Source organism: Arthrobacter sp. TmtSoilC79 (assembly GCF_059739405.1).
Map to the genome: position 1 here is coordinate 390,541 of NZ_AP046051.1, position 226,180 is coordinate 616,720.

The 226,180-nt window shown below is 63.1% G+C and carries 211 protein-coding genes, 1 tRNA gene, 6 rRNA genes, 2 pseudogenes and 2 riboswitches (2 of these 222 running past the window's edge); of the genes and pseudogenes, 109 read left to right on the forward strand and 111 right to left on the reverse strand.

Features of this window, described 5'->3' with window-relative positions; genetic code table 11:
• Both AC6JA3_RS01885 and AC6JA3_RS01890 read left to right on the forward strand, forming a co-directional pair.
• Positions 1-1,322 carry the 3' portion of a sensor histidine kinase gene (locus tag AC6JA3_RS01885; protein WP_081733411.1) on the forward strand. The gene continues 4 nt to the left of window position 1, outside the view, so only the last 1,322 of its 1,326 coding nucleotides appear in the window; its start codon lies beyond the left edge, outside the window; its stop codon occupies positions 1,320-1,322.
• Positions 1,315-1,995: a response regulator gene (locus AC6JA3_RS01890; protein WP_026542657.1), complete on the forward strand. Its 681-nt coding sequence runs from the start codon at positions 1,315-1,317 to the stop codon at positions 1,993-1,995. The genes AC6JA3_RS01885 and AC6JA3_RS01890 overlap by 8 nt, the downstream gene beginning before the upstream one ends.
• Positions 1,996-2,172: 177 nt before the next feature.
• Here the strand turns inward: AC6JA3_RS01890 and AC6JA3_RS01895 are convergent, their stop codons facing one another.
• Complete coding sequence (locus AC6JA3_RS01895) at positions 2,173-2,652, reverse strand: DUF4383 domain-containing protein (protein ID WP_026542658.1); 480 nt, start codon at positions 2,650-2,652, stop codon at positions 2,173-2,175.
• A 156-nt stretch (positions 2,653-2,808) separates the two neighbouring features.
• Between AC6JA3_RS01895 and AC6JA3_RS01900 the strand changes: the two genes are divergently transcribed.
• From AC6JA3_RS01900 to AC6JA3_RS01910, 3 genes are all read left to right on the forward strand, one after another.
• Positions 2,809-3,780 (forward strand): hypothetical protein, encoded by a 972-nt coding sequence (locus tag AC6JA3_RS01900; protein ID WP_026542659.1) that lies wholly within the window; start codon positions 2,809-2,811, stop codon positions 3,778-3,780.
• Between the two features lie 93 nt (positions 3,781-3,873).
• Complete coding sequence (locus tag AC6JA3_RS01905; protein WP_026542660.1) at positions 3,874-4,233, forward strand: ArsR/SmtB family transcription factor; 360 nt, start codon at positions 3,874-3,876, stop codon at positions 4,231-4,233.
• Between the two features lie 27 nt (positions 4,234-4,260).
• The gene (locus AC6JA3_RS01910; protein WP_026542661.1) at positions 4,261-4,728 is read left to right on the forward strand and encodes an SRPBCC family protein; all 468 of its coding nucleotides are present in this window, start codon (positions 4,261-4,263) and stop codon (positions 4,726-4,728) included.
• Here AC6JA3_RS01910 and AC6JA3_RS01915 read toward each other — a convergent pair.
• The gene (locus AC6JA3_RS01915; protein WP_347782440.1) at positions 4,725-5,381 is read right to left on the reverse strand and encodes a LysE family translocator; all 657 of its coding nucleotides are present in this window, start codon (positions 5,379-5,381) and stop codon (positions 4,725-4,727) included. The genes AC6JA3_RS01910 and AC6JA3_RS01915 overlap by 4 nt on opposite strands.
• Before the next feature lie 103 nt (positions 5,382-5,484).
• On the opposite strand from AC6JA3_RS01915, the gene AC6JA3_RS01920 reads away from it, so the two are divergent.
• Positions 5,485-5,940, forward strand: coding sequence for an Lrp/AsnC family transcriptional regulator (locus tag AC6JA3_RS01920; RefSeq protein WP_081733412.1), 456 nt, complete (start codon positions 5,485-5,487; stop codon positions 5,938-5,940).
• 18 nt (positions 5,941-5,958) lie between these two features.
• Here AC6JA3_RS01920 and AC6JA3_RS01925 read toward each other — a convergent pair whose 3' ends face one another.
• Positions 5,959-6,477, reverse strand: coding sequence for an Lrp/AsnC family transcriptional regulator (locus tag AC6JA3_RS01925; protein WP_202900200.1), 519 nt, complete (start codon positions 6,475-6,477; stop codon positions 5,959-5,961).
• A 359-nt stretch (positions 6,478-6,836) separates the two neighbouring features.
• On the opposite strand from AC6JA3_RS01925, the gene gluQRS reads away from it, so the two are divergent.
• The gene (gene gluQRS, locus AC6JA3_RS01930; protein ID WP_026542665.1) at positions 6,837-7,724 is read left to right on the forward strand and encodes a tRNA glutamyl-Q(34) synthetase GluQRS; all 888 of its coding nucleotides are present in this window, start codon (positions 6,837-6,839) and stop codon (positions 7,722-7,724) included.
• A gap of 25 nt (positions 7,725-7,749) precedes the next feature.
• Complete coding sequence (locus tag AC6JA3_RS01935) at positions 7,750-8,868, forward strand: EstA family serine hydrolase (RefSeq protein WP_026542666.1); 1,119 nt, start codon at positions 7,750-7,752, stop codon at positions 8,866-8,868.
• A 50-nt stretch (positions 8,869-8,918) separates the two neighbouring features.
• On the opposite strand, the gene AC6JA3_RS01940 is transcribed toward AC6JA3_RS01935, so the two are convergent.
• A complete protein-coding gene (locus AC6JA3_RS01940) occupies positions 8,919-9,530 on the reverse strand; it encodes a TetR/AcrR family transcriptional regulator (protein WP_026542667.1) in 612 nt (203 codons plus the stop codon).
• A gap of 105 nt (positions 9,531-9,635) precedes the next feature.
• On the opposite strand from AC6JA3_RS01940, the gene AC6JA3_RS01945 reads away from it, so the two are divergent.
• Together AC6JA3_RS01945 and AC6JA3_RS01950 are read left to right on the forward strand one after the other, a co-directional pair.
• Positions 9,636-10,427 carry an SDR family NAD(P)-dependent oxidoreductase gene (locus AC6JA3_RS01945; protein WP_026542668.1) on the forward strand — a complete coding sequence of 264 codons (792 nt, stop codon included), beginning with the start codon at positions 9,636-9,638 and terminating at the stop codon, positions 10,425-10,427.
• A gap of 92 nt (positions 10,428-10,519) precedes the next feature.
• Entirely contained in the window at positions 10,520-11,056 is a 537-nt protein-coding gene (locus tag AC6JA3_RS01950; RefSeq protein WP_026542669.1) for an HD domain-containing protein, read from the forward strand.
• A 159-nt stretch (positions 11,057-11,215) separates the two neighbouring features.
• Here AC6JA3_RS01950 and AC6JA3_RS01955 read toward each other — a convergent pair whose 3' ends face one another.
• The 4 genes from AC6JA3_RS01955 to AC6JA3_RS01970 form a co-directional block, all read right to left on the reverse strand.
• Positions 11,216-12,460, reverse strand: a complete 1,245-nt coding sequence (locus AC6JA3_RS01955; protein WP_091553140.1) for a low temperature requirement protein A — start codon at positions 12,458-12,460, stop codon at positions 11,216-11,218.
• Positions 12,461-12,657: 197 nt separating this feature from the next.
• Positions 12,658-13,989 (reverse strand): ATP-binding protein, encoded by a 1,332-nt coding sequence (locus tag AC6JA3_RS01960; protein WP_026542671.1) that lies wholly within the window; start codon positions 13,987-13,989, stop codon positions 12,658-12,660.
• Positions 13,990-14,141: 152 nt separating this feature from the next.
• Positions 14,142-14,897 carry an SDR family NAD(P)-dependent oxidoreductase gene (locus AC6JA3_RS01965; protein WP_347782441.1) on the reverse strand — a complete coding sequence of 252 codons (756 nt, stop codon included), beginning with the start codon at positions 14,895-14,897 and terminating at the stop codon, positions 14,142-14,144.
• Positions 14,898-14,901: 4 nt separating this feature from the next.
• Complete coding sequence (locus AC6JA3_RS01970) at positions 14,902-15,822, reverse strand: fumarylacetoacetate hydrolase family protein (RefSeq protein WP_347782442.1); 921 nt, start codon at positions 15,820-15,822, stop codon at positions 14,902-14,904.
• 139 nt (positions 15,823-15,961) lie between these two features.
• On the opposite strand from AC6JA3_RS01970, the gene AC6JA3_RS01975 reads away from it, so the two are divergent.
• From AC6JA3_RS01975 to AC6JA3_RS01995, 5 genes are read left to right on the forward strand one after another with little or no spacing between them, the layout of a single operon-like run.
• Positions 15,962-17,266 carry an L-fuconate dehydratase gene (locus AC6JA3_RS01975; RefSeq protein WP_497919858.1) on the forward strand — a complete coding sequence of 435 codons (1,305 nt, stop codon included), beginning with the start codon at positions 15,962-15,964 and terminating at the stop codon, positions 17,264-17,266.
• Positions 17,263-18,570 (forward strand): alpha-L-fucosidase, encoded by a 1,308-nt coding sequence (locus AC6JA3_RS01980; RefSeq protein ID WP_347782444.1) that lies wholly within the window; start codon positions 17,263-17,265, stop codon positions 18,568-18,570. Before AC6JA3_RS01975 ends, AC6JA3_RS01980 begins: the two co-directional genes overlap by 4 nt.
• Positions 18,563-18,877 carry an L-rhamnose mutarotase gene (locus tag AC6JA3_RS01985; protein WP_026542676.1) on the forward strand — a complete coding sequence of 105 codons (315 nt, stop codon included), beginning with the start codon at positions 18,563-18,565 and terminating at the stop codon, positions 18,875-18,877. The genes AC6JA3_RS01980 and AC6JA3_RS01985 overlap by 8 nt, the downstream gene beginning before the upstream one ends.
• Complete coding sequence (locus AC6JA3_RS01990; RefSeq protein WP_035761199.1) at positions 18,874-19,830, forward strand: aldo/keto reductase; 957 nt, start codon at positions 18,874-18,876, stop codon at positions 19,828-19,830. Before AC6JA3_RS01985 ends, AC6JA3_RS01990 begins: the two co-directional genes overlap by 4 nt.
• Positions 19,827-20,696, forward strand: coding sequence for an amidohydrolase family protein (locus tag AC6JA3_RS01995; protein WP_026542678.1), 870 nt, complete (start codon positions 19,827-19,829; stop codon positions 20,694-20,696). The genes AC6JA3_RS01990 and AC6JA3_RS01995 overlap by 4 nt, the downstream gene beginning before the upstream one ends.
• Here the strand turns inward: AC6JA3_RS01995 and AC6JA3_RS02000 are convergent.
• From AC6JA3_RS02000 to AC6JA3_RS02020, 5 genes are all read right to left on the reverse strand, one after another.
• Positions 20,693-21,364 carry a FadR/GntR family transcriptional regulator gene (locus AC6JA3_RS02000; protein WP_026542679.1) on the reverse strand — a complete coding sequence of 224 codons (672 nt, stop codon included), beginning with the start codon at positions 21,362-21,364 and terminating at the stop codon, positions 20,693-20,695. The two genes, AC6JA3_RS01995 and AC6JA3_RS02000, sit on opposite strands and share 4 nt — an antisense overlap.
• 201 nt (positions 21,365-21,565) lie before the next feature.
• Complete coding sequence (locus AC6JA3_RS02005; RefSeq protein ID WP_026542680.1) at positions 21,566-23,074, reverse strand: amino acid permease; 1,509 nt, start codon at positions 23,072-23,074, stop codon at positions 21,566-21,568.
• 146 nt (positions 23,075-23,220) lie between these two features.
• Positions 23,221-24,636: an aspartate ammonia-lyase gene (gene aspA / locus AC6JA3_RS02010; RefSeq protein ID WP_026542681.1), complete on the reverse strand. Its 1,416-nt coding sequence runs from the start codon at positions 24,634-24,636 to the stop codon at positions 23,221-23,223.
• 13 nt (positions 24,637-24,649) lie between these two features.
• Positions 24,650-25,675: an asparaginase gene (locus tag AC6JA3_RS02015; RefSeq protein ID WP_026542682.1), complete on the reverse strand. Its 1,026-nt coding sequence runs from the start codon at positions 25,673-25,675 to the stop codon at positions 24,650-24,652.
• A complete protein-coding gene (locus tag AC6JA3_RS02020; RefSeq protein ID WP_026542683.1) occupies positions 25,672-26,391 on the reverse strand; it encodes a FadR/GntR family transcriptional regulator in 720 nt (239 codons plus the stop codon). The genes AC6JA3_RS02015 and AC6JA3_RS02020 overlap by 4 nt, the downstream gene beginning before the upstream one ends.
• A gap of 339 nt (positions 26,392-26,730) precedes the next feature.
• On the opposite strand from AC6JA3_RS02020, the gene AC6JA3_RS02025 reads away from it, so the two are divergent.
• From AC6JA3_RS02025 to AC6JA3_RS02035, 3 genes are all read left to right on the forward strand, one after another.
• Positions 26,731-27,237, forward strand: a complete 507-nt coding sequence (locus AC6JA3_RS02025) for a hypothetical protein (RefSeq protein WP_026542684.1) — start codon at positions 26,731-26,733, stop codon at positions 27,235-27,237.
• A 78-nt stretch (positions 27,238-27,315) separates the two neighbouring features.
• Positions 27,316-27,924 carry a hypothetical protein gene (locus tag AC6JA3_RS02030; RefSeq protein WP_238324971.1) on the forward strand — a complete coding sequence of 203 codons (609 nt, stop codon included), beginning with the start codon at positions 27,316-27,318 and terminating at the stop codon, positions 27,922-27,924.
• An 82-nt stretch (positions 27,925-28,006) separates the two neighbouring features.
• Positions 28,007-28,468: a DUF3817 domain-containing protein gene (locus tag AC6JA3_RS02035; RefSeq protein ID WP_238324972.1), complete on the forward strand. Its 462-nt coding sequence runs from the start codon at positions 28,007-28,009 to the stop codon at positions 28,466-28,468.
• 225 nt (positions 28,469-28,693) lie between these two features.
• On the opposite strand, the gene AC6JA3_RS02040 is transcribed toward AC6JA3_RS02035, so the two are convergent.
• The 6 genes from AC6JA3_RS02040 to AC6JA3_RS02065 all read right to left on the reverse strand — a co-directional run bounded on the left by AC6JA3_RS02040 (position 28,694) and on the right by AC6JA3_RS02065 (position 33,299).
• Positions 28,694-29,668, reverse strand: a complete 975-nt coding sequence (locus tag AC6JA3_RS02040) for a hypothetical protein (protein ID WP_347782445.1) — start codon at positions 29,666-29,668, stop codon at positions 28,694-28,696.
• Positions 29,652-30,080 carry a DUF6318 family protein gene (locus AC6JA3_RS02045; protein ID WP_347782446.1) on the reverse strand — a complete coding sequence of 143 codons (429 nt, stop codon included), beginning with the start codon at positions 30,078-30,080 and terminating at the stop codon, positions 29,652-29,654. The genes AC6JA3_RS02040 and AC6JA3_RS02045 overlap by 17 nt, the downstream gene beginning before the upstream one ends.
• 4 nt (positions 30,081-30,084) lie before the next feature.
• Positions 30,085-30,315, reverse strand: a complete 231-nt coding sequence (locus AC6JA3_RS02050) for a hypothetical protein (protein WP_347782447.1) — start codon at positions 30,313-30,315, stop codon at positions 30,085-30,087.
• A 124-nt stretch (positions 30,316-30,439) separates the two neighbouring features.
• Positions 30,440-30,817 (reverse strand): RNA-binding S4 domain-containing protein, encoded by a 378-nt coding sequence (locus AC6JA3_RS02055; protein WP_035761097.1) that lies wholly within the window; start codon positions 30,815-30,817, stop codon positions 30,440-30,442.
• 179 nt (positions 30,818-30,996) lie between these two features.
• On the reverse strand, positions 30,997-32,100 hold the full coding sequence (locus AC6JA3_RS02060) for a sulfite oxidase (RefSeq protein WP_347782448.1): 1,104 nt from the start codon (positions 32,098-32,100) through the stop codon (positions 30,997-30,999).
• 164 nt (positions 32,101-32,264) lie between these two features.
• The gene (locus tag AC6JA3_RS02065) at positions 32,265-33,299 is read right to left on the reverse strand and encodes an aldo/keto reductase (protein ID WP_026542048.1); all 1,035 of its coding nucleotides are present in this window, start codon (positions 33,297-33,299) and stop codon (positions 32,265-32,267) included.
• A gap of 285 nt (positions 33,300-33,584) precedes the next feature.
• Here AC6JA3_RS02065 and AC6JA3_RS02070 point away from each other — a divergent pair, with 285 nt between their 5' ends.
• Positions 33,585-34,076 carry a flavin reductase family protein gene (locus AC6JA3_RS02070; protein WP_026542047.1) on the forward strand — a complete coding sequence of 164 codons (492 nt, stop codon included), beginning with the start codon at positions 33,585-33,587 and terminating at the stop codon, positions 34,074-34,076.
• A gap of 66 nt (positions 34,077-34,142) precedes the next feature.
• On the opposite strand, the gene AC6JA3_RS02075 is transcribed toward AC6JA3_RS02070, so the two are convergent.
• Positions 34,143-35,219, reverse strand: a complete 1,077-nt coding sequence (locus tag AC6JA3_RS02075; RefSeq protein ID WP_026542046.1) for a hypothetical protein — start codon at positions 35,217-35,219, stop codon at positions 34,143-34,145.
• A 186-nt stretch (positions 35,220-35,405) separates the two neighbouring features.
• Between AC6JA3_RS02075 and AC6JA3_RS02080 the strand changes: the two genes are divergently transcribed.
• Positions 35,406-35,810, forward strand: a complete 405-nt coding sequence (locus AC6JA3_RS02080) for a YchJ family protein (RefSeq protein WP_238324940.1) — start codon at positions 35,406-35,408, stop codon at positions 35,808-35,810.
• A gap of 4 nt (positions 35,811-35,814) precedes the next feature.
• Here the strand turns inward: AC6JA3_RS02080 and AC6JA3_RS02085 are convergent, their stop codons facing one another.
• Both AC6JA3_RS02085 and AC6JA3_RS02090 read right to left on the reverse strand, forming a co-directional pair.
• A complete protein-coding gene (locus AC6JA3_RS02085; protein ID WP_026542044.1) occupies positions 35,815-37,779 on the reverse strand; it encodes an acyl-CoA dehydrogenase family protein in 1,965 nt (654 codons plus the stop codon).
• A 62-nt stretch (positions 37,780-37,841) separates the two neighbouring features.
• Positions 37,842-38,144: a hypothetical protein gene (locus AC6JA3_RS02090; RefSeq protein WP_026542043.1), complete on the reverse strand. Its 303-nt coding sequence runs from the start codon at positions 38,142-38,144 to the stop codon at positions 37,842-37,844.
• Positions 38,145-38,392: 248 nt separating this feature from the next.
• Between AC6JA3_RS02090 and AC6JA3_RS02095 the strand changes: the two genes are divergently transcribed.
• The 3 genes and pseudogenes from AC6JA3_RS02095 to AC6JA3_RS02105 all read left to right on the forward strand — a co-directional run bounded on the left by AC6JA3_RS02095 (position 38,393) and on the right by AC6JA3_RS02105 (position 44,428).
• Complete coding sequence (locus AC6JA3_RS02095) at positions 38,393-39,850, forward strand: DUF3375 family protein (protein WP_497919859.1); 1,458 nt, start codon at positions 38,393-38,395, stop codon at positions 39,848-39,850.
• Positions 39,843-40,709, forward strand: a pseudogene (locus AC6JA3_RS02100) (DUF4194 domain-containing protein); the annotation flags it as partial. The gene AC6JA3_RS02095 and the pseudogene AC6JA3_RS02100, both read left to right, overlap by 8 nt.
• Positions 40,710-40,945: 236 nt before the next feature.
• Positions 40,946-44,428, forward strand: a complete 3,483-nt coding sequence (locus tag AC6JA3_RS02105; protein WP_347782451.1) for an ATP-binding protein — start codon at positions 40,946-40,948, stop codon at positions 44,426-44,428.
• Between the two features lie 74 nt (positions 44,429-44,502).
• Here the strand turns inward: AC6JA3_RS02105 and AC6JA3_RS02110 are convergent, their stop codons facing one another.
• Positions 44,503-44,997, reverse strand: a complete 495-nt coding sequence (locus AC6JA3_RS02110; protein WP_026542040.1) for an FBP domain-containing protein — start codon at positions 44,995-44,997, stop codon at positions 44,503-44,505.
• Between the two features lie 555 nt (positions 44,998-45,552).
• On the opposite strand from AC6JA3_RS02110, the gene AC6JA3_RS02115 reads away from it, so the two are divergent.
• The 7 genes from AC6JA3_RS02115 to AC6JA3_RS02145 all read left to right on the forward strand — a co-directional run bounded on the left by AC6JA3_RS02115 (position 45,553) and on the right by AC6JA3_RS02145 (position 52,803).
• Entirely contained in the window at positions 45,553-46,623 is a 1,071-nt protein-coding gene (locus AC6JA3_RS02115; protein WP_026542708.1) for an iron-siderophore ABC transporter substrate-binding protein, read from the forward strand.
• 4 nt (positions 46,624-46,627) lie between these two features.
• Entirely contained in the window at positions 46,628-47,755 is a 1,128-nt protein-coding gene (locus AC6JA3_RS02120; protein WP_347782452.1) for a FecCD family ABC transporter permease, read from the forward strand.
• A gap of 65 nt (positions 47,756-47,820) precedes the next feature.
• Positions 47,821-48,858 carry a FecCD family ABC transporter permease gene (locus AC6JA3_RS02125; RefSeq protein WP_347782453.1) on the forward strand — a complete coding sequence of 346 codons (1,038 nt, stop codon included), beginning with the start codon at positions 47,821-47,823 and terminating at the stop codon, positions 48,856-48,858.
• 1 nt (position 48,859) lies between these two features.
• Positions 48,860-49,684, forward strand: coding sequence for an ABC transporter ATP-binding protein (locus AC6JA3_RS02130; protein WP_347782454.1), 825 nt, complete (start codon positions 48,860-48,862; stop codon positions 49,682-49,684).
• Entirely contained in the window at positions 49,681-50,733 is a 1,053-nt protein-coding gene (locus AC6JA3_RS02135; RefSeq protein WP_347782455.1) for a siderophore-interacting protein, read from the forward strand. The genes AC6JA3_RS02130 and AC6JA3_RS02135 overlap by 4 nt, the downstream gene beginning before the upstream one ends.
• Before the next feature lie 395 nt (positions 50,734-51,128).
• Positions 51,129-51,959: an SGNH/GDSL hydrolase family protein gene (locus AC6JA3_RS02140; protein WP_347782456.1), complete on the forward strand. Its 831-nt coding sequence runs from the start codon at positions 51,129-51,131 to the stop codon at positions 51,957-51,959.
• A 13-nt stretch (positions 51,960-51,972) separates the two neighbouring features.
• Entirely contained in the window at positions 51,973-52,803 is an 831-nt protein-coding gene (locus AC6JA3_RS02145; protein ID WP_347782457.1) for an SGNH/GDSL hydrolase family protein, read from the forward strand.
• Here AC6JA3_RS02145 and AC6JA3_RS02150 read toward each other — a convergent pair.
• Positions 52,779-53,066, reverse strand: coding sequence for a YciI family protein (locus tag AC6JA3_RS02150; protein WP_223943916.1), 288 nt, complete (start codon positions 53,064-53,066; stop codon positions 52,779-52,781). The genes AC6JA3_RS02145 and AC6JA3_RS02150 overlap by 25 nt on opposite strands.
• Before the next feature lie 68 nt (positions 53,067-53,134).
• On the opposite strand from AC6JA3_RS02150, the gene AC6JA3_RS02155 reads away from it, so the two are divergent.
• The gene (locus AC6JA3_RS02155) at positions 53,135-53,614 is read left to right on the forward strand and encodes a MarR family winged helix-turn-helix transcriptional regulator (protein WP_026542716.1); all 480 of its coding nucleotides are present in this window, start codon (positions 53,135-53,137) and stop codon (positions 53,612-53,614) included.
• 53 nt (positions 53,615-53,667) lie between these two features.
• The gene (locus AC6JA3_RS02160) at positions 53,668-54,432 is read left to right on the forward strand and encodes an SGNH/GDSL hydrolase family protein (RefSeq protein ID WP_026548416.1); all 765 of its coding nucleotides are present in this window, start codon (positions 53,668-53,670) and stop codon (positions 54,430-54,432) included.
• A 44-nt stretch (positions 54,433-54,476) separates the two neighbouring features.
• Here the strand turns inward: AC6JA3_RS02160 and AC6JA3_RS02165 are convergent, their stop codons facing one another.
• The 3 genes from AC6JA3_RS02165 to AC6JA3_RS02175 are packed head-to-tail and all read right to left on the reverse strand — an operon-like array spanning position 54,477 to position 57,257.
• The gene (locus AC6JA3_RS02165; RefSeq protein ID WP_081733417.1) at positions 54,477-55,268 is read right to left on the reverse strand and encodes an FAD:protein FMN transferase; all 792 of its coding nucleotides are present in this window, start codon (positions 55,266-55,268) and stop codon (positions 54,477-54,479) included.
• Positions 55,252-55,800, reverse strand: a complete 549-nt coding sequence (locus AC6JA3_RS02170; protein WP_026542719.1) for an FMN-binding protein — start codon at positions 55,798-55,800, stop codon at positions 55,252-55,254. The genes AC6JA3_RS02165 and AC6JA3_RS02170 overlap by 17 nt, the downstream gene beginning before the upstream one ends.
• A complete protein-coding gene (locus tag AC6JA3_RS02175; RefSeq protein WP_347782458.1) occupies positions 55,797-57,257 on the reverse strand; it encodes a ferredoxin reductase family protein in 1,461 nt (486 codons plus the stop codon). The genes AC6JA3_RS02170 and AC6JA3_RS02175 overlap by 4 nt, the downstream gene beginning before the upstream one ends.
• 396 nt (positions 57,258-57,653) lie before the next feature.
• Between AC6JA3_RS02175 and rpmB the strand changes: the two genes are divergently transcribed.
• From rpmB to rrf (AC6JA3_RS02205), 6 genes are all read left to right on the forward strand, one after another.
• Positions 57,654-57,890: a 50S ribosomal protein L28 gene (gene rpmB / locus AC6JA3_RS02180; protein ID WP_011776361.1), complete on the forward strand. Its 237-nt coding sequence runs from the start codon at positions 57,654-57,656 to the stop codon at positions 57,888-57,890.
• Positions 57,890-58,057: a 50S ribosomal protein L33 gene (rpmG, locus tag AC6JA3_RS02185; protein WP_003798558.1), complete on the forward strand. Its 168-nt coding sequence runs from the start codon at positions 57,890-57,892 to the stop codon at positions 58,055-58,057. Before rpmB ends, rpmG begins: the two co-directional genes overlap by 1 nt.
• A gap of 4 nt (positions 58,058-58,061) precedes the next feature.
• Positions 58,062-58,367 (forward strand): 30S ribosomal protein S14, encoded by a 306-nt coding sequence (gene rpsN / locus AC6JA3_RS02190; RefSeq protein WP_011776360.1) that lies wholly within the window; start codon positions 58,062-58,064, stop codon positions 58,365-58,367.
• Between the two features lie 1,589 nt (positions 58,368-59,956).
• Positions 59,957-61,476: ribosomal RNA gene (locus tag AC6JA3_RS02195) — 16S ribosomal RNA — on the forward strand.
• A gap of 592 nt (positions 61,477-62,068) precedes the next feature.
• Positions 62,069-65,212, forward strand: a 23S ribosomal RNA gene (locus tag AC6JA3_RS02200).
• A gap of 174 nt (positions 65,213-65,386) precedes the next feature.
• Positions 65,387-65,503 (forward strand): 5S ribosomal RNA (gene rrf / locus AC6JA3_RS02205).
• Together the 16S, 23S and 5S rRNA genes form the textbook arrangement of a ribosomal RNA operon.
• A 73-nt stretch (positions 65,504-65,576) precedes the next feature.
• Here the strand turns inward: rrf (AC6JA3_RS02205) and AC6JA3_RS02210 are convergent.
• Positions 65,577-66,005, reverse strand: a complete 429-nt coding sequence (locus AC6JA3_RS02210) for a nuclear transport factor 2 family protein (RefSeq protein WP_091554454.1) — start codon at positions 66,003-66,005, stop codon at positions 65,577-65,579.
• 96 nt (positions 66,006-66,101) lie between these two features.
• Between AC6JA3_RS02210 and AC6JA3_RS02215 the strand changes: the two genes are divergently transcribed.
• The 4 genes from AC6JA3_RS02215 to rrf (AC6JA3_RS02230) all read left to right on the forward strand — a co-directional run bounded on the left by AC6JA3_RS02215 (position 66,102) and on the right by rrf (AC6JA3_RS02230) (position 73,062).
• Complete coding sequence (locus AC6JA3_RS02215) at positions 66,102-67,055, forward strand: RNA polymerase subunit sigma-70 (RefSeq protein WP_347783620.1); 954 nt, start codon at positions 66,102-66,104, stop codon at positions 67,053-67,055.
• A gap of 462 nt (positions 67,056-67,517) precedes the next feature.
• Positions 67,518-69,037 (forward strand): 16S ribosomal RNA (locus tag AC6JA3_RS02220).
• A 590-nt stretch (positions 69,038-69,627) separates the two neighbouring features.
• A 23S ribosomal RNA gene (locus AC6JA3_RS02225) occupies positions 69,628-72,771 on the forward strand.
• Positions 72,772-72,945: 174 nt separating this feature from the next.
• Positions 72,946-73,062, forward strand: a 5S ribosomal RNA gene (gene rrf / locus AC6JA3_RS02230).
• A 151-nt stretch (positions 73,063-73,213) separates the two neighbouring features.
• Here rrf (AC6JA3_RS02230) and AC6JA3_RS02235 read toward each other — a convergent pair.
• Positions 73,214-74,251, reverse strand: a complete 1,038-nt coding sequence (locus tag AC6JA3_RS02235) for a patatin-like phospholipase family protein (protein WP_347782459.1) — start codon at positions 74,249-74,251, stop codon at positions 73,214-73,216.
• A 202-nt stretch (positions 74,252-74,453) separates the two neighbouring features.
• Here AC6JA3_RS02235 and AC6JA3_RS02240 point away from each other — a divergent pair, with 202 nt between their 5' ends.
• From AC6JA3_RS02240 to AC6JA3_RS02265, 6 genes and pseudogenes are all read left to right on the forward strand, one after another.
• Positions 74,454-75,017, forward strand: a complete 564-nt coding sequence (locus AC6JA3_RS02240) for a GNAT family N-acetyltransferase (RefSeq protein ID WP_026543251.1) — start codon at positions 74,454-74,456, stop codon at positions 75,015-75,017.
• 213 nt (positions 75,018-75,230) lie between these two features.
• Entirely contained in the window at positions 75,231-75,518 is a 288-nt protein-coding gene (locus tag AC6JA3_RS02245; RefSeq protein WP_011776355.1) for an HU family DNA-binding protein, read from the forward strand.
• 134 nt (positions 75,519-75,652) lie between these two features.
• Positions 75,653-78,061, forward strand: coding sequence for a bifunctional copper resistance protein CopD/cytochrome c oxidase assembly protein (locus AC6JA3_RS02250; protein ID WP_497919860.1), 2,409 nt, complete (start codon positions 75,653-75,655; stop codon positions 78,059-78,061).
• Positions 78,061-80,034 (forward strand): NHL domain-containing thioredoxin family protein, encoded by a 1,974-nt coding sequence (locus AC6JA3_RS02255; protein WP_026543253.1) that lies wholly within the window; start codon positions 78,061-78,063, stop codon positions 80,032-80,034. The genes AC6JA3_RS02250 and AC6JA3_RS02255 overlap by 1 nt, the downstream gene beginning before the upstream one ends.
• A gap of 160 nt (positions 80,035-80,194) precedes the next feature.
• Positions 80,195-80,329, forward strand: a pseudogene (locus tag AC6JA3_RS02260) (type IV toxin-antitoxin system AbiEi family antitoxin domain-containing protein); the annotation flags it as partial.
• A 177-nt stretch (positions 80,330-80,506) separates the two neighbouring features.
• Positions 80,507-81,034, forward strand: a complete 528-nt coding sequence (locus AC6JA3_RS02265; protein WP_497920614.1) for an endonuclease domain-containing protein — start codon at positions 80,507-80,509, stop codon at positions 81,032-81,034.
• A gap of 93 nt (positions 81,035-81,127) precedes the next feature.
• Here the strand turns inward: AC6JA3_RS02265 and AC6JA3_RS02270 are convergent, their stop codons facing one another.
• The 4 genes from AC6JA3_RS02270 to AC6JA3_RS02285 form a co-directional block, all read right to left on the reverse strand.
• On the reverse strand, positions 81,128-82,174 hold the full coding sequence (locus tag AC6JA3_RS02270; RefSeq protein WP_081733459.1) for a hypothetical protein: 1,047 nt from the start codon (positions 82,172-82,174) through the stop codon (positions 81,128-81,130).
• Between the two features lie 97 nt (positions 82,175-82,271).
• Complete coding sequence (locus AC6JA3_RS02275) at positions 82,272-83,999, reverse strand: helicase HerA-like domain-containing protein (protein WP_043433087.1); 1,728 nt, start codon at positions 83,997-83,999, stop codon at positions 82,272-82,274.
• 3 nt (positions 84,000-84,002) lie between these two features.
• Positions 84,003-84,521, reverse strand: coding sequence for a GNAT family N-acetyltransferase (locus AC6JA3_RS02280; protein ID WP_026547796.1), 519 nt, complete (start codon positions 84,519-84,521; stop codon positions 84,003-84,005).
• 59 nt (positions 84,522-84,580) lie between these two features.
• Positions 84,581-86,713: an FAD/NAD(P)-binding protein gene (locus AC6JA3_RS02285; RefSeq protein WP_497919861.1), complete on the reverse strand. Its 2,133-nt coding sequence runs from the start codon at positions 86,711-86,713 to the stop codon at positions 84,581-84,583.
• A 290-nt stretch (positions 86,714-87,003) separates the two neighbouring features.
• Here AC6JA3_RS02285 and AC6JA3_RS02290 point away from each other — a divergent pair, with 290 nt between their 5' ends.
• Genes AC6JA3_RS02290 through AC6JA3_RS02325 form a run of 8 tightly spaced genes read left to right on the forward strand, consistent with a single transcriptional unit; the run spans position 87,004 to position 94,502 of the window.
• Positions 87,004-87,969 (forward strand): amino acid ABC transporter permease, encoded by a 966-nt coding sequence (locus tag AC6JA3_RS02290; RefSeq protein WP_026543258.1) that lies wholly within the window; start codon positions 87,004-87,006, stop codon positions 87,967-87,969.
• A complete protein-coding gene (locus AC6JA3_RS02295) occupies positions 87,966-88,886 on the forward strand; it encodes an amino acid ABC transporter ATP-binding protein (RefSeq protein ID WP_497919863.1) in 921 nt (306 codons plus the stop codon). The genes AC6JA3_RS02290 and AC6JA3_RS02295 overlap by 4 nt, the downstream gene beginning before the upstream one ends.
• An 8-nt stretch (positions 88,887-88,894) precedes the next feature.
• Positions 88,895-89,908: an ABC transporter substrate-binding protein gene (locus tag AC6JA3_RS02300; protein WP_223943904.1), complete on the forward strand. Its 1,014-nt coding sequence runs from the start codon at positions 88,895-88,897 to the stop codon at positions 89,906-89,908.
• Positions 89,905-91,071: an LLM class flavin-dependent oxidoreductase gene (locus AC6JA3_RS02305; protein WP_497919864.1), complete on the forward strand. Its 1,167-nt coding sequence runs from the start codon at positions 89,905-89,907 to the stop codon at positions 91,069-91,071. The genes AC6JA3_RS02300 and AC6JA3_RS02305 overlap by 4 nt, the downstream gene beginning before the upstream one ends.
• The gene (locus AC6JA3_RS02310; protein WP_497919865.1) at positions 91,055-91,924 is read left to right on the forward strand and encodes a DUF1684 domain-containing protein; all 870 of its coding nucleotides are present in this window, start codon (positions 91,055-91,057) and stop codon (positions 91,922-91,924) included. Before AC6JA3_RS02305 ends, AC6JA3_RS02310 begins: the two co-directional genes overlap by 17 nt.
• Positions 91,921-92,988, forward strand: a complete 1,068-nt coding sequence (locus AC6JA3_RS02315; RefSeq protein WP_497919866.1) for an LLM class flavin-dependent oxidoreductase — start codon at positions 91,921-91,923, stop codon at positions 92,986-92,988. The genes AC6JA3_RS02310 and AC6JA3_RS02315 overlap by 4 nt, the downstream gene beginning before the upstream one ends.
• Positions 92,989-92,997: 9 nt before the next feature.
• A complete protein-coding gene (locus AC6JA3_RS02320; RefSeq protein ID WP_497919867.1) occupies positions 92,998-94,344 on the forward strand; it encodes an NtaA/DmoA family FMN-dependent monooxygenase in 1,347 nt (448 codons plus the stop codon).
• Positions 94,341-94,502 carry a hypothetical protein gene (locus AC6JA3_RS02325; protein ID WP_497919868.1) on the forward strand — a complete coding sequence of 54 codons (162 nt, stop codon included), beginning with the start codon at positions 94,341-94,343 and terminating at the stop codon, positions 94,500-94,502. The genes AC6JA3_RS02320 and AC6JA3_RS02325 overlap by 4 nt, the downstream gene beginning before the upstream one ends.
• Positions 94,503-94,512: 10 nt before the next feature.
• Here AC6JA3_RS02325 and AC6JA3_RS02330 read toward each other — a convergent pair whose 3' ends face one another.
• The gene (locus AC6JA3_RS02330) at positions 94,513-95,700 is read right to left on the reverse strand and encodes an FG-GAP repeat domain-containing protein (RefSeq protein WP_497920615.1); all 1,188 of its coding nucleotides are present in this window, start codon (positions 95,698-95,700) and stop codon (positions 94,513-94,515) included.
• Positions 95,701-96,164: 464 nt separating this feature from the next.
• On the opposite strand from AC6JA3_RS02330, the gene AC6JA3_RS02335 reads away from it, so the two are divergent.
• Both AC6JA3_RS02335 and AC6JA3_RS02340 read left to right on the forward strand, forming a co-directional pair.
• The gene (locus AC6JA3_RS02335; protein ID WP_347783624.1) at positions 96,165-96,464 is read left to right on the forward strand and encodes a DUF1016 N-terminal domain-containing protein; all 300 of its coding nucleotides are present in this window, start codon (positions 96,165-96,167) and stop codon (positions 96,462-96,464) included.
• 86 nt (positions 96,465-96,550) lie between these two features.
• A complete protein-coding gene (locus tag AC6JA3_RS02340; RefSeq protein ID WP_347782470.1) occupies positions 96,551-96,745 on the forward strand; it encodes a DUF8462 domain-containing protein in 195 nt (64 codons plus the stop codon).
• A gap of 130 nt (positions 96,746-96,875) precedes the next feature.
• Here the strand turns inward: AC6JA3_RS02340 and AC6JA3_RS02345 are convergent, their stop codons facing one another.
• The 3 genes from AC6JA3_RS02345 to AC6JA3_RS02355 are packed head-to-tail and all read right to left on the reverse strand — an operon-like array spanning position 96,876 to position 98,771.
• Positions 96,876-98,036, reverse strand: a complete 1,161-nt coding sequence (locus AC6JA3_RS02345) for a hypothetical protein (RefSeq protein ID WP_347782471.1) — start codon at positions 98,034-98,036, stop codon at positions 96,876-96,878.
• A 49-nt stretch (positions 98,037-98,085) separates the two neighbouring features.
• Positions 98,086-98,337 carry a putative toxin gene (locus tag AC6JA3_RS02350; RefSeq protein ID WP_431768474.1) on the reverse strand — a complete coding sequence of 84 codons (252 nt, stop codon included), beginning with the start codon at positions 98,335-98,337 and terminating at the stop codon, positions 98,086-98,088.
• Positions 98,307-98,771 carry a hypothetical protein gene (locus tag AC6JA3_RS02355; RefSeq protein WP_347782472.1) on the reverse strand — a complete coding sequence of 155 codons (465 nt, stop codon included), beginning with the start codon at positions 98,769-98,771 and terminating at the stop codon, positions 98,307-98,309. Before AC6JA3_RS02355 ends, AC6JA3_RS02350 begins: the two co-directional genes overlap by 31 nt.
• Positions 98,772-98,843: 72 nt before the next feature.
• On the opposite strand from AC6JA3_RS02355, the gene AC6JA3_RS02360 reads away from it, so the two are divergent.
• The gene (locus tag AC6JA3_RS02360; RefSeq protein WP_347782473.1) at positions 98,844-99,104 is read left to right on the forward strand and encodes a hypothetical protein; all 261 of its coding nucleotides are present in this window, start codon (positions 98,844-98,846) and stop codon (positions 99,102-99,104) included.
• Positions 99,105-99,301: 197 nt separating this feature from the next.
• Here the strand turns inward: AC6JA3_RS02360 and AC6JA3_RS02365 are convergent, their stop codons facing one another.
• The gene (locus AC6JA3_RS02365; protein WP_347782474.1) at positions 99,302-99,535 is read right to left on the reverse strand and encodes a hypothetical protein; all 234 of its coding nucleotides are present in this window, start codon (positions 99,533-99,535) and stop codon (positions 99,302-99,304) included.
• A 441-nt stretch (positions 99,536-99,976) separates the two neighbouring features.
• Positions 99,977-100,429, reverse strand: coding sequence for a GNAT family N-acetyltransferase (locus AC6JA3_RS02370; protein WP_497919869.1), 453 nt, complete (start codon positions 100,427-100,429; stop codon positions 99,977-99,979).
• A gap of 79 nt (positions 100,430-100,508) precedes the next feature.
• On the opposite strand from AC6JA3_RS02370, the gene AC6JA3_RS02375 reads away from it, so the two are divergent.
• A complete protein-coding gene (locus AC6JA3_RS02375) occupies positions 100,509-101,438 on the forward strand; it encodes a threonine/serine dehydratase (RefSeq protein ID WP_026547808.1) in 930 nt (309 codons plus the stop codon).
• A 150-nt stretch (positions 101,439-101,588) separates the two neighbouring features.
• Here AC6JA3_RS02375 and AC6JA3_RS02380 read toward each other — a convergent pair whose 3' ends face one another.
• Positions 101,589-102,596: an ABC transporter substrate-binding protein gene (locus tag AC6JA3_RS02380; protein WP_497919870.1), complete on the reverse strand. Its 1,008-nt coding sequence runs from the start codon at positions 102,594-102,596 to the stop codon at positions 101,589-101,591.
• Positions 102,597-102,887: 291 nt separating this feature from the next.
• Here AC6JA3_RS02380 and AC6JA3_RS02385 point away from each other — a divergent pair, with 291 nt between their 5' ends.
• Entirely contained in the window at positions 102,888-103,877 is a 990-nt protein-coding gene (locus AC6JA3_RS02385; RefSeq protein WP_026543288.1) for an LLM class flavin-dependent oxidoreductase, read from the forward strand.
• 121 nt (positions 103,878-103,998) lie between these two features.
• On the forward strand, positions 103,999-106,635 hold the full coding sequence (locus AC6JA3_RS02390) for a trehalase-like domain-containing protein (protein ID WP_497919871.1): 2,637 nt from the start codon (positions 103,999-104,001) through the stop codon (positions 106,633-106,635).
• Between the two features lie 100 nt (positions 106,636-106,735).
• Here the strand turns inward: AC6JA3_RS02390 and AC6JA3_RS02395 are convergent, their stop codons facing one another.
• Together AC6JA3_RS02395 and AC6JA3_RS02400 are read right to left on the reverse strand one after the other, a co-directional pair.
• On the reverse strand, positions 106,736-107,662 hold the full coding sequence (locus AC6JA3_RS02395) for an AEC family transporter (RefSeq protein ID WP_497919872.1): 927 nt from the start codon (positions 107,660-107,662) through the stop codon (positions 106,736-106,738).
• Between the two features lie 206 nt (positions 107,663-107,868).
• Complete coding sequence (locus AC6JA3_RS02400; protein ID WP_497919873.1) at positions 107,869-108,468, reverse strand: TetR/AcrR family transcriptional regulator; 600 nt, start codon at positions 108,466-108,468, stop codon at positions 107,869-107,871.
• 209 nt (positions 108,469-108,677) lie between these two features.
• Between AC6JA3_RS02400 and AC6JA3_RS02405 the strand changes: the two genes are divergently transcribed.
• Genes AC6JA3_RS02405 through AC6JA3_RS02420 form a run of 4 tightly spaced genes read left to right on the forward strand, consistent with a single transcriptional unit; the run spans position 108,678 to position 112,759 of the window.
• Positions 108,678-110,156: an APC family permease gene (locus AC6JA3_RS02405; protein ID WP_497919874.1), complete on the forward strand. Its 1,479-nt coding sequence runs from the start codon at positions 108,678-108,680 to the stop codon at positions 110,154-110,156.
• Positions 110,157-110,208: 52 nt separating this feature from the next.
• Positions 110,209-111,051 (forward strand): MoaF C-terminal domain-containing protein, encoded by an 843-nt coding sequence (locus AC6JA3_RS02410; protein ID WP_497919875.1) that lies wholly within the window; start codon positions 110,209-110,211, stop codon positions 111,049-111,051.
• A 31-nt stretch (positions 111,052-111,082) separates the two neighbouring features.
• Positions 111,083-111,415 carry a cupin domain-containing protein gene (locus tag AC6JA3_RS02415; protein WP_497919876.1) on the forward strand — a complete coding sequence of 111 codons (333 nt, stop codon included), beginning with the start codon at positions 111,083-111,085 and terminating at the stop codon, positions 111,413-111,415.
• 12 nt (positions 111,416-111,427) lie between these two features.
• Complete coding sequence (locus tag AC6JA3_RS02420) at positions 111,428-112,759, forward strand: flavin monoamine oxidase family protein (protein ID WP_497919877.1); 1,332 nt, start codon at positions 111,428-111,430, stop codon at positions 112,757-112,759.
• A gap of 68 nt (positions 112,760-112,827) precedes the next feature.
• Here AC6JA3_RS02420 and panD read toward each other — a convergent pair whose 3' ends face one another.
• The 7 genes from panD to AC6JA3_RS02455 form a co-directional block, all read right to left on the reverse strand.
• Positions 112,828-113,259, reverse strand: coding sequence for an aspartate 1-decarboxylase (gene panD / locus AC6JA3_RS02425; protein ID WP_026543295.1), 432 nt, complete (start codon positions 113,257-113,259; stop codon positions 112,828-112,830).
• A 65-nt stretch (positions 113,260-113,324) separates the two neighbouring features.
• Positions 113,325-113,870, reverse strand: a complete 546-nt coding sequence (locus tag AC6JA3_RS02430; RefSeq protein ID WP_497919878.1) for a DUF6036 family nucleotidyltransferase — start codon at positions 113,868-113,870, stop codon at positions 113,325-113,327.
• A gap of 2 nt (positions 113,871-113,872) precedes the next feature.
• Positions 113,873-114,445 (reverse strand): helix-turn-helix domain-containing protein, encoded by a 573-nt coding sequence (locus AC6JA3_RS02435; protein ID WP_497919879.1) that lies wholly within the window; start codon positions 114,443-114,445, stop codon positions 113,873-113,875.
• A gap of 83 nt (positions 114,446-114,528) precedes the next feature.
• The gene (locus AC6JA3_RS02440; RefSeq protein WP_497919880.1) at positions 114,529-116,025 is read right to left on the reverse strand and encodes a rhamnulokinase; all 1,497 of its coding nucleotides are present in this window, start codon (positions 116,023-116,025) and stop codon (positions 114,529-114,531) included.
• A gap of 8 nt (positions 116,026-116,033) precedes the next feature.
• Positions 116,034-118,097, reverse strand: coding sequence for a bifunctional aldolase/short-chain dehydrogenase (locus AC6JA3_RS02445; RefSeq protein WP_497919881.1), 2,064 nt, complete (start codon positions 118,095-118,097; stop codon positions 116,034-116,036).
• A complete protein-coding gene (rhaI, locus tag AC6JA3_RS02450; protein ID WP_497919882.1) occupies positions 118,085-119,251 on the reverse strand; it encodes an L-rhamnose isomerase in 1,167 nt (388 codons plus the stop codon). The genes AC6JA3_RS02445 and rhaI overlap by 13 nt, the downstream gene beginning before the upstream one ends.
• Positions 119,248-119,655, reverse strand: a complete 408-nt coding sequence (locus AC6JA3_RS02455) for an L-rhamnose mutarotase (RefSeq protein WP_091552412.1) — start codon at positions 119,653-119,655, stop codon at positions 119,248-119,250. Before AC6JA3_RS02455 ends, rhaI begins: the two co-directional genes overlap by 4 nt.
• Before the next feature lie 126 nt (positions 119,656-119,781).
• Here AC6JA3_RS02455 and AC6JA3_RS02460 point away from each other — a divergent pair, with 126 nt between their 5' ends.
• On the forward strand, positions 119,782-120,798 hold the full coding sequence (locus tag AC6JA3_RS02460; RefSeq protein WP_497919883.1) for a LacI family DNA-binding transcriptional regulator: 1,017 nt from the start codon (positions 119,782-119,784) through the stop codon (positions 120,796-120,798).
• A gap of 39 nt (positions 120,799-120,837) precedes the next feature.
• Here the strand turns inward: AC6JA3_RS02460 and AC6JA3_RS02465 are convergent, their stop codons facing one another.
• From AC6JA3_RS02465 to xylA, 8 genes are all read right to left on the reverse strand, one after another.
• Positions 120,838-121,392: a hypothetical protein gene (locus tag AC6JA3_RS02465; RefSeq protein WP_347782487.1), complete on the reverse strand. Its 555-nt coding sequence runs from the start codon at positions 121,390-121,392 to the stop codon at positions 120,838-120,840.
• 91 nt (positions 121,393-121,483) lie between these two features.
• A complete protein-coding gene (locus tag AC6JA3_RS02470) occupies positions 121,484-122,380 on the reverse strand; it encodes an aldose 1-epimerase family protein (RefSeq protein ID WP_497919884.1) in 897 nt (298 codons plus the stop codon).
• Positions 122,377-123,912, reverse strand: coding sequence for an L-arabinose isomerase (araA, locus tag AC6JA3_RS02475; RefSeq protein ID WP_026547819.1), 1,536 nt, complete (start codon positions 123,910-123,912; stop codon positions 122,377-122,379). Before araA ends, AC6JA3_RS02470 begins: the two co-directional genes overlap by 4 nt.
• 49 nt (positions 123,913-123,961) lie before the next feature.
• On the reverse strand, positions 123,962-124,669 hold the full coding sequence (locus AC6JA3_RS02480; protein ID WP_091552406.1) for an L-ribulose-5-phosphate 4-epimerase: 708 nt from the start codon (positions 124,667-124,669) through the stop codon (positions 123,962-123,964).
• The gene (gene araB / locus AC6JA3_RS02485; protein WP_497919885.1) at positions 124,666-126,423 is read right to left on the reverse strand and encodes a ribulokinase; all 1,758 of its coding nucleotides are present in this window, start codon (positions 126,421-126,423) and stop codon (positions 124,666-124,668) included. The genes AC6JA3_RS02480 and araB overlap by 4 nt, the downstream gene beginning before the upstream one ends.
• A 128-nt stretch (positions 126,424-126,551) precedes the next feature.
• Entirely contained in the window at positions 126,552-127,538 is a 987-nt protein-coding gene (locus AC6JA3_RS02490) for a LacI family DNA-binding transcriptional regulator (RefSeq protein WP_497920616.1), read from the reverse strand.
• 69 nt (positions 127,539-127,607) lie between these two features.
• Positions 127,608-129,038, reverse strand: a complete 1,431-nt coding sequence (locus AC6JA3_RS02495; protein ID WP_497919886.1) for a xylulokinase — start codon at positions 129,036-129,038, stop codon at positions 127,608-127,610.
• 86 nt (positions 129,039-129,124) lie between these two features.
• Positions 129,125-130,312: a xylose isomerase gene (xylA, locus tag AC6JA3_RS02500; protein ID WP_497919887.1), complete on the reverse strand. Its 1,188-nt coding sequence runs from the start codon at positions 130,310-130,312 to the stop codon at positions 129,125-129,127.
• A 142-nt stretch (positions 130,313-130,454) separates the two neighbouring features.
• Here xylA and AC6JA3_RS02505 point away from each other — a divergent pair, with 142 nt between their 5' ends.
• The 4 genes from AC6JA3_RS02505 to AC6JA3_RS02520 all read left to right on the forward strand — a co-directional run bounded on the left by AC6JA3_RS02505 (position 130,455) and on the right by AC6JA3_RS02520 (position 133,636).
• On the forward strand, positions 130,455-131,660 hold the full coding sequence (locus tag AC6JA3_RS02505; RefSeq protein ID WP_497919888.1) for an ROK family transcriptional regulator: 1,206 nt from the start codon (positions 130,455-130,457) through the stop codon (positions 131,658-131,660).
• 112 nt (positions 131,661-131,772) lie between these two features.
• Positions 131,773-132,852, forward strand: coding sequence for a YihY/virulence factor BrkB family protein (locus tag AC6JA3_RS02510; protein WP_223943881.1), 1,080 nt, complete (start codon positions 131,773-131,775; stop codon positions 132,850-132,852).
• Positions 132,853-132,857: 5 nt separating this feature from the next.
• The gene (locus tag AC6JA3_RS02515) at positions 132,858-133,097 is read left to right on the forward strand and encodes a hypothetical protein (RefSeq protein WP_497919889.1); all 240 of its coding nucleotides are present in this window, start codon (positions 132,858-132,860) and stop codon (positions 133,095-133,097) included.
• 89 nt (positions 133,098-133,186) lie between these two features.
• Positions 133,187-133,636 carry a group II truncated hemoglobin gene (locus AC6JA3_RS02520; RefSeq protein WP_497919890.1) on the forward strand — a complete coding sequence of 150 codons (450 nt, stop codon included), beginning with the start codon at positions 133,187-133,189 and terminating at the stop codon, positions 133,634-133,636.
• 25 nt (positions 133,637-133,661) lie between these two features.
• Here AC6JA3_RS02520 and AC6JA3_RS02525 read toward each other — a convergent pair whose 3' ends face one another.
• The 4 genes from AC6JA3_RS02525 to AC6JA3_RS02540 all read right to left on the reverse strand — a co-directional run bounded on the left by AC6JA3_RS02525 (position 133,662) and on the right by AC6JA3_RS02540 (position 137,302).
• Complete coding sequence (locus AC6JA3_RS02525; protein WP_497919891.1) at positions 133,662-133,832, reverse strand: hypothetical protein; 171 nt, start codon at positions 133,830-133,832, stop codon at positions 133,662-133,664.
• Positions 133,833-134,082: 250 nt separating this feature from the next.
• Complete coding sequence (locus AC6JA3_RS02530) at positions 134,083-134,922, reverse strand: sugar phosphate isomerase/epimerase family protein (protein WP_026543314.1); 840 nt, start codon at positions 134,920-134,922, stop codon at positions 134,083-134,085.
• Positions 134,919-136,133, reverse strand: coding sequence for a dihydrodipicolinate synthase family protein (locus AC6JA3_RS02535; RefSeq protein WP_347782497.1), 1,215 nt, complete (start codon positions 136,131-136,133; stop codon positions 134,919-134,921). The genes AC6JA3_RS02530 and AC6JA3_RS02535 overlap by 4 nt, the downstream gene beginning before the upstream one ends.
• On the reverse strand, positions 136,133-137,302 hold the full coding sequence (locus AC6JA3_RS02540) for a Gfo/Idh/MocA family protein (RefSeq protein WP_026543316.1): 1,170 nt from the start codon (positions 137,300-137,302) through the stop codon (positions 136,133-136,135). Before AC6JA3_RS02540 ends, AC6JA3_RS02535 begins: the two co-directional genes overlap by 1 nt.
• 194 nt (positions 137,303-137,496) lie before the next feature.
• Here AC6JA3_RS02540 and AC6JA3_RS02545 point away from each other — a divergent pair, with 194 nt between their 5' ends.
• Together AC6JA3_RS02545 and AC6JA3_RS02550 are read left to right on the forward strand one after the other, a co-directional pair.
• Positions 137,497-138,549, forward strand: a complete 1,053-nt coding sequence (locus AC6JA3_RS02545; protein ID WP_347782498.1) for a LacI family DNA-binding transcriptional regulator — start codon at positions 137,497-137,499, stop codon at positions 138,547-138,549.
• Complete coding sequence (locus AC6JA3_RS02550; protein WP_347782499.1) at positions 138,546-139,355, forward strand: alpha/beta hydrolase; 810 nt, start codon at positions 138,546-138,548, stop codon at positions 139,353-139,355. The genes AC6JA3_RS02545 and AC6JA3_RS02550 overlap by 4 nt, the downstream gene beginning before the upstream one ends.
• A gap of 3 nt (positions 139,356-139,358) precedes the next feature.
• Here AC6JA3_RS02550 and AC6JA3_RS02555 read toward each other — a convergent pair whose 3' ends face one another.
• The 3 genes from AC6JA3_RS02555 to AC6JA3_RS02565 are packed head-to-tail and all read right to left on the reverse strand — an operon-like array spanning position 139,359 to position 141,117.
• A complete protein-coding gene (locus AC6JA3_RS02555; protein ID WP_347782500.1) occupies positions 139,359-140,132 on the reverse strand; it encodes a sugar phosphate isomerase/epimerase family protein in 774 nt (257 codons plus the stop codon).
• Between the two features lie 2 nt (positions 140,133-140,134).
• On the reverse strand, positions 140,135-140,734 hold the full coding sequence (locus AC6JA3_RS02560; protein WP_347782501.1) for a GNAT family N-acetyltransferase: 600 nt from the start codon (positions 140,732-140,734) through the stop codon (positions 140,135-140,137).
• Positions 140,735-140,760: 26 nt separating this feature from the next.
• Entirely contained in the window at positions 140,761-141,117 is a 357-nt protein-coding gene (locus AC6JA3_RS02565; RefSeq protein ID WP_026543320.1) for a metalloregulator ArsR/SmtB family transcription factor, read from the reverse strand.
• A 67-nt stretch (positions 141,118-141,184) separates the two neighbouring features.
• Here AC6JA3_RS02565 and AC6JA3_RS02570 point away from each other — a divergent pair, with 67 nt between their 5' ends.
• Positions 141,185-142,120, forward strand: coding sequence for an SDR family oxidoreductase (locus tag AC6JA3_RS02570; RefSeq protein WP_347782502.1), 936 nt, complete (start codon positions 141,185-141,187; stop codon positions 142,118-142,120).
• Here the strand turns inward: AC6JA3_RS02570 and AC6JA3_RS02575 are convergent.
• Entirely contained in the window at positions 142,117-142,971 is an 855-nt protein-coding gene (locus AC6JA3_RS02575; RefSeq protein WP_026543322.1) for a LysR substrate-binding domain-containing protein, read from the reverse strand. The two genes, AC6JA3_RS02570 and AC6JA3_RS02575, sit on opposite strands and share 4 nt — an antisense overlap.
• A 179-nt stretch (positions 142,972-143,150) precedes the next feature.
• Between AC6JA3_RS02575 and AC6JA3_RS02580 the strand changes: the two genes are divergently transcribed.
• Complete coding sequence (locus AC6JA3_RS02580; protein ID WP_347782503.1) at positions 143,151-144,626, forward strand: MFS transporter; 1,476 nt, start codon at positions 143,151-143,153, stop codon at positions 144,624-144,626.
• A 162-nt stretch (positions 144,627-144,788) separates the two neighbouring features.
• Here the strand turns inward: AC6JA3_RS02580 and AC6JA3_RS02585 are convergent, their stop codons facing one another.
• The 4 genes from AC6JA3_RS02585 to AC6JA3_RS02600 all read right to left on the reverse strand — a co-directional run bounded on the left by AC6JA3_RS02585 (position 144,789) and on the right by AC6JA3_RS02600 (position 148,102).
• Positions 144,789-145,946: a N(5)-(carboxyethyl)ornithine synthase gene (locus tag AC6JA3_RS02585; RefSeq protein WP_026543324.1), complete on the reverse strand. Its 1,158-nt coding sequence runs from the start codon at positions 145,944-145,946 to the stop codon at positions 144,789-144,791.
• Positions 145,943-146,077 (reverse strand): hypothetical protein, encoded by a 135-nt coding sequence (locus tag AC6JA3_RS02590; RefSeq protein WP_263422074.1) that lies wholly within the window; start codon positions 146,075-146,077, stop codon positions 145,943-145,945. Before AC6JA3_RS02590 ends, AC6JA3_RS02585 begins: the two co-directional genes overlap by 4 nt.
• Before the next feature lie 378 nt (positions 146,078-146,455).
• Positions 146,456-146,526, reverse strand: a tRNA-Gly gene (locus AC6JA3_RS02595).
• Between the two features lie 79 nt (positions 146,527-146,605).
• On the reverse strand, positions 146,606-148,102 hold the full coding sequence (locus AC6JA3_RS02600; protein ID WP_026543325.1) for a M15 family metallopeptidase: 1,497 nt from the start codon (positions 148,100-148,102) through the stop codon (positions 146,606-146,608).
• A 216-nt stretch (positions 148,103-148,318) separates the two neighbouring features.
• Between AC6JA3_RS02600 and AC6JA3_RS02605 the strand changes: the two genes are divergently transcribed.
• Entirely contained in the window at positions 148,319-148,762 is a 444-nt protein-coding gene (locus tag AC6JA3_RS02605; RefSeq protein WP_026543326.1) for an SRPBCC family protein, read from the forward strand.
• A 94-nt stretch (positions 148,763-148,856) separates the two neighbouring features.
• On the opposite strand, the gene AC6JA3_RS02610 is transcribed toward AC6JA3_RS02605, so the two are convergent.
• Positions 148,857-150,899 carry a CAP domain-containing protein gene (locus AC6JA3_RS02610; RefSeq protein ID WP_347782504.1) on the reverse strand — a complete coding sequence of 681 codons (2,043 nt, stop codon included), beginning with the start codon at positions 150,897-150,899 and terminating at the stop codon, positions 148,857-148,859.
• Between the two features lie 140 nt (positions 150,900-151,039).
• Here AC6JA3_RS02610 and dcd point away from each other — a divergent pair, with 140 nt between their 5' ends.
• Both dcd and AC6JA3_RS02620 read left to right on the forward strand, forming a co-directional pair.
• Complete coding sequence (dcd, locus tag AC6JA3_RS02615; protein WP_011776299.1) at positions 151,040-151,615, forward strand: dCTP deaminase; 576 nt, start codon at positions 151,040-151,042, stop codon at positions 151,613-151,615.
• A gap of 346 nt (positions 151,616-151,961) precedes the next feature.
• Positions 151,962-152,903 carry a putative endonuclease domain-containing protein gene (locus AC6JA3_RS02620; protein ID WP_026543328.1) on the forward strand — a complete coding sequence of 314 codons (942 nt, stop codon included), beginning with the start codon at positions 151,962-151,964 and terminating at the stop codon, positions 152,901-152,903.
• A 128-nt stretch (positions 152,904-153,031) separates the two neighbouring features.
• On the opposite strand, the gene AC6JA3_RS02625 is transcribed toward AC6JA3_RS02620, so the two are convergent.
• The 3 genes from AC6JA3_RS02625 to AC6JA3_RS02635 all read right to left on the reverse strand — a co-directional run bounded on the left by AC6JA3_RS02625 (position 153,032) and on the right by AC6JA3_RS02635 (position 156,188).
• Positions 153,032-154,231 carry a cation:proton antiporter gene (locus tag AC6JA3_RS02625; protein WP_026543329.1) on the reverse strand — a complete coding sequence of 400 codons (1,200 nt, stop codon included), beginning with the start codon at positions 154,229-154,231 and terminating at the stop codon, positions 153,032-153,034.
• Between the two features lie 5 nt (positions 154,232-154,236).
• A complete protein-coding gene (locus tag AC6JA3_RS02630) occupies positions 154,237-154,719 on the reverse strand; it encodes a cation:proton antiporter regulatory subunit (protein WP_026543330.1) in 483 nt (160 codons plus the stop codon).
• A gap of 65 nt (positions 154,720-154,784) precedes the next feature.
• Complete coding sequence (locus AC6JA3_RS02635; protein WP_223943868.1) at positions 154,785-156,188, reverse strand: MFS transporter; 1,404 nt, start codon at positions 156,186-156,188, stop codon at positions 154,785-154,787.
• A gap of 200 nt (positions 156,189-156,388) precedes the next feature.
• Here AC6JA3_RS02635 and AC6JA3_RS02640 point away from each other — a divergent pair, with 200 nt between their 5' ends.
• Genes AC6JA3_RS02640 through mnhG form a run of 6 tightly spaced genes read left to right on the forward strand, consistent with a single transcriptional unit; the run spans position 156,389 to position 162,691 of the window.
• The gene (locus tag AC6JA3_RS02640) at positions 156,389-159,397 is read left to right on the forward strand and encodes a Na+/H+ antiporter subunit A (protein WP_347782505.1); all 3,009 of its coding nucleotides are present in this window, start codon (positions 156,389-156,391) and stop codon (positions 159,395-159,397) included.
• Positions 159,394-159,891 (forward strand): Na(+)/H(+) antiporter subunit C, encoded by a 498-nt coding sequence (locus AC6JA3_RS02645; protein WP_026543333.1) that lies wholly within the window; start codon positions 159,394-159,396, stop codon positions 159,889-159,891. The genes AC6JA3_RS02640 and AC6JA3_RS02645 overlap by 4 nt, the downstream gene beginning before the upstream one ends.
• Positions 159,888-161,471: a Na+/H+ antiporter subunit D gene (locus AC6JA3_RS02650; protein WP_026547835.1), complete on the forward strand. Its 1,584-nt coding sequence runs from the start codon at positions 159,888-159,890 to the stop codon at positions 161,469-161,471. The genes AC6JA3_RS02645 and AC6JA3_RS02650 overlap by 4 nt, the downstream gene beginning before the upstream one ends.
• Positions 161,468-162,034: a Na+/H+ antiporter subunit E gene (locus tag AC6JA3_RS02655; RefSeq protein ID WP_026543335.1), complete on the forward strand. Its 567-nt coding sequence runs from the start codon at positions 161,468-161,470 to the stop codon at positions 162,032-162,034. Before AC6JA3_RS02650 ends, AC6JA3_RS02655 begins: the two co-directional genes overlap by 4 nt.
• Complete coding sequence (locus AC6JA3_RS02660) at positions 162,031-162,309, forward strand: MrpF/PhaF family protein (RefSeq protein WP_026547836.1); 279 nt, start codon at positions 162,031-162,033, stop codon at positions 162,307-162,309. The genes AC6JA3_RS02655 and AC6JA3_RS02660 overlap by 4 nt, the downstream gene beginning before the upstream one ends.
• A complete protein-coding gene (mnhG, locus tag AC6JA3_RS02665; RefSeq protein WP_026543337.1) occupies positions 162,299-162,691 on the forward strand; it encodes a monovalent cation/H(+) antiporter subunit G in 393 nt (130 codons plus the stop codon). The genes AC6JA3_RS02660 and mnhG overlap by 11 nt, the downstream gene beginning before the upstream one ends.
• Positions 162,692-162,788: 97 nt before the next feature.
• Here the strand turns inward: mnhG and AC6JA3_RS02670 are convergent, their stop codons facing one another.
• A complete protein-coding gene (locus AC6JA3_RS02670) occupies positions 162,789-163,049 on the reverse strand; it encodes a DUF4235 domain-containing protein (RefSeq protein ID WP_026543338.1) in 261 nt (86 codons plus the stop codon).
• 35 nt (positions 163,050-163,084) lie between these two features.
• Positions 163,085-163,861, reverse strand: a complete 777-nt coding sequence (locus tag AC6JA3_RS02675; RefSeq protein ID WP_347782506.1) for an NUDIX hydrolase — start codon at positions 163,859-163,861, stop codon at positions 163,085-163,087.
• 796 nt (positions 163,862-164,657) lie between these two features.
• A riboswitch (TPP riboswitch) is annotated at positions 164,658-164,794 on the forward strand.
• Between the two features lie 76 nt (positions 164,795-164,870).
• On the opposite strand from AC6JA3_RS02675, the gene AC6JA3_RS02680 reads away from it, so the two are divergent.
• From AC6JA3_RS02680 to AC6JA3_RS02690, 3 genes are read left to right on the forward strand one after another with little or no spacing between them, the layout of a single operon-like run.
• Positions 164,871-165,491: an ECF transporter S component gene (locus tag AC6JA3_RS02680; RefSeq protein ID WP_347782507.1), complete on the forward strand. Its 621-nt coding sequence runs from the start codon at positions 164,871-164,873 to the stop codon at positions 165,489-165,491.
• A complete protein-coding gene (locus tag AC6JA3_RS02685; protein ID WP_347782508.1) occupies positions 165,491-167,113 on the forward strand; it encodes an ABC transporter ATP-binding protein in 1,623 nt (540 codons plus the stop codon). Before AC6JA3_RS02680 ends, AC6JA3_RS02685 begins: the two co-directional genes overlap by 1 nt.
• Positions 167,110-167,904, forward strand: a complete 795-nt coding sequence (locus AC6JA3_RS02690; RefSeq protein ID WP_026543342.1) for an energy-coupling factor transporter transmembrane component T family protein — start codon at positions 167,110-167,112, stop codon at positions 167,902-167,904. The genes AC6JA3_RS02685 and AC6JA3_RS02690 overlap by 4 nt, the downstream gene beginning before the upstream one ends.
• Before the next feature lie 84 nt (positions 167,905-167,988).
• Here AC6JA3_RS02690 and AC6JA3_RS02695 read toward each other — a convergent pair whose 3' ends face one another.
• Together AC6JA3_RS02695 and AC6JA3_RS02700 are read right to left on the reverse strand one after the other, a co-directional pair.
• Positions 167,989-168,588, reverse strand: a complete 600-nt coding sequence (locus AC6JA3_RS02695) for a GNAT family N-acetyltransferase (RefSeq protein WP_026543343.1) — start codon at positions 168,586-168,588, stop codon at positions 167,989-167,991.
• A 128-nt stretch (positions 168,589-168,716) separates the two neighbouring features.
• Positions 168,717-171,062: a penicillin acylase family protein gene (locus AC6JA3_RS02700; RefSeq protein WP_347782509.1), complete on the reverse strand. Its 2,346-nt coding sequence runs from the start codon at positions 171,060-171,062 to the stop codon at positions 168,717-168,719.
• A 101-nt stretch (positions 171,063-171,163) separates the two neighbouring features.
• On the opposite strand from AC6JA3_RS02700, the gene AC6JA3_RS02705 reads away from it, so the two are divergent.
• Positions 171,164-171,898 (forward strand): siderophore-interacting protein, encoded by a 735-nt coding sequence (locus AC6JA3_RS02705; RefSeq protein WP_347782510.1) that lies wholly within the window; start codon positions 171,164-171,166, stop codon positions 171,896-171,898.
• Positions 171,899-171,941: 43 nt separating this feature from the next.
• On the opposite strand, the gene AC6JA3_RS02710 is transcribed toward AC6JA3_RS02705, so the two are convergent.
• Together AC6JA3_RS02710 and AC6JA3_RS02715 are read right to left on the reverse strand one after the other, a co-directional pair.
• Positions 171,942-172,466 carry a hypothetical protein gene (locus tag AC6JA3_RS02710; protein WP_347782511.1) on the reverse strand — a complete coding sequence of 175 codons (525 nt, stop codon included), beginning with the start codon at positions 172,464-172,466 and terminating at the stop codon, positions 171,942-171,944.
• Positions 172,463-173,476 (reverse strand): WXG100 family type VII secretion target, encoded by a 1,014-nt coding sequence (locus tag AC6JA3_RS02715; protein ID WP_347782512.1) that lies wholly within the window; start codon positions 173,474-173,476, stop codon positions 172,463-172,465. The genes AC6JA3_RS02710 and AC6JA3_RS02715 overlap by 4 nt, the downstream gene beginning before the upstream one ends.
• Before the next feature lie 209 nt (positions 173,477-173,685).
• On the opposite strand from AC6JA3_RS02715, the gene AC6JA3_RS02720 reads away from it, so the two are divergent.
• Positions 173,686-175,209, forward strand: coding sequence for a UDP-N-acetylglucosamine 1-carboxyvinyltransferase (locus AC6JA3_RS02720; RefSeq protein ID WP_026543347.1), 1,524 nt, complete (start codon positions 173,686-173,688; stop codon positions 175,207-175,209).
• 46 nt (positions 175,210-175,255) lie between these two features.
• The gene (locus AC6JA3_RS02725) at positions 175,256-176,452 is read left to right on the forward strand and encodes a glutamate--cysteine ligase 2 (protein WP_347782513.1); all 1,197 of its coding nucleotides are present in this window, start codon (positions 175,256-175,258) and stop codon (positions 176,450-176,452) included.
• A gap of 101 nt (positions 176,453-176,553) precedes the next feature.
• Here the strand turns inward: AC6JA3_RS02725 and AC6JA3_RS02730 are convergent, their stop codons facing one another.
• The 3 genes from AC6JA3_RS02730 to AC6JA3_RS02740 are packed head-to-tail and all read right to left on the reverse strand — an operon-like array spanning position 176,554 to position 178,436.
• Positions 176,554-177,762 (reverse strand): O-succinylhomoserine sulfhydrylase, encoded by a 1,209-nt coding sequence (locus AC6JA3_RS02730; protein WP_026543349.1) that lies wholly within the window; start codon positions 177,760-177,762, stop codon positions 176,554-176,556.
• Positions 177,763-178,173 (reverse strand): rhodanese-like domain-containing protein, encoded by a 411-nt coding sequence (locus tag AC6JA3_RS02735; protein ID WP_347782514.1) that lies wholly within the window; start codon positions 178,171-178,173, stop codon positions 177,763-177,765. It abuts the gene before it with no gap.
• Positions 178,170-178,436, reverse strand: coding sequence for a DUF1737 domain-containing protein (locus tag AC6JA3_RS02740; protein ID WP_026543351.1), 267 nt, complete (start codon positions 178,434-178,436; stop codon positions 178,170-178,172). The genes AC6JA3_RS02735 and AC6JA3_RS02740 overlap by 4 nt, the downstream gene beginning before the upstream one ends.
• 13 nt (positions 178,437-178,449) lie before the next feature.
• Positions 178,450-178,562, reverse strand: a riboswitch (SAM riboswitch).
• Between the two features lie 165 nt (positions 178,563-178,727).
• Here AC6JA3_RS02740 and AC6JA3_RS02745 point away from each other — a divergent pair.
• From AC6JA3_RS02745 to AC6JA3_RS02760, 4 genes are all read left to right on the forward strand, one after another.
• The gene (locus tag AC6JA3_RS02745) at positions 178,728-180,056 is read left to right on the forward strand and encodes an NtaA/DmoA family FMN-dependent monooxygenase (protein WP_347782515.1); all 1,329 of its coding nucleotides are present in this window, start codon (positions 178,728-178,730) and stop codon (positions 180,054-180,056) included.
• Positions 180,056-181,675: an aromatic amino acid ammonia-lyase gene (locus tag AC6JA3_RS02750; RefSeq protein ID WP_347782516.1), complete on the forward strand. Its 1,620-nt coding sequence runs from the start codon at positions 180,056-180,058 to the stop codon at positions 181,673-181,675. Before AC6JA3_RS02745 ends, AC6JA3_RS02750 begins: the two co-directional genes overlap by 1 nt.
• The gene (locus AC6JA3_RS02755; RefSeq protein WP_347782517.1) at positions 181,672-182,733 is read left to right on the forward strand and encodes a PLP-dependent cysteine synthase family protein; all 1,062 of its coding nucleotides are present in this window, start codon (positions 181,672-181,674) and stop codon (positions 182,731-182,733) included. Before AC6JA3_RS02750 ends, AC6JA3_RS02755 begins: the two co-directional genes overlap by 4 nt.
• A gap of 338 nt (positions 182,734-183,071) precedes the next feature.
• A complete protein-coding gene (locus AC6JA3_RS02760) occupies positions 183,072-183,554 on the forward strand; it encodes a carboxymuconolactone decarboxylase family protein (RefSeq protein WP_347782518.1) in 483 nt (160 codons plus the stop codon).
• 249 nt (positions 183,555-183,803) lie between these two features.
• On the opposite strand, the gene AC6JA3_RS02765 is transcribed toward AC6JA3_RS02760, so the two are convergent.
• Entirely contained in the window at positions 183,804-185,258 is a 1,455-nt protein-coding gene (locus AC6JA3_RS02765; protein ID WP_026543356.1) for an amino acid permease, read from the reverse strand.
• Between the two features lie 255 nt (positions 185,259-185,513).
• Positions 185,514-186,455, reverse strand: coding sequence for an aminodeoxychorismate lyase (locus tag AC6JA3_RS02770; protein ID WP_026543357.1), 942 nt, complete (start codon positions 186,453-186,455; stop codon positions 185,514-185,516).
• Between the two features lie 86 nt (positions 186,456-186,541).
• On the opposite strand from AC6JA3_RS02770, the gene cls reads away from it, so the two are divergent.
• Positions 186,542-188,014, forward strand: a complete 1,473-nt coding sequence (cls, locus tag AC6JA3_RS02775) for a cardiolipin synthase (protein ID WP_091552348.1) — start codon at positions 186,542-186,544, stop codon at positions 188,012-188,014.
• Between the two features lie 21 nt (positions 188,015-188,035).
• Here the strand turns inward: cls and pabB are convergent, their stop codons facing one another.
• From pabB to AC6JA3_RS02790, 3 genes are all read right to left on the reverse strand, one after another.
• Positions 188,036-190,075, reverse strand: coding sequence for an aminodeoxychorismate synthase component I (gene pabB / locus AC6JA3_RS02780; protein ID WP_347782519.1), 2,040 nt, complete (start codon positions 190,073-190,075; stop codon positions 188,036-188,038).
• Positions 190,072-190,632 (reverse strand): low molecular weight protein-tyrosine-phosphatase, encoded by a 561-nt coding sequence (locus AC6JA3_RS02785; RefSeq protein WP_026543360.1) that lies wholly within the window; start codon positions 190,630-190,632, stop codon positions 190,072-190,074. The genes pabB and AC6JA3_RS02785 overlap by 4 nt, the downstream gene beginning before the upstream one ends.
• Before the next feature lie 92 nt (positions 190,633-190,724).
• Positions 190,725-191,345, reverse strand: a complete 621-nt coding sequence (locus AC6JA3_RS02790) for a TetR/AcrR family transcriptional regulator (RefSeq protein ID WP_347782520.1) — start codon at positions 191,343-191,345, stop codon at positions 190,725-190,727.
• 99 nt (positions 191,346-191,444) lie between these two features.
• Here AC6JA3_RS02790 and AC6JA3_RS02795 point away from each other — a divergent pair, with 99 nt between their 5' ends.
• A complete protein-coding gene (locus AC6JA3_RS02795; protein ID WP_091552343.1) occupies positions 191,445-191,753 on the forward strand; it encodes a putative antibiotic biosynthesis monooxygenase in 309 nt (102 codons plus the stop codon).
• 79 nt (positions 191,754-191,832) lie between these two features.
• Here AC6JA3_RS02795 and AC6JA3_RS02800 read toward each other — a convergent pair whose 3' ends face one another.
• The 3 genes from AC6JA3_RS02800 to uriH are packed head-to-tail and all read right to left on the reverse strand — an operon-like array spanning position 191,833 to position 195,277.
• Positions 191,833-192,789 (reverse strand): ribokinase, encoded by a 957-nt coding sequence (locus AC6JA3_RS02800; RefSeq protein ID WP_347782521.1) that lies wholly within the window; start codon positions 192,787-192,789, stop codon positions 191,833-191,835.
• The gene (gene uriT, locus AC6JA3_RS02805; RefSeq protein ID WP_347782522.1) at positions 192,786-194,231 is read right to left on the reverse strand and encodes a uridine transporter UriT; all 1,446 of its coding nucleotides are present in this window, start codon (positions 194,229-194,231) and stop codon (positions 192,786-192,788) included. The genes AC6JA3_RS02800 and uriT overlap by 4 nt, the downstream gene beginning before the upstream one ends.
• A complete protein-coding gene (gene uriH, locus AC6JA3_RS02810) occupies positions 194,231-195,277 on the reverse strand; it encodes a uridine-preferring nucleoside hydrolase UriH (protein WP_497920617.1) in 1,047 nt (348 codons plus the stop codon). Before uriH ends, uriT begins: the two co-directional genes overlap by 1 nt.
• A 211-nt stretch (positions 195,278-195,488) precedes the next feature.
• On the opposite strand from uriH, the gene AC6JA3_RS02815 reads away from it, so the two are divergent.
• A complete protein-coding gene (locus AC6JA3_RS02815) occupies positions 195,489-196,526 on the forward strand; it encodes a LacI family DNA-binding transcriptional regulator (protein WP_347782523.1) in 1,038 nt (345 codons plus the stop codon).
• On the opposite strand, the gene AC6JA3_RS02820 is transcribed toward AC6JA3_RS02815, so the two are convergent.
• Positions 196,516-196,893, reverse strand: coding sequence for a hypothetical protein (locus AC6JA3_RS02820; RefSeq protein WP_026543367.1), 378 nt, complete (start codon positions 196,891-196,893; stop codon positions 196,516-196,518). The genes AC6JA3_RS02815 and AC6JA3_RS02820 overlap by 11 nt on opposite strands.
• 77 nt (positions 196,894-196,970) lie before the next feature.
• On the reverse strand, positions 196,971-197,594 hold the full coding sequence (locus tag AC6JA3_RS02825) for a LysE family transporter (RefSeq protein ID WP_026543368.1): 624 nt from the start codon (positions 197,592-197,594) through the stop codon (positions 196,971-196,973).
• Positions 197,595-197,751: 157 nt separating this feature from the next.
• Between AC6JA3_RS02825 and AC6JA3_RS02830 the strand changes: the two genes are divergently transcribed.
• Positions 197,752-198,825, forward strand: a complete 1,074-nt coding sequence (locus tag AC6JA3_RS02830; RefSeq protein ID WP_026543369.1) for a DNA polymerase IV — start codon at positions 197,752-197,754, stop codon at positions 198,823-198,825.
• Positions 198,826-198,878: 53 nt separating this feature from the next.
• Here the strand turns inward: AC6JA3_RS02830 and AC6JA3_RS02835 are convergent, their stop codons facing one another.
• The 5 genes from AC6JA3_RS02835 to AC6JA3_RS02855 form a co-directional block, all read right to left on the reverse strand.
• Entirely contained in the window at positions 198,879-199,862 is a 984-nt protein-coding gene (locus AC6JA3_RS02835; RefSeq protein ID WP_497919892.1) for an aldo/keto reductase, read from the reverse strand.
• An 18-nt stretch (positions 199,863-199,880) separates the two neighbouring features.
• Entirely contained in the window at positions 199,881-201,095 is a 1,215-nt protein-coding gene (locus AC6JA3_RS02840; protein ID WP_347782525.1) for an RNA polymerase sigma factor, read from the reverse strand.
• A gap of 9 nt (positions 201,096-201,104) precedes the next feature.
• Complete coding sequence (locus AC6JA3_RS02845; protein ID WP_026543372.1) at positions 201,105-201,464, reverse strand: YciI family protein; 360 nt, start codon at positions 201,462-201,464, stop codon at positions 201,105-201,107.
• Between the two features lie 103 nt (positions 201,465-201,567).
• Positions 201,568-202,383, reverse strand: a complete 816-nt coding sequence (locus AC6JA3_RS02850) for a methyltransferase domain-containing protein (RefSeq protein ID WP_347782526.1) — start codon at positions 202,381-202,383, stop codon at positions 201,568-201,570.
• 29 nt (positions 202,384-202,412) lie between these two features.
• Positions 202,413-202,979 (reverse strand): MarR family winged helix-turn-helix transcriptional regulator, encoded by a 567-nt coding sequence (locus AC6JA3_RS02855; protein ID WP_347782527.1) that lies wholly within the window; start codon positions 202,977-202,979, stop codon positions 202,413-202,415.
• Positions 202,980-203,146: 167 nt separating this feature from the next.
• Here AC6JA3_RS02855 and AC6JA3_RS02860 point away from each other — a divergent pair, with 167 nt between their 5' ends.
• A complete protein-coding gene (locus tag AC6JA3_RS02860; RefSeq protein ID WP_347782528.1) occupies positions 203,147-205,324 on the forward strand; it encodes an MMPL family transporter in 2,178 nt (725 codons plus the stop codon).
• 3 nt (positions 205,325-205,327) lie between these two features.
• Here AC6JA3_RS02860 and AC6JA3_RS02865 read toward each other — a convergent pair whose 3' ends face one another.
• From AC6JA3_RS02865 to AC6JA3_RS02880, 4 genes are read right to left on the reverse strand one after another with little or no spacing between them, the layout of a single operon-like run.
• Positions 205,328-205,837, reverse strand: coding sequence for a GNAT family N-acetyltransferase (locus tag AC6JA3_RS02865; RefSeq protein WP_026543376.1), 510 nt, complete (start codon positions 205,835-205,837; stop codon positions 205,328-205,330).
• Positions 205,834-206,184 (reverse strand): ArsR/SmtB family transcription factor, encoded by a 351-nt coding sequence (locus AC6JA3_RS02870; protein ID WP_347782529.1) that lies wholly within the window; start codon positions 206,182-206,184, stop codon positions 205,834-205,836. The genes AC6JA3_RS02865 and AC6JA3_RS02870 overlap by 4 nt, the downstream gene beginning before the upstream one ends.
• A 39-nt stretch (positions 206,185-206,223) precedes the next feature.
• A complete protein-coding gene (locus AC6JA3_RS02875; RefSeq protein ID WP_347782530.1) occupies positions 206,224-207,042 on the reverse strand; it encodes a hypothetical protein in 819 nt (272 codons plus the stop codon).
• A 30-nt stretch (positions 207,043-207,072) separates the two neighbouring features.
• Positions 207,073-207,810 carry an aquaporin gene (locus AC6JA3_RS02880; RefSeq protein WP_347782531.1) on the reverse strand — a complete coding sequence of 246 codons (738 nt, stop codon included), beginning with the start codon at positions 207,808-207,810 and terminating at the stop codon, positions 207,073-207,075.
• A gap of 46 nt (positions 207,811-207,856) precedes the next feature.
• Here AC6JA3_RS02880 and AC6JA3_RS02885 point away from each other — a divergent pair, with 46 nt between their 5' ends.
• From AC6JA3_RS02885 to AC6JA3_RS02900, 4 genes are all read left to right on the forward strand, one after another.
• On the forward strand, positions 207,857-208,531 hold the full coding sequence (locus tag AC6JA3_RS02885; protein WP_026543380.1) for an arsenate reductase/protein-tyrosine-phosphatase family protein: 675 nt from the start codon (positions 207,857-207,859) through the stop codon (positions 208,529-208,531).
• A 134-nt stretch (positions 208,532-208,665) separates the two neighbouring features.
• Positions 208,666-209,100 (forward strand): arsenate reductase ArsC, encoded by a 435-nt coding sequence (locus AC6JA3_RS02890; RefSeq protein ID WP_347782532.1) that lies wholly within the window; start codon positions 208,666-208,668, stop codon positions 209,098-209,100.
• 28 nt (positions 209,101-209,128) lie between these two features.
• Complete coding sequence (gene trxB / locus AC6JA3_RS02895) at positions 209,129-210,106, forward strand: thioredoxin-disulfide reductase (RefSeq protein ID WP_026543382.1); 978 nt, start codon at positions 209,129-209,131, stop codon at positions 210,104-210,106.
• A 26-nt stretch (positions 210,107-210,132) separates the two neighbouring features.
• Positions 210,133-211,503: an NAD(P)-binding domain-containing protein gene (locus AC6JA3_RS02900; protein ID WP_347782533.1), complete on the forward strand. Its 1,371-nt coding sequence runs from the start codon at positions 210,133-210,135 to the stop codon at positions 211,501-211,503.
• 17 nt (positions 211,504-211,520) lie between these two features.
• Here the strand turns inward: AC6JA3_RS02900 and AC6JA3_RS02905 are convergent, their stop codons facing one another.
• On the reverse strand, positions 211,521-212,378 hold the full coding sequence (locus tag AC6JA3_RS02905) for a prephenate dehydratase (RefSeq protein WP_026543384.1): 858 nt from the start codon (positions 212,376-212,378) through the stop codon (positions 211,521-211,523).
• 110 nt (positions 212,379-212,488) lie between these two features.
• Between AC6JA3_RS02905 and AC6JA3_RS02910 the strand changes: the two genes are divergently transcribed.
• Positions 212,489-213,001: a hypothetical protein gene (locus AC6JA3_RS02910; RefSeq protein ID WP_347782534.1), complete on the forward strand. Its 513-nt coding sequence runs from the start codon at positions 212,489-212,491 to the stop codon at positions 212,999-213,001.
• A 67-nt stretch (positions 213,002-213,068) separates the two neighbouring features.
• On the opposite strand, the gene AC6JA3_RS02915 is transcribed toward AC6JA3_RS02910, so the two are convergent.
• The gene (locus AC6JA3_RS02915) at positions 213,069-214,481 is read right to left on the reverse strand and encodes an aldehyde dehydrogenase family protein (protein WP_347783627.1); all 1,413 of its coding nucleotides are present in this window, start codon (positions 214,479-214,481) and stop codon (positions 213,069-213,071) included.
• Positions 214,482-214,642: 161 nt separating this feature from the next.
• Here AC6JA3_RS02915 and AC6JA3_RS02920 point away from each other — a divergent pair, with 161 nt between their 5' ends.
• Positions 214,643-215,296: a LysE family translocator gene (locus AC6JA3_RS02920; protein ID WP_026547873.1), complete on the forward strand. Its 654-nt coding sequence runs from the start codon at positions 214,643-214,645 to the stop codon at positions 215,294-215,296.
• Here the strand turns inward: AC6JA3_RS02920 and AC6JA3_RS02925 are convergent.
• The gene (locus AC6JA3_RS02925) at positions 215,293-215,883 is read right to left on the reverse strand and encodes a TetR/AcrR family transcriptional regulator (RefSeq protein ID WP_026543388.1); all 591 of its coding nucleotides are present in this window, start codon (positions 215,881-215,883) and stop codon (positions 215,293-215,295) included. The two genes, AC6JA3_RS02920 and AC6JA3_RS02925, sit on opposite strands and share 4 nt — an antisense overlap.
• A gap of 123 nt (positions 215,884-216,006) precedes the next feature.
• On the opposite strand from AC6JA3_RS02925, the gene AC6JA3_RS02930 reads away from it, so the two are divergent.
• Both AC6JA3_RS02930 and AC6JA3_RS02935 read left to right on the forward strand, forming a co-directional pair.
• Positions 216,007-218,031 (forward strand): primary-amine oxidase, encoded by a 2,025-nt coding sequence (locus AC6JA3_RS02930; RefSeq protein WP_347782535.1) that lies wholly within the window; start codon positions 216,007-216,009, stop codon positions 218,029-218,031.
• Between the two features lie 22 nt (positions 218,032-218,053).
• On the forward strand, positions 218,054-218,551 hold the full coding sequence (locus AC6JA3_RS02935) for a hypothetical protein (RefSeq protein WP_347782536.1): 498 nt from the start codon (positions 218,054-218,056) through the stop codon (positions 218,549-218,551).
• A 93-nt stretch (positions 218,552-218,644) separates the two neighbouring features.
• On the opposite strand, the gene AC6JA3_RS02940 is transcribed toward AC6JA3_RS02935, so the two are convergent.
• The 3 genes from AC6JA3_RS02940 to AC6JA3_RS02950 form a co-directional block, all read right to left on the reverse strand.
• Positions 218,645-218,866 (reverse strand): hypothetical protein, encoded by a 222-nt coding sequence (locus AC6JA3_RS02940; protein ID WP_347782537.1) that lies wholly within the window; start codon positions 218,864-218,866, stop codon positions 218,645-218,647.
• 61 nt (positions 218,867-218,927) lie between these two features.
• Positions 218,928-219,827: a sigma-70 family RNA polymerase sigma factor gene (locus AC6JA3_RS02945; protein ID WP_347782538.1), complete on the reverse strand. Its 900-nt coding sequence runs from the start codon at positions 219,825-219,827 to the stop codon at positions 218,928-218,930.
• A 17-nt stretch (positions 219,828-219,844) separates the two neighbouring features.
• Positions 219,845-220,303 (reverse strand): carboxymuconolactone decarboxylase family protein, encoded by a 459-nt coding sequence (locus tag AC6JA3_RS02950; RefSeq protein WP_026543393.1) that lies wholly within the window; start codon positions 220,301-220,303, stop codon positions 219,845-219,847.
• A gap of 95 nt (positions 220,304-220,398) precedes the next feature.
• Between AC6JA3_RS02950 and AC6JA3_RS02955 the strand changes: the two genes are divergently transcribed.
• Positions 220,399-221,436, forward strand: a complete 1,038-nt coding sequence (locus tag AC6JA3_RS02955; RefSeq protein WP_223943836.1) for a zinc-dependent alcohol dehydrogenase family protein — start codon at positions 220,399-220,401, stop codon at positions 221,434-221,436.
• A 70-nt stretch (positions 221,437-221,506) separates the two neighbouring features.
• Here AC6JA3_RS02955 and AC6JA3_RS02960 read toward each other — a convergent pair whose 3' ends face one another.
• The 3 genes from AC6JA3_RS02960 to AC6JA3_RS02970 all read right to left on the reverse strand — a co-directional run bounded on the left by AC6JA3_RS02960 (position 221,507) and on the right by AC6JA3_RS02970 (position 225,176).
• A complete protein-coding gene (locus tag AC6JA3_RS02960) occupies positions 221,507-222,742 on the reverse strand; it encodes a pyridoxal phosphate-dependent aminotransferase (RefSeq protein ID WP_026543395.1) in 1,236 nt (411 codons plus the stop codon).
• 48 nt (positions 222,743-222,790) lie between these two features.
• Entirely contained in the window at positions 222,791-223,450 is a 660-nt protein-coding gene (locus AC6JA3_RS02965; protein WP_026543396.1) for a hypothetical protein, read from the reverse strand.
• A 133-nt stretch (positions 223,451-223,583) separates the two neighbouring features.
• Entirely contained in the window at positions 223,584-225,176 is a 1,593-nt protein-coding gene (locus AC6JA3_RS02970) for an alkaline phosphatase D family protein (RefSeq protein ID WP_347782541.1), read from the reverse strand.
• Between the two features lie 133 nt (positions 225,177-225,309).
• Here AC6JA3_RS02970 and AC6JA3_RS02975 point away from each other — a divergent pair, with 133 nt between their 5' ends.
• Positions 225,310-225,720, forward strand: coding sequence for a hypothetical protein (locus tag AC6JA3_RS02975; RefSeq protein WP_347782542.1), 411 nt, complete (start codon positions 225,310-225,312; stop codon positions 225,718-225,720).
• Here AC6JA3_RS02975 and AC6JA3_RS02980 read toward each other — a convergent pair.
• Positions 225,702-226,180: the 3' portion of an HAD-IC family P-type ATPase gene (locus AC6JA3_RS02980; RefSeq protein WP_347782543.1), read on the reverse strand. 1,966 nt of this gene lie beyond the right edge of the window; 479 of the gene's 2,445 nt are visible here — the last part of the coding sequence; its start codon lies off the right edge, out of view; the stop codon is at positions 225,702-225,704. The genes AC6JA3_RS02975 and AC6JA3_RS02980 overlap by 19 nt on opposite strands.

The window sequence follows — 226,180 nt, forward strand, 5'->3', positions numbered from 1 at the left end:
AACGAACACTGAGAGTTGTCCGGCATTGGGGCGCCCCCGCGGCGGCTGCCATCTTCTTTGTGCTGTGGTGTGTGGGGGAAGCTGGCCGGATGGGGCCGTGGCCGGGCTTCTATTGGCCAGGCGCCATACCGCTGCTTGTAATGACGGCAGCGATAGGAACTGCGACGTGGAAGCCCTACCTTTCTCTTGGATTGACGGCTGTCCTGCTGGTGGGACAACTCGTGCACATCGTCCCGGCCATGTTGTCAAACCATTGGGCGATCTACCTGGGGTCCTTTGTATCACTTGGGTTCATCATGTGGACGGGCAATAAGAGGCAGAGAATCCTGGCCGTCTCCGCTAATGTCCTCTTCGTTTTGGTCATGACCTACATGATGATCTCCGCCCGCTACGGCGACGGAGTTGGTTGGTTCAGGCCGATGTATTTGGGAGATGGTTTCGCTCTGCGGAACTACGGCGGGCAATTGTCGAGCGTTTTGTTGCTCGTTGCCGCCGCTTGCGGCACGCTCGGCATCCTTGCAGCCCTGTATGAAGACCGCCGGGCATTGTCCAAGGCGCAGGTGCTCACCCAGGCCAGCCTTAAGGAAACAGAAATCGAACTGGTCATTGAGCAGGAACGCACTCGGATCGCCCGCGATCTGCATGATGTCCTGGCTCATTCATTGGCAGTCATTACGGCCCAGGCTGATGGCACGCGGTATCTGAGCAAAGGTCAGCCAAAGCCTGTCCTGGACGCGTTGGAGAACATCGCCGTATCAGCCAGGCACGCATTGGTTGATGCCCAACGCGTCATCGAAGGCGTTAGGGACGATGGCATGGTTGCCCCACAACCCTTGATCAGCGACGTCGGACCGCTGATGGAACGCATGCGTCAGGGCAGCCTTGAGATTGAGCACAGTGAGAGCGGTGTACCCGTTGAACTGGGAGCAGGTCAGCAGCTGGCAGTGTTCAGAATCGTCCAGGAATGTCTCACCAACGCACTGAAGCATGGCGGCCGGGGAACCGCCGTGCGGGTGCATTTCGATTGGAGCGGCCCAGGGCTGACACTTCATGCTTCCTCCACGCTGCCGGCGTCCGTTCCGTTGGGGGAAACGGACGCCGGGCAGGCCAAGGAACGGTATGGACGAGGCGTTCCCGGTATGCGGGAGCGCGCGCATCTCGCCGGTGGTTGGCTGACTGTGGGCCCGGATGGCGAGCAGTTTCGGGTAACTGCTTTTCTTCCCTATGGAACCGCGAGTCTGCAGGCTACCTCGCATCCATCCGAGGCATTGACGGATCTGGGAGAACGGACCCCGGCGGGAGGAGCTGGTGGCCTTGGCTGAATCACCTGCGCCGATCTCCGTGGCGCTGGTTGACGACCAGCCCTTGTTCCGGGCCGGTATCCGGATGTTGGTTCAAAGCCAGCCGGACATGCTGCTGGCGTGGGAGGCTGGCGACGGCAGCGAGGCGGTGGCGCGCGCCACAGAGCAGCCGCCTGACGTCTTGCTCATGGATCTCCGTATGCCGGTGATGGATGGGGTAACTGCCACCAAGCACCTCTGGGATGCTGCGTTGCGTGACGGGTTGGAGAAGCCGAAAATCATCGCCTTGACCACTTTCAACCGTGACCAGGCTGTGGTTGAGGCCGTCCAAGCGGGCGCAAGCGGGTATCTGCTAAAAAGCGCCGAACCGGAGTTTCTGTTGGCGGCTATCAGGACCGTTTATTCCGGGTACTCGGTCATCGCGCCAGGATCCGTGCATGACCTGTTTCAGCATGCTGCCCGGACAGTGCCGGTTGCGGGGCCGGATCTTTCCGTCCTGGCTCCTTTGTCTGTGCGCGAGCGGGAGGTCTTCCTCTTGGCAGCCAAGGGTTTGAGCAACGGTGCCATGGCAGAAAGCTTGTTCGTATCCGAGGCTACGGTCAAAACGCATCTGCGCAGTGTCCTCACAAAACTGGGCGTCGGGACGCGGCTCCAACTCGTGTCATTCGCTTACGAGCACCGGCTGCTCGGATAGCCGGGTACCCGCCGTCGAGCGCTTAAAACGCGCGCCGACATGGCAGGTGGTGACAATCCGGAGCGCAAACATTGTCGTTAATTGGCACCTGGGCGAGGCGGTGGCGAACGAAAAACGGCGGCCGTCCCCTCAGGGGAGGCGGTCGCCGTCGTTTATTCACCAAGGTGCGTGGAAGCGTTACATCCTCCGTCGCGTCGTGGTTGTTTCGTCCATGGCATCCCTGCCCAGCCAAGCACCCAAGCCGATCATGGCAACACCGAGGATCAGGTGGAGCCAGTTGTCGGCGGTGTTGAAGGGGACAAAGTTGGCGCCTGTTTCCTGGTTGATGACCAGGCCGTAGATCCAAAGAACGATGTACACGGCGCCGCCGCCCAACAGGAACAGGCGGGCCATGCGAGCGTTCCTTGCCATGGCCAAGCCGGCCACGCCAAACAGCAGGTGAACGATGTTGTGGAGTACGGACACTTGGAAGACTCCAAGCAGCATGGCGCCGGATTCATGTCCCGCAAAGGTCATGGCGCCGAAATTGGTGGTGATCCCTGGGATAAAGCCCAGGACGCCTACCAGCAGAAATACAATGCCAACGCCCATGGCGGTGTTGCGTAGCGTCAACCCCATCATGTGGTGGTGTTCGGCGGGGTGCGAAGCGGTGGTCATCAAGTCCTCCCTTTCACGCGGTTACCCGGCTCTTCTCATGGAGAGCCGACCTGCGGCAAGGGGTGTCGCAAAACCTTGCCGACGCCGCCATAATACTCCTGAAATGCCTCCGATAGCAGGGGATGTGCCCAGTTCAGCGGCGGTTAGCATGGGGTTATGAGCCAAGCTCCCAACGGCCGCGTGCACACGATTTTCCATGACACCCGGGACCTCACGCCTTTCCGCGAGGGTTACGTCCGTACCCCGGTTCGCGGGCTCACGGACGGCGTGAACGACGTACTTTCCGGGGTGCTGGGTGGGCGGGACCACGCGCGGTTGACTGTAACCGGCAACGTCCCGCGGTTGAGGATGCTCTCTTCCAAGACGGCCAAGGCGATGCACGACGCCGTGTTTACGTCCACGGAACCGGATCGCCTCCTGGCTTTCGGCCGCATGAACCCGGGATGGGCCGGCCTGTGCCACGTGATGGCGGGCTTGCTTGCTTACAAACACGGCGGGTTCCTGCGGGCCTCCGAGCTGCTGCAGCGCGGATTAACAACAAGGATCGACGACGACGCCAGCCAGTTCTCGGCTATCTACCTTGGGCAGGTGGTCACCAAGGTCGAGGTGGCTGAACGGATTGAGGTTCCGGTTTTGTTCAGCGAGGAATCGGTGTTCCTGGCGCTGGCCCATTGCTTGCGGGAGATGGGATTGACCGAGGCGGCGTTGGAAGCTGTGGTGACGTTGCCGCCGTCGTTGCCTTCTGCGTTGGCGCGCTGCACCGCGGCGTTTTCGTTGGAACGACACCGTGACGTGGTGCTGTGGACGGAAGGTTTGTTGAATACCGACGACCTCTCGGCGGCGCTCCTGTTGATCCGTGCCCGTTCGCAGCGCGCGAGGGGCGACTTCGAGGCCGCCCAAGCCGCGTTGAAGGAAGTCCTCCGGCGCCGAAAGACCAACTTGGCTTTGAAGAATGATGCTTTGACGGACCGCGCGCTCCTGGCGCTGGACCAAGGTCGCCGCACGTTGACTCCGCGGTCCAAGCGTCCGGCCCCGCCAGCGGAGCTGGAGACCTTGGAAGTTATCCGCAAGGACGCGGAGATGCGGCGTCTTTGGGAAAACGACTTCAGGCAACTGGGCGGCGAATAGAAAACCATTGTGCCAGCGGGGGTAGAAGCGTATTCTCTTAATCAACCAAGCAGTTGATCAATGGCTTGGTTGATTATGGAAGACGGGACGGCGATGGAACACGATGCTCAGGGGACAGAAACCCTGGACAAAGCCTTCATGGCGCTGGCAGATCCGGTGCGACGGGCCATTGTGGCCCGGCTGTCCCGGGGCGAGGCCACCGTCAATGAGCTTGCGGAACCTTTCGCCATCACCAAGCAGGCGGTTTCCAAACACATTCAGGTCCTGGAAAACGCAGGACTGGTAACCCGCTCACGCGATGCTCAACGGCGGCCCGTTCACTTGGACGCGGCAGCCTTGGAGCGTTTGACGGCATGGATTGACCAGTACCGACTGATTGCCGAGTCACGCTTCCGGCAGTTGGACGAGTTGCTGGGTACCTCCCCAAAGGCCGGCACCCACCCGGAAAAATGAACGAACAGCAATGAAGGAAGAACCCTCATGAGCAATCCAACAACGATCACTGCCAACGAAGGCGTCCCGTTCGTGGACACGGTCCGCGAATTCGATGCCCCGGTCAGCGCAGTTTTCAAAGCCCACGTAGACCCGGATCTCTTGGCCAAGTGGTTGGGCCCCCGCAGCACGCAGACGAAAATTACCGAGTACAACGCAACCACTGGCGGAAGCTGGCGCTACGAAAGCGGTGATGAGAACGGCATGTACGGCTTCCGCGGTGTTTTCCACACCGTTGAATCCGATGCCCTGATCATCCAGACCGTCGAATTCGAGGGCGCGCCCAACCAGGTGGTCATCAGCACCACCACGTTCGAGGAAATCGATGGCAGGACCCGGATGTCTGCCCACGAGGTCTACCCCTCGGTGGAAGCCCGCAACATGGCCGTGGCAACCGGGATGGACTACGGCGTGATCGAAGGATACGAGCGCCTGGACGAACTGCTCGCAGGTTAGCTGTTTGCCGCTTGTATCTGCACCAGCAGTGGGAAGAGTTGCTCCGACAACAGCACTGTCCCGAGTCCGATCATGATGATCCCGCTGACCAGGGTTACAACCCGCGCGGCGCCGGGCCGGGAAGCCAGCAGCTTCCGGGACGTCAACGCCACGCCTGTGTACACCACCGCGGCCAGGATCACGAAGGTCAGGCCCAGCAAGCCTGACTGGAGCGGAACGGGCAGCGCTGCCTCAGGGCTGACGAACTGCGGTACCAGAGCAACGAAGAACAGCAGGCCTTTGGGGTTGATGCCGCTGGTGCCCATGCCTTGGAAGAACGTGCGGAGCTGGTTTCCGGACTGTACGACGCCGGCTTCCGCACTGAAACTCGCGCCTCGCCATGAGCGCATGGTGGAGACGCCGAGATACAACAAGTAGCCCGCGCCGGCGATGGTCAGCCACCCCAGGAGGCCCGGAACTCCGGCCAGCAGGGCCGCCAGCCCTGCCACCATGAGCAAGGTATGGATGACATATCCACTGCACAGGCCTGCGACGGCGGGGACGAAGCTGCGTTGCTTGAGTCCTGCCGAAATGGAATAGGCCCAGTCGACGCCGGGCGTGCAGGCCAGGCTGACGGCGACCACCATGAAGGCCAGGAACAGCTGCGGATTCACGTTTTCCCTCCAGGGCTAGATGCTGGGAAAACTCTAGGCAAAAACGGTCGATAAGTGCTCTTGTTTTTAGCTCAAAAAACGCTGATACGAGTACGATTATTGCGTGATTGATGGAATCGACAGAAGTATTTTGCGCCACCTCAAAGAGGATGGTCGAATGACGGCCACAGCCCTTGCCTCGCAGGTGGGTTTGACGGTTGCGCCGTGCCATCGGAGGCTCCGGGACCTGGAGTCATCGGGCGTGATACGGGGCTACCGTGCGGACATTGATCCGGCGGCGCTGGGGCTGGGTTTCGAGGCCATCGTGTTCGTGACGCTCAAACAAGTGGAGCGCACCATCATGGCGGAGTTTGAGGATCGCGTTACGGCCAGCCCCAACATTGTGGAGGCCCAGCGGCTTTTCGGATCCCCTGACTATCTGCTCAAGGTCATCGCGGCCGACCTTCCGGCCTACCAGCGTTTCTATGATGAGGAACTGGCCGCTCTCCCTGCCGTGGAGCGGCTGACGTCCACGTTGGTGATGAAGAACCTGAAAACCAACATCGGCCCACCCGTCTAGTCCCGGGCTGCCTGCCGGTTATTGAGCCAACAGCCCGGTGGTCCGGTACGGAATCACTTCGCGGAGGAACATGCTGGTGGACGTCCGGACAATTCCAGGGCACAGGCGAATTTCCTCGGAGACCCGGTATAGATCGTCCGGGCTCTTGGCCACCACCCTGATGATGAGGTCCGTATCCCCGGCCGGGGCGTGGCATTCGAGGACTTCCGGGATCTCCCGGAGTGCGGCGATCGCTTCGTTCAAGTGGCTTTGGTCCAGCTCAGCGCTGACTGCCGCCGCTACGCCACGGCCCAGGGCCGAGGGCAGGACACGGCTGCTGTTGGGCCGCAGGGCTCCGGCCGCCGTCATCCGTTCCAAGCGGGATTGCACGGTACCGCGGGCGAGGTGGAGTTTCTGGGCCAACACCATGATGGGAACCCGGGGATCATCATCGAGGGCAGCCAGGATTCGTCTGTCCGTTGCGTCGAGTTCCTGCAAAGTGACCACTTCCTGTCCAAGTATTCCGTGCTGACTGGTCAGATCGACCAATCTTTTCATCGTCCGTTGCACCAACTGTATGCGTTCTGCTCAAATGGTGACAACGAAGCAGGGCAAGGCTACCGCCGGACCCCGCAGGCACCAGGCATCCGGAACACCACCCGGTTCCCTGCATACGTTTCCCGCAAGGAAGCCGCCGCTGATTGACTCTTGTTCACAGCATTGTCATTCTGCACTCGCCCGTATCGTGCGGGCAGCACAGTAAGAGCCCCTGAGCCACCGGATCGTTGCGGTAGCTGAGGGGCTCTTGCGTTGCCGGGCGTCCGCCGCGTATAGCCGGGCGCCCGCCTTGCGTTGCCGGGCGCCGGCCAGGCGTTAGCGGGCACCCGCCAGGATCGGCCGGCGCATAGGCTTGGACCATGACTTCAGCTGGCCGTTTCGCCCCGAGCCCTTCGGGCGAACTGCACGTCGGCAACCTCCGAACGGCCATTCTTGCCTGGCTGTTCGCGAAGTCCAGCGGCAGGGATTTCCTCTTGCGGGTGGAGGACCTTGACCGTGCCCGGTCCGGCGCGGAGGCGGAGCAGCTCCGCGATCTGGAGGCAATCGGCGTCAGTTGGGACGCCGCCGTCGTACGCCAGACTGAGCGCGCGGCGCTCTACGACGCAGCGATTGCGCGCCTTACCGCTGATGGCCGCACCTACGAGTGCTTCTGTACCCGCCGGGAAATCCAGGAAGCGCCGTCCGCGCCCCATGCGCCGCAGGGCGCCTATCCGGGGACATGCCGGCGGTTGTCGACTGCGGAACGGGAGATCCGGCGCGCGTCACGTCCGGCGTCGATCCGCTTGCGGGCGGACGTTTCCGAGTGGGCTGTTGAGGACCAGTTGCAGGGTAATTACGTGGGGGTCGTGGACGACTTTGTGCTCCGCAGGAATGACGGAGTGACCGCCTACAACCTGGCGGTGGTGGTGGATGATGCCGCCCAGGGGATCGACCAGGTGGTGCGCGGCGACGACCTCCTTCCGTCCACCCCTCGGCAGGCCTATTTGGCGACACTTTTGGGCCTGCCGATACCCGAATACGCCCACGTTCCGCTGGTGGTGAACCACGACGGCGTGAGGCTGGCGAAGCGCGACGGCGCTGTCACGCTGGGCGACCTCGCCGCCGTCGGAATCCCTGCCGAACGGGTACGTCACCTGATCCTTGAATCACTGGGCCTGCCCGCGGGAACCCTTGCGCAGGTCCTGCCGCACTTCGATGCCCGGAAGCTGCCCAGGGACCCTTGGGTGTGGAAAACTCCCCGGCCCTGAGCTGCCCACCACGTAGGCTGTCTGGATGCATGCACAGGTGATCGCCCCAGGATTTGAACCCGTTGCCGAGCTCTTCGGCCGATTCCTCGATCAGGACGCGGACTATTCTGCGCAGGTGGCGGCATACCACCGCGGGGTCAAAGTACTCGACCTCAGCGGCGGTCCCCACATCCGTCCCGACTCAGTCACGGGTGTTTTCTCCTGTTCCAAAGGCATGGCCGGGCTGGTGATGGCGTTGCTCGTCCAGGACGGCCAGCTGGATCTTGACGCCGAGGTGGTCAAGTATTGGCCGGAGTTTGGATTAGAGGGCAAGGCGTCGATCACCGTGGCCCAGCTCCTCTCGCATCAGGCAGGGCTGCTGGGAGTCGAAGGGGGACTGACGCTGGACGAGGTCAATAACTCCGAGCTCGCAGCGGAAAAGCTCGCCGGACTGGCACCCTTGTGGAAACCTGGCGCAGCGTTCGGATACCACGCGCTGACCATCGGGATCTTCATGGAAGAGCTCTGCCGCCGCATCACCGGCTCAACCCTTCAGGATGTCTTTGAACAGCGGATCCGGGCTGTAACCGGAGCCCACTTCTTCCTGGGCCTGCCCGAGTCCGAAGAGGGCCGCTTCGCACCTTTCCGCTGGGCGGCCGATCCTTCCTGGCCCTGGGTGGATCCAGCCAGCCATTTTGGGTTGGCGGCCAATTCTGCGGTGGGTGACATCCTGGACCTGCCGAACATCCGGGAAGTGCGGGCTGCCGGGCTGAGTTCGGCCGCCGGCGTGGCCAGTGCCGAGGGCATGGCGAGGATTTACGCTGCTGCGCTGACGGGCTTGGCCGGCTCCGGGGATCCCGTGCCCCTCCTGACTGAAGAGACCATCAGGACTATGTCCGCCGAACAGGTCTTCGGCATCGACCGCGTCTTTGGCGAGGCAGGCTGCTTCGCAACGGTGTTCATGAAGTCCCACGCGCGGATGCCGTTCGGCAGCTATCGCGCGTTCGGGCACGACGGCGCCAGCGCATCTTTGGGGTTCGCGGACCCTGTTTATCAACTCGGCTTTGGGTACGTCCCGCAGCAGGCGGAGCCTGGGGGAGTGGGGTGCCGCAACTTCCAGCTCAGCTCCGCGGTACGGGAAGTCATCGCAGGGCTTCCGGCGTAGCTGTGGATTAGCAGGGTTCGGGGGAGTTGGGCTGGGGGGAGTTGGGCTGCCTAATCGAGCTGCGCCGCAGGGACGCCGGCGGCCATCCCTGCCCAGAGGGTGTCGGTGGCAGCCATGACCACGTCCTCCACGGAGTTGCCGTCCAGATGTCCGCCGGCCGCGAGGAGGGCTGTGCCGTGGAGGCTGACGAAGCACACCATGGCCAGCGTTTCCGTGTTGCCCGGAGCCAGGGCGCCGGCCTGCTGGGCCTCGGCGATCAGTGCCTGGGCAACCTGTATGCCTTGAGCGCCGGTGTTCCGCAGTTCCTCGCTGGAGTCCGGGTGGTGCTTGGTGGAGTACATGACCGTCAACAGGGCAGGGTGCTGAACGGCGAAGTCCACGTAGGACTTCCCAACACTGACGAAACGGCTGCGGAGGTCGTCGCCGGACCGGGCGGCGTCCTGAATGAGGCTGTTCATCGACTCGAAACCGGCCAGCGCCACGGCGTCGATGAGGGCTTGCTTATCGCGGAAGTGCTTGGCCGGGGCACCGTGGCTGACGTTGACGTCCCTGGCCAGCTGCCGCAGCGAGAGTCCCTCCACGCCGGCTTCTTCGATGGTGACCATGGCGCGTTCCAGGAGGGCTTCCCGGAGTTTTCCATGGTGGTAGGGCTGGTCAGTCATGCCACAAGTCTAAGCCAATGTAGTCATTGACAACAAAGTAGACACTGCCTACCATGTAGACAGCGACTACATCAGTCTCCGACTCAACCGAAACGGGAATCCGCCATGACCATGACCTACGCAGGCACAACTGCCCTCATCACCGGCGCCAGCTCCGGACTGGGCGCTGAGTTCGCCGGACAATTCGCCGCACGGGGCTCCAACCTTGTCCTGGTAGCCAGGCGCGCAGACCGTATGGAAGAGTTGGCTCAGGACCTGCGCTCGCGGCACGGCGTCACCGTGACAGTGCTCCCGTTGGACCTGGGCCGGGCAGGCGTGGGCCGGGAGCTTTTGAGCGAACTCTCCGGCCGCGGAATCACTGTGGACACCCTGATCAACAATGCCGGTTTCGCTACCCACGGCCCGCTGGCCGAGGAAGATCCGGACGTCATTGCGTCCGAAATTTCCCTGAACGTGGCGGCCCTCGTGGACATCACCCGGGCCTTCCTCCCAGGCCTGCTAGCCTCCGGGAAGGGTGCTCTGGTGAACATCGCCAGCACCGCAGCCTTCCAGCCCATTCCAGGCATGGCCGTTTACGGCGCCACCAAGGCCTTCGTCCTGAGCTTCACTGAGGCCGTCGCCCACGAAACCAAGAACTCCGGACTCAGTGTCCTGGCCCTTTGCCCCGGTGCGACACGTACTGAGTTCTTCGAGGTCCTCGGTGGTGAATCCGCGGCAGTTGGCAAGATGCAGACCCCTGAGCAGGTGGTCGGCACTGCGCTCAAGGCACTCGATCGCAAGGACACGCCAGGCAGCGTGGTCTCGGGCTGGGTCAACAGGGTGACCGCCGGGTTCGCCCAGCGTATGCCGAGGGCTGTGACCGTCGCCATCGCCGCCCGCGCCGTACAGGACTGGTAGTCCGGGGCACTTGGCACGTACGTCTCCGTCACACCGGATAGCCTGAAGGGAGGACCGATCCCCGTCGGTCCCTCTTCAAGCCGGAGGCCAGCATGACCGAACCACGCTTCACCGTAGAAACAGCCCAGGTCCTGGCGGAGGTGGCCCACAACCGGCAAAAGGACAAGCTCAAGCGCCCGTACCGCGAGCATGTGCTGGCAGTGGGCGATGCCCTGGCCGACTTTGACGAGGACATCCAGATCGCCGGCTACCTCCACGATATTGCCGAGGACACCCCCATCACCCGGCAGGCACTGCTGGACATGGGCGTGTCCCAGCGGGCTGTGGACATCATTGAACGCGTCACCCGGCGCTTCCATGACGACCCGGATGATTACGACGCCGGTATCCGTTACGTCGCGGAGGACCACGACGCCACGTTGGTGAAAATCGCGGACAATGCCCACAATTCCCTGCCGGAGAGGGTCAAGGCACTTGCTGAGAAGTGGCCGGACAAACCGCCGGTAACCCGCTACGCCGATGCCCGCCCTGTGTTGTACACGGCCGTTCCCCGCGAAGAAGTCCGGATGATCCTGGAGCGGATCAACCCTCACCTGCTCCGTGAATTGGACGAGATCGCCCCCGAGTAGCCCGCACCCTGGGTTGTGGGGCCCGTTCTGCATGGTTTGCGCGGGGTTTTGGGTGGTTAGTGGGCCTCGCAACGCAGGGGTGGTGGGTTGTGGGGCCTGTTGTGCATGGTTTGCGCGGGGCTAAGGCTGCTTAGTGGGCCTCGCAACGCAGGGCAAACCTCACCCGGCAGCAGTTTCCAGCCGACGGAGTGCCGCTGCCCGGCCTTTGTGCCCGCGTCGTTCGTCGTACGCGATCGACAGGCCAAGGACCACCATCATCTCCAGCATGCAGATCGGCACGGAGGCCCCTGCTGCAGCCATGGCAACGCTTGCGGCCAGGCCCACGAGCACCAGGGCGGTGCCCCAGAGCTGTTCCCGGTCGCGGCCGAGCATGATGCTGTAAAGAGTGGTCAACGAGGCTTTGAAGAGAATGACCGGGATGGCAATGGACGCCACGGCAGCGGCCGCAGGAATGTGGGTTTCATGATCAATGAAGTACGCCGCAACGTGCAGTCCTGCGCCGGTGGCGGCAATGGCAGCGAAGATTGGCATGTGCCCGTAGCCGAAAACCCATGAGCGGTGCCGCTGGACGTGCAGGGCGGGACCAGCCGGCAGGATGAAATAGATCCACCACATGGCGAAGGCCAGTCCGGTGCCGCTGAGTCCAACCAGGGCCGCATCCATGGACCATTGATGGGTTGCCACAATCGCCCGCAGGGTTTCGATGGCGCCGATCAGGCATTCGCCGAGGGCGATGATGGCCAGCAGGCCGTACCTTTCAGCGATGTGGTGCGCATGCCAAGGCGTCCGGATCTTCCGTTCTGCAAAGTAGGGGGCTGCCATTTCCAGGATGAACAGCGGAGCTGCCATCAGGAAGTTGGTCAGGACGTTGGCATCGACCACAAGAACAGCAACCCACCCGATTTGGACGATCGCCACGTACTTCGCGTAGCGCAGGCAGGTTTCCCTGCGTTCGGGATCCTGGCGTGCGGCCCGCAACCATTGGAAGATCAATGCCACCCGCATGACGATGTAGCCGAGCACCATGGTGACGTTGTCCACGTGCTGGCCTTCGATAATGGAGTGGAACACCGGCTCGATGCCCATGGCCAGAATGAGGACGCCCACCATCTGCACCATAGTGACCACACGGAACACCCAGTCATCGGTGTCGTAGGCGCTGGCAAACCACGTGAAGTTGATCCAGGCCCAGATCACCGCAAACATGGCGAAGGAGAAGGCCAGGAGCCCTGGCCAGAAGTGCGCCTCCGCCACGGCATGGGCGAACTGGTTCCCGGCAACACCAAAAGCGATGACGAAGGTCAGGTCGAAGAAAAGCTCCAGCGGGGTTGCCGTGCGGTGCTTTTCATGGGGATCACGGCCGCCCATGCGGGACAGGGCATGGCGAAGGGGATTCGAGGACATGGCTCAAAGATTACCGCTGCCCCTGCCTCTACGCCGAGATCGCTGAAATGCGTCGAGATCACCGGCAAGTTTCCAGCGGCCCCGCCACCTTCCCGCGAACCCGGGCAAAGGGAAACTAGACGCGCCCCAATGCGTCGAGATCACTGGCAAGTTTCCAGCGACCCCACAGCGTTCCCGCGAACTCGGGCAAAGGGAAACTAAACGCGGCCCAACACGTCGATGTCTTCGAGGAAGTCCTGGTGCACCTCGGCGCTGACAGTGGTCCGGGTATCGGCAATCGCGTCGAGGTAGTCCTGAGTGACGGGCCCCTTACGCGTGCCGGACCCAACCCCTGCCCCGGACGCACCGCCGGCCGAACCGCCCGAAGCAGCACCGTCGTCGTACACGGCTTTTTCCAGCGCCCGCTGGGAGGCGCTGCGGGCCGCGAACTCGATGTCCGCGGGAGAGAAGCCCTCGGTCCGTTCCACCAACTGGGCGATGTCCACCGAGTCCACCACCGTTGCGGGGATGAACCGTTGCCACATGGCTTCACGGGCGTGGACGTCAGGGAGGCCGATGGGGATGACGTAGTCGAACCTGCCGTGGCGCAGGAACGCGGTGTCCAGGGCGCGGATGAAGTTGGTGGCACAGACCAGGAGCCGGCCCGGTTGTTCGCGGAACGCAGGGATGATCTTGAGGAGCTCGTTGGTGACGCCCTGCAACGGGGACGGGGGATCTCCTGCGCGCTGGGACGCGATTTCTTCCACCTCGTCGATGAACACCACGGCATGTTCCAGCTCGGCAATTTCCAGGAAGGTCTCCCGCAGCGCGCCCGCGAGTCCCTTGGGGTCGGCGGCCAAGCGGGACGGGAACACTTCCACGAACGGCCACTCCAGCCGCGACGCGATGGCCTTGGCAAACGTGGTCTTTCCCGTACCCGGAGGCCCGAACAGCACCACGGCGCGCGGGGGCACCACGCCATATTCGTCGGCGAGGTCGGCCTCGGCCAAGGGCAGGACCAGCCGGCGTTCCAGCAGTTCCTTCTCGCGGCGCATGCCGGCCACGTTCTCCCAGAGATCGCGGGCAAGGATGCGCCCGCCCAAGAGCCCCAAGGCTCCGAGTTCCTGCCGCTGCACGGGGATGGTCCGTTCGAAATACCGCAGGTTCTTCTTGACCACGAAACCCCGGCCCAGGAAAGCTTCCACGCGAGTTTCAGTCTCCGGCATGAGTGCCGAGAGTTTGTTCAGGCCATGCGGTGCCATGCGGTTCTCGACGGCGGACAGCAGCGAGGTGCCGATGCCGCGGCCCCGGAACTCGGTGAGCGTGGCAAGGAAGACGATCCAGCCTTGGTCGTGTGCGGCCCGTCCGACGGCGGCACCCACCACTTGCTCGCCCTGGACCGCAACCACCGCATGGTCCTTCTCGCAGGACGCCAGGACTTCGGACAACGCGTATACCGGTTCCACGCCGTCGGCCTTGAGGGACTCCCAGAGGTGCAGGATGCCGTCGAGGTCGGAGGAATGGAAGTCCCTGATGCGCCAGTTGCTCATGGGTGATGCTCCTGAGGTTGCTAAGTGAGTCGCCGTTGATCTCTAGGAGTGAGCATAGGCGAACCATCGCTGCAGGAGGTTGCGGGTCCGTTGCGTTACGAAACGTCCTACTGAACGGCGCCCTACTGAACAGTGCCCTACTGAAGGACGCCCTACTGAACGGGACGCAGCCGCAGGCCCTGCATGCCGCCGTCGACCGCCAGTGAGGTTCCCGAGGTCGAACCGGACAGAGGGCTGGCAAGGTACGCGACGGCGCCGGCCACCTCTGCGGCATCCACCAGCCTGCCGTGGGGCTGCCGGGCGTTGAGGGCGGCGCGCTCGGCGGCAGGGTCGGCAGCGGAGTCCAACAACCGTCCCACCCACGGGGTGTCCGCGGTTCCGGGGTTCACGCAGTTGACCCGGATTCCTTCACGGATGTGGTCGGCCGCCATTGCGAGCGTCAGGGACAACACCGCACCTTTCGACGCTGAGTACAGCGCACGCTGCGGCAATCCCGCCGTTGCCGCGATGGAGCAGGTATTCACGATCGCGGCTGCCGGCGACTCACGCAGGTAGGGCAACGCGGCGCGGCTGACACGGGCGATTCCCACTACGTTGACGTTGAGGACACGCAGCCACTCGGCGTCGTCGTTCGCAGCGATGTCACCTTGGGCGCCGATGCCTGCGTTGTTGACCACGATGTCCAGACGGCCGAAATGCTTAACGGCAGTTTCGACGGCGGCGCGCACCGACGCGTCATCGGCCACGTCGCACTGGACAGCCAAGTGGGGGCTGGTTTCCGGTGCGAGGTCCAGGACGGCCACCTTCGCACCGCCGGATGCGAGGCGGTCCGCGATGGCCGCCCCGATTCCGGAGGCACCGCCGGTTACCAAGGCTGCGAGGCCCTCAAATTCGTTGCCCACGGCCATGTACCTAGGCGGTGGTTCCGGCGAAGGAAGCGGCGCCGCCCTGGACTGCCGTGCGCGTCGTGGCCCGGAAGTACTCCTGGCGCTGGCGTCCCAAGCCATCAATTTCCAGTTCCACAACGTCACCAGGCTGGATGAAGGGGAACCGCCCGGACAGTGCCACTCCTTCGGGCGTGCCGGTGATGATGACGTCGCCGGGCTCCAGGACCATGTACTGGCTGAGGTGATGAACGATCGTGGCGGGGTCGAAAATCATGTCCGAGGTACTGGAGTCCTGGCGCGGCGCACCGTTGACCAAGGTCTGGAGGCGCAGGTTGCCGGCATCGATGTCAGAGGCCGGAACCAGCCACGGGCCGAGGGGAGTGGAGCCGGGGAGGGACTTTCCCTTGGTCCACTGTCCCGCGGCCCCGGGGATTTGGTATTCGCGCTCGGAGAGGTCGTTGGCCACTGCGTAGCCGGCGATGCAACCCCCGGCTTCTTCGGCTGAGGAAAGGTATGACGCTTCCCGGCCGATCACGATCGCCAATTCCACTTCCCAGTCGTACTTTTCCGACGACGGCGGGATGGGCGCGGCGTCGAAAGGGCCGGCAATCGTGTTGGTGGGCTTGAGGAAGACCACGGGAACCTGGGGCGGCGTCGCACCCGATTCGGCGGCGTGGGCGGTGTAGTTGAGGCCGATGGCTACTACTGCGCCGGGGCGGGCAACCGGGGTACCGATGCGCAGGCCCTCGGGGGAGATTTCGGGAAGTTCGCCGTTATCAAGGGCTTGGCGGGTGCGCTCGATACCGTCCGTGGCGAGGAAAGCGCCGTCGATGTCCTGCGTCAAGGGCGTGAGGCTGAAGTGCTTTTCAGCACCCTGGGCGTCCTGGGCGATGACGGCCGGTTGTTCGTTTCCGGCCGTGCCCAGCCTGGCGAATTTCAAGGTCATGGCTTCCTCCGTGTTCGGGACTAACATCCGAGCTCTAGTGTGGTGTTTTCCCCCATAATACGGAAATGTGACCCATTGACAAGGAAGACATCGGATGTTTAGGCTCGGTGAAGAATCGTGACGCACTTTCAGGAGCCGCATGAGCACCATTACCGCAGTGGATACGTTCGATATCCGCTTCCCCACATCCCTTGAGCTGGACGGCTCTGACGCCATGAACCCTGACCCGGACTACTCCGCGGCCTATCTGATCATTGGCACAGACGCAGAGGACGGGCATAAGGGCCATGGCTTCGTGTTCACCATCGGACGCGGCAACGAGGTCGAAACGGCGGCAATCAACGCCCTTCGGGATCACCTCCTCGGCGCTGATGTTGAGGATCTGCTCGCTGACATGGGCGCCACGTGGAAGCTGCTGGCCCACGATTCGCAACTGCGTTGGCTGGGGCCCGAGAAGGGTGTGATGCACATGGCCATCGGCGCCGTGGTCAATGCCCTCTGGGACCTGAAAGCCAAACGTGCCGGGCTGCCCCTCTGGGAGTTACTGGCCGGAATGAGCCCGGAAGAGCTCGTGGCACTGGTGGACATCCGCTATCTCACCGACGCCCTCACTCCCGGGGAAGCGCTGGACATCCTGCGGACCGCCGAACCCGGCAGGGAAGCGCGGAAAGCGGCACTTCGGGCCGAAGGCTACCCCGCCTACACCACGACGCCGGGCTGGCTGGGATACAGCGACGCGAAACTGACGCGGCTGGCCAAGGAAGCGGTGGCCGACGGTTTCACCCAGATCAAGTTGAAGGTGGGGGCTTCCCTGGATGACGACATCCGCCGCGTCAAGGCTGCCCGCGCAGCCGTTGGCCCGGATATCAAGATCGCCGTGGACGCCAACCAGCGCTGGGACGTCCAGGAAGCCATCGACTGGATGGCCCACCTGGCCCCCTATGACATTGCCTGGATCGAGGAGCCCACCAGCCCGGACGACATCCTGGGCCACGCCGCCATCGCCCGCGGTGTAGCCCCGATTCCCGTGGCCACCGGAGAGCACGTCCAGAACCGGGTGGTGTTCAAACAGATGTTGCAGGCAGGATCCCTCCAGGTCCTGCAGATCGACGCCGCCCGCGTAGCAGGAGTCAACGAGAACATCGCCATCCTCCTGCTCGCCGCAAAATTCGGGGTCAGGGTGTGTCCGCACGCCGGGGGTGTTGGACTATGCGAGGCGGTGCAGCACCTGTCGATGTTCGACTTCGTTGCCCTGTCCGGCAGCAAGGAAGGCCGGACCATCGAGTTCGTGGACCACCTCCATGAACACTTCCTCACACCTGTGGACGTCCACGACGGCGCTTACTGGCCGCCGTCGAGCCCTGGCGCCGGAAACGAAATGCTCCGTGAAACACTGGCCGCATACAGCTTTCCGAACGGCCCCGTATGGAAGGAATCCCGTTGATCCAGCACGCACCCTGGTTCGAGGAGGCACGCTTTGGCATGTTCGTGCATTGGGGCATCTATGCCCTCCCGGCACGCCACGAGTGGGTGATGAACAAGGAGGAAACAACGGTGGAGGAGTACGCCAAGTACTTCCGCCGTTTTGATCCGGACCTCTACGATCCCCGGGAATGGGCCCGGGCTGCACGTAACGCCGGAATGAAATACGTGGTCCTCACCACCAAGCACCACGACGGCTTCTGCTTGTGGGATTCCGCGCTGACGGACTACAAAGCCACCAATACTCCCGCGGGCCGGGATTTGATCGCCCCTTATGTGGAGGCACTCCGGGACGAAGGGCTGAAGGTCGGTTTCTACCACTCCCTCATCGACTGGCACCACCCCGACTTCACTGTGGACGGGGTGCATCCCCAACGGAACGCGGCCGACGTCGAAAGCTTGAATGCAGGCCGGGATATGGACCGCTACCGCGAGTACCTGCATGGCCAGGTGCGCGAGCTCCTGAGTAACTACGGCACCATCGACTACCTGTTCTTCGACTTCTCCTACACAGGCGGACACCACGAAGAATATTGGGGAGGGAAAGGACGGAAAGACTGGGACTCCGAGGCCCTGCTTGCCATGGTGCGGGACCTCCAACCCACCATTGTGGTCAACGACCGGTTGGAAATCCCGGGAGACCTTGTCACGCCCGAGCAGTACCAGCCCGCCGGCCCCATGATGGTCGACGGCGAACCCGTCACCTGGGAGGCATGCCAGACGTTGAACGGCAGCTGGGGTTATGACAGGGACAACCTGAACTACAAGCCCGTTGACCTGCTGATCCGCATGCTGGTGGATGGTGTCTCCAAGGGCGGCAACCTGTTGCTCAACGTAGGACCCACTGGCAGGGGGAACCTGGACCCGCGGGCGCTGGATTCGCTGGAGGGCATCGGGGAATGGATGAAGCTGCACTCGCGTGCCATCTACGGTGCCGGTGCCTCGAGCTTCACAGCGCCCACGGACACCCGCTACACACAGCGCGGCGACAGGCTGTACGTCCACCTCTTTGCCTGGCCGTTCGAATACGTCCACCTGCCCGGCCTCGCCGGCAAGGTGGAATATGCCCAGCTGCTCAATGACGCCTCGGAGGTGTTCCTGCGGGAACTGGACCCCGCGCAGCAGGCCATGAACATGACACCCGGCGGCCAGCCACCCGGGACGCTGACCATCAAGCTGCCCGTCCAAAAACCCGACGTCGCCGTGCCCGTGCTGGAACTGTTCCTCAAGCCATCTGCCAGCGGGGTGGAGGCCGTCCATGGCTGACAGCATCGCGCTTCACACCAAGCTCAAGCCAGGAACTGAAGCGGAGTATGCCGACGCACACGCGCACATCCCGCCCGAGCTGGTGGCGGCCCTCAAAGAAGCCGGTGTGACGAACTGGCGGATCTGGCGCAGCGGACTCGATCTCTTCCATGTGGTGGATGTCGAAAACTACCAGGCCATGCGGCATGCGCTCGCCGAGCACCCCGCCAATGTGCCGTGGCAGGCCCGGATGGCTGAACTTTTGGAGATCCAGGACGATTACTCAGGGGAGGATGCGGGTATCCAGAAGGTATGGGAAATGCCATGAACTCACTTGACCCCCACACACCGCCGTTGAGCCTCGGCAGGCTCGGCTTCGGCGGTGCAGGCATAGGAAACCTGTACCGGGCCATCCCGGACGGGCAAGCGCTCGCCACGGTTCTCGCCGCATGGGATGCCGGCATCCGCTACTTCGACACCGCGCCGCACTACGGGCTGGGACTTTCTGAACAAAGGCTTGGCGCCGTCCTTAGGGACAAGCCGCGGGAGGAATTTGTCATCTCCACCAAAGTGGGCCGTGTGTTGGAACCGGACTCCGGCGGCGGCCAGGACCCCGAGGGCTTCGACGTTCCGGCTACCAGTCGACGCATGTGGGACTTCTCCGAGGGCGGCATCCGGCGCAGCATCGAGGACTCCCTGGAACGGCTGGGCCTGGACCACGTTGACATCGCCTACCTGCACGACCCTGATGTCCACGATCTCCAAGCCGGCATCTCCGAAGCCTTGCCTGTGCTCGAAAAGCTGCGGGCCGAAGGGCTGGTCAAGGCCATAGGTGTGGGCATCAACTCCGCAGAAGCGGCCCTGGAATGCGTCGAAGCTGCCGATCTGGACCTCGTGATGCTGGCAGGACGCTACACCTTGCTTGAGCAGCCCGACGTTCCGCTGCTTGACCGCTGCCTGGAGCGAAGCACCGGCGTCGTCAGCGTTGGCGCCTACAACTCCGGCCTCCTGGCCCGGCCCGACGTCCCCGAAGACGCCCACTACAACTACGATCAGGCGCCGCCGGAGGTGCTGGAGCGGGCGCGGGCGCTCGCGGCCCTCTGCCGCGACTTCGGTGTGGAACTTCCGACGGCGGCCCTCCAGTTCCCGCTGCGGCACCCCGCCGTGGTGAACGTGACAGCCGGTGCCACCTCCCCTGAACAGGTGGCCACCAACGCAGCACGCATGGAGTCGCCCGTGCCCGAGGAGCTCTGGGCAGCCTTGGAGGAACGCCGGGCGTGATTGACTCGCACCTGCACTTGTGGACCCTGGACACCTTTGTTACCGGGGGAGTGCGCCCCTATGGATGGCTGGGGCCGCAGCACGGTGCGCTCTTCCGGAGTTTCGGCGAGGACGAGGCGCGTGAGAGGTTGGAGGCAGCCGGTGTCCGGGGAGCGGTGCTGGTCCAGGCCGACGATACCGTTGCCGACACCGAGAGTATGTTGGCTGTGGCCTCGCGCAACCCCTGGGTTCTTGGCGTGGTGGGTTGGATCCGCCTGGACGCGCCTTCCGAAGCCGCAGCGCAGTTGCACCGCTTCACGGCACACCCGGTTTTCAAGGGAGTGCGGCACCTGATCCACGATGATCCCCGAAGCGACTTCCTGGATCTCCCGAATGTTCGGGAGTCCCTGGCATTGCTGGCCCGCCAAGGGCTTACCTTCGACATCCCCGATGCCTTCCCACGGCATCTGGGTTCCGCTGTTCGTCTGGCCCGTGAGATACCGCAATTGACGGTCGTGCTGGATCACTTGGGGAAGCCGCCGCTGGCTGATCCTGGGCTTATGGAGTCCTGGAACGCCGACTTCCGGGCGCTGGGGCGGGAACCGAATTCGGTGGCCAAACTTTCCGGGCTGCATTTGCCGGGCGTTGAGTACACGGCGGATGCGTTGCGCCCGCTCTTCGAATCAGCGTTGGAGGTTTTCGGGCCCCAGCGTTTGATGATCGGCTGCGACTGGCCGGTCAGCATCCTCGGGGCTCCTTATGGCAGGACGCTGGAGGTGTTGCTGGAGTTGGTGTCGTCGCTGAGCCCGGCGGAGCAGGATGCCGTGCTGGAAGGGACTGCCATTCGAACCTACGGCTTGGCAGCAACGCCTTTGGCCGGGAGTTAAAGGGCCTGCCGCAGCCAGTTCTCCACGCCGCTGATGTGAACCGTCACCAGTGCCCGGACCAGCTCAGCATCTCCCCGCTCCAAGGCGTCCGCAATCGCGTGATGCTCGGCCAAGGTATGCGCCACGGCCTTTTCCTGTGTCAGCCCGCGCCAGATCCGGGCCCGGACCGTGCTGCTGGAAAGCGCCTCCAAGAGGCTTCCGAGGTAGTCGTTTCCGGCGGCTTCGGTGATGATGCTGTGGAACTCCAGGTCATGGGCAACGAGTTCCTCGACTTCGGTGTTCTCGTCGATGCCGTCCATGGTGCTTCGCAAGGCCAGGAGCTCGCCGGGGGTGATTTTTCCCGCCGCCAAATGTGCCGTGGCCGGTTCCAGGATTCGTCGGACCTCAAAGAGTTCCAGGATGGACCGGTCCTGGTGAAGGTCCACCACGAATGCCACGGCTTCATTGAGCAGCTTGGCGTCGAGGCTGGTCACATAGGTGCCGTCTCCGCGGCGGACATCCAGCACGCGGATCAGTTCGAGCGCCTTCACCGCCTCGCGCAGGGAACTCCGCGACAGGCCGAGCCGCTCGCTCAGTTCCTTCTCCGGCGGAAGACGATCGCCGGCTTTGAGTTCTCCGCGGATCAGCATGTCTTTGATCTTGCTGATCGCCTCGTCTGTGACAGCCATGGACCAATAGTAGTCACGAATGATCCGATGTCTGCCTTCGCCGCGATCCCACCCACCTGAGCCGCAGTTGAGGCGGTTTTGAGCGCTGGGAACTACGTCATCTGCTAGTTGGTTGCGGACGTTAACGCCCGACGGCGGCACCTGGGTTCCGATTGCTACGGAACCGGCGGTGCCGCCGTCGTGCGCTGTTTGGTACGGCTGTTACTTGTCGCCGCCGGGAAGCGGGCGGTTGGCGATGACCGGCGCGCTGCCGGTGTAGCCGTCGCGGGTGGCTGCAAGCTCATGGATCTGCTTGCGGCACAGGAACCAACCCCAGACCATGAGCCCGCAGGCGATGGCGGTGACCAGCATGGTCAGCGGGGATTCAATGAACACCATAATCAGCACGCCGAGCAGGAAGACCAAGGACAGCCAACCTGTGTACGGAGCACCGAACAACCGGAAGGAGGGGCGTTTCACCCAGCCCTTGTCCGACCAGCGCTTCAGCTGCATCTGGCAGAGGACGATGGTGGCCCAGGTGACGATGATGCCCACGGATGCGACGTTGAGGACGATTTCGAAGGCGTCGGACGGGACCAGGTAGTTCAGCGGAACACCGAGCAAGGAAACGCCGGCGGTGATGGCGATGCCACCGTAAGGGACACCTGCCTTGTTCATGCGCTGGGCGAACTTGGGGGCAGAACCGGCTACGGACATGGAGCGGAGGATACGGCCGGTGGAGTAGAGGCCGGCGTTCAATGACGACAACGCTGCGGTCAGCACCACGAGGTTCATGATCACATCCACGCCCTCCACGCCAATGGAACCGAAGAACGTCACGAACGGGCTGACGCCCTTCTCGTAAGAGGTGTAGGGGAGCAGCAGTGCCAGCAGGATGACCGAGCCAACGTAGAAGACGGCGATGCGGAAGACCACGGAGTTGATGGCCTTGGGCATGATCTTTTCCGGGTTGGCGGTTTCACCGGCAGCGGTACCCACGAGCTCGATCGAGGCGTAAGCGAAGAGCACGCCCTGCATCAGGATGATCATGGGCAGGATGCCGTTCGGGAAGATGCCGCCGTTATCGGAGATGAGGCTGAAGCCCACTTCCTGGCCCTCCACCGGGGTGCCGAAGATGACGAAGTAGGTGCCCACAAGGAGGAACGCCACCAGTGCGGCCACCTTGATCAAAGCAAACCAGAACTCCATTTCGCCGAAGACCTTCACGGAAACCAGGTTCAGGCAGAGGACCACTACCAGGGCAATGAGCGCCCAGGCCCACTGCGGAACGGCGCCCATCCAAGCGATGTACTTGCCGAAGAAGTTCATGTATAGGGCCACTGCGGTGATATCGACAATGGTGGTGGTGGCCCAGTTGATCCAGTAGAACCAGCCGGAAATGAAGGCAGCCTTCTCGCCGTAGAACTCACGGGCGTAGGAGACGAACGATCCCGACGAGGGGCGGTGCAGCACCAGTTCGCCCAGTGCGCGGAGGATCAGGAAAGCGAAGAAGCCACAGACGGCGTAGGCGATGACGAGCGAAGGACCGGCCGCGTTCAGCCGGCCACCGGCGCCCAGGAACAGGCCGGTACCGATTGCGCCGCCGATCGCGATCATCTGGATCTGGCGGGGCTTGAGGTCCTTGTGGTAGCCGGAGTCCTCTTTGTGGAGGGCTTTCTCGCTGGCGTGCGACTGGGCCGGGACCGTGTGGTCCGTGATGGGGTTGGTCATTGGAATCCTTAGGAGTGTCCTGTTGGGGGGTGTCCTTGGCGTGTCCGGCTCGGGGGATCCGGGCACACGGAACAGCGCCTCGTGGGGGTATGCCTCATCGGGCGGAACGGCTGACTGTAGCCGTTGGCTTACTGGCCAGTTTCGGCCTATTTGCTCAGATTTGCCAGACGTTCAGGGCTGAGCAGTTCCTCAAGCTGGGCGGCGGTCAAGAGACCATGTTCCAGCACGAGTTCTGCCACACCCTTGCCCGTTGCCAGCGCCTCCTGGGCGATAGCGGTGGCGGAGGCGTAACCGATATGGGGGTTCAATGCCGTGACAAGACCGATCGACTGCTCCACGGTAAGCCGTAGCCGTTCGGTGTTTGCGGTAATGCCCCGGACGCAGCGTGCAGTAAGGGTGCGGCACGCTGCTTCCAGGTGGGAGATGCTCTTGTGCAGGCTGTGCACAATGATCGGTTCGAAGGCGTTCAGCTGAAGCTGGCCCGCCTCCGCGGCCATGGTGACGGTGACATCGTTGCCGATGACTTCGTAGGCCACCTGGCTGACCACTTCCGGGATCACCGGATTGATCTTTCCTGGCATGATCGACGAACCGGACTGAACGGCCGGAAGGTTGATCTCGCCCAAACCCGCACGCGGTCCGGAGGACAGCAGGCGGAGGTCGTTGCAAATCTTGGAAAGCTTCACTGCCACGCGCTTCAGGACGCCGGACAGGTGCACGAAGGCGCCAACATCCTGGGTGGCCTCAATGAGGTCCGCTGCAGTGAGCAAGGGAAGGCCGGTGATCTCTGCCAGGTGGCGGCAGGCGGCTTCGGCGTATCCGGCCGGGGCATTCAGTCCCGTGCCGATGGCTGTCGCACCGAGGTTGATCTCGTGGATCAGCATGTGGGACTCGTCCAGGCGTGCCCGGTCCTCGCCAATGGTCACGGCGTAGCCGCCGAACTCCTGGCCCAAGGTCATGGGAACAGCGTCCTGGAGCTGGGTGCGTCCCATCTTCACGACGGTCCGGAACTCCCGGCCCTTCTCGGCAAAGGCCAGCTCGAGTTCCTCGAGGGCTTCCAGGAGTTCCTTTACGGAGAAGATCGTGGCCAGGTTGACCGCAGTCGGGTAGACGTCGTTGGTGGACTGGCTCAGGTTCACGTGGTCATTGGGGTGCAACTTGGAGTAGTCGCCCTTGGGGTGGCCAAGGATCTCCAGGGCGCGGTTGGCGATGACCTCGTTGGCGTTCATGTTGGAACTGGTTCCCGCGCCGCCCTGGATGACGTCCACCATGAACTGCTCGTGGAGCATGCCGTCCATGATGTCCTGGCAAGCCTGCTCAATGGCGTCCGCCTTTTCGGCGTCCAGCAGGCCAAGTTCATGGTTGGTGCGGGCCGCAGCCTGCTTCACCGCGGCCAGGCCCCTGACGAGGTGCTTGTTGGTGGAGAGAGGCTGCCCTGTGATGGGGAAGTTCTCAATGGCGCGGAGGGTATGGACGCCCCAGTAGGCATCCGCAGGTACATCGCGGTCGCCCAGAAGGTCGTGTTCGGAACGGAGGGGGATCGCCTGATCGACGGTGGTCATAGCTGTCCTTGGTTTAGTTGCTGAAAATGTGGGCTGCGCGGATCTCGCCGACCGGAAGGCCGCCGCCCAGCACAGGTGGGCTCTGAAGCGTGTCCAAGCTGCCGCCGTCGACGCCCAACCGGCGAAGGACCTCAACGGTGACGGGCATGCGGGCGCGATCGCCGCCGTCGGAAATCTTGACGGCCACCCCGGTGCCGTCCGGGAGGCCCACCAGCTGGAGGCCTTCAAAGCCGTCCTTCGCGAGCAGGCCGGGAACGGCGCGCATGAGGGCGGTGACGTCGCGGCCCTCGCCGGCCACCATCTCCGGGAAGCGGCGCATGGCGTGGGCAACCTTGCCTTCGTTGGTGTTTTCGTCCGCGGCGGCGATGCGGCCATAGGCGCGGGCCATGCCATGCAGGGAGTGAGCGAAGAGCGGTGTCCCGCAGCCGTCCGTGCTGACCGCGGCGGCTTCCTCACCGGTAAGTTCCGTGATGGTTTCCCGCACCAGGACCTGCAACGGGTGCTCGGGGTGCAAGTATCCCTCCACAGGCCAGCCGTTGATGACGCAGACCGCCGTCATGGAAGCGTGCTTGCCGGAGCAATTCTGCGCAATCTGCGTGGGGCCGTTGCCGGCGCGGAGCCATTCTTCGCGTTCAGCCACGCCGTAAGGGAGGTCCGTGCTGTTGCCCAAGTTTGATTCGTTGAGGCCATGCAGCTTCAGGATTTCCTCGGCGCCGCTGCGGTGCATCTGCGCGCCGGAGTGGCTGGCCGCGGTGAGTGCCAGGAGATTTTGCGGGATATCCAGGCCGGCCTTGAGCAGGGCTACAGCCTGCAACGGCTTCAGGCTCGACCGCGGGTACATCGGGGCGTCCGGTTCGCCGGCTTCAAGCGCCGTGCTGTTATCTGCGGTGAGCGCGATCAGCGATCCGTAGTGGATGCTCTCCACCAGGCCGTCGCGGGTCAGTTCGACGAGGGGGACGTGGTGGGGCGTCTTTGCCGCCAGTTCCGGCTGGCTGGCGGTTGTTGCGGGGGCGGGCATGGTGTCCTTTGAGTGGGTCATTTGCTGAGGATCCTGTCCAGTGCAACGCTGACGGCCTGCAGGTGGGCGGCCATCGCTTTGCTTGCGGCTTCGGAGTCGCCGGCCTCGATCGCGTTGAGCACGGCGACGTGCTCTTCGTCGGAGCGGTGTTGGCGGTCAGCGACGAGGTTCAGGGTTTCGGACTGGTGTGCCAGGGCCTCGCGGATGTCCGAAACGACGCTGGCGAATACCCGGTTTCCGCTGGCGCGGGCCACGGCAGAGTGGAAGCTCGCGTCCAGGTTCACCCAGGCTTCGGGATCGGTCTCGTTGAGCATTTCCTGGACGATGTCCTTGAGGTGCTCAAGTTCCTCGTCCGTCCTTCTTTGCGCGGCAAGCCCGGCTGCGGGGATTTCGATATGGGGACGTGCTTCGTTGAGGTCGCGTGCACTGTACTGACCCAAGGTAAGGTCATTAGCAACCTTGTTGGCCACAATGAACGTGCCCTTGCCCGTTTTGGTCACTGTGAGGCCCAGGGTGTTGCAGGATCGCAGTGCTTCCCGGATGACCGAGCGGCTCACGCCGTACTGGCCCGCGAGCGTAGCTTCCGAGCTCAGCTTGGTGCCGATATCGAACTGCCCGCCCTCGATGGCTCGCCGGAGTGCCGCGAAGACCGCTTCCGCTGCGGAAATGCGTGAGATGGGCATGTGCCCACCCTGGGGATCTTGCTGTCCGGCTGTCCGGCTGTCTGACAGGTTCACGCTTCGAATATGGCACGGGTCACAAGGGGCTGTCAACGCTGAAAGAACCGCTTCAGGGTTTGGGGGCCGACGGCGGCTGTTGCCGCTGGCGTTCAGCTCACCTTCGCCTGGTTCTCCATGGAGCGGAGGATGCTGATTAAATGCCCGATCGAACTGGAGGGCCAGCCTCTCGTACAGGCGCAATTTCGACAACCTGTCGCCGTACGGCAACTTTTCGAAAAGTCGCCGTACGGCGACTTTGGTAGTTGATGCCTGCCGCGACGGCGGCCTCTTGTGGTTGGTTTTGCCAGAAGAATTGGCACGAGGCGATGTCTTTCCGGGAGCTTGACACAATGGACCATGCTCTTCACCAAAAAGTCACTCATGCAGGACGGGTTCACCGGCTTCCGGCCGCTCGACGAACTCGATCCCATGAGGATTCCCCAAGGCCCCGGCATCTTCGCCATCCTGTGCCCCGCGGATTTCGACCCCGTGTTCCTCAGCAAGAGCAGCGCAGGCACGTTCAAGAAAAAGGACCCTTCGCTCAAGCGTGAAGCCTTGGAATCCGAGTGGATAGCGGAAGCTTCCGTACTTTACCTGGGCAAAGCCAGCGCCGGCAGCCAAGGTAACCGGGGGCTGCGCAAACAGATCCAGGAGTTCATGGATTACGGCCGCGGACGTCCCACTGTTGTCTGGGACGCGCGGCTCATCTGGCAGCTGCGTGATGCTCTGGACCTCATTGTTGCGTGGAAGGAACTCCCCGCCTCCGAGCTGAACGCGGCCGAGGCTGCCTACCATTCCGACTTCGTGGCGGCCCACGGGCGGCTTCCGTTCGCCAACCTGGTCCAGGCCCGTCCCAAGAAATAGCGAACAAGGCTCGACGGCGTCAGGCGAGTACCGCCGTCGGCCTCCCACTCGCTGGGCGTTCGGCGCATAATGGCAACCATGACGGCCAGCAACCCCACTGGAAGCAAACCGCATGGACCTCGTATCACGGTCGAGGTACCCGTTCTGCGTATCGGCGCAGGACCCGCTGACTATGACGGCTTGTCCCGGTTCGTGGATTCCCTCCGAAATCCGCCGGGACTGCACCTTACCCTGCTCCACGTTGGAATACTCGATGAACTTGGCAAGGACATCGCAGCCTGGACCAAGGGTTTGTCGTCACCTGCACAGACGCTTCCGGAGATCGCCAGTTGGTTGACCGAACTGCCGGTGTTGCAGGGCTTTCTGGGGAAGGCGGAAAAGTTGATCCCTTTGGGCGGTGGCCGCCTGATGGGGCTCGAGGTGGATGTGCCACAGGAAGTGCACGACTATCAGGCACTTTTGGTGCAAGGGCTCCACAAACTTCTGGACGACCTGGGCCTGGACAACATTGACGACTTCATCCTGAGCTCACCGGCGCTGGGCTACAGGTCGCCCCGCTGGTTGCCTCACGTCGCCGTCGGCAAAGCCCGGACACGGCACGAACCTGAGATGGAGATTGCGCCCGTTGCCATCGAGTTTGGCGATTCCCGAATCCGGAACCGGCAGGTACTGCCCTCGGCAAAGTGAAGTGTTGTTGGTAGGTGACGCACGGGAAGTTCTACAGCCGGTAAAATACGAGGTGTCTCCCGTTTCCTACCTGAGGACTTCCATGCAGCCCCGCACTTTGTTCCGCACCGTAGCTTTTGCCGAGGCCGTGACTTGGACGCTGCTGTTGATCGGGTTGTTCCTTAAGTACGTCACGCGCACCACCGACGTCGGAGTGAGCATCGCTGGAGGCATTCACGGCTTCGTGTTCCTTTGCTACGCCGCGACGGCCGCCTTCACCTGGATCAACCAGAAGTGGTCAACACGAACCGGCCTCCTTGCCATTGGTTCGGCAGTGATCCCGTACGCCACCATTCCCATGGAGAAGTCGCTCGACCGCCGTGGCCTCCTCGCAGGCGACTGGCGCTTGGCCGCTGGGGGAGATTCGCCTCAAGGTGGGTTCGAGAAGGCCCAGGCGTGGGTCCTGCGAAACCCCATTCTGGCCGTCGTTGTCACGTTGGTGGCTGTGGGTGCCGTGTTCAGCTTCCTGTTGTTCATGGGCCCTCCAGGTACCTGGTTCTCCTAGAATTCAGCCAGCGGAAAGCACCGTTCTTCGGAACTGGTGCTTTCTTCTTTTTGGCGTGCACATTCCGTGGGCCGCCGCCACCCACTTTTCCGCGGGCCCCCGCCACCCACTTTGAGTCTTGAATGGCACGACGCGCCGTCTGCACGGTGAATCGATGGGTTGTTCGCCTTCGAAGTGGGTGTTTGCGGTTCGTGATGCGGGCAAAGGCCCAAGGTGAGTCGCCACCTATTTCGGTTCTGCGCCGGGGCAGCCCCAGGAGTTGGGGTTTTCCTGGCAGGTGTCGGCGACGAGTGCTCTTTCTGTTTTCCAGACCTGGATGGTTTGGGCTGGTGTGGTGAGGTTCAGGGTTCCGTTGATGGGTAGGGGTGGGCCGTTGTTGACGGAGTAGGTGCCGGTGAAGCTGGTGGTGAGGGTGGCCTGGTAGTTGCCGGTTTCTGTGTAGCTGTGGCTGGTGCGTGTTTGGGTGTTGAGCCATTGGGTTTCCGGGATGGAGTAGCCGGCTGCTGGTGTTGGTCCGAGGGTGGTGCCGTCGCCGAAGGCGTAGGTGTAGTTGGCCGGTGTTGCGGTGAGGTGGACTGCTTGGCCGAGGATGGTGAGGTTGAAGTCTTGTTCTCCTGTGGTGGTGTAGAAGTTGGTGGGTGCGCCTTTGAGGGTGTGGGGGAAGGGTTGGGCTTGGAGGGTTCCGGGGTTGATGGGTAGTTGTTGGAAGTCGTTGAGGATCCGGGCTGCGATGTTGGCCAGGACGTTCTCGGGTTGGGGGTCGTAGAGGCAGGTGGGTCCGGTGACGGGGATCCAGTCGGTCCAGCCTGGGTTGGTGATGGCTTTGGGGGCTTCCTTCCAGATGACCGGGGTGCCTGCTTCGGTGTTGGTTTCGGTGGCGGGGCATTCGAGGGCATCGCAACCGGGGTCTTTGGTGTCGGGCCCATCGGCGCGGCAGTGCGTGTCGGCCATGTACTGGTTGGGATCCTCAGCGGCCGTGGACGAGGTTGATGTTCCTCCGATACTGGCTGCTAGCTGCCCGGTGTGCGGATCGATTTTGTAGCGGGCCTCAATGTCGATTCCGCCATTTCGAGTGTTGTTGGATGCCCACACGTCCTCCGTTTTCAGGGGTCCGCCGAGGATCTGGGCGGCGACGAGTGCCGTTGAAATCGTGACGAGGAGATGGCCTGCATTCAGATTCAGACTACGAAAGAAGGCCAAGGTCTGTCACCGCCCATTGTCCTTCAACGTATTTCGCAAAAAGGGCAAAAGCATCGTTTGTCGTTCCGTCGCTGGCCCTACCGGTAGTTCCGTCGGCGTTGTAGTAGCTGATTGCCTCTTGAATGACCTGCACTTTGGACCATTGGGTAGCGTCGCCACTTGCCCATTGGACCTCGATCACAGGGACCGAGATCCTCCCGCCCACCAACCATCGTCCGTCGATATAGCCATCTTCACCCGACTCTTTGAGGCGGAGACACAGGCGGCAGTCTTCGGAGATCAACGGCAGCCATGACGCCATGTCGCCGGTCTCGTCCACATAAGAAAGCTGTGCGTACCAGTACCCAATAAACGCCTCCAACCCCGCCTTCGAGTTTTCCTTCGCCAACTCCGGCATCACGGGAACCGGCACATTCTCAGCCTTCCCCTTCGCATCCGCGGGCTTGTACACGGCGGGCGCTGAAGGAGTAGCCGAAGCGGTCGGGACCGATGCGCTCGTGGCGGGCGACGCCGTCGTCGAGCTTGATTCGGACGGTTGCGTGCTGGGTGCGGGGCCGCCCTGACAGCCGCTCAGAAGCACCGCCATAGTGAGAGCCATGACCGCCGTCCAAGGCCGGACAGGAGAAAAAGTGGCAGACGAAAGGCATGACATGACAGGCTCCCCAGCAGCTGTTTGGCGTTGTGCCGGTCAGTCTAGGTCGGGAGGGAAGCCAGATTCACGTCAGAAATTGCGGCTTGTGGATAAGTGCCCCGCCGCGTCCGAATATCCCCCTACCCGCGCAGCTTGTCCATATCCCTGCGGTCCTTCTTGGTGGGCCGTCCGGCGCCGCGGTCGCGCTGGGGCAGTCCGAGCTTAGGTGCAACGGGGCGTGGGGGCGTGTGGTCGGTGAAGCAGTGTGAGGCGGCTTCGGCGCCGACACGCTTCGCGATGAGTCGCCGCACTTCGAGGATCCGTTCCCAGCCCGATTCCCGGACCCGGATGGTGTCGCCGATGATCACGCTCTGTGATGCCTTGACCGGGTTTCCGTTGATGCGGATGTGGCCGGCACGGCAGGCAGCGGTGGCGGCCGAGCGGGTCTTGTAGGCACGAATCGCCCAAAGCCAGGCGTCGACTCGGACGTTTGCCGGTGAAGATGACGGGATACTCATGATTGGGAAGAGTCTAACCGGGCCTCGCAAGCCCTGCGGGAACGCAAGAAGCAGCGAGGTCGTGGGAGGCCAGCCAAAACCCCCGGAAAGTTCCGGCGATCCCGCAGCATTCCAGCGATCTCGACGATCTCGGCGGGTGGGCGGGCGGCAGCCAGGCGCGGCGCAGCCTGGAGACCCAGCTACCGCACCGTAACCTCAACCACCTGCGCCATGTTGTTCCCGATGCCCTGGTAATTCCACACCTGCTCCGTGGGCTGCAGCGCGCCCCACGTATCCATCGCCCGGCACCGCAGTACGTGCTCACCCGGACCCGCGACCCACACCATGGACCACGACCTCCACGCGAAATCACCCACGGGCGGATCCACATGGGTAGGCATCCACTCGCCGTCGATCCCCACCTCCACCCGTTCAACCTCGCCGTGCCCGGACCACGCGCGGCCGTGCAGCATGACCGGACCGGCGTCCACAATCCGGCGTCGCGTGAAGAATTCCGGAATCCCGGGAGGAATCATGAGCGAACGAACACGGATGTGCGTCACGGGCAGCCCGGGACCGTCGGGACCTTGCAGGTAGTGATAGGCAACAGCCTGTTGGAATCCCATGAACCGCGACGTCACAGCCTCGATGGACGTCAACCATTTCACACTTGCCATCCCGTACCAGCCGGGCACCAACAGGCGGAGGGGGAACCCATGCTGGATCGGCAAGGGATGTCCGTTCATGGCATAGACCAGCATGACTTCGGGATGCATCGCCTCGGCCACAGACAGGCTGCGCGCATAGGGCTCTTCGACGCCGCCTTGGACTCCGGCGTCAGCACCCGTAAAGACAAGTTCGACGGCGTCACTCGCCAAACCTGCCTCCTCCAGCAGGGGTGCCAAGGGAGTTCCGGTCCACTCGGCCGTACCCACCGCACCCATGACCCACGGTTGGCTTAGCGGACGCGGTTGCAGGAGGGAGCGGCCATTTCCGGCGCACTCAAGCGTCACGGGAATGGTGACGGCGGGTCTGGCCTTGATGTCGTCCAGGCTCAGCTCAAAGCTGCGGTCAACAGCCCCACCCAGCCGCAGTCGCCATGTATCAGCAGGGACGTGGGGGATGTCGAAATGGATGAGCAGGTAGTGGAGCCCGGCCGGCGTGATGTCGTCGTGCAGGGCCTCCAACGGCATGGAATGGTTGCGGCCGGAGAGTTGAAGTTCCTCAGGGGTCAGGGGACCCTCGGTCGGCTGACCGGCGGTGGCGGCTTTCGCAGCCCTTTGCTTGACATGGTGCTTGGACATGGGACGGCGGCGTTCTACTGGAAGCTAAACGCTGCGGAGTGCCGCAGCACTTAGGACAAGGATCACGCCCCTGCCCAAGCCCGTCAATAGCCTGTTGTGAGGCCCGCTCTGCGCCATAAGGGAAGACCAAAGCGCGCAAAGCGGGCCTCGCAACGCAATGGTGGCTACCGGCGTCGCAGTTCCGGGTACTCAAGGTGTGGGGCAACAGTGCCGGCGTCGCGCTCCAGGAAGTTGACCGCCGGGGCAACGATGTCGTCAATTTCGTCAAGGATCGACTCGCTCAACACCACGTCGGCAGCCTTCAGGTAGTCCGTCAGGTGGTCCTCGGTACGGGGCCCGATCACCACGCTCGTCACAGCCGGGTGGTTCAGGGCAAAGGCCACGGCAAGCTGGATGAGGGTCAGACCATGCCTGGCTGCGAGCTGAGCCAAGGCGTCCGCCGCATGCAGTTTGCCCTGGTTGAAAGGGGCATTTACGTCGAAACGGCCCGGAAGTGCGCCCGATCGCGAGCTTTCGGGCTGTCCCGCACCCACCCGGTATCCGCCGGCCAGCCAGCCGCCGTCGAGCGGTCCGTAACTCAGAACCCCGACGCCGTACTGCTGGGTGATGGGGAAAACATCACGTTCGTTGGCACGCACCAAAAGCGAATAGGGAACCTGGTCAACCACGGGTGGGGTCAGATGGTTGGTGTTCGCGATCCACTGCGCCTCCACAAGCTGGGCCGGACTGAACACGGACGTGCCGTAGTAGAGGATCTTGCCTTGCCGGATGAGGTCGTTGAGCGCAGTGATGGTCTCCAGGAGATCGGTGTTGTAGTCCGGACGGTGCGCCTGGTAGAGATCGATCCTGTCCGTGTTCAACCGCCGCAAGCTGTCCTCCACAGCCCGGACGATCCACCGGCGGGAGTTGCCGGCATGTGCCGGGTTGGAACCCATCTGTCCGTGGAACTTGGTGGCGAGGAAGACGTCGTCACGCCGGCTGTGGATGGCTTGGCCAACCACGGTTTCTGCCTCTCCCTGGGAGTAGATGTCCGCGGTGTCGACGCTGGTGATGCCGGCATCCAGTGCCGCCTTGATGATACGGATGCTCTCTGCGGGACCCGTGGGTGCGGCGCCGGTACCGAAGTTCAGGGTGCCCAGCGTGAGCGGGCTGATCAGGGCGCCAGTGCGTCCAAGCGTTCGTAGCTCGTTGAGGCTCATGTCGGCTTCCTGTGGTGGGACTGTGCTGATGGGGCGGTCCTGATGTCCAGGCATTGGCCGTGGACCGGATGTTCAATCGAGGCTACACACGGCCGCCGGAGGCATAAACGCAAGCGGTAGAACTTCTTCGTTTTTCGTCTTGCGAGGTAATGCAAGAGGCCTTACTTCGCGATATTTCTTGACACGCGGCAACACAAATGTCTTTCGGATCAACAAATATTGCCGTTCCCGGAAGCAGGTGAATTATGGGAAAGGAACTCAGGCAACGCGATAGGGGATACCGGAATGACTCAGACCACAGTGGAAGAAACGGCGGCCATCAAGGCGGCCTTTGCGCAATTCCCGTCGGGAGTTGCGGCGTTCAGTGCGATGGTGGATTTCACTCCGGAAGCCCTGGTGGCATCGTCCTTCACCGTGGGGGTTTCCCTGGAGCCGCCGCTGGTGATGTTCGCCGTGCAGAACTCTTCCACGACGTGGCCCAAGCTGCGCCAGGCCAGACGCCTCGGTGTATCAGTACTCGCCGAGGGCCAGGAAGCTGCGGCACTGCAGCTGGCCTCGAAAACGCGGGACCGTTTCGCCGGGCTGGCCACAAGCGTGGGTGATTCAGGCGCCGTCCTGATTGATGGCGCCGTGCTGGGCTTTGAATGCGAAGTCGTTTCGGAGACTCCCGCCGGTGATCACGCGATCGTCGTCCTGGAGGTCAAGGCCACCACCATCAACCTCGAATCGAAGCCATTGATCTACCACGGCGCAACGTTCCGGCAGTTGGCGGCCTAGTACCTGGCTGCCTAGTACCTGGCGGCCCAGTATCGGGCTGCCAGGCTTCTGGCTGTCTGGCTTCCGCTAGGAGTTGCGGCTGGCGCTGCTGAGCGAACCTTTTCGGATTGGGCTCGGAGACTTCCCATTTTTGGAAGTGTTCGGGCCCGACTTCTTTGCGTCGCTGCCGGAGGCGTTGGACGCGCCGTTGCCGGCACCGTTCTTGGAGGCGCCGCCGGTCCCGCCGGAGCTTGTCCCGCCGCCGTTGTCGCCTACGCCGTTCCGGCTGTTGCCTCCGCCGTTCCCGCCACCCGGCTTTGCCGACGCATCCGGGCTGTTCGGGCCCTGTTTTGCGCTACTGGACGACGGCGTTGGCTCACCGATGTCCCGGACGGTCACCTTGATGGCCGGCGGCTGTCCTGCCTGCGCGCGGGCCGCTGCACGCCGGTCCGCCTCGGCCACAGCGTCAGCCCAGTCCTTGGCCAGAACAGGCGGTTCCTTGGTGGCTGCCACAACGATCGGATGGTGTGCGGTCTGGTGTTCGACCACTGACTTGACCTCTGCCGGTTTGGGCAGGTTGCGCGGGTCTACCTTGTCTTTCCACGCGCCGTCCTTAAGCCCAGCCGCCGTACCCGAGAGCCGGCGTCGAACGCCTCCAAGGAGGTCCCGCTTCGGGGCCGCTGGTTCGGGGGCCGCGGCGGGTTCTTTGGCTGGTTTTTCTGCCGATGCCGACGGCGCTTCAGCAGACCCAACCGGCGCTTCAGCAGGCCGAACCGGAGCTGAGGCAGACCCCGCAGGGACGGCAGTGGCCCGGGCCGGGGCGGCAGCCGGTGCGAGTGTTGCCGCAGCCTGCACCCGCTCTGTGGAACCTGTTTCCAAGTAGGCCAGGTCATCGAGCGGAGAATCAGCAACCGCCGGGGTATCGCCGCCGGTCACAGGATCGGGAACGCGGGCGGGTCGCGGGGGCAACTGAACGATGCGTGTGGTTTCCTTTTTCGGGAAAATACCCACCATCGCCAGGAGAATAATCGACAGCAGCCGCCCCACCCCGGCGACCACCAGAGTGATGATAATGATCAACCCGAGACCCAGGAACATCAGGACAGCGAGTCCCAGTGTTCCCAAATAGGTCAAGTTGATGGCGAGTGTTGTCGGATCCTCCACGTAGCCTCCCCTGGCTGTCGTTTTGTGATGCGCGCATTGCCCACCCAGCTTGCGTATCCAGCCTACGGTCCAGCACCGACGGAATCACGCGCCGCCCCCTACTCTGGCGGGGTTGTTTCAAAGCTGTTATACGGCGTGGGAAAATATGTTGCCCAGCTCTCATTTACTGCCTCAGATTGGGACCTTGTGACCCCTGATACCACCCGGCTCCGCAACGGCGCTTGTCCCTGCCTTTCCGGCGACCAGTACGAGGATTGCTGTGCCCGTTTCCACCGCGGTGATGCCGATGCACCCACAGCGGAGCAACTCATGCGTTCCAGGTATTCGGCGTTCGTGGTCCTTGATCCCGCTTACCTGCTGCGCACCTGGCATGCTTCAACCAGGCCGCAATCCATGGACCTCGATGAGGACATGCAGTGGCGGAGGCTGGACATTCTCTCTACAGATAAGGGCGGCCCCCTGGACAATTCCGGCACTGTGGAGTTCGCCGCTCATTACAGGCTCGACGGCGAACGCGGAGTCCAGCGCGAAGCCAGCCGTTTTGTTCGGGAAGGCAAGCGCTGGTTCTACGTGGATGGTGACGTCCGCTAGGAAGTTACCTGTAGTTGCGGTGCAGGTTCTCCTTGGTTGAAGCGCCGGGCGAGGCGTCGCCGATCCATGGCCCGGTGCCTTCGGACTGGTCCAAAACTCCGGCCTCCAGCCAGGCGTAGTCTCCTGCGAGGACTTTGCGCGAGAGCCCGTGGTCGCCGTCGTCAGTGTTCCTCCACAGCTGGTCAAAGTACTCATCCACCCGCACCCGCGCTTGTTCACAGAAGGCCTCGGCCAGTTCAAACGCTGTAGCACCCTGTTCCGGGTGCTTGCGCAGCAGCATTTCAGCGCGCGAGCAGCAGGCTGCCATTGCGAACAGCTCAGCGCCGATGTCCACGATCCGGCCCAGGAATGCCTGCTTGTGTTCAAGCTTCGCCTGCCACCGGCCCATGCCGTAGAAGGTTTGCCGCGCCAGCCGCCGGGAGGACCTCTCGACGAACCGCAGCTGCTTGGCCAGGCGCCCAAACTCCGCGTAGGACCGCGGATCCATTCCAGCGCCGGCTACGAGCTTCGGCAGCCATTTCGCATAGAAACCTGAGGCCCCGACGGCGGCCCTCGCCTTGTCCTGCAAGCTCGCATCCGCTGAGGCGAGGTCGCCCGCGGCTGCAAGGTGTGCGTCAACTGCTTCGCGGGCGATCAGGAGTTTCATGATCTCGCTGGAACCTTCGAAGATCCGATTGATGCGGAGGTCCCTGAGCAGCTGCTCGGCCGGGACGGCACGCTCGCCCCGGGCTTCCAGGGAGTCGGCGGTTTCGAAGCCCCGGCCGCCACGGATCTGGACCAGTTCATCGGCGATCCGGCAGCTCAGCTCGGTGGACCACAGCTTGGCCAGCGCAGCCTCGATCCGCACGTCCTTCTGCCCTGCGTCCGCCATCTCGGCGGACAGTTCAAAAACGGCTTCCAAGGCAAAAGTGGTGGCAGCGATGAAAGCGATCTTCTTGCCGACGGCTTCGTGTTGGCCAACCGGGCGTCCCCATTGGGTCCGTGCGTTGGACCATTCGCGGGAGATTTTCAGGCTCCACTTTCCCGCGGCAACGCAGAGGCCGGGGATGGAAAGCCGTCCCGTATTAAGGGTGGTGAGGGCGATCTTGAGTCCTTGGCCTTCGCGGCCGAGCCGGTTGGCGGCAGGGACCCGGACTTGGTGGAAGCGGGTTACCCCGTTCTCGATCCCGCGCAGCCCCATGAAGGCGTTGCGGTTCTCCACAGTGATCCCGGGGGAGTCCATCTCCACAACGAATGCCGAGATGCCGCCCTTATGCTCGGTGCCATCAGCATCGGTGTGCGCGGGGACCCTGGCCATGACCACCACCAGTTCGGCAATCACCCCGTTGGTGGTCCACAGTTTCACGCCGTCCAGAACGTAAGAGCCGCCGTCGTCGGACAATACGGCAGTGGCGCCCATCCGCGCGGGGTCGCTACCGACGTCGGGCTCTGTCAGGAGGAAAGCGGTGATGGCGCCGGCGGCGCAACGCGGCAGGTATTCCTGCTTCTGTTCGCTCGTGCCGAATTCTTTGACCGGCTCCGGCACCCCGATGGACTGGTGGGCGGAAATCAGCGCACCCAGGCTTGGATGCACGGATCCCAAAAGGGCCAAAGCGCGCCCGTAATAGACCAAGGACAGGCCCAGGCCCCCGTATTCGCGGGGGATCTTCATGCCGAAAACGCCCAGGTCCGCGAGGCCTTTGAGGTACTCGTCAGGAATCCTTGCGTCCCGTTCAATAACGCGGCCTGACATGGTTTTGGCGAACGTGAGCAACCGGCCCATGAATTCCTCGCCCCGTTCTACATCGTCCCCCTTGGCTTGTGGCCACGGGTGGATGAGGCTGAGGTCAAAGCTGCCCAGGTACAGGCCTTTGGCGAAGCTGGGCCGGTTCCATTCGGTTTCACGGGCGGCTTCGGCGACGGCGCGGGCTTCTTCTGCGGTGGCGTTGACGCTTGCTGCGGCGAGACTGTTGTCAGTGGCGGACGTCATGGGATAACTCCTCTAGCCGGTTATGCCGGATGGAGCCAGGGTCCGCCTCGGGTGGGAACCCTTCAGCTGTCCCTCAATGCTACCCGCGGGTAGCTACCCGTGCCAGTGGAAATTTGGGGCTGGAATTCGGCCGGAATTTCCACTTGTCCAGCGTGGTGGACCAAACGGTCCCACGCAAAATTAATGCCATGGACGAGGCCGCCGAGGACGCCTTTGACGGCGTACCAAACCATGCCCATTGCGCCGATAAGAACGATTGTTGCCATTGCTGCTGCAGCGATGAATGCCACCAAAAGCGCAGCGAAAAACAGTGTTCCAATAACTACGTATGTGCCTGTTTCCAGCGCAGTGAAATCGAAATCCATGGTTCCCCCCGGAGCGACGGTGCGTGGGTCGGCGCGGCGTGGCTGCGTCGATGCTCTGACACTAGGGGTGCCAGGTACGTTCCGGCCAGAGTGGAAACGTGCCGTGGCCGCGTTGATATGGGATCGAAACCATACCGCACGGTAGGTTACGAAATGGTTGCGGTGGGGAGGCTCCGACGCTCTGCGTTAACCTTGTACGGGGCAGTTTTCGCTGCCAGCCAGGTTTCACAGCAGCTGAAGGAGAGTAGTTGTCCCGTTCAGCCATGTCTTCCGCCGATGCAATCAGTGCAAGGCTCCGTGACCTCGAACAGCTGACCAAGGGGCCGGCGTGGGCCCTGACGCGTTCGGCGCCGTGGGTGATCGCGGTGCTGCAGGCCTCCTTCACCCGCACCCGTCCGCAGCTTCCGCTCGAAGAGTTCCATGCCGACGTCGACGCTTTCCTTGAGCAACTCCGGCGCCAGGACCCTGCGTTGGGCGGCCAACAGAACGGCAAGCTGTTCGGTGATGAATGGACCCGGAAGCAATTCCTGACCCGCCGGAACCAGTCGGGCCAGATCGTTTACGAAGTGACCGAGCCAGCGGCCCGTGTCCTGGCGTTCCTCGACAGCCTGTCCAGCGAACGTTCAACCTTGAATGGATCACGGCTTGGCACTTTGCTGGGTGACGTGGAGAAGCTCGCCAATGAGACCAACCCGGACCAAAGCGCGCGGCTGGAGGCATTGGAAGAAGAAATCCAAGAGCGGCAGCAGCTGGTGGAGGACATCAGCTCCGGCGAGTTCGATGGCCTCCTGGACGATGAAGAGGCGGTGGAAGCTGCCGGCAACATCCTGGACCTCGCCGCCAGCCTGCCCGCTGACTACAAGAAAATGCGCGACCGCATCGAAGAACTGGTGGGCGAACTCCGGAACCAGATCATCGAGGAATCCCTGAGCAAGGGCGCCACCATGGCCCAGGTCCTGGAAGCCGACAAGCGGCTGCGGGAAAGCCCTGAGGGACGCACCTTCCGGTCCTTCACCGCTTTCCTGGAGGACCCGCAGCAGCAGTTGCGGTTCCGTTCGGCGATCGGCGAGGTGCTGAGCCGGCAGTTTGCAGACGACCTCACCCCGGAAGACCGCGAAACCCTGAAGAACCTGGTGGCCGAACTGCGCACCCAGCACAGCCAGATCCAGCGGATCTACGGCAAGCTTTCCGAAAGCCTGAACACCTACATCCAAAGCGACGACGTCCGGCAATCGGTCAGCCTCCGCAAAGTACTTGCCGAAGCCGAGCAAGCGATCCGCTCCTTGCCGTACGAGCGCGACCGGCCCGGCCTGGTTCCCGGACCTGTGCTGTTCAACGCCGGATTCGAATCTCTGGCCATGGTCAAACTCTTCGATCCCGACGAATTTGCCACACCCCCGCGCCTTGCCGACCCCATCGCTTTCAGCGACTCGGACCGGGTCCGGTCCGCACGAACCGGAAAAGCCAAGCCTGCCGTGGTCCGGGCGGCAATGGCGGGATCCGCTACCTTGGCCGAGGCATGGGAGAACCTCCCCGCTGAGGAACGGCACATCAACACTGTGCGCACCCTGCTCTCCATGGCCCTCCAGACGGGTGCGGCCTTCGATCGCGCCGCCTGGGAACACATCGACTTCGAACAAATCGACGGCAGCACCCGCACTGCGTACCTGCCGGTCGTTACGCTGAATGAGGATTCTGATGACTGAGGAAATCACGACGCCGGAACCCGCCGTTGAGGAAACCACGACGCCGGAACCCGCCCAGGCGGTTGAGGTCACCACGGAGGGGACCAAGGACGCGGCGGAGGCTGTGGAGCCGGCGACAGAAGCTGCTGAACCTGCGGCGGATCCAGCTGCAGACATCAGTCACGCGGACCCATTCCGGGTCACGCCGCGGGACTCCTTTGTTTACGGGGCTGCCCTGTTTCCTGGTGACACCGGGGTGCTCCCCATGAAGGTCCGCCATGCTCTGGTGAAGCTCCTCAAAGGCCCTTACATCGACGGCGGCCGTGACGAAAAACTGTGGACCACGCTCTTGGACAACCAGCTGATCCTCCGCAGCCGGCTCTCCGAGCTGTTCCTCACTCTCCAGCTCGATCACGACCGCAAGATTGCAGTCCTCCGCCCAGTCGACCCCGAAATCATCGGTGCCGGTTCCCGGTCAAGCATCCTTCGGCAGCAGCGGGCCCTGAGCCGCGTGGAGACCATCGTCCTGCTGCGCCTGCGGCTCCTGCTGGACCGCCATGTCACAGCCCAGACAGATCCGACCATCACCCGTGAAGAGATCTCCGACCTCGTGGCCAACTACACCCCTGCAGGCCAACAAGATGCCCTCCGGGACTCCGACGTCGTAACCCGGACCATCACCAAACTCCTGGCCCGCCAACTTCTCCTCCCCACCCAGCTGGATGACAGCTACACCATCAGCAACGCCCTCCCGCTGGCCCTTCCTTTCGAGAACATCGGCGACATCCCGGCCCAGATCGAGGCACTGATAGCAGTAGCAGCGGACGAGTCCGGAACAGAACCCCTCCTGGACCTCGACCCCTCTGACGCCAACCACCCCGCCCCTATAGGTGACGAGCTGGACGACGATTCCGAAGGTGACGGGTCCGCAGAGGTGAGCACCGACGTCGAGCGTTCTTCGGATGAAATCGGAGATGCCGATGAAGTCGGGAACGGCACGAGCGGCGATGCCGGAGACATGCGGCAGCATGCGTCTAAGCGAGGTACGAGCGAGCATGCAGAGCATGTGTCCGGTACCGCCGCGAAAGGCGACTCAACAACAGCGGAGGCAGGCAAGTGACGATCGCAAGCATGCTCCCCCTCGGCGAACTCACCAACCCGGGCCAGATGCGGTTGGCGCTCGTCCAGGTGGTCAACTGGGGCACGTTCCATGGCGCGCACACCATGCACGTGGACCGCAAGGGCACCCTGCTCACAGGCAACTCGGGCGTCGGCAAGTCGACTCTCTTTGATGCGATGCTGCGCGTTTTCGATGCCCGGCCGCGCTCGAATGAGGCTGCTGCCCAGCGGTCCGGCGGTGCTGTGGAGGACAAGAGGACCACGTTCACCTACATGCGCGGCAAGGTTGGCGACAAGGCCGTGGGGGACAGCTCGGCCAGTGCCTTCCAGCGCCCTGGTGCCACCTGGTCCGCCGTCGCGCTGACGTTTGATAACGCAGCCGGCACGAAGGTGACGGTGTCGGCGCTGTTCGACCTTCCCAAAAATGGCACTGAGTCCAGTGTCGGGCGGTTCTACGTGATCGACAGCAAGCCGTTGGATCTTGAGGCCATTGAGGGGATTGCGCAGAAGCGGTTTACCAAGGGCGCGCTGGAGTCGATTTTCCCTGAAGGCCAGGTCTTCGATGTGCATAAGGCGTTCGCCGAGCGCTTCCGCAGGCTGCTGGGCATCAACTCCGACCAGGCGCTGCCGCTGCTTCGCGTGATCCAGGCTGGCAAGGGCTTGGGCGGAAGCGTCAATACGTTCTTCCGTGACCAGGTGCTTGACGCCCCGGCGACTCTGGCCGCCGCTGATGACGTGGTGGAGGAGTTCAGCAACCTGATGTCCATCCGGCAGCGGCTGGAAGATGTCCGTCAGCAGCGGGACCAGCTTGCTCCGGTTCCCGGGCTGAACAAGGAATACGCGCAGGCATTGCTGGACGCGAACCGGCTCCGGGAACTGGCGGGCGAGGAGTTTGAGGCTTACAAGCAGCAGCTCGCAGTGACTGTGCATGCAAAGACGCTGGCCCGGTTTAAGGAGCTCGCGCAGTCCAAGGCGCAGGAACTCGCCGCGGAGCGCACCGTCCGCGACGCCCTGGCCAAGGAGCTTCGCGATCTTGAGCTGGATTACAACAACCGCGGCGGCAACGCGATTTCGGCCATTGAACAGTCGCTGGAGAACGCCCGCGTTGGCCTTAAGCTGCGTCAGCAAGTTGAGGATTCGGCCCGGAAAGCGCTGGCCGACGCCGGGTTGAACCTTGAGTGGTCCGCCGAGGGCTGGGACCAGGCCCATGAGCAGGCAGCAGCTCGATCGGCAGAGTTGAAGGACGATTCGGAGGCCCTGAAGGAGCTCCGTTTCGAGGCCTTCGACGGCCATGCCACCAAGAAGCGGGAGCTTGCCGCGGCCCAGCAGGAACTCTTGTCGCTCCGCTCGCGCAAGTCCCTGCTGCCGCCGTCGAGCATCGAAAACCGTGCCGCCATCGCCGCGGCAACCGGCGTCCCGGAAGAGCGGATGCCGTTTGGCGGCGAACTGATCGACCTCGCCGAAGGGCAGGACCAGTGGCGCCCGGCGGCTGAGCGCGCCCTCCGCAACCTTGCCACCACGTTGCTGGTTCCGGGAGAGCACTTCGCCGCAGTTACCCGGTACTTGAACGACAACTCCGTCCGTGGCGCTCTCCGCGCAGTGGATGTGTCCAAGCCGCTCGCCGGTGGCGCGCTGGCTGTGGAGGACGTGTCCGACGGCGACCTCCTGACAAAGTTGAGCATCCTCACCTCGGGCGCCAATGCCGACGCCGGGGAATGGATCCGCGAGCGGATCGCCGTGGACTTCGCGTACCCGTGCGTCGAGGATCCCGACCAGCTGGCCGGGATGGACAAGGGCCTGAGCCTGGGTGGCGTGGTCAAGCGCAACCGGCACACCGTGGAGAAAGACGACCGTTTCACCAGCCGCCAGGACTACGTCCTCGGGTTCGATAACGCCTCCAAACTCGAGTTGGTGGCCGCACGGGTGGGCGAGCTGGAAAACGAGCTGGTGAAGGCTGCCGAACTGGCCCAGAGCCGCGAGGATTCGCATCAGGGCATGGCCCGCCAGCTCGAGGCGTTGCGCCGGGTAGCCGAAGACGAACGGCCATGGGAGCAGGTCTCCGCAGCGGTGGCCGCGGACGAACTGGCCCGCATTGAGCAGCGGCTGACGGACGCCTTGGCCGCGCAGGCCGACCTGGAGCCACTCCGTGCAAACATCGAGGCCGTGCGGGAAAAGCACCAGTCCTCCACAGGGTCGGCCGCCGTGTTGCAGAGCGAATACAAAGCGCTGGACCACAAAATGACCACAGCAGACGGCCTGCTCGATGCCGCGAGGTTGAAGCTGGAGCAAGCACCGCCGTCGGCCTCCACCATCACCGCGCTGGAACCCTACTTTGACGGCGTCGCTGATGTCTCCGAGCTGTACGAGCTCGACAACCTGGCCAACAGCGTCCGCAACAAGTTGCTCGACGAGCTTCATGCCGCTGAATCGCGCGGACAGGCAACCGCCGAGCGGCTGACACGCATGTTCGAGGCGTTCGTCCGCGACTGGGGAAGTGCCATCAGCGCCGACCACGGTACATCGATCGGAGCAGCCGGCGACTTCGAGTCCCGGTATCACGCGATCGTCAGCGACGGACTGCCCGCCCAAGAGGCCGAGTTCCGGCTGTTCTTCAACCAGCGCACCCACGAGTCGTTCAGTACGCTCCTGCACTTGCTGGATGAGGAACGGCGCAGCATCACCAGCCGCATCCTGCCCCTGAACGGCATCCTGTCCCAGGTCAATTTCCATGAGGGCAGCTTCCTGGAACTGGACATCAAGCAGACGCTTCCGGCCACGGCCAAGCAGTTCAAGGACGCGATCCAGAACGCGCTGAAGGCAAAGCACACCCGGCCGTCCCGGGGAGCTGCTTCAGCGACGGAAGTGGACGACGACGCCGAGCTCACCGCCCGCTACAAGTCGCTGGAAACCTTGGTGAAGCGCCTCGGATCGCAAACTCCCGAGGACCGCCGCTGGCGTGCCGAGGTGCTGGACGTTCGTGGGCACCTGTTTATCCAGTGCAAGGAGCACCGCGAAGTAGCTTCGAAGGCGGGCAAGGCCCCCGGTAAAGCCGGCACCGGCAAGGCAACCAAAAAGAAGACCGAAGTGTTCATGCACGCCGATACCGGTTCCATGTCCGGGGGTGAGCGCCAGCGATTCACGGCATTCATCATGGCCGCTGCCCTGAGCTACCAGTTGGGCATCGCCGAGCAAGGGTTCACCACCTACGGAACCGTAATGATGGACGAAGCGTTCGTGTTGGCTTCGGAGGAATTCGCGGGCGCCGGCATCAAGGCGCTTCACGAGTTCGGGTTCCAGCTGTTGCTGGCGGCTCCGGAAAACGTGATCGACCTGTCCCGGCACCTTGGATCCGTTACCGAGATCCTCCGGGACAAGCGCACCAACCGCTCGGGCGTGCTGACAGCTCCCGTCATCGCCGGTCCGGGCGAACCGGGCGCGTGGCGCTCCGAAGCCAACCCTGTGGACATCGTCCTTCGGTAACAGCAACGCGGGGTCACTTGTGGCCCCCTCGGGGAGTGCGAAAGGGCCATTATTACCCCGCGTTGCTTCAGGTCCTACTTCGCGCGGACGCGGTCCAGGAACTGTTCGGTCCGGGCTTCCAGGCCTGCGATTTGTCGAACAACGACGGCGGCCGGGTCCGGGTTGATCTCGTTGGCGGGCGGTTCCTTGCGCACGTTGGCGCTGCAACCGAACTCGGCGCAGATCAGGGTCCCCACTGTGTTCCCGTCCTTGCCGGATTGTCCGGCCTTCTTGGCAACCCACAGGTAGACGTCATCCTTGGAGAAGACATCGCGGCACAGTTCGCACAGCACCACGCGCCTCTTTCCGGATCCACCTTCGGGGGCACGGAGCATGATCCCGGTGAGCTTTCCCCGGTGCTGAACCACGAGGTAGCCGCGCTGGGGCATCTTTTCGTCCCGCCAACCCAGGAACTCCAGGTTGTCCCAATTGATGGTTTCAAAGTCGCGGGGGAGATTGAGCTTGGCCGCCTCGGAGCGACTTGCATTGATGAAGGATGAGCGGATCTGTTGGGCAGTAATTTTCTGCATGGCAATGCTTCTTTCGGAAATGGTCGACGTCCGCGCAGAGTTCGGGCGCGCGGGAAATGGCAGAAGTCGTCGGTCATCCGGGAAAGCAGGCGCAACAAAGGGACCCGAAATTAGTGGTGTTCGGGAGATGAGCCTAGGAAGATACCGACGGGTGGGGGAGTGCCAAGCAGGCCAAAGCGGCCACCTCGCCAACCATGGCTGCGGCAACTGAAACAGTGCGCACGCTCATCCCCTCGTTCGATTCCTTTGGAAGCGGTAGTCCGCTGCCGCTATCTTCCCAAAACCCGAGGGGAGATGTCCACTGAGTGAGGGTTGGGCTGAAGGGCGGGGGATGTGAGCGAGGGTTGGGCTGAAGGGTGGGGGATGTGAGCGAGGGTTGGGCTGAAGGGTGGGGGATGTGAGCGAGGGTTGGGCTGAAGGGCGGGGGATGTGAGCGAGGGTGTGATCTGCATCCCATTTTGCCCATGAGGTGGATTACGTGACGCAAACGTTTCTTAATTATCCAGAGGGTAGGCTAGCCTTACTTAGGTTCGCATCACTTACCTAAGGAGTACCGTGGCATCCCTTCTCCCACGCCGCGCCCTGCTGAAAACTGCAGGTACCGCGACGGCCGCCTTGGCCGCCGTCGCCCTTTCACTCACTGGCTGCTCCACAGGCCCGGCAACCACATCGCCGGCATCCGAGCAGGCTGAGTCCGCTGCTTTCCCGGTGACCATCAAGAACGTCTTTGGTGAGACCACCATCAAGGAACAGCCCAAGCGCGTAGTCACCGTCTCGTGGGTCAATGATGACGTCGCGATCGCCCTGGGCGTTGTCCCGGTTGGCGTTCCCAAGAACGAGTGGGGCAACAATGACAAGGGCTCCACCCCTTGGAAGGACGCTGCACTGGAGAAGCTCGGCGCCGGCTTTGGTACCGACAAGGCTCCGGTCCAGTATTCCGAGGCAGACGGCATCAACTTCACCGAGATCGCCAAGCTCAGCCCCGACGTCATCCTGGCCGCGTACTCGGGCCTGGAAGAGGCAGACTATAAGAAGCTCAGCGAAATCGCCCCCGTTGTGGCGCAGCCGGAGTTGTCCTACGGTACGCCGTGGCAGGAAAGCACCACCATCATCGGTAAGGCACTGGGCAAGGAAGCCGAAGCCAAGAAGCTGGTGGAGGACACCGAAGCCACCATCAAGGACAAGGTCTCCAAGTACCCGCAGATCAAGGACAAGACCTTCATCTACGGCAACCTCGAGCCTGCCAAGGGTGACGGTGCCAACGTGTACACCGCCATCGACAACCGCCCCCGCTTCCTCTCCGAAATCGGCATGAAGCTGGCACCGGTCGTCACGGAAAACACCAAGTCGAAGACGGAATTCTTCATCCCGTGGTCCGCTGAGAAGGCCAACGAGCTCGAATCCGACATCTTCGTGACCTGGGTACCGGACGCCACCACCGCCGACGCCGTCAAGGCCGATCCTCTGCTGGGCCAGATCCCGGCGATCAAGAAGGGCGGCCTGGTTGCCGATTCGGACCAGACCCTGACGCTCTCCATCTCCGCTTCTTCGCCGCTGAGCCTGCCGTGGGCACTGGATACCTTCCTGCCGAAGCTGGGTAGCGCAGCGGAAGCCGTGAGCAAGTAACACCATGAAAATGAGTACGACGACGGCACTCCAGGGGCGGGGCAGCGGCACTTTGGTGCCGGCTGTCCCTGGAGGCACCCCGGGCGCTTCGGCATTCGGAGGGGGAACCGGGACCCGCCGCAGCGAAGGCAACCGCAGCGCAGGCAAGCGCACAGCCTGGTTGCTGGTGGCCGTCGTCGTACTCGCAGCCGTGAGTGCCGCATCCTTGGCGGTCGGCGCCCGAGGGCTTCCCCTTAATACCGTGTGGGAAGCACTCACCAACTTCAATCCGGCCGACGGCAACCACGCTGTGGTGATCGCACGGATTCCGCGGACGATCCTGGGCCTCCTTGCCGGGGCAGCGCTCGGCCTGGCCGGGGCTGCCATGCAGGGCGTGGCCCGCAACCCGTTGGCTGATCCGGGCATCCTGGGCCTGAACGCCGGCGCGGCCCTGGCTGTGGTTGTCGGCATTTACGTCTTTGGTATCGGCTCCTTGACCGGTTACATCTGGTTCGCTTTCATCGGGGCCGCAGTGGCCGCCGTCGTGGTTTATGCCGTGGCGTCTTTGGGACGTGACGGTGCGACGCCGGTCAAGCTCGCCCTGGCGGGCGCAGCGCTGAGCGCCGGCCTGGTTTCCCTGACGAACGTGATTCTGGTTTCCAGCCAGGACACCCTGGATCGCTTCCGTTTCTGGCAGGTGGGCAGCATTGGTGGGCGTGACTGGTCCGTGCTGCTGCCTGCCCTGCCCTTCCTGGCCGTTGGCGCGATCATCGTCCTTGGCGGCGGGCGCATCCTGAACAGCCTGGCCCTGGGTGACGACATTGCCCGCGGCTTGGGCCAAAACGTTGTCCTGGCCCGTGCCATCACGGCGCTGGGGATTGTGCTGTTGTGTGGCTCGGCCACTGCTTTGGCTGGCCCCATTGGCTTCGTGGGCTTGGTGGTTCCGCACGCCGTCCGCTTGTTGACCGGGCCGGATTACCGGTGGATCCTGCCGTTTTCCGTGGTGTCGGCCCCCATCCTGCTCATCACCGCCGACGTCATTGGCCGCGTGATCCTTCTCCCGGGCGAAGTCCCGGCCGGCATCATGACTGCGATCGTGGGGGCGCCGGTGTTTGTCTGGCTCATCCGCCGTGGAAAGGGGGCAGGGCTGTGACCGTCCTCAAATCCGCCCCCGAGCTGGCACTTAATGACAGTGTTTCCCCCAAACACCCTCATCAAATGCCACTTCGGCGAGTGCTGAGCCCCACGTTCTTCCTCGCGCTGGCACTCGTGGCAATGTTCGCCGTCTACGTGCTCCTGGGCAGCTACACGGTGACCATCCCGGACTTCTTCACCATTGTGATCAACCACCTCACCGGTGGCGAAAAGATCCCCGGTGCCAGTTTCATCGTCATGGAGCACAAACTGCCCAGGGCGATGGTTGGCACCATGATCGGCGTGGCTTTCGGGCTCGCCGGTGCACTTTTCCAGACCATGTTGCGCAACCCCCTGGCCAGCCCGGACATCATCGGCATCAGCTCAGGTGCCAGCGCGGCAGCTGTGACGGCAATCGTGATTTTCGGCGCCTCCGGAGCCGTTGTTTCCGGTGCTGCGCTGATCGGAGCGCTTGGTGTCGCGGCCATCATCTACGCGATCTCCCGCAGCGGTTCGGGCGCGGGTGGAGGAAGCCTCGGAAACGCGGCAGGCAACCGCCTCATCCTTGCCGGCGTGGGCATCGCCGCCGCCCTTCACGCAGTGGTCAACTTCCTGATGACCCGGGCGGACGTCCGCACTGCCGCCGACGCCCTCATCTGGCTCAACGGCTCGCTGAATACCGCTACCTGGGACCGCGTGGGCGTCCTGACGGTCTCGCTGCTGGTCCTCATCCCCGCCGTGATCGCCCTGGCTGGCCCGTTGCGCATCCTCGAACTCGGTGACGACGCCGCCGCCGGCCTGGGAATCCGGGTCAACGCCACGCGGCTGGGACTGGTGCTGACCGCCGTCGGGCTTGCCGCCGTCGCAACCGCTGCTGCCGGCCCGGTAGCGTTCGTCGCATTCCTGGCCGGACCGATCGCCCGCCGCATCGTCCGCAAACCCAGCCTTCCGGCGTCGGCCCTTACCGGTGCGCTGATCGTGTTGCTCGCCGACTTCCTGGCCTCCAACATCGCCCCCGTCATCCTCGACGGAACCGTCCTCCCGGTCGGCGTCATCACCGGCGCCCTGGGTGCACCCTTCCTCCTGTGGCTGCTGGTCACATCGAACCGAAAGGAGGCCTGAGATGGCCGTCCTTAATGCCAAGGACCTCACGCTCCAATACGAGGCACGCAAGGTAGTAGAGGGACTCTGCACCGAGATCCCCGAAGGCAAAGTGACCATGATCGTAGGTGCAAACGCCTGCGGCAAGTCCACTCTCCTGCGGGGTTTGTCGCGGCTCCTCAAACCCGCCGGCGGCGCCGTGACCCTCGACGGCAAGGACATCCACACCCGTCCCGCCCGCGAACTTGCCCGGACGCTCGGCCTCCTTCCGCAACACCCCACTGCCCCGGACGGCATTACCGTGCGGGACCTCGTGGGGCGTGGACGGTACCCGCACCAAGGCTTCTTCCGCAGCTGGTCAGCCGCCGACGACGCCGCGGTGCAGCGCGCGCTGGACGCAACGGACACGCTGGAACTCGCTGAGCGGAGCATCGACGAACTCTCCGGCGGACAACGCCAGCGCGTATGGATTGCCATGGCCCTTGCCCAGGAGACCGAGGTCCTGCTGCTGGACGAGCCCACCACCTACCTTGACCTTGCCCACCAAGTGGAAGTTCTGGACCTCATTACCGACCTCAACCGCAGCCGCGGCACCACAGTGGCGATCGTGCTCCACGACCTCAACCTCGCCGCCCGGTACGCAGATCACGTCATCGCCATGAAGGGCGGATGCATCGTTGCTGAAGGTCCGGCCCCCGTCGTGGTCACCGAGGAACTCGTTTTCAACGTGTTCGGCCTCGAATCCCGGGTGGTGATGGACCCCATCTCAGGCACACCTTTGATCGTCCCTATCGGACGCCACCACGCACGCACCGTTTCAACCAACGAACTGGAGATCGCTTCATGAGTGCACAACCCACGAAGGCAACAACGAGTGCCGTGGAGCCCATGACCCTCGCCTTCGACGTCACCGTAACGGCGGTGCAGGAGCTGAGCCCGAACTTCCGCCGCATCACCTTTGGCGGTTACTCGCTGCGGGGATTCGGCGTCGCCGGGGACACCCTGGACCTGCGCGTGAAGCTGATGATTCCCTCCTTCGACGCTTCCGGCAACGCCATTCCCTTGCCTCCCTTCAGGATGGAAGAAGCAGGCTGGTACCAGGAATGGTTGGCCATGGATCCCTCCATCCGAGGTGACATGCGTACCTACACCGTCCGCTCCGAACGCCTTGATGCTGTGTACCCGGAGATCGATATCGACTTCGTCATGCACTTCGACGACGCCGGAAACGGCGGACCCGCCGCCAACTGGGCCCTTGCGGCCAAACCCGGGGACGCCCTGACCATCATCGGCCCCAACAACCGGGCTGCGCAGTGCACCACGGCAGGTGCCTACGGCGGCATCGAATGGCGTCCCGGCATGGCCCAGCGCGTGCTTCTCGCCGGTGATGAAACAGCTGTCCCCGCCATCAGTGCCATCCTTGAAAGCCTGCCCGCCGACATGACCGGCCACGCCTTCCTTGAGGTACCCGAAGCCGGCGACTTCCAGGACATCTCCACGGCAGCCGACATCGAAATCACCTGGCTCGCCCGCGGCGCAGCCATCGGACGCTCGCGTCCCCACGGCGAACTCCTCAAAGAAGCCGTGGGCAAGGCCGTGCCCGTGCCCGGTTGGGTAGGCATCAAGGGCGCAGGCACCGCAGCCGGACCCGAGCCCGAAGACGTCAACGTGGACCAGGACATCCTCTGGGAAACCCCCCAGCGCATGGACGCAGCAGCCATCGAAGCGTCCAAGAATCCCACCTTGCCCGCTGGTGCCTTGCCGTTCTACGCGTGGATCGCCGGCGAAGCGTTCGTGATCAAGGAAATGCGGCGGTATTTGGTGCGCGACGTCGGTATTGACCGGAAGCAGGTTGCTTTCATGGGCTACTGGCGCCGAGGCAAAGCGGAGGGCTAAGCCGAGTCCGCATCGTCTGGGGGGCACAGGGGCGGGGTCACAGGGGCGGTTGCGCTTTGGGCGGGTCCGCCGTGCCGGGTGCGCCGAAGCGGCGGTTTTGCCGTCGCTTAGACACGCCCCAGAGGTGGCGGTACGGTCGCCGGGCGACCTCCCCGCCACGATGGGGCGCGATGCGCTCCTTTGCAAAACCGTCGCTGCGGCTCGTGCGCACCTCACCTTTCGACGCTCTCTCACTTCCCCCGTGTTTGGGGGCGACGCTCTATCACTTCCCCCGTGTTTGGGGGCGTCGCTCTATCACTTCTCCTGTGATAGCGGCCGACGCTCTATCACTTCCCCCTTGGCTTGTTCACTTGGGGTTGGCTCTGGCGTAACCGGGGGCCGGTAGCTTCGGTGGGGTGCGGGAGGAATCCGGGGTTGGGAGCAGGGCTCGACGGCGGTTTGTCGCCATCGGAGACTCTTTCACCGAGGGCGTGGGGGACCCGAGCAAAGTCCTGCCGAACGGGGTGCGCGGATGGGCCGACCGGGTGGCCGAGAAGTTGGCTAAGGCGCAGCCCGGCTGGGAGTATGCCAACCTGGCTGTGCGCAGTAAACGGCTCCGGCACGTCATCGATGAACAACTCGAACCGGCGCTTGCCATGGAGCCAACACTCATCACGCTCTACGCCGGCGGCAACGACATCCTCGATTTTGGCACCGACATGGACGCACTCCTCAGAGATTATGAGTCGCTGGTTGCCCGGTTGAGCGAAACCGGCGCCACTCTGGTCCTCTTCACGGGGTTCGACGTCAAGGTTTCGGCGGTCCTGGAGCCCTTCAAGAAGCGCAACACCCTGTACAACCAAAGGGTTCGTGAGATCGCCGCCACTTACGGCGCAGTCCTTGTGGACTATTGGTGCTTCGATGCCTACAAGGACTCGCGGATGTGGGCCCCGGACCGGCTCCACATGTCCAAGGCGGGCCACAAATATTTGGCCGCCCAGGTTTTGGACCACCTCAACGTCCCACACAAGATCTCCCCAAAGGAGTGGGATCCGCCCACCCGCATTTCCGTCCGTGAATGGGAACGGAAGCAGCGACGCTGGGTCAACGACTGGGTGGTCCCGCTGTTCGGCCGGAAACTGCGCGGAGTCACCCTCGGCGACACACTGAGCCCGCGCTGGCCCCACCCCGTCGAGGTCCCGCCGAAGGGCGGCTTGAAAAAGCTCATGGAAGAGGCCACCAAATGACGGAGCAAACCAAGTGACGGACCAGCTCAGGTTTGTCGCCCTCGGAGACTCGTTTACCGAAGGCGTAGGCGACCCCGACCCCAGGCTTCCCAACAACTGCCGGGGCTGGGCAGACAGGGTGGCCGAAGAAATGGCGCGGCAGGACCAATCCGTCCGATACTCCAACCTGGCCATCCGCGGCCGCCGGCTCCAACAGATTATTGACGAACAAATCGAGCCTGCGCTGGCCATGAACCCCACACTTGTCAGCTTCTATGCCGGCGGCAATGACCTGCTCATGGCAAGGCCCAACCTGAGCAGGCTCATCCGGACTTATGAGGATGCAGTGCAGAGGATCGTGGCCAGCGGAGCCACGGTCCTTCTGTTTACGGGTTACAACGTTCCTCTTTCGCCCTTGCTGGAGCCGCTCAAGGTCCGCACGGCAATCTACAACCGCAGCATTCGGCGGATCGCGGCTGAATACGGAACGTTGCTGGTGGATTACTGGTGCTTTGAGAAGTTCCAGGATCAGCGGATGTGGGCCCCGGACCGATTGCACATGTCCACTCCGGGCCACAGCTATATGGCCAAAAAAGTCCTGGAGGTCCTTGGTTCGCCTCACTCGCTCGAATCACCGGTGCTCGCAGCTCCCCGTCCGCGGACCTTTACGGAAAACATCGCCGACGACGCCGCTTGGCTGAGGCGCGACGTCGGGCCTTGGTTGTCACGCAGGCTTCGCGGCGTATCCAGCGGCGATCACGTGGGCGCGCGGTGGCCTGACCTCATGCCGGTGGTGCTACCCGAGCGGCTGGGGATGGCCGATGCGAAAGCGCGGGTCCCTCAGCTGTCCAGCAGGTTCTCGTAGCCTTCCGCCACGCTGGTTGCCGTGAATTCGATGATCTCAAATTCGGCTACACCGTTGCTGTAGAACGGGTCCTGCGCCAGGGAAGCATCCAGGGTTGCCCGGTCCACTTTGGACAGCAGCACGCCGCCCGTGGCTGGGACGCGACGTCCGGACGCAAGGAAGACACCGGCGTCGAACGCGTCCTTAAGCCAGGCCATATGGCCCTGGCGGTGGAAGTCGACGATTTCGTCGGGAACTTTGTAGGTCAGTGAGACTACGAACATGCCGTCAGCCTATCGGTTGGGCCCGAGCGCGGACCTAAGGAAGCTGTGAATTCTCCTAAGATGGGTTCATGACTCAACCCCGCTGGCTGAACGCCGACGAACGCCGTGCCTGGCTGGCCCTGCTGAGCATCAACACCTTGCTTCCCTCGGCGTTGGACACCCAGCTTCAGTCGGCCGGCAAACTGTCCCTTTTTGACTACAACGTGTTGGCAATGCTCTCCGAAACGGAGGGCCGGTACCTTCCCATGAGCGAACTTGCCGCGCGTACGAGTGCCTCCCTGTCGCGCTTGTCCCACGTGGTGACCAAGTTGCAGAAACGTGGCTGGGTGGAGCGGCAGGCGCATCCCGGTGACGCCCGGGTGACCGTTGCGCACCTCACCGAAGCCGGCATGGCAACGATCGTCGACCTCGCACCGGGACATGTGGAATCCGTGCGGACCCTGATGCTGGATTCCCTGACGCCGGACGACGTGGCGGACCTCGCCCGGATCGGTGAGAAAATTGTGGCCCGCCTGGACAACAACCACTGGATCCTCCGTGACTCGTGATCCGCTCCAGCGGTGCTTTGTAGCCCTGGTCGTTGAAGTGGCAGACTGACGGCATGGATTTTTCTGCCCGTTACGTTGCCTTGGGGGACTCGTTCACTGAGGGTGTCGGAGACGACGATCCCGGCCGTCCCAACGGTGTCCGCGGCTGGGCTGATGTCCTGGCCGGACAGTTGGCCCGCACCAACGAGGACTTCGGGTACGCCAACCTCGCCATTCGCGGCCGGAAGCTCCGCCAGATCATGGCTGAACAGGTGGATGCCGCCGTCGCCATGAAACCTACGTTGGTGACCCTTTACGCAGGGGCGAACGACATCCTTCGGCCCAAGATCGATATTGACTCGCTTCTTGAGGAGTACGACGCCGGTATCGCCAAGTTAAGCGCGACGGGCGCCACCGTGGTCCTCTTCACGGGCTTTGACGCCAAGGGCTCGAAAGTCTTCAGCGCCATGCGTGGCCGCACCGCGATCTACAACGAACTGGTCCGCGAAATCGCCGAGGACCACGGAGCCTTGCTGGTGGATTACTGGCGCTTTGACGAGTACGACGACTGGCGCCTCTGGGGAGAGGACCGGATGCACATGTCCACCGCCGGCCACGTGAACATGGCAAGGCGGGTGCTCGATGTCCTGGAGCACGAGCACGCGATCGAGGTGCCGGAACTTGCGCCCATCCGTTTGGCCAACCGGGTGGAAACGTTGAAGGCCAATGCCCGGTGGGTCAAGGAATCTGCGGCTCCCTGGGTATCGCGCCGCCTGCGGGGAGTATCTTCCGGGGACAGCCTCAGCCCCAAGTACCCCGAACTCATCCGGCCGCTTTAGGACCCCAGTGCTTTTGGCCTCGCTTCCTCAAGGCCGCGGACGGCTTACGCCGCGGCCCGAAACTCCGGCGTGGCCAGCAAAGTCCCGTCGGAGTTGACCGCAAGCACGCCCACGCCCCATCTTTCAACGGCTTGATCCAACGTCCGCGTGCCGCCTGCCACGATTGCAGTCGCCAACACATCGGCTGTCACAATATCCGCTGCCGCGACTGAGACCTGGATGAACCCGGACCTGTTCCCGCCGACGGCCCAAATGTGGTGGCCCCGTTCCGCCGAGCCCGAAGTAGCCAGGGCGTTTGCCGATTCCAACGGGAAGGCGCCCAGCAGAGCCCGTCGATCCAGCGGATCCACAATCCCGGTGAGCCATGGCTCCTGTGTGGCGTGTCCAGGGTGTCCGCTGACCAGCACATCCCCGCCGGCGTTCAAGCACCAGTTGTGCAGCCCCAGCGCACCCAGGGATAGAGCCGCTTCGCGGGCAGCGTGGGCTTTCACGATTCCCGAGAGGTCCAAAATGCCGTCCGGACGTTCTGCGCTGAAAGCACCCTCTGTCGCCAAACGCCATTCCGAGGCCTCGGCGTAAAGGTCCTGCATGCTCCCGGATGCGTAAGCCAATGTGAGTTCACCACGGGCCAGCCTGCTCGCTTCGGAAGCGGGCCTGTACAGGCTGAATGTGCGGTCCAACTCGGTGAAAATTCCCTGAACAACCTCGACGGCGGACTCCAGTTCGTCCTGCGCGGCATCGGCCCAGGTGCTGCCCGCCACCGTCAGGCTCACCACGGTACCCATGCTGCGGAACGTCCGCGCACGCAGCTGTTTTCCGCTAGAAGTTGGCTGCATCGAGGGCTGCCTGGAGGGAAGTGAGGTAGGCGTCGCTGGTCACTGTGGCCCCGCCGATGGTCTGGACATTGGCTGACTGGGCTTGAAGGACTTCGGACCGCAGCACCGGGGCTGCACGGCTGCTGATCTGGGCTGACTTCCGTTCCGCATCAGTGAGCTGCAACGCCGTGACCTCAGTGATCCTGCCGTCCTGGATTGTCACCTGGACCTGGACGGTACCGAAGCGGGTCTGGACTGACGCGCCGTCGTACGTAGCCGCCGTCGTGCTGGTTCCTTGATTGCCGGTACCGGTGCTGCCGGTGCTGCTTCGGCTGCCGCCGCTGTTGCCGCCGGCGCTGCTGCCTGTATTTCCACTGCCGCCGTTGCCTGTGTTTCCGGAGCCGTCGCCGCTGGCGCCGCCTGTGATGGAACTGCTGCTCAGGCTGGTGGTGGTCGCCGTGCCGGTTTCGGCCACGTGGGCGCCGGACTGCCACCCGGCAAGGAGGATGCCCGCCGACGCAACCGCGGTTGCCAATGCTGCCCGTATTCTCACCAGTCAAACCTTTCGTAGTGGAGTTGCTCTGCGGGGACGCCGGCCGCTTGCACGTCCCGGATGAGGGAATCGGCCCAAGGGGTTGGACCACAGACGTACACATCGGCGTCCGCGATTCCAGGGACGTAGGAGGTGAGCGTGAACCCTGACTGGACGGCCGGTTCAGGAAGCCATGAGTGGTGCCCCGCGGATCGAGGACCGGTCAGATGGTGGAGCGTCGCGCCCCGTGCCTGGCAAAGGGCCATGATTTCGTGGCCGAGGAAGAGCTCGGATTCGTAGTGGCCGCGGAGCAGGACCGTCGCGTTTCCCGGTTCGAAGGGGGTTGACTCCAGCAGAGACCGCAAGGGGGTGATGCCAATGCCTGCACCGATCATCACCACTTTGTTCCTGGACCGCGCGGCGGTGCTGAAGAGTCCGTAGGGTCCTTCAACAGCTACCTTGGTGCCGGGCTTGATGTGGGCGAGCCGGGCAGAGCCGTCGCCGAGGTTTCGGACGGTGATCCGCAACTTCCCCGGAGCCGTGGCCGATCCGGGAAATGGTTCCGCGGACAGGCTGAACGGGTGCGGCTGCCACCAGTGGCCCGATGCCAGGAAGCGCCAGAAGAAAAAGCGACCACCTGTACCGGACAACCGCCCAAGGTTGCGTCCGGTCATCTCGATGCTGAAAACGTCCGCTGACACGCGGACCACCCGGCTGACGGTGAGCTGATGCCGGAAACTGGAGGCCAGCGGTTGGTACACCCGGTAGAAGAGGAGGGCTGCGCCGGTAAAGACGCAGAGCGCCAGCCAATACCAGCGCTGCCAGGTGCCCTCGGCGAAGAGCCCGCCGACGCTGAACTGGTGGGGGATTGCCGTTCCCACTGCGGCATAGGTCAGCAGGTGTATCGCGTACCAGAACTCGTATGGGTACTTGCGGCGGACCGCAACCAGCGACGAAACCACCACTGCGATGAAGAGTGCCATGGAGACGAATGCAAGCCACATGTCTGGGACGCTGGTCCACAGCGACACCGCTTCACTGAGTGGGTCCAGTCCTTCAGCTGCGCCGTATCCGATCACCAGCAGCAGCCCGTGTGCCAACAGCAGATAAAGGGCGGGCTTGCCCAGCTTCTTATGCACTTCCAGCGCGCGATCGTGGCCTATGGCGTTGTCGACAAACGGGATCCGGGCCGCCAACAAGAGCATTAGCAGCACAAGGTCCATGCCAATCAGGCCGGCCACGATGCCCAACCCGGTCATGGTTCCCGCGAATGAGGAGAACCCGTCGGCGCCGCCGTCGGCCAACCACAGTGCCACCGCCGCAGCACCTGAAAGCCATGCAAGGAAACCCAGGATATCGGCCCGGGCCAGCCGCCGACGTGCTTGGGGACGGAAGCGCTCGACGCCGGTCTGCGCCTTCCGCGGGACCGGCACCTGGGTGCCTTCCGCCGTCGATTTCGGGGTCAGTAGCGAGGTCATGTCATAAGACTCGCCCCGCATCCTTTCGTTCTGCTGTGAAAGAGCTATAAGAGGCGTATGATGCCGGATTGGTCTTAATTTGGCCTGACCCGTAGAATAGTTAGGCGCTAGGTAGTGCGGTTCGTGTGCAATTGCTCCGGTTGTTGGTGACTGTCGGTTTTCCCGACATCCCGGTGGCCGGTAGTTAGGGGCTCAAGTTGCGTGCATTCCTGTATTCGCCCGGTATCCCAGGACCTGTTCCAGTGTTCATCACTGTCCGGCCCTGAGGCCAACCTTCTTCGCCGCACTTGCTGCGGAAACTACCGAAATGGTTTGGACCCGGATGCGGACGCTGCCTGTCGCACGGTAACGCAGGAACATCTGCACGCCGTTACATTCAATCTTTGGAGGAGAGTCATGGCAGCACACTGCCAAGTGACCGGAGCCGAGCCGGGCTTTGGACACAGCATTTCGCACTCGCACCGTCGCAACAAGCGCCGGTTCGATCCGAACATTCAGAAGAAGCGCTACTGGGTTCCGTCCCTGCGCCGTAATGTCACGCTGACCCTGTCAGCCCGTGGCATCAAGACCATCGACGTACGCGGCATCGACTCAGTCGTTGCTGACATCCTGGCACGAGGAGTAAAGCTCTAATGGCAAAGGACAAGGACGTACGTCCGATCATCAAGCTGAAGTCCACCGCGGGCACGGGTTACACCTACGTAACCCGCAAGAACCGTCGTAACGACCCGGACCGTCTGGTCCTGAAGAAGTACGACCCCAAGATCCGCCAGCACGTCGAATTCCGAGAGGAGCGCTAAACACATGGCAAAGAAGTCAAAGATTGCTCGCAACGAGCAGCGCAAGGTCATTGTTGAGCGTTACGCTGCCAAGCGTCTCGAACTGAAGAAGACCCTGGTTGACCCCAACGCGACTGACGAAGCACGCGAAGCTGCACGCCTCGGCCTGCAGAAGCTGCCCCGCAACGCCTCCCCGATCCGTCTGCGTAACCGCGACCAGATCGACGGCCGTCCCCGTGGCACGCTCCAGAAGTTCGGTATCTCCCGTGTTCGCTTCCGCGACATGGCTCACCGTGGTGAGCTCCCGGGCATCACCAAGTCTTCCTGGTAATCACGAAGCCCTGAAAAGGCCGGCAACCGTTATGGTTGCCGGCCCTTTTTGCGTTTAAGCACGTGTTCGCGGGGGTTGGTTGCGGTTGTGGGTTGTGGGTGGAGCGGCGGAGTGGCGAGTGGGTGTGGTTGCTGGTTGGGCGGGGGAGTTGTGGCTGGGCTGCTGGTTGCGGGTTGGTGCGGCGGTCGTCCTCGGCGCGCTGCTCCTTCGTCGCTTTGACGCGCGCTGCCGGACGACCGCCGCCCCTTCCGACGCTCTCTCACTTCCCCCGGGGTTGGGGGCGGATCCTCTCTCACTTCCCCTGGGTTGCCCGGGTGGCTGTTGGCTGGACGGGGGGTCTTCCTTGGTGCGCTTGGTCGTTCTTCCTTTGCGCGCGCGCTGGCGGATGCCCCCCCTTCGACGCTCTTTCACTTCCCCCGGGGTTGGGGGCGGATCCTCTCTCAGGTCCCCCGGGGTTGGGGGCGGATCCTCTCTCAGGTCCCCCGGGGTTGGGGGCGGATCCTCTCTCAGGTCCCCCGGGGTTGGGGCCGGATCCTCTCTCACATCCCCTGGGTTGCGAGGTGGCTGTTGGCTGGGCGGGGGTCTTCCTTGGTGCGCTGGGTCGTTCCTCCCTTGGATGCGCGTTGCCGGATGCCCTCCGACGCTCTTTCACTTCCCCGGGGTTTGGGGGCGGATCCTCTCTCACTTCCCCTGGGTTGCGGGGTGGCTGTTGGCTGGGCGGGGGTCTTCCTTGAGCGCGCGCTGCCGGATGCCTTCCGACGCTCTTTCACTTCCCCGGGGGTTGGTGGCGGATCCTCTCTCAGGTCCCCCGGGGGTTGGGGCCGGATCCTCTTTCATGTCCCCTTGGGTTGGGGGTGGCTGTTGGTTGGATGGGGGTCTTCCTTGGTGCCCTTGGTCGTTCTTCCTTTGGGCGCGCGCTGCCGGGTGACCTCCGACGCTCTTTCACTTCCCCGGGGGTTGGGGCCGGATCCTCTCTCACGTCCCCCGGGTTGCGGGAGTGGGGTTTGGGGTCGTTTGGGTTTGTGATGGGCTTCACTTGGGTTGTTTTGGGCGGATTATGCTTTGTTTGAGGGGTTTGTGCGTCCTTTTGGCCTGTGTTGGCGCGGGTTTTGGTTGGTGTTGGGGGTGATTTGTGCCGGTGCCCGTGGGCGTGTAATGTCTTCTGAGTCGCCGCGAGTGAGACAGCTTGGAGTTGGGAACCGCGGAGGCCGAACCCCTTTGATAACAGCCTGAAAAATGGTGCGCTTCCGGGCGTGCTTGTGTCGGGTGGGGCCGGAGACTGGACCGGAAATCGCGGAAACGTTGATTTGCGAAGTTCTGGTTGATCGGGTAAGTTTGAAAAGTTGCTCCGGAGCGATCCTGGACCCTGGTGGGTGTGGGTGGTGCCGGTAGTGTCTGTTGTTTGAGAACTCAATAGTGTGCCAAGTTTGTTGATGCCGATTGTTTTATTGATTGGTTGAAATTATGGCCAGGTTGCTGCGCACCCCCGTGTGTGGTGGTCTGGTTTTCAGCTGGTTTCGAATTTTGTGCAGCCGCGTCCTGTCGTTATTTCCGGTGGGTGTGGTTGTGTCTGTTTGATTTGTTTTACTTCAACGGAGAGTTTGATCCTGGCTCAGGATGAACGCTGGCGGCGTGCTTAACACATGCAAGTCGAACGATGATCCCAGCTTGCTGGGGGATTAGTGGCGAACGGGTGAGTAACACGTGAGTAACCTGCCCTTGACTCTGGGATAAGCCTGGGAAACTGGGTCTAATACCGGATATGACTCCTCATCGCATGGTGGGGGGTGGAAAGCTTTTGTGGTTTTGGATGGACTCGCGGCCTATCAGCTTGTTGGTGGGGTAATGGCCTACCAAGGCGACGACGGGTAGCCGGCCTGAGAGGGTGACCGGCCACACTGGGACTGAGACACGGCCCAGACTCCTACGGGAGGCAGCAGTGGGGAATATTGCACAATGGGCGCAAGCCTGATGCAGCGACGCCGCGTGAGGGATGACGGCCTTCGGGTTGTAAACCTCTTTCAGTAGGGAAGAAGCGAAAGTGACGGTACCTGCAGAAGAAGCGCCGGCTAACTACGTGCCAGCAGCCGCGGTAATACGTAGGGCGCAAGCGTTATCCGGAATTATTGGGCGTAAAGAGCTCGTAGGCGGTTTGTCGCGTCTGCTGTGAAAGACCGGGGCTCAACTCCGGTTCTGCAGTGGGTACGGGCAGACTAGAGTGCAGTAGGGGAGACTGGAATTCCTGGTGTAGCGGTGAAATGCGCAGATATCAGGAGGAACACCGATGGCGAAGGCAGGTCTCTGGGCTGTAACTGACGCTGAGGAGCGAAAGCATGGGGAGCGAACAGGATTAGATACCCTGGTAGTCCATGCCGTAAACGTTGGGCACTAGGTGTGGGGGACATTCCACGTTTTCCGCGCCGTAGCTAACGCATTAAGTGCCCCGCCTGGGGAGTACGGCCGCAAGGCTAAAACTCAAAGGAATTGACGGGGGCCCGCACAAGCGGCGGAGCATGCGGATTAATTCGATGCAACGCGAAGAACCTTACCAAGGCTTGACATGAACCGGTAATACCTGGAAACAGGTGCCCCGCTTGCGGTCGGTTTACAGGTGGTGCATGGTTGTCGTCAGCTCGTGTCGTGAGATGTTGGGTTAAGTCCCGCAACGAGCGCAACCCTCGTTCTATGTTGCCAGCGCGTTATGGCGGGGACTCATAGGAGACTGCCGGGGTCAACTCGGAGGAAGGTGGGGACGACGTCAAATCATCATGCCCCTTATGTCTTGGGCTTCACGCATGCTACAATGGCCGGTACAAAGGGTTGCGATACTGTGAGGTGGAGCTAATCCCAAAAAGCCGGTCTCAGTTCGGATTGGGGTCTGCAACTCGACCCCATGAAGTCGGAGTCGCTAGTAATCGCAGATCAGCAACGCTGCGGTGAATACGTTCCCGGGCCTTGTACACACCGCCCGTCAAGTCACGAAAGTTGGTAACACCCGAAGCCGGTGGCCTAACCCTTGTGGGGGGAGCCGTCGAAGGTGGGACCGGCGATTGGGACTAAGTCGTAACAAGGTAGCCGTACCGGAAGGTGCGGCTGGATCACCTCCTTTCTAAGGAGCTGCTAGCAGTCGTGTTGTTTGCCTGCATGGGTGGATGACGGGTTGCCAGTGTTGCCCATTGCGCAGGCGTTTGTTCTGCGGTGGGTGCTCATGGGTGGAATATCAACAAATCATTTTTTGGCATGGCCTTTGCTGGTTGTGTCCTGGTGTTAGTACGGCATCTTGTGTCCTCTTTTGGGGGGTGTGGGGTGTGTGGAACGCTGCTGGGGCGTGGTTGGTGGGTTGTGTTTGGCGCACTGTTGGGTCCTGAGGCAACAGGACCTTTTTGCAGCAATGCAGGGGGGCATCTTCTGGTGTTTCTTTTGTTCCTGCTTCCGGTTTTCCTTGTCTGTTTGTCATGGTCCGTGCACGTTGGTGTGTGGGTTGTGGTGGGTGGGGGGCTGGTTGATGGGGTTGTTGTTTGAGAACTACATAGTGGACGCGAGCATCTGAAACATGCACGGTGGCTGATTATCCTTTTGTCCTTCCCTTTTTTGGGTGGGTGGGGGTGGTTGGTGTGTGTGTTTCTACAGCAATTTCTTATGAATGAACCTTGGGCCCAAGTGGCTCGTGGTTCTCTCGAGTAAGTTTATTGATCTTGTGTGGTCAAGTTTTTAAGGGCACACGGTGGATGCCTTGGCATTAGGAGCCGAAGAAGGACGTAGGAATCTGCGATAAGCCTGGGGGAGTTGATAACCGAGCGTTGATCCCAGGATGTCCGAATGGGGAAACCCCGCACAACGCTGTGAGGTGATTGTGTGACCCGCATCTGAACACATAGGGTGCGTGGGGGGAACGCGGGGAAGTGAAACATCTCAGTACCCGCAGGAAGAGAAAACAATAGTGATTCCGTTAGTAGTGGCGAGCGAACGCGGATCAGGCTAAACCGTTTCCATGTGTGATAGCCGGCGGGCGTTGCATGGGCGGGGTTGTGGGACTTTCCGTTCTGGTTCTGCCGGACCAGTGGGGTGATGTGCGTGCATAGGTGAACGGTCTTGAAAGGCCGGCCAGAGAGGGTGTGAGCCCCGTAACCGTAATGTTGTGTGCAGCCTGGAGAGTATCCCAAGTAGCACGGGGCCCGAGAAATCCCGTGCGAATCTGTCAGGACCACCTGATAAGCCTAAATACTTCCTAATGACCGATAGCGGACCAGTACCGTGAGGGAAAGGTGAAAAGTACCCCGGGAGGGGAGTGAAACAGTACCTGAAACCGTGTGCTTACAATCCGTCGGAGCCAGTCTGATTCTGGTGACGGCGTGCCTTTTGAAGAATGAGCCTGCGAGTTAGTGTTACGTCGCGAGGTTAACCCGTGTGGGGTAGCCGTAGCGAAAGCGAGTCTGAATAGGGCGAGTGTAGTGGCGTGATCTAGACCCGAAGCGGAGTGATCTACCCATGGCCAGGTTGAAGCGACGGTAAGACGTCGTGGAGGACCGAACCCACTTCAGTTGAAAATGGAGGGGATGAGCTGTGGGTAGGGGTGAAAGGCCAATCAAACTCCGTGATAGCTGGTTCTCCCCGAAATGCATTTAGGTGCAGCGTTGCGTGTTTCTTGCCGGAGGTAGAGCTACTGGATGGCCGATGGGCCCTACAAGGTTACTGACGTCAGCCAAACTCCGAATGCCGGTAAGTGAGAGCGCAGCAGTGAGACTGTGGGGGATAAGCTTCATAGTCGAGAGGGAAACAGCCCAGACCACCAACTAAGGCCCCTAAGCGTGTGCTAAGTGGGAAAGGATGTGGAGTTGCGAAGACAACCAGGAGGTTGGCTTAGAAGCAGCCATCCTTGAAAGAGTGCGTAATAGCTCACTGGTCAAGTGATTCCGCGCCGACAATGTAGCGGGGCTCAAGTACACCGCCGAAGTTGTGGATTTCACACATTGCCCTAGCCTTCGTGGTTCAGGGGTGTGGAGTGGTAGGGGAGCGTCGTGTGGGCAGTGAAGTCGCGGTGTAAACCAGCGGTGGAGCCTACACGAGTGAGAATGCAGGCATGAGTAGCGAAAGACGGGTGAGAAACCCGTCCGCCGAATGATCAAGGGTTCCAGGGTCAAGCTAATCTGCCCTGGGTAAGTCGGGACCTAAGGCGAGGCCGACAGGCGTAGTCGATGGACAACGGGTTGATATTCCCGTACCGGCGAAAAACCGCCCATGCCAAGCGGGGGATACTAACCGCCCGGAGCCTGCCCGCTCACCCTTGTGGTGTTGTGGGTTTTGGCCGAGCGCGGGACCTGATCCTGGGAGGTAAGCGTATTAACAGGTGTGACGCAGGAAGGTAGCCGGGCCGGGCGATGGTTGCCCCGGTCTAAGGATGTAGGGTCAGGGATAGGCAAATCCGTTCCTGTGTGCTTCGAGCACGTGCCTGAGATCTGATGGGACTCCCGTAAGGGGGGATCCGGTGATCCTATGCTGCCAAGAAAAGCATCGACGCGAGGTTTTAGCCGCCCGTACCCCAAACCGACACAGGTGATCAGGTAGAGAATACCAAGGCGATCGAGAGAATTATGGTTAAGGAACTCGGCAAAATGCCCCCGTAACTTCGGGAGAAGGGGGGCCTGCCCCGTGATGGAGACTTGCTCTCCGTGAGCGGGTGTGGGCCGCAGAGACCAGGGGGAAGCGACTGTTTACTAAAAACACAGGTCCGTGCGAAGTCGCAAGACGATGTATACGGACTGACTCCTGCCCGGTGCTGGAAGGTTAAGAGGACCGGTTAGCCCCTTGTGGGCGAAGCTGAGAATTTAAGCCCCAGTAAACGGCGGTGGTAACTATAACCATCCTAAGGTAGCGAAATTCCTTGTCGGGTAAGTTCCGACCTGCACGAATGGAGTAACGACTTCCCCGCTGTCTCAACCATAAACTCGGCGAAATTGCAGTACGAGTAAAGATGCTCGTTACGCGCAGCAGGACGGAAAGACCCCGAGACCTTTACTATAGTTTGGTATTGGTGTTCGGAGTGGCTTGTGTAGGATAGGTGGGAGACGTTGAAACCCGGACGCCAGTTCGGGTGGAGTCATCGTTGAAATACCACTCTGGTCACTTTGGACATCTAACTTCGGCCCGTGATCCGGGTCAGGGACAGTGCCTGATGGGTAGTTTAACTGGGGCGGTTGCCTCCTAAAAAGTAACGGAGGCGCCCAAAGGTTCCCTCAGCCTGGTTGGCAATCAGGTGTCGAGTGTAAGTGCACAAGGGAGCTTGACTGTGAGAGAGACATCTCAAGCAGGGACGAAAGTCGGGACTAGTGATCCGGCGGTACATTGTGGAATGGCCGTCGCTCAACGGATAAAAGGTACCTCGGGGATAACAGGCTGATCTTGCCCAAGAGTCCATATCGACGGCATGGTTTGGCACCTCGATGTCGGCTCGTCGCATCCTGGGGCTGGAGTAGGTCCCAAGGGTTGGGCTGTTCGCCCATTAAAGCGGTACGCGAGCTGGGTTTAGAACGTCGTGAGACAGTTCGGTCCCTATCCGCTGCGCGCGCAGGAAATTTGAGAAGGGCTGTCCTTAGTACGAGAGGACCGGGACGGACGAACCTCTGGTGTGTCAGTTGTACTGCCAAGTGCATCGCTGATTAGCTACGTTCGGATGGGATAACCGCTGAAAGCATCTAAGCGGGAAGCTCGCTTCAAGATGAGATTTCCATACACATTATGTGTGAGAGGCCCCCAGCCAGACCACTGGGTTGATAGGCCGGATGTGGAAGCGAGGACTAAAGACTCGTGAAGCTGACCGGTACTAATAGGCCAACAACTTACACCACACAACACACTGCACGCGTCCACTATGTGGTTCCCGAACAACAACCCACCACGGGTTGCCGGAACCAAATAACTGAATAACAACCAAGCACCACAGTTGTAACCACAAACTTCCCACCCAGGACAACCACACCCCAACACAGGGTGTCCGGTCAGTCCGGGACGGGTAAAAAGGTTACGGCGGTCATAGCGTGGGGGAAACGCCCGGTCCCATTCCGAACCCGGAAGCTAAGACCCACAGCGCCGATGGTACTGCACCCGGGAGGGTGTGGGAGAGTAGGACACCGCCGGACACACATTAGGCAAGAGCCCCGACCACAGGTCGGGGCTCTTCCCCTTTAACCACCACAACACGGACCACCCGTTTCACGGACCACCCCGCTCTGACCCTCCAAGCGGCGCCATGTCTGATCGTCCTGGCTTCATCACTACGTCGCCGCGCGCCAAGGCGAAGGGCAGGCGATCGAAGATGATTCGGATCTCGACGATGAGACCGTCCCGCAGTCGATACAGCTCCGCACCTGGCGCGGTCGGAACAAAGTGATTTGCTGTGTCATACATGAGGATCGCTTCGTCGTTGCTGCCATAGGCTGCGTAGAGAGTAGAGCTCGTAAGCGATTCGGCAAAGGGCTCCATAAATGCCCGGACCTCGGCCTGGCCGGTCATGGTGCCTGCGGGAGCGAAGCAGCTGACATCCGCGGCCAGGTACTGCACTGCCGAGTCCATATCGCCGGATGTCCAGGCGCGGTGGTACGCAATTGCGATCTCGAGGGCTCCGTCAGGTTCAGTGGACATGGTGTGGTTCCTTTCAAAGTTGCTGACCCCCGTATAGACACCAGAGTTCAGTTGATCGGAACGCTGATGGGGGAGGCATGCCAAGATTGAAGCGTGATGTCACCTGAATTGGAGGCTGCCAGGGCCGGCGATGAGCTGGCCTTCGCTTCCCTTGTCGGGCCGTATCGCCGGGAGCTTCATCTGCACTGCTATAGGATCACGGGCTCTTTTGACGAGGCGGACGACGTACTGCAGGAGGCTTTGCTTGCTGCGTGGCGGGGCTTGCCGGAATTTGCCGGCCGCTCGTCTTTGCGCACCTGGCTGTATCGAATTGCCACCAATCGTGCGCTCAATTCTGTAAGGGATAGAAGCCGGCGGCCCCGCACTGCCCCTTTGCCTCCTTTCGAGCCACCGGATCCCTCCGGCAGTTTTGATTTAGCTCACTTGCAGCCGTACCCCGATGCGTTGGTCGACCAGGTTGATCCGGCTGTGCAGGCTGTTAACCGGGAGACCATTCAGCTCGCATTCGTTGTCGCCCTTCAAAGGATGCCGCCCCGTCAAGCCGCGGTGCTGCTGCTTTGCGATGTGCTGGAGTTCACGATTGCTGAAGCTGCAGAGTTGCTTTCGATAGGTGCAACAGCGGCGAAGGGTCTCCTGCAGCGGGCCCGGTCCACCCGGCCTTCCTCTTCCCAGGTATCCAGCGAAGAGGACCAGCAGGATATTGCCCGCAGATTTGCGGATGCTTTCTCCCGCGATGACATTGATGCAGTCCTCGAGCTCCTTACCGATCAGTGCTGGTTGGCCATGCCTCCTGCCTCTGAGTGCTACGTGGGACGGGATGCGGTAGGGCGATTCCTGCGTGCGAGTGCTGATGGGCGGCCCGGCGGACCGTACACTTTGGCAGCAGTCCGGGCGGGTGGCAGGCCGGCGTTCGTCTGTTACCTGGAGGGCAGGGCCAGGGGGTTGGTGGTCATTGAACCGTCTCCCGGGGCAGACAAGATCGATTCCATCATGCGGTTCCTCGACGATGGGCTGCACCGGCATTTTGAAATGCCTGAAACCTCGAAGTGACAGGCCCCCGGCGGGGTGGTGGGGGTTGGTGTTCGACGGCGGTTTGGTGGGGGTTGTGGGGGTGGTTGGGTGTTGGTGGGGTGGTGTGTGGGGGTGGATTTGCGTTGGGGGTTGGGGGCGTGTATTGTTTTCTGAGTCGCCGGGTGCGAAACGGAAAGCCGGAAGGTGTGTACGGTTCGGTAGGCGGCCAAAAATAACTCTTCTTTTCCAATGGCCCTGTTGGGTGCGCTGCTTTGTGTGGTGTGCTGTGGGTGATGTTTTGGGGGGTCTGTTGTTTGAGAACTCAATAGTGTGCCAAGTTTGTTGATGCCGATTGTTTTATTGATTGGTTGAAATTATGGCCGGATTGCTGCGCACCCCCGTGTGTGGTGGTCTGGTTTTCAGCTGGTTTCGAATTTTGTGCAGCCGCGTCCTGTCGTTATTTCCGGTGGGTGTGGTTGTGTCTGTTTGATTTGTTTTACTTCAACGGAGAGTTTGATCCTGGCTCAGGATGAACGCTGGCGGCGTGCTTAACACATGCAAGTCGAACGATGATCCCAGCTTGCTGGGGGATTAGTGGCGAACGGGTGAGTAACACGTGAGTAACCTGCCCTTGACTCTGGGATAAGCCTGGGAAACTGGGTCTAATACCGGATATGACTCCTCATCGCATGGTGGGGGGTGGAAAGCTTTTGTGGTTTTGGATGGACTCGCGGCCTATCAGCTTGTTGGTGGGGTAATGGCCTACCAAGGCGACGACGGGTAGCCGGCCTGAGAGGGTGACCGGCCACACTGGGACTGAGACACGGCCCAGACTCCTACGGGAGGCAGCAGTGGGGAATATTGCACAATGGGCGCAAGCCTGATGCAGCGACGCCGCGTGAGGGATGACGGCCTTCGGGTTGTAAACCTCTTTCAGTAGGGAAGAAGCGAAAGTGACGGTACCTGCAGAAGAAGCGCCGGCTAACTACGTGCCAGCAGCCGCGGTAATACGTAGGGCGCAAGCGTTATCCGGAATTATTGGGCGTAAAGAGCTCGTAGGCGGTTTGTCGCGTCTGCTGTGAAAGACCGGGGCTCAACTCCGGTTCTGCAGTGGGTACGGGCAGACTAGAGTGCAGTAGGGGAGACTGGAATTCCTGGTGTAGCGGTGAAATGCGCAGATATCAGGAGGAACACCGATGGCGAAGGCAGGTCTCTGGGCTGTAACTGACGCTGAGGAGCGAAAGCATGGGGAGCGAACAGGATTAGATACCCTGGTAGTCCATGCCGTAAACGTTGGGCACTAGGTGTGGGGGACATTCCACGTTTTCCGCGCCGTAGCTAACGCATTAAGTGCCCCGCCTGGGGAGTACGGCCGCAAGGCTAAAACTCAAAGGAATTGACGGGGGCCCGCACAAGCGGCGGAGCATGCGGATTAATTCGATGCAACGCGAAGAACCTTACCAAGGCTTGACATGAACCGGTAATACCTGGAAACAGGTGCCCCGCTTGCGGTCGGTTTACAGGTGGTGCATGGTTGTCGTCAGCTCGTGTCGTGAGATGTTGGGTTAAGTCCCGCAACGAGCGCAACCCTCGTTCTATGTTGCCAGCGCGTTATGGCGGGGACTCATAGGAGACTGCCGGGGTCAACTCGGAGGAAGGTGGGGACGACGTCAAATCATCATGCCCCTTATGTCTTGGGCTTCACGCATGCTACAATGGCCGGTACAAAGGGTTGCGATACTGTGAGGTGGAGCTAATCCCAAAAAGCCGGTCTCAGTTCGGATTGGGGTCTGCAACTCGACCCCATGAAGTCGGAGTCGCTAGTAATCGCAGATCAGCAACGCTGCGGTGAATACGTTCCCGGGCCTTGTACACACCGCCCGTCAAGTCACGAAAGTTGGTAACACCCGAAGCCGGTGGCCTAACCCTTGTGGGGGGAGCCGTCGAAGGTGGGACCGGCGATTGGGACTAAGTCGTAACAAGGTAGCCGTACCGGAAGGTGCGGCTGGATCACCTCCTTTCTAAGGAGCTGCTAGCAGTCGTGTTGTTTGCCTGCATGGGTGGATGACGGGTTGCCAGTGTTGCCCATTGCGCAGGCGTTTGTTCTGCGGTGGGTGCTCATGGGTGGAATATCAACAAATCATTTTTTGGCATGGCCTTTGCTGGTTGTGTCCTGGTGTTAGTACGGCATCTTGTGTCCTCTTTTGGGGGGTGTGGGGTGTGTGGAACGCTGCTGGGGCGTGGTTGGTGGGTTGTGTTTGGCGCACTGTTGGGTCCTGAGGCAACAGGACCTTTTTGCAGCAATGCAGGGGGGCATCTTCTGGTGTTTCTTTTGTTCCTGCTTCCGGTTTTCCTTGTCTGTTTGTCATGGTCCGTGCACGTTGGTGTGTGGGTTGTGGTGGGTGGGGGGCTGGTTGATGGGGTTGTTGTTTGAGAACTACATAGTGGACGCGAGCATCTGAAACATGCACGGTGGCTGATTATCCTTTTGTCCTTCCCTTTGGGGTGGGTGGGGGTGGTTGGTGTGTGTGTTTCTACAGCAATTTCTTATGAATGAACCTTGGGCCCAAGTGGCTCGTGGTTCTCTCGAGTAAGTTTATTGATCTTGTGTGGTCAAGTTTTTAAGGGCACACGGTGGATGCCTTGGCATTAGGAGCCGAAGAAGGACGTAGGAATCTGCGATAAGCCTGGGGGAGTTGATAACCGAGCGTTGATCCCAGGATGTCCGAATGGGGAAACCCCGCACAACGCTGCAAGGTGATTGTGTGACCCGCATCTGAACACATAGGGTGCGTGGGGGGAACGCGGGGAAGTGAAACATCTCAGTACCCGCAGGAAGAGAAAACAATAGTGATTCCGTTAGTAGTGGCGAGCGAACGCGGATCAGGCTAAACCGTTTCCATGTGTGATAGCCGGCGGGCGTTGCATGGGCGGGGTTGTGGGACTTTCCGTTCTGGTTCTGCCGGACCAGTGGGGTGATGTGCGTGCATAGGTGAACGGTCTTGAAAGGCCGGCCAGAGAGGGTGTGAGCCCCGTAACCGTAATGTTGTGTGCAGCCTGGAGAGTATCCCAAGTAGCACGGGGCCCGAGAAATCCCGTGCGAATCTGTCAGGACCACCTGATAAGCCTAAATACTTCCTAATGACCGATAGCGGACCAGTACCGTGAGGGAAAGGTGAAAAGTACCCCGGGAGGGGAGTGAAACAGTACCTGAAACCGTGTGCTTACAATCCGTCGGAGCCAGTCTGATTCTGGTGACGGCGTGCCTTTTGAAGAATGAGCCTGCGAGTTAGTGTTACGTCGCGAGGTTAACCCGTGTGGGGTAGCCGTAGCGAAAGCGAGTCTGAATAGGGCGAGTGTAGTGGCGTGATCTAGACCCGAAGCGGAGTGATCTACCCATGGCCAGGTTGAAGCGACGGTAAGACGTCGTGGAGGACCGAACCCACTTCAGTTGAAAATGGAGGGGATGAGCTGTGGGTAGGGGTGAAAGGCCAATCAAACTCCGTGATAGCTGGTTCTCCCCGAAATGCATTTAGGTGCAGCGTTGCGTGTTTCTTGCCGGAGGTAGAGCTACTGGATGGCCGATGGGCCCTACAAGGTTACTGACGTCAGCCAAACTCCGAATGCCGGTAAGTGAGAGCGCAGCAGTGAGACTGTGGGGGATAAGCTTCATAGTCGAGAGGGAAACAGCCCAGACCACCAACTAAGGCCCCTAAGCGTGTGCTAAGTGGGAAAGGATGTGGAGTTGCGAAGACAACCAGGAGGTTGGCTTAGAAGCAGCCATCCTTGAAAGAGTGCGTAATAGCTCACTGGTCAAGTGATTCCGCGCCGACAATGTAGCGGGGCTCAAGTACACCGCCGAAGTTGTGGATTTCACACATTGCCCTAGCCTTCGTGGTTCAGGGGTGTGGAGTGGTAGGGGAGCGTCGTGTGGGCAGTGAAGTCGCGGTGTAAACCAGCGGTGGAGCCTACACGAGTGAGAATGCAGGCATGAGTAGCGAAAGACGGGTGAGAAACCCGTCCGCCGAATGATCAAGGGTTCCAGGGTCAAGCTAATCTGCCCTGGGTAAGTCGGGACCTAAGGCGAGGCCGACAGGCGTAGTCGATGGACAACGGGTTGATATTCCCGTACCGGCGAAAAACCGCCCATGCCAAGCGGGGGATACTAACCGCCCGGAGCCTGCCCGCTCACCCTTGTGGTGTTGTGGGTTTTGGCCGAGCGCGGGACCTGATCCTGGGAGGTAAGCGTATTAACAGGTGTGACGCAGGAAGGTAGCCGGGCCGGGCGATGGTTGCCCCGGTCTAAGGATGTAGGGTCAGGGATAGGCAAATCCGTTCCTGTGTGCTTCGAGCACGTGCCTGAGATCTGATGGGACTCCCGTAAGGGGGGATCCGGTGATCCTATGCTGCCAAGAAAAGCATCGACGCGAGGTTTTAGCCGCCCGTACCCCAAACCGACACAGGTGATCAGGTAGAGAATACCAAGGCGATCGAGAGAATTATGGTTAAGGAACTCGGCAAAATGCCCCCGTAACTTCGGGAGAAGGGGGGCCTGCCCCGTGATGGAGACTTGCTCTCCGTGAGCGGGTGTGGGCCGCAGAGACCAGGGGGAAGCGACTGTTTACTAAAAACACAGGTCCGTGCGAAGTCGCAAGACGATGTATACGGACTGACTCCTGCCCGGTGCTGGAAGGTTAAGAGGACCGGTTAGCCCCTTGTGGGCGAAGCTGAGAATTTAAGCCCCAGTAAACGGCGGTGGTAACTATAACCATCCTAAGGTAGCGAAATTCCTTGTCGGGTAAGTTCCGACCTGCACGAATGGAGTAACGACTTCCCCGCTGTCTCAACCATAAACTCGGCGAAATTGCAGTACGAGTAAAGATGCTCGTTACGCGCAGCAGGACGGAAAGACCCCGAGACCTTTACTATAGTTTGGTATTGGTGTTCGGAGTGGCTTGTGTAGGATAGGTGGGAGACGTTGAAACCCGGACGCCAGTTCGGGTGGAGTCATCGTTGAAATACCACTCTGGTCACTTTGGACATCTAACTTCGGCCCGTGATCCGGGTCAGGGACAGTGCCTGATGGGTAGTTTAACTGGGGCGGTTGCCTCCTAAAAAGTAACGGAGGCGCCCAAAGGTTCCCTCAGCCTGGTTGGCAATCAGGTGTCGAGTGTAAGTGCACAAGGGAGCTTGACTGTGAGAGAGACATCTCAAGCAGGGACGAAAGTCGGGACTAGTGATCCGGCGGTACATTGTGGAATGGCCGTCGCTCAACGGATAAAAGGTACCTCGGGGATAACAGGCTGATCTTGCCCAAGAGTCCATATCGACGGCATGGTTTGGCACCTCGATGTCGGCTCGTCGCATCCTGGGGCTGGAGTAGGTCCCAAGGGTTGGGCTGTTCGCCCATTAAAGCGGTACGCGAGCTGGGTTTAGAACGTCGTGAGACAGTTCGGTCCCTATCCGCTGCGCGCGCAGGAAATTTGAGAAGGGCTGTCCTTAGTACGAGAGGACCGGGACGGACGAACCTCTGGTGTGTCAGTTGTACTGCCAAGTGCATCGCTGATTAGCTACGTTCGGATGGGATAACCGCTGAAAGCATCTAAGCGGGAAGCTCGCTTCAAGATGAGATTTCCATACACATTATGTGTGAGAGGCCCCCAGCCAGACCACTGGGTTGATAGGCCGGATGTGGAAGCGAGGACTAAAGACTCGTGAAGCTGACCGGTACTAATAGGCCAACAACTTACACCACACAACACACTGCACGCGTCCACTATGTGGTTCCCGAACAACAACCCACCACGGGTTGCCGGAACCAAATAACTGAATAACAACCAAGCACCACAGTTGTAACCACAAACTTCCCACCCAGGACAACCACACCCCAACACAGGGTGTCCGGTCAGTCCGGGACGGGTAAAAAGGTTACGGCGGTCATAGCGTGGGGGAAACGCCCGGTCCCATTCCGAACCCGGAAGCTAAGACCCACAGCGCCGATGGTACTGCACCCGGGAGGGTGTGGGAGAGTAGGACACCGCCGGACACACATTAGGCAAGAGCCCCGACCACAGGTCGGGGCTCTTCCCCTTTAACCACCACACACCACCAGGCACAACACCAGGCACCGGCTGGGCCACGCAGTAATCATTCTGCGTGGCCTCCATAAATTGGATGACTGCCGGGCGGGTCTTTCCCTAGGCCCAGAAGCCTGCCAGGCGCGCCGCCAGGGCCTTGCCCTGCAGGAAGCCTGCTGTCGCGGCGGCAGGCCTGAGGGACAGGTCCATGGCATTGACGCCGAACAAGTGCTCGGAATCAGCGTCCGGGAAGACCGTCTCTACCATGCTGCCCGCTAAGCGCAGCGTTTCAACCTGGCCAGCGAGATGCATGCCCCATGCCTTCGGCGTCCGGGTGCGTCCGCCGAAGGGAGCCAGCACGAGGACCCTTCCATGGCCGGCAGCCAAGTCAGCGTTCTCAGCGTTGGTACGGTAGCCGCCGTCGATGTACTGGTTATTGCCTATGCTGTAGGCAAAACCGCTGGCACAGCTGGCGGCCACAGCGTCGACCAGGTCCACACCGCTCCCGCGGTGGAAAACCACGGGGTCGCCCGTTCGGGCATCGACTGCGGTCAGGAGGATGGACTGTTCCGGCCATTCCTTGCTGGGGAGCCGGGTTGCGACCGTGGCCCGCCACCGGTCGCTGGACCCCTCCATGGCTTCGGCCATCTCGATTGCTGCTGCGCCCAGCCGTCGGCGCATATCCGCCATGTCTGTGGAATCGTTCATGATGTTGCTGGTTCGTTGCATGTGGTCCACTACGGGTTTGGCCCCGGCACCAACCGGTCCCGATCCCACAGTGCCCCTGCGTTGCTGCGTCGGAGCTTCGACTATCGCATTGAAAAGTCCGATTGGCGTTGCGCCGGCCAACTGGGCGGCTGCTGTGGAACCGGCAGAAGTGCCAACGGTCACGTCGGCCCTGGTGACATCCAGCCCCGCCTCCAGAAGACCTGCAATGACCCCAATCAGCCATGCATTGCCTGTGGATCCACCGCCCCCGAGGACCAGGGCACGCTTTTCATTGCTGGAATTCCGGGTCAGCGGGCCGGCATCGCCCTCCGGGCGGGACTTGGCGGGCTGGGATTCCGCGGGTTGGGAAAGGGCTGACAGCAAGTGCCCCGCCGTCTTGGGTGCCGCCGTCGGGTTCCCGTACTGGGACGAAGAAGGTGAAGTATTCATGGGAGTGCCTTTCGCGAAATGCGGGTTAAGGCGCTCCTGATGGCGACTGGTTCAGCCGCGGGATCGTGGACTGGAGGGAGCGCCCACTATTGGTACAGCGTTCATGGGTCCCACCTCCTGTCAAAAGTTCACGATCAACCGAAAACTACCACCCTGGAGATGCAGGCGCAATTGGCAGGACTACTGCCGGTAGAGTCTGGGGATGAATCTGACAAGAAGGGTGTCCACCAGGGTGGTCGGGGGAAGCGGTGAAGAGCTGCACCTACGCCAGCTTGAGCTGTCCGACGCCCCGGAAATGGCCGCTGCCTACGTGCGCAACCGCAGCCATTTGGCTCCTTGGGAGCCAGTCCGCTCTGAAGAGTTTTTCACGGTGAAGGGTCAGGAAACTGTCTTGCGGGCCAAGGCGGAGGACTCTACAGCCGGTCGCGAAGTGTCGTGGGTCATCATCGGCAGCCGTGGTATCCAGGGGGCGATTACGCTCACGGGCATTGTTCGCGGCCCTTTCCAGAGTGCCAACCTGGGCTACTGGATCGATGCGGAATGCGTCGGCAGGGGCCACGCATCGGCTTCGGTGGCCGCCGTCGTATCGATGGCCGATGAGGAGCTTGGCCTTCATAGGATCCAAGCCGCCACGTTGCTTCACAACGCAGGCTCCCAGGCAGTGCTGCGGCGGTCTGGCTTTGAGAAGATCGGCGTTGCGCCGTCCTACCTTCAGATTGCGGGAGAGTGGCAGGACCACGTTCTGTTCCAGCGCATCCTGTCCTGACGGGGCACACTGCGGGGCCGGCCGGGGCCCTAGGGTACGCCAAGGGCGTAAAGCACCCCTAAAAACCGCGAAAATCCGGTGATTTTGGTCAAAAAGGCGCGGAAACACGCGGAATTTGCTGGCCATGTCAGCCCAAGCTGGTAAGTTTTCGAACAGTGGCTTGCTCGCATTCCGCTTGAAAGCTCAAAAACGTATGAGTCCAGGAGGACGTAAATGGCTAAGAACCGTAGTGAACTCGTTGCAGAGGTAGCAGGCAAGGCTGGCACCAGCCAGGCAGCAGTCAACTCCGTGCTCGATGCACTGTTCGAAGTTTTCGAGACTTCTGTCGCCGCTGGCGAAAAGATCACCATCCCGGGCTGGCTCGCAGTTGAGCGCACCGACCGTGCAGCCCGCACCGGCCGCAACCCGCAGACCGGCGAGACCATCCAGATCGCAGCCGGCCACAGCGTCAAGCTGACCGCTGGCTCCAAGCTGAAGGCTGCTGTCGCCAAGAAGAAGTAATTACTCTTCGGCGAACGCCTTGAAGGGACGGCAACCTGTTGGTTGCCGTCCCTTCTGTTTTCCACATAGCGTCCTGCATCCACATAGCACCCTCCCGATTCGCAGCCCGGCGACAGGTAGCGGACAATGGATGAGTGCCATCAGCAAGAAATTCCGCAACTGCCCCTTCGCCTGTTCCCAAGCCGGGAGCACCAGGAGGCACTACAGTCGCGGGGATTTCCCTGCCATGGCAACTTGCTGGTCTGGCCGCGCTGTTCCTGACGCTGGCCGCAGCTTTGATCTACTCCGGTGCCTCGGCAGCCAGGCAGGTCTCGGACCCGGGCGAATTGGTCCGCTGGGGCCTTCCATTTGCGAAGGCCATACATAACGTCTCCGTGGCTACCGTGGTTGGCGGTTTGATCTTCGCCGTCGGAATCCTGCCCAAGAACATCGGTGGGTCGCGGTCCCGTGAGAAGGATGCCGACGCACCCGAACATCCCGCCTTTGCCCGGGCCCTTGCTGTGGCTGCCGCTGCAGGAGCCGTGTGGACGTTGTCGGCCGTGGCAGTACTCGTGCTGACCTATGCGGATGTAGCGGGCCAAGGCCTGTCCGGCGATGCTGAATTCACCCGGTCCCTGGTGTACTTCATGACGGACATCGAGACGGGTAAAGCCTGGCTTGCCGTCACCATCATCGCCGCAGTGGTTACCACGGCCCTCTTTGGCGTCAGGTCCTTGACCGGGCTGGCGTTCACCCTGTTACTGGCACTGATTGGCCTCATTCCGACAGCGTTGATCGGGCACTCATCGAGTTCCAGTGATCATGAAGGTGCCATCAACTCCCTGGGACTCCACTTGGTGGGAGTGTCCACGTGGGTGGGCGGCATCATCATGCTGGCGGTCCTCTCCGGCATCCTGACAGGTTCCCGCAGCAAGGGAATGCCGGACATCACCGAACAAACCCTGCGGCGCTTCTCGGCTCTGGCCGGCTTCGCCTTCGTCCTGGTCTTTGCATCCGGTGTCATCAATGCCGCCATCCGCGTGACGAACCCCGCGGACCTGTTCGGCTCCCCGTATGGGCAGCTCATCGTAGCCAAGTCCCTCGCCACGCTGGTCCTGGGCGGCATCGGCTTCATGCACCGGCAGTGGGTTATCCCGCAGCTCGGCAAAAACGGTTCCCTGTCCGCCCGCCGCGTGCTGTGGCAGTTGGTTCTCGTTGAGCTGCTGGTGATGGGCGCGACGTCGGGACTTGCCGTTGCGCTCGGACGCTCAGCTCCGCCGCAGCCAACCACCTATGCCCCTGACGCCTCGCCGTCGTTCATCCTCTCCGGCTATGAGCTCCCACCCGAGCTCACTCCGGAACGCTGGCTGACCGAATGGCGCTTCGATTGGCTATGGGTTGGAGTGGCGTTGTTCGGGGCGGTCTCCTACATCATGGGCATCATCAAGGTCCGCAAACGTGGAGACAAGTGGTCCTGGTTCCGGGCCGTGAACTGGCTCATCGGCTTGGTGGTTCTGACCTACATCACCTCCGGTCCCCCCGCCGTGTACGGCCGCGTGCTGTTCTCGGCGCACATGGTGGATCACATGGCGTTGACCATGGTGGCCCCCATCTTCCTGGTCCTTGGTGCGCCGGTAACCTTGGCCTTGCGCGCACTGCCTGCCCGGGGTGAAGGAACGCACGGCTCACGCGGCCTCAGGGAATGGCTGCTGCTGTTTGTGCACTCCCGGTTCTCGCAGATCGTGACGCACCCGTTGTTCGCAGCAGCCAACTTTGCGGGTTCAATCGTCCTTTTCTACTACTCCGACCTCTTCGGCCTGGCTATGCGCGAGCATGTGGGCCATGAGCTCATGAATGTGCACTTCCTCCTCACCGGCTATATCTTCGTGCTAAGCATGATTGGCAGCGATCCCCTTCCGCGCCGTGCGCCCTACCCGATGCGCCTGCTTCTCCTGCTGGCCACCATGGGCTTCCATGCATTCTTTGGCGTGGCCATCATGGGTGGTACCGGCCTGCTGGCCGCTGACTACTTTGGGAACCTGGGCAGGGCCTGGGGGCCGTCGGCCATTGGGGACCAGCAGTTGGGCGGTGCAGTTGCCTGGGGCATCGGCGAAGTACCCACACTGCTGGTAGCGATCGGAGTGGCGGTGATGTGGTCGCGTTCGGACGAACGGGAAACCCGCCGTGTTGACCGGGCTGCGGATAGGAATAATGACGCAGACCTGAGCGCTTACAACGATATGTTTGCCCGGCTCGCCGACCGAGATGCCAAGATGGCAAGCCGCACTGCCCCAACCTCCAAGCCAGGTCAACCCTCCAGGTTGGCCCAGCACGAAGGCGAAGCTGCCGGACGCACCACCGCCGAAAGCAGGACTGCCGAACGCACCACCACAGACCCTGCCGGACGCACGACCGCCGAAAGCAGCACTGCCGGACGCACGACCGCCGAACGCACCACCACAGACCCTGCCGGACGCACGGCCGCCGAAAGCAGCACTGCCGAACGCACCACCACAGACCCTGCCGGGCAGACTGAACCAAACACCAAGCTGGAAGGACGCTGATGAGCGAAACCGTACGCACCCAACTCCGGGTCCGGGCCTCCGAACTGGAGGGCCGCGGCTGGCTCAACACGGGCGGCAAATCCTTGGACCTCGAGTCTTTGCGCGGCAAGATCGTGCTGCTCGACTTCTGGACCTTCTGCTGCATCAACTGCCTGCATGTGCTGGACGAGCTGCGCCCGCTTGAAGAAAAGTACTCGGACGTCCTGGTGACTGTAGGCGTGCACTCGCCCAAGTTCGAACACGAAGCGGATCCTGTCGCGCTGGCATCGGCCGTTGAACGGTACGAAATCCACCACCCGGTCCTTGACGATCCTGAGCTCGCAACGTGGAAGGCCTACACGGCCCGTGCGTGGCCCACCCTGGTTGTTGTGGACCCCGAGGGCTACATCGTTGCCCACCTTTCCGGCGAGGGCCACGCGGACGGACTCGCCGTTCTGCTTGAGGAACTCGTTGCCGAGCACGAAGCCAAGGGCACCCTGCACCGGGGCAACGGCCCGTACGTGGCTCCTGAGCCGACATCGGGCACTCTGCGTTTCCCAGGTAAGGCCACCCAGCTGTCCAACGGCAACTACTTGGTAGTGGACTCAGGACACCACCGCTTGGTGGAGCTCCGCCCCGACCTTGAAACCGTGGAGCGCGTCATCGGTTCCGGGACCAAGGGCTACCTGGATGGCCAAGCGGAGATCGCACAGTTCAACGAGCCGCAAGGCATCGCGCTGCTCCCCTCGGAGCTGGCCTGGAAGCTTGGTTATGACGCCGTCGTTGCGGACACCGTCAACCACAGACTCCGCGGTGTGACGCTCAGCTCCGGGTACGTGCAGACCGTTGCAGGCAACGGTGTACAGCGGTTGCTCGACGCCGGTCCTGCCCGCGTGACCGATGCCGGAGCCGGCACTTGGTCGGAACACCACGACGCCGGCCCGGCTGACTTCGCTGCCGACTCGATCGATGTCGGGGCGCTGGGTCTCGGAACGGACGTTTCACTTTCCTCACCGTGGGACGTGGTGTGGAGCGAAAAGCTGCAGCGGGTGATCATCGCGATGGCCGGTACCCACCAGATCTTCGCTTTCGACCCCATCAGCAACGCGGTCTCCATCCTTGCCGGTTCCGGGCTGGAGGGGTTGTTGGACGGTAAGGCAGAGGAAGCCTGGTTTGCCCAGTCGTCCGGCCTGGCCATCGACGCAGACGGCAACATCTGGGTGGCTGACTCGGAAACTTCGTCCTTGCGCCGCCTGGTCCTCAGCGAATCCGGAGTGACAGTGGAAACCGCTGTCGGCAAGGGTCTGTTCGACTTCGGGTTCCGTGACGGCGACGCCGGCGAGGCCCGCTTGCAGCACCCACTCGGCGTTACAGTCCTCCCGGATGGTTCCGTGGCCATCGCCGACACTTACAACGGGGCTGTTCGCCGGTACGATCCCGCAACCAAGTCTGTGTCCACTTTGGCGAGGGGCCTCGCTGAGCCGAGCGACGTCGTCGTTGTCCAGGTTGAAGGCAGCGAGCCACTGCTCGTAGTGGTGGAGTCCAACAAACACCAACTGGTGCTGGTCCCGATTCCCAAGGAAGCCCAGCAGGTGGATGAGGGCGCATCGCAGACGCACCGCCCCAAGAGCCCGGTGACTCCGGGGAACCTGCAGCTTGCAGTCCGGTTCAAGGCTCCCACGGGCCAGAAGCTCGACGACCGTTGGGGCGATCCCACACAGCTGAAGATTTCGTCCACCCCGCCGGAGCTGCTGGTGTCCGGTGGAGGCACATCAGTGGGTTTGCTGCGCACACTGGAATTGTCTGCCGACGTTCCCGAGGGCATCCTTCACATCACCGCCCGCGCGGCGGCATGTGATGGGCCCGAAACCGAAGACGGTGAAATTCCCGACCACGCAGCCTGCCACCTTTACCAGCAGGACTGGGGCATTCCGGTAGTCCTTCAGGCCGATGGTGAGTCGGAGTTGGTGCTGGACCTCCGCGGCATGGACTAAGCCACACCCATTGAATGGCCCGGGCAACCTCTTAGGAGAATGCCCGGGCCATTTTTATGCCGTGGGTGACGTCAAAAGTGGGCCGGTCCCGATCTTTGCGTTATCCACATAGCCTGGTTCGGCCCTGCCGCCCCGGCAGCCGAAGAAGCACGCTGGAGGGATGAAACCCGAGGATGCCTTACGACGCTTGGGCGGCGTTGCATTGACGCGGCAGCTGCAGGCTCAGGGCTCCAGCGACGCTGCCCTACGAGCGGCATTGCGAGTGGGAAGCGTCGTGCGCGTCGAAAGGGGAGTGCTGCGTCTCCCGAGCGCGGATCCGACACTTGTAGCAGCAGTCAAAAGTAGGTCGCTGCTGACCTGCGCATCAGCTGCGAGCCGCTATGAACTGTGGTTGCTGCACAAACCCGCCGTGCCACACTACTGGCAAAGCAACGGCCGCCGTACGGCCGGGTGTGTCAGCCACCGCCTGTCATTGTCCCAGCCTCGAGCGATCGAGCCGTATGTGGCCCTGCCGGATGTCCTCCTGCACGCACTTCTCTGTCTGCCTCCGCTGGAAGCGCTGGTCATGGTAGAGAGTGCATTCTCCCGCGGCGACATCGGGCTCGGCTACCTTCGCCGTCATCTACCAGGCAACCGGGGCGGGCGGGCCCGTGAGGTTCTGGCCAAAGTGGACCGGGGTGCGGGGTCCCTTTTGGAAACCCTGGCACGCGTTCTCTTCCGGGACGTAGGCATCCGCACTGAGACTCAGGTGTGGATAGAAGGCGTAGGAACCGTCGACTTTCTCCTTGAAGGATTCCTCATAGTCGAGCTCGACGGCATTGCTTTCCATCTGGAGTCGCGCCAGTTCAAGAAGGACCGCAGGCGGGACAACGAAGCAATCAGGCAAGGAATGCTGGTGCTGAGGTTCTTCTACGAAGACGTGGTCTACGCCCCGGAGAAAATGCTCGGGCAAGTGCGTGAAGTTCTACTGCGTGGGCCGGCCCGGATGTGGTCGAAGTAGCCCATTTTAGGGCGGCTCTCATGCCATCACAGGCAGTGATTGCGGGACTTAGGGGTGGAAAACTGGGCCAGCCCGGCGGCAAGGCCCAGAAAATCAGAACGTCAGCATCGGGGTGACCGTCACAGTGTCGCCGCCGACGTCCAGTTGGGTGGTGAAGCTGAAGTCGTGCTCCACGTTGAGGTCGTTGACATACCCGGTGAAGAGGTTGATCTCCCTCGCGGTGAGAGTGGCTTTGCCGTTGAGGGGTGCCACTACCCACTTGCCGCCGAAGGGTTCGATGGTGATCTTGGGGTACTCGGTGATGGCCCACTTGATGGTTCCGTCCACCACGCGGGCGTTGCTGACATGGTAGAACGGGCAATCGGGCTGGAGCCGTTGCTGCTCTGTAGCCTGGGCAGCGCAGGTGTCCAGGAACTCCCTGACCTTCCCGGCTACTGCCTCGTTCATGGCCTTCGTCGACCGCGTCTGCAGGTTCAGGGGAGCCTGGCCGCCGTCGCGCGTTGATACCAAGGCGGAGGTGGGCGGCGCTTCAAAGAACGTCCCGTTCAGGCTGGCCTCATATTTGCCGGGGAAGAACACAGCGAACGTGTTGCGGCCGTTGGGCATATTGACCGGCACGCCGTTCAGGGTGGCCTCGCTGGCGTTGACCACGGTGACGTCGATGGTGGGCAGCGTGGTGGGCACAAACGCCCATTTGGCGAAGAACAACCATTGCGTCCCGGTCCGCTCCATCAGGAACTCGGTGCGGAGCTTGCTGCCGTCCAAGGTGTAATCGACCGGGACGGCTACGCGGTTGTTGCCCCGTGATTCCGGGTTTCCCACTTTGACGTCGGACATCTTGGAAGCGGCAGTCTGCAAGGCTGTGCCGTCCAGCATCGCAGCGTTGGACGTGGGTACTTTGGCACGGAGGAGACCCAGCGCTTCTTCGCCTTCGCCCTTTTGCAGGGCCGTCAGATACTCCTTGACGGGCTGTTGGGGGCTGGCCACTGATGAGCTCACCAGGTTGATGCATACGATGGCACCGGCGGCAGCAAGCATCAGACCGAGCAGCCACCCGGCTGCGGTCTTGACGAATGCTTGACTCAACTGCACGCCCTTTACGTTACCTGCCACGGCAGCGAACACTGCGCAGGAAGACATCGGAATGACTTATGTCCACCGATTGGAGAAGGCTCGACGGCGGGCTTCCGCAGCTGTTGCTGCCGCCCGCCGTCGTGTTTGTGTCAGTCAGGCAGGACTAGCGGCGACGCCGTGAAGAGGTCCCGAAGACTCCGCGCATGAGGTCGCGGCCCAGCTGCGTGCCCATGGACCGGACCATGCTCTTGAGCCCGCCACCGAGCGCCCCTCCCAGGGCGCCGGCGAGGTCGCCGAACATGCCATCCTGCGGTGCGGGAGCCTGCTGCGGAACCGGTGCCGGTGCCGGCGGTGCAGGGAACGACTCGGGCTGCGGGTTCCAGGAGCTTGGACGGCCGAGGATTTCTTCCTCGATCCGGCGCGCTTCGGCGTCGATGTCGGACTGGGAAGTGCCGGCGGTTCCGGAGCTGGAAGAGGAGGGCACCGGCGGCAAACCGGGTGCTGCATCTCCGGTGGGAACGGCGGCCTTGCCCGTGAGTTTTTCGTAAGCGGAGAGGTTGTCCACGGCTGTGCCGTATTTTGCCAGCAGGGAGGACGCGGCCACGGTCCCTTGGATGAGGTCGTCGGTGCTGGGACCCATCACGGACTCGGGAGCGCGGAGCCGGGTCAAGGCAACAGGGGTGGGGGCGCCCTTCTCGTTCATCACGGTAACAACGGCCTCGCCGATACCTGCTGAGGTGAGGGTCTCCTCGAGGTCGTAATCGCTGACGGGGAAGGTGGACACCGTGGCTTTCAAGGCCTTGGCGTCCTCAGGGGTGAAGGCCCGCAGTGCGTGCTGGATGCGGTTGGCCAGCTGGCCGAGGACGTCGGCCGGAACATCCTTGGGTGTCTGGGTGACGAAGAAGATGCCCACACCCTTGGACCGAATGAGCCTGACCGTGGTGGTGATGGCCTCAAGGAAAGCCTTGGAGGCACCGTTGAACAGCAAGTGGGCCTCGTCCAGGAAAAAGACCAGCTTCGGCTTGTCCAGGTCCCCGGCCTCGGGAAGGTCTTCGAAGAGGTCGGCCAGGAGCCACATCAGGAAGGTGGAGAACAGCAACGGCTTGGTCTGCAGCGTGGGCAGTTCCAGGCAGCTGATGACGCCGCGGCCGTCGGGCGCCGTGCGGAGGAGCTCTGCGGTGTCGAACTCAGGCTCGCCAAAGAACTTCTCCATGCCCTGCGCCTCAAGGGTGACCAGCTCGCGCAGGATCACGCCCGCTGTGGCCTTGGACAGTCCGCCAAGGTTGGCAAGTTCAGCCTTGCCCTCGTCCGAGGTCAGGAACTGGATGACAGCCCGCAGGTCCTTGAGATCGATTAGTTCCAGGTTGTTTTGGTCCGCGAAGTGGAAGATCAGTTGGAGGCTGGATTCCTGGGTGTCGTTGAGGTCCATGATGCGCGAGAGCAGGATGGGCCCGAACGAGGTGATGGTGGCGCGGACGGGAATGCCGTGGCCGTCGCCACCGAGCGAGAGGAACTCCACCGGGAAGTTCTTGGCCTGCCAGTCCTGCCCCAACGCGGAGGTACGGGCTGTCAGCTTCTCACTGCCGGTGGCCGGTGTGGCCAATCCGGAGAGATCACCCTTGATGTCCGCGAGGAAAACCGGAACGCCCGCTGTCGACAACTGTTCGGCAATCATGTGCAGCGTGACCGTCTTGCCGGTGCCGGTAGCGCCTGCCACCAGCCCGTGCCTGTTCATCATGGCCAGCGGAAGCCGGACCTGGGCCTCTTTGTGGACTTCACCGTCCACGATCGCCGCCCCCAGCTCGATGGTGGCACCTTCAAGGGTGTACCCCTGCTGGATGGTGGCGAGTTTTTCGGCAGTTGTTGCGGTGGATTTGTTGGCCATGCGCATAGCTTAGCTCTGCACGGGAAGATCCTTGCTGAAGGCCAAGTGCTTGATGTCTTCGGGGTCGGCGTCGAGGTCGAACAACGCTTTGTAGCCCGTGGCGAGGTAGAGGTTTTTTGCCTCCGGCTGGCGGGGCCCGGTGGTGAGGTACAGCTTCCGGTAGCCCCGGCGTCGTGCTTCATTTTCCAGTTCCGTCAGCACCAGCCGTGCCAGGCCGCGGCGGCGATGGGCAGAATGCGTCCAGATCCGCTTCAGTTCCGCGGTGTGTTCGTCGTAGCGCCGGAAAGCGCCTCCGGCCACGGACTCGCCGTTTTCCTGGATGATGACCAATGCGCCATGCGGGGCTTCAAACTCCTCGGCCGGGTAACGGTTCAGTTCCTCCGCAGCCCCTTCACTGCTGAACAGATCGCCGTAGCGGGTGTTGTATTCCACGGCGAGCTCGTCCAGGAGGGGACGGACGCGGGGATCGCGCATGGGGAGCCGGAGTACGGTAAGGCCCGACGTCGGCAGGGTTGGCGTTGTGGTCATGTCAGGCCTTTCGTAGGTGGAACCCAAGCAAGTGGCAGTTAATGTCGTTTTGAGGTCTCTCATAACGACATTAACTGCGACTTAGTTGGGCGGGCGGCAGCAACTGTGGACAGGATCCTCCGCGCCAGGGCGTCGTTCTCCCGGAAGGGTGCCGCGTTGGTGTTGGGCCTGGCGAACGCTCCAGCACCCCAACCTGACGTCCACGGTCCCACTGCGAACAAACCCTCCCGGGGAGTACCAACAGGAGAGAGGACCTGGTGATTCCCGGAGACCAGCAGTTTTCCTGTGGAATGGGCGCCCTCGGAGGTGAGGAGGCGTTGTTCGGCTCCCCCTCCGGAGTGGTGCAGGTCAGCCAGGGCAGGATTCGCGGAACGCTCCACCGAGGCCGACGGCAGCCGCGCCTCAACGTAGGCGGACGCGTCAACCACTACGGGCGACTGGAACGATCCGGCCACGAACCTGCCAAGGGAGTCATCGGCACGGACCCACATCCCCGGGCCCAGGAACTTGAGGAAACCGGCCCGGTGCAGTGCCAGCATCTCCCGGAGGCGGTGCGACGGCGGACCGGAGTCCACAAAGCTGAAGAAGCCATGCCACCAGCCGTGGATCGCCTGCTGGGACCGTGCGTTGAGCCGTTCCTGCGGGACGAGGCGCCCGAGGTCCATGTACACGAAAAGCAGCGCGGTGAAGAGGGCCAGGGTCTCGGAATGGTCGGGACTGGTCCGGAGGTCAAGATCGCGCTGGATGTAGGCGGCCACGGAGCGCTGGACAGTTTCGTGGTCGGCAAAAGCGCAGCCGCTCAGGGGGTGGTCGAGCTTTTCGAGGTCCAAACGCAGCGCAGGATCCGGCACGGAGAAGGCCACCAGTTCCTCACGGTCGCTGCTGTACCAATCAACGGCGTCGAACCTCACCTCGAAGCTGGCCCAGGACCCGAGCACCCGTTCCGGGTAGCCCGTGAAGAGCTCGCGGTAGTAGGCGTAACCGGCGTCCTTGGCGATCAGCGGCCACAGGTGTGCCCGGAAATCGAGTTCCTGGTTCACGGCGAGCAGGGCGTCAATGGCTTCTGCCGTGAAGTAGCGCGGGCGGGCGATCGGTTCGCCGCGCAGGGTGGAGGAGATCTTGGAGTGGTACGGCACTCCGCGCCGCGATCCTGCCCAGACGCGCGGTTCAGCGCCGGAGGGCACGTAGTCCAGGTTGCCGTCGGGCCTTTCTTCGAAGCGTCCGCCCCGGCCCTGGAACAACAGCACCAACAGGTCCACGAACGCCAGGCCCATGCCGGAGACGATAACGTCCTGCCCTGCTTCGATCGCGGAGTAGTCCACATCGGTGGTGTACGACGGCGCCGCATGGAACCCTCCGTGCTTGGCAGCGAATTCGCTGAGCCGGACGGATTCGGGGTCGGGCAGGGAATCGGTGTGGCCAAGGGCGTAAACCACGACGTCGGCAACCACCTCGGCACCAGAGGCCAACCGCACGCGGTGCGCACCGTCGTCGGACCCGGCAACCGGTACGGCAGGAGTCGGTACGTCAGGGGCGCTGCCAGTCGGGACGGCAGGGACACCGCCAGTCGGGACGCCCGGGACACCACCAGTCGGTACGGCAGGGACACCGCCCGCCGGGACGCCCGGGACACCACCAGTCGGGCCGCCCGGGACACCACCGGCCGGGACGCCCGGGACGCCGCCAGCGCGGCCATCCGCGGAAGAGCGCTCGACGCCGGTCGCCGTGTCGCGATGCACCGTTACGGTCACGTCAGGGCCAAGCGAGGACACAGCCCGCCGGAAGAACCACTCAAGATATTTGCTCTGCAGTTGCCGGGTGGGAAAGGACGCGGGGGTCAGCGAGCGGAGCTGGTCGAGCAGGTGTGGTTCGAACGCGGGGACGTCCCTGATGCTGCCATCGAGCACGCCCGCTGCCCAGGTGGAGAGCCCGGGGCCCTCAACCGAAGGACCGTCGCAGGCCACTGAGGCGTCCGTGAACATGGTGACGTCCGCCGCTGTGGAATTCAACAGCAGGCCGGGATCCTGGTCGTAGCGCCAGATCCTCCCGGAGCCCGGTTGGTGGGGCTCGATGACGTGGATTTCCAGCGGACCAGCAAACAGGGCGGGACGGTTGGCGGCGAGCCGTTCCAGGACGCCGGCCGTGCGCGGGCCGCCGCCAATGAAGGCGATGGCTGGAACTCGTGACGGCATGGGATCTCCTGAAAAGCAGTGGTTTGGTGATGCCCAATCTAGGGACGTTGAGGCACCGGGGTCGAGGCGGTGGTAACGGCCGTTCACTACGCGTCACGTCACGTTAAGGCGCGCAAAGAAGGGACTCATATGGCTCCCGATGACAGTGATTGTGACGTTGTGCGAACCCTTGAGAAGCCGCGCGAAGTCCAGTGAAGAAGTGCAAATTCCTGCCTTGCTGCCGGGTTTGGCGCGCCCATAGATTGGCAGCCATCCGATAGAGAAACAACCGATCTGAAATGAGGTGGCGCATGAGTGCAATCGCACCGCCTGCCACGGCGGAAACCTCACCGCCCACCCCGGACTACTCCGGGTACCAGCTGGTCCCGGCCCGTCACCCGTGGCGTTGGGTGGGCACCGTCGTGGTAGCTGCCGGCGTGGCCGCCATTGCGTGGTCTTTGGTCACGAACCCCCGCTGGGAGTGGGGTGTGGTGGCTGAGTGGTTCACAGCGCAATCGGTAGTCAACGGACTGATCGAGACACTCAAGCTGACGGCCATTTCCGGAGTCCTCGGCTTTGTCCTCGGTTTCATCCTGGCCCTGATGCGCCTGTCGGCTTCGCCGCTGCTGGTCTCGGTGTCCTGGACGTTCTCCTGGATTTTCCGCTCCACGCCGCTGCTGGTCCAGCTCCTCCTTTGGTACAACCTGGGCTACCTGTACGAGAAAATCAGCCTGGGCATTCCCTTCACGGACGTCCGCTTCTTTGAGGCCCAGACCACCACGCTCATCAGCCAGTTCGCCGCCGCAGTTCTGGGCCTGACGTTGAACCAGGCTGCCTACTCCGCCGAAATCATCCGCGGCGGCATCCTTTCCGTGGACCAGGGCCAGCTTGAAGCAGCCTCGGCTCTGGGCATCCCGGCGTGGAAGCGCTCCACCAGGATCGTGCTGCCCCAGGCCATGCGTGCCATCCTGCCCAACGCCTTCAACGAAATCATCGGCCTGGTGAAAGGCACCTCGATTGTTTACGTCCTGGCCTATTCCGAGCTCTTCTACACGGTCCAGGTCATCTACAACCGCACCCAGCAGGTGCTGCCGCTGCTCCTGGTGGCCACGCTTTGGTACGTGGTCATCACCTCGGTCCTGAGCGTTTTCCAGTACTACATCGAACGCCACTTCTCCAAGGGCGCCCTGCGGACCCTGCCGCTCACGCCGTTGCAGAAGGCCCGGAAGTTCTTCACCACCCACGGCGCCGCCTCTCCCACGAAGGAATCCCGATGACCACCGTCTTCTCTTCCTCCGAAGCGGCTGCTGCCGCCCACCTCGCTGAAGCGACGCCGGCCAAGGAGCCGGAAACTCCCCAAGGAGAACGCACGACGGCGGCCCGGCCCGCCGCGGCGCGCGCCACACCAGCTGTGACACGTGGCCAGGTGGACATCGCCAACGTCCGGAAATCCTTCGGTGCAACCGAAGTCCTCAAAGGCGTTTCCTTGTCCGTCCCGCCGGGAGGCGTGGCCGTGATCGTGGGGCCTTCGGGTTCGGGAAAGTCCACCCTGCTGCGCACCATCAACCACTTGGAAAAGGTCGACGGCGGGTACATCACCATCGACGGCGAGCTGGTGGGCTACGAAGTCCGTGGCAACAAACTCCACGAACTGCGGGAGAAGGACATCCTCAAGCAGCGCACCCACATTGGCATGGTGTTCCAGAGCTTCAACCTGTTCCCGCACCTCACCGCTTTGGAGAACGTCATTGAGGCGCCCATCGTGGCCCAGAAACGCTCCAAGGCCGAAGCCCGGAAGCGGGGCCTGGAACTCCTGGACCGGGTGGGCCTGAAGGATCGCGCCGACGCCTACCCCCGCCAGCTTTCCGGCGGCCAACAGCAACGAGTGGCGATTGCCAGGGCGCTGGCACTGGATCCCAAGATCCTCCTCTTCGATGAGCCGACGTCGGCCTTGGACCCGGAGCTCGTCAACGAGGTCCTGGACGTCATCCGCGAACTCGCCAAGTCCGGCACCACCCTGATTGTGGTCACGCACGAGATGGGCTTTGCCCGGGACGTCGCGGACACCGTGGTCTTCATGGACCAGGGACAGATTGTGGAGTCCGGCACACCCCAGGACATCTTCGCCAACCCCCGCGAGGAACGTACGCGCAGCTTCTTCTCCAAAGTCATCGAACCAGCTTTCAACATCTAGGACACCCCATGCTTCGCATCACCCGCAGATCCGCCGCCACCACCAAAAGCAAGCTGCTGGCACTGGCTGTACTCCCCGCCGTCGTGCTTCCCGTGCTGGCCGGGTGCTCCGATCCTGGAGCGTCGGCAGCCAAGCCGGAGTCCGAGGCTGCCAAGAATGGCGTGGTCTACAACACGTCCGTGGACCAGAACCGGATCCGCGGTGAAAAGGACGCTGCTGCTGCCTCGAAGGTTCCTGCAGCAATCGCCAAGGACGGCAAGCTCACGGTAGCCACCACCGCCGGTTCCATCCCGTTGTCCTTCCACGCCACCGATGACAAGACGCCGATCGGCGTTGAAGTGGACATTGCCCAGTTGGTGGCTGACAAGCTCGGGCTGGAGCTGGATCTGCAGGTGACGTCGTGGGAGAACTGGCCGTTGAAGACCCAATCCGGGGACTTCGAGGCCGTCTTCTCCAACGTGGGCATCAACGCAGCCCGCGTGAAGCTGTTCGACTTCTCCACCTACCGCGCCGCGTACATGGGGTTCGAAGCGAAAAAGAGCTCCAGCTACGACATCAAGGGCTCGGATGACATTTCCGGCCTGAAGATTTCCGTGGGCTCAGGCACCAACCAGGAGAAGATCCTGCTGGCCTGGAACAAGGAGCTTGAGGACAAGGGGAAGGCCCCGGCCACGTTGCAGTACTACTCCTCGGACGCAGACACCATCCTGGCGCTCTCCTCTGGCCGCACGGACCTGAACCTGGGACCGTACCCGTCGGTGACGTATCGCGAGAACACCCGTGACGACCTCAAGGTTGTGGGCAAGGTCAACGCCGGCTGGCCCGCAGAGACTCTCGTTGCCGCCACCACCCTGAAGGGCAACGGACTGGCCCCGGCCATCACCGATGCCTTGAACTCCACCATCAAGGAGGGCTCCTACGGCAAGGTCCTGGAACGCTGGGGCCTGTCCGAGGAAGCCATCCCCGAATCCAAGACCGTCACCGAAGCCACCTTTGTTACGCCGGCGGGGACCACCAAATGAAGTTCCAGGTCCTGGACATCATTCCCCACCTGAAAAACCCGGTGACAGGTGAGATTGTTTCCACTGCCGACCGCCTGAACCAGGTAGTGGAGACAGCCCGCCGGGCGGAGGAGCTCGGCTTCGACAGCTTCTCGGTGGGTGAACGCCACGCCGGCGAGTTTGTCTCTTCATCCCCGACGACGGTCCTCGCCGCCATTGCCGCGGTCACCAGCCGCATCCGCCTCCAAACCGGGGTCACCGTGCTCTCCGTGCTGGACCCGGTGCGCGTGGCCGAGGACTACGCCACCATCGACCAGCTGAGCCGCGGCCGCCTGGAACTGGTGATCGGCAAGGGCAATGAAGTGCTGCAGTACCCGCTTTTTGGGCTGTCGCTGGACGATCAATGGGACCTGCTGGCCGAAAAGTACGGCCTGCTGCGTGCGCTCTGGCGCAAGGAAAGCGTCACTTGGTCAGGCCGCTTCAGGTCCGCGCTCACCGAGCCAACCACGACGACGCCACGCCCCTTTGCGGGCTCACCCCGGATTTGGCACGGCTCGGCTACAACCCTGACGTCCGCTGCGCTCGCCGCTAAGTGGGGAGATCCGCTGTTCACCGCCAATGCCATCCAACCGCGGGAGAACTACAAGGTCCTGATCGACCACTACCGCGAAGAGTACGAGCGCCACGGGCACGATCCCCGGCACCAGTATCTGGGATCGGGCAGTGGAGCAGGTGGTGTTTTCATTGCGGACACCACCCAGGAAGCCATCCGCCAGTACGGGCCCGTCTATGAAGGACTGACCGCCGGCCGGAACGTCCCAGGCAACAACTCACCTTTCCGGGACATCCAGCACGCCGTTGCCGAGGGGCCGGCGCTGGTTGGCAGCCCGGAGCAGGTGATCGAGAAAATCCTTAGCTACCACTCGCTGTACCAGCATGATCTCCAGTCGATCTCTCTGCCCACCACGTTGCCCTTTGAAAAGCAGCTGGAGATCCTGGAACGTTTTGCGCTGGAGGTCATCCCGGCTGTCCGGGCTTCTGCGCCGACCACCCTCTGGGAGTCCGGTGATCCCTTCGGTGGCCGACCGGAATTCGCCGGCGCCACCGAGCCGGACGCCGCAGCAGCAGTCACAGCAGACCACGCCTTGAACAGGACGGATAACGCACTTGTCTACGCACACTGAAACAGCTACGCACACTGAAGCAGCAACGCACACCGCAACAGCCCTCGAGTCGTTCAACCAGGAATGGCAGGACTGGCACACCGCGCACGAGCAGCACCGCGCCCACCCGCATGGCTTCCTCGCAGTCACGCACCTGCACTGGCTCAGCAGCGAGGCGACCCGGCTGGAAGGTGCGCCGGGCACTTGGAGTGTGGACGCCGACGTCGTGCGTGTTGTCCTGGAACCGGGCGAAACCCTGCAGCAGGACGGCGTTGAACTGAACACCGACACGGGCACGACGCTTGAGCTTGGCCCCATCCAGGAGCGCGGCAGCATCAACCTGGTCTCCGGCGAAACCGTCATTGAGGTGGCCAAACGCGGAGGCGAGTACATTGTTCGGCCGCGGAACCCGTCCAACGCCCTCCTCCAGGAGTACCAAGGGACACCCGCCTACGCTCCCAATGCAGCGTTCGCCGTGGCTGGTACCTTCGTCCCGTTCGAGGCTCCGCGCCCCACTACCGTGGGGGCCGCCGTCCAGGGCATCCACCACGTCTACGAAGCTCCCGGTGAGATCCGTTTCAAACTGGCCGGCGAGGAGCTCGCGCTGACGGCGTTCAACGGATACGCGCCAGGATCACTGTCCGTGCTGTTTACCGACCAGACCTCCGGCAAAACCACGTACGCGGCCAACCGCTCGCTGTCCGTGGTCCCCGCCGCTGATGGCTCCGTGCAGCTCGACTTCAACCGCGCCGTGAACCTTCCCTGCGCCTACACCGACCTCGCCACGTGCCCGCTGCCGCCCGCAGAAAACCGGCTTCCCGTGGCGATCGAGGCCGGCGAAAAGATTCCCTACGAACGTCAGGACCAAAAGTGAGTTCCTCCGAAGATAACAGGGCCGGATTCCTGGCCATTGAACTCGACGGTGCGGGGTATGAAAACCTTGCCGCCGCCGTCCTCTCGGCGGAGTCCGCCGGTTTCCACGTGGCAACCTTCAAGGACACTCCGGAGGCCGGACGCGCCAACGCCTTGCAGCGCGCGGCCTTTGCCGGGCCGGTAACCCGGACCATTGCGGTGGTCCCCGAGGTAGACACGGTCTATACCGAACCGTTCCATGTCTCCACGCAGCTCGCCAGCCTGGACTATGTCTCCGGTGGGCGTGCCGGGTGGATCGTCACCGCAGCAGAATCACCCGAAGCTGCCGCCGCCGTCGGACGCTCCTTTGTCCAGGGCGGGGCACTGACCCAGGAAGCCGCCGCCTCCATCGAGGTCAGCCGCCGGTTGTGGGATTCCTGGGAGGATGACGCCGTGATCCGCGACGTCGCCACCGGAAGATACATCGACGTGGACAAGCTGCACTACGCCGATTTCGAAACGCCTGCGGACTTCACAGGCCCCGCTTACTCGGTGAAGGGTCCGTCCATCATCCCCAGGCCGCTCCAAGGGCAGCTGCCCGTACTCGCAGCGGCATCCCTGGTGGGCGAAGGCCTGGTGCCGGCCGAAGCAGTGGACGCTGTACTGGTTACCGCGCCGACACCGGAGCTGCTCAGCGCCGAGATCCGCGACGTGCGCGCACGGCTTGGCGCTTCAGTAGCGGTTGTCGCAGAGCTCGACGTCGTCCTGGACGCTCGCGGGCAGGCGGCGGAGTCGCGCGTGGTGACACCCCGGGAAAGCGGCCTTGCGCGTTTTGTTGGATCGGCCGCCGGCCTCACCGAACTGCTCGACTCACTTCTCCAGGAAGCCGACGGCGTCCGTCTCCACCCGGCTGTCCTCACCGTGGAACTGGAAGAGCTGTCCCGGCTGGTACTTCCGGAGCTCCGCCGCCGAGGCTCCCTCAGGGTACCCGTCCAGGACGGCACCTTCCGCGGGCTGCTGGGCCTGCCGAAGGCGGAAAACCGCTACTCAACCACTGCCGCGGCTGCCATTGCCGCCGGAAAGTAGGAGACCACCATGACCCGCGATATTTTCCAGCCCAGCGGCCGGATCCAGTTCGGCATTTTCTTCCAAGGTGTTAACTCCGGCACCATCTGGAAGGCTCCCCAGGCGGGATCGCAGACGGACTTCGAGTCCTTCCGCCACATCGCCCAGACCGCCGAGCGAGGCAAGTTCGCAGCCTTCTTCCTCGGTGAAGGCCTCCGCCTGCGCGAACACCTCGGGCGTCCGCACGCACTGGATGTGGTGGGCCGGCCAGACGCCCAGACCATGCTGGCCGCCCTTGCCGCGGTCACCAGCAACATCGGCCTGGTGGCCACCCAGAACACCACCTACAACGACCCTGCAGACCTCGCGCACCGCTTGTCCTCCCTTGACCTGATCTCCGGTGGCCGGGCCGCGTGGAACATCGTCACCACGGACAACGCCTGGACCGGAGCGAACTTCCGCCGCGGGGGCTACCTGGACCACGCGGACCGTTACAGGCATGCCGAAGCGTTCGTCGAAACCGCCAAACGGATCTGGGATTCATGGGAAACCTCGTCCGGACCGGCCCGGCCAGTCCTGCACGAAGGACAGCACTACACCGTTGATGTGACACCGCGGCTGCCGCGCAGCGCCCAGTACCGCCCCGTGCTTTTCCAGGCCGGTGATTCCCCGGACGGCCGCGATTTCGCAGCCCGCCAGGCGGATGTGATCTTCTCCGCCCACCCCAAGTTCGATGACGCCGTGGAGTTCCGCCGCGACATCGTGGCACGCTCCATCGCAGCCGGGCGTGGAGCCAATGCCGTGCAGATCATGCCCGCCAGCGAGTTCATCCTTGCCGCCACCGATCAGGAAGCCCAAGAAAAGAAGGCCTGGGTCCGCAGCCTGCAGATCGGGCCGCAGCAGGCCATTGCCTATCTGGAACAGTTCTGGGGCCGGGAGCTTTCCTCCTACGATCCCGATGGTCCCCTTCCGGAGATCGACCCCGTGGTGGAGGAAACCTCCGAGACCCGAGGCAGCGGCTTCCACGGCGCCAAGGCCCGCCAACTCGCTGACCAGTGGAGGGCGGAGGCCAAGGACAAGGGCCTGTCCATCCGCCAGTTCGTCACGTCCAAGACGGCCCGGATCGACTCCACGTTCACCGGTTCCTACACCGCCGTGGCAGACCACCTCGCAGAATATGCCCGGGTTGGCGCGGTAGATGGCTTCAACATTTCACCGTGGCTCATCCCCACCGGAATCGACGACATCGTGAACCACCTGGTACCTGAACTCCAGGAACGCGGCGTCTACCCCACCGAATACCGTGGCACTACGCTCCGGGAAAACCTGGGGTTGGAGACGCCGGTCCGTTCCGAAGACGTGGTGCAGGTCCCATGAGCACGGCCCGCCTTCTGCAGTTCTGGAGGCGCTGGTTTGGTTTCACGCCGGGCCAGCGACGCAGGCCGCCCGACGACGGCGGGCCGGGTTCCGCCGTCGTCGACCCTTCACGCGGGACCGTCAGCCTCCAGCTGACCGTGATGGGGCAGCCGCTGTAGCATCCGGGCCTTAGAGCAGTTCCTTGAACACGTTCCAGCCCCGGCCGACAGGGCCGTATGGGCCGTAGAGGCCAGTGGCGGAAGCGCCGGTGATGTAGCTCAAAAGGTCGCCGTTGGCGGCGACGGCCGAGAGTTCGTTGTATTTCGAGTGGCTGGAACTACCAATTCCGGCTACCTCGGTGAACGCCTCCCACCCCGGGCCGAGGGACGCCGGATCCTCCCAGCCGCCCTCGCCGTCAGTGGGGTACTGGTGCAAGTAGCCGTCCTGGTCGCGTCCGAAGATGTCCACGGCACCATCGGCATTCATGTCGCCGCCGGTGATGATCTTGTTCATGACCTGCCAGCCCCAGCCCACCTGTTCGCGGGGGAGCCAGCCACCTTCGCCGTCGCCAGGGTAGAGGAAGAGGCCGCCTGCGGTGTCCCGTGCCAGAACGTCATTGGTGCCATCGCCGTTGAAGTCGCCCGGGCCCACGATGGAATTGAAGACGTTCCAGCCTTGGCCCACCTGTTGCCTGTCGAGCCAACCGCCCTCGCCATCGCCGGGGTAGAGGAAGAGCTTGCCTGCTGCATCGCGGCCGAGGAGATCGTTGAAGCCATCGCCGTCGAAATCGCCGGGGGAGAAGACGATGTCAAAGACGTTCCAGCCCTGGCCTACCTGCTGTGGCTCGTCCCAGGAACCCCAATATGCGGGGCAGGGGCCCTCGCAGGCGCCCTTGTAATAGGTGTACGTCCGCGGGTACAGGATGAGCCGGCCGTCGTTGGTCCGCGCGAGGGGCTCAAAGTTGCCCCGCCCGGTCCAGCCCATGGCCCTGCTGGAGGCCTTCACCGGCAAGGTTTCCGAACTCAGCTGCGTGCCGGTTGGGCAGCCCTGGTTTCCCGGGGTGAGGGGATGGACGCGCATGGATATCCGGCTGCCCTGGTCCTCCGGCAGGATCCGGAGGGTTTCCCCCTGCCGATCCTCCGGAAGCAGATCGCCGTCGCGCAACCACTCCAAGGTGATGCCGTCACCCGAGCCGTCCGGATTCCGGCAGCCCCAGTAGCTGTAGTCGTACTGGCGGCGCAGCTCGGCACCCACGTAGGCGGCGCCGTCGATGATTGGCGTTGGCTGAGTTGGTTGGGTGTCCGCGGTTGCGTGCGGTGCCTCCGTGGCGAGCAGCCCCGCCGCGATCAGTCCCGCTGCCAGCAGGCCGGCCGCCATGGCCTTGGCCGGCACCAGTGGATACCTCTTCTTGAGCGCTTTGGTTTTGAGCGCTTTGGTTTTGGGCGCTTTGTTGGGCGCTTTGGTGCGCGCTCGAACGTTCCCCATGATGTTCCCCCCGGAAGCGGCATTGACGTGCGTAGGTTTGTGCTGAGGCTACCGCACTTGGGCTGGGCAGTCAGGAGGCGCGAGTGATCACCATCAGTCGGAACGACCCGCCCACAGATCAGGACGACCGCCTGCTGATAACCCGTAGGCTCAATTGTCCATGCAGCGTCTGGACAATTGAGTCCAAGATGTCTGTCGGTGGCTCGCATTCGGGGGGAATGATGACCGGCTCTCGCGATCTGGACATGCCCGATGGCTACACGGACCTCCTTTGAGGATCTGAAGGCGACTGTCAAGGCCGCCAGGACAAGGCCCTTCGGACTGTTAATACCCAGCTCATCGAGCTGTATTGGACGATCGGTAAGGGCGTCCGGCTGCAGCAGGAACGGCCGGGCTGGGGGAGCGGGGTGATCAAGCGTCTGTCCTCGGACCTGCACGCCGAGTTCCCGGAGATGAAAGGCCTTTCGCCACGCAACATCCAGTACATGACAACGATCGCCGGCGCCTGGCAAGGCGGTCCAATTGCGCAACAAGCTGTTGCGCAATTGCCGTGGGGCCACGTCACTGTCCTTACTTCATCAAAGAATTCGGCAGGGCCATGTGGGAGTCTGCCCTCAAGAGCCCATTCACACAAGACGACGCGGAGGCAGCCATAACGCTGGGTCGCGAAAAATTGGGCACGGGCTTCTTCGTCGCCCGGTGGCAGCGGGCCACAAAGGCCGAACGTAGGTTCCTTTAGGCCATGGCCCAGGACGGCGAAGGACCATCAAGCACCGGAGACGTCGCGGCCAAGATGGGGAAAAAGCCCACCGCGTTGGGCCCGGCGCGTTCCACGCTCATCGGCAAGGGGCTGATCTACTCACCAGAATATGGTCACGTAGCCTTCACCGTTCCAGGGATGGCAGGCTTCATCGCACGGCAAGAACTGCTGGACTAGAGTCCTGTGTAGGCAGGGCAGGCCCTGCAACCCAGGGGGCGGCTCCTGGCTCATCTTGCGAATGTTGCCCAGTTCCATGGGTCTGGAGTGGCGCCGGAAGTTGCCGTTCCGCTCCGAGATGAACAGTCGTCTAGTCTGCGTACTCTGCAGGTATGACAGCTGCTCGCTGGACGGGCTCGCCCTGCAGTTGGGACAGCTCCGCAGGGATCCACGGCAAGTCCGGATGTGGCAGTAACAGGCTGAGCTGATCGCGGTCTGCGGAGTCCTCTTGCCACGAATGGAACAGCGAACCGTCTGGATTCTGTCTGGCACCCGGCAGGTATTGATGGACGAGCTCTGCATAGGGTTTCGCGTACCACGACCACCAAATCGGATAGGCAGGGAGTCCGTACCACTGTCCTCGATAATCGGCAGGGTAGTAGCCCTCTTCATGCATTTGGAAGAATGTGGCGCCATGAGCACTCCGTCCGGGCCTTAAGACCTCCCCGGATGCAAAGAAGCATACGAGTTCAACGGCCACGGCGTTGAAAAACTTCATTAGCGCTTCCCGCCACAGAGGATCGCTGAAGGTCCCTCTGTCAACGCTAAGGGAAATGAATCGCGTATTCCCCGGAAATTTTTTTCTGCCGACCAGACTGCCAGAAGTGACGGGATACTTTCCCACCATATAAGTTGTGATCGTGGCTTCCACGTCAAGAGACCTAATGAAGTGGGCATCCCCGTCACGTTCAAGATTTCCCTGAAACGGTTCGGAGCTTCCATAACGTCGTGGCAACGCCTCGGGAAGATACTTCCGTGCGAGTCTTAGATAGCGGGCGGCGAGGTCGTGCGGGGCATCATCGACTTTATAGCACCACTTCAGCTCTATTTCATCAACAAGCTCAGCGACTTTGGGACGCGGTGGCTGTCGCTGGTTGCTTTTTGGCCATAGCTGACCGGTCTGTTCGTCAACCAAGATGCCATCCACTGTCTTGGTGAGCTTACGAGAAATTTTGTTAGCGTCACCCATGGTCTTGTCCGAGACATCTTCAACGCTGATCCGGTAAAGCCATCTCACGCCAAGGATCCGCGCGGTCACCTCGACGGGAATGTCCTCATCTTCCACTCCGAATGGCCCGTCTATTGTGAATCCTGGCCCCTGTGGTGCACCACGGTGGACACGCACCATGCCAGCCCCGGATTCGTCCGTGCCAGAGTCGGTCGGGGTCAGATTCGGAGCCAACTGAACCAAGTCGGCAACGTCCGACGGGCCAATTCGTGTGGTTCCATAGATGGAGAGGTCATACGACATTTCGCGGGTATCCTTTGCCGACGACGAAGAGTTTCTGGATCATCGTGCCCTATGGGTGTGGGGTTCCATCCAAAGCATATGGCAGTTCGCGGACCAAGAAGTTGGGGTTATCCGCAATGGCCTTTTTCAGGGGTCCTGACAATGTGGTGTTATGCCGAATCCATAGGGTGTAGGTGCCGCCGTCCTTGAGGACTGCTTCCATGGTTTGACGAATCTGTGTACTGAAGTACTGATACCCCACGTTCTTGATCTCACCAAAATTTTTCGGATTCAGGGGATCGGAGAGATCTGGGTAGCGGATCTGCGTTTTTCCGTGGGAAGCGGGATCTCAAATGGCTTTTTAGGTACGTTGTACCCGCCCATGGCGTACTCAGCCCATTGGCCTACGTATGCCTTGCCGGACTGGGGGTGGACGAGCCCCGGGTTGATGTTCGGCACTGGGCAGTAGTTGAACGAGCCCATCGTTTGAGCAGCTAGCTGCGTACTGCTCAATTGGGTGCCGCTGGTCTTGTCCCGGAAAGTACCCGTCACAAAAGTCGGCCTGGACGCCATGGCCCGTAGATTCCCAGGCGCCGGATTGCATTTACCTGATCTGGCAAACTTTTCGACGAGCTTGATGTCGTCCTGGCGGCGGGTGAAGAAGGCGGCGGCCTTGGGGAGGATACGGCCGACGAGGGCGATGGCTTCGGCGGCTTTGAAGAGTTTGCCGATGGGGAGGACACCGATCAGCGCCATGCCACAGGCGCCGATGTCGCCTTTGGTGAAGCAGTTGATGATATCGGTGACTCCGAAGAAGTCCAGGAGAAGTTGACCGCCTTCCTTGATAATGAAGTCAGTAATGTCTCCCTGCCCAAGCCGTTCACGCGCCTCTCGGAGCTCCTTTGCAGCTTCGGGACCACCGGCGGCTTCGGCGGCAGCCAGTTCATCCGGGTTTATAGTGCCAGTTTTGTCTGCATTCGCTCGCTCGAAGTTGGCTGCTTCCTCTTCTTCGCGTTTCTTTGTGGTGGCGATGGTGACGGCCTCGGTGGCAGCGGCAGCGTCGGCGTCTTTGCCTGCGTTGATGGCTGATTGTTGGGCGTTGGCGGCAGCTTGGCTTGCCGTGGCGGCCGCAGTTGCTGCGTTACTCGCCGACGTGGCTGCATCTGCGGCGTGGTTTTGGCGTCAGCCCGGGCCTGCTCTGCGGCCTGTCGGGCGGTTGCGAGAGACTGCTCGGCTTGTGCTGCTGAGTCTTTTGCGAGGTTGGCTTGGGTCACTGCTGTCGCTGCTCAGGCCGCGGCGTTGTTTTTGTACGTGGCTGCTTGGGCGGCGTAGTTGTTGGCATCGGCGCTTGCTTGACGGGCGACTGCGGCGACCCGTGCGGCTTCGTACGCATCGGCCTGTGCCTGGAAGGCGTACTTGGCTGCCTTGGAGATGTTGGCGTCGATAGCGGCGACGTGTGATTTGGCGGAGAGGTGCCCTACCGCGTAGGCCAAGCTCCACAGGATTCCGTACAGGCTCACGCTCTACTGCTTGCTCCGTCGCCCCACCGCTGACGGGCCGGGGCGTGGTCGCTGCAAAAGGCTTGAGCTGAGTTGCAACGACAGCTCGAATCTTCTCCGCTTCACGTGTCCGACCGGATTGCAGATGCATGTCGTAAATCGCTGCAGCCATGTTCGCCAGCTGCACCATTAGCGCAGCCTGCGCCGCTGTCTTGTTCTTACTCGATGCCGCCAGGAACAACATCGCGGTGCCGGCAATGGACGGCAGGGCAACCGCTTTGCTGTGCTGGCGAGGTGCACGCAATTGCGCGGTGGGAGACAATTCCGCGGCGGTTTCGGGCAGCGGTCCGGGTGTGGTTTCGAGACTTTCGCCGGTTGACCCGCCCTTTCTGGAGCCCACGTCAAAGCAAAAACTCGATCACCGCAGTCGACGCTCCAACAAACCCCCTCCTACGAGAAAGGCTAGGGCCACCGAGAAGGGTTTGGGGCGACCATGAAAACATCCACCGGGTCCTCGTTTTCGAGCACGAAGCCATGCCGCTCATACAGGTGGCGTGCGGGGCTGCCCTGGAGCACGTTCAACCGGAACGGGCGCTCGTCCACGGAGGCCGCCATGACGTGCCGCAGCACCTGGCCGCCGAGCCCCTTTCCTTGGTGCGCCGGGGCCAGGTAGAAGTGTTCGATCCATCGCGAGTCCGGCTCGGGACGAACCGCAATGACGCCAGCGTCCACGCCTTCGCTATGGATGATGTACGTGTGCTCCGGCTGGAAACCGTTCAGGAAGCGCTCGCGCACCCGCACAGGATCGAAACGCTCCAACCGTTCCAAGTCCGGGCGCATCACCACAGCCCGGAGTTCTGCTATCCAGGCAGCGTCCGAGGCGACGGCAGGGCGGAGGGCAAAGTCGGCAGGCATGTCTCAAGCCTATGCTGTGGAGTCGGTCAGGAGGCCTTTGCAAACCATAGGATGAAACGGACGGAAAGGTGCAGCCAGGATGGTCACACGCGAAGAAGTAGAAGCAGCGTACTCACGCACAGCGGGCTGGGTCCGACACACGCCCTTGGCTGAAAGCGGCGATCAGGAGCCGTACCACCTGTGGTTCAAATGCGAGTACATGCAGCACACAGGCTCCTTCAAAGCCCGTGGCGCGTTCAACCGCCTGCTCACGGCCCAGGAAAGCGGCGAGCTGGACCCCGGGGTTGGCATTGTGGTGGCATCCGGCGGGAACGCGGGCCTCGCCAACGCCTATGCGGCGGCGAAACTGGGCGTTCCGGCTACGGTGTTCGTCCCGGAATCCGCGCCGGCCAACAAAGTCCACAAGCTCTATGCCATAGGCGCCACGGTGGTCCAGGGCGGTGCCGAGTACGCCGAAGCCTATGCCGCTGCCATCCGGTTCGCTGAGGAGAAGGGTGCGGTCTATTGCCACGCCTACGACCAGCCGGAGATCGTGGCGGGTGCGGGCGGGGTCGGGCTTGAGCTGCTGGATGAACTGCCCGACGTCGACACCATCGTCGTTGCTGTTGGCGGCGGTGGCCTGATGGGCGGCATCGCAGCTGCGGCGGAGGGCCGGGCACGGGTTGTGGGCGTCGAACCTGAAACTGTCCCCACCTTGCATACGGCACTGGCCAAGGGCGAGCCGGTGGACGTAGCTGTTTCGGGGATCGCAGCTGATTCCCTCGGTGCCCGCCGGATCGGGGAGATCGGTTTCGGAGTTGCCCGCCGCACCGGTGTCCACAGCGTCCTGGTGACGGACGAGGACATCATCGAGGCTCGTCGCGCGCTCTGGGAAAAGCACCGGATCGTGGTGGAGCACGGTGCGGCGGCAGCCTATGCTGCGTTGCTTTCAGGAGCGTACAAGCCGGACGACGGCGAAACCGTTGCCGTCATCCTGTGCGGGGCCAACACGGACCCCGCCCACTTCTAACCGCACCCAAGCAGGCGGCAGCAAACGCTCCATTGAGCGGTCATTGCGACATGTGCTGTCACTTGGTTGGGTCAGCGGCGCAAAGAATCCCCGCCGGGGGATGTCCGGCGGGGATTCGGCGTCGGCAGGTCTGCCCTGCCATAGTGGTTCCTACTTTTTGGGCAGGCCTGCCGGGTTCAGTTCGGATGCGGGAATGGCCTCGGATGAAAGGCCCCAGCGGTCCAGGATCTTGGCGTAGCTGCCATCCTTGATGAGGGTGTTGAGCGCGGCTTGGGCCGCCACAGCCAAGCCGTTGCCCTTCTGGGTAGTGAACGCGATCTCGGCCTTCAGCGGCCAACCACCTTCCACCGTTCCCACTTCCTTGGTCTTGCCGTCCTTGGCTGCCTTGTAGGCTGCCGAAGCATTGGGGCCGAAGGTGAGGTCCGCGCGTCCTGACTGGAGGGCGAGCTGGGAGGCGGAGTCGTCGTCGTAATACTGGAAATCAACCGGCTTCAAGCCGTTCTTCTTGTTCTGCTCGTCCCAGCGCACCAGGATGGCTTCCTGGTTGGTGCCCGAGCCCACAATGATGCGCTTGCCGGCCACGTCCTTGGCTTCCTTAACCTCGCCGATGTCCGAGTCGGCCTTGGCATAGAAGCCCAGAAGGTCGTTGCGGTATGTGGCGAAGTCGAACTTCTCCTTGCGTGCCTCGGTGACGGTGACATTGGAGAGAACAGCCTCGTACTTGCCGGACTCCACACCAAGAGGCCAGTCGGCCCACGCTACCGGCAGGACCTCAACCTCAAGGCCCAGGGTCTCGCCCACGGCGTAGGCAATATCCACTTCGTTTCCAATGAGGGTCTTGTTGTCCGTGGCGAACGTGCTGAGCGGGGGAGTGCCGCCGGTGGTCACCACGGTCAGCTTGCCATCGGCCTTGATGGCGTCAGGAACCAGAGCGGCCGCAGCCGGGTCCACTGAGACCTTGATGCGGTCCTGCTGCGGCGTCAGGTTGAACTCTTTGGCGCTTGACGAGCTGGATGAAGCGCCCGTGCTTGCCGATCCTTGCGAAGCGGACGCGCCCGTAGCCGCCGTCGCTCCCGGGTCAGAGCAGGCCGCGAGTCCGAGTAAAGCGGTGGCGGCCAGCGCCGCGGTGACGCCGGTTTTGGCTGCAAAACGTGCCATTGGTTCTCCTTGGGTTCGTCCTGGTCGTCGCGACAGGGCGGTCTGATGCGTACTTGTGGCTGCAACTATCCGGCAGCCCCGCGAGCCAGGTCAAAGCACTCTGAAACGCTGGGATACAGGGGTTCACGGCGGTTAATCGGGCGTCGAACGGGGTCACAAATGCGTTCGGAAAAGGCGCGGAAACCACTGCGCGACGCAACTCACAGAAATAACCCGGGTGCCGCCGTCGTTGTCGCTTAAGTGCCCGGCAATCAACCGTGCGGGCACCGAAACGTACCGAAAGGCCTTCCTGTGACTGTTCCTCTTTCCATCCTCGACCTGGCAACCATCGGCAAGGGCCAGACGGTGGCGGAAAGCCTCGCGGGCAGCGTGGCCATGGCACAGAAGGCCGAAGAGCTGGGGTATCGCCGCGTTTGGTATGCCGAGCACCACAACATGTCCGCGATTGCCTCCTCGGCCACCAGCGTGCTGATCGCCCATGTTGCCGCGCACACCAACACCATCCGGCTCGGGGCCGGTGGCGTCATGCTGCCCAACCATTCACCGCTGACCATCGCCGAGCAGTTCGGCACATTGGAGACCCTGCACCCGGGGAGGATCGACCTCGGCCTGGGTCGTGCGCCGGGCAGCGACCAGAACACCATGCGCGCACTGCGCCGGGACCACACGTCCTCGGACAGGTTCCCGCAGGATGTCCTGGAACTTCAGGGCTACCTTACTGGCCCCACCCGCATCCAGGGTGTTGAGGCTACGCCGGGCAAGGGCACCAACGTGCCGCTGTACATCCTGGGGTCCTCGCTGTTCGGCGCCCAGCTGGCCGCGCAGTTCGGGCTTCCCTACGCGTTTGCTTCACACTTTGCCCCGGCGGCCCTGCAGGACGCTGTTGCCATCTACCGACGCGAGTTCAAGCCGTCGGATCAGTTGTCCGAGCCGCACGTCATTGCAGGCGTTAATGTCACTGCCGCGGACTCCAACGCGGAGGCGCAGGCCATCCATCTCGCGGTGAAGCGCGCCCGTGTATCGCTGTTCTTCGGCGGCGGCCGCGAATTCACGGACGACGAAGCGGACATGGTGCTTGACTCCCCGCAGGGCCAGCACATCGCCCAGATGATGAAGTTCTCCGCTGTTGGAACCAAGGACGTGGTGCGCGACTACCTCGACGAGTTTGCGACGTTCGCAGACGCCGACGAACTGATTGTGGCGCACCAAAGCATCGGCACCGAAGAGCGCCTGCGGTCGGTTGAACTCGTGGCAGAGGTTGCGGGGCTGGTAAGCGCGTAGGCGCACCCCTGACACCAACGCATAAATCCAAGGAAAAGCTTTACGCGTTTGCAATCTACTAGGTAGTCAAGCGAAACCGTCCGGGCGGAGACTGTAGTTATCCGCTTCGGAAGGGTCTGTCATGCCTACGCACTTGAACCAATCAGTTGCCGATTCCGCGCTGCTGATGAAATCGCTCCCGCTTGGCCTGCTCCGAACGGTGCTCCAATCCGATGCGGAGAACGGCATCACCCCGCAACTGTTCGCGGAGCTAAGGGTCCTTGCCCGTGTTCCTGGTTTGCTGGTGGCCTGTAACTATGGCGGCACCCTCTGTTCGGCGGAGGGGGTTTCCACGGAGACCTTGCCCCTGGACAGCGCGGCCGTGGCACTCCGTGCGCTGGCCGCCCTGCCGAACACCCACACGGCCATCATCTCCGGCAGGTCCCTCAGGGACCTGGCGGCGGTGTCCAGGTTGCCCGCGGAAGTCCACCTGGTGGGCTCCCACGGGATGGAGTTCGATATGGGGTACGCCTACACGCTCTCCCTTGCCACCGAGCAACTGCTTCAACAGGTGGCCACAGCCCTGACCGAAGCCGTGGGTTTCGAGAAGGGCATCAGTGTTGTCCGGAAGCCGGTTGGCGTCGCCGTGCACACCCGGCCGGCAACAGTTGAAGTGGTGGACCGGGTAATTTTCGCCGCGCAGAAGATCGCCATCGAGTTTGGCCTCTACTTCATCATCGACGGCACGGTATTGGACCTGACGGTCGAGGAACCGGCCAAGGGACAAGCCCTGGAACAGTTGCGTTCGAGGCTCGGGGTCAGTGCCGCCTTGTACGCGGGCGATGCCGAGAGCGACGAGAAAGCGCTCGCCACCCTGCGAGGCCCTGATCTTGGCCTGCACGTTGGAGCAGGGGATACGACGGCGGCGCACACCATCCCGGATCCGGAATCCTTTGCACGGGTCCTGGCTTTGCTGTTCGAACTGCGCCGGGCGTGGTTGTTCGGCGAGGACGCGGTAGGCCTGGAACGCCATTCGATGATCGGCAATGGAAGCTCCACGGCGTTGCTCACCCCGGACGCAAAGGTCTGCTGGATGAGCCACCCGTTGCCCGATTCCGGCTCGCTGTTTGCGCACATCCTGGGCGGTGACCCAGCAGGCCACTTCAGCATAGAACCCGTTAAGCCGTCCCCGGTGCTGGCACAACGCTATGTGGATAACACCATGATCGTAGAGACCCGCTGGGCCGACGTCACGGTCACCGACTATCTGGAACCGGCCCCGGAGGGAATCACCAGCCTGGTCCGGGTCCTGTCCGGAACAGGTCAAGCCCGCGTGGTCTTCGCGCCACGCCCCGACTACGCCAACGCGCCTTTCAACATGGAGATCCGCGGCGATGAGGTGCATATCATCGGAACCTCGGATCCGATCATCCTCACTGCACCGGGCGTGGCCTTCACCATCACCAGCGACTCAAAATATGCCACGGCAACGGCGGAGGTCTCCCTCAGTGCAGGGCCAGTGGTCCTGAACATGCGGTGCGGGGATACTGAGCCCCCTCCCGCAGACCCGGCTGGTGAACCCCAGCGGCGTACCGCCGTCGGGCAGGCAGCGCGTGACTGGGTCAAAGCACTTCAGCTGCCCACCATCAAGACTTCGCTGGTGCGTCGTTCCGCCCTGGTGCTGAAGTCGCTGGTACACGAGCCCACCGGAGCCGTGCTGGCCGCACCCACCACGTCCCTCCCGGAAGGAATTGGCGGCACACGCAACTGGGACTACCGGTATTGCTGGCTGAGGGACGGGTCCATGACGGTGAACTCGCTGGTGTCACTGGGGTCCACGGCCGAAGCCGACGGGTTCCTGGGATGGCTGGGCCGGATCCTGGAAAACGCGCCGGGCCCGGAGTGGCTGCATCCCCTGTATTCAGTGACCGGGGCGCCGCTCTCCACGGAGGCGATCGTGGAAAGCCTGCCCGGCTACGCGGGTTCCAGGCCGGTGCGGATTGGCAACGCGGCGGACCACCAGGTCCAGCTGGACGTGTTTGGACCCATCGCGGAGCTGATCCATGATCTCGCCGAGCGGCGTGGATTCCTTCCTGACGAGCACTGGTTCCTCATGGAGCAGATGGCGCACGCCGTCCTGGCCCGCTGGCACGAGCCGGACCATGGAATCTGGGAAGCCCGACGGCCGCCCCGGCACCATGTGTACACCAAGGTCATGTGTTGGGTGACGCTGGATCGGGCGCTCCGGGCTGCTGCTTTGCATGGCAGGGTGGCGCATGCGGACTGGGCTCCCACTGCCCACACCATCCGGGAGGAAGTGCTCCAGGAAGGCTGGGATTCCTCAGCCGCCTCCTACACGGTGGCCTATGACAGCCCTGACCTTGACGCCGCTGTCCTGCACATCGGATTGTCCGGGCTGCTGGATGCCCAGGACCAGCGCTTCCTGGATACCGTGACTGCCGTTGAGCGCGAACTGCGGGTAGGGCCCACCGTTTTCCGGTACAGGTACGACGACGGCCTGCCGGGCTTGGAGGGCGGCTTCCACATCTGCACCACGTGGCTGATCGAGGCCTACCTTGCAGTGGGCCGGCTGGATGATGCGTTGGAGCTGTTCAACCAGTTGGTGGCGTTGTTTGGTCCCACGGGGCTCCTGCCCGAGGAGTACGATCCCGGAACGGAAACACACCTGGGCAACCATCCCCAGGCGTACTCGCACTTGGGCTTCATCCGCTGTGCGCAACTCCTGGACCACTATCTGGCCAGCGCGGACGTGGAGTAGCCCAACTGTCCGAACCAGCCGTTGTACTTCCACGTTGCCGTGAACGTTACCCAGGTTTTGCCGGCATCCGGCGCATCGCCGACGCCATCGTATTCGACGGCTAGGTGAGCAGCAGCGCTACGGCGATCATGGCGGGAACGGCCACGATGGTGGTGATCAGCACGGTGTCCTTGGCTACGGTGATTCCTGCTTGGTACCGGTTGGCCGCGACGAAGACGTTCTGCGCAGTGGGCAGCGCCGAAGTCACCACCACGGCGAAGAGGGCGTGTCCGTCCATCCCCAACGCAAAGCGGGCAAAAACGTACGCGATCAGTGGATGGACTATGAGTTTGAAGCCGCTGGCCAGCAGGGTGTCCAGCCTCCTCCCGGCTTCCTTCTGCAGGGGTTTGGAGCCGTTGAGGCTCATGCCGAAGGCCATCAGCATGGCGGGAATCGCGGCACCGCCAATCAAGTGGATGGGTTCCAGGATGAGTGTCGGCACCTGAAAACCGGTCCCCGCTACCAGCAGGCCGAGCGCAGAACCCACGATCATGGGGTTCTTGACGATCATCAGCAGGAAGCGCAGGGGAGTGGTGCGGTGCGAGCTGGTGCTGGCGTCCAGGGCCATCAGGTACATCGGCGTGAAGAATGCGAGCTGGAAGATCAGCAGGGGCGCCACATAGCTCGCGTCGCCCAGGACAAACACGGCGATGGGGATGCCGAGGTTGGCTGAGTTGGCCAGGGAAGCACTCATGGAGGACATGAGGGCTTCGGGCATGGCCCGTTTCAGCCAGAACTTCACGATCAGGAAGAACAACAAGCCGGTGAGTACTGCGCCCACGGCGGTGACCAGGAGCGGCGCGGCGAAGACGTCATGCAGCTTGGCCTTGCTCAACGTTTCGAACAGGAGGGCAGGGCTGGCAACGAAGAATGTCAGGGAGCTCAGCACCGAACGCGCGTTCTCGCCCAGGATGTTGCGCCGTCCAACGAACATGCCCACCAGAATGATGGCCCACACTACGAAGAACCCGGACAGGACGCCAATCATGGCGTTGTGCGGGCGGAGGGCTGTTGGGTCACGAAAGACAGCTTAGCCATAAACAGGATCTGAGTAAGCGTTTTCTCGCGAGGGTTCCGTCATGCGGACGGAGGAGATCTTGTGCAGCAGGTGACCCTAAGCGGTGGTCCTGGGTGCCGTATCTGTAGACAAACGTGCTCGACGTCGGCGCCTGGCTTGAGTGTCGACGTCGGCCGTTAGTTTGTGCCCGGCGTCCCGGTGGTTCCGTCTGCGGGCTCGAGTGCGGTTATCAGCCGGGCCACTTGATGAACGGCGGCCCTGATTCGGGCAGGGTCGCTCATGGTGACGAATTGAAGCATGAGGCCGTCGAGCGCCGCGAAGATGGCAAGCGCAGCTTCGTTGCCCGTGTCCAGGCCGCGACGGGTCAGCGCCTCTTCAACCGTACTGACGTAGCTTGCGTAGAGCCGCTCAACCAGCGTGCGGATCTGCGGGTTGCGTCTTGACTCGAGGACCATTTCGAACTGGAACAACTGAAGCTCGGGTTCGGCGGAAACGGTAGCGATGAGCGAATCGGCAAAGTTCCCGTCGGGTTCGGCGAGCCCCGAGAGGCCGGTTTCCTGGATTGATCGTTGCACCGACCACTCCATGGTGGCGGCCAGAAGCCCTTCCATGGACCCGAAGTGATGGGTGATCAAGGCGTGGTTGACGCCGGCGCGGGCGGCAACTGATCTGTAGCTCGCTCCGCGCAGGCCCTTTTCTGCCACGACGTCCAGCACGGCAGAAAGCAGCGCATCCCTGCCGTCCCCGTAGGGCAACTTGCGCGCTTCCTGGCTCATAAGGCGAGTCTAGCGGCGAAGAAATCGGAGGGGCGAACCCATTGACACCTCAAACTATACAAACGTATAGTTTCAAATGTGGTCCGGATCACCCCCTGCCACCCAGAGCAGCTTCAGCCTCGCCGCCCGGACGTTCGTCCTTCAGCCGCAGGGCTCCCTATCCCTCCGCACTGGCGACGGCGCCAGTGCATTCCGGAAAGAACAGCCTCATGAACGAATCCAGTCAGACCTCGGCACAGGCAGGTCCCCAAAGCACAGGTTCCGCGGACGGTCCCCAAGGCGAAAGTCCCGCGGCCGGGGTAGTCCGGCTCCGGGCCAATAAGCTTGGCGTCGTTGCCATAGCCTTCTTCGCCATTGCCGCGGCCGCACCCATGGCGGCTGTTGTGGGAGCCAGTCCCGTCATCTTCTCGGCTAGCGGCCCCGGAACCCCTGTGATCTATGTGATCGCTGCCCTTTTGGTGGCCCTGTTCTCCGTGGGCTATTTGAGGATGAGCCAACACATCACCAACGCCGGGGGCTTCGTGGCCTACATCGCCAGGGGCTTGGGCAACAAATGGGCCACAGGAGGCGCGGGGATTGCCATCCTGACCTACCTCAGCCTGCAAATCGGCCTATGGTCGCAGTTCGGAGTCTTCGCCCGGCAACTCGTGGAAAGCCTCACGGGAATTGGACTGCCGGTCTATTTCTGGATCGTCGCACTGTTGGCGTTGACCACCTTCCTGACCATGAAGGGCGTGGATGCCAGCCTCAAGGTGCTGGGAGTGCTCATCCTTGGTGAAACGCTGGTGGTTGCCGCCCTTGTTGGCTCCCTTGTTATCCAAAAGGGGCTGGGGATCTTCACGTTCGCAGGGTTCACGGGAGAGAACATTTTTGGGCCGGGCCTGGGCATCTCGTTGCTGTTCGCCTTCGCCTGCTTCACCAGCTTCGAAGCCACGGTGGTCTTCGCGGAAGAAGCCAAGGAACCGCGGCGTACCATCCCACGTGCCGCCTACCTTGTCATCGCCTTCATCGGCGTCTTCTACATGGTTTCCACGTGGGCCATCAGTGGTGCCGTGGGCATCGAGGGGATCCAGGCGTTAGCCACCGAAAACCCCTCCGGAATGATCTTCGATCTTGCAGAGTCCAGCGCGGGTGCCTGGCTAAGCATTGCCATGCAGGTGCTGGTTGTGACGAGCTTCATCGCGATGCTTCTGGGGCTGTCCAATATGTTTTCCCGGTACCTGTTCGCACTGGGCAGGGCGGGCGCACTCCCGGCCAAGCTGTCCTCAGTTTCCAACTCGGGGGCACCATCGCTTGCAGGGCTGGTCAACTCCTTGGTTGTCCTGGCCATCATCAGCGCTTTTCTGCTGGCCGGTGCTGACCCGATCGCCACCGTCTTTGCCTGGTTTGTGGCCTTGGGAACGGCAGGATTTATTTCCATCCTGCTGCTGACATCGGCCGCAATCCTGGTGTACTTCGCCAGATCCGGGACCAGGGATAACCTCTGGGTCACGGTAATTGCTCCGGCTCTTTCATTCCTGGCGTTCATCGTTGTGGGCTACCTGACCCTGGACAACTATGACGTCCTCCTGGGCGGTGCAGGAGGGGTTGCCCGATGGCTCCTCCTGGGCATCCCGCTCATCTTTATGGCCGGCCTGATTCGGGGAATGCGCAGGCCCGCCATCAACTACGCTGCGGAAATTCTCTGAGCGCAACCCTCCGCGTAAACCAACTGCCTGAAACAAGCAAAGGACCCATCACATGACCACCACCGAAGTCCAGGATTACGTTCCCGAGGAAGAATGGCCGCCGGTTTCCACCATGCTGGACGGCTTCGGGGACCAGACCCTGCCTGCTTCCCCCGCGCTGGCGAGCACAAAGATCGCCCTTGAGGCAGCTGATGGAACGACCATTGAGTACAACTTCCGCACTGAATCACAACTTACGTGGACCGAGGGCGCTGCCAGCGGGACCGCTGATTACAAGGCCATTGAAGCCCGCCCGGAAATCTTCATCATCGACTTCGTTCGTGGCCAGGGGCCCCGCGGCGCCCTGGGCGGCGACGGCGGTGCCCAAGGCGGCGGCCAGGATACCAATGCCGAAAACGTCACCATTATTCTCGACCGATCCACAGATGCAGTGACCACTGCGGTATCCCGTTTTGTCACTGTTGACGGCAAAGTCCGCGGAACAACTGACTTCACGCATTCCAACGCCGGCGGACAGCCCACTGTGCACCAGCGGTCCTCGGAACTCGTGGGCAAGCGCATCTTCTACCGTTACAGCGACGTCGAGTCCTACGAGCACATCTACCTGAATCAAGGGACTTTCACCTGGCATTGCGTGCGGGGCGGGGAAGCGGGACTTGCTGACACTGACCGTTGCATGACCTGGGCCGTTACAGAGGACCTGTACATCTTCTTCTGGACAGAACAGGTGATGACTGTTGAAGCCGTGCTCCTGATAGATCTGCGTGAGCAGCGTTCCATCGGGCGGATGTTCGGCTGGGACAATCCCTCCGCCCAACCGGTGAGCCTCCCCTTCAATTCCAGGCTCAGCGTCCTGAACAGCACGGCCTACCCGCAAGACACCCACAAACACTGAACACCCCGCAAATACTGACAGGAGCAACACCATGTCCCAGGTCTTCCATGCCCAGCTTGACCACGCAGCGTTCGAACCGTTTGCGTTGGGATCTGTCCAATGGCTCAGGCGTGCAGGTGCGAACGGAAACGAAACGCTGAGCGGCGGGATCTGGAAAGTCTCTCCGGAAGAAGCCCCGGAACCCTTCGACCTGCCCATTGACCAGGACGAAACCATATACATCGTCTCGGGGCACCTGCGGATCGAGGTCAGGGACGGAAACATCCTTGAGCTGATGGAAGGTTCCATGGCCTCCCTCTCCAAGGGGGCAATGACCCGCTGGACAGTCCTGGAGCCAACCATCGAATTCTTCGTTTACAGCTAGGGGCCGGGCACTGTGGAAACTTCCGACGTGATTGTTATTGGCGCTGGCTTTGCCGGTCTCACAGCTGCAAGGGAACTCTCACGCAGCGGCCACGCCACCATCGTGTTGGAAGCGAAGGACCGGATTGCCGGACGAACCCATTTGGCGGAACGCCTTGGCCGGAACCTGGAGCTCGGGGGAACCTGGGTTCACTGGACCCAGCCCTACGTTTGGGCGGAAATGGGGCGGTACGGGATCAAGGCCTTACCGGGCCCGGAGTTCACCAAGGCCCTCTGGACCCTGGGCGGCCAGCGTCACGAAGGATCACCTGAGCGCTTGATGGAATTGCTGGACGGGCCAAACAGGTTGCTGTTGGCTGACTCACGACGCTATTTCCCCATGCCGTGGCAGCCCTTGGATAACCCCGATGTGGCGGACATCGACGGTATCACGCTGTCGGAGGCCATCGACCGCCTGGGTCTCCCTGAAGATCAGCGCCGGCTCTTGAGGTCCTTCTGGACGCTGAATTTCAACGGCAGGCTGGACGAGGCGGCCTACACCCAGGCGTTGCGCTGGTGCGCAGTTGCCAGTGGGGACTGGCAGCTCATGTTCGAAGCCTGTGCCAGCTTTAAGATCGACGGCGGCACCCGTCGGCTCGCCGAAGCGATCCACGCGGACTCATCGGCACAGCTTCGGCTGAAGCAGCGGGTGGTGTCCGTCGAGCAGGATGCCGGGGGAGTCCTGGTGGCAACTGAAGCGGGCGAACAGTACCGAGCCCGCCAGGTTATCCTCGCACTGCCGCTCAGCGTACTGAACGGCATCGACGTCCGACCACCGTTGTCGCCCGGTAAGAGGGAAGCGGCTGCAAGGGGACAAGCGGGCCGCGGCGCCAAACTGTGGATCAAGGTGGACGGCCGGCAGGAAAGGTTCGTGGCGTTCGGGCCCGAGACGGCAGCCCTGAACTTCGTCCAAGCCGAGTACATCGATCAGGACACCACTACCTTGGTCTGTTTTGGTCCCGAAGCCGGGGCCGTGGACGTCGACGACGTCGCTGGGGCACAAGCACACCTGGACGCCGTTATCCCGGGATTGACAGTGCTCGAAGTCGCCGGGCATGACTGGGTATCCGATGAATATGCACGATCCACTTGGCCCATGCATTACACGGGCTACCTCACCCGGCATCTGGCCGAGCTCCAGAGGCCCGAGGGGAGGATCCGTCTCGCCGGTTCGGATTTCGCCAATGGATGGGGAGGCTTCATCGACGGCGCCATCGAAAGCGGCTTCGATGCTGCCCGCCAGGTGGCATCCGCACTCACCAGTGACACGCGCCCACCCCTGCGGGCTCCTGCTCCCGTGGGCTAAAGCAGCCCGCAAAAAGTTCGACGTCGGCACTCACCTGAGTGCCGACGTCGAACGCTGCTTGTGGAGCCTTAGCTGAGGTGCGCCGCGTTGCTGAGCGCGTGCGGCGGACGCATAAGCCCGGGGGTGTGGCCCTCGGCGGGGTCGTTGCCGAGCTGCAGGATCTTGTTGTCCTTGCCCACGTGGACCACCTTGGGCTCGTAGGCCCTGGCTTCCTCCGTGGTCATTTCCGCGTAGGTGATGAGGATGACGGTGTCCCCAACGTGGACCATGTGGGCGGCGGCACCGTTGATGCCGATGACGCCGGAACCGCGCTCGCCGGCGATGGTGTACGTTTCCAGGCGGGCGCCGTTGGTGACGTCAACAATGGAGACGAGTTCACCGGGGAGGATGTCGGCCGCGTCCAGGAGGTCCAGGTCTACGGTGACGGAACCGACGTAGTGGAGGTCGGCATGGGTGACCGTTGCGCGGTGGATCTTGGACTTGAACATTGTGCGGATCATAGTGCCACCAGTTTAGCGCGGCACCCTCATCCGGCGCTGTGACGTACCAGACGTTCGCGTTCAGGCTAACGCCCTCGCAAGGCCTTGGCGGCAGCCATCGCTTCTTCAGCCACGATTTCGTAATTGTCCGCCGGTGCGCTGAGAGCCACTGAGTGCTCGCCGTACTTGTCGAAAGCGAGTTGTACCAGTTCATCAGCGCTTTCAATCCCCAGTGCGAGCACTATATGGCCAAGGTCCTCAATATCTTTGGCCCGCTCCGCAGCAACCTTCATTGCTGCCAGGGTGGGCAGGTCTGCGAGTTTTACGGCTGAGGAGGTCCCTTCCGGGCCGGCGATCCACTGCGCTTCTTCAGGGAGGAAGGCCGCAGCATTGCTGTTCAGCCACTTCGGGGGCAAATCGAACTCCTGTTCCATGGCAGCGGCCACTTCATCCACAGCCTCCCGGGGGGAGTATCGCGCGTCAATATCGCCGGTCGCGCGGTCCAAGATGCCATGGAGCAGGAGCGCGGCGCCACCCACTATTTGGATATTCAAGGTGATCCCGCGTGCTTCCAGTCGGGTTTCCACTTCGCGAAGCAGTTCAACTACGTCGTCACGCCGGAACTCGAACACCGTCAAATCGTGGCCAAATCTCTCTCACGGATCCAAACGTTCATGGCAGCGATCTCAGTAGGGGTTTCACGACGGATGAGATCCTTCATCCTGTCGCTGACCGGATGAAGTTTCTCGGCCAGGAAGACAGGTTGCGATGACGCCTTGGCATTCATTGCCCACTTTGGGACGGGGGAGCTGGTTTTGGCTGAAACCCACCGAGTAACCGCGCCAAGCGCAGCCCGGTAGGCGTCGTCGTCGAAGGACGGGGCGGTCGGCATGAGTGCCCGGCCCGCGGCGAGCGAAGAGTTAGTGTATTCGCCCAGTAGTCGAATGGCGTAGTGGTAGTCACCCTCGGCGAGAGTGCGCGCGAAGTCTCCCATGAATTCACGGTCCTCCGAATCGTTAGGAGTTATTTCCAGGCCAAGGACCCGCATTGCCTCGAGGGCCAGCCCAAAAGATGCTCCGTCCTTGCCTGATTCCAGATCCACCACGAACTTTCGGGAAGCCCCAATGACGTCGGCCAAGGCTTGCTGAGTGTAGCCACGGTCTTTCCGGCGCTCGCGAATGGCTTGGCCGATAGCCTTGGTGCTCATGTCCATAAGGACAGTATGACACCGTTCGGTTACATTTTGCCTCGATTGCGATAGAAGGTTGGTTCTACCTGGTTGGCCACCCCTCACAGCCCAACGCGTGCACCGCTAAATTCGTAGCGTTCCAAGCTGGTGCCCGCTGCAACCAACCGGCGCAGCTCGGCCAGCCCACCGGCCACCACCCCTGCTGCGCGGGCCTGGACCAGGACATTGCCTTGCGCCGTTCCCTCAACGGGCCCCGCGATCACGGGCTTGCCGGTGGCGTCAGCCGTGAGCTGGCACAGGAGCCTGTTCTGCGAACCGCCCCCCACAATGTGCACCACTCCGGTGTTGCGGCCGGTGAGCCGTTCGGCATCAGCCAAGGTCCGGGCGTACCCGGCGGCGAGGCTGTCCATGATGCAACGCACGACGGCGGCGGGCCGGTCCGGGAGTACGGCACCGGTGTTGCGCACGGCTGCCCGGATGCGATCAGGCATGTTGTCGGGGGCAGTGAAAGCAGGATCATCGGCATTGATCTGCGGACCACCGGCAGGAAGCGCTGCCGCCGAGTCGAGCAAGGCCGGGAGTGCTTGGGTATAACCCTCCGCGGCCCACGCACGCTGGCATTCGCTGAGCAACCACAAGCCACCCACATTGCGGAGGTAGCGGATGGTGCCATCAACGCCGCGTTCGTTGGTGAAGTTGGCCTTGCGACTCGCTTCCGTGAGGACGGGCCGGTCCAGCTCCACACCCACCAAGGACCAGGTGCCGGAGGAGATGTATGCGAAGTCTTCAAGCCCTGCGGGGACAGCTGCCACTGCAGACGCCGTGTCATGCGACCCCACGGCAACCACTGTGGTGTCCGCGGACAAACCCGTTTGTTCCAGGACCGAGGGCAGCAGTGTGCCCACGGTTTCGCCGGGCTGGATGAGCGGCGGGAAGATGTCCCGGGGCAGCCCGAGTGCGTCCATGAATTCCGTGGCCCACTCACCGGCAACAGCATCAAACAAACCCGTAGTGGACGCGTTGGTGGCTTCAGTCCGCCGCTCGCCCGTCAGCAGGAAGGCGATAAGGTCCGGGATCAGGAGGGCTTGCACCCCGTCCAGCTTGGGTTCCGCTGCGAGTTGGTACAGGGTGTTGAACTGCAAGTACTGCAGACCTGTGACGGCGTACAGCTTCTCCGGGGAAATGAGCGCATGGACCCGTTCCACCGTGGCCCGGCTGCGCTCGTCCCGGTAGCTGTGCGGTTGCGCCGTGAGTTCACCGGCGTCGTTCACCAGACCGTAGTCAACGGCCCAGGTGTCGACGCCGATGCTGACGATGCTCTCGCCGTTCGTGGCCGCTGTGGCAGCGGCAGCCGCCAAGCCCTTGAGTACCTCGGCGAACAGGGCGTCGAAGTCCCAGCGGAGGCCGCCGTCGAGCTCCACCACTCCGTTGGGGAAGCGGTGGATCGTCTCGAGCGACACCCCGGACGCCGCCGAAACGCGGCCCAACATGACGCGGCCGGAGGATGCGCCAATGTCGATGGCGGCAAAGACTGTGTTCTGGGCAGACACCGCCCCGGCGTGTGCCGGGGCGGTGCTCGCGGTGGTTCCGTTGTTCACTGACAGTCCTAGCGGAGGAACGCTGCCGCGACGCCGGCGTCCACGGGGATGTGGAGGCCGGTGGTGTGGGACAGTTCGTTGCTGGTGAGCACGGACGCGGCGTTTGCCACGTGTTCCGGTAGGACTTCGCGCTTGAGGAGCGTGCGCTGGGCGTAGTACTTGCCCAGTTCCTGCTCGTCCACGCCGTAGACCGCCGCACGCTTGGCGCCCCAGCCGCCTGCGAAGATGCCGGAGCCGCGGACCACGCCGTCGGGGTTGATGCCGTTGACGCGGATGCCGTGGTCGCCCAGTTCGGCGGCGAGCAGGCGGACCTGGTGGGCTTGGTCAGCCTTGGTGGCCGAGTACGCGATGTTGTTGGGCCCGGCGAACACGGAGTTCTTGGAGGAGATGTAGATGATGTCTCCGCCCAGGCCCTGATCGATCATGACCTTGGCTGCGGCTTTGGACACCAGGAACGAGCCCTTGGCCATGACGTTGTGCTGGAGGTCCCAGTCCTTCTCCGTGGTTTCCAGCAACGGCTTGGAGATGGACAGGCCGGCGTTGTTGACCACCAGGTCCAGGCCACCGAACGCGAGCACGGCCTCCTGGATTGCGGCTGCGATCTGGGCTTCGTCGGTCACGTCGGCCTGGACGCCGATGGCGACGTCGGCACCGCCCAGTTCCTCGGCTACCTTTTGTGCGTTCTCAAGGTTGAGGTCAGCAATAACGACGCACGCGCCGTCGGACGCCAAGCGGGTGGCGATCGCCTTGCCAATGCCCGACGCCGCACCGGTCACCAGTGCGATGCGTGTGGCGTGCGACTTGGGCTTGGGCATGCGGGCGAGCTTGGCTTCTTCCAACGCCCAGTACTCGATGCGGAATTTCTCCGATTCCTCGATGGGGGCGTAGGTGGAGATGGCCTCGGCGCCGCGCATCACGTTGATGGCATTGATGTAGAACTCACCGGCAACGCGTGCGGTCTGCTTGTCCTTGCCGAAGGAGAACATGCCAACGCCGGGGACCAGCACGATCGCCGGGTCAGCACCGCGCAGCGCCGGGCTGTTCTCGTCGGCGTGGCGGTCGTAGTAGGCCTGGTAGTCCTCGCGGTACGCGGCGTGCAGCTCCTTCAGCCGGTTGACGGAGTCTTCAATGGAGGCGTCGGCCGGCAGGTCCAGGACCAGCGGCTTGACCTTCGTGCGCAGGAAGTGGTCCGGGCAGGAGGTTCCCAGGGCGCCCAGGCGCGGGTGCTCCGCGGATTCAAGGAATTCAAGCACGACGCCGTCATCACTGAAGTGCCCCAGCTGCGGTTTGTCCGTGGAAGCCAGGCCGCGGATCACAGGCGCGAGGGCCGCTGCCTTGGCGCGGCGCTCAGCTTCGGGAAGGGCGCTGTAGCCGGGGAGCTTGGCACCGAAGGGCTCGGCCTTGCCGTTGTCCTTGATGTAGTTCTCGGCCGCGTCGATGATCCAGAGCGAGTTGGCCTCGGCCTCTTCGCTGGTGGCACCCCAGGCGGTGATCCCGTGGCCACCCAGGATGGTGCCGATGGCCTGGGGGTTGGCTTCCTTGATGGCAGCAATGTCCAAGCCCAACTGGAAACCGGGACGACGCCACGGAACCCAGACCACTTTGTCGCCGAACACCTTGGAGGTCAGTGCCTCGCCGTCCACGGCCGTCGCGATCGCGATGCCCGAGTCCGGGTGCAGGTGGTCAACGTGTGCAGCGTCCACCAGGCCATGCATGGCGGTGTCGATCGACGGCGCAGCGCCGCCCTTGCCGTGGAGGCAGTAATCGAACGCGGCCACCATTTCGTCTTCACGCTCGACGCCGGGGTAAACGGACTTCAGTGCCTGCAGCCGGTCCAGCCGGAGTACTGCCAGGTTCCCGGCTTTCAGGGTGCCGAGGTCGCCGCCGGAACCCTTGACCCAGAGCAGTTCGACGTCCTGGCCGGTGACGGGGTCCTTCTCGGTGCCTTTGGCGGAGGTGTTGCCGCCGGCGAAGTTGGTGTTCCGTTTGTCCGCGCCGAGGCGGTTGGAACGGGAGATCAGCTCTTCAACAGTGTTTGTCTTGTTCTGCGTTGTCATGCTTATGCGCCCCATCCGGCTTGCTGGCCGCCAGCGCGGTCCTCGTTGATCTTCTTCTGGTATCCGCTGGCCTTGTATGCGGCCATGGGATCGGCGGGGAGGCCGCGGGATTCGCGCCACTCGGCCAGGACCGGGCGGACATCGGTGTAGAAGGCATCGTTGAAGATGCCGTTGGCGGCCAGGACATCGCCGGCACGCTGGGCTTCGGACAGTGCTGCAGTGTCCACCAGGAGCGCACGGGCGGTCATTTCCTGGACGTTCAGGACCGAGCGGATCTGCCCAGGGATCTTCTCTTCCAGGTTGTGGCACTGGTCAAGCATCAGGGCCACACCTGAATCCTTGCCGAAACCGCCACCGCGGATGACCTCGTGCATGATGCGGAACAGCTGGAACGGATCAGCGGCGCCAACAATAAGGTCATCGTCAGCGTAGAAACGGGAGTTGAAGTCGAAGGAACCCAACTTGCCGAGGCGCAGGAGCTGCATCACGATGAACTCGATGTTGGTGCCCGGAGCATGGTGGCCCGTGTCCAGGCAGACAAACGCCTTCTCACCCAGGGCCAGGGTTTGCGCGTAGGAAGTACCCCAGTCCGGAACATCGGTGTGATAGAAAGCGGGCTCGAAGAACTTGTACTCGAGGACCAGGCGCTGCTCATCGCCGAGGCCTGCGTAGATTTCCTGCAGTGACTCGGCAAGGCGGTCCTGGCGGCCACGGATATCGTCCTGGCCAGGGTAGTTGGTGCCGTCAGCCAGCCAGATCTTCAGGTCCTTGGAACCCGTGGCGTGCATGATCTCGATGCATTCCAGGTGGTGGTCGATGGCGCGGCGGCGCACGGACTCGTTGGAGGAGGTCAGGGAGCCGAACTTGTACTCGTCATCCTGGAAGGTGTTGGAGTTGATGGTGCCCAGGCCAACCCCCAGTCCTGCGGCGTAGTCGCGGAGGGCTGCGTAGTCATCCACCTTGTCCCACGGAATGTGCAGGGCCACCGTGGGGGCCAGCCCGGTGAGTTCGTGGACCTTGGCGGCGTCGGCAATTTTTTCCTGGACGGTGCGCGGAGTTCCTGGAGTGCCGAAGACCTTGAACCGGGTCCCGGAATTTCCGTAGGCCCAGGACGGCACTTCAATGGCCAGTTCCCCTAGACGGCCCAGGGCCGATTCTGTGGTGTTCATGCTTGTTCCTTTTGGTATTCGTGGGCTGGGTCTTTGTCTATGTGTGCGGTGCCGGCGGCATCTGTGACGCTGCCCGCGGCGGCAAGCTGGTCTTCGAGGTTGAAAACTTCCTCGACGATTTCGAAGCCCTGGTCCGGAGGGACGTCGCTGTTGGCGAAGAGGGTGGCCATTTCGGCCTGCCATCGGGCATTGACCTCTGTCACCGCCATGCGGGCTTGGGCGGCTTGGTAGTCATCGCACTCCAGATAGCCGATCAATTGGCCGTCAGGAGCGAGGAACAGTGAGTAGTTGTTCCACCCCGCGTTTTTCAGTGCTGACAGCATCTCCGGCCATACGTTGGCATGGCGTTGCTTGTACTCGGCCATCAGTTCCGGTTGGACTGAGGAGCGGAAACAAACCCTCATGTGCGGTTCTCCAGGGTTACTCGTCTTTGAATCGTTTCATTTGTTACGATTCAAATTACCCTCGGAAACGCGGGGGTGTCAAGGCGTTTCCAGCACATTGACGTCAGCCAACGGAGATCGGAAAGCATGTCCCAGACAGCCAGCATCAAAGACGTTGCAACCCACGCCCAAGTAGCAGTGGGCACTGTTTCCAATGTGCTGAATTATCCGGACAGGGTTTCCCAGAGGACAAAGGAACGCGTCCTCAAATCCATTGCAGAACTCGGGTTTGTCCGCAATGACGCCGCCCGCCAGCTCCGCGCCGGCCAGAGCCGGACCATCGGGCTGATCGTGCTGGACGTCGGAAACCCCTTCTTCTCCTCAGTCGCCCGTGCCGCAGAGGATGCTGCCACCGCACTCGGAAGCGTGGTGCTGGTGGGTGACAGCGGGCAGGACGCCTCCCGCGAAGCGCACTACATGGACCTCTTCCAGGAGCAGCGCGTCCAAGGGCTGCTCCTTTCCCCCGTAGGCGATGTGGCGGAGCGGATCGATACTCTGCGTGAACGGGGCGTGCCCACCGTTCTGGTGGACGAACTTGCAGACACCGACCGCTGCAGCTCAGTCTCCGTGGATGACCAGGAAGGCGGTTATCTCGCGGCCAAGCACCTGCTGGACCTGGGCCGCCGTCGTCTGGCCTTTGTTGGTACGCCGTCCATCCGCCAGGTCGCGAGCCGACTCGAGGGCGCGCAGCGTGCTGTGGCAGAGGTATCCGGGGCCAGTGTTGAGGTCCTGGATTCTGCTGGCCAGACCGTTCTGGCCGGCAGGCAAGTGGGCAACAGCCTGGTGGAACGCGCCCCGGAGCTCCGGCCTGAAGCCGTGTTCTGCTCCAACGACCTCCTGGCGCTGGGCGTCATGCAGTCGCTGACCATGTTGCGGACGGTCCGGATCCCGGAGGACATCGCGCTCATCGGCTATGACGACATCGATTTCGCCATCTCCGCAGTGGTTCCGCTCTCTTCCATCCGCCAGCCCACCGAGGCCCTGGGCCGCACGGCGATCGAGCTGCTCGCGGAAGAACAGGAGAGCGGCGGCACCAAGCACCGGGCAGTGGTGTTCACGCCTGAACTGGTGGTCCGCCAAAGCACTGCCGGCGCACCCAGCTAAGTAAGTTGGGGGTGCAGGCGGTGCTCCCTGGGCGCAGGCCTAGCCTCGTTTGACTGTTACGTCCAGCGGAAGCGGTGCCGGGACATCGATCGGCCACCGCCCGTTGGTGGCGATCCGGGACAGGTTCCGTTCACCATCAGGGTGGTCGATATCCACGGGAATGAGCACCGTGTTCCGATCACCGATCTGGGTTGCCTTGGCGGTCAAGTGGGCAGCTTCCGTTGCCGCAACCAGATCGAAATGGGGTTCCCATTCGGCAGTGGTAACCACCAGGCGTAGTTCCTCGGTGGGCATATAACCCTCTCCGATCGACCAAATGAGGCGGACAACGTAGTCGATGAGAAGGTCGCCGCGTTCCACGTTCCAGCCGGGCTCGATCTCGAACTCCACTGCGTAGCCGGTGTTGCCTTTGACGTTTGGCTTGTCCCCTCCGGAAAAGTCGGTGACGGTGATTCCAGGCACCGCTTCCAAGGCTTCCCGGGCTTCTGCGCGAGTCTGTCCTGCTTCAGAGTCATGTGGCACGGTGCTGCACGAACTCAGCGCCAGCATGCCCACAACTGCCACGCCAATAAGTTTCCTGAATCTGGTCTGCACGCCATTCCCCATAACTTCAACTTCTCATAGATCGAGGTGAAGAACTCTCCTCATGAATGGAGTGGAGTCGTGGCAGCTTTCATGACGGTGGCTACAGGGCGTAGATGCTCCAGGAGGCGGTGTGCTCCGCGCCCGGTTCCAGCCGGATCAGGTCCGTCCCGCTGTTGAAGGCATCCGGTGGGCACGTCATGGGTTCCACGGCCAGGCCCAGGCGGCTGGGCAGGGGTGCCGGCTTGTCAGCGGTATGGATCTGCAGCCAAGGGCAGCTTTGGTCCCAGGACATTCCGACGCCGGTGCCCGCCGGGTCCCGCAGCGACAGCTGCGCCAGCCCGCCGTCGAACGTTATTCCGGTGAAGGCGTGGTCGATCTCGGTGCTGCCGATGGTGCGCGCTGAACGGAAGTCGAAGGGATGGCCCTCAACCCCCGCCAGGCTCACGGGCAAGAGCCGATCCGGTGTGACTTCCAGGAACGAGTCCGCGCCAAATTCCAGGACCCACTCATCCAGCGGCGAGGAGCCGGCCACCAGGTACGGGTGCGGGCACACGCCGTAAGGAGCAGCGACGTCGGCAGCGTTGCGGGCCGTAACGGAGGTGTGAAGTCCGGATTCGTCCAGGGTGAACCGTGCCTCAAGCTCCAGGACGAAAGGGTAACCTGCCGTCGGACCCAACGTGCACGTCAAGGTGAGCGAGCCGGCGTCGGACTCCTTCAGCGTCCAGTCGAGCGGGAAGGCGAGCCCGTGCAGGGCAGTTGCGCGCTCGGGTTCATTGACCGGAAGCCGGTGCTCGACGTCGTCGAAGGTGTAGGTGCCGTCTGCGATCCTGTTGGGCCACGGCGCGGCAATGATGCCACGGTAGTCCGGGATCGGGCCACCTTCGGTGAAGGGGACAATGAGGTCACGGTCCTCGAACCGGAAGACGCGCAGCGCGGCCGCGCGGGCGGTCACGATTGCTGTGTAACCGCCCGCGCTCAGCGTGAATTCAGTGCTCACAGGCCGCCGGCCAGTTTGTAGTACGCGGCGTTCCAGTTGAGTTCCTTCTTGAACTGTTTGATGGTGGTGCCTTCGTCGATGGTGAGGAGTTCGGTCTTGGCGATTTCGGCGAAGTCCTCGAACACCTCAAGGCCCACCTGCGTGGACAATACCGTATGGTGGGCGGCGCCCGCAGTGAGCCACGCGGCCGCCGAAGTGGCGAAGTCGGGCTTCGGTTCCCACAGTGCGCGGGCAACCGGCAGGTTGGGAAGCGGCTGGTCGAGATCGACGACGTCCACCACATTGGCGACCAGGCGGAAACGGTCACGCATGTCCGAGAGGGCAACAACAATGCCTGGGCCGGCGTCAGTGTCGAACACCATGCGGACGGGGTCTTCCTTGCCGCCAATGCCCAGCGGGTGGATCTCTACGCGGGGCTTCGAGGCGGTCAGGGACGGGCAAACCTCCAGCATGTGCGCGCCCAGGATCTTCTCGCTGCCCGGTTCCAGGTGGTAGGTGTAATCCTCCATCAGCGACGCACCGCCGGGCAGGTCACCGCCCATGACCTTGGCAGCGCGGACCAGGATGGCGGTCTTCCAGTCGCCCTCGGCACCGAAGCCGTAACCGTCAGCCATGAGGCGCTGGACGGCCATGCCCGGAAGCTGCCGCAGCTCGCCCAAATCCTCGAAAGAGGTGGTGAACGCTGCAGAACCATTGGCCTCCAGGAAGCTGCGAAGTCCCAGCTCGATCCTGGCGCTGTACCGCAGCGACTCATGGCGGTCACCGCCTGTCTTCAGCTCTTCAGCCACCTCATAAAGGTGCTCGTACTCGGCAACCAAAGCGTCGACGTCGGACTCTTCCGCGCCGTGCACGGCGTCGGCGAGTTCATTGACGGACCAGGTGTTCACTGAGACGCCGAAACGAAGCTCGGCTTCGGTCTTGTCGCCCTCTGTGACGGCGACATTGCGCATGTTGTCGCCGAAACGGGTCAGCTTCAGCGTGCGGACGGCGGCCCAGCCGGCCGAGGCTCGCTGCCACGCACCAACCTGGCGGGCAACCTCAGGATTGGAAACATGTCCGACGACGGTCTTCCGCGGCACGCCGAGGCGCGACTGGATGTAGCCGAATTCGCGGTCGCCGTGGGCTGCCTGGTTGAGGTTCATGAAGTCGAAATCGATGTCAGCCCATGGCAGGTCCCTGTTGGCCTGGGTGTGAAGGTGCAGCAACGGCTTGCGCAGTGCATCCAAGCCCTGGATCCACATTTTTGCGGGGCTGAAGGTGTGCATCCAGGCCGTCACGCCAATCACGGAATCATCCGAATTGGCTTCCAGTGCTGTGCGGCGGATCGCGTCGGAATCGGTCAGGACCGGCTTCCACACAAGCTTCACCGGAACGTCGCTGCTGGCATTCAGGGCGTTGGCAATCTCCTGTGACTGCGCAGCGACCTGCTTGAGGACATCCTCCCCGTACAGGTGCTGGCTGCCGGTAAGGAACCAGACCTCGTACTGCCCCAGGGAGGTGGAGTTGGCGGATGTGCTGTTGGCGCTGGGCATTGTGGTGGCTCCTGGTTTTCTGGGTTTCGAGTGGCTTGCGGCGTCCGCGTCAGCGGCCGTAAACGTTCTGGTATCGGTCGAAGAGTGACTCGATCTTGGCTTGGTCGATAGGCAGGGGATCGCCGAGTTGGCGGGAGATGTGGACTGTCCTTGCCACTTCCTCGCACATCACCGCTGCCTTGACGGCGCTGCGGGCGTCCTTGCCTATGGTGAAAGGCCCGTGGTTCTGCATCAGGACCGCCGGGGAGTTGGAGTTTTTCAGGGTCTCCACGATGCCTTGGCCGATGGAGTCGTCCCCGATCAGTGCGAACGGGCCAACTGGGATGGGTCCGCCGAACTCATCACCCATCATGGTCAGGACGCAGGGGATTTCCTCGCCGCGGGCAGCCCAGGCGGTGGCATAGGTGGAGTGGGTGTGGACCACGCCGCCTACCTCGGGCATGTGCCGGTAGACATACGCATGCGCGGCCGTGTCCGAGGACGGGGAGAGGTCCGGGTTGCCCCAGTCCACAGTCCCGGCACTTCCGGTGTTGATGCCCCGCACAGGTGTGCCATAAAGATCAGTGACCACCATGAGCTCGGGCGTGAGGTCGTCATAGGAAACGCCCGAAGGCTTGATGACCATGAGGTCATGCCCGGGGATGCGGCCGGAGACGTTGCCGGCTGTCCAGACCACCAATTGGTAGCGGGTGAGTTCTGCATGCAGCTCGCAGACTTCCTTGCGGACTTTGGCAATGCTTTCCAGCAGGGCGCTCATGCGGAAGCTCCTTCGAGGGTGCTCGGCTGGGTTGGCTGTGCTGTGTTTTGCTCTGCTGTGTTTTGCTGTCCCGAACCTTGGATCGCGGCGCGTTGGATGGCCTTCAAGCGGTGCATGACGTTGTTGGTGCCGCGTCCGAAGTAGTCGTGCAGGGTTTTGTATTCCTGGAAGAGGACCTCGTAGGCCGCCACGTTTTCGGGGATGGGGGTGTAGACCGCGCCCGGAGCAGCAGCCATGGAGGCTGCGGCTTCACGGATGTCCTTGTACTTTCCGGCGGCAACAGCGGCGTGGATGGCCGAGCCCAGCGCAGGACCCTGTTGGGACCCGATGGTGGAGAGCTGCAGGCCGGTGATGTCGGCGTAGACCTGCATCAGGAACTTGTTCTTCAGCAGCCCCCCGGCCACGATGAATTCCTTGACCGGAACACCTGAGTCACGGAAGGCGTCAACAATGGTCCGGGTTCCGAAGGCCGTTGCTTCCAGCAACGCCCGGTAGGTGTCTTCAGGCTTGGTGGCCAAGGTCTGGCCCACCACCACGCCGGAAAGTTCGTGGTCAACCAGCACTGAGCGGTTGCCCGAGTGCCAGTCCAGCGCAATGAGTCCGTGCTCGCCGATTGCCTGCTTCTGCGCGAGTTCGGTCAGGTACTCATGGATGCCCAGTCCCTTTTCCGTGGCGGCCTGGTGGTACTCCGGCGGGACACCGTTCTTGGTAAACCAGCCAAAAATATCGCCAACGCCGGACTGCCCGGCTTCGTAACCCCAGAGGCCGTCCACGATGCCGCCGTCCACTACCCCGCACATGCCGGGGACTTCGCGGAGCACGTCCCCGTTCATGACGTGGCAGGTGGAGGTGCCCATGATGGCTACAAGCTGTCCGGGTTCCACGGCGTTCGCAGCCGGGGCGCTGACGTGGGCGTCCACGTTGCCCACGGCCACGGCAATTCCTGCCGGAAGTCCCGTCCATGCTGCGGCTTCTTCGGTGAGGTATCCCGCGGCATCGCCCAATCGGCCGATGGTGTGTTCCAGCTTTTCCGACACGAAGCCCTTGAACTCCGGGTTAAGCGCCGCCAGGAAGTCCTCGGAGGGGTACTTTCCGTCTTGGTAAATGCCCTTGTAGCCCGCGGTGCAGGCGTTGCGGACGTAGCTGCCGCAGAGTTGCCAAACGATCCAGTCGGCGGCTTCAACCCAGTGATCCATGGCGCCGTAGACTTCGGGATCTTCCTCGAGGAGTTGCAGGCCCTTGGCGAACTCCCACTCGGAGGAGATCAGGCCGCCGTAGCGGGGAAGCCAGGCCTCGCCGCGTTCCTCAGCCAGCTTGTTGATCCGGTCAGCTTGAGGTTGGGCTGCGTGGTGGCGCCACAGCTTCACGAAAGCGTGGGGCCGGTCCGCGAAGCGTTCCAGTTCGTTCAGTGGCGTGCCGTCGGCCGTCGTCGGAACCATGGTGCAGGCGGTGAAGTCGGTGGCAATGCCAACCACGTTTTCGGGGTTGATTCCGGCATCGGCGACGGCGGCAGGTACAGCATTGCGCAGAACGTCACGGTAGTCGTCAGGGACCTGGAGCGCCCAATCTGCGGGAAGCCGCTGGCCGCTGCCCGGCAGGTTCTCCGACACGACGGCGTGCGGGTACTCGAACACGCCGCTGCCAAGTTCTGCTCCGTCCGATACACGAACCACAACCGCGCGTCCGGACAAGGTGCCATAGTCCACGCCAATGACGAACTGCTCATCCAGCGGGAGGTTTTCAGAAGTATTCATGGGTCTCCATCCGGCTGGCCAGGGCCTCATTGCCGGGGGTTGGGGTGGAAAAGTGAAGAAGGTCTGATGCAATTGTTAGCGCTCACAACTTTGATGTCAAGAGCGGGCACGGTCGAACGGGATGCTACCTACTTGGTTGGGGCGGGGGCCGTGGTGGAGCGGACCACCAGGCGCGGTACGACGGCGGCCGCCGAAACGCTGCTGCCATTCTCCAAGCGGTCCAGCAGCAAACGGATGCAGCGCTGGCCGAGCTCTTCGAAGTCCTGCGCCACGGTTGTCAGTGGTGGGATGAAGTAGGCGGACTCTGGCTGGTCATCGAAGCCCACAACGCTGATGTCGGCGGGAACCTGCACGCCTGTCTCATGGAATGCACGCAGCACGCCGAGGGCCATCTGGTCATTGGCCACGAACAGCGCAGTCACGGAACGGTCGGCGGCGACCTTCAAGCCCTCGCGGTAACCGCACTCAGCACTCCAATCGCCCTCGATCAAGGTTCCCGGTTCAAGGCCGGCCTCCGCCAAGGCCTCCTGCCATCCTTCGATGCGGGCAGCAGCATCAATCCAATCGGCGGGGCCGGAGAGGTGGCCGATCCGCTCATGGCCAAGGCTCAAGAGGTGCTCGACGGCCAGCTTGGCGCCCTGCCGCTGGTCAACTGTGGCTCCCGTGAGGTGCTCATCGCCAACCGACCCAACAGCAACCAACGGCACGTGGGCAGTGATGTCCTTGAGAACTTCAAATGTCCCCGGGTGCGGAACCGTTACTACGATGCCGTCAACGCCTTGGTCCATGAAGTGCGCCATGGCGTCCTTGATGGTCTCCGGCGTCACTTCCCGCAGACCCGCGACACTGACGAAATAGCCCGCATCCCGGGCCGCAAGCTGGACGCCGAGGAGCGTGTGCGACGGCCCATATTGGGCCATCTCACTGCCCAGAACCCCGATGGTCAGGGAGCGCCGCGTCACCAGGCTGCGTGCCGCCGTGTTCCTGCGGTACCCAAGTTCGGTAATGGCTTGTTCCACGCGCTCGCGGGTCTTGGAACTGACGTTGGGATGGTTGTTCAGCACCCGGGAAACGGTCTGGTGGGAAACTCCCGCCACGCGGGCAACGTCCTCCATGACCGGGGGGCGGGCTGATGCAGATTGATCTGGGCTCACCCTGTCACGATAGAGCACCTGCAGCCGTGATCAGCTCATGGCTGCCTTGGCGGCGTACTGGCGGTACCTCGTCAGGAACGGGGCAGTTCCGTCGGCATCCCGGGGTTTGACGTCCACGCCATCCAAGGGCCACGCGGGCAATTGACCCGTCAGGACGCCGGCTGCCTGGCGGGCAGCTCCGTCAGCAACGTACTCGCCGGGTCGGGGCACGAATATCGGCAGGCCAAAGGCCAGGGAGGCAATCTGCTGGACGGCCTCCGACTGCGCTCCTCCACCCACCAGGATGATGCGCTGGGCAGAGACGCCTTGTGCCTGCAGTGCGGCCAACCCGTCCGCCAAGGAACACAGGACGCCTTCTACCGCTGCCCGCGCCAAGTTGGCCGGGGTGTAGTTGGAGACCGTGATGCCGTGGAGGGAGCCGGTGGCGTCGGGCAGGTTGGGCGTTCGTTCGCCCTCGAAATACGGGACCAGGGTCAGTCCTTCGGCACCTTCCGGAGCGGAGAGGGCCAAGGTGCCGAGCTCGGGCAGGGTGACGCCCAGCAGTCCGGCTGTGGCATCGAAAATTCGGGTCGCGTTGAGGGTGCAGGCAAGGGGAAGGAAGTTGCCCGTGGCATCGGCAAAACCTGCCACCAGTCCACTGGCATCCTGTGCGGGGACGTCCGAGACTGCAAACACGGTGCCTGACGTCCCGATGGAAATGACCACATCCCCGACGGCGGCACTCACGCCCAGGCCGGCCGCGGCGTTGTCACCGGCTCCGGGCCCGATCAAAGCACCGCCCGGTGTCTTGCCCGCGGCATCCAAGGGGCCAACAACGACCGGAAGGACGGGAACATGACCGAGCGTGCTCTTGAGCACCTCCGGAAGATAACCGCCACCGGCAACTGAGAAATAGCCCGTGCCGGAGGCGTCCGACCTGTCGGTGCGCAGTAGCTCCAGCGATGCCGGCCCGCCGCCCGGACCATGTCCGGCGAGACGCCAGGACAGCCAGTCGTGAGGCAGGCAGACTGCGGCAGTTCGTCGGGCATTCTCCGGTTCGTTCCGGGCCAGCCAGCGTAGCTTGGTGGCAGTCAAGGATGCCACCGGTACGGTTCCGGTGGTGGACGACCAGAACGAGGCTCCGGCAGCGGCATCGCCTTGGCCGGCTTCAAGAATCAGTTCTTCGGCGTCACGTGCAGAGCGGGTGTCGTTCCACAGAAGGGCGGGACGGACCACGTTCCCGGATTCGTCGAGGCACACCATGCCGTGCTGCTGACCGCCAACCGATACGGCGTCGACGTCGTCCAGGCCGCCTGCCTCCCTGATGGCTTCCTGGAGGGCCGTCCACCAGTGGTCAGGGTGGACTTCCGTACCCTCAGGATGGGGTGCCCGGCCCTGGCGTACCAAGGCACCGGTGACGGAGTCACGGATGACCACTTTGCACGACTGGGTGGAGCTGTCGATCCCGGCTACGAGAGGCATGCGTTGTTCCTTTGGCGAACCGGCGCCGGGCCCTGCAAGGCGAAGCTTGGGGGCCCGGCGCCGGGACTTTGGTGGGTTGGTGTTCTTTAGCGGGCGCCGAGCAGGTGCTCGATGGCCAGCTGGTTGAGGCGGACGAAGGCGAACGAGCGCTCGGCGGCGTGATCGGCGTCGAACGTTTCGAAAGCGCTGGCGTCAGCCAGCAGGTCAGCCGTGGTCTCCCCGGCGTTCAAGGTGGGCTGGCCCAGTTCGAAGACGCCTGAGGTTGTGAGGGCTTCTTGGACTTCCGGATCTGCGCGGAAAGCGAGGGCGCGTTCCTTCAGCAGGAGGTACATGGACATGTTGGACTTGGCCGATTCCCAGACGCCGTCGTAGCCGTCGGTGCGTGACGGCTTGTAGTCGAAGTGGCGGGGACCGTCGTATGTGGGCCCGCCGTTGGGGAAGCCGTTCTCCAGCAGGTCCACGGTGAAGAAGGCGCTGGTGAGATCGCCATGGCCGAAGACCAGGTCCTGGTCGTACTTGATGCCGCGCTGGCCGTTCAAGTCGATGTGGAAGAGCTTGCCTGCCCACAGGGCCTGGGCGATGCCGTGGGTGAAGTTCAGCCCGGCCATCTGCTCGTGGCCCGTCTCCGGGTTGAGGCCTACGATGTCGCCGTGTTCCAGCTGGGCAATGAATGCCAATCCGTGGCCAACCGTGGGGAGGAAGATGTCGCCGCGGGGTTCGTTCGGCTTCGGCTCAAGTGCGATCCGGAGGTTGTAGCCCTTTTCCTTGATGTAACCGGCGGCGGTGTCCACGCCTTCCTTCATGCGGTCCAGCGCTGCCGACAGGTCCTTGGAGCCGTCGTATTCGGTGCCTTCGCGGCCGCCCCACATGACGAATGTTTCGGCACCAAGCTCGGCTGCGAGGTCGATGTTGCGCAGGATCTTGCTCAGGGCGAAGCGGCGGATGGAGCGATCATTCGAGGTGAAGCCGCCGTCCTTGAAGACCGGGTGGCTGAACAGGTTGGTGGTGACCATCGGCGTCTTCAGGCCGGTCTCGGCCAGGGCGGACTTGAAGTTCTTCAGGATGAGGTCGCGCTCGGAAGTGGTGGCATCAAAGGGAATCAGGTCATTGTCGTGGAAAGTGATGCCGTAGGCGCCAAGTTCACTGAGCTTGTGCACTGCTTCCACCGGATCAAGGGCCGGCCGGGTAGCAACGCCGAAAGGATCGGCGCCGGTCCAACCGACAGTCCAGAGGCCAAAGGTGAAGCGGTCCTGCGGGGTGGGCTGCGGGGTCATTTTGCTCCTTTGCAAAGCACTGGGGGAGGAGGCCAGGGAAAGCACTCCAATTAGTTTTCAATCTGAACTATATGGGGGATGATGGATCATGGTCAATGGAAGCCAGCAACAATTTTTCAAATCCGCAGGGAGTCCCACGCCAGTGAACGAGTCAGCAGCGCCCGGCCGCGTAGGCGATGTCCGCCGTCGAAATCTTTCGCTGGTTCTGGACTCCATTGCCAGGACCGGCGATGCCAAGCCCAGCCGCGCCCAGCTCGCTGCCGGCACCGGACTGACCAAGGCGGCGGTCTCCAGCCTGGTTGCGGACCTGGTGGAGTCGGGCCTTGTCTCTGAAGTGGGCCTTTACCGGGACGGCGAGCGGGGCAGGCCGGGGCAGGGTCTGGAGCTCAGTTCGCGCCGCGGCGTGGTGGGCATGGAAATCAACGTTGACTACCTGGCAGTGGGATTGGTGGACCTGGGCGGCAACCTCCGCTTCCGTTCCACTGTTGAATCGCGGAACCGGGGCATGGCGCCCGGAGAAGTCATGGAGCGGCTGCGGGTCCTGGTGGCCGAAGCGGTTGCTGCCGCCTCGCAGGACAAGATCGCAATCCTTGGCGGCGGCCTGGCGGTCCCGGGCCTGGTGGATGAGCGGCGGAACACCGTTCTCTCGGCTCCGAACCTGCATTGGGAAAACGAGCAACTGGACCCCGGCTCATTGCTCGAGGGCGCGCCGCTCGGCGTCCGGCTGTCCAATGAGGCCAACAGTGCCGCGCTCGGCGAGCTCTGGTACGGCGGCGGCCCGGCCGACTTCCTCTACGTTTCGGGTGAAGTGGGTGTTGGTGGCGGGGTCATCATTGGTTCGGACCTCTATTTGGGCCCCGGGGGATCTGCGGGCGAATTGGGTCATATTGTGGTCCATCCGGAAGGGCGGGAGTGTTCCTGCGGAGGCGCTGGTTGCCTGGAGACCTTTGCCGGGCAGGAGGCGATCTTCGAGGCAGCCAACATTCCCGAGGGCCCGCTGGGCGACCGCACCGAGCAGCTTCTCGCCGCCTTGGCCGCCCAGGACCCCAACGCCCTGAGAGCAGTCCACGACGCCGGGCGGTACTTGGGCGTCGCGCTCGCTTCCTCGGCCCGCCTGATGGATATTGACTCAGTGGTCCTAGGCGGGCACTTTGCTTTGCTGGCGGAGTGGCTGAGGCCGGCGCTGCTGGCGAGCTTGGAGCGCTATGCGCCGGGTTTGCTGGAGCCGGACAGTTTGAGCGTCTCCAGCCTGGAGCACTCCGGAACCCTCCTCGGGGCTGCCGGGCAGGTGATCAGGTCTGTTATTGAGTCGCCGTTCGAGTTCCTTTTGGCGAGCAAGCTGGCCTAAGCGCATCAATCGCCGACGGTAATTCGGCGCGGGTTCTTTCGCATTATTCATCAGCATGCTTACTATTGATGGGTCAGTTGTTCGCGAAAACCAACCCACGGACGAGTGCCCCATGACTACACAAGACTCAGCCCACACCAGCACAGCCAAGGCGCAGACCGCCCCTTCCCCGGAAGATTCCCGGAAGCCGGACAGTCCCAACGACCTCGCGAAGCCCACCTGGATGTACATCGCCAAGCGGACACTGAGGGAGTTCAGCAAGGACCAGTGCCCCGATGCTGCCGCCGGATTGACGTATTACGCAGTGCTCTCACTTTTTCCCGCGCTGCTGGCGCTGGTCTCCCTGATCGGGCTCTTCGGCGACGCCGGCAAGACCACGTCCACTTTGCTGGACATGGTCCAGCAGTTTGCGCCGGGGCCTGGCGTCGAGGCCATGCGCAAGCCGATTGAGGAACTGACGCAGTCCAACACGGCAGGCTTCGCGCTGGTTTTCGGTGTCCTGGTGGCACTCTGGTCCGCTTCCGGCTACACCACAGCGTTCAGCCGGGCAATGAACCGGGTCTATGAAGTGGACGAGGGCCGTGGATTCGTCAAGCTGCGCGGCACCATGCTCGCCGTCACCATCGTCGCCGTCGTCGGTGCCGCCCTGGCCGCGGCCATGCTTGTCCTCAGCGGGCCTGTTGCAGAAGCGATTGGTGGTGCCATCGGCCTTTCGGAGGCTGCACTGACCGTCTGGAACATCGCCAAATGGCCGGTGCTGATCTTGATCGTGGTGGCGATCATCGCAGTGCTCTACTACTTCACCCCCAACGTCAAGCAGCCCAAATTCCGCTGGATGAGCATGGGTTCCTTCATTGCACTGGTGATCTTCGCGCTGGCATCGCTGGGATTCGGCTTTTACGTGGCCAACTTCAGCAACTACAACAAGACCTACGGAGCCTTGGCCGGGGTCATCATCATGCTCCTCTGGCTCTGGATCCTGAACATGTCCTTGCTGTTCGGAGCAGAGTTTGACGCCGAAATGGAACGCGGGCGCCAGTTGCAGGGCGGAATTGAGGCTGAGGAAAGCATCCAACTGCCGCCGCGCGACACCAAGAGGAGCGACAAGCAGCAGGAAAAAGAGGACTCAGACATCCGGCGAGGCGAGGAAATCCGTCAAGCCCGTGGCGACGAACCGCGGAAGGAACGGTAACGGCAATGGGCAATTCGAGCGCGCGTGCCGACAGTAAGAATGCCGACAGCAAAAACAGGAAGCTCAAGGCCATCCGGAACGGGGACAGCGTACGGATCAGGGGCGAGGTTTTCCGGGTGGATTCCGTGCTGCCCCTGGAAGGAACACGGAATATCAGCCTGGAACTGCAAGCGCCCGACGGCGGATCGGTCACCTTCATCGGCTTGCCGGAGGCAAAGGTCCAGCTCGCTGCGCGAGCCTCCTGAACTGACACCTGGGTAACGGCGGTGCCGAGCATTTTCATTTCCCGTTGAGCAACCTTCCCGTCCGGCCGCACCCGTGCCATTGTTTCACCATGCAAACGGTGTACGAGGCGGCCGGCGGCGCAGATTTCTTCCTTGCTCTGGCGAAGGCTTGGCACGTCAGGGTGGTGGATGACGAGGTAGTGGGGCATGCCTTCAGGCGCGGCGTCCACCCGGAGCACACCCAGCGGTTGGCAGCCTACTGGAGCGAGGCCTTGGGCGGTCCACCGCTGTACTCCGAAAGCTATGGCGATGAGTCCTCAGTGGTGAGGATGCATAGCGGGAACGGCCCCCACGAAGAGATGAACAGCCGGGCGATCACGTGCTTTGACCAGGCGCTGAAGGACGTGGGCGTGGTGGACGATGCGCTTCGCACAGTCCTGCATGACTACTTCGCCTGGGCCACCAACAACTCCATGGCGCGCTATGAGCGCTCATCGGACGACGTCCCGGCCGGACTCAGCCTCACCAAGTGGTCTTGGGACGGTCTCGTGGCCGGCTGAAAGCTCAGCCCCTCAGCGGGAAAGTTCAGGCTTCTGCGGGAAAGCCCTGATCGGCGTCATCCCACCAGCCCTCCCAGGCGCTGGACGTGAGTCGCACGGTAACAGCGGGGGAGTACTCGGGGCTGGATTCGCCGGAGGGGCCACTCGGGCTGCTGCTGGCATCGAGGAAGAAGCTGAGGGTCTTCAAGAGCATCATGGTGGTGTCCTTTCAGTGGTTTCGTGGACGTCTTTGTCCAGGTAAAACCAGCGTAGGTGGCCATTGTTTCCTCCCATCGACTCAATGTTTCAGCTGTGTACCTTTTATCTCACCTGCCCAATCCACGACTCACAGCTGACACACAAACGGGCACCAAAAAGCGGGCCCCCGCCGTGACCGTGGCAGGAACCCGCTTGTTCTTGGAGTGATCCTCCCGCGGAGCTTAGGGCATCCGCGGGAGGATCACGTGTTACGCGAACGGGAGGACGAGCTCCGCGTAGCGCTGCTTCATGGTTTCCAGGACGGTGTCGCCATCGGCATCCCAGATTTCCTGATTGAAGATCTCAACCTCAATGTCGCCCGTGTAACCGGCGTCCCTGACCCAGGTGCCGATCGTGGCGAAGTCAATGACGCCGTCGCCCATCATGCCGCGGGACAACAGTGCGTCCGCAGCAATCGGCAGGTTGAAGTCGCACACCTGGTAGGAGGCGATCCGGTTCTCGCGGCCGGCGCGGTCGATCTGCGCCTTCAGTTCCGGATCCCACCAGACGTGGAAGGTATCGACGGCGACGCCGACAGCCTTTGCGTCGTACGGCGCGGCGAGATCCAGTGCCTGGCCAAGGGTGGAGATGAGTGCGCGGTCGGCGGCGTACATGGGGTGCAGGGGTTCCAGCACCAGCCGTACGCCGTTTTCGGAAGCGAAAGGAACGAGTTCCTCGAGGCGGTCGGCCACGCGCTGGCGGGCAGCGACGACGTCCTTCTCACCCGGAGCGAGCCCGCCAACCACCAGGAACAGCTCCTGGGTGTCCAGTGCTACTGCTTCGCGGACGGCATCGAAGTTGTCAGCGAGTGCGGCAGCCTGGCCTTCAGGGTCGGCCGCCGTGAGGAACCCGCCGCGGCACAGCGAGGAAACGCGGAGTCCTGCGTCCTTGATGAGCTTGGCTGCCTTGTCCAGTCCGGCCTCGGCCACGCGGTCGCGCCATGGGCCGATCGCGGGGATGCCGGCGCGGGCGCAACCATCCACGGCTTCGGCAAGTGTCCACTTCTTGGTGGTGGCGCTGTTCAGGGACAACCGGGAGAAGTCGCTCATGCGCCCACCCCATTGATCCGCAGGAAGTCGGACATCCGGAATGCTGCCAGCGACGGATCCTTCAGCAGGCCGGCCTGGTCCGCCAGCTCAAAGGTCTTTGCCAGGTGCAGGACCGAACGGCCCGAGTGCAGTCCGCCCACCATCTGGAAGCCGGGCTGCTTGCCGTTGAGCCAGGACATGAAGGCGATGCCGGTCTTGTAGTAGAACGTGGGTGCGCTGAAGATGTGCTTTCCCAGCTCACGGGTGGAGTCCAGGATGGCGCGCCCTTCGGCGCCTTGGCCGGCGTCGTACTTCTGCAACGCAACCGAAGCGGCCGGGTAGATGGCAGCGAAGATGCCCAACAGGACGTCCGAGTGGTGCGTGTCGTCGCCGTCGATCAGTTCCGGGTAGTTGAAGTCGTCGCCGGTGTAGAGGCGCACATCAGCAGGCAGCGCCGCGCGGAGGGCAACCTCGTGTGAGGCGTCCAGCAGAGAAACCTTTACGCCGTCAACCTTGTCCGAGTGCTCACGGATCAGGCTGAGGAACGTTTCGGTGGCCACGGAGACGTCGTCGGAGCCCCAGTATCCGGCCAGTGCGGGATCGAACATGGTGCCGAGCCAGTGCAGGATGACGGGCTGGTCCACTTCCTGCAGGAGCGTCGAGTAGACGTGCAGGTAGTCGTCGGCGCCGTTGGCGACCTTGGCCAGGGCGCGGGATGCCATCAGGATGACCTTGGGACCGGCCTCGCTGACGACGCCGATCTGCTCGCGGTAGGCGTCGATCACGGCCTGGATGCCCGCTGCGCCCTCGGGGAGCGCGGCGATGTCCAGCTGGTCGGTGCCTGCGCCGCAGGACACGAGGTCGCGGACTGACTTGCCCGCGATTGCGGCGTTGCCTGCCGAAACAACGGAGGCTGCCTCGGCGCCGGTGCGCTTGATGAGCTGCTGCGTGGCTGCCCAGTCCAGGCCCATGCCGCGCTGTGCGGTGTCCATGGCGTCAGCAACGCCCAGGCCGTAGGACCACAGCTCGTGCCGGTAGGCCAGTGTGGCGTCCCAGTCGAGCTGGGCCGGCGCGCCGGGCGTGTTGTCGGCTGCTACCTCGGGGATGACATGGGCTGCGGCGTAAGCGCGGCGGGCCGTCAAAGGAGCGGTCGGCTTGGCCCAGGAGGTGGCTGCCTGAAGGCGGTACTCGCGGGTGCCGCCGTCGTCTGTGGGAAGAATCAGTGACGTCATTAGAGGGTGATCTCCGGGATGTCGATGGTGCGGCGCTCGGCCGAGGACTGCAGGCCGAGCTCGGCGAGCTGCACGCCGCGGGCTGCGGAGAGGAGGCCGAAGCGGTGCTCGCGGCCTGCGACGACGTCGCGCAGGAATTCTTCCCACTGCAGCTTGAAGCCGTTGTCCAGTTCAGCGTTGGCGGGAACTTCCTGCCACTGGCTGCGGAAGGATTCGGTGACGGGCAGGTCCGGGTTCCAGACGGGCTTGGGGGTGTGGGCGCGCTGCTGCGCAACGCACTTGTTCAAACCGGCGACGGCGGAACCGTGCGTGCCGTCGATCTGGAACTCCACGAGTTCGTCGCGGTAAACGCGGACGGCCCAGGAAGAGTTGATCTGGCCGATGACGTCGTCGCCGCCCGGGGTTTCGAGCTCAAAGATGCCGTAAGAAGCGTCGTCGGCGGTGGCCTTGTATTCCTTGCCGGCCTCGTCCCAGCGGGCGGGGATGTGGGTGGCGGTCTTGGCGTTGACGCTCTTGACCTTGCCGATGATGCCTTCAAGGACGTAGTTCCAGTGGCAGAACATGTCCGTGGTCATTCCGCCGCCGTCTTCCTTGCGGTAGTTCCAGGACGGACGCTGGGCAGCCTGGACGTCTCCTTCGAAGACCCAGTAGCCGAATTCTCCGCGGATGGAGAGGATGCGGCCGAAGAAGCCTTCATCCACCAGGCGGCGGAGCTTCACCAGGCCGGGGAGGTACAGCTTGTCGTGCACAACGCCTGCGGTAACGCCGGCTTCCTTGCCGATCTGTGCCAGTTCAATGGCTTCTTCGAGGGTCTCGGCCGTGGGCTTCTCGGTGAAGATGTGCTTGCCGGCGCGCATGGCCTTCTTCAGGGTGGCGGCGCGGAGGCTGGTCATGGAAGCGTCAAAGATGATGTCCACGGTGGGATCGGCGATGACTGCGTCCAGATCGGTGGTCCATTCGGAGACCTTGTGGAGCTCGGCCAGTTCGCGGATTTTGGCCTCGTTGCGGCCAACGAGGATCGGCTCAACCTGGACTTTGGTGCCGTCTTCCAACGTGAAGCCGCCGGCGTCGCGGATGGGGAGGATGGACCGCAGCAGGTGCTGGCGGTAGCCCATACGGCCGGTGATGCCGTTCATGGCGATGCGGATCGTCTTTGTTTCGTAGCCCATGTTTTCTCCAGTGCCTTGTGTGCCGGTCGCGGTGCGGATGCCGGTGCTTGCAGTTCATGTGGGAAAGCGCATTCCCGTTGCATTCGATCATGCACCATGACGCGCCGGATTGGCAAGCGCTTTCCCGAAACTTCCGGAAGACTGACATAATTTCCGTAGCGCCAGTCCCGACGCTTGCAGAAAAGGAGGGCCCCGTGGCCGCCAGCACACTCAGTGAAGTTGCCCGTTTGGCCGGGGTTTCCCTGGCCACCGCATCGAGGGTCCTCAACGGCTCGTCCCGGAAGCCCGCCGAAGACATTGCCGAACGCGTCCGCGAGGCCGCCGACAAGCTCGGCTACGTGCCCAATGCCCAAGCTCAGGCCCTGGCAAAATCGAGCTCGGGCTTGATCGGACTGGTTGTCCACGACATCGCCGATCCGTACTTTTCAGCGATCGCCCGCGGAGTACAGGAAGCTGCCCGCCAGCAGAACCGCATGGTGCTCCTGGCCAGCACCTCCGGGGCTCCTTCGGATGAGAAAGAGGCAGTGGCAGCCTTCGCCGCACGTCGGGCAGACTCAATCGTCATTGCCGGTTCGCGTTCCGTCCGGGCCGAGGACAAGCAGGGAAACATCGAACTTGCGGCCGAGTTGGACCGCTACTGCCGCAACGGCGGACACGTGGGAGTGGTGGGCCATCCGGTGGTGGGTGCGTCCACCACTGAGGGTTACCACGTGGTGAAGGTCCCCAACGAGGAACTTGCAGCCGGCCTCGCAACGGAACTGGCGGAGACTCACGACGGCGCCTTCCTGATCATCGCCGGCCCCGAAGGCCTGTACACCTCCGATGACCGTGTTCGCGGTTTCCAGCGCGGACTCGAGGACGCCGGACGGCCAGCGGCTGAGGTGATCCGCACGGGATTCAACCGTGCCGGAGGATACGACGCCGGGGCGGCACTTGCCGCCCGGATCAAAGCATCCAAAGAACGCCTCTGTATTTTCGCAGTCAATGACGTCATGGCCATTGGTGTCACAGCCGCCCTTCGGCCCGAGGGCGTGTGGATTCCGCGCGACGCCACCATCGCCGGATTCGACGACATCGAAACCCTGCGCGACTTCCGGCCCGCCCTGTCCACGGTGCACCTGCCGCTGGAGGACATTGGTCGTCTGGCTGCCGGAGATCCTGATACCCCTCCGGTCAGCGGCGCGGTCAAGCTCCGCCGCAGTACCGGGACTTCGGCGGCGGAAGCTCCGGTGGAACCGCAGGTATGACGCCGGTTCCGCAGCCCGCGCGCAAACAGGGGCACGGGCGGGTGCCGGCGGAGGCGCCCCGGGCACTCACGGTGATTCCCGCCGTCGAGCGTTCCACCGCCGGGGTAGTTTCCGCTCAGGCTGCGCCTGCCATCCTGGTGCTTCCGGGCGGAGGGTATGCAAAGCAGGCTGATCACGAGGCCGAGCCGGTGGCCGAGTGGCTTGCCTCGCTGGGCATCCACGCGTTCGTGTTGCGGTACCGGGTGGCGCCCGATCACCACCCCGCCCCGTTGGAGGACGCCAAGCGGGCCATGTTGTGGATCCGCAGCGGCGGTCATGGCCTGAACGTTGACGCATCCAGGGTGGGCGTTCTCGGGTTTTCTGCCGGCGGGCATCTTGCAGCCACGTTGGCAGTCCAGGTTCCCAGCGGAGATTTTGAACTGGACACCAACGCCGCTGCGCCGGACCTCAGCATTCTCTGCTACCCGGTGATTTCTTTCGTGGACTCGGTTCATCAGGGATCCGTGGACAACCTGGCCGGCCCGGGCGCCCCGGCTGAGGTCCTGCGGGAGCTTTCACCAGAGCTGCATGTCACGCCGGCTACACCCCCGGCATTCCTATGGCATACCGCCGATGACCACTCCGTCCCCGTCGCCCATAGCCTCGCTTACGCCGGGGCGCTCAGCCGCGCCGGTGTCCCGGTGGAGCTTCATGTTTTTCCGCATGGCATTCACGGTATTGGCCTGGCCCCGGGGACGCCGGGCGCTGATCAGTGGCCGTCACTGTGTGCGTCGTGGCTCGGCCGACGGGGTTGGACCCAACTGTAGGTCTCAGTCCTCGCCCAGGGTGATGGTGTGGAGGAAAGAGGCGTCGTTGATGACGTTTTCCGGAAGATCGTCCTCGACAAATTCCAGCATGATGTCCATGTCCTTGCCGTTTCCCCGCAGGACATCGGTGACGGTCTGCCACAGCAATTTCCGGTGCCGCAGCGGAAAACGTTCGGCAACCGGCCCCCAGGAGAAGCAGTGCACACCCACTACGTGCGGGAGGACTTCATGCAAGGATTCCAGCGCCTGCTGGTCTGAAAGTCCGACGGCGGGCTGCCAGTAGGTGCCGACGTTCGGGTGGTTGACCCGGTTCAGTAACTCGAGGGTGGTTGCGGGGGAGTCCGTGAGGGTATTGCCGTGATACTCAAAGGCGATGGCGACGCCCCGGGCGGCTCCGAGATCCGCAATCCGCTGTGTGTCTTTCACTACTGCGTCCCAGTGCTCTTCGCTGGCGCCGGCAGAGCCAAGTTCTCCCGCCCACACCCGGATCCGCGGCGCACCAAGCCCTGCGGCCAGGTCCAGCGCACGGTCGAAGTCTCCGAATACGCCGCAGCGGTAGTACGAGCCGAGGGACAGGACGGCAAGCCCTGCTGCTTGGGTTGCTTCCTTGGCCTTTGCCGCGGACTCGGCATCGCTGACGTGGACATCGGTGCCCCACTCAATGCCGGCCAGGCCCGCATTCGAGGAAATTCGAACCACATCCTCAATGCCGTGGGAGCGGAGAGTCACGGAACATATGCCAGGCGTGAGGTCAGCCAGCGTGGTGAGGTCGGTCATGCTTACAGGATACCGGGAATGCGCTTACCCAGTAAGGGAAGGTCGATCCAGTATCGGCGGATAGGTTCGGTGACACCCAGGTCCGGGCTGAAACTCTCAGGCGGCCGGACGCTTTCAAGAACGCCGCCGCAGGCTTCAATGGTGCGGGCGGACGCCGTGTTGTGCTGCTTGCAGGTCACCATGACGCGTTCCATCCCCAGGGCGCGCGCTTCCTCCAAGGCGCCGTTGAGGGCAAGCTTGGCGAGTCCCCGACCCCTGGCGCTTGGCCGGATTCCATAACCGATATTGCCTCCCACTTCGGTCAGGTACTCATTGGCCAACGAGTGCCTGAGGCTGGCGGAACCCAGATAAGAACTGCCCTCCACCACCCAGATGGTGCTCTGGTTGACCAAGCCTTCGGGAGGCTGGAATTCTTCCAAGGGCATGTGGTGCAGCAGGTCAATCCATTCCGAAAAATCGCTGCGCTGGCGGAGATCCAGGTTGTACCTCGCGGCTACGAACGCTGCCGAGCCGTCCTGGTCAAGGGTTCCCCACTCGTCCCAGCTTGCAAGCCACGAGGCGTGGAAGCTTGCAGACGGCGGCATGAGCTTGGCGTCAATCATTGGGTGAGCCTACTACGGCAGTAGGTTCAGGCTTCCGATGTCTTGGCCGCTTTCGGTGTTCTGGTCGAGGGGCGGGAAGGGGTCCGTTTCCGGACCTCCCGCAACACGATCTGCTCGGGGCAAACCGTGGAAAGGAAGTCTCCCACCGACAGGGCCAGGCGCTCGCCCACGAGCGAGTAGAGAATACGGTTGGCGTCCCGCCGTTCCGTGACCAGGCCGGCCTGGCGCAGCACGCTCAAGTGTCGGGAAATGGTGGGTCCCGTGGCGTTGAATCGCGCAGCGATTTCCCCTGCGGCCAACTCGCCGTCCTTGAGGTCTTGAAGAATTTGCCGCCTGGTGGGGTGCGCCAACGCTGCGAAGATATCCGATGCTGCATCTGCCATGTTTGCAATATAGCACAATTGCTATATACAGTTTAGCTTAATTGCTAATAAGCGAAGGAGCTAGATCATGAGCGTGGCTATTACCGGAGGTACAGGCTTTGTAGGGCGTCACCTCGCAGAACGACTCAATAGGCCGGACACCGTCATCATTTCGCGGCGGACAGGGACCGCAATCACCGACGTCGACGCCTTGACGGAGGCCTTCACGGGTTGCGACGTCGTAGCCCACTGCGCCGGGATCAACCGGGAGATCGGTGACCAGACCTTCCAGCGGGTTCACGTTGAAGGCACCCGCGCAGTCATTGAAGCTGCCCGGAGGGCGGGCGTCCAAAGAATCGTCATGTTGAGCTTCCTTCGCGCCCGTCCTGATTGTGGCTCCGCCTATCACGAGACCAAATGGGCTGCCGAGGAACTCCTGCGGCAGTCCGGCATCGAGCACACGATTCTTAAAGCGGGGATGATCTACGGCAAGGGAGACCACATGGTGGACCACGTGACGCGTGCGGTGCGCAGCTTTCCGGTTTTCGCGACCGTAGGTTATCGGGAGCGGACTGTTCGACCCATACCGGTGGAAGAGGCTGTCAACACCCTGATCGCCGCCCTCGAAGGTCGCGTGCCCACCCCGACCGTCGCTGTTGTCGGAGCCGAAGAGCTTGAACTTGGAGCAGCTGTCCGCAGGATCGCCCGGATGGCGGACGGCCACCCCGTTTACGTCCGCGCCCCCATCTGGTCCATCCGCGCGCTGGCTCAGCTGACAGAATGGACCATGGTGGTTCCCCTCGTCGCAAAAGCCCAGGCGCAGATGCTCGCCGAAGGGGTCAGCGAGCCTTCGCCGTATGCGCCGTGGCTTCCCGTGGAGCTGCGTCCCAGGCTTCCTTTCGACGACGAACGCATCCGGGCCGCCGTGCCGGAAGGCCGCTTCGCCCTGGACGACCTTAGGGTAGTGAGGTGGTGGAACGGGCGTAAGGGCCGCATCCGGCCAAACCGCCCAGCCCGCAGCTAGTTCGACTTGCTCAGCGTCCGTCCCATGATGGCCTGCGTGAGTGCATCGATTACTTCTGCGTTGGCCAACGGGTTGCGGATCAGGGTGAAATCGACGTCGCCTACCGGCGGCAGGCCAAACCGCTGCGTGATCACTTTCAAGTCCTCGGGAACCAGCGACGCGGGCATCACGGCAACTCCAATGCCGGCCCGCACGGCCGCCAGCACCCCACTGATCTGCTTGGTGCTGCAGGTGATCCGCCACGTCCGGCCTTCGGCTTCCAGGGCATCGATGGCGAGTTTCCGGCTGAGGCTGGGCGCGGGGTAGGCGATGAGCGGAACTGGCGCCCCGGGCTCCAGCACGGTCTGTTCCACGCCCACCCAGGCGAAGTTGTCGTGGCGGACCACCGTGCCTTCCTTGGCACCGGCCACCCATTTCACGAACACCAGGTCCAGCTGCCCGGCGTTGAGCCGCTTGTACAACTGGTCGCTTTGGCTGACGGTGAGCTCGAGGTTGATCTGCGGATAGAGCTGCCGGAACTCGCGCAGGATCCGTGGGAGGCCCGTGATGGCGAGGTCGTCGGCGGTTCCGAACCGGAGACGTCCGCGCATGGCTGAACCGGAAAAGTACCGTGCCGCGGAATCATGGGCGGCCAGGATGTTTCGGGCGAAACCAGCCATGGCATCGCCGTTGTCAGTGAGCCGCACTTCACGGGTATCCCGGGCGACCAGTACGCGCTTGGCGGCGGCCTCCAGCTTCCGGACGTGCTGGCTGACGGTGGGCTGGGCGAGCCCCAGCCGTTCGGCGGCTTTGGTGAAACTCAGGGTTTCCGCAACGGCCAAAAAGGAGCGGAGCTGGACGGGTTCGAACACGGAACTCCTCTAAGCGCAGGTCAGCGCACGGCCGGAGTACTGCGCCGATGCCCCTTGTCCCGCAGGCACCTCATTGCATTCCGCAATGCTAGTTATAGGCGCAATACGCTTCCATAATTGCTGCTGGCAACCATAGCGTTAAACGCATCCCACCGAAACTCTCGATCCGAGGACTACTTTTGGCACCCCCACCGCCTTTAGCGGCAAACGTCAGCCAGCCCGTCATCGATTCCCTGTCCGCCCGTCCCTTGCCGGACATAAGCCAGCCGGACCAAGGCCAGTTGGACACAAGCCAGCAGGACCCAGGCCACGCGGCCGAAAGCCGCCCCGCCGCAAGCCAGCCGGACAACGTCACCCAGCCGATCGCCGTCGTGAGCGAAAAGCTGCCCTGGCGTCATACTTTCATCTCCCTGAAGGTCCCCAACTTCAGGATCTTCGCAATCGGCCATTTCATCGCCGTGATCGCCATCTGGATGCAGCGCATCGCCCAGGACTGGATGGTGCTCCAACTCTCCGGTTCCGTGACCGCCGTCGGAATTACCGTGGCACTGCAGTTCATGCCGTCGCTTTTCCTGGGACCGTGGGGCGGCATGATTGCCGACCGTTTCGCCAAGCGCAAGATCCTTATCATCTGCCAATCTGCGGCGGCGGTACTGGCCGCTGCGTTGGCGGTGCTGTCCTTGAGCGGCCTTGTCCAGGTCTGGCACGTGTACGTCATTGCCTTGGTTCTGGGCTTCGTCACGGTGCTCGACCAGCCTGCCCGGCAAGTGTTCGTCAATGAGCTGGTCGGCCCTAAGTACTTGCGGAACGCCATCAGCGTCAACTCCACCACCTTCCAATTGGGCGGCCTGATCGGGCCGGCATTGGCGGGTGTTCTGCTCACTGCCGTTGGCGCCGGCTGGGCTTTCGCCGCCAACGCAGTGGCCTGTTGCTCCACCGTGGCCATGCTGCTGATCCTCCGCAAGGACCAGTTGCACCTCAGCCAGCCCACACCCCGAAAGAAGGGGATGCTGCGCGAGGGCCTCAACTACGCCCTCAGTAAGCCCACCATCTACTGGCCTTGGCTGATGGCCGGGTTCGTGGCAGTTTTCGCGATGAGCCTTCCGGTGCTGCTGGCCGCTTTTGCGGACCACGTGTACGACGCCGGTGCCGGAGGCTACGGCCTGCTCAACGCGATGGTTGCGCTCGGTGCACTGACAGGAGCGGTGGCCTCCACCCGGCGTCGTCAACTGCGGTTGAGGTCGGTAGTGATGTCCGCCGGGTTGTACGGTTTGATGCTCTGTGTGTCATCGCTGATGCCGTCCATGGTCTGGTTCAGCGTCACCATGGTCCTTGCCGGATTCTGGTGCCTCATGTTCCTCACCGCGGCCAACCAGATGGTGCAGACCAGCTCCAACATGAGCATCCGCGGCCGCGTCATGAGCCTCTACCTGGTGGTCTTGATCGGTGGGCAGGCTATCGGCGGCCCCATGATGGGCTGGCTCGCGGAGCACCTCGGCCCACACTTGGCTGTCCTCATCTCGGGCGGGGTGCCCGCCATCGCTGCTGCGGTAGTCGCCGTCGTCCTGGCCCGAAAGTCATCGCTGCACCTGAAAGTGGACCTGCGCGACAGGCGGCGGGTGCTGAGGATCGTGCAGGAACCTCAGACCGCCTGAGTGCCGGCGGGATCAAAGAGCCCACGGGCCAACGGTGGAACCGCTGTAACCGTGGAAGCGCTGTGACAACTGAAGCGCTGGAACAACAGAAGAGCTGGACGACAAAAGCGCCCCCGGCAGGACCGGGGGCGCTTGTTGTTGGCCGCTGAGGTGTTTGTCGGCTCAGGCCACAGGCAGGTGCGGGTACTCCGCGGAGCGTCCCTGGAATTCAAGAACGTCCGGGTTGCGGATCACGCCGTCGCGGATTTCGATGGCACGGGAAATGGTCTCGTTGGCGTCCCACCCGGCCGGACCGGCCATCACGGTGTCCAGGAACGGCAACAGGGCCTCACTGATTTCCCAGCTGGCCGAGTTCCAAAGGTACGACGGGCTGTGGTCCACGGCGTAGTAGTTGACGTGTCCGCCCACGCGGAACATGGGGTCGTCGAACGTGGTGGTGCGGGCCCAGCTGAACCCCATCCCTTCATCGCAGGAAACGTCCACGATCAAGCTGTCAGCCCGGAAATCCGTCAGGTCCTCCGTGCGCAGGTACGTCAGCGGGGCGTTGGGGTCCTGCAGGGTGCAATTGACCACGATGTCCGCCGCCGCCAGGAACGGCGCCAACGGTTTGCGTCCCTGGTCGGTGATGACTTCGCTGAGGAACGGAGCCTCGTTGTCGTGGTCGAATTGCACGATCCGCACTGAATGGATCGGAGATCCGACGGCGGCGACGCCCCGGTTGGTCAAAACCTGGACGTCGTGGACACCATGGGCATTCAAGGCCGTCACGGCACCGCGCGCAGTGGCGCCAAAACCGATGACGACGGCGCTGAGCCGGCGGCCGTAGTCGCCGGTGGAGCCCGTGAGCGCCAAGGCATGGAGGACGGAGCAATATCCTGCGAGTTCGTTGTTCTTGTGGAACACGTGCAGGCCAAAGCCACCATCGCCGGCCCAATGGTTCATGGCCTCGAAGGCAATGAGCGTGAGCTTCTTATCGATGGCCAACTGGGTGATGGCCCGGTCCTGAACACAGTGCGGCCAGCCCCACAGCGTTTGGCCATCGCGGAGCTCGGCAAGGTCCTGGGCCTGCGGTTTAGGCAGCAGGATGACATCGCTGGAGGCGATCAACTCCTCGCGTGTACCAAGTCCGCCAACCAGCGCTTCAAGCGCGGTGTCGGAGACACCAAAGCGGTCTCCATAACCATGTTCAAAGCGGAGCTGTTGGCGCAGGGCAGGATCGATGCGTTCCAAGTGCTGCGGGTGGATCGGCAGGCGACGCTCGTTCGGTTTCAGCGAGGTAGCAAGGACGCCGATGCTCAGCTGACCGTTGGGCGCCGTCACTTCTTGCTGCCGGTTGAAGGTTTTGCTGCCTCCGCGGCGGCGGAGCCGGAAGCCCGCTTATCCGCCCGCTTTTCCTTGATGGACTTGCTGGATTTCTTCGATGCGGTTTGGCGCGGTGATTTGTCGCCCATGATGGCTCCCTTAGAGCGGAGCCGAAATGGCTCCTGACTCCTGACCCTACACCTCGGCGGGGGTCACAGTGGCCGCGGTCACCCTCCCTGCCCAGGCGCCAGGTGTGCGGCGCCGGCGGGGCGAGCGTCGTCGTCGGGCCTTCCGCCCGGATACAAAAGCCCGGAACGCGAAAGCTGGGAACGCGAAAGCTCCCGGCGCAAAGCCGCGGGCAACGATATCGCCCGGAACGCGAAAGCCCGGATACGAAAGCCCCGGGCGCAAAGCTGCGGGCACGATAACGCCCGGGACACTTCAGCCCCGGGATGTGCGGAAGCCCGGAGCGCAAAAGCTCCCGGCCACGAAAAAGCCCCGGATCCTGGGATCCGGGGCTTTCCTTGAGCGGGCGACGGGAATCGAACCCGCGTATCGAGCTTGGGAAGCTAGCGCTCTACCATTGAGCTACGCCCGCGCTGCCCGGGAGAAATTCGCCCGAGCGAGTCCTAGCTTAGCGCAGTTGAGGGGCAGCTCATGACAAGCGCGTCGGCCGCCTACTTGAACAGTTTCAGTCCGTTCCATCCGGAACCCACCTGGCGGTACGTTGTCCACTGGCCCCGGCCCAGGCCGTAGTTGTAGAGGTTGCCGTCGGCAGTCTGTGCCGTGATGCCGCGGGTGCCCGCGCCGGTCAGCCCGAAGCTTGGGGCCAGCACCCGCATGTACTGCCAGCCCGTGCCCACGGTAGTGGCCGGCCCATAGAAGCCTGCCCAACCGTCGCCCCGGTAGTTGATGAGGGCCCCGGAGCCCGTCCTTGCCAGGATGTCGTTGGCGCCATCGCCTTCCCAATCGGCGATGGTCAACTCCATGCCGTTCCAGCCCTTCCCGATGATCTGCGGAGCGCTCAGCGCGCCACCGAAGGTGTTGGGGTAATAGCGCAGGACGCCGTCCGGGAAATAGCCGACGACGCCGGGTCGGCCATGCGCGTGCGTCCACTTACCCACGGTGATGGTCATGCGCTCCCAGCCTCCGTTGCCCACCACTACCTGGTTGGCGAACCCGCCGCCCGGAAGGCCCCGATAGACCCCGAGGACGCCGTTGTTCCATTGCGCCAGGAGATCGTAGACGCCATCAATGTCCCAATCCACCACGAAAGCCTGCTTCAACCCGGTCCACCCCGAACCGATCTGGACGGCGCCTGCATAGCCGCCGGCCGCCGTCGCGGGGTAGCGCAAAAGGCGGCCGGAAGAGTCTGCGGCCACCAGGTCCGCGCCGGACTTGATGCTGGCCGCGGCTGCGGTGTTGCCCGCGAAATAGTGCTCCAACGTGGGGAACCCGCGCCGGTTCATGTCGGTGGCCAGGTCTACGCCCACGTAGCGCAGATGCCAGGGCTCGTAGCTGTACCCGGTGGTGCCCGTGTAGCCGTTGGGGTAGCGGACGATGAAACCGTATTTGTGGGCGTTTGCAGCCACCCACTTGCCCGCGGCTGTATCGCCGAAGCAAGTGCTGAGCCCACAACTGCCGGCAGCGTTGCCGATGTCCATGGCGAGGCCAGTCTGGTGCTCGCTGTAGCCGGGCCGGGCCGAAATGGTATCCGCATAGGCCTGGCCGTAGGCGTTCACGTAGCCCCAGTAGACCTGGGTTTGGGTGGCGTAGGAACGGTAGCCGCTGACGATCGACAACCCGCCCGTACCCGCGTCAGCGGCCCCTTGGAACAAGCCGTTGAGCCAGGCGGCAGCTTCCGCCCGCATGTACTGGCCCGAGCCGCGTGCGTTAATGAGGTCCGACGGCGCGTAGCTCGCCGGATTCAGCGGCCGCGACTTGTTGACCAGGACTGAAAAGCTGGCTGGATCCCCGATGGGATCCACGCTCGGCAACGGATTGACAGTTGTGGGGACTGCTGTCTTCGCCGGGGTGCTTGCAAGCGGTGGTGCCGCTGTTGCCGGAACCGCTGTGACAACCCCGCCAGCCACCGCCACGGCGAGGAAAACAGCGCACGCGGCCACCCGGCGTCGTGCCTTTGAAGCGAAAGTCTGTTGTTTCAGAACCCGCATAATGCCCCCACATCGGTTTAAGCCAGCCTCGGGAACTCTACCCCGTAGCGCCTTGCCCTGTCAGTGGTCACTTTATGAAGGCGCCAGATAACCATTCGGTCAAGGCTCGACCTTTATGTGTGCCCGTTCATGGTCCGCTGACTATTCTGAAGGTGTTAGCTGCTGCGTATGGGGAACCGGGCTAAGACATTCGAACCGTACGCGAAAGAGGTTTCCATGGCATTTGCAGACTACGAAGTGGTGATCAGCCGGGACGCCATGACCGTCTACGGATTCCTCATGGACGGCATGAACAACTCCCTCTGGCGCTCCGGAATCCGCAGCATCTCGCTCCGTTCCGGCATCCGTGGCCAAAAAGGCGCGCTCTACCAGCAGACCCTCAACGGACCCGGCGGCCGGCCCATCGCCGCCGATTTCCAGATCACCGAGGCCAGGCCGGGAGCGGAAGTGCGGTTCGCCGTCGTCGCAGGTCCCGCCCGGCCCACCGGCGGCTACTACCTCAGCACCGAAGGCCAAACAACCCGGCTCCGGTTCGCCCTCGAATACCACCCCAAGGGCCTCCGGAAGCTCATGAACGGCATGATCCAGAAAACCATGGAAAGTGAAGTCGCCCAGCTGGAGCAGCTCAAGACCGTGATGGAGTCCCGCTCGGTGGTGTGAGCGGTTCCGTTGTTGCCCGGCTTTTGGGCGGTGTTGCCCGCCCGGGCTGGGTGTTGGGCGGTGTTGCCCGCCCGGGCTGCCGGGTGTTGGGCGGCTATTGGGCGAGCTTGTAGCCGCTCCACCCGCCACCCACGGCGACCGGCGTCGTCAGCCTTCCCGAGGTGAGGTCCCAGTACTCCAGTACCCCGTTGGTACCCAGTCCCGCGATGCCGATGGTGTTCGCTCCCGTTACGCCCTTCAGTGAACGCAGACCCGAGTAGTCCGTCCACGCAGCACCCACCACAGGCCGCGCTTCCTGCTTGGGCGTAGCAAGGCCGGTGCCCCGGTACAGGCGCAGGGAACCGTTGGGCTCAACGGTCAGGAGATCCTGGAAGCCATCCGCGTTGTAATCAACCATGCTGAGCCGGATGGCCTTGTTGCCCGTGCCGATCGCTGCCTGGGAACGGATGTACGTCATCCCCGCGTTCTTGTATAACCAGAGACCGCCCGAAGCGTCCATGGCCACAATTTGCGGAAGCCTGTTGTTGGCACACCAGTTGCCCACGGAAATGTTCAAGGACTGCCATCCGTGGCCCAAAACCCCTGGCGAGCCGAATCCGCCCGTCTGCCTGCCCGGATACACCAGCAGTGCTCCGTCGGTGCGCTGGGAAATGAGGTCGAAGACGCCGTCACGGTCCCAGTCACTGACGAACAGTTCCTTGAGCCCGGTGAAACCAATGCCGATCTTGCGGGCCGCGCCGTACTTCGCATTCCCCAGGGAAGGGTAGGAATACACGGTTCCGTCCGCCGCGATGGAGACGAGGTCGGCTGCACTCCTGATGGATGCGTTGCTGAGGTTCAGCGTGGGCGGCTGGTACTTATCCCCGGGCTGGCACGCTCCAATGGGATCCGCGGGGGGAGTCACAGTTCCGCCCGGTGACGTAGTGGTTCCGGCCGGGAGCGTCGTGTATCCGAAGAAGTTCACTACACCCCAGAGCGTGTAGCGGTTCGGCGTGGTCTGCCAGTTACCGTCCGTGTACGTAATGCCGATGCCCATGACGTTGAACCGGGGATCGCGCAGCAGGGCATCGTGCCCCGGAGAACCCTTCCACCACTCCACCAGTTGCGCAGCATCGCGGTCCCAGCGGACGGCGATGACCTCACCGGCACCATTGTTGGGACTCAGCGCCCGCGGGTCTGTCCAGAAATTGGGTCGGTGCTGGATCACTTCCCGTGTTGCGATGTTGTTCGACCACTCCTGGGCCAGGCTCGCCACCGTGGCGTGATACTTCACCGGGGCCAGACCCAGGGACGCCCGGTAGCTGTTGATCGCGTTGAACACCGTCAGGATCGCGGCGGAATTGCTGTCCGGGAGGAGGGCCAGGGCACCGTTGTCCGGGTTGGTTTCACCGCTGGGGGATTTGCCGGGAAAGGGGGTGGTTGATGGTTCCTGCGTTGGTGTTTGCGTCAGCGTGGGGGCAGGTGTGGCGCTGTCTGTTGGTGTCTCGCTGGGCGCTGGTGTTGTCGAAGCCGGTCCCGACGGCGAAGCCGTGGGGGTTGCCGTTGGGGTTGCCGTCCGAGTGGGGGACGGTGTGGGCGACGGCGGACTGACAGATGGCGTGGGCGCTGGTGTTGGTGTTGGTGTTGGTGTTGGTGTCTGGGTCGCCGTCGGTGCCGCTGAGCCGGAGGTAGAAGCCGTGGGGACGGGGCCCATGGCCGGCGCTGTCGGCATCGGAAGTGCCGAGGATGACGACGGCGATGGTTCAGCAGGACTGGAAACCACAGGATCGCTTGGGGCCGGGTTCTCCGGGCCTTCCGTTGACGGACCATCAGGACCCCATGAAGGTCCGATGTTCGGCACCGGCGGTGGCGTCTCAATGACCGGGTCCACGGCAATGGGCCTGGTGGGTACGCTGCTGGGGGATCCTTCCTCCGGGGTGGGAAGAGAGGCGGGGTCGGAGGCCTCCCCGGTGGCGGGGGCGTCGACGGAAGGTGAGGCGTCCGGCGTCGTACTTGACTCAGGTGCCGTTAAACCAGACTCGACGCTGGCAGAGGGGGTGGTGCTGCCGCCGGGACCTGCGTTCGTAGCTGGAAGGATCTGGCTGGAGGCCGCCACGCCAAGGGCCAGCGCCCCGGCCAGCACAATGGAAGCCGGCACTGCCAGTTTTTTCACAATTACCCCGCGAATGCTCGTTGCCCCCAGGTACGGGCGCGGCTCTACATGTCCGGGAACTATAGTCCCACGAGGCCGCCCGGACAATGCATGGGGACTTGGACGCATGGGGTATTTTTGATGCTGTGCTGATCTCTGACCGCGACATACGTGCCGAAATAGACTCCCAACGGATTGTTCTTGAGCCGTACGACCCCGCGATGGTGCAGCCGTCTTCCGTGGACGTCCGGATCGACCGGTTCTTCCGGCTGTTCGACAACCACAAATATGCCCACATCGACCCCGCCGAGGAACAGCCCGAGCTGACCCGGTTGGTTGAAGTTGAAGGCGACGAACCCTTCATCCTGCACCCCGGCGAGTTCGTCCTGGGCTCCACGTATGAAACGGTCAGCCTCGCCGACGACATCGCTGCCCGCCTTGAAGGCAAATCCTCACTGGGTCGGCTCGGACTGCTCACGCACTCCACTGCAGGCTTCATCGACCCCGGATTCTCGGGCCACGTGACGTTGGAACTGTCCAACGTGGCAACCCTGCCCATCAAGCTATGGCCCGGCATGAAGATCGGCCAGTTGTGCTTCTTCCGGCTGACGTCATCAGCAGAACACCCCTACGGTTCCGGTGAATACGGCAACCGGTACCAGGGCCAGCGCGGCCCCACCGCCAGCCGCAGCCACCAGAACTTCCACCGGACGTCCATCTAACCCGCCCTCCCCGCGAGGGGTTAGCTTTCGGCGCTTTGGTGGGTGTCATCCCCTGCGAGGGGTTAGTTCTCGGCGCTTTGGTGGGTGTCATTCCTCGCGAGGGGTTAGTTCTCGGCACTTTGAGTGGGTTTTTCAGTTGAGATCCCGCCCCCTCGATGGGATGTGTTTGCGGGTAACTTCTGCCTTACGGAGTCCAGGGCGAGCATTGCCGAGGGGTTAGTTCTCGGCGCTTTGAGTGGGTTTTTCGGTTGAGATCCCGCCCCTCGATGGGGCTGTCGGAGCTCCACTAGTCCTCCACACTGTGGGTAACCTCTCGGGGCATCCGAGACCATGCCAACAATGGCTGATGAGGATTTCCGCACCACTCCCGATTGAGTTTCTGGGCCGTTCCTTCACGCTTGCCGAGCAACGGGCGGCAGGCATTCCGGATCATCGTGCGTGGAACAGCGATCTCCAGGTGGCCAGCCGGGGAATCCGGGTTCCTTGGGGTGAGGAGCAGGACCTTGCCCATACAGCGAGACTCCTCACCGGGATCAGTGAGGGAGCCATTTGCTGTCGTGAAACGGCTGCCATGCTCTGGGGCTGCCCCCTCCCTTGGGATTCACAGCAGGATTTCCTGCTTCATTTGACGAGGTCCGACGGTGCTTTCCGGCCCCAACGCAAGGGAGTCAAGGGGCATCGGATGGTGTTGGCGAAGTCCGATGTCAGAACCTGGCAAGGGATTCCCCTGACAAGCCCCGCCCGTACATGGCTGGACCTGGCTGCTGTGCTGCCCTTCGAGGACTTGGTCGCAGCCGCCGACCATTTCATCTGCAAGCAAACGAGGAGTTTTGGTCACAACCGGATACCTCTCTGTTCCCTTGACGATCTCAAGGCGCAGGTCTATCGGCACGCCGGCATGCGTGGCATCCGCAAAGCCCGCGCCGCGTTGGAATTGACGCGGGTGGGGGCTGATTCCGTGCCTGAGACGAGCTTGCGTTTGGCGATCGGCAGGGGCTTCTTACCGGAACCCGTGCTGAGCTACGTGGTACGCGATGGCTCAGGGCGCGAAGTGGCGTGGCCGGATCTCGCCTTTCCAAGCTTCAAAGTGGCAATCAATTACGACGGCGGCCATCACCTTAGCGCCGCGCAGAAGGAATCCGACATCCGAAGGGAAGCCGCGCTTGCAGCAAACGGCTGGATCTCCGTTGTGGTCACAGTGGAGCAGATTCGGGAGCTCGGCTATGACGGGGTCGCGCGTCGGATCCGGGAGTCTTTGATCCGGGGTGGGTGGTCGCCGAGGGGTTAGCTTTCGCCCGTTTGGGTGGGCTTTGGAGTCGAGATGTCGCCCCTCGGCGGAGGGGAGGGGTTGAGATGTCGCCCCTCGGCGGAGGGGTGGGCAGGGGAGGGGGAGGGCGTGGGGAGCTAGCGCCCGGGTTAGGCCGGGGCCCGCTCGGCGGCCCGGGGTGGGGCGCCGGGGGTTCGGCGGATGGCCTTGACCACCGGTTCCACGAAGCGGGCGGCCAACGGACCCAGGATGGCCATGATGAGGACGTAGGCCGTGGCGAGTGCGGCGAGCTCGTCGGGGACTGCCCCCGAAGCGACGGCCAGGCCAGCGATGACTATGGAGAATTCACCGCGGGCGATCAAGGCTGCTCCAGCACGGAAGCGGCCGGGCATGGCGATACCGGCACGTTTCGCGGCCCAGAACCCGGTCAGCATCTTGGTTGCTGCAGTGACGACGGCCAGGACAAGGGCCCAGCCGAGGACCGGAGGTATGGAAGTGGGGTCGGTGTTGAGTCCGAAAGCTACGAAGAAGATCGCCGCGAAGAGGTCCCTCAGCGGTTCGAGGATGCGGGTTGCGTTGTGCGCCGTTGCACCGGAGATGGCAATGCCCAGCATGAACGCTCCCACTGCTGCTGATACCTGGAGCGCGGAAGCGATGCCGGCAACCAAAAGAGCCAGTCCCAGGACATTCAGCAGGAACACCTCGGAGTTCTCGCTATGAACTGCCTGCGAGACCCGGTGTCCGTGCTTGAGCGCGATCACCAGCACCACGGTGACCACGGCAAGGGCAATGCCAACGGTCTGCAGCCCGCCAAGGAAACCCACGCCGGCAAGGATGGCGGTGAGGATGGGCAGGTAGATGGCCATGGCGAGGTCTTCGAAAACGAGGATGGAGAGGACCACGGGGGTTTCGCGGTTGCCGATCCGGCCGAGGTCGGTGATGACCTTGGCCGCGATTCCGGATGAGGAAATGTAGGTGACGCCGCCCATGACGATGGCGCCCACCAGCCCCCATCCGAGGAGGACGGCCAGGCCTGCGCCGGGGAGGAAGTTGAAGACAAAATCCATGACCCCGGCTTGCCAGGATCGCCGCAGGCCGGTGACGAGCTCGGAAGCCGTATATTCCAGTCCGAGCATAAGCAGCAGAAGAATGACGCCGATTTCACCGGAAAGATGCGCGAATTCGTGCATGCCGTCCAGTTTGACGAAGCCACCCGCTCCGAAGGCCAACCCACCCACGAGATAGAGGGGGATGGGGGACATTCCGATCCGGCCCGCCAGCCGTGCCAGGAGGCCGAGGCAGAAGACGACGGCCCCCAACTCAACGAGGGCTAGTGCGAGTGGGTCCATCCCGTTCAGCCGTTGCGGAGGATGTCGGCTGCCGAGTCAAGGCCTTCCTGGGTACCGACTGCTACGAGCAGATCACCGGAGTGAAGTACGACGTCGGGTGCAGGCGAAGGGACGACCTCGCCTTCGCGCATGATTGCGACGATGGAGACGCCGCTCCGGGTGCGGACCTGGGCCTTGCCCATGGGCTGGTTCACGAACGGTGAGTCGGGCGTGATGGAGAACTGGCGTGTGACGATGCCCGGGACCTCTCGGTGTGCCTCCGCCAAGCGCATGGCGATGTGCTGGCCGCCCAGGAGGTTCCCCAGGGTTGCGGCTTCATCGGCAGTCAACGGAATGGAGGCTTGGCAGGTGTCGGGGTCGTCCCAGGTGGAGACGAACAGCTCGGTTTCGCCTTCACGCAACTCCACTACACCGATACGACGACCAGAGGCAGTGACGAAGTCCTTGCGGATCCCCAGGCCCGGGAGTTCGGTCTCATCCACGTTCATAGTTCCACCCTAAACTGTCCTGAACCGGTCCGGTGCGACTCTCGCACTCCGCCGGTCCTTAGTAGTTAACGTTCGGGGACCACAGCTATTTCCACTTTGGCCGGCGGCTTGACCGGCAGTATCACCAAGAGGCCTGCCAGCAGCACCACCATGATTCCCAGAATGCCCCAACGTTGGGCTTCGCCCTCGGCAACCAAGGGCGAGGCGATGGCGATGCACAGGGTGAAGAGTGTTGGTGCAAGGAAGCTGACAGCCCTGCCGGTTGTGGCGTACAGGCCGAAAAGCTCGCCGGCTTCACCGTCCGGTGCAAGCCTTGCCAGGTAGGCCCGCGAGGATGACTGGGCCGGGCCTACGAAGAGGCAGAGCAGAAGGCCGAAGATCCAAAAAGTGTTGCTCGCCGGCCACTCATTGCCCAGGAAGACGTAGTCACCGTTGCCCAGCACCAGAATGAAGGTGCCGGCGATGAGGAGGCCCACCAGCGAAAGGACGATGACGCTTTTGGGTCCGATCCTGTCATCAAGGAATCCGCCAATGATCGCACCCACTGCTGCGACCACGTTGCCGAAGATGGCGAAAAAGATGACTTCCTTGAGTTCGAAACCGAACGTACCGGCTGCGATGACGCCACCGAAGGTGAAGACAGCGGCGAGCCCATCGCGGAAGATCGCGCTGGAGAGAAGGAAGTAGATGGTGTGGGGACTGGTCCGGTAAATGGCCCCGATACGGCGGATCAGCAACTTGTAGGAAGCCAGGAAGCCCAAGGAAGCAGCGGCCTTCTTCACCGGAAGTTCAGGGACCGCGAACATCACTGGCAGGGCAAAGATGAAGAACCAGAGCGCCGAGAAGACTGCTACAAGGCGGATGTTGAGGGAGTCTTCGGTGGAAGCGCCAAACCAGTCGAAGGACGGTTGGACGAACAACTGGAGAACCAGCAGCAGGGCAACGATTCCACCGAGGTAGCCCATGGCCCAGCCGAACCCGCTGACCTTGCCGATGTTCTTTGGAGTGGAGATCTGCGCCAGCATTGCGTTGTAGTTGACGCCGGCAAACTCAAAGAAAACGTTGCCCAGCGCGATGAGGCAGACGCCCAGCAGAAGGAACTCGGGCCGGGGAAAGACGAAGAAGCAGAGCGCAGTCAGCACAGCCGTGGCGGCGGTATTGACGCCGAGCCAGAGCTTACGGCGGCCGCCGGCGTCAGAACGTTGCCCGGTGACCGGAGCCAGCAGGGCAATGGCCAGTCCTGCGATGGCCAGGGCCGCCCCGAGCGCCGCGGAGGCAGCGTCCTCACCGCCGAAGGCGTTGGACGTGAGGTACACGGTGAAGACGAACGTGGTCATCACCGCGTTGAAGGCCGCTGATCCCCAGTCCCAGGAAGCCCACGCAAGGATTTGGCCCTTCTTGGAGGCGACAGGTCCTGAGGCGAGCTCGGATGTCGGGTGGGAGGCTTCGGGAACTGCGGCCGCGTTCATAGCTCGATGCTATAGCGGAGGGGAGGACGGTGGGCGGATGACAGCCCACTATGTGGAGAACAGGGATTGAAACGTAACCTCAGGGCTGCTTCCCTGGCGAAAAACTGTCCGACCCCCTTGATAAACTAGATGAACTGAACCCAACGTATGACCGCCTGCTCCAACTTTGACAATTCGTTCCTGACTTTGCGGAGAAAACAGTGATCACAGTTCTCGCCATCACCTTTGCAGCGGCAACTGTGGCGCCCTTGATCTTCAGCAAACTCGGCAGAAACGCGTTCTACGTGTTGGCAGCGGTGCCGGCAGCAGCCTTCGTTTGGCTGGTCTTTCAGTACGGGCCCGTATATTCCGGTGGCGGCATAGAAGAACTCCTTCCGTGGATACCCAGCTTGAAGCTGGAGCTGGCCTTCCGCATGGACCCCCTGGCGTGGATCATGTCCTTGTTGATCCTCGGAGTCGGATCGCTGGTGCTGGTCTACTGCGCACGGTACTTCAAGAACGAGGACGCGGACCTCGGCGGCTTCGGCGCCCAATTGCTGGCCTTTGCCGGAGCCATGTTCGGTTTGGTCACCTCCGATGACCTGCTGATGCTGTTCATCTTCTGGGAACTCACCACCATCCTGTCCTACCTGCTGATCGGCTACGCCCGTACCCGTTTGGCAGCCCGCCGCTCGGCGCTGCAGGCGCTGATGGTCACCACTGCCGGCGGCCTGGCGATGCTTGTTGGCCTGATCATCATGGGTCAAGCGGCTGGAACGTACCGCATCTCAGCGATCCTGGACCAAGCGGCCACCCTCATGACCGGACCCATGCAGGGTGCGGTGACGGCCGCCGTCGTACTTGTCCTTGCCGGTGCTGTCACCAAATCGGCGCTGGTCCCGTTCCACTTCTGGCTGCCCGGCGCCATGGCCGCCCCCACCCCGGTCAGTGCGTATCTGCACGCCGCGGCGATGGTGAAGGCGGGCATTTACATTGTGGCGCGGCTGGCTCCGGGCTTTTCCGAGTCGGAATTCTGGCTGCCGGTGGTCCTGGGACTCGGGCTGGCCACCATGCTCGTTGGCGGGTACCGCGCCCTCCGACAGACTGACATCAAACTCATCCTTGCCTATGGAACCGTCAGCCAGCTTGGCTTCCTCACCATGGTGGTGGGGCTTGGACGCCCGGATGCGGCACTTGCCGGGCTGGGGCTGCTCCTTGCACACGGCCTGTTCAAAGCAGCGCTTTTCCTGGTGGTGGGCATCATCGACCACCAATCCGGGACGCGCGATATCCGTAAGCTATCCGGCGTCTTCCGCTCGTCGAGGGCTTTGGGAGTTGTGGCCGCAATCGCCGCAGCATCGATGGCCGGCGTTCCACCCTTGGCTGGCTTCGTTGCCAAGGAGTCCGTGTTTGAAGCATTCGTCCATTACGGCACCGGCGAGGATGCTCCTGCATGGGGTGTCTGGATCCTGGTTGGCTTGGTGATCGGATCAATCCTCACGTTCGCCTACAGCGCCCGGTTCATGTGGGGGGCGTTTGCCGTCAAGCCGGGGGTTGAACCAACGCCATTCAAGCCCATTAAGCCTGCGTTCCTGGCGGCTCCGGCGATCTTGAGCCTGCTCACCATCGTCTACGGTGTGTGGCCCGCTGCCGTTGACACTTGGATCCAGCCTTATGCGGCGTTGTTCGCCGACGCCCCGGACGCCGTCGACGCCGGACACTTGGCTTTGTGGCACGGCCTCACCCCTGCGCTGGGGTTGACTGCGGTGACGTTCGCAGCCGGTGCCGCGATGTTCTACGGACGCAACATCGTCTCCCGCGCCCAAAGCCTGGTTCCGGACTGGATTGACGGCGACCGCGCCTACCAGCACACCATCGGAGCCCTGGATGACATCGCGGTCTGGGTCACCGGCCGCACGCAGCGTGGTTCACTGTATTTCTACTTGACGGTCATCCTCACCGTAGCTTTCGCGGTACCACTCGCGGCTTTGATCGCGGCCAACAAGCCACTGCCGGACGGCATCTACTTCATCGATCCAAACTCTCCGCTGCAGATGGTTGCCGGCGCCGGAATCGTGGTGGGCGCCCTGGCTGCTGTCCGCGCCAACAAGCGCTTCCTTGCGGTGCTGATGGTGTCCGTGACGGGCTACGGCATTGCCCTGATGTTTGCCTTGCAGGGCGCCCCGGACCTTGCACTGACACAGATGCTGGTGGAAACGATTGTCCTGGTGGCGTTCGTGCTCGCCATGCGGAGCCTGCCCGCTGAGCTTCGCGACAGGACCGGCGGACGGCTTCGGGTGATCCGCGTGATCATTGGCGCGGCCTTCGGCATCACCATGATTTTCGTGGCGATCTACGCCATGGGCGCCCGCGTGGCCACGCCGATTTCCCTGGACTTCCCCCGCCTGGCCTACGAGGGCGGTGGCGGCTTGAACGTTGTCAACGTGACCTTGGTGGACATCCGCGCCTGGGACACGTTCGGCGAGATTTCGGTGCTCGCCATCGCAGCCACGGGTGTCGCGAGCCTGATCTTCGTCCGCAGCCGCGGCGACCGCATCAAGACCTCCGAGGCGGTGCCGGAAGGCAGCGTGGGGCGCCGCACCGGCGTCGAGCGTGATTCCCGTGACGGTGTCACGCTGGCCTTGGCGAAGAAGTTCACGGACGTCAGCCGTGACGCATGGCTGGTCGCGGGACGCACCTTGGCGCCCGAACGCCGCTCCATCATCTTCGAGGTGGTGACCAGGCTGATTTTCCACTCGATGATCGTCTTCTCCATCTACCTCCTCCTCGCCGGCCACAACCTGCCCGGCGGCGGCTTTGCAGGCGGCCTCACGGCGGGCCTTGCCCTGACCATCAGGTATTTGGCAGGCGGCCGCTTCGAGTTGAGCGAGGCTGCGACAGTCAGTGCCGGCACCCTTTTGGGGACGGGACTTGCGACGGCGGCGGCCTCGGGTCTGGTACCGCTGTTCCTTGGCGGACAGGTGTTCCAGAGCGCGATCATAGAGTTCTGGCTGCCGGTCTTCGGCGACGTCAAGTTCGTCACCTCCACCATCTTCGACATCGGCGTGTACATCGTGGTCGTCGGCTTGGCGCTCGACGTCCTCCGCAGCCTCGGTGCCGAAATCGACGAACACTTTGAGGGCAAGGGGGCGCCCCTTGCTGAGGAAGACGCCGCCGATCTTGCTGAAGAAGCCGCAGAATCCGCCGCGTCCGGGAAAGGTACCGCATGAGCATCAACCTGACCCTGCTGATCGTCATGGGCGTGCTGTATGCCTGCGGCATCTACCTGATCCTGGAGCGGAGCCTGACAAGGGTGCTGTTGGGTTTGATGTTGCTGGCCAACGCCACCAATATCCTGATCCTGACCACCGGCGGCTACGCGGGATTGGCGCCCCTGTTCACCAAGGAAACAGCCCCCGAAGCCTACAGCGATCCCCTCCCGCAAGCGTTGATCCTGACCTCGATCGTCATTTCCTTCGCTGTAACGGCGTTCATGTTGGGCATCATCTACCGTACGTGGGTCCTGGCGCGGCAGGACGAAATCCAGGATGACCTTGAGGACCGCCGCGTGGCCGAGACGCCGAGCTTCGATGCCGAGGACGACGCGATTGTGCCTTTGGAAACTTCGGAATTCGCCGTCACACCTACCACCTCCCACCACACCCACCCCGAAGCCACCGAGACTCCGAGCAAGGCACCCAACCAGGAAGGAGGCAGCGCGTGAACCTCGCAAACCTGTCGCCGCTAGCTGTCCTCCTGCCGATCCTGGGTGCCGCACTCGCGTTCCTGTTGATCCGGCACCACACTGCCCAGCGCGTGGTGAGCATCGGTATCCTCAGTGCCACATTGCTGCTCGAGTGCCTCCTGCTCGTCTCCGTATGGGACGGCGGTACAACCTCAGTCACGTTGGGAGGATGGCTGCCGCCATGGGGCGTGGTGCTGGTGGTGGACCAGTTCTCCTCGCTCATGCTGGTTGTATCCACCGTGGTGAGCCTTGCGGTGTTGATCTACGCCACCGGCCAAGGCATGGCCGACGGCGACCAGGAAGCCCCCGTCTCGATCTTCCACCCGACGTACCTGATCCTGGTGGCCGGAGTCTCCAACGCCTTCCTCACCGGCGATCTCTTCAACCTCTACGTGGGCTTCGAGATCCTCCTGACGGCGAGCTACGTGCTCATGACCCTCGGAGGCACCGGACCCCGCATCCGCGCGGGCGTCACCTACGTGGTGGTCTCAGTGGTCTCCTCCGTGCTGTTCCTCATCGCCATCGCCATGATTTACGGGGCCACCGGAACCATCACCATGGCGGACCTGGCCATCAAACTGGCCGAACTGGACCAGGGGACGCAAAACCTCCTGCACGTCATGCTCCTGGTTGCTTTCGGCATCAAGGCGGCTGTGTTCCCGCTGTCCTTCTGGCTCCCCGATTCCTACCCGACAGCGCCGGCGCCGGTTACCGCAGTGTTTGCCGGATTGTTGACCAAGGTGGGCGTCTACGCCATGGTTCGCACGGAAACGCTACTGTTCCCCGGGGACACACTGAATGTTCCACTCATGGTGGTGGCGTTACTGACCATGGTGGTGGGCATACTCGGCGCCCTTGCCCAAAGCGACATTAAACGTCTGTTGTCGTTCACTTTGGTCAGCCACATCGGATACATGGTGTTTGGCCTGGCCATGAGTTCCGTAGCCGGGCTGGGCGCCGCGGTCTTCTATGTGGCGCACCACATTACGGTGCAGACCAGCCTGTTCCTGGTCACAGGCCTCATAGAACGCCGGGGCGGCAGTTCCTCCATCGACCGGCTGGGTGGCCTGGCCAAACTCTCCCCGTTGCTTGCGCTGCTCTTCTTCATCCCGGCCATGAACCTCGCAGGCATCCCGCCGTTCTCAGGCTTCCTGGGAAAACTGGGCCTCCTGCAGGCCGGGGTGGAGCTGGGAACACCACTGGCCATCACGCTGGTGGTTGGCGGCGTTGTCACCAGCCTCCTGACGTTGCTGGCAATCGCGCGTGTATGGAACAGGGCCTTCTGGCGCAAGCCCGAAGACGCCGAGTACCCGGACCCTGCGCTTCAGGCGCCGGGGAACGTGGGCGTCCTGCCGCGAACCATGGTGGGGTCGACGGCGGGATTGGTAGTTTTCGGTGTGGCGCTGACCGTCTTTGCTGGTCCGCTGTTCAAGGTTGCAGACGGCTCAGCTGGGATCATGCTGGACCGTTCGGCCTACATCCACTCGGTCCTGGGTGACTCGGTCGAGGTGCCCCCGCTAGCCCAGCCCGAGGAACCGCAGCCGGGTGGTGCCAAATGAGCCGTAAGCCCATTTCCTTCCGTACCGAACTCCCACTGCTCATCTGGTTGGTGATCGTCTGGGGTGCGCTGTGGCGGGATTTCAGCCCAGGCAACCTGCTGTTCGGTGCATTGATCGCGGTCTTGGTGGCCAAACTGTTCTACCTTCCACCAGTGGAACTGAGCGGCAGGTTCAACATCCTGCGCGCCATTCCCTTTGCGCTGATGTTCCTCGCCAAAGTGGTGGCAGCGAGCTTCCTGGTGTTGTTCCTGGCAGTAGTCAAGGGACCCAAGGTGCGCAGCGCCGTCGTCGCTGTTCCCCTGCGAAGCCACTCGGACCTGATGGTGACCGCCACCGGGCACGTCATCTCGCTGATCCCGGGCTCGCTGGTGGTGGAAGTGGACCGGTCGACGTCCACCCTTTACCTGCACGCGCTGAACATTTACGAAGAAGCGGACATTGACAAGATCCGCCAGGAAGTCCAGACCATCGAGGCACGACTGATCCGGATCATGGGTACGGCCGAGGAAGTGCAAGCGCTCAACGCCGAAGTACGTCCGGGAACCGAAGGGGCAACACGATGAAGGAAATCATCCTCGTGGTGACGGCAGTGATCCTCAGCCTGGCTGCCGCAGGTGCGATTGTGCGCATCGCTATTGGCCCGTCCCTGTTGGACCGCGTGCTGGCATCGGACGTTTTGCTGGCCATTCTGGGTGCTGCACTGGCGATCGACATGGCGTTGAACAGGCACCTCAACAACTTGATGCTGCTGGTAGCCCTAGCCGTGATCGGCTTCATCGGATCGGTGACCGTTGCGCGGTTCGTGGCGGAACGGAGGGAACAGAGCAATGAATCCTGACGCTACCGGCGTGGATGCCGTGATCGATGTTGTGACAGCTGTGTTCCTGGTGGTGGGCGCCTTGATGTCCTTGGGCGCCGCAATCGGCTTGCTTCGGTTCCCGGACCTCATGAGCCGCATGCACGCAGCCACCAAACCCCAGGTCCTCGGGTTGTTCCTCATGCTTGCCGCGATCGGCCTGCAAATGCGGACGTGGTGGGTGTGGCCAGTACTGCTGGTGGCTTGGATCTTCCAACTGCTGACCGCACCTGTGTCCGCCCACATGGTGGGCCGCTCCGCCTACCGAACCAAGCACGGCCACCGCGAGATGCTCACCAAAGACGAACTCGAGGCCGTTGTGCAGCGGGCTGCCGCGGGCCAAGAGCCCCGGAACGACCGCTAAAAGCTCCCAGCAAAACGCGGGGACGCTCTGTGCCCACTGGTGTTCATTCCATCAAGTGGAGGCAAAGCGACCCCGCGTTGTTGTCTGTAGTTGAGGGCTAGACGATGTCCTGCGACTTGGCGAAACGTGCAATGGCGCGCTGTGTGCCACGGCTGGCCAGCACCTGGATCAAGGTGCTGACGAAGGCCGAGATCAGCGCAAAGGTCAGCGCTGAACGCAAGGACGTTTCCATGTCGTCGTTGCCCAGGGGTGGTTTGTTGCCTGTGGCCTTTTCCCACCCTTTGTTGACGAGTTTGGTGCCGACGAAGCCTGCTCCGAGGCTCACTCCGGTACCCAGCAGCTTGAAGAAGAGGTTCATGGCTCCAGCCTAGTCGTCCGTGGCCGAGCCAAGTGTCAGCGGCGGCTTTCCCGCTCTTTCAAGAACGCTGCCAACGACCCCACTGGGGCCAACACCGGAACGACGGCGTGTTCTGCTGACCACACAGCGTCCACGGTTTCAAAGCCGGCGATTTCCTTGAGCAGGTAATAAGTAGGCGGCATCAGCTTCAGTGTCCCGGCCGCTTCCGCGTCCAGGATTCCGGCGACCGGCATCCACAAAGATTGCCAGGCCTCGGTGGTTTGATGCTGGGGCGCGGCCCCTGGATGTGGTTTGGCGACGTAGAAGTAAGTGTCGAAGCGCTTGGGCATGTCCGTGGGAGTAATCCAGTTGGCCCAGGGGCGGAGGTCTTCGGGACTGATCGTGAGGCCGGACTCCTCCTGGACCTCCCGGATTGCGGCGGTCAGGACCGTGCCGGCATTGGTTTCGGCCTGCGCGGAACCGGTGTGGAGGCCGGCGTCGGTGCCGGCGCCGCGACTGGGGCTTGGGCTGAGGCGTGATTCAGGGCCGGGGCCGGGGCCTGAGCCGGTTCCGATGGAGCTGGAGCGCCAAGCGGCGGCGTGGCGTTGAAGCAGTTCCGCCGGGTAATCCCACCCTGACTCGTCCGCAACATCCACCCGGCCTCCCGGGAAGACCACCATACCGGCGGCAAAGTCCATGGTGCTGACCCTGTGCTGGACAAAGGCTTCGAGCCCACCTGGGGCATCGCGAAGAAGGATGACACTGGCAGCAAGCCGGGGTTCCGACGGGGTGTCCTCGCCGGCAGGGTGATTCTGAGTGGGTAGGTCCGTCATGAAATGTGCCCCTTTGCCGCGGTGGATTCTGCTGGTTCATTCTCTCAGGTCCCGTTGTGGGGCCTGTTGTGCGGGGTTTGGGGTGGGTGATGGGTGTGGAGTGGGCCTTGCAACGTGGGTGGGTTTGTTGTGGGGCCTGTTGTGCGGGGTTTGGTGCTGGGGATGGGTGTGGAGTGGGCCTGGCAACGCGGGTGGGTTTGTTGTGGGGCCTGTTGTGCAGGGTTTGGCGCTGCGGATCGGTGTGGAGCGGGCCTCGCAACGCGGGTGGGTTTGTTGTGGGGCCTGTTGTGCGGGGTTTGGCGCTGGGGATGGGTGTGGAGCGGGCCTTGCAACGTTGGTGGGGTTGGTTGTGGGGCCTGTTGTGCAGGGTTTGGGGTGGGGTATGGGTGTAGAGCGGGCCTGGCAATGTTGGTGGGGTTTGTTGTGGGGCCTGTTGTGCAGGGTTTGGGGTGGGGGATGGTTGTGGAGCGGGCCTGGCAACGTGGGTGGGTTTGTTGTGGGGCCTGTTGTGCGGGGTTTGGTGCCGCGGATCGGTGTAGAGCGGGCCTCGCAACGTGGGTGGGGTTTGTTGTGGGGCCTGGTGTGCAGGGTTTGGCGCTGCGGATCGGTGTAGAGCGGGCCTCGCAACGCACACGCCCGCGCCCCCGCACACGCCCGCGCCAACCCGCCCGCGCCCCCGCACACAGCCCCGCCCCCCCGGCCCAGCCAGCCAGCCCGATTGTGACCGCATGCCGGCAACACATCAGCGCCAGCAAACCCCACAGGTGTAAACTGAACCCGCCCATCAGGGCAGATTTGATAACGACAGGGGAGCGCCGCCGTCGGAGCCTGCAGAGATGCGGGAGACGCGAGGGCGCTGAGAGTGCGGACAGCCGCAGACCCTCGAACCTGATCCGGTTAGTACCGGCGCAAGGGAGTCGAGCTTCTCAGAGTGTCCGGATCCAGGCGGCGCAGGCCGGTTGTAAATCCGGGGAGCACTTTCCCCTCCTGTAACCTCAGGAGGCAGAAAATGACCACGGTAAACGTGAAGAAGACCAGTGATAACTGGCGTGTTGTAGACATTGTTGTGGCGGCTTTGATCGCCATCGCGGGCGGCGTGATTTTCTGGGCATGGTCCCAGGGCGCTGCACTGGTATCCATCCCCCTGAACGCAACGTACCCGCCGCTCACCGGCCTGATCGCCGGCGGTTGGATGATCCCCGCAGTGCTCGGCATGCTGATCATCCGCAAGCCTGGCGCCGCGTTGTTCTGCGAGGCCATCGCTGCCACAGGCGAACTCATCATGGGTTCGCAGTACGGCACCACGGTGTTGATCTCCGGCATCCTGCAGGGCCTGGGCGCCGAGCTCATCTTCGCGGCCTTCCGCTACAAGAAGTTCAACCTGCCTACGTCCCTCCTCGCAGGTGCCGGAGCGGGCCTTTTCTGCGGCCTGAACGACTCCTTCCTCCCGTGGGGCTGGAACATCGCCTACGAAGCCATCGACAAGCTCACCTACATCACGTTCACCACGATCTCCGGCGCTGTGATCGCCGGCGGACTCTCCTGGGTGGCCACGCGCGGCCTCGCCAAGACCGGCGTGCTGAGTTCGTTCGCCTCCCGCAAGGCCGCTTCGGAGCCAGTTTTCAACTGATGTCCGCCACCAACAGCGGTGCGGTGAGGCCGGCCGCCATCTCCGCCGAGGGCTGGGGCTGGCGGCATGCCGGCCGGGCCGCCCCCGCCATTGAGGGCCTGGATCTTCGGATTGAGCCGGGGGAGCGGGTCCTGTTGCTGGGGCCCTCGGGCGCCGGTAAATCGACGCTCCTGCATGCCCTTGCTGGGGTCCTGGGCGACGAGGAAGACGACTCGGATGAAACCGGCTCGCTGCTGATCGACGGCGTTGCGCCCCGCGGGCAGCGTGGCCGCGCCGGATTGATGCAGCAGGACCCGGAAACGCAGGTGGTCCTCTCCCGCGTGGGCGATGACGTGGCCTTCGGCGCAGAAAACCTTGCCGTTCCGCGCGAGGAGATCTGGTCCCGTGTCCATGAAGCGCTCGACGACGTGGGGTTGCGAACCGCTGCCGGCGGCGGTTTGGCGTTGGACCACCCGACGGCGGCACTCTCCGGTGGCCAGAAGCAGCGCCTTGCGCTGGCAGGCATTTTGGCGATGCGGCCCGGTTTGATCCTTTTGGACGAGCCCACGGCCAACCTGGACCCGGCAGGGGTGCTGGAGGTCCGCGACGCGGTCAAGCGCTGCCTGGACAAGACCGGAGCCACCATGGTGGTGGTGGAACACCGCGTGTCCGTGTGGAAGGACCTGGTGGACCGCATCGTGGTCCTGGCACCAGGGTCGGCCGGAGCTGCGGCGGCAATCCGTGGCTCAGCGTCCGGCACATCAACTGCAACAGCAACCGGCGCAGCCACAGCCGGGGTCCTCCTGGACGGACCCCCGGATCAGGTCCTGTCCGAGGCCCGCACCATGCTGATGGCGGCCGGCGTATGGGTGCCGGGGTACGTTCCGGCAACCCGGACGCGGCACAACCAGCCCGAAACCGCACAACTGCTCCTGGCAGCGCAGGACCTTTCAGTTTCCAGGGAAAAAGCCCGGCGCAAGGGTTTCAGGACCATCCCGCCTGTGCCGGTGCAGACGAGGATCACCGCACAGGTCCGGGCTGGCCAGGCGTTGACCATCACCGGCCCGAACGGGGCCGGCAAGTCCACGTTCGCTCTCACGTTGGCCGGCCTTTTGGCGCCGGTGGACGGCACGGTGAGTGCCGCCGTCGAGCTTTCCGAGGGAGCTGGAATTGATCCGTTCAAGTGGAAAGCGGACCAGCTGATTTCACGGATCGGAACGGTGTTCCAGGAACCGGAGCACCAGTTTGTCACGGGCAAGGTCCTGGACGAGCTCATGTTTGGTCCAAGGCATCTGGGCCACGGTGAGGAACGCGTGGATGAGTTGCTGGAGCGGTTGCGTCTCACCCATCTCGTGGACGCCAACCCGTACACACTGTCCGGGGGCGAGAAGCGACGGCTTTCGGTGGCCACGGTGCTGGCCGCGCATCCCAAAGTCCTGGTGCTCGACGAGCCCACCTTTGGCCAGGACGCCAATACATGGGCCGAGCTGGCCTCGTTCCTTTCTGAGCTGCTGGATGCCGGAACCGCGGTTGTCTCGGTGACACATGACCAGGAGTTCAGCGCCGTGCTGGGTGGAACCGAATTGCGCCTGGGCACGAGCCAACAAGGCGAATCCACGCATCAGGAGGCGGGTGCAGCATGAGGGATGCCCTGAATCTGCGCGGGAACCATGCCCTCCTCACGCGTGCAAACCCCTTGGCCAAGTTCGTGTCCGTTTTCCTGATTTCGCTGGTGTTGGCCCTTTCCATCGACTGGGTCTCGGCGTCTGCAGCGCTGGTTGCGGAACTTGCCGTATTTCCGCTTGCCGGGCTCACGCTCAGGCTGCTCTGGCAACGGGCATGGCCCCTGATCATCGCGGCGGCCATCGGCGGCTGGAGCACGGCGATTGTGGCGGCGGACAGCGGCGCTGTACTGCTCGACGTCGGACTCTGGTCCATCAGCGAAGGTTCCCTTGAACTGGGGCTGGGTTTCATGTTGCGCGGTTTGGCGATCGCCCTGCCCGCAATCTTGTTGATGACCTGCACCGACCCTACTGACCTGGCCGATGCCCTGGCGCAGAAGGCAAAGTTGCCGCACCGCTTTGTCCTGGGATCCTTGGCCGCCATGAGGCTGGTGGGGTTGATGGCGGAGGAGTGGCAAACCATCGGAATGGCCCGCCGCGCCCGCGGAGTCGGTTCCCAGGGCAACCCGTTCCAGCGGCTGAAGGCAACACTGGGCCAGAGCTTCGGTTTATTGGTCCAGGCTGTTCGCCGGGCATCCCGGCTGGCGGTGACCATGGAAGCGCGCGGTTTCGGTGGCGGCCAGCGGACGTGGGCGCGCGAATCCACTTACTCGTTGCTGGACGTCTGGGTGCTCCTGGGTGGCTTGGTGATCGCAGCCGGCGCCGTGCTGGCAGCTGTTGGTGCGGGAACGTGGAGCTTCGTCTGGCGCTAGTGCTTTCATGCACTGGCGCTCCGGGCACCAAGAGTGCCGCCGGCTTTTTTGGGGGCTGGCGGCACTTCGCTTTTTCGGCGGCGCTTACAGTGCCTGTTGGTCCTGGATCTCATCGAATCCTGAACGGGTAAGGAAACCCAACTGGGCTTCCTTCTCCGCAAGCTGAATGATCGGCCCCAGCTCAAAGCAGGTCGCTTCCAAACGACGCAGGGCTTTGGCGTTGCGTGAGTCCGGTTCCACCACAATCCGGTCCTTGCCCGGCAGGGAGAACATGTACTTGATGAGGGCTGTCCCGAGCTTCGGCGTGAAGTGCGGGATGGGCCGTGTGGCCGGGGCCAGGAGCAGGTGCATGCCGATGTCGGCCTCCCGGGCGGGGTAGGCCTCGCCTACGGGGTCGTGCAAGGGCTCATAGGTCTGGAAGAGTGCCAAGGGCTCGCCATCAAGGATGGCCAGGAATGCGTGGTGGGTGTCCAAAGAATCAAGGAACTCATAAATCCCCTGGACTTCTTCACGGGTATTTTCCGTCATTCCCCAGAACTTTGCCCGGGGCTGCGTGACCCACTCAAAGATGAGATCGATGTCCTCGGCGGGGATCAGCGGGACGATGCGCAGCGCGCCCCATCCTTCGAGGTCCTCGGAGTAGGTGGTGGTGCGGACGGAGAAGTCCTGGGTGGTGGTGGTCATGGCTTCCTTAGGGGCTGATGCGGGGCTGATGCGGTGCAGGCGAGGTGCTGATGCGGTGCTGGTGTGGTGGTGGTGAGGTGCTGATGCGTGGCTGGTGCGGTGCTGATGCGGGAGTAAAGCGGGCTGGGTCAGTCTTTGATGAGTTCATGCCAGTCGGTGACTACCGGGGCCAGTTCCCCGGCAGCCCAGAGCGGGAGCTGGTCGGCAAAGTGCTCGTGGTCAGGCGTGCCGGAGGCTCCGAATGGGACGATCCAACGGCTGTTGCGCCGCTCGGACAAATCCCACACGTAGCGGGCCACAGGTCCACGGAAGCTTCGGTCATCAACACCGGGCAGGCTCTCGGTGCAGAGTACGCAGCCCGTATCTCCTGCCAGCCCGGCCGTGGGTGCCGCTGATGCGAGGGGACCGGGAAGGACATGAACGGCCAACAGAGTGTGGCGGTCGCCCCAGGAGAGCACCCGGGGTTCCTCCACCCCGACGTCCTCAAGGGCTGCAGCAGCTTCCGCCTGCACGTCGATGCCAAGTTCGGAACCACGAACCAGGAGGGTTTCCAAGGCAAAGCCGATGCGGGAGGCCACTGAAAGCCACGGGCCGAACAACGGCGAGTAGCCAGTGGGCGCGTCCAAGGGTGCCAGCGCTGAATGCCGTGCCAGCCGTCGGACCAGCTGCCCCCGCCAGGCCGCAAACACCGCGGCATGCCGGCTCCCGGCGTCCATGCGGCCGTCCCAGTCCAGCAACAGCGAACGCAGAAGCCTCGCATCGGGGGACAATTCGCCCTCCCCGGGCAAACCGTCCTCCCCGGACAAACCGCCATCCCCGGACGAACCATCCGCCGTGGACAAATCGTCCTCCCCGGACGAACCCTCCGCGGACAAACCGTCCACCGTGGACAAGCCGCCATCCCCGGATGAACCATCCGCCGTGGACAAACCGCCCTCCCCGGACGAACCCTCCGCGGACGACTCATCCCTGGACAAACCGCCCTCCCCGGACGCTTCATCCGCAGCCAATCCGGAGAGCAACGAACGGAACAGCGGCCATGGTCCCAGCAGGGTGTCCGTGTGGATGGCTTGCATGTCACCCACGGACAACGGCCCCGACGCCGACGCCGACGCCAGATCGAGCAGTTCACGGATACGCACGGCCCGATGCACAGGGGCGAACTCCATGGCCACGGCGTCGCCCCCTCCGGCCGCACGGTCATTCGCGCTCACGACAAACTGCTCCACGTCGGTGCGGGGCAGGACGACGTACTGCTGCTCCCACTGGTGACGGGGCGAGAAGGCCGGAGCCGGAAGGCGACGGTTTGCCGGATTGCGCTGTGGGACAAGCCCTGCAACAAAGTGCCGGACAGCTCCGGACGTGTCCGCGGCGATCACGCTGTTGACGGGCTCAACCCAAGCATCGAAAGCTGCTTCCACTCCAGCGACGCTGCGGCTCTCCAGCAACGGAAGGAGGGCCTCGAAACCCAGCCGCCCTTCAACGCGGGCCGGAAAGCGCAAACTCAGGGCGTCGCCGTCGGGCGCTTCGGAGATCACCGAACCCCGCGCGGTCTCAATGACCTCAACGGTGACCGGCTCACTGTCGCGCACGGTGATGGTTTCGAGACTCACGACGGCGGTTTCCCAACCGTCCGCTCCCCGCGCCTCGATGCGGTCCCCGCCGGCGTCCGTGACCCGGCGGAGTTGTTCCTCGAAAAGGTCCTGGTAATCGGCCATGGCGTTGGTGATGGCCCAGGCGGTGTGCCCGGTGTGGGCGAAATGGGGGAGGCCGGGGACACCTGGGAAGGCGAAGCCGATCGCGTCGAAGTCCGGGCAGGCGAGCCGTATTTGCTGGTACACGCCGGGAAGTTCCATGAGGCGGTGGGGGTCGCCGGCGACCAGCGGGAGGCCGGTCGCCGTTGTCGAGCCGTGTGCAGCCCAGGCGTTGCTGCCGGACCAGACGGGAGCTTCGATGCTGAACAAGCCAACGGCGTCATCGCCCAGAGTCCGGGCCACGTGGGCCCTGAACAGTTTGTTGGGGAACGTGGAAAAAAGTACGTGGTGTACCAGGAAGACACCCAGCGGGGTCCACGGATTCCAGGGCTCCGGCGCGCTGCCGGACGCAGCGAATTCCGGGCCGTTGCGCAGCCCGTCGGCCAGCGCCTGGTTGATGCCGGCTACGTACTGTCCGCACCAGCGCTGGGTCCGGGTGTCGAGGTTCCCAAAGCAGCGGCGGGCTGTGTCATCGAGCCTGGCTTGGCGGGCGAACCGGTCCCAGACCACGGCGTCGGCTCCCAGGACTTCGGCGGTGCGGCCTTCTGAGCGCCACCGTTCCAGCTCGATCTGCCACGATCGGTCGGCAGCGGCGTTGTTGCCTTGGAGGAAGGCGAGTTCGTCGGCCGAATCAGCCCACAAATGCGGGATTCCCCACCGGTCGCGGTAGGTGCCGGGGCCGCCTGCCGGGGCGGAAGGGTGCATCAAGGCAGGCGTCATAATCTCTGGCCGCTTTCGAGCTTAGGTTAGGCTTACTTAAGTTCAAGATAAATGGCTTTGGCCCCGTTCACAAATCGTGGACATTCGTGAAGGAGTGTTGCTTGAAGCGCAATTGGGAAGGCGTCGTCCTCAAGGTCATGGGCGCCAAGGACTTCACCTTGGAGGTCACCGGGAAGGACGAAATAACCCCGGACTTCCTCCGCGTGCACGTTCGGGATGGCGGGTTGCTGGAGCGGAGCGGACTGCATCCCACCATGTGGATCCGGCTGTGGTTCGACGACGCCGGCAAGGCCCACCAGCGCGCCTACACGCTGGTCAACGCTTCCCCTGCTGACGGCACGTTCAGCATGGACTTCGCACTGCACAACGGGGTTGCCGCTGACTGGGCCCGCTCTGTCCAGCCCGGCGACACCATCGATGCCACGGTCCAGGGCAGTTCCTTCACGTTCCCGCGGCCGGTCCCGCGCCGGATCTGGGTGGTGGGCGATCCCGCCTCCATCCCGGCCATCAACTCCTTGCTGGACGAACGGAACCTTACCGCCGCGGGCGCGGCTCCCGTCACCGCCTGGCTTGAATACCAGCACGACGCCGACCCCTCGCTTCAGGTGCGGACGTTAGAGTCCGACGTCGTCACCTGGGTTCCGCGCAAACGTGACGGTGCCGCCTTGGTGGAGGAAGTCTGCGATGCGCTCACGGCCGGGACCGTGTCCGTGGAGGAGGACTTCTTCTGGATCGCCTGTGAAGCCTCCAGCACCCGGGCAATCGTGAAGCACCTGCGCAAGACGCTGGGCGTGGACAAGCACCGGATCGACGCTTTGGGGTACTGGCGCGTCTAGGAATCACGTCCAGGCGTCGCGGGGATTCTGCCGTCTCGCAGCATTACTCGCGCCAGTTGAGGAAGCCCTTTTTCCCCTCCGGCGGCGTGAGGACCACGTCCCGCCCGTACTTCTTCTTCGCGTCATCGCCGAAGAAGGCATCAGGAACTATCCGGATTGCCTTGGCAACCTTCCCGTCCTTCAGGAAGACGAACAACGCCGGGGATGCCGTGTAGCGGTTCTCCTTGGTCAGGGGTTCGCCGAAGGCCGCTTCGATGTCCTTGGCCGGCGTCCCTTCCGTCACGAATCCGGCCTGGTCCCACTCGAAGTCCGTGGCGTCAGCCAATTTCAGGGCCGTCCCGTTCTTGGCGGATTCGAGGACCTGGCTGTTGAGCTTCTCATTCGATTCGGGCATAACGGATCCTCCTAGTGAACAGGCGGCCAGGGCGCAGGCCAGGACGAGGGTGAGCAGGCTTGCGAGCGTGGCGCGGGTTGCGAGGGTGGCGCGGATGGCGCGGCCCGCGGCCGGGATGCGGCCTGCTGAAGTCCGTGGCCGGCGTCGTGCCTGTGTTGGGGGTTGGGTCCTCACGAGGTGGTCCGGGACTCGTCGTTGAACTCCGGATCCTCGCCCGGGGCGGGCTCGGCATTGTTGGCGTCGCCGGTCTGGTCCATGGGGACCTCGTTGGACGGGTGGGGCAGCAGGTCCTGTCCCACCACCACGGTGTCGCCGTTGTTCACGGCTTCCTCAATCAAATCCGCAAGCTCCTCAGCACTGGCATCCGGGTTGGCGATGGCCACATTGCGGCCCACCTCATTGTTGTACAGATCCATGGCTTCACGGGGCGCAGGGTTTCCAGGGAGCTGCTCGTGGGCCGTCGCGTAATCCTCCGCCCAGTCGGCGCCGAACTCCTTGACCATGAGGGCGTTCCAATAGGCGTGGCGGAAGGCGTCATTCTGGTCATCGTTGCGGTCTGCACTGGGAAAGCGGTCATCAGCGGTGCTGAACGCGTCATCGTGGATGTCCTTGAAGGCGTTCATCTCAAAAGGGCCCAAGCCGTTGAGGAGCTCAGCTTCCTTCTCGGTGACTTCCCTTTGGTCGACAATGAAGCGCAGGGGGTCCCAGTCCCCGGGCCACTTGGTGACCTTGGCATCGCTGACCTGGTACTTGTCCAAGATTTCCTGGGGGGTGGGCTGGTCCTGGTTGGACGCGGTCTTGGTGCTGGCGTCACCCCCGGAACTGCCGTTGCTGTCGGAACCGGTGCTGCCGGCGTCCCCGGCGCTCCCTGAATCGCTCCCTGAACCGTTGCTGCCAGCGCCTTCAGTGGAAGCGGAGGATTGCTGGTCCGCGTTGGTCAGGACGGACCGTGACGCTTCCTCCAGTCCACGCGTTGTCCGTTCCAGCAGCGGCCTCAGCCGGCCTTGCCAATCCGCGGCAAAACGCTTGGCGTCCTGGCCCTGCCACCCGCCGCCATGGCCGGTCATTCCCTGCCCGATCAACGAGTCGAGCTCCCTGGCCCGGCTGGTCAACAGTGTGGCACCGTTGGACAGGGCCTTTGAGAGTGCTTTGAGTTGGTCGACGTCGGCGCCGTAGAAAGGCATGTTTCCCCCTGAGCTTTGCCTCCATGCTTTGGTATTGTCGCGCGAATCGCAATGGGGACCTCTGCCCAGCCATGACGGGTGGAAAGCGTTAGCCGGAAGTGAGCGGCCGCCGTCGAGTCTTTATCTCACAATCCGGGTACGGTGTGACGTTTGCCGCTCAAACGGCGTTTTATGCTCCACTTCTAGCTCACCTGTGATATTTCTTGGATATGACGCAACCTACCGCTGAACACGTAGGCCTTCTGCTCCGTAACGCCCGCGGCGAAAAAGGGTGGACGCAGGGGCAGTTGGCTACCGAGCTTGGAACCAGCCAGAGCGCAATCGCCCGGATGGAGCAAGGCAAACAGAATCTCAGCCTTCGGATGATCGAGCGGCTCGAGGCCATCTTCGGCCGATCAATCGTCAAAGTGGGCAAGCCCCAGATGACCCACCTCCGGGTTGAGGGCGGCAGGACCCTTTCCGGAGAAGTGGATGTCAACAGCAGCAAGAATGCAGGCGTGGCCCTTCTGTGCGCCAGCCTGATCAACCGCGGCACCACCACGTTGCGCCGGTTGGCCCGGATCGAGGAAGTCAACAGGATTGTTGAAGTCCTGACGTCCATCGGCGTCGAATGCACGTGGCTCAACGGAAGCGACCTCCGCATCCGCAGGCCCGACGTCCTGGACCTGGGTTCCATGGATGTGGACGCTGCCCGCCGTACCCGCAGCGTCATCATGCTGCTTGGTCCGCTCTTGGACGAGACCAGCGAATACCTGCTCCCCTACGCCGGTGGCTGCGACCTCGGAACCCGCACAGTGGAGCCGCACATGCAGGCGCTGCGCCAGTTCGGGCTCGACGTCGAAGCGAAGTCCGGGTTCTATTCCGTGACTGCGCCGCCCGCTGATGGACACGACCGTTCCTTCGTCCTCACCGAACGTGGCGACACCGTGACCGAGAACGCCATCATGGCCGCCGCACACCGCGAGGGCACCACGGTCATCCGGAACGCGAGCCCCAACTATATGGTCCAGGACCTCTGCTTCTACTTGCAGGGACTCGGCGTGGAGATCCAGGGCGTGGGAACCACCACGCTGAAGATCACCGGCCGTTCGGCCATCGATGTGGAGATCGAGTACTTCCCCTCCGAAGATCCCATCGAGGCAATGAGCCTGATCACCGCCGGGATTGTCACCAACTCCGAGGTCACCATCCGCCGTGTCCCCATCGAGTTCATGGAAATCGAGCTCGCCACCTTGGAGCAGATGGGCCAGAACCTCGAAATCTCCGGGGAGTACATGGCACGCAACGGCCGGACCCGCCTGGTGGACGTTACTACCAAGCCATCCGAGCTCCGCGCTCCCCAGGACAAGATCCACCCCATGCCGTTCCCCGGCCTGAACATCGACAACCTGCCGTTCTTCGCAGTCATCGCAGGCAACGCCGAAGGCCAGACCATGATCCACGACTGGGTCTACGAAAACCGTGCCATCTACCTGACGGAGCTCAATAAGCTGGGCGCCCAGGTGCAGTTGCTTGACCCGCACCGGATCTACGTCAATGGCCCCACCAAGTGGCGTGCCGCGGAGATCGGCTGCCCGCCGGCCCTGCGTCCTGCCGCGTGCTTGCTCCTGGCAATGCTTGCTGCCCGTGGCACGTCCGAGCTCCGCAACATCTACGTGATCGAGCGCGGCTACGAGGATCTGGCAGAGCGGTTGAACACCATCGGCGCCAAGATCGAGTACTTCCAGGACTAGGCTCCACGCCACTGTCCTCCGCAGGCTGCCTGACGCAGAATGGAGCATGCGGACGTTCGGGGTTGAGGAAGAGGTGCTCATCGTCCATCCTGTGACGGGCGAACCCTTGGCCTTGGCCGATGCGCTGCTGGCCACCCACGACCAGCCTGCCACTGCGACCGGGCTCAGTCCCGAGCTCAAGCTCGAGCAGATCGAGACCCAAACCCGGCCCTGCCACAGCTACGCCGAACTCCGGCACCAGATCCGCCGTGGCAGGGTCATGGCCAATGAGGCGGCCCGCCGGCACGGCGCACAGGTTGCTGCGATCGCTACTTCTCCACTGGATTCGAACACCCACACCACCCCGGATCCCCGGTATGCCGCCATGCTGGACCGCTTTGGTATTACCGCCACTGAGCAATTGACGTGCGGATTCCACGTCCACACCTCCGTGGAGTCGCCGGAGGAGGGCGTGGTGGTACTGGACCACATCCGCGACAAACTCGCGGTGCTCACGGCGCTCTCCGCCAACTCGCCCTACTGGCGGGGACTCCCCACGGGGTTCGACAGCTATCGCACGCAGGCCTGGAACCGTTGGCCCACCTCTGGACCCTCCGCTCTTTTCGGCTCCCTTACCGCGTATCGACGCCTTGTGAAGCGGCTGCTGGATACGGGCGTGATCCTGGATGAAGGCATGATCTACTTCGATGCCCGCATCTCCCGCAACCATCCCACCGTGGAGGTCCGGGTAGCCGACGTCTGCCTCCGCGCTGAGGACGCGGCCTTGATTGCGGTGCTGGTGCGGGCTTTGGTGGAGACGGCTTCCCTGGAAATGCTCGACGGCGTTGAGCCCACCCCGGTGCCCACGGCACTCCTGCGGATGGCAAGTTGGCAGGCCAGCAATGCCGGGCTGCGCGGAGATCTTCTGGATTTCGGTGATTTCCGGCCACGTCCGGCAGCGGAAGTGGTGTGGGCGTTGGTGGATTATGTGAGCCCGGTCCTGGATGACCAGGGCGAATTGGAACTGGTCAAGGCCGGCATCCAGGAGTTGCTGGATCGGGGCAATGGCGCCCACGAGCAGCGGGAAGCGGCGGTGCGCTTTACCAACAGGAGGCACGGCGGTCAGAGCCAGGCGGGTAGTCCGCCTACCGCGGAAGCCTTGGCCGCCGTCGTCGGGCATGCAGCGAAGGTGACGGTCCGCGGAACCTCTGCCGACGCGCACAAGGAGCCCGCGCCGACGCTGGCCAGGGTCAGGCGGCCCTAGGTCCGCAGGTTTCCCCGGTCTTCCGTGGACTTCGCCACCGTGCCGGCAGCGTTGACTGCTCCGGCACGGTGGGAAGGAAGGATGCTTCCCCGGCTGCAGGATCAGACCTGCTTGAGGGCCTTCTCCAGGTCCAGGATGAGGTCGTCCACGTCTTCCAGGCCCACAGACAAACGGACCACGCCGTCGCTGAGGCCGATCGCGGCCCGGCCCTCCGGACCCATGGCCCGGTGGGTGGTGGTGGCCGGGTGGGTGATGAGTGACTTGGAGTCACCGAGGTTGTTGGAAATGTCCACCACGCGCAGCCCATCGAGCAAGGCGAACGCAGCCTCCTTGGCTGAGCGTCCGGCCGAAGGCGACAACTCGAACGTCAGCACCGTACCGCCGGCCTTCATCTGTTTCGCGGCAAGCTCGTACTGCGGGTGGGACTTCAGCAGCGGGTATTTGACCCAGCTGATGGCGGGTTGCTGCTCAAGCCACTCTGCGATCTTCAAAGCCGATGCCGAGCTGTGGTTTACCCGCAGGCCGATGGTCTCCAAACCCTTGGTCAGCACCCAGGCATTGAACGCGGACAGCGACGGGCCGGTGTGCCGCATGAGCTGCTTGACCGGGCCGTCGATGAACTCCTTGGTCCCCAGGATCGCGCCGCCCAGAACACGGCCCTGGCCGTCGATGTGCTTGGTGCCTGAGTACACAATCACGTCCGCGCCCAGCTCACCGCAGCGCTGCAGCAGGGGAGTGGCGAAGACGTTGTCGACGACGACGGTCGCCCCGGCGGCATGCGCCAGTTCGCTGACGGCCGCGATGTCCACGATTTCCTGCATGGGGTTGGACGGTGACTCGAAGAAGACGGCGGTGGTCGGCTCCGAGAGGGCTTCACGCCATTGGTCCAGATCCGGGCCATCCACGAATACCGTCTCCACGCCCCAGCGGGGCAGGATCTCATTGAGGATCACAAAGCAGGAACCGAACAAGGAACGGGCGGCCACCACGCGGTCGCCGGCAGCCAGCAAGGCACCCAAGGCGGTGAACACCGCGGACATGCCGGACGCCGTCGCAAAGCATGCCTCGGTTCCTTCGAGCAGCCGCAGCCGCTCCTGGAAGGTGGCCACGGACGGGTTGCCGTAGCGGGAGTAGACGAAGCGTTCGTCCTCGCCGGTGAAGGCACGTTCGGCCGCAGCGGCTGACTCATAGACAAAGCCGGAGTTCAGGAAAACCGGCTCGGAGGTTTCCTGGAAATTGGTACGGTCAAGACCACCGCGAACGGCCTGGGTGTCAGGGCTCCAGCCGGCGGCGTCGGGATTGAATGTCACTTACTCGGTCCCCAGGTTCGTCGGCAGGCCGCGGTTTTTCCAGCCGTTTACGGTGCGCTCGCCGTAGCGGTCCGGTTCGCCTTCAAAGCCTTCAAGGACGTTGTAGGCCGTGAAGCCGGCTCGCGTCGCGGCGATCGCGGCGGAGATGGAGCGCTGGCCGGAGCGGCAGATGAAGACGAGCTCCACGGCTTCGTCCTCGGGTGCCTGCTGCTGCAGGTCCTCGATGAAGCGGGAGTTGGGGATGCCGCCGGCGAGGTTCCACTGGATGAAGAGGGGATCGTTCTCCGTGGCTTTGGTGTCCGGGATGCCGATGTGGGCCCATTCGCCCTCGGTGCGGACATCCACCAGGATGGCGCCTTGTTCAAGCTTGGCCCACGCGTCCTGTGGGGTCAGGTCACCTGCGTAGCTCATGCGTGGCCCTCGAATGCTTCTTCGTCGTCGTAGTTCTCAAGCTGGTCCACTGCGTTGGCTACGGCCGCGTCAGCGTTGGCGATCGCAGCGGGAAGGACAATGGCTTGGGCAACAATGACGGTGGTGCCGTTGAACGTTGCTGCCGGGCTGCCATGGAGCACATAGCCCTCGGCGAGTGCGCTATGGATACGCTCACAAAATTCACGGTTGTCCGGGCCTGTAATCAGGCGGTAGGAGAGTTTTTCTTCAGTGGGTTCAGGCATTGCTGGTGCTCCTCAGTCACGCTTGCAGTTCGAATTTGTCGATACGCCGAGTAGTCACCTGAGGCACCCCGCCGGAGAGAGGGTTGCCGACCAGCAAGTCAGGGCTTTGCGCTGGTACTCATTACTCAAGAAAAACGTAACATCGACCGGCCTTGGGCCGCACTTGCGTGCTGTTCTCCGGCCGTCATGTTGCGTAATCGGGGGCTGCCCGGGACCTCACCAAATGTGACGTCCCGGGAGCATAATTGACCCAGTACGACCCCCTGTAACTTCGCATGAAATCAGGTCGCGGTGAACGGACAGAGCAGTTCTACACTCAAGCCCATGCTGCACTTTGGATGGTTTGTAGGCCACGGATTCGGTGTCCAGGGGTGGGGGACGCCGGGCTACGGCCTGGGCTACGACTGGAAGAAACCCGCCCTGTACCAGGACGCAGTCCGGGCGTTCGAACAATCCGGTTTGGACCTCTTCATCATTGAGGATTCCCTCACCGTGCCGGACACGTACGGCGGATCGGCGGAGGTCTCCCTGGCTCATGCCTCCTTCGCGCCCAAGCATGATCCCCTGGCGCTGGTCCCGTATCTTCTGTCCGCCACCGAGCACCTGGGGATCGTCCCGACGGTCAGCGCGTCCTTTTATCCGCCCTTCACAGCCGCCCGGCTCCTGGCCACGCTGCAACACTTCTCGGAAGGGCAGCTGGGCTGGAACGTGGTGACGTCCGGCAGCGACCTCGCCGCGCAGAACTACGGGCTGGACCAGCAGATCGAACACGACCTCCGGTATGAAAAGGCGGAGGAATTCGTCGACGTCGTCAGGCGGCTCTGGCGGAGTTGGGAACCTGGCGCTGTGGTTGAGGATGTGGAAGCCGGCATGTTCGCGGACCACAGCAAAGTGCATCCGATCAACCACCACGGCGACTTCTTCAAGGTACGCGGTCCCCTGAACACGGCGCCTTTGCCTGAAGAACCCGTGTTGGTGCAGGCCGGCGCGTCACCGCGGGGGAAGGCGTTCGCAGGTGGCCATGCCGACGTCGCCATTGCCTTGGCCCGCGGCGTTGACGGTATGAAGGCCTACCGGGACTCCATCCGTGCCGAGGCCGCCAAGGCAGGCAGGAACCCCGACGACGTCAAGGTACTTTTCGTCCTGAAGCCCACCGTGGTTGGCTCAACTGCCGAAGCTGAGGACTTGCGGGCCCAGCGCCGTGAACTCACCCAGCGGGACATCGACAGCCAGCTCAACTCCATTTCGTATCTTTCGGTGATCGACTTCAAACAATTCGACCTCGATGCTCCACTGCCGGAACTGAGTACCAACAGCAACCAGGGGACCTTGGAACACTTCGCCAAGGCGGCGCCTCCCGGTTCCACTTTGCGTGAGATCCTGCAGGCCCGGAGCGGCGGGGCAGGGGATTCGATCATCGGCACCGTGGGCCAGATTGCCGACTACCTTGAGTCCACCGGCTCCGAGGTGGGCGGCGACGGGTTCCTCTTTTCCGGTTTCGTGGATCCGGTGACGGTCCATGGGGTACTGGATAAACTCACTCCCGAACTGCGGCGCCGTGGCCTGTTGAGGAAGAGTTACGGCAATGGTGGGTTCCGGCAGAACCTCCTGGACTTTTGATGGCCTCTGCTGGGCCCCGCGCCCTTCATTTGGGAACGACGCCGATTTCCGCGCGGAGTGTTGCCCTAACGGCTGAGTCCTCGTTCCACGTGAAACTCAACCAAGATGCGTTGACTCTGATGACCCGCTCACGGGATGTTCTGGAGCATGCGGCGGCCTCCGGACAGCGGGTCTACGGGCTCAACACTTTGCTTGGATCCGGCAGGGATACCGCTGTGGAGGAGAAGTCGCTGCTGGCGTATCAAATCCAAGTCGTCAGGTATCACAACAGCGGCGTGGGCTCCTACTTGGACCGTTCCGCTGCCCGCGCTGTGATCCTGGCCCGGCTCATCGGGTTCAGCCGGGGAGGTTCCGGCGTGCGCCCGGAAACAGCCGCTTTCTATGGGGAGATGCTGAACCGTGGAGTCCTTCCCGCCATCCCGCGCGAAGGCTCTGTGGGTTCCTCGGACCTCACCCAGCTGGCCGCCGTCGCAGCCGTTGCCATTGGTGAGGGCCAAGCCTTCGACGCCGACGGCACTTTGATCCCCGGAGCCAAAGCGCTCGCCGACGCCGGCCTGCAGCCACTGGTCCTAGCGCCCGGCGAAGCGCTCGCCTTGGTCAGCGCCAACGCCTACTCCGTGGGCGTCGGAACCCTCGCCCTGGTGCGGTTGCAATACTTGGCCCGCCTGGCCGACGTCGCGCTTTCCCTCTCGCTGGAGACCACCGCCAGGTACGACGGCGGCGGGAACCTCAGTCCGTTTTCGCCGGCCATCCAAGCGGCCAAGGCGGTAAACGGCCAGGGTGACTCGGCGTCTGCAGTGCGCCACCTGCTCAGTGGTGGCTGGATGGAAGATGTGCGTCCCGAGGTGTCGGTGCAGGATGCGTTGTCCTTCCGGGCCGCACCGCAGACGCACGGGGCTTTTCGATCCCTCGTGGCGCAGCTGGATGCTGCGTTGGAGGTAGAGCTGAATGGTCGCGGCGACAATCCGTTGGTTGATGTCGAGTCCGGGCTCATGGTGTCCGGCGGGAACTTCCAGCCGATGCAACTGGCCCTTGCGTTCGAAGGCCTGCGGGTCGCGGTGGCACACGTGGGGATCTCCAGCGAGCGGCGCATCGCCAAGCTGTATCCGCCGCAACGGGCCATCCGGGCCAGGCACTTGCAAGCAGCATCGACTAAAGCCCCGTCTGCGGGGTCTGGACCCGGGGCCGGACTGGACTCTGCCCCGGCTGCCGGGCTTGCCCAGGAGGAACTGCCCGGGCTGCTGTGGTACTCCGCCGCCGGGCTGTTGGCCGAACTCAAGTTCCTGGCCGCCCCGGCCACCCTCGGCGCACCAACGCTGTCCGCCGACGTCGAGGACCACTCAACGCTGGCCCCCTTGGCCCTGCAGCAACTCGAAAAGTCGGTGGAAGTGCTGGAAAAACTGTTGGCAATCGAGGCATTGACGGCGTCCTATCTGCTGCTGGAAGCGGGAGCCGCGCAGCCGCTCGGGAAGGGGACAGCCGTCGTCGTGGGTCGACTCGCTGATGTGCTGGCCGACAGGCCGGCGGCGCCCGACCTCGTGGAACGGGCGCGGATTGCACTGCGGGACGCCACGGACCGAGTACTCCCGGAAACAGAGGAAGGGGCGGAGTTGCGGTGAACACAACAATTCGCAAACACGGAGTCCACTCGGCAACGGCTACCCCGGACGGGCTGGACGCCTCGGTCCTGGACAAAGTGGGCAACACGCCTTTGGTGAAGTTGGAGTCGCTGGGCCGCGGCCTGGGGAGCACCATCCACATCAAGCTTGAGTCCGAGAACCCCGGGGGCTCCATCAAAGACCGCACCGCCCTCAGCATGGTTCGCGCGGCCGAGAAGTCAGGCGAACTGAAGCCGGGAGCCACCATTGTGGAGAGCACCTCGGGCAACACGGGGATCGGCCTGGCACTGATCGGGCACCTGACGGGCCACCCAGTGGTGGTGGTGACGGGCGATACGATCTCCGAAGAAAAGCTCGCTGCGCTTCACAATTACGGGGCCCGCGTGATCCTGACTGACTGGAATGCGCCGTCCGAGTCACCGGAGAACGCCCGCGCAGTAGCCGCCCGGATCACCGCAGAGACACCCGGTGCCTGGCGGCCAATGCAGTTCGACAACCCCGCCAATCCCTTGGCGCACTATGAAACCACCGGACCGGAAATCTGGGAGCAGACGGGCGGCCAGGTCACGCACTTCGTTGCCGGCATAGGGACCGGCGGGACCATCAGCGGGAACGGGCGGTACCTGAAGGAACGCGTGGCGGATTCACGGCCCGGCGGGCACCTGGAAGTTGTTGGAGCCGACCCCTATGGCTCCGCCTACAGCGGCGGGCACCCCGGCGAGATCCTGGTGGATGGCGTGGGTAACTCCTGGCCGGAACCCGAATGGCCCAAGGCATTCGACCGCTCCATTGTGGACCGATTCCTGCGCATTCCCAACGACGAGGTCTACACCACCGTCCACAGGCTTCTCGACGAAGAAGGCCTGGCGCTTGGCCCGTCCTCCGGGCTCGCGGTGGCCGCGGCTGTCCGGGTGGCCCGTGCTGCGCCGCACGGTTCGGTGGTGGTGGCCATAGCGCCCGACGCCGGCACGAACTACCTGAGTAAGGCCTTCAACCCGGCATGGCTGGCCGAGCACGGCATCCGACTGGCCGCCGACACCCCTGCCGCGCGCGAATAGAACCTCTTTCACATCCCCCGGGTTTGGGGGCGCACCTTCTTTCACGTCCCCCGGGTTTGGGGTGAACCCTCTTTCAGGTCCCCCGGGTTTGGGGGCGCACCTTCTCTCACATCCCCGGGTTTGGGGGCGCACCTTCTCTCACGTCCCCCGGGTTTGGGGTGAACCCTCTTTCAGGTCCCCCGGGTTTGGGGTGAACCCTCTTTCAGGTCCCCGAGGTTTGGGGCGAACCTTCTCTCACATCCCCCGGGGTTGGGGGCGGACCTTCTCTCAGGTCCCCTGGGTTTGGGGCGAACCCTCTCGCGTCAGGCTGCATGGGCCCTTTGCGCTAGGCTCCAACCATGCCCGAACAGGAAACAAAACCACGTCTGGCCGGCTATCTGGACAAGCAACAGCCGGAACTTTATGCCACGCTGAGCCACTATTCCCAGCAACTTGTAGACGAAGCCGACCGACTGGGAATCTCGCGTCGCACGCTCGAACTCGTCAACTACTTGTGCTCGCAGATCAATGGTTGCGCCTTCTGCCTTGACCTTCACCATCGCCGGGCCCTGAAGTTCGGTGAAACAGAACAACGGTTGTCCTTGGTAGCTGTTTACAAGGAAGTTCAGCTCTTTGATTCCGCTGAAGTGGCGGCCATGGAAATCGCTGAGCAAATAACCCGCATGAGTTCTTCACGGCCCAGTCATGAGCTCTTTGAGAAGGCACGGCAGCACTACAGCGACGAGCAAATCAGTGTGCTCTGCATGGCTGCGATCGGCATCAACGCTTTCAACCGGCTGTCTATCTTGAGCGAGCACCCGGTCCGCGCAGGCAAGAAGTAACCCAGTGAGAAGTAGGCCCAGCAAATGTGGGGCGTGCCTCCGCCACCAACTTTGGCTCGCAGGGCCGATCCGACACACCTCTTGCCCGGCGTGTCAGGGCTGCCCGGGTTCAATGTGGGTGGTGGAGGTCCGGGAGGTGTGGCGTCCTGACCCTCTTTGAGATGGGCTCAGCCCCTGATCAACCCGTAAAGGTTGTCCAGGGGCTGAGCTGTCTCCAAACAAGGTCAGGAAGCTACGAACCAAGAAGAACTATGCGTCCGCTGCCTTCTTGAGCGACCGGCGTCGGCCGTACTTGAAGTAGAAGACGGCGTAGCAGGCGCCCACGAACGGAACGCCGAACAACAGTGCTGCGACCTGGTTGGGATCGAACGCGATACCGATCAGCGATACAAGGCAAAGTGCGAACGCCAGGATCGGGACCAGCGGGAACAATGGGGCCTTGTACGGCAGTGTGCTGAGGTCTCCGCCGTTCCTGATGAAAGTCCGCCGGTAAATGAAGTGCGACGCCACGATGGACATCCAGACACCCACGGTGGCGAAGCCGGCTACCGAGACGAGCACAAGATAGACCGTGGCCGGAGCCACCACGCTGCTGATCAATGAGGCCAAGCCGCCCAGCATGCTCACGCAGAGCGCCACCATCGGGATGCCGCGCTTGGTGAGTTTCTTGAATACCTGCGGTGCGTGGCCTTCATCGGCGAGTGAGAAGAGCATGCGTGCACAGGAGAAGAGGCCGCAGTTTCCAGCGGAGAGCAGCGCGGTGATGATCACGAAGTTCATGATGTCCGCGGCATAGGGGATGCCGAGCATCGAGAAAACGGTGACGAACGGGCTCTCGTCCACGCTGACTTTTTCGTAGGGGATAGTGGCCGCGATGACCAGGATCGCCCCGACGAAGAAGATCATGAGCCGGATGACCGTGGTCCTCATGGCCTTGGGGATGTTGGCGCCCGGGTTGGCGGTTTCGCCCGCGGCAACGCCTATCAGTTCCGAGCCGGAGAAGGCGTAGAAGACAGCCAGGCAGGTAACGAAGACGCCGGTGAAACCGTTGGGGAACAGGCCCGCCGGCGTGCTGAAATTCTCACCAAAGGAGGGATAGTCTCCCGTAGCGAGGGGGTGGAATCCCGCCAGCGCTGCGCCACCGAGAATTATCAAGCCGACGACGGCGGCAACCTTGATAAGCGCGAACCAGAACTCCGATTCGCCAAAGACACGCGATGAAATGGCGTTCAGTGTGAACAGGACCGTGGCGAAGATGAAGCACCAGATCCAGACGTCGACGCCTGGGAACCAGCGCTGCATGAGGAGGCCGGCCGCTGTAAATTCCGAACCCAGGGCAACCGCCCAGCAAAGCCAGTACAGCCACGCAGTGGCGAATCCTGTGGCGGGGCCGATGGTGCGGGCCGCGTATATGTGGAAAGCGCCGGAGACGGGGAACGCGACAGCGAGCTCCCCGAGACAGGCCATCACCAGGTAAACCACTACGGCGCCGATGAGGAACGCCAGGACAGCGCCCAAGGGGCCGGCTGTGGCGATGGTGTATCCGGAACTTACGAACAGGCCTGATCCGATGACGCCACCCATGGCGATCATGACCAAGTGCCGGGCCTCCATGGACCGGCGCAATCCTGTTTGCGAGGCGTCAGTGTGGGACTGTGCCTCGGTTGCCGATGCTTCGGCTTCTGTGGGGGAGCTGAGTCCCATATTCCCTCCGGGAAGTTAGCCAGCAAAGTCTGAAGTAGTACCAGCCGGACGTGATCCAACTAACACGAGAACAAGATTCATCACATGACGAATGACCATTTCAAGGAGAATAAGGAATGCGATTGAACACACAGACAGCCCTTGGCTGAGGCTAAGAGTTCCTAATCATTTAGTCATGCGAGCGATTACTCTACTTGTTATCTGCTAGGTTCCATGCGGAGCTCCTTAGCCGGAGGCCCGCTGATGGGGTGATGTTTACTCGATTCCCGCGAACAGATGGTTCAGCTCCGCGGTGAGCTGCTTGCGCACCTCGGGCGTGCCGATTTCCTTGCCGTTGATGTGGTTCACAGGGGCGATCAAGCGAATGCTGGAAATGAGCCAGACGGCGTCGGCGTCGAACAGGTCCTGCGGTTCCAGGGGACCATAACCCAATTCCCAGCCGGCAGACTTCGCGGCAGCGAACAATGCGCCCTGCGAGGTGCCCGGGAGGATGCCGCTGTCCAGCTGGGGAGTGATGAGCCGACGAACAGTCCTTGCCGAACCATCGCCGTCGTCCGCTGTTTCAAGGTGCGCCAGCAACACGGTGGACGTGGGGCCTTCCAGGACCCGGCCGTCAGTGGAGGTGAAGATGGCATCGTCGGCACCCTGCTTGTGCGCGTAGCGCAGCGCCGCCATGTTCACGGCGTATGAGAGCGTCTTTGCGCCCAGCAGCAGCCACGGTGCGCGCTCGCCGGCTTCGGTATCAAAGCCGCGGTCCAGAAGCACGACGTCGATGCCCGTCTCGCGCTGTCGGCGACTGCCCGCAGGTGAGGGCGACGCTTGTACCCAGCATGTGGGGTTGGCTGCGCCTTCAACGCCCCGGGTCACGATGAGCTTGACCACGACCTCGTCCTCTTCGGGCGTCGGGGCAGGGTGGACGTCGCGGAATTCGTTGATGGCTGTCTCGATGGCCCGGCGCCAGACGTCCTGCCCGGGGAGCTCCAGGTCCAAGGCTGCCGCGGAACTGCCCAGACGGTTCAGGTGCGCCTGGACTTTGCGGGGGCGGCCTTGAACGGCAAGGAGTGATTCGAACACACCGTCGCCGCGGGTGGCACCCAGGTCCGTTGCCATGAGTTGCGGTTGGCTGGAATCGGCAATACGGCCGTTTTCGAAGGCTGGGTCCAGGAAAACGAGGACCGTGGGGGCAGGTGAAGTCATGGTCCCAGCTTAGTGCGGGGCCACTGCGGACGACTTTGCCGGATAGGCTGTGGTCACCGTTGTTCATGGACCGTAGGGGTTATCGCGTGCTCTTTCCTTTTCCGTTTGGCCAGGAGTGGACCTGGTTGTTGGGTGCGTGGGCCATTGCGGAAGTCATCATGCGCATCGTGCTGCTGGGCATCATTCCGGGCAACCGTCGTCCCACCACGGCCATGGCATGGCTCTTGGCTGTTTTCCTCATCCCTTCCGTTGGGTTTGTGCTCTTCCTGCTCTTTGGCAATTTCAAGTTGTCCAGGCGCAGGCGCGAGCAGCAGGAAGAAGTCAACCGCCGCGTCCGCGCGGTGACCTCCGACCTCGCTGATCCCGTGAGCGTCTACTCCGGGCCGGAATGGGTGAAATCGGCGGGAGAGCTCAACCACCGGCTGGGTTCGCTGCCGATGGTTGACGGAAACAAAGTGGAGCTGATTCCCGGCTACGAGGAATCCATCAAGGCCATGGCCGAGGCGGTCAAGGGTGCGAAGACCTACGTCAATGCCGAGTTCTACATCATGAGCAGCGACTCGGTGACGAACGACCTTCTGACTGAGCTGGAGAAGGCTGCCGAACGGGGAGTGACCGTAAGGCTGCTCTTTGACCACATCGGAACGCTTCGGGTGAAGGGCTACCGTCGGCTGATCCGCCGGTTGAAGGCAGGCAAGATCCAGTGGAAGCGGATGCTTCCGCTGCTGCCCATCCATGGCCAATGGCGCCGTCCGGACCTCAGGAACCACCGCAAGATCATGGTGATCGATGGGATGGTTGCTTTCACCGGCTCGCAGAACCTCATCGAGCCGTCCTACAACAACCCCAAACACCACAAAGTGGGCCGCAAGTGGGTTGAGCTGATGTCCCGTCTTGAGGGTCCAATCGTGGCTACGCTCAACGTGGTGTTCGCTACGGACTGGCTTAGTGAAACGGATGAATCCCTCGAGGACCAGCTGCGTTTGCCAACCCAGCCGGCTCCCGGACACGTCACCGCCCAGGTAGTGCCGAGCGGCCCTGGTTTCGCCACTGAGAACAACCTGCGCCTGTTCAACACACTGATCTACTCTGCGCAGCACCGGATTTCCATTTGCAGCCCGTACTTTGTCCCGGACGACTCCCTCCTCTATGCCATCACCACGGCCGCACAGCGAGGTGTCGACGTGGAGCTCTTCGTCTCAGAAAAGGGCGATCAGTTCCTGGTCCACCATGCCCAGCGCTCCTACTACGAAGCTTTGTTGGAAGCCGGTGTGCGCATCTACCTGTACCGTGCGCCATACGTTCTCCACGCCAAGCACTTCACCATTGATGACGAGGTGGCCGTCCTCGGTTCCAGCAACATGGACATGCGCTCCTTCTCCCTGAACATGGAGGTCTCGGTGATGCTCCTTGGCGCCGAAACCGTGAACCTCATGCGGGCCGTGGAGTCCACGTACCGCGAGGTGTCCCGTGAGCTTATGTTGGAAGACTGGATGGATAGACCCCCGCTGGCCAAGTATGTGGACAACGTGGCCAGGTTGACCGCGACGCTGCAGTAGTCCTCAACAGCAGACCCAGGGTCAGTCCGGGAAGCCGGCCCCCAGCGCGGACAGCACCCCGAACGCCTTGGTCCTGATTTCCTCGTACTCGTCGTCGGCCACGGAGTCTGAAGTGATGGCCCCGCCCACGCCGAGGGTAAGGGTCCGCCCACCGGTGCCGTCCGGGTTGACCACCAACGTACGGATCACCACGGCCAGATCAGTGGCCGCATTCAGCGAAAAGTAGCCAACAGCTCCCGAATAGATGCCGCGGGGTCCGGACTCGAGCTGGTCCAGGATGTCCATGCTGCTGATCTTTGGTGCACCGGTCATCGAGCCGGCGGGAAAGGCTGCTGCCAAAGCTTCCGCCCGGGGTGCGCCCGGTTTCAAATGGGCGTCAATGGTGCTGACCATTTGATGGACGGTTGCGTAACTCTCGATCGCGCACAGGCGGCTGACTGTGACGGAACCAGGGATGGCGAAATGGCTGAGGTCGTTGCGCAGCAGGTCCACGATCATGATGTTCTCGGCGCGGTCCTTCAGCGACGTCTCGAGGTCGTGCCGCAAAGCAGCATCCTCGGCAGCATCCGGAGAACGCCGCCGGGTGCCCTTGATCGGCTCGGCGCGCATGCCGCCGTCGGACAGGATCCGCAGGAAACGCTCGGGCGAGGTGCTTGCCACCACCAGTTCGCCGAACCGGAGGTAACTGGCAAACGGTGCCGGGTTCCGGCGTCGGAGATTCAAGTAGCTGCGCCAAGGGTCCAGGTCCCCGGCGGGGGCTTCGAGGGTGGTGGTCAGGCAGATTTCGTAGGAGTTTCCCTCGCTGATTTCATGCTGGGAGTCTGCGATCTTGCGCTTGTAGTCGGTGGCGGAGTCGCGGCTCACGAATTCCGAGACGGCACCGGAAGAGCCGGCAAAAGGCTCGGCAGAAGAGGCGGCAACAACAGCAGCCCCGACGGCGGTGCGGGCCGCGCGCAACCACTCCCCGGCGTCGGGCGCTTCCAACGCGAGCAGCCAGACGGCATGTTCCCGGTGATCCAGGACCACGGCCCGGCCGGCGAAGAGCAAGGCGGCATCGGGGGTGTCGGAGGCGACGTCGTTGCCGCCGGTTTCGCGTTTGAGCTCGTAGCCGAGGTAGCCGAGCCAGCCGAGGGTGAACTGGCCGTCGTAACCGCGTGGCGCGCGGACGGCGCGTCGGCCCCAGACGGAATCGAGCCAGCGGAAGAACGGCCCGGTGGTGTTGACGGAGGCCGAACCTGCGGTCACCCGGGTAGTCCCGGACTGGTGACGTACCGACTGGCCGAAGGTGCCGCCGTCGTCAGCCAGGATGCTGAAGCGGCTGCGGGCCGCGGCTTGGGACCTGCCGGCCACCGAGGCGGCGTTGGAGGAATCGAGCCACACGGCGTTGGCGGAGCGGCCGTAAAGGGACTCGAACAACAACGCTGCGTCCGGGGTGGCGTCCAGGCGTTCGGAGCGCAGTTGAAGGCCGCGGCGTGCACTAAGTTCCGGTGACAGGATCGAGGCAACTGAAGGCAGGTACATGAGGGCCTGCAGGACATCTTCCGGTGCACTGCCGTCAGCGGGGTTCTGGACCCGGACGTCGGCAGCGCTGATTACGGCATCGGAGGCAAGCCACTGCTCCTCCTGGGCAGCCCAACTGTCCCAGTACGGTTCGTAGGTACTTCCGTCCCGTGCCAAGGCTCGACGGCGGCGATCCTCACCTGGGCATTCCACCCAGACCACGGCGTCCAGCAGGGGTCGGGCAGCCTCTGCCGCAGCACCCACGCCTTCAACAATGATGATTTCGGCGGGCAGCGTGACGTTCAGTCCGCCGTCGTAGTGGCGTTCCCAGTCCCAGCTGGTCCATTCGGCGGCCTGGCCGGAGCTGAGCGGTGTCAGGACTGTGCCGACGTAGCGCTCAATGCCGGGCATGAGGCCGTTCCAGCCGGGATAAATGTCCTCAAGGTGGAACAGCGAGACTTTGTGGTGCTGCCGCAAACGGGCCGCCAGTTCCACGGCCAGTGTGGTTTTTCCTGCGCCGGACCTGCCGTCAACAGCGATGATCACGGGTGCAGGGGTCATGTCATAGAGGTTACCTGCTGGTGGTCGTGGCCCGCGGCGGCTTCGGCGGAGGCGATGGCTGCTTTGACGTACTGCACGATTCCGGGGATGGCGTCTTTGATGAGCGTCCAGGTGTTGTCGAAGTCCGTGTGGCCGCCGTACCAGGGGTCCTCGATGCCGAGATCCAGGGAGCTGCGGCCTTCCATGTGGGGATCGAAGCTGCGGAGCATCCGTACTTTTTCGAGCGAGGCCCGGTCAGGGGCGCCCTCCTGGAGCCAACCGAAGTGGTCAACGTCAAGGGCGAGGATCAGGTCCCGTTCGGCGTACCATTCGTGCAGCCACTTGCGGGCAATGTGGTCTTCCGAAGCGATGTGCTGTGCTGTCAGGACGCGGGCGGCGCGGGGGTCGATCGGGTGCCCCACCTCGTACCCGGTGGTGCCGGCGGAGTCCACCCGCACCAGTTGGCCGAGCCCTTCCGCGGCGAAGGCTTCGGTGAGCATGAGTGCTGCCATGGGTGAGCGGCAGATGTTTCCCGTGCAGACCGTGATGATGCGGTATGGGCTCGTCGTTGAGTACATTCAGCAAGCATGATTGATGGCACCCCTTCTTGGCTAGGGGCCACTTCACAACTGAGTCACTTTTCGTGTCAAAGCTGTCACAGAGCAGCTGGCTACCCCTGCGTTGTGAGCACCGGATCAGTGTTCGAGGCTTCGGTGGCCAGCGCTGCGGCCGCCAGGTAGACGGTGCGTACGACGGCGGCGCGTCGCCTTTGCACGCGGCCGGGGTCGTTGCCGGCCATCAGTCCATCGAGTGCCGGGAGGACGGGCGCGGCATCGCAGAGGCTGACGATGGTGATGAGCAGGTCTCCGGCGTCTTCCCTTGAAATGCCGGGCAGGGCGGCAATGGTGCTGTTGACCTTGGAGGCGCAGTTGGCCATCCTCTTGGGCAGCCCAACAACTTCCACGCCCCGTTCCAGTCCTTCCCAGAAAAGGAGGCGGGGTGCGGTGGCGTCTTTTTGGTGGTGGTCGAAGAGCCGGCCGGCGTAGTCTGCCATGGCCTCGGGTCCGTTGCCCTCGATGGGCACTTCATCCATCAGCGAGCTCAGGGCGGTGACGATCACGGCATCAAAAAGGGCGTTCTTGTTGCCGAAGTATTGGTAGATCCGTTCCTTGTTGACGCCGGCTTCTGCAGCGATGCGGTCGATGCGGGCGCCGGCAAGTCCTCGCGCGCAAAACTCGGAGGTCGCTGCCTCAAGAAGCAGTCCTTTGGTTCGCTCTGTGTCCCACGCCATAGGGTCATATTACCATTTTCCAACTAAGTAGTTGTAATTGATTCCCGGCGGGGTTATGGTGATCTCAAGCCAAAAGCAACCGTTTAGTTGGAGAATGCCATGACAGCACAAACAACCTCCGAAATCGCCGTCGAGCCAGCAGCGCCTGCCCGTCCGCAGGGCCCTTCCGTCCACATGCGGGCACTCATCACATGGCTGGCGATCTTCCCGCTCGTCTCCATCGGCATGCTGCTCCTGGGCCCCATCATGGAGCCGCTCCACCCGGTCCTGCGGGCGCTTATCCTGACAGCCTTTGTTGTGCCCACCGCCGTCTACCTCGTGGTTCCCCGCCTCATGGCCGGCCACGGCGCGCTGTCCCGCAAGGCCGTGGAACGCGCAGCACAACGGGCAGCCCGCACCTCCGCTTAACCCAAGTAGGTAACAGCAAATGCTCCACCGGGGCCTCAGCGGAACGTTTACTGTTACCCAGCTGGGTGCCGGACTGGGGCTAAGCGTCCCTCAGCTGTTCGACGTCGGCGATGCCAGGGTACGCGGCCTGCGTCCCCTTCTTGGTTGCGGCCAACGCAGCGGCAACCGAAGCGAAGGAAGCTGCGCTTGCCAAGGAGTCCCCGGCATCCAAGCGTGCAGCGACAGCACCAGTGAAGGCATCACCGGCGCCAGTGGTGTCAACAGCTGATACCCGCGTCGGAGCGATGCGCGTGATCTGATCTTCAGCGCCGCGTGCCAACGAATCCAGGACCACGGAGCCTTGGGCACCGAGTGTCACCAGCACACGCTGCAAACCTCGGTCCGCGAACTGGCTCCGAACCGGCTCCCAGGCCTCCGCCCCAGCGTCAGCGTCAGGAATGTCCGCTTCGGCACCAAGGAACAGCGAAGCCTCGTGGGCGTTCACCAGCAGCACATCGCTCAAGTGCGCCAGCTGCTCCGGCACCTCCGCGTAAGGCGAGAGGTTGAGCAGGACAGTGGCGCCGGCGTCGTGCCCTGCTTGGGCGGCGGCAATCACAGTCTCGATCCCCACCTCAAGGCAGAGGCACACCACGGCCGCGTCCTTGAAAGCGTCCGGCGCGACGTCCGCGGGCTTGAGTGTGCCGTTGGCGCCGGCAGAAATGATGATGCTGTTCTCGCCGCTGGAGTCCACGGAAATGACGGCGACGCCAGTGGCGACCTCCCTGCGCAGGACCCGCGAAACGTCCACTCCGGCGTTGGCCGTCGAATCCAGGAGCATGGTGCCGTTGGAGTCCTCTCCCACGGCGCCGATCAGGCTGACCCGGCCGCCGAGTTTGCTGGCAGCCACCGCTTGGTTTGCGCTCTTGCCGCCGGGATTCACCGCGAAACCGTTGCCGTGGACCGTCTCGCCGGGTTGGGGGAGGCGGTCGCAGTAGATGGTGAGGTCGGCGTTGAGGGAACCGACGACGACGATTCCCGCCTTGGGTGCGCTGGTCATGCGGTCACCTCTTGGTCCTCGGTGACTTCTGCGTCCACCGGCTTGGGGATCAACAGCGAGGCCGCGAAGGCAGCGAGGGTGATGACAAGGCCCACCACCACGACCGTCAGGTAGGACGCCTTGGCATCATTGAGCGAGGCCGTGGCCACGAGAACGGCGGGAAGGACCAGGAAGCTCAGCCCGGCGCCGAGGTTGAAGGCGCCGGCGTTCATGCCCGGAAGGAAACCGGGGTTGCCCTGCGGCGAGAGCACCACGCCCAGTCCGTTCAGCATGATGTTGACCGTACCGGCGTACATAATGCCCAGCAAGGCCGTTCCCACGATCATCATGGGCAGGTTGTTGAGGCCGAAGAAAGCGATGATCGCCAAGGCCACCAAGCTTCCGACCAAACCGATGCGCAGGACCTTGGTGTAGCCGAGGACGGGTGCGAGGCGGCCGCTGATCGGACCGAAGAGCCAACCAAGAAGGGCGTACGGGGTCAGGATGATCAGCGACATCTCGGTGGGACCAACGCCGAATCCGGGATCGGCTGCCTGAACGTAGGCCGGGACAATGCCGTTGATCACTGCGAAAATACCGGTCATGGTCAGCGTGGTGGTCAGCAGCGGAGCCCACGTGGAGCGCTGGCGCAGGTGCACTGTCTCAACCATGGGCTGCTTGGCGCGCTTCTCAACAGTCCAGAACGCAATGAACGCGACGACGGCAATCACCGTGAGCACGAGCGCGAGGGTCAGCGTGCCGGCGTCGAAGGCTGTGGCCAGTTTGGCGCCCTCGTTCAGGGCGGTCAGCAAGGCGCCAACGGCGATGACAATGCAGAACACGCCCAGCCAGTCCATGGTGGTGCCGGCAGCGGGCTTGCTCTCGCCGGCGAGGACGGCGATCAGGACGGTGGCGATCAGGGCCAAGGCAACCATGAGCCAGAAAATGCTGCGGAAGCCGAAGTTCTCAGCGAAGTAACCGCCAACAAACGAGTCCACGCCGGCCACGCCGCCGTTGACTGCCGTAATGAGGCCCATGAGGGTGCCGTACTTGCGGGGGTTGGTCACAGCGGAGCGGAGCATGATCAGGCAGAGGGGAACCGTGGGACCACTGACACCTTGGATGATGCGGCCCACGAATAGCCACGTCACGTCAGGGGCCATTGCTGCGATGACAGAGCCCACTGCCATGAGGAGCATCATGCCGACGAGGATCTTCTTGCGGCCCACAATGTCGCTCAGGCGGGGGAGGAAGAGGGAGAAGAGGGCAGCTGCGGTGAAGAACCACGTCTGGGACAGGCCGATGGTGGCTTGGTCCGTGTTGAGTTCGTTGCCCATGGTGACCAGGGCCGGGCTGAGCATGGAGGCGTTGAGCTGGAAGGCCACACAGGCTGCCAGCAACGCCACCATGAGGGCGGTGACGTTGCCGCGGGAGGTCTTGGAAGCTGTTGCGGGGGAGGACATTACTTTGCCTCTCCTGCCAGGATGGCCTCTGCTGTGGCGCTGACTTCGACGTCGGTGGGGCGGCCCGCGGCGGTGGCGACAGCACCGGCGTCGTGCGTTGGTTCGCCGATACGTTCGATGGCATCGGTGACCAGGTCCCAGAACTTCTTGTGGTCCAGGTCCACAGCCACCGACGTGTGGCAGTCCTCGGGGGCGGGGGCGCGGAAATCGGCCACGGTCATGCCGAGGGTGAGCTTGCCCTGGAGTTCGATGTCCACGGGGACTTTGCGGGTGGTCATGACGGTGGGGTCGATCACGTAGGCGACGGCGCAGGGGTCATGGACGGGCGGGAAGTCGAAGCCTTGGGCGTCCTTGTAGGTCTTCTGGAAGAAGTCCATGAGTTCCATGACGAACTTGGCCGGCTTGGTTCCGATCTTCGCGATGCGGCCCACTACCTCGTCCGTGGCCAGCGCCTGGTGCGTGAGGTCCAGGCCGACCATCACCACTGGCCACTTTTCGTTGAAGACGATGTGCGCGGCTTCGGGGTCGATGATGATGTTGAACTCCGCCACGGCGCTCCAGTTGCCCACGTGGTAGCCGCCGCCCATGAGCACGACTTCCTTCACGCGCTCCACGATCCGTGGCTCCTTGCGGGCAGCCATGGCAATGTTGGTCAGGCCCGCGGTGGGGACCAAGGTGACCGTGCCCGGCTCGTGAGCCATGACAGTTTCAATGATGAGGTCGACGGCGTGGCGCGGGTCCAGCTCGATGGTGGACTCGGTCTGCTCCGGGCCGTCCATGCCGGAATCACCATGGATGCTGGGAGCTGTTTCGATGGTGCGTACCAGGGGGCGGTCGCAGCCGGCAGCGAAGGGGACGCCGGTGATGCCGGCAATGGTGGCCACCGAGAGGGCGTTCCGGGTGACCTTTTCCAGGGTCTGGTTTCCCACGACCGTTGTCACGGCCAGAAGTTCGATGTCCGGGTTGCCGTGCGCCAGCAGCAATGCCACGGCGTCGTCATGGCCAGGGTCACAGTCAAGAATGATTTTCTTGCGTGCCGGTGTCATGGTGTTGGGGTCCACGTTTCTCTCCACGTCATTGGGGCCTGCCTGGTACTTGCCCCGGGCAGGGCGCTAAGCATTCAGGGGAATTCTGGCACTCGTTTGTGGGCTACGTCAAACGCTTAACGTGCTTGTGCGGCGTGTCATTTCCCTCCGACGTCAAGCGCTTGATGCCTTCGCGCAGGTCAGGGCGGATTTGGAACGCTACGATCGATGCATGGAATCCCTGGACCGGCGCCACGGCCGCGCACCCCGCTCACCCCGGGTGACGGCTGCGATGGTGGCTGCCCGGGCAGGCGTTTCGACGGCGACCGTCTCACTGGTGGCGAACGGCAAAACCCAAGGACGGGTGTCAGAGGACAACATCTCACGGGTCCGCTCCGCGATCGCCGAACTCGGTTACGTGGTGGACAGCATCGGCAGCTCCCTGGCCCGCGGCGTCAGTTCCATCGTCATCCTGGTAACCCCGGACGTTTCCAACCCGTTCTTTGCCAACGTGATCGCCGGGGTGCGTGAGTCCCTGGGAACCCAGTATCAGCTGCTGCTCTCCGTGACCGACGCCGGCGAATCGCCGCAGGCTTCCGACGTACGCAAACTATTGGCACTCCGTCCCGCCGGCTTGCTGGTAGGCGCCCCCAGCGCAGAGTTTTTGGAGGATCTGTCAGCGGCGGCTCCGTTGGTGCTGCTCGACGCACCGGGCCTTGAGTCCTACGCGCCGTCCGTGAACCTTGACGTTGCCCAGGGTGCCCGCGAGCTGGCCCGTCATCTGGCCGCATCCGGCCATACCCGCGCCGCCTACGTGGATGGCGTGACAGGAACAACAACCTTCCAGCTGCGCCGCGAAGCCTTCCTGGCCGAGGCTGTCGCCTGTGGGCTCTCGGTGGCTGAGGGCCATGTTGTCAGCACCCCGATCGACGTCGGTGCTGCCGCTGCCGCGTTCGCCGACGCCTGGCCGGAGTGGCAGCGCGAGGGGGTGACCGCCGTCGTCTGCGGCACCGACACGCATGCCTATGGTGTGCTGCAGGAAGCCCGCGTGGAGGGTGTCCGGATCCCTGGAGAACTGGCCGTGGCAGGCTTCGACGACCTGCCCTACTCGGCCACCAGCAACCCAAGCCTTACCAGCGTCCATCTTCCGGCGACGCCCCTGGGGCGCAAGGCAGGGGAGCAGCTGCGGGGCCTCATGGAAGGCCTGCCGTTGGCGGAGCCCCATGTGACGCTGGAGAGCTCGCTGGTGGTCCGCGGATCTACGTCGTAGCCCTGCCCGGAAGCCCGCGGGACAGCGGGCGAAGCTGGTCCTCCGGGATGGGATTGGGCACGGTGAAGTAGACCTGCGGAGCGGTCATATCTCCCCAGTCCTCCCTTTTCACCCGCACCAAGGTGGGCGTGACTTCGGCGATCCGCACGCGCAGCCACCCGCCGTCGTCGAGCAGTAATTCGTGCGGGTCGGCGAGGTATCCCAGACCTAGCTCGTCAAGGGTTTCCTCAGCCACGAACCAGTCCACTACTTCCGTGCGCGGGCGTCCCAGCAGGTCGATGGCCACAAAACCGTCGTCCACGGGCTTCATCCAACCCACGTGCTCACGGTCGTCCGAGCGTCGGTGTTCGATCCAGTCCGGTTCCATGTCCTCGACCGTAGCACCGGGTGTGGCTGGTTCGCTTGGCTTGGCTGGTTGCTGGGCTGGTTCGCTGGCCGACTCGGCTAGTGGATGACGGCGAGCAGGATGCCCACAAGGACGAACAAGCAGCCGAAGACCCTGTTGAGGACCTTCTGGCCGTGCTCATCATGGGTGAATCTCTGGAAGGACCGGGCCGCGAAAGCGAAGAAGAACCACATCACCATGATGTCGATAATGATGACCGTAGTAGTCAGCACCGCGTATTGCTGAAGCAGCGGCTGATCCGGACGGATGAACTGGGGCATGAACGCCAGGAAGAACACGATTGCTTTGGGGTTCAGGAGGTTTACCCAGATGCCGCGTTGGAACATGGAGAGGGCGGACTCGTTCTTCTTGTCCGCGACTTCTTCCTCGTCCAGATCCGGTTTGCGCAGGAACTGCCGGATCCCCAGGTAGACCAGATACGCGGCCCCGGCGTACCGGATGACGTTGAAGATCACCGGAGAACTCGAAACCAGCACTCCGACGCCCAAGGCAACAATGACGATGTGGATGACCAGAGCCACCTGTTGGCCGAGGATGCCCCAGATGGAGCGTCGGAAGCCGGAATTGAGCGAGTTGCTCATGGTGAAGATGGCCCCGGCGCCGGGAGTGAAACTGATCAAGGTGCCGGCGCCAACCAGGGCCAGCCAAAGTGAAAACTGCACGTCTCAGCTTATGCCCGGGGAACGGGTGCTCTTGACGCGTTGCTTCCTGACCTTCTTTGGCGGCCGACGAGGGTAAATGCACCCGGAATAGGTTGATTCCCCCGCCCGCCCGGGCCAAAGAAGGTCAGGACGCCACGGCGTAGGGCAAACTGGTGCCGTGAGCGGAATCCCCTGGGTACTCCACGTTGATCTTGATCAGTTCATTGCGGCGGTCGAGGTCCTCCGCCGGCCTGAGCTGGCGGGCAAGCCCATCATTGTGGGCGGAAGGGGAGATCCCACGGAACGGGCTGTTGTCTCCACGGCCTCCTACGAAGCCAGGGCGTTCGGCGTCGGATCCGGAATGCCGCTGCGGATTGCGGCCCGGAAGGTACCGGATGCCATCATCCTGCCGGTCGACCAGGAGGCGTATCTCGCGGCCTCGGACGTCGTGATGACCACCCTGCGAGCACAGCCGGGCGCCACCGTTCAGGTGCTGGGTTGGGATGAGGCGTTCGTCGGCGTAGTAACCGAGGACCCGGAAGCGTACGCCACGCAGATCCAGGCCGCCGTCCTCGAACAAACCCAGCTCAACTGCAGCGTGGGCATCGGCGACACCCTTGTCCGCGCCAAGAATGCCACCGATTTCGGCAAGCCCGCAGGAACATTCACCCTGACCAAGGAGAACTGGCTCGAGGTCATGGGAGCCAAGCCCACCAGGGAACTGTGGGGCGTCGGGCCAAAAGTGTCGCAGCGCCTCGCGAAGCACGGAATCACTACGGTGGCACAGCTCGCCGCGACAGAGCCCCAGGAGCTCGTCACTGAATTCGGGCCGAAAATGGGCCCGTGGTACGCGCAGTTGGGACGCGGGGAGGGTGCCAGCGTAGTGGACGACACACCGTGGGTCGCCCGGGCGCATGGCCGCGAGACAACCTTCCAGCAGGACCTGACTGAGCCCACCCAGATCAGTGACGCCATCAAGGATTTGACCGCCCGTGTCCTGGAAGATGTGGCCGCGGAGGGGCGGCCGGTGATCGGGCTGACGCTGAAAGTCCGTTACGCGCCGTTCTTCACCAAGACCTACGCCAGGAAGATCCCCGAGACTTTCGACCGGGAAGAAGTACTGACGCAGGCCTTGGAGCTGACCGCGAAAATGGAGCCGGACCGCCCCATTCGCCTCCTCGGCTTGCGGGCCGAAATGTCCATGCCCGAGGAAGCCCGCAAGGGACACACGCCGACGCGCAGCGGCTGGTAACGCGGTCGGGCCCTAACGCCGTCGAGCACCAACACCCGACGGCGGCCCTCCTACTACCAGCGCGGGTGGATCGCTTCGCGGAAATAGCGGTCGTAGATGTCCCGGACGTTGTGGGCGAAGCCGGTACCAAGGTCCTGCATTCCGCCGGCCTCGGCATTTGCTGCTGCCTGCGATGCGGAGCGTGCACCCGGGATAACCGAGGTGACACCGTCCTGGGCAATCACCCAGGCGAGGGCCGCTTGGGCCGTGCTGACGCCGTCGGGCACCAACCCGCTGAACTCCTGTGCGGCCTTGACGCCGGTTGCGAAGTCGACGCCGGAGAACGTCTCGCCGACGTCGAAGGCAGAACCGTCGCGGTTGTAGTTCCGGTGGTCGTTCTCCGGGAATTCGGTGTCCGGTGTGTACTTCCCGGAGAGCAGGCCGGAGGCCAGCGGGACCCGGGCGATGATGCCGACTCCGGCTTCCTTCGCTGCGGGCAGTACCTCGTCAAGAGGCTTGAGGCGGAAGGCGTTGAGGATGATCTGCACGGACGCGGTATTCCCGCGCTTGATGGCCTCAAGGGCCTCATCCGTCCGCTCGACGCTGACGCCGTAATTGCGGATGACTCCTTCGCTGACGAGGGTGTCGAGTGCGTCGTAGACTTCGTCGCTGCTGTAAACGGACGTGGGCGGGCAGTGCAACTGAACAAGGTCCAGCGTGTCCTGCTGCAGGTTGCGCCGTGAGCGGTCAGTCCATTCCCGGAAGTTTTCCAAGGTGTAATTTTCCGGGACTTGATCCACGCGGCGGCCCATTTTGGTGGCTACTGTGATGTCCAGTTCCGGGTTGGCGCGCAGGAAACGGCCAATGAACTGCTCGCTGCGGCCGTCACCGTAGACGTCCGCGGTGTCGAAGAAATTGACGCCGCCATTCACCGAGGCTTCCAGGACTGCGAAGGCGTCCTCTTCGGTGACGGAACCCCAGTCGGCTCCGAGTTGCCAGGTGCCCAGTCCCACGGTGGAGACCGATCGGCCGGTTTTGCCAAGTATGCGCTGTTCCATGGTTCCGACTATAAGGCTTTATGGCTGGTCCATCCGCGCCACTTTTCCCAGTAGGTAGCGCCGTTCCTGCAGGCTGGCCGTCTTCTTGGCGGCGGAAAGGTAGGCTGCGCGGGCCTCCGGATACGAGCCTGTCATGTCCAAAAGATGCGCCCTGACCGCGTCCAATCGATGGCTCCGCCCCAGGGCTTCATCCAGACCGGCCAGCAACTCCAGCCCCGCGGCCGGGCCGTGAACCCTGGCCACCGCCACCGCGCGATTCAGCGTGACCACGGGACTGGGCGCTACGGCATCAAGAACTGTGTACAGGGCAAGAATTTGCGGCCAGTCGGTCTCCTCATCTGAGGCCGCTTCCGCGTGGACCGCTGCGATGGCGGCCTGTAGCTGATATGGCCCGGTGGCCCCCTGACCCAGGACGGAGGACAGCAGCGCGATGCCTTCCTGGATCTGGTCCCGATTCCACTGACTGCGGTCCTGCTCCGCCAACGGCACCGGCATCCCATCCGCCGAAGCCCGCGCAGAACGACGCGAGTCGGTCAGCAGCATTATGGCCAGGAGACCGGCCGCCTCAAGCTCCCGTGGCGCGGCGTCCACCAGCAGACGTGTCACCCTGATGGCCTCGGTGGTGAGGTCCTGGCGCTGCAGCGACGGACCCGAGCTTGCCGCGTAACCTTCGTTGAAAATCAGGTACAGGACGTGAAGTACGACGCCGAGCCTCGCCTTGCGCTCGGAAGGCTGCGGCAAGGTGAAGGTGGCGCCGGCTTTCTGGATCCCTTGTTTCGCGCGGCTGATGCGTTGCCCCATGGTCGCTTCGGGGACCATGAAGGCGGAGGCGATTTCCGCCGTCGTGAGTCCTCCAACTGCCCGGAGCGTTAGGGCGAGCTGCGACGGAGCGGACAGGGCCGGATGGCAGCAGAGGAACATCAAAGTGAGGGTGTCGTCGGCTTCCGAAACCGTACCCGGCTGGATGTCGACGTCCATGGCAGCAACGCGTTCTTCGCGGGCCCGGCGGGCGTTTTCGCTTCGATAAAAGTCCACCAGCCTGCGGGTTGCGACTGTTATCAACCACGCCCGTGGGTTGTCCGGCAATACGGATGGCCACTGCATGGCGGCTTCCAGCAGCGCCTCCTGGACGGCGTCCTCGCACGCATCGAACTGCCCGTGTTTGCGTGCCAGCACGGCAAGGACCTGCGGCGCCAGGCTGCGCAGCAGGTCCTCGATCCGTGCATTTGGCAAGTCGTCCAGCTAGACCTCCGGCGGAGCTTCCTGGACCGCGCGCAACTCAACCACCTGCGCGTACTTGACGATGCTTGAGCAAATTTCGACGGCGCGCTCCTCGCTGGCCACGTCAACCACCCAATAACCCACCAAGGACTCTTTGGACTCGGCGAACGGGCCGTCGGTGGTGATGACGCCGTCGGGGGTCTGCTTGACCAGCTTCGCGGTGCTGCCGTCGGCCAGGCCCGCGTTGAACACCATCTCGCCGGACTCGGTCAGGTCCTTGTCGATCTGGATCATGAACCCGATCATCTCCTGGATCCACGCGGGGTCAGCTGTCTCCATCATGCCCTCGGCCGATCCGAACATCATGATCATGTATTTCATCTCAAACTCCTTGTGAGGGGCGGCCTTTGGTGGCGCCTTCACCCGTGGGTCGGAACTGCGGTGGGCTTTTCTACATGGTTGGGGAAATTCTTTTTTGCACCGCTCAGGCCCGGGCGATCACCTCACCGTTGGGGATCAGGAAGTATCCGTCATCGGTGGCTCCCCAACGGTGCCATCCCGCGGCAATCCGGGCGAGGTCGGCCTCGTTGGCGTAACCGTACTCCAGGGCTTGCTCGGCGAAGGCGGAGTGCAGGACCCGTTCGCTCCACACGCGTGATTGCCAGGCACGTTGCTGGGCGGTGGCATAGAGCCAATTGCTGCTGGTGGGAGCTACCTGGGTGAAGCCGGCCTGCTGGGCCCACGACACCAAGCGCCGGCCGGCGTCCGGTTCAGCTCCGTTGCGGCGGGCGATCTTTTGGTACAGCTCCATCCAGTCGTCCAGTTCAGGGACTTCGGGGTACCAGCTCATGCCATGGAAGTCTGCGTCGCGCACGGCAACAATGGCGCCGGGCTTGGCGACGCGCCGCATTTCGCGCAGCGCCGCCACCGGGTCCGTGAGGTGTTGGAGCACTTGGTGCGCGTGAACGAGGTCGAACGACTCATCCTCGAAGTCGAGATCGTAGATATTGCCGGTCTGAAAGGTCACGTTGTCCACGCCGCGTTCGATGGCCAGCTCTGAGGCCTGCGCGACGATATCCGGAGAGCGGTCCAAGCCGATTACTTGCCCGGGCGCCACCAGCCCCGCAAAGTCGCACGTGATGCTCCCGGGTCCGCACCCGACGTCGAGCACTGACGTTCCGGCGGTGAGGTGCGGGATGACAAACGCTGCCGAATTCTCGGCCGTCCGTGAGGCGTGGGCCCGGACAACCGACTCGTGGTGCCCGTGGGTGTAGACATCTTCAGGCTGCTGCGCGTTCATAGGGAAACGCTACAACTTGGAAGGTGGAATTAGGTGGAATGCGCTGCGTCGGGTTGGGTCGCTTCCTCGCGTGCGGCGAGGGTGGCTTCCACCATGTCCGTCATGAACCGGGTGACGAGCTCCAGTTCCTCGGAACTGTAGGCGGCCATGGCCTTGCCCATGCGGATGGCAAGCGGCATGAACATGGCGCTTCCGTCCTTATAGGCCTTGGGTGTCATCTGGAGCTGGACCTGCCGGCGGTCCGTGCCAAGGCGTTCGCGCACCACGTGGCCACTGGCGTGCAAGCGATCCACCAGCGCAGTAGTGGCGGGGGAGCTGAGGCGCAGCTCGGTGCGGAGGACCCCGGGCGTGACCACCTTGCCAGCGGCCGTGTGGCGCATGATGACGGCGAGCGCGTTCAGGTCCGTGCGGTGCATGTCATTGCGCCCGCCCGCTGCGTCCACGTAGTGGTTGGCTTCCAGGGTGAAGTTCTGGAGGAGCCTCACCAGTTCCTGGGGTGCGGCGTGCTGGTGACGTCCCTGGCCCGCTTCGCCTGGTTCGGGCCGCTGTGCTTCGGGGCGCTCTGCTTCGGGGCGCGTGGCTGCTGTATCCGACATGTCCGCCCTCCTGCCAGCGTTTGCCTGGTGATTAGTGCCTTCCGGATATTACTCCCAGCAGCCGGGGATTCCGGCATTCGCTTCCACTAACCCTTGGAATAGTTCCATCATAGAGATAATCTATGATGGAATAAAGACCCTTACGCATCCCCACAGAAGAAGGACCCATGAACACGCGGAAAGTACCGTTCTGGCTTCGATGGCTGATACCCGTGGTGCTGGTCATCACCTGGCTTGGTATCGCAGGAATCGGCGGCCCTACGTTCGGCCGATTGGAGGAAGTATCGTCCAATGACCAGGCCTCGTTCCTCCCCGCAGGTGCCGAAGCCACCGAGGCCGGCGACTGGCAAGCCAAATTCCGGGACTCTGAAGAGATCCCTGCCGTGGTCATCGTTGAGAACGATGCCGCCTTCACTCCGGCCCAGCTGGGCGAAGCAGCCCAGCTGAAAGCCGACATCGAGGCACTCAAGCTGGGGAGCGCCGTCGTCGGGCCCATCCCTTCCGAAGACGGCAAAGCCGTCCAGTTCATAGTTCCAATGGCGTCCTCGGATGAGCTGCGAGATAAGGTCCAGGAGCTGCGCGACGTCGTCCAGCCCGGAGCGCCCGACGGCATGAAGGCCTTCGTGACCGGGCCCGCCGGACTGACCGCCGATCTGGTCAACGCTTTCGGCGGGATTGACGGCATCCTGCTGCTGGTAGCGCTTGGCGCTGTGTTCGTGATCCTGCTGCTGGTTTACCGTTCCGTGGTGCTGCCTCTTGCTGTGCTGTTCACTTCGGTCTTTGCCTTGTGCGCCGCGATCCTGCTGGTGTTCGGCATGGCCAAGGCGGGCTGGATCCAGCTCAACGGCCAAAGCCAGGGCATCCTTTCCATCCTGGTCATTGGTGCAGCGACCGACTACGCGCTGCTCTTCGTGGCGCGTTTCCGTGAGGCGCTGACCCACACCACCAACCGCACCCAGGCCGTCATCACTGCATGGAAGGCCTCGTTCGAACCGATCCTCGCCTCCGGTGCAACGGTGATCATCGCGCTTCTCTGCCTGCTCTTCTCGGACCTGAACTCCAACAAGGCGCTGGGCCCCGTGGCGGCTGCAGGCATTCTCTGCTCCCTGTTCGCGGCACTCACGCTCCTGCCGGCGCTGATGGCCTTGCTCGGCCGCGCAGCCTTCTGGCCCTTCCGCCCCAAGTTGCTGCCCGACGACGAACGCGAACCGGAGATTGTCACCGGACTTGAGGGACAGAAGGGTCTGTGGCGCGCCACGGGTCGCCTGGTCTCCAAGCGGCCGCGCGTTGTCTGGGTGGCGTCAGTGCTGCTGCTCCTTGCGGCCTCGACCGGCCTGATGCAACTGAAGGCCAACGGTGTTCCGCAGACGGACGTCATCCTTTCGGCATCCGACGCCGTGGACGGCCAGGAAGCCCTGGCGCGCCACTTCGACGCCGGCAGCGGCAGCCCCGCCGTCGTCATCGCCCCGGAAGGCTCCGCACAGCAGGTCCTGGACAAGGTCAAAGCCGCCGACGGCGTGGGCGACGCCTACTTGTTGGCTGATGGAAACGTGCCCATAACCGGCGCCCCGGGCGCTCCAGCCGATCCCGCCGTCCGCGATGGCAGGGTCCTGATCAACGCCACCCTGAACTCCGCCGCTGACTCCATAGAGGCCGAAGAAGCGGTGAAGTCGCTGCGGGTTGCGGTCAAGGAGGTCGACGCCGATGCCCTGGTGGGTGGCGTAACCGCCACTGCGTTGGACACCAATACCACCGCGCAACGCGACTTGGTGGTGATCATCCCGATCGTGCTGATCGTCATCCTGTTCATCCTGATGCTCCTGCTGCGTTCGGTGGTGGCTCCGGTGCTGTTGGTACTCTCCGTGGTGCTTTCCTACGGTGCCGCCATGGGTGTCTCGGCGTGGGTGTTCAACGGAATCTTCGGGTTCTCAGGTGCCGACGCCACGGTGCCACTGTTCGGCTTCGTGTTCCTGGTGGCCCTGGGCGTTGACTACAACATCTTCCTGATGAGCCGTGTCCGCGAAGAGTCTTTGAAGCACGGGACCCGACCGGGGATCCTGCGGGGCTTGGCCGTCACCGGTGGTGTCATCACTTCTGCCGGTGTGGTCCTCGCCGCCACGTTCGCGGCCCTCGGGGTTATCCCCATCATGTTCCTGGTGCAGCTGGCTTTCATCGTGGCATTCGGTGTGCTGCTGGATACCGTCCTGGTCCGCTCCCTGTTGGTTCCCGCGCTCGCCTATGACATCGGCAGCAAGATATGGTGGCCGGGCAAGCTCGGGCGCGAGTCCTCGCCTGCGACCCCTGTTGGGCGTCACAAAGAGGAGGAGGCCCCGGTGGGCCGATAACCGTCAGTCAATAACTGGCGAGCGGCGCTCCAGCAGCAGGGTGTCGCGCCATTGTCCGGCGGCGGGTCCGGTGCTCAGGCGAGCAATACGTTCCCGTCGCCCGACAATGGCGAATCCATTGGCCTGATGCAGCCGCAGGCTGGCCTTGTTTTCAGGGAAGATGCTGGACTGGATGGTCCAGATTCCCTTCGCCTCCGTGGAGTCAGCCAGGGCCTTCAGGAGAAGTGCGCCGACCCCTTGGCCGCGGGCGGCGCCGGCCACGTAGATGGAATGTTCCACGACACCGGCGTAGGCCGGACGCTTGGAGACCGGCGAAACCGCGGTCCAACCCAGAATGGTCCCCTCGCCGTTGACGGCCACAAATCGGTGGTCGGGCAACCTGGAGTTATTGAAGGCGTCCCATTCTGGCGCGGACGATTCGAACGTGGCGAAGCCGGTGTCGATGCCTTCCTGGAAGATCTCCCTGACGGCGGGCCAGTCTCCGGGCTCCATGGCCCTCAGCATTACCGTCACAGCCCCGTCACCATGCCGGCAACAGCGTCCAAGGCGCCAGGGACGAGCGAGTAGTAGGCCCACGTGCCGCGCTTTTCCCGGTGCAGCAAGCCTGCGTCCACCAGGATTTTCAGGTGGTGCGACACCGTTGGCTGGCCGAGGCCCAGGGGCTCGGTGAGATCGCACACGCAGGATTCCCCCGATGCCTCAGCTTTGACCATGGACAGAAGCCGCAGCCGGTTGGGGTCAGCGAGGGCCTTGAAGACCGAGGCCTTCTGCTTCGCATCCTCGGCATCGAGGGCGGGCTGGCTCATTGATTCGCGGCAGTCTTGCGTCGAGGCGGATTCGAGCGTGGGGAGGACGGTCATGTACCTATTATGCGCTTGCATTGACGGTCATCAATGTTCTCAGCGGCGACCGGTGGGGACCACTTTCGACTTCGGCCTGTCCTGTGAGCGGCGTACTTTTTTGCGTTGTTGCCTCCGCTTAATGTCAGCACTGAATGGTGGCCTGGGCGTGCCACGGAGCGGGCCGCTCCAGTAGTGCCCACCCAAAAGGACTCCGGCCAGGGCGCCATACGCCCACGCGAACGGAAGAGCCGGCTGGCTGGTGTTCCCGCCCAGGAATGCCAGTAAAAAGAACTCCACGGGGACCACCAGGAGGAGCAGGTTCCGGGTCAGTGGTGACGGCGGAAAACGGAACAATGCCCAGCCGCAGAGCAAGGCACCGGCCAAAACGGCGGCGACTGCCGCCGTCGGACTCTGGAAGGCGAGGTGGGCGAGGCCGCCGCCAATGAGGACAGCGACGCAACCTGCAACGGTCAGCAAGAGACGGCGGCTTCCGACAGCCTTTACCTCCTTGGCGTTGCTCTTGGCCTTCTGCGGGGCAGCGGTCCGCGGACGCTTGCCCGACCATGGGCGTCCGCTGCCGATTGCCCCTGCGATGAACCCAAGGCCCCAGGACGCTGCTGCAGGGATCCCCAGGCTGTCCTCGACTGAGAGCCACGAGTAGAAAGTCAGCGGAAGCGCCAACAGCATCACCATGGAAGCTCGGGACGTCTGCGGAACCTGCCGGAACAGCAGCGTGGTGTACACCGCCCCCAGGACAAAGATCGGGGATGCTCCGAGCAGGACGCTGCGGGCCATCCATGCGAAAGCCACGACAACAACCACGATCATCCCAACAGGGAGGACCCATGCCGGCCATTGGCTTGAAGTCTTCTTCATGTCAGCATTCCCCACGGGACCAAGGGTAGATCACGCCCGGGTGTTCACTGTGTGCGGCACGACGACGTCGTCCGCCGTGCGCGCATCCCTGGGAAACAGGGCCACCAGAAGGCCGAGCCCAACGGCGGCGCCGATAAGTTGCGCGAGGACAAAGCCCGGGACGGAGACGGGTGCGATGCCGGCGAAGGTGTCGCTGAAGATGCGGCCCACAGTCACCGCGGGGTTCGCGAAGGACGTGGAGGACGTGAACCAGTATGCCGCTCCGATGTAGGCGCCGACAGCGGGGGCTGCCAGGGAGCTGCGCTTGGTGGCAGCAAGGGAGAAGATCAGCAGAACAAGTCCGGATGTAGCCACGACCTCGGCCAGCAAGTGGCCAGGAGTTGCACGTTCTTTGCCGGAAATCGCCGTGCCGACTTCAAACATGGTGTTGGCCAGAACGCTGCCGCCGATCGCCCCCACGGTCTGCGAGGCAATGTACGTGCACAGTTCCTTCACTGACAGCCCACTGCCGGTTCGCCTGCCCAGAATCCAGTCCACCAGTGAAACTGCCGGATTGAAATGCGCGCCGCTGATGGGTCCATAGATCAGTATGAGGACCGTCAGTCCGAGCACCGTGGCTGTGCTGTTTTGCAGCAGTTGCAGGCCGACATCGTCGGGGGAGAGCTGCTGGGCCGCAATACCGGAGCCCACAACGATCGCAACGAGGAGGCAGGTCCCCAGCGCTTCGGCGAGCGCGCGGCGCCACAATGCCGGCGGATGAGTAGTCATGGGAAACAGCTTGACTCAAGAAGTTGGTTCAGTCAAAATTGAATCAATGACTATTGAACGAAACTCAAGCCTTCTGGAGCGGGCGGCCAAGTACGCGGCCTTGGCTGATCCTGCGCGGCTCCGCATCGTGGACCTGCTGACATTGGGGGATCTGTCGCCGACGGAATTGCAGGTGGAACTGGACATGCCCGCCAACCTGCTGTCCCATCACCTGCGGTCCATGGAGGCCGCCGGGTTGGCTGTTCGGCATCGTTCGGAAGCCGACAAGCGGCGCAGCTATGTGCGCCTGGCTCCCGGGGCGCTGGATGGCCTCACTCCCGGCCGCGAGCACGGGGCTAGCAGGGTTTTGTTTGTCTGTAGCCGGAACAGTGCCCGCTCGCAGTTGGCGACGGCTTTGTGGCGAACCGCCAGCGACATCCCTTCGTTGTCGGCGGGAACTCATCCGGCGGACCATGTGGCTCCGGGGGCCGTTGATGTCGCCCGCCGGCATGGGTTGGACCTTGCCGGAGCCAAGCCATGCCTGATAGACCGAGTGATGCGGGACGAAGATCTGGTAGTCACAGTCTGCGATAACGCCCATGAGGAGTTGCGGGGGTTGCGCGGCATTCACTGGTCCATCCCTGATCCGGTTCGACTCGACAATGAGGAGGCGTTTGAAGAGGCCTTCGCTGACATATCGCGCCGCGTTCACGATCTCGCGCCCCGCTTGCGTGTGGCCTAGCCATGCAGGAGCCATATATTGACAATCATCGATATATTAGCCAATACTTGATTCATCGATGAACATCAATACGTTTCATCGCGGCATTGGCGCGATGCCCACCAAACCGGCCCAACCGATATCAGGAGAAACCTGTGAGCACCGAAACCGCCAAGAAGCCCTCCGTTTTGTTTGTCTGCGTTCATAACGCAGGGCGTTCCCAGATGGCTGCTGCGTTTCTCACAAGCCTGGCAAAAGGTGCCATCGAGGTCCGCTCCGCCGGCTCGCAGCCCGCGGACAAGGTCAACCCTGCAGCTGTTGAAGCGATGTCTGAGCTAGGTATCGATATGTCCGCTGAGGTTCCGAAGGTCCTCACTACCGAAGCCGTCAAGGAATCCGATGTTGTGGTGACCATGGGTTGTGGCGACGAGTGCCCGTACTTCCCGGGAAAGCGCTACGAAGATTGGGTCCTCGAGGATCCCGCGGGCCAGGGCGTCGAGGCCGTCCGTCCCATCCGCGATGAAATCAGGACCCGCATCGAGAACCTGATTACCGAACTGCTGCCTGCCCGCCACGCCGACGCCCAGTAATTCACCCGAACCCTCCCAAGGAGACCACGTGAACACCGAACAGCTGATCATCATCGGGTCCGGCCCTGCCGGGTATACGGCCGCCATCTACGCCGCCCGCGCCGGGCTGAACCCCCTCGTTTTGGCCGGCTCGGTCACCGCCGGCGGCGCACTCATGAACACCACGGAAGTAGAGAACTTCCCCGGCTTCCCGGGCGGGATCCAAGGCCCGGAGCTTATGGACGGGCTGCAGGAACAGGCCGAAAAGTTCGGTGCACGGATAGTGTTCGACGACGTCACTGAGGTCGACCTCAAAGGTCACCTCAAGCGCGTGGTCACCGGGGCGGGAGAGAGTCACGAAGCGCCGGCGGTCATCCTCGCCACGGGCTCCGCCTACAAAGAGCTTGGGCTTCCGGAAGAGAAGAAACTCAGCGGGCACGGCGTCTCCTGGTGTGCCACCTGTGACGGCTTTTTCTTCCGCGAACAGGACATCATCGTGGTCGGTGGGGGCGACTCCGCCATGGAGGAGGCTACGTTCCTGACACGGTTTGGAAAGTCTGTCACGGTAGTGGTCCGGAAGGACGAACTCCGGGCCTCGCGCATCATGGCCCAGCGCGCCAAGGACAACCCTAAAATCACTTTTGCGTGGAACTCGGCCATCACCAAGATTCATGGGGACACGAAAGTAACCGGAGTGACGCTGCAAGACACCCGCACTGGCGAAACCCGGGAACAAGCGGCAACCGGGATCTTCGTGGCTATCGGCCACCTCCCCCGGACGGAGCTCGTGGAAGGACAAGTGGATCTCGACGCTGAGGGTTACATCAAGGTGGACTCACCCACCACGTGCACCAACCTCTCGGGCGTCTTCGCCTGCGGTGACGCCGTGGACCACCGGTACCGCCAGGCCATTACCGCTGCGGGTACCGGTTGCTCGGCGGCACTCGATGCTGAGCGATACCTCGCCGCCCTGGATGATGCCCACAGCATTGCCACTGCGCTGGTCGAAGAGCCCACCCACTCCTGAACATCACCTCTGAAGGTAAGAGCAGCATGAATCAGCACCTCCCGATTGCAGTCATCGGTGCGGGCCCTGTTGGCCTGGCGGCCGCAGCACACCTGCTCGAACGCGGCCTCGAACCGGTCATCTTCGAAGCCGGCGCTTCGGCAGGGGCTGCCATCGAACAATGGCGCCACATCCGCCTCTTCTCGCCGTGGAGGTTCAACCTCGACGCCGCTGCGGTGCGGCTACTCGAGCCAAGGGGCTGGAAATCGCCCCGTCCCACCGCCCTGCCCTACGGCGGGGAACTGGTTGATGACTACCTCACCCCCTTGGCGGAGCTCCAGCCCATTGCTTCCCGCCTGAAGACCGGTGCCCGCGTCATTGCAGTAACCCGGGCCGGCCTCGACAAAACCCATGTCCGCGACCGGGACACGGCTCCCTTTTTGGTTCGGGTTGAACACGGTGACGAGGTGCGCGATTACACCGTGTCAGCGGTCATCGATGCCTCCGGCACGTGGTCCACCCGGAACCCCTTGGGAACCTCGGGGTTGCCCGCCATCGGTGAAGAGCGTGCAGCAGAGCGCATCTCTTCGCCCTTGCCCGATGTTTCCGGCAGGGATCTAACGGCTTTTGCTGGTCGGAGGGTTCTGGTGGTCGGCGCGGGCCACTCCGCTGCAAACACCCTGATCAACCTCGCCCAACTGGCCAAGGAGGCACCGGAGACCAGGATCCTCTGGGCCGTCCGGGGGTCCACCGCGGCGAAGGTCTATGGTGGCGGCGACGCGGACGGCCTGCCCGCCCGCGGCCAGCTCGGCTCGCGGCTGCGCAGGCTTGTTGAATCCGGCACCATCGAACTGCATACCAGTTTCGGAATTCGCTCCCTGACCGATTCAGAGGACGGAGTGACCATCACCTCCGGCGACGGACGCTCCCTGGTGGCGGACGTCGTCGTACCTTGTACCGGCTTCCGTCCCGATCTGGACATGCTCCGGGAACTCCGCTTGGACCTGGACCCTGCCGTTGAAGCTCCCACCGAATTGGGCCCCCTGATTGATCCCGAATTCCACTCGTGCGGCACGGTCCCGCCACACGGTGCGAAGGTGCTTGCCCATCCGGAGAAGAACTTCTACATAGTCGGCATGAAGTCGTACGGGCGTGCACCGACGTTCCTGCTGGCCACCGGCTATGAGCAAGTCCGTTCGGTATCCGCTGCCCTCGCAGGAGATCAGCTGGCGGCGGACACTGTCCACCTTGAACTGCCGGAGACCGGGGTTTGCTCCTCTGACGCCGGTACCAGCTGTGACGTTCCTGCTGTGGCACCATTGGCACCGCAACTGGCGGCCAGCGGCTGCTGCTCAACTCCAGAACCATCATTCGTTGGATTTCCCACCGGGCTTGCCCACGGTCGCTCGGGGAGCTAGCTGGCGATGCGGGCTGCTTAGGCGGTGACCGTGTTCCGTTCCCGGTAATCGTCGGCAGCGTAGACCCCGAGGATCCGGACTTCGGTGGTGAAGAACTCCAATTCCTCCAACGCCCGCCGGAGTCGTGCGTCTTCGGGGTGGCCTTCGACGTCGGACAGGAACATGGTGGCGGCGAACTCGTCACCCACCATGTAGCTTTCCAGCCGCGTCATGTTCAGGCCGTTGGTCGCAAAGCCGCCGAGAGCCTTGTAAAGGGCTGAGGGAACGTTGCGGACGCGGAAGACGAAGCTGGTGATCGCAGGGCCAGGCAGTTCATCCTTGCTGGGAAGCTCGCGTTCCCTGGCCAAAACAACAAAACGCGTGGTGTTGGTGGGATCGTCCTCTACTCCCGAGGCCAGGACGTCGAGCCCATAAAGGCCGGCGGCCAGCGGCGGAGCCAAGGACAGCTTTCGGGGATCGTTCCAGTCCCTTACTTCGCGGGCCGAACCGGCTGTATCGCCGGCGATCACAGGCTTGAGGCCAGCCTCCCGGATGATCCGCCGGCACTGACCAAGCGCGTGGATGTGGCTGTGGACCTCGGTAGCTCCCTCAATGGTGCTTCCCGGTATGCCCAGAAGGTCAAAGTGGATCGGCAGGAAGAACTCGCCCACGATCTGGAGCTTGGACTGGGGGAGGAGCACGTGGATGTCGGCTACGCGTCCGGCAATGGAGTTCTCAATCGGGATCATGGCCAAATCCACTTCCCCCGTGGATACACGCTCAAAAGCATCCTCAAAGCTCGCGCACGGCACGCTTTCGAGTTCGGGGAACATTTCCTTGCATGCGAGATCCGAATTGGCTCCGGGCTCACCTTGGTACGCAATCTTCTGGGCCATGATGCTCATGGTTACACGCAGGCCGCCCGGCTTCCCAACCGCGTCCACCCTGTGACTGGACAAGCGGGCGCCACCGGCCCTAGGTTCGCAGCAAGGATTGGGGGCCGCCGATGTCGAGTGCAACAACGTTCCAAGGGGACAAGGCGCAGCAGATCAACGAGCAGCGGGTTGCAAGGTTCGCGGGCACGATCATCGGCGTATTCACATTTCTGTGGGCATTCCTGATTTCAGGACTGATGGGCGGGAACGTCCTGGCAACAGCGCCGTGGCAGGTCGCATCACACGCCTTGAGCCTGATATCAGCGCTCATCATCCATCTCTACTGTCTAAGACTTGCTCACCGGACGAGTGCCTCCGGGCTGCTCTGTTACGCAGCCGCAGCGTTCTTCTTCGCCGACATCGCATTGGGCTTTCAGTACAGCCCGTTCTTCGGAATTGCCCTCATCGCTTGGGCGGCCAGTGCCCGCCGCCCCTTCCTTGCCGGAACGGGGGTGTTGGCTCTGGGGGCCGCCATTTCGGCCAGATTCGACCATGAGCTCGGGGGCGTCGTCGTAGGTGCATGCGGCGCGATCATTCTTGCGATTGCAGCCTGGCCAAAACGGAGCGCTGGAACGCAAAAGTAGGTGACAGACAACGTCGCTATGAGGGCTCATTGCGACGTTATCTGTCACCTGGTTGGGTAAGCGCGGCTTAGCCGTTGATAACCTGCGGGACACCAAGAGCCTTGAGGCCCTCGGCGCCGAACTCCAAGCCGTAGCCGGACTGCTTCGCACCGCCGAACGGGACCCGCGGGTCCACGGCGCCATGCTTGTTGATCCACACGGTGCCGGCCTGGATGCGCGACGCCACTTCGCGTGCGGCGTTCAGGTCGGAGGACCAGACTGAGGCGCCGAGTCCGACGTCGAGCGCGTTTGCCTTGGCGACTGCCTCGTCAACGGTGCTGTACTTGATGATCGGCAGCGCTGGTCCGAACTGTTCCTCGGCCACCAACGGGTTGTCGTTGTCAATGTCCGCGATCAGAGTCGTGGGGTAGAAGTAGCCGGGCGCGTCGGCGTCGGGGTTGCCGCCCAAAAGGACCCGGGCGCCCGACTCGCGGGCGGCTTCAACCAGGCGGGCAACGATGTCGTACTGCTGGCGGTTCTGCAGGGGACCGAGGACGTTGTTCTCGTCCAAACCGTTGCCCATGGGCATCGCGGCGGCCACGGCAACAAGTTCTGAACAGACGGCCTCGTACTGGGATTCGTGCACGTACAGGCGCTTCAGCGCAGCGCAGGTCTGGCCGGTGTTGATGAACGCGCCCCAGAACAGGCCCTCGGCAATGGCCTTGGGATCGGAATCGGGCAGGACGATCCCGGCGTCGTTGCCACCGAGTTCCAGCGTGAGCCTTTTGACCGTGTCAGCAGACGAGCGAATGATCGCCTTGCCTGTGGCTGTGGAACCGGTGAACATGACCTTGCCAATGGCCGGGTGTTCGGCAAGCCGGGCACCGACGTCGCGACCACCGGAGACGACCGAAAGCAGGCCTTCGGGCAGTTCCTGGTTGATGATCGAGGCCAAGGCCAGCACGGAGAGCGGCGTGTATTCGGAGGGCTTGACCACCACGGCGTTGCCCATGCGAAGGGCCGGAGCGATCTGCCACACGGTGATCATCATCGGCCAGTTCCACGGGCCAATGGCACCCACGACGCCGATGGGCCGGTAGTGCAGTTGGGCGTGGGTTTCGCCGTCGTCCACCACGGTTTCAGGATCAAGCGGCGTGGCCGCAGTGGCGCGAAGCCAGGCAGCGCAGGCGCCAACTTCGAAGCGCGCGTTGGGGCCGTTCAGCGGCTTGCCTTGCTCGCGGGACAGGAGTTGGGCAAGTTCTTCAGCGGAACGTTCGACGGCGTCGGCGGCCTTCATGAGCGCAGCGGACCGGGCGTCATGGCCCAAGGAAGCCCAGGCGGGTTGGGCGGCAGCGGCGGCCGAAATGGCTGCTTCGAGGTCCTCGACTGTGTGAACAGGTGCTTCGCCGACAGCCTCGCCCGTTGCCGGGTCAAGAATCGTGCGGCTGCTCTGTCCTGGGGCTGGGGTGATCGAGGCCAGCAGGGCGTCGTAAGTCTCCATTGGTACTCCGCTCGGGTAGTAAGTCTTGGCGGCCGTTGAGGCGCGCGGCGATGTTTCCAGTGTGGCCGGGGTCACGCGCGGGTGCCTTGTCTATGCACGAACGTCCCTTGACGGGAAGCGAACGCTTTCGGTTCGGGCGCCTTTGCCAGATAATCGAGCTTGTGACCCTTGCATCCCTCGCGGCCTTCGCCGGCCTCTGCCTTGTCCTGTCTGTGACGCCCGGCCCGGACACGTTCCTGGTGCTGCGCATCGCCTTGAACCGTCCCAGTGCGGGCATTGCGGCTGCGGCGGGGTCCGCGGCAGGCGCAATCATGTGGGCGGCGCTGGTGGGTGTGGGACTGGCTGCCATTCTGGAGCAGTCCGCCGAACTGTTCCGCTGGGTCAAGATTGCCGGCGGACTCTACTTGCTGTACTTGGGCGTCTCGTCATTCATCAAGTCCCGGAAGGCCGCAAAAGCAGCCAAAGCCACCGCCGCAGGAGGCGGCGCGGAGAACACCCCGCTCCCGTACAGCCGGCTGTCCGCTCTGGGAGCCGGAGCTTTGTCGACGCTGCTCAACCCCAAAGTTGGGCTGTTCTATCTGGCCGTTGTTCCGCAGTTCATTCCCCACGGTGGTGACACCATGGGCACCTCGCTCATCCTGGGCGTGGTGGTAGCCGTCATCGCCTTCGCCTATCTGTCGATGATCGCCGTCGTCGCGTTTAAGGCGATGAGGTGGCTCAAGCGTCCCAAGGTGAGCACCGCCGTCGAGCGCGTCAGCAGCGGTGTGATCGCCGGACTGGGCGTCGGAGTGGTGGCGTCGGGAGCCACCAGCTAACCCGCAAGCAGTGCGAGGTAGTTATCCAGCTGTCCGGCAAGATCCTGGGAGAAGTGCTCGGCGGGGGACAGTGCCACAACGATTTGCGCGCCGAGCATCATGTTCAGCAGGTGGTCGGCGACGGCGGCGTCCTCAATAGGGGTTTCAATTTCCCCTGCCGTGCGGGCTGCTGCGCAATGATCGGTGATGGTGGTGTGCCATTGGCTCATGGACTCGCTGTGAAGTGCGGCCATGTCCGGGTCGTTGAGCGCCTTCTGCCAGAACGGAATAACGATCCGGGCTTCATTGACGCGTTCCTCATCCAGTGGAAGGACTTCGGCGCAAAAAGCGCGGAGTGCCGCCACCCCGGAGAGGCCTTCCGTCACGGCGGTGATGCGCTGGTTGGTGCGGTTGAACACGTGCCCGAATGCGGAGGTGAGCAGCAGGTCCTTGGTGGGGAAATAGGGCTTCAGGGCGCCGTTGGCGAAGCCGGCTTCCTCGGCGATTTCCCGCATGGTGGCCCCTTCCATGCCCAGCCTCGCGATGATCCGCCAGGTAGCGTCCACCAGTTCGAGGCGTCGTTGATCGTGGTCCACAATCTTTGGCACTGAAGGGGCTCCCGGAAAAATAAATGGCGGACAGGTCTTGTGACCCATCTTACGTTTTGGTTATTCTCTACACCTATAGAAAATAAATCCTGACCCATCATAGGTCCCGGACAAGAGGCAGCCATGACGCCCACAGCAACTGAGACAGCAACCGGGACAACCCGGGAAACGCAGTACGCCCTGGCAACAGGCGCCGAGATCTCCCAGGTGCAGGGAATCCTGCAGGAAGCCGGCCACCTCGGCGCCGGGAAGCGGATCGCCTATTTGGGACTCATTGATCCCCCGCGCGGCCAGTCAGGGCAGGACCGACGCTTCCGCATCTTCATCCACGACATCGCCGGCGGCGCTCCCAGCGACGTCCTCGTCTCCGTGACCCAGGGCCGGATCCTGGAAGCCATCGAGCTCGATACCAAGGTCTCCGGCGAACTCCCCGTCCTGGAGGAGGAATTCGAGGTAGTCGAGACTCTCCTCGCCACCGATGAGCGTTGGCTCGCCGCGCTCGCAGCCAGGGATCTGGACGTCGCCAAAGTCCGCGTCGCACCGTTGTCAGCAGGCGTCTTTGAGTACGACGACGAGAAAGGTCGCCGCATCCTCCGCGGCCTGGCCTTCGTGCAGGACTTCCCCGAAGACAGCGCCTGGGCCCACCCCGTGGACGGACTGGTGGCCTACGTGGACGTGGTCAACAAGGAAGTCACCCAAGTGATTGACCTCGGAGTCATGCCCATCCCGGCGGAGCACGGAAACTACACCGATCCCGAACTGACCGGCCCGCTGCGGGAAACCCAAAAGCCCATCAGCATCACCCAACCCGAAGGCCCAAGCTTCACGGTCACCGACGGGAACCACGTGGAATGGGAAAAGTGGAGCGTCGACGTTGGCTTTGATGTTCGCGAAGGAGTTGTCCTCCACAACCTGGCCTTCAAGGACGGAGACCGCCTCAGGCCCATCATCAACCGCGCGTCGATTGCGGAAATGGTGGTTCCTTACGGCGACCCCTCGCCCATCCGTTCCTGGCAGAACTACTTCGACACCGGCGAATACCTGGTGGGCCAGTACGCCAACTCCCTGGAACTGGGGTGCGACTGCCTGGGTGACATCACCTACCTCAGCCCGGTCATCAGCGATGCTTTCGGCAACCCCCGCGAGATCCGCAACGGCATCTGCATGCACGAGGAAGACTGGGGCATCCTCTCCAAGCACTCAGACCTCTGGACGGGCATCAACTACACCCGCCGCAACCGCCGCCTGGTGATCTCCTTCTTCACCACCATCGGCAACTACGATTACGGCTTCTACTGGTACCTCTACCTGGACGGCACCATCGAATTCGAAGCCAAGGCCACCGGCGTCGTGTTCACATCCGCGTTCCCGGAGGGCGGCTCGGACAATATTTCCCAGCTCGCTCCCGGCCTTGGAGCCCCGTTCCACCAGCACCTCTTCAGCGCTCGGCTGGATATGGCCATTGACGGGTTCACCAACAGGGTTGAGGAAGAAGACGTGGTCCGCCAGGCCATTGGTGAGGGCAATGAGCGCGGCAACGCGTTCTCCCGTAAGCGCACGGTCCTGGCAAAGGAATCCGAAGGAGTCCGCGAGGCCGACGCCCGTGCAGGCAGGACCTGGATCATTTCCAACCCGGAGTCCAGGAACCGCCTGGGCGAGCCCGTTGGTTACAAGCTCCATGCCGAGAACCAGCCCACTCTCCTGGCAGACCCCGGCTCCTCGATCGCCAAGCGCGCAGCCTTCGCCACCAAGGATCTCTGGGTCACCCGCTACGCCGACGAGGAGCGCTACCCCACGGGCGACTTCGTAAACCAGCACTCCGGAGGCGCCGGGCTGCCGGCCTATGTTGCGCAGGACCGCGAGATCGACGGCGAGGACATCGTAGTGTGGCACACCTTCGGCCTGACGCATTTCCCCCGCGTGGAAGACTGGCCCATCATGCCCGTGGACACGGTGGGCTTCAAGCTCCGTCCCGAAGGCTTCTTTGACCGCAGCCCGGTTCTGGACGTGCCGGCAAACTCTTCAGGTTCAAGCTGCCACAGCGCGCCGGCGCACGGCGAGGCGCACAGCGCGGCCCACGGCGAGGGGCAAGGCGAGCACGGCGCGGGGCACGGCGAGCACGGCGAACCTGCCGGCCACTGCCACTAGAACTCCCGCCGGGACACTCACAATGGCCACCACGACAGGACGGGTCCGGGCTTCCGGGCCTGTCCTGCACCCCCGGACCTGCGCGGCCCTGACAGCTGTTTCCTGCGCAGTGCATCTGTGGCTCGCGGCCTCGGGACACCACCAGGCCTGGCTGGGCATCCTCATGATCGGACTGGCCGCAGTGTGCGTTCCGTGCACGGTCCACATCTGGCGGCACAGCCGGGTTGGCGCACTCCACCAAGTGACTGTCTCGGCACTGGCAATGGTGGGACTCCACGCCGTCCTGCTGCTCAGTGCGGGCGGTGCGGGCAGTGCAGGCGGTTCCGGACATGCGCACGGCGGGGGACCGGCGTCGAGCGCTGTTGGCGTCTCAGGTGTTGTTTCGACCCATGCGCTTTCGTCCGGCGCTGCCGGCTTGTTGTTGGTCATCGGACTGGAAATCACGACGGCGTTGCTCGCCGCCACGCTGGTGGCCCGCCTTCGGCGCTCGCGAACGTCCGAGGCAGCTGTGGCTTCCTGACCCTCTTTGCCGCACCGCTCGCCTGAAATCAACCCGCAGTGGTTGCAGCTGCGACTATCGGCAAGCAAAGAAGGTCAGGAAGCAACGCCTGAGCTACCCGGCCAGCGAAACCCGCGTCAGTTTGTCCGGGTTGGACACCTGGCGTACTTCCAGGATGCTGCCATCCGGGGCCGCCTCGCTCCTGTTGGTCATCGGACTGGAAATCACGACGGCGTTGCTCGCCGCCACGCTGGTGGCCCGCCTTCGGCGCTCGCGAACGTCCAGGGCAGCTGTGGCTTCCTGACCCTCTTTGCCGAATCGCTCGCCTGAAATCAACCCACCGTGGTTGCAGCTGCGTCTATCGGCAAGCAAAGAAGGTCAGGAAGCAACGCCTGAGCTACCCGTCCAGCGAAACCCGCGTCAGCTTGTCCGGGTTGGACACCTGGCGTACTTCCCGGATGCTGCCATCCGGGGCGGCGTCGATCACCAGGACATCGGAGCGGCCATGATGCCGGAGTACCAAGGCCGGCTCGCTGTTGACCTCGATGATCCAGGCGCGGACCGGCTCCTCGGGATCAAAAACCGCAGCTTTGCCAAGGATGCCGGTGAAGAAGCGCGCGATCCTTGCCGCGCCGAACAGCGGATTCATGGCGCTCTTGACCTTCCCGCCGCCGTCGGCCCACAGAACGGCGTCCCGGTCCAGCATGGCGACCACCGTGTCAATGTCACCCTGCTCGATCGCACCCACCAGCTTTTCCAGGGCTGCCCGGTCTTTGGCCCTGGGGGCGGGAGCTTCCGGATCAATCTCCAGCCGGCGTTCTGCCCGTGAAATCATCTGCCGAACCGCTGCGGGGGTCTTCTCCAGGATGTCCGCGATCTCCGGGGCAGACATCGCGAACGCCCGGTGCAACACGAGCGCCGCCCTGGCCTCAGGTGCCAGTTGCTCCGCAAGGTGCAGCAAGGCCAGCGACAGGAGTTCGCGATTGGCCACCGTTTCTTCCGGAAGCCTGGAGGCATCCAAGGGCTCCGGAAGCCAGGGCCCGGTGTACTCTTCCCGAACGGCGGCGAGTTGGCGTACCCGATCAACTGAGCGGCGCACGCATACGGTTGTCAGCCATGCCGGCCAGGAACCCACGTGTTCCGCGTCGGCCTGGCGCTCGCGCTTCACGGCGTCGATGGCCACCTCGGAAACCACATCCTCCGCATGCCCGAAGTCGCCCAACATCCGGTAGGCGATTCCCAGGAGACGGTTCCGTTCGCTCTGCCACGCCGACGTGGCTGACACCGTAAGAGTCATGCTGTCAACGCTACCGTTCAGACCAACGGATTCTTCTCATCCACTGGCGGTTCCATCTGCGTGCTGATGGCGATCCTGTTCCACACGTTGATGGTGGAAATAGCGAAGATCAGCCCGCCCATCTGGGCGTCGTCGAAATGGGTGGCAGCTGCGTTCCAGATCTCGTCCGTGACTGTCTCCGGACCCAGCTGCGTGACGGCGTCCGTCAGGGCAAGAACTGCCTGCTCACGGGCATCGAAGAACACCTTCGAGTGCTGCCACGCCGCCACGGCGTGCAGCTTCCTGTCCGGAATTCCGAGCTTCCGGCCGTCCGTGGCATGCATATCCACGCAGAAGCCGCAGCCGTTGAGGATGGAGGCGCGCAGCTTGATCAGTTCATACAGTTCCGGATCCACGGACTTGCGGGCGTAGCCTTCCAATCCGATGACGGCGGCATAGCCGAGCTTGTTGGTACGGCCGATGTTGATGCGGGTCATACTGACTTCCCTTCAGAGATGGTGCCTTACAACAGGAATGTCGGATCCCGCCCCCGAAGTGTGACAGGGGGCAGCCAATTGTTAGAGTCAGGGGCGTGCGCGCAATAGTCTTTGATGAGGTCCGGACCCAGCCCGAAGTCAGGGAGGTCGCCAAACCGCAGGCCCCTGTTGGAGGCGTGGTGGTGAGGGTGCTGGCCACCGGCATGTGCCGCAGTGACTGGCACGCTTGGGCCGGCCACGATGACATTGCCATGCCGCACGTACCGGGCCACGAGCTCGCCGGGGTGATCGACGCCGTCGGGGAGGGCATCCAGCATTGGAAGGTGGGCGACCGCGTCACCGTCCCCTTCGTTTGTGGCTGCGGCAGCTGCGAATGGTGCCTGGCCGGCGATGCCCAGGTCTGCCCGGACCAGCAACAACCCGGCTTCACCCACTGGGGTTCGTTCGCCGAGTACGTGGCACTGCATGCTGCGGACAGCAACTTGGTTGCCATCCCCGAGAGCATTGAATATTCGACGGCGGCAAGCCTCGGCTGCCGCTTCGCCACCGCTTACCGTGCCTTGGCAGCCCGTGCGCAAGTGAAAGCCGGAGAGTGGGTCACTGTAGTTGGCGCGGGCGGAGTGGGACTGAGCGCTGTGATGATCGCCAAGGCCATGGGGGCACGGGTGATTGCCGTGGACCGGAACCCCGAGGCGCTGGCTGTGGCTGCACGGCTGGGTGCCGAACACACCGTGCTTGCCGATGGTACGGACATCCCGGCCGCAATCAACGTCCTCTCCGGCGGAGGCAGCCACGTGGCGGTGGACGCTGTCGGAAGTGAACAGACCTGTGCGGACGCGATCCTCAGTCTTCGCAGGCGGGGCCGCCACGTCCAGATCGGGCTGCTCCCGTCCATCGACGGCAATCCGCAAGTGCCCATGGCACGGGTGATCGGCTGGGAACTGGACGTCCTGGGCAGTCACGGGATGGCCGCTGTTGACTATCCGGGCATGCTGGCGCTCATCGAACAGGGAGCGTTGCAGCCGCAGTTGCTGATCGAGCGCACCATTGGCCTGGAAGAAGCAGCCGCACTGTTGCCCGGCTTCGACAAGGCGAACCCCGCCGGCATGACCATGGTGGACCCTGCCCTTTAAGTCACTTCCCGCACCCAAGTAAGTAGCAGCAGAGCGCGTTTGGACCGCTCAGAACGCGCTTGACTGTAAGCTATCTGGGTTCGTCAACGGGACGGTTCCGGTACGCGGCGAGGTAGGTGGAGATGCGGCGCACTGCTTCCTCGATGTCCTCTACTGCGGGCAGGATGACGAAGCGGAAATGGTCCGGCGTGGGCCAGTTGAACGCCGTTCCGTGCGAGACCAGGATTTTCTGTTCCTGCAGGAGTTGGAGGACGAACTTCTCGTCCGAGGCGATCGGGTAGATTTCCGGGTCCAACTTCGGGAACAGGTACATGGCACCCGCGGCGGGGACGCAACTGACGCCTGGGATCGCGGTAAGGAGTTTCCACGCCAAATCACGCTGCTCACGGAGACGCCCGCCGGGACGGATGAGTGCCTCGATGCTTTGGTATCCGCCGAGGCACGTTTGGATGGCGTGCTGGGCTGGAACGTTGGCGCACAACCGCAGCGAGGCCAGCAGTTCCAACGACTCCCGGTACGCAGCTGTGACTGTCCGCGGGCCCGTCACGGCAACCCATCCCGCCCGGTATCCGGGCATGCGGTACGCCTTGGACAAGCCGCTGAACGTCAGCACGCAGACGTCCTCGGCTACGGCTGCGGTGTGAATATGCGGGGCGTCAACGTAACGGATTTTCTCGTAGATCTCGTCCGAGAACAGGACGAGGTCGTGCTTCCGGGCCAAGGCGGCGAACTGCTCCAGGATGTGGCGCGGATAGACGGCGCCGGTGGGGTTGTTCGGGTTGATGATCACGATGCCCTTGGTGCGCGGGGTGATCTTGGCTTCGACGTCGGACATGTCCGGCCACCAGTTCTCCTCCTCATCGCAGAGGTAGTGCACGGGATTGCCGCCTGTAAGGGTCACCGCGGCAGTCCACAAGGGGTAGTCCGGGGCCGGGATCAGGATCTCGTCGCCGTTTTCCATGAACGCCTGCAGGGTCATGGAAATCAACTCACTGACGCCATTGCCAACGAACACATCTTCGACGCCGATGGTCATCAGTCCGCGGGTCTGGTAGTACTGCGAGATGGCGGTGCGGGCGGAGAAAATGCCCTTCGAATCGCTGTATCCCTGCGCGCCGCGAAGGTGGTGAATCATGTCCACAACTACCGACTCCGGAGCCTCAAGCCCAAACGGTGCTGTGTCCCCGAGGTTCATCTTGAGAATGCGGTGCCCTTCGGCCTCCATGGCCTTGGCCGCTTGGAGGATGGGCCCACGGAGTTCGTAGCGGACATTCTGGAGTTTGCTGGAGTGCTGCATCGGACGCATGGTTGATCATTTCACGGCACCTGCCTGTGCGGGCAAACCGTTCCGGAATCAGAGCCAGCGAATCACCAGGGGAAGGCTCCTGGTGCTTGCTGAAACTTCCCGTTCAGCGCCGTTGACCGCCACAGCGAAGTGCTGGACCTCGTCAGCAGATGCCAGGACTTCAAAGTGGCCGGTCGCATCACTGACCGCCGCGGTTGCAGAAGAGTGGGCGTGAATGTAAGCGTCGGAAATGCCTTTGTTGTGCACATCCACCAGCCGTCCTCGGATACGGCGTCCGGCAGTTGAAGCGCCCACGGCAGCTTGGGCAGGCGGATCCGACGGCTCCTCGAAGGGGAGGGATACAGGGACGCGGACCAGGAAGCCCAGCCCTTGCCCCACTGCACCGGAGTACTCCTCAGGCCGGAACTCGCCGCTGGATACTACGGAGTACTGGCCGTGCAGTTCCACGGCCAGGAGCAGGCGCTCCATGTTCTCCAACTGCTCAGGGCCGTGGCACTCCACTGCCACCCTCAGTTCCAGGTCCAGTGCCGGCCCGTCACGGCGGGACCGTCCAACCCTGTTCAGGGTTACCGCCCGCACGGTGACCGGAGCGTCCGGTGGAGGAACGACGGCGGTGGGGGAGCCGTCGTCGAACCGCACGTGCTGGGGAGAGATGGCGTCGGAAAGTACCCTCAGGAGGTCGTACAGCGACGATTGCACATGGCCCACGGCAGAACCCCAGCCGGACAGAGATCCAGTAATTCAACTGGAACTAGGTTACTCCCGCTCTTCGGCGTAGTCACTGGGCCTAAGCCCCAAGCAGGCAACAGCAAGTGCTGTCACTTAGTTGGGTGAACCAGGCTCAGGCGAGGCCGGGGACGCCGTCGGTGATCGTGAAGGTCTTCCTGGTGCTGACCGGTGCGCCCGGGGTGGTGACCTGATCCAGCACGCGGAAGTCGGCGGTCATGGAGTCCTTGGTGATTCGCGTGTTCACGTAGCCGCGGTTGTCGTTATAGAACTTCAGGTGCGGGTTCCAAGCCATGGTGGAGTCGGTGGTGGATCCTGTGCCGTCGCCGGTGGAGGTGATGGAGGAGCACACCAGTTCCGAGCCAACCACTGCCGCGGCGGGGTCCTTGTAGTCCACTTTGAGGTCGGCGGCCCAGTGGCGGTGGACGTCGCCGGTCAGCACGACGGCGTTGCGCACCTTGGCGTCCACCCAGCCTTGGGTGATGCGTCGGCGGGAAGCGGCATACCCGTCCCACCCGTCCATGGAGACGTCGTCGATATCAGGGGCTTTGTCACGGTCCCGTTCGGCGAAGAAGACCTGCTGGCCCAGGATGTCCCAGCGCTGGGTGGAGTTCCTGAAGCCGTCCAGCAGCCATTTCTCCTGTTCGGCACCGGTGATGGTGCGGTTTTCATCAAGGCGTTCGGCCACGTTCTTCCGCCAACCGTCACCGGCCAGTTGATCGTCCCGGTACTGCCTGGTGTCCATCATGTGGAAGTTGGCCAGCTGTCCCCACTGGATGGTCCGGTAGATCTTCATGTCGAAACCAGCAGGGACCGAGGACGAACGCAACGGCATGTTCTCGTAGTACGCCTGGAATGCGGCGGCGCGGCGCTGGCGGAAATGCTCCGTGGTGTCATTGAGTTGGCCTGCGTCACTGTTCTCCGGGTTATCGTCCGCCCAGTTGTTGTCCACTTCGTGGTCATCCCAGACCACCAGCCACGGTGCGATCGCGTGCGCTGCCTGCAGATCGGCGTCGGACTTGTACTGGGCATGCCGCTGGCGGTAGCCGGCCAGGGTGGTGGTTTCGGGTCCTTCGTGGTCGCGGGGGTTTCCGCCGCCGATCACGTAGCTGCCCTTTTTGTACTCGTAGAGGTAGTCACCCAAGTGCAGCACCAGGTCCGGGTGGTCCTCGGCAAGGCGGCGGTAGGCCGTGAAGTAGCCGTGCTCGTACTGGGCGCAGCTGGCGAAGGCCATGGCCAGTGCCGCCGGGGTTTCGCCGGGCGCCGGGCTGGTCAGGGTGCGGCCCACTTCGCTGACGTGGCGCCCGGTGCGGAAACGGTAGAAGTATTCCCGCCCGGGGCGGAGGCCTTTGAGCTCGACGTGCACCGAGTGGGCGGTTTCGATCCTGGCATGTTCGACGCCGCGGGCTACTACGCGCCGCATCGCCGGGTCTTCTGCGACCTCCCAGGCGACGGCGACGTTACGCGAGGGCATGGCGCCCAGGCCGTCCTCGGCTACGGGGTTTACTGCCAGGCGGGTCCAGATGACGAAGCCGTCGGGCCACGGTTCGCCCGACGCGATGCCGAGGGTGAACGGATCGGTGCGGAGACCGGCGTCGTCCGCTGTAGAAACCGCGACGGCGGTCCCCGGCAACGCGGCTGACATGCCGGCGGCGATTCCTGCTCCAAGGCCGGCTGAAATGAGGGATCTGCGGGAGATTTTTTCCATAAGGCCGACCCTAGGAAGCCTGGGTTGACTGGATCGAAGGTGTGCATGAATGTGTGGTTAATTCTGTGACAAGGGGTGTCACTTGCCCTCGGGGAGCTGCCTGCCGCGTGGGGGCCTCGTCTATGCTCAGTTCATGAAGACGGGCGAGAGCCGTAAACGACCCGGAGTGGTGACGTTCTCGGTGGTGCTGATGTATATCGGTGGCATCGCCCAAATCCTGCTCGGGATACTGACGATTTTCCTGCGCTATACCCCCGAAGCCCAGTCCGGCGGCATTGCTTTGCCCATCACCTTGCTGGGAGCAGGCATGGTCTTGTTCGGTCTGTTGGTGATCGGACTGGCCTCCGGGGTGGCTCGCGGCAGCAACGCGGCGCGGCGTGGTGCAACGGCAGTCATGCTGCTGGGGCTTGTTTTTGCCGTGCTGGACCTGGTGATTGCTGCGGACGGAGATTGGTCGGCCGTCATTTCCCAAGGCATCGCTTCGGTCGCCGTGCTGGTGCCGTTGTGGGTGGGACGTGGTCGCATCTACTTCGAGGCGCGCTGATTGAACGTTTGGTGCAGGGCCTCCTGGGCATCCCGGTAGGCGACGCGGCGATGAACGAACCGGACGATCTCCACCAGCGCGATGCACGCCGCCGACGTTCCCAGGACAAGTAGTGCCGTGGGCAGGCTGGGATCGGTGAACTGCAGGAAGTCGCGGGCTATTGGCACCGAGTACACCAGGACAAGGCCGACCATCATCGCACCGATGACCATGCCCTTGAAGCGGGTCACCGGGCGCGAGAGCACCACCAGGATCCAGATGCCGATGATCGCCAGGATCAGCGTGGACCCGGTCCTGATCTCCGCTTCCGGAATCTGCAGGTTCGCCGCAAGGCGGGCATAGGAGGCGAGCCCCAGTGTCACCGACAAGCCCGCCGGGACGGCAAAGGTCAGTGAGCGGCGCAGGAAACCGGGGATGTACCGCTGGGCGTTGGGCAGCAAGGCCAGGAAGAACGCCGGTA

Coding starts and splice junctions, on each gene's coding strand:
- AC6JA3_RS02305 (WP_497919864.1), top strand. CDS start 89,905: ATGAAGTTCCAGGTCCTGGACATCATTCCCCACCTGAAAAACCCGGTG.
- AC6JA3_RS02785 (WP_026543360.1), bottom strand. CDS start 190,632: ATGTACTCAACGACGAGCCCATACCGCATCATCACGGTCTGCACGGGA.
- rpmG (WP_003798558.1), top strand. CDS start 57,890: ATGGCAAAGGACAAGGACGTACGTCCGATCATCAAGCTGAAGTCCACC.
- AC6JA3_RS02675 (WP_347782506.1), bottom strand. CDS start 163,861: ATGACGGACCTACCCACTCAGAATCACCCTGCCGGCGAGGACACCCCG.
- AC6JA3_RS02410 (WP_497919875.1), top strand. CDS start 110,209: ATGACCACCACCGAAGTCCAGGATTACGTTCCCGAGGAAGAATGGCCG.
- AC6JA3_RS02905 (WP_026543384.1), bottom strand. CDS start 212,378: ATGGCCCAGAAGATTGCGTACCAAGGTGAGCCCGGAGCCAATTCGGAT.
- AC6JA3_RS02910 (WP_347782534.1), top strand. CDS start 212,489: ATGTCGAGTGCAACAACGTTCCAAGGGGACAAGGCGCAGCAGATCAAC.
- AC6JA3_RS02065 (WP_026542048.1), bottom strand. CDS start 33,299: ATGAGCCTCAACGAGCTACGAACGCTTGGACGCACTGGCGCCCTGATC.
- AC6JA3_RS02240 (WP_026543251.1), top strand. CDS start 74,454: ATGAATCTGACAAGAAGGGTGTCCACCAGGGTGGTCGGGGGAAGCGGT.
- AC6JA3_RS02120 (WP_347782452.1), top strand. CDS start 46,628: ATGAAAATGAGTACGACGACGGCACTCCAGGGGCGGGGCAGCGGCACT.
- AC6JA3_RS02005 (WP_026542680.1), bottom strand. CDS start 23,074: ATGACCAACCCCATCACGGACCACACGGTCCCGGCCCAGTCGCACGCC.
- AC6JA3_RS02270 (WP_081733459.1), bottom strand. CDS start 82,174: ATGTCTTCCTGCGCAGTGTTCGCTGCCGTGGCAGGTAACGTAAAGGGC.
- AC6JA3_RS02800 (WP_347782521.1), bottom strand. CDS start 192,789: ATGACCAGCGCACCCAAGGCGGGAATCGTCGTCGTCGGTTCCCTCAAC.
- AC6JA3_RS02235 (WP_347782459.1), bottom strand. CDS start 74,251: ATGAATACTTCACCTTCTTCGTCCCAGTACGGGAACCCGACGGCGGCA.
- AC6JA3_RS02405 (WP_497919874.1), top strand. CDS start 108,678: ATGAACGAATCCAGTCAGACCTCGGCACAGGCAGGTCCCCAAAGCACA.
- AC6JA3_RS02455 (WP_091552412.1), bottom strand. CDS start 119,655: ATGAGGGTTTGTTTCCGCTCCTCAGTCCAACCGGAACTGATGGCCGAG.
- AC6JA3_RS02760 (WP_347782518.1), top strand. CDS start 183,072: ATGCCCGAACAGGAAACAAAACCACGTCTGGCCGGCTATCTGGACAAG.
- AC6JA3_RS01950 (WP_026542669.1), top strand. CDS start 10,520: ATGACCGAACCACGCTTCACCGTAGAAACAGCCCAGGTCCTGGCGGAG.
- AC6JA3_RS02150 (WP_223943916.1), bottom strand. CDS start 53,066: ATGTTCGTAGTCTCACTGACCTACAAAGTTCCCGACGAAATCGTCGAC.
- uriT (WP_347782522.1), bottom strand. CDS start 194,231: ATGTCCTCCCCCGCAACAGCTTCCAAGACCTCCCGCGGCAACGTCACC.
- AC6JA3_RS02935 (WP_347782536.1), top strand. CDS start 218,054: ATGGCCACCACGACAGGACGGGTCCGGGCTTCCGGGCCTGTCCTGCAC.
- AC6JA3_RS02820 (WP_026543367.1), bottom strand. CDS start 196,893: ATGGAACCGGACTGGATCGAACACCGACGCTCGGACGACCGTGAGCAC.
- AC6JA3_RS02885 (WP_026543380.1), top strand. CDS start 207,857: ATGACTATTGAACGAAACTCAAGCCTTCTGGAGCGGGCGGCCAAGTAC.
- AC6JA3_RS02960 (WP_026543395.1), bottom strand. CDS start 222,742: ATGCGTCCGATGCAGCACTCCAGCAAACTCCAGAATGTCCGCTACGAA.
- AC6JA3_RS02290 (WP_026543258.1), top strand. CDS start 87,004: ATGAGTGCAATCGCACCGCCTGCCACGGCGGAAACCTCACCGCCCACC.
- xylA (WP_497919887.1), bottom strand. CDS start 130,312: ATGACCCCGCAGCCCACCCCGCAGGACCGCTTCACCTTTGGCCTCTGG.
- pabB (WP_347782519.1), bottom strand. CDS start 190,075: ATGACCCCTGCACCCGTGATCATCGCTGTTGACGGCAGGTCCGGCGCA.
- AC6JA3_RS02165 (WP_081733417.1), bottom strand. CDS start 55,268: ATGCAGCCAACTTCTAGCGGAAAACAGCTGCGTGCGCGGACGTTCCGC.
- AC6JA3_RS02085 (WP_026542044.1), bottom strand. CDS start 37,779: ATGACGTCCGCCACTGACAACAGTCTCGCCGCAGCAAGCGTCAACGCC.
- AC6JA3_RS02355 (WP_347782472.1), bottom strand. CDS start 98,771: ATGGCGCTGATCGGTGTCCTCCCCATCGGCAAACTCTTCAAAGCCGCC.
- AC6JA3_RS02480 (WP_091552406.1), bottom strand. CDS start 124,669: ATGAGCGCCCTGCTGGAAAGCATTGCCAAAGTCCGCAAGGAAGTCTGC.
- AC6JA3_RS01970 (WP_347782442.1), bottom strand. CDS start 15,822: ATGACCTTGAAATTCGCCAGGCTGGGCACGGCCGGAAACGAACAACCG.
- AC6JA3_RS02630 (WP_026543330.1), bottom strand. CDS start 154,719: ATGAACGTGGATGAGACCGAACTCCCGGGCCTGGGGATCCGCAAGGAC.
- AC6JA3_RS02055 (WP_035761097.1), bottom strand. CDS start 30,817: ATGAGTATCCCGTCATCTTCACCGGCAAACGTCCGAGTCGACGCCTGG.
- AC6JA3_RS02320 (WP_497919867.1), top strand. CDS start 92,998: ATGACCCGCGATATTTTCCAGCCCAGCGGCCGGATCCAGTTCGGCATT.
- AC6JA3_RS02720 (WP_026543347.1), top strand. CDS start 173,686: ATGACGCAACCTACCGCTGAACACGTAGGCCTTCTGCTCCGTAACGCC.
- AC6JA3_RS02530 (WP_026543314.1), bottom strand. CDS start 134,922: ATGAGCGACTTCTCCCGGTTGTCCCTGAACAGCGCCACCACCAAGAAG.
- AC6JA3_RS02815 (WP_347782523.1), top strand. CDS start 195,489: ATGGAATCCCTGGACCGGCGCCACGGCCGCGCACCCCGCTCACCCCGG.
- AC6JA3_RS02110 (WP_026542040.1), bottom strand. CDS start 44,997: ATGCAGAAAATTACTGCCCAACAGATCCGCTCATCCTTCATCAATGCA.
- AC6JA3_RS02660 (WP_026547836.1), top strand. CDS start 162,031: ATGAAGGAAATCATCCTCGTGGTGACGGCAGTGATCCTCAGCCTGGCT.
- araB (WP_497919885.1), bottom strand. CDS start 126,423: ATGAATACTTCTGAAAACCTCCCGCTGGATGAGCAGTTCGTCATTGGC.
- AC6JA3_RS01910 (WP_026542661.1), top strand. CDS start 4,261: ATGAGCAATCCAACAACGATCACTGCCAACGAAGGCGTCCCGTTCGTG.
- AC6JA3_RS02625 (WP_026543329.1), bottom strand. CDS start 154,231: ATGGACCCACTCGCACTAGCCCTCGTTGAGTTGGGGGCCGTCGTCTTC.
- AC6JA3_RS02515 (WP_497919889.1), top strand. CDS start 132,858: ATGGGCAATTCGAGCGCGCGTGCCGACAGTAAGAATGCCGACAGCAAA.
- AC6JA3_RS02300 (WP_223943904.1), top strand. CDS start 88,895: ATGCTTCGCATCACCCGCAGATCCGCCGCCACCACCAAAAGCAAGCTG.
- AC6JA3_RS02795 (WP_091552343.1), top strand. CDS start 191,445: ATGACAGCACAAACAACCTCCGAAATCGCCGTCGAGCCAGCAGCGCCT.
- gluQRS (WP_026542665.1), top strand. CDS start 6,837: ATGACTTCAGCTGGCCGTTTCGCCCCGAGCCCTTCGGGCGAACTGCAC.
- AC6JA3_RS02435 (WP_497919879.1), bottom strand. CDS start 114,445: ATGAGCACCAAGGCTATCGGCCAAGCCATTCGCGAGCGCCGGAAAGAC.
- AC6JA3_RS01975 (WP_497919858.1), top strand. CDS start 15,962: ATGAGCACCATTACCGCAGTGGATACGTTCGATATCCGCTTCCCCACA.
- AC6JA3_RS02590 (WP_263422074.1), bottom strand. CDS start 146,077: ATGGGCGACAAATCACCGCGCCAAACCGCATCGAAGAAATCCAGCAAG.
- AC6JA3_RS02130 (WP_347782454.1), top strand. CDS start 48,860: ATGGCCGTCCTTAATGCCAAGGACCTCACGCTCCAATACGAGGCACGC.
- AC6JA3_RS01940 (WP_026542667.1), bottom strand. CDS start 9,530: ATGACTGACCAGCCCTACCACCATGGAAAACTCCGGGAAGCCCTCCTG.
- AC6JA3_RS02930 (WP_347782535.1), top strand. CDS start 216,007: ATGACGCCCACAGCAACTGAGACAGCAACCGGGACAACCCGGGAAACG.
- AC6JA3_RS02835 (WP_497919892.1), bottom strand. CDS start 199,862: ATGGAACAGCGCATACTTGGCAAAACCGGCCGATCGGTCTCCACCGTG.
- AC6JA3_RS02725 (WP_347782513.1), top strand. CDS start 175,256: ATGCGGACGTTCGGGGTTGAGGAAGAGGTGCTCATCGTCCATCCTGTG.
- AC6JA3_RS02280 (WP_026547796.1), bottom strand. CDS start 84,521: ATGACCACAACGCCAACCCTGCCGACGTCGGGCCTTACCGTACTCCGG.
- panD (WP_026543295.1), bottom strand. CDS start 113,259: ATGATCCGCACAATGTTCAAGTCCAAGATCCACCGCGCAACGGTCACC.
- AC6JA3_RS02210 (WP_091554454.1), bottom strand. CDS start 66,005: ATGTCCACTGAACCTGACGGAGCCCTCGAGATCGCAATTGCGTACCAC.
- AC6JA3_RS02870 (WP_347782529.1), bottom strand. CDS start 206,184: ATGACCGTCCTCCCCACGCTCGAATCCGCCTCGACGCAAGACTGCCGC.
- AC6JA3_RS01905 (WP_026542660.1), top strand. CDS start 3,874: ATGGAACACGATGCTCAGGGGACAGAAACCCTGGACAAAGCCTTCATG.
- AC6JA3_RS02680 (WP_347782507.1), top strand. CDS start 164,871: ATGACCACGGTAAACGTGAAGAAGACCAGTGATAACTGGCGTGTTGTA.
- AC6JA3_RS02325 (WP_497919868.1), top strand. CDS start 94,341: ATGAGCACGGCCCGCCTTCTGCAGTTCTGGAGGCGCTGGTTTGGTTTC.
- AC6JA3_RS02520 (WP_497919890.1), top strand. CDS start 133,187: ATGCAAACGGTGTACGAGGCGGCCGGCGGCGCAGATTTCTTCCTTGCT.
- AC6JA3_RS02295 (WP_497919863.1), top strand. CDS start 87,966: ATGACCACCGTCTTCTCTTCCTCCGAAGCGGCTGCTGCCGCCCACCTC.
- AC6JA3_RS02155 (WP_026542716.1), top strand. CDS start 53,135: ATGACTCAACCCCGCTGGCTGAACGCCGACGAACGCCGTGCCTGGCTG.
- araA (WP_026547819.1), bottom strand. CDS start 123,912: ATGCCCAGCGCCAACAGCACATCCGCCAACTCCACCTCCCTGGGGCAG.
- AC6JA3_RS02015 (WP_026542682.1), bottom strand. CDS start 25,675: ATGACCCACTCAAAGGACACCATGCCCGCCCCCGCAACAACCGCCAGC.
- AC6JA3_RS02740 (WP_026543351.1), bottom strand. CDS start 178,436: ATGCCTGAACCCACTGAAGAAAAACTCTCCTACCGCCTGATTACAGGC.
- mnhG (WP_026543337.1), top strand. CDS start 162,299: ATGAATCCTGACGCTACCGGCGTGGATGCCGTGATCGATGTTGTGACA.
- AC6JA3_RS02370 (WP_497919869.1), bottom strand. CDS start 100,429: ATGCCTGCCGACTTTGCCCTCCGCCCTGCCGTCGCCTCGGACGCTGCC.
- AC6JA3_RS01895 (WP_026542658.1), bottom strand. CDS start 2,652: ATGACCACCGCTTCGCACCCCGCCGAACACCACCACATGATGGGGTTG.
- AC6JA3_RS02415 (WP_497919876.1), top strand. CDS start 111,083: ATGTCCCAGGTCTTCCATGCCCAGCTTGACCACGCAGCGTTCGAACCG.
- AC6JA3_RS02645 (WP_026543333.1), top strand. CDS start 159,394: ATGAGCATCAACCTGACCCTGCTGATCGTCATGGGCGTGCTGTATGCC.
- AC6JA3_RS02565 (WP_026543320.1), bottom strand. CDS start 141,117: ATGGCAGATGCAGCATCGGATATCTTCGCAGCGTTGGCGCACCCCACC.
- AC6JA3_RS02975 (WP_347782542.1), top strand. CDS start 225,310: ATGAAGACGGGCGAGAGCCGTAAACGACCCGGAGTGGTGACGTTCTCG.
- AC6JA3_RS02030 (WP_238324971.1), top strand. CDS start 27,316: ATGACGGCCAGCAACCCCACTGGAAGCAAACCGCATGGACCTCGTATC.
- AC6JA3_RS02025 (WP_026542684.1), top strand. CDS start 26,731: ATGCTCTTCACCAAAAAGTCACTCATGCAGGACGGGTTCACCGGCTTC.
- AC6JA3_RS02950 (WP_026543393.1), bottom strand. CDS start 220,303: ATGACCCGCATCAACATCGGCCGTACCAACAAGCTCGGCTATGCCGCC.
- AC6JA3_RS02160 (WP_026548416.1), top strand. CDS start 53,668: ATGGATTTTTCTGCCCGTTACGTTGCCTTGGGGGACTCGTTCACTGAG.
- AC6JA3_RS01985 (WP_026542676.1), top strand. CDS start 18,563: ATGGCTGACAGCATCGCGCTTCACACCAAGCTCAAGCCAGGAACTGAA.
- AC6JA3_RS02445 (WP_497919881.1), bottom strand. CDS start 118,097: ATGGGGCGCATAAGCATGACAACGCAGAACAAGACAAACACTGTTGAA.
- AC6JA3_RS02525 (WP_497919891.1), bottom strand. CDS start 133,832: ATGATGCTCTTGAAGACCCTCAGCTTCTTCCTCGATGCCAGCAGCAGC.
- AC6JA3_RS01925 (WP_202900200.1), bottom strand. CDS start 6,477: ATGAAAAGATTGGTCGATCTGACCAGTCAGCACGGAATACTTGGACAG.
- AC6JA3_RS02125 (WP_347782453.1), top strand. CDS start 47,821: ATGCCACTTCGGCGAGTGCTGAGCCCCACGTTCTTCCTCGCGCTGGCA.
- rpmB (WP_011776361.1), top strand. CDS start 57,654: ATGGCAGCACACTGCCAAGTGACCGGAGCCGAGCCGGGCTTTGGACAC.
- AC6JA3_RS02600 (WP_026543325.1), bottom strand. CDS start 148,102: ATGCGGGTTCTGAAACAACAGACTTTCGCTTCAAAGGCACGACGCCGG.
- AC6JA3_RS02400 (WP_497919873.1), bottom strand. CDS start 108,468: ATGAGCCAGGAAGCGCGCAAGTTGCCCTACGGGGACGGCAGGGATGCG.
- AC6JA3_RS02945 (WP_347782538.1), bottom strand. CDS start 219,827: ATGACTCTTACGGTGTCAGCCACGTCGGCGTGGCAGAGCGAACGGAAC.
- AC6JA3_RS02215 (WP_347783620.1), top strand. CDS start 66,102: ATGTCACCTGAATTGGAGGCTGCCAGGGCCGGCGATGAGCTGGCCTTC.
- AC6JA3_RS02750 (WP_347782516.1), top strand. CDS start 180,056: ATGGCCTCTGCTGGGCCCCGCGCCCTTCATTTGGGAACGACGCCGATT.
- AC6JA3_RS02255 (WP_026543253.1), top strand. CDS start 78,061: ATGAGCGAAACCGTACGCACCCAACTCCGGGTCCGGGCCTCCGAACTG.
- AC6JA3_RS02375 (WP_026547808.1), top strand. CDS start 100,509: ATGGTCACACGCGAAGAAGTAGAAGCAGCGTACTCACGCACAGCGGGC.
- AC6JA3_RS02090 (WP_026542043.1), bottom strand. CDS start 38,144: ATGGATTTCGATTTCACTGCGCTGGAAACAGGCACATACGTAGTTATT.
- AC6JA3_RS02765 (WP_026543356.1), bottom strand. CDS start 185,258: ATGGGACTCAGCTCCCCCACAGAAGCCGAAGCATCGGCAACCGAGGCA.
- AC6JA3_RS01945 (WP_026542668.1), top strand. CDS start 9,636: ATGACCATGACCTACGCAGGCACAACTGCCCTCATCACCGGCGCCAGC.
- AC6JA3_RS02540 (WP_026543316.1), bottom strand. CDS start 137,302: ATGGGCTACGAAACAAAGACGATCCGCATCGCCATGAACGGCATCACC.
- AC6JA3_RS02770 (WP_026543357.1), bottom strand. CDS start 186,455: ATGACTTCACCTGCCCCCACGGTCCTCGTTTTCCTGGACCCAGCCTTC.
- AC6JA3_RS02685 (WP_347782508.1), top strand. CDS start 165,491: ATGTCCGCCACCAACAGCGGTGCGGTGAGGCCGGCCGCCATCTCCGCC.
- AC6JA3_RS02340 (WP_347782470.1), top strand. CDS start 96,551: ATGGCCCAGGACGGCGAAGGACCATCAAGCACCGGAGACGTCGCGGCC.
- AC6JA3_RS02070 (WP_026542047.1), top strand. CDS start 33,585: ATGACTCAGACCACAGTGGAAGAAACGGCGGCCATCAAGGCGGCCTTT.
- AC6JA3_RS02245 (WP_011776355.1), top strand. CDS start 75,231: ATGGCTAAGAACCGTAGTGAACTCGTTGCAGAGGTAGCAGGCAAGGCT.
- AC6JA3_RS02655 (WP_026543335.1), top strand. CDS start 161,468: ATGAGCCGTAAGCCCATTTCCTTCCGTACCGAACTCCCACTGCTCATC.
- AC6JA3_RS02035 (WP_238324972.1), top strand. CDS start 28,007: ATGCAGCCCCGCACTTTGTTCCGCACCGTAGCTTTTGCCGAGGCCGTG.
- AC6JA3_RS01900 (WP_026542659.1), top strand. CDS start 2,809: ATGAGCCAAGCTCCCAACGGCCGCGTGCACACGATTTTCCATGACACC.
- AC6JA3_RS02880 (WP_347782531.1), bottom strand. CDS start 207,810: ATGACTACTCATCCGCCGGCATTGTGGCGCCGCGCGCTCGCCGAAGCG.
- AC6JA3_RS02000 (WP_026542679.1), bottom strand. CDS start 21,364: ATGGCTGTCACAGACGAGGCGATCAGCAAGATCAAAGACATGCTGATC.
- AC6JA3_RS02060 (WP_347782448.1), bottom strand. CDS start 32,100: ATGTCCAAGCACCATGTCAAGCAAAGGGCTGCGAAAGCCGCCACCGCC.
- uriH (WP_497920617.1), bottom strand. CDS start 195,277: ATGACACCGGCACGCAAGAAAATCATTCTTGACTGTGACCCTGGCCAT.
- AC6JA3_RS02285 (WP_497919861.1), bottom strand. CDS start 86,713: ATGCCGTCACGAGTTCCAGCCATCGCCTTCATTGGCGGCGGCCCGCGC.
- AC6JA3_RS02715 (WP_347782512.1), bottom strand. CDS start 173,476: ATGCCTTTCTACGGCGCCGACGTCGACCAACTCAAAGCACTCTCAAAG.
- AC6JA3_RS02855 (WP_347782527.1), bottom strand. CDS start 202,979: ATGTCGGATACAGCAGCCACGCGCCCCGAAGCAGAGCGCCCCGAAGCA.
- AC6JA3_RS02635 (WP_223943868.1), bottom strand. CDS start 156,188: ATGAACGCGGCCGCAGTTCCCGAAGCCTCCCACCCGACATCCGAGCTC.
- AC6JA3_RS01935 (WP_026542666.1), top strand. CDS start 7,750: ATGCATGCACAGGTGATCGCCCCAGGATTTGAACCCGTTGCCGAGCTC.
- AC6JA3_RS02845 (WP_026543372.1), bottom strand. CDS start 201,464: ATGAAATACATGATCATGATGTTCGGATCGGCCGAGGGCATGATGGAG.
- AC6JA3_RS02690 (WP_026543342.1), top strand. CDS start 167,110: ATGAGGGATGCCCTGAATCTGCGCGGGAACCATGCCCTCCTCACGCGT.
- AC6JA3_RS02330 (WP_497920615.1), bottom strand. CDS start 95,700: ATGGCGGCCGGCCTGCTGGCAGCGGGACTGATCGCGGCGGGGCTGCTC.
- AC6JA3_RS02550 (WP_347782499.1), top strand. CDS start 138,546: ATGACGCCGGTTCCGCAGCCCGCGCGCAAACAGGGGCACGGGCGGGTG.
- AC6JA3_RS02555 (WP_347782500.1), bottom strand. CDS start 140,132: ATGACCGACCTCACCACGCTGGCTGACCTCACGCCTGGCATATGTTCC.
- aspA (WP_026542681.1), bottom strand. CDS start 24,636: ATGACCACCGTCGATCAGGCGATCCCCCTCCGTTCCGAACACGACCTT.
- AC6JA3_RS02380 (WP_497919870.1), bottom strand. CDS start 102,596: ATGGCACGTTTTGCAGCCAAAACCGGCGTCACCGCGGCGCTGGCCGCC.
- AC6JA3_RS02850 (WP_347782526.1), bottom strand. CDS start 202,383: ATGAACGCGCAGCAGCCTGAAGATGTCTACACCCACGGGCACCACGAG.
- rhaI (WP_497919882.1), bottom strand. CDS start 119,251: ATGAACACCACAGAATCGGCCCTGGGCCGTCTAGGGGAACTGGCCATT.
- AC6JA3_RS02535 (WP_347782497.1), bottom strand. CDS start 136,133: ATGACGTCACTGATTCTTCCCACAGACGACGGCGGCACCCGCGAGTAC.
- AC6JA3_RS02175 (WP_347782458.1), bottom strand. CDS start 57,257: ATGACCTCGCTACTGACCCCGAAATCGACGGCGGAAGGCACCCAGGTG.
- AC6JA3_RS02900 (WP_347782533.1), top strand. CDS start 210,133: ATGAATCAGCACCTCCCGATTGCAGTCATCGGTGCGGGCCCTGTTGGC.
- AC6JA3_RS02050 (WP_347782447.1), bottom strand. CDS start 30,315: ATGCCTTTCGTCTGCCACTTTTTCTCCTGTCCGGCCTTGGACGGCGGT.
- AC6JA3_RS02970 (WP_347782541.1), bottom strand. CDS start 225,176: ATGGAAAAAATCTCCCGCAGATCCCTCATTTCAGCCGGCCTTGGAGCA.
- AC6JA3_RS02790 (WP_347782520.1), bottom strand. CDS start 191,345: ATGGCGTGGGACACAGAGCGAACCAAAGGACTGCTTCTTGAGGCAGCG.
- AC6JA3_RS02875 (WP_347782530.1), bottom strand. CDS start 207,042: ATGAAGAAGACTTCAAGCCAATGGCCGGCATGGGTCCTCCCTGTTGGG.
- AC6JA3_RS01990 (WP_035761199.1), top strand. CDS start 18,874: ATGAACTCACTTGACCCCCACACACCGCCGTTGAGCCTCGGCAGGCTC.
- AC6JA3_RS01965 (WP_347782441.1), bottom strand. CDS start 14,897: ATGGCCGTGGGCAACGAATTTGAGGGCCTCGCAGCCTTGGTAACCGGC.
- AC6JA3_RS02560 (WP_347782501.1), bottom strand. CDS start 140,734: ATGATTGACGCCAAGCTCATGCCGCCGTCTGCAAGCTTCCACGCCTCG.
- AC6JA3_RS02395 (WP_497919872.1), bottom strand. CDS start 107,662: ATGATTGGCGTCCTGTCCGGGTTCTTCGTAGTGTGGGCCATCATTCTG.
- AC6JA3_RS02915 (WP_347783627.1), bottom strand. CDS start 214,481: ATGGAGACTTACGACGCCCTGCTGGCCTCGATCACCCCAGCCCCAGGA.
- AC6JA3_RS02670 (WP_026543338.1), bottom strand. CDS start 163,049: ATGAACCTCTTCTTCAAGCTGCTGGGTACCGGAGTGAGCCTCGGAGCA.
- AC6JA3_RS02460 (WP_497919883.1), top strand. CDS start 119,782: ATGTCCCAGACAGCCAGCATCAAAGACGTTGCAACCCACGCCCAAGTA.
- AC6JA3_RS02860 (WP_347782528.1), top strand. CDS start 203,147: ATGAACACGCGGAAAGTACCGTTCTGGCTTCGATGGCTGATACCCGTG.
- AC6JA3_RS02700 (WP_347782509.1), bottom strand. CDS start 171,062: ATGACGCCTGCCTTGATGCACCCTTCCGCCCCGGCAGGCGGCCCCGGC.
- AC6JA3_RS02490 (WP_497920616.1), bottom strand. CDS start 127,538: ATGGAGGACGTTGCCCGCGTGGCGGGAGTTTCCCACCAGACCGTTTCC.
- AC6JA3_RS01960 (WP_026542671.1), bottom strand. CDS start 13,989: ATGAGCAACTGGCGCATCAGGGACTTCCATTCCTCCGACCTCGACGGC.
- AC6JA3_RS02495 (WP_497919886.1), bottom strand. CDS start 129,038: ATGCCTCTCGTAGCCGGGATCGACAGCTCCACCCAGTCGTGCAAAGTG.
- AC6JA3_RS02605 (WP_026543326.1), top strand. CDS start 148,319: ATGGCATTTGCAGACTACGAAGTGGTGATCAGCCGGGACGCCATGACC.
- rpsN (WP_011776360.1), top strand. CDS start 58,062: ATGGCAAAGAAGTCAAAGATTGCTCGCAACGAGCAGCGCAAGGTCATT.
- AC6JA3_RS02510 (WP_223943881.1), top strand. CDS start 131,773: ATGACTACACAAGACTCAGCCCACACCAGCACAGCCAAGGCGCAGACC.
- AC6JA3_RS02570 (WP_347782502.1), top strand. CDS start 141,185: ATGAGCGTGGCTATTACCGGAGGTACAGGCTTTGTAGGGCGTCACCTC.
- AC6JA3_RS02695 (WP_026543343.1), bottom strand. CDS start 168,588: ATGACCACCACCACCCAGGACTTCTCCGTCCGCACCACCACCTACTCC.
- AC6JA3_RS02135 (WP_347782455.1), top strand. CDS start 49,681: ATGAGTGCACAACCCACGAAGGCAACAACGAGTGCCGTGGAGCCCATG.
- AC6JA3_RS02390 (WP_497919871.1), top strand. CDS start 103,999: ATGCCTACGCACTTGAACCAATCAGTTGCCGATTCCGCGCTGCTGATG.
- AC6JA3_RS01955 (WP_091553140.1), bottom strand. CDS start 12,460: ATGTCCTCGAATCCCCTTCGCCATGCCCTGTCCCGCATGGGCGGCCGT.
- AC6JA3_RS02620 (WP_026543328.1), top strand. CDS start 151,962: ATGAGGATTTCCGCACCACTCCCGATTGAGTTTCTGGGCCGTTCCTTC.
- AC6JA3_RS02735 (WP_347782514.1), bottom strand. CDS start 178,173: ATGAGCTACGCAGGTGACCTGACCCCACAGGACGCGTGGGCCAAGCTT.
- AC6JA3_RS02275 (WP_043433087.1), bottom strand. CDS start 83,999: ATGCGCATGGCCAACAAATCCACCGCAACAACTGCCGAAAAACTCGCC.
- AC6JA3_RS02345 (WP_347782471.1), bottom strand. CDS start 98,036: ATGTCGTATGACCTCTCCATCTATGGAACCACACGAATTGGCCCGTCG.